Here is a 230,686-nt window from a genome sequence, read left to right as displayed (position 1 = left end):
ACTTCTTCAAGCTGACATTTAGATTTTCCAAAAGGTATAAAATAGTTATTTTCTGGAAAACTTTCAACTTTTCTAATTTTTATTGGTCTAACCATAACCTTTATTTAAAATCCTCCTATTTTTATAAAATTACTTCTTTTATAGCATATCATATATTTTATTACTATCCCAAACATTTAAATTATAAACTTTTTCAAATTATAAAAGCTGTATTAAAATAATACAATATTATTCTAATACAGCTCCTTCTTATGAAAATTTTATATTATTTATATCTAAATTATATGTTACATCTTTTCTTTCAACTATAACATTTATCTTTTCTGATATTTCCTTATTATTTATTACTTTACCTAAAAGCTCTTTAGTTGGATTTATTGCATATGGAGTTCCAACTAATTCGAACATTGTATAATCTCCAGATGTGTCACCATAAGCAAAACTTTTTTCAAGATCTATATTATATTTTTCAATTAGCTCATTTATTGCATTTTCTTTACTAACAGAATCCCACATTGGAATTATTTCTCCTGTATATGTATCATTTTCATCTTTTAAATATATAGATCCTCTAAAATCATCCATATTATATTTATTAGACATTTCTCTTACAAGTTCTATTGGTGAACCAGATATAGCTATAACTTTATGTCCTTGTTCTTTATGCCACTTTATTCTTTCCCTTGTAAAAGTATACACTCTATCACCTTTTTGCTCTATAACTTTTTTAGCTATATATTCAATGTGATGCCTATCTATTCCTTTTATTGCTTCTACATAAATATCTACCATTTTTAATAAATAATCATCATAGTCACCTTGTCTTTTGTCCCATTTTAGAAATGCTGGTCTAACATCTCTATACCATTTTTTCTCTTCTACCAATTCATATTTTATTATTTTTTTAAAAACCTCTGTTATTAATCCTTCTCTATAAATAGTACCATCTATATCAAAAAATGCTGCTATATTTTTCATTTCTAAATTCTCCCCTCATATTTTATCGATTTAATAAATTTTATCACATATTTTCAAAAATACAATTATTTATATTATTAAACTTTAAAATTAAAATAAATTTACAAATTATTTATAATTTATTTAGTTTTGATAATATTTTTTTATTATTGAACTATTTTAACATTAATATTATAATCATATTATGACTAAAATGGAATTATTATGTACAGATGTTCTTGATTTTTTATAAATCGTTCATATTCAATTAACATTAGGAGGAAATTTTATGTTCTCATTATTGAAAAATAAAAAATTTAAAAATGACAGTAATGAAACTGCCGTTAAAATTGAAACATTAGACTCTTCTATAAATAATTTTGATTTTTCTTCTTATAATCAAAAAATTTCTTTAACTAAATTAAACAAAAGAGTAGAGGAATCTTATTTTTCTATTGAAAACCTTATAAGGTCTATAAATTCTATAAATTCTGCTGTAAATGAACAAGCAAAATCCATAAATACAGTTATACAAGAATTTGAAAATTACTCTGCTCTTGCAGAAGAAATTTCAGCAAGCATATCTACATCAACTGAACAATCTGAAGAAACTATAACTAAAGTTGATATAGGTATAAATTCTATTTCCAAAACAATAGATGCTATGTTTAATATTATTAAATCCGTAACTTACATAAAAGATGAAGTTACTACATTAAATAATAAAATAGAAAACATCAATGATATATTAGTTCAAATGAAACAAATTTCAAAACAAACCAATCTCTTAGCTTTAAATGCATCTATAGAATCTGCTAGAGCTGGAGAATATGGTAAAAGCTTTGGTGTTGTTGCAAATGAAGTTAAAAATCTAGCAACTCAAAGTCAAAGCTTTGTTGAAAATATTGAAAATATAATTTCAGAAATAAATTTAAGTGTTAATAATACATCACAAACTATTAAGGACAGTGATAAATTAATTAATGATGGTATAAATTTAGCTCAAGATACTACTACATCATTTAATGATATATCTAATGCAACTAAAAATACTCAACTTATAATAAAGGAAATAAGTGATTCTATTGAAGATCAATTAAAATCTGTAGACTATATAGCTAATTGTACAAATGATATGAAAGATATATCTGAAAAAGCTTTTGGACTTATAGAAAATTCTATGATTAATTCTCAATTTGCTAAAACTTCAGTTGATTCATTTGTAAACCTTTGTACAAATATAAATATTAAAGATTGCTCTAATTTAAGTAAACCTAAAACAAAACTAAGAACTTCTTTAAAAGTTTGTAATCTTCCACTAGATGCAGCATTAACATATAGTGTTGACGAAGCCATAGTTCTTTTCAATGTATGCTCTCAACTTCTAATTCAAAGACATACCTCTGAAGTAAGTGCAGGCATAGCAAAAACTTGGTACTTAAATGATGATAATTTAACTTGGAGTTTTAAACTTAAAGATAATGTAAAATTTCATGATGGAAGTAAATTAACTGCTAATGATGTTAAATTTTCTTTTGAAAGACTATGCGATCCAAAATTAAATGCAGCTAATCATTGGTTATTATCTTCAATAGAAGGTGTAGATGATTTTAAATCTGGAAAATCTAATCATATAAGTGGAATAAAAATTATTGATAATTACACTATAGATATAAAATTAAGTTACTCATATTCTGGTTTTTTAAAGAATTTAACTCAAGTATCTTGTTCAATTTATAGTGAAAATGCATTTAAAACAAATAAGAAACTTGTGGCTTGTGGTGCATATGAGATAACTTCAAAATCATCAAATAGATTAACTTTAGAAGCCTTTGAGGATTACTATGGCGGACGCGCTTATGTAGATGAAATTGAAATTGTAGATGAAGATAAAACTATTGCTGAATTAATAAATGAAGACAAAATAGATTTTCATAAAATAGCTACACTTAATAAGAAAATTCTATCATTATGTGATGAACATCAAGATTTAAAATTAAACGTATTTCCATCACTACTAACTAATATGTATTTCATAAACTTTAAAAAGAACAGTATTTTTTCAAACAATAATTTAGTTAGACAAGCTCTTAACTACGCAATAGATAAAAGTGCTTTAATAAAAACATTAGCTAGTGATAATGCTGAATTCTTTAAATCTATATTTCCTAAGGCTATCTTAGATTTTAATGGTAGTGAAATTTTTAGTTATAACCCACAAAAAGCTAAAGAACTTTTAACTAAATCTGGTTATTCAAAAAGTAAAGATAAACTTAAAATATTATGCTCAAAAGAAGATTCCTACGCTGATGGAATAATAAAATATTTAGAAGCTGCTGGATTTGCTTGCGAAAGACTTATAGTTGAAAGAAATCTTCTTTCTGATCCTAATACTTATATAAAAGCTGATTTATTTCCAGCTAACTGGATAGCTGATACTGGTGATGCAGATAACTATTTAAGACCACTATTTAGCAAAAATGAAACTTTCTATAAACATGGTTATGATAGTGAAAGAGCAAATGAACTTATGGATCAGGCTGCTAGATGCATAATTCCTGATAAAAGGTATGAAATTTATAAGGACCTTAATACCACAATACTTGATGATTGTCCAGCTATTTTCTTATTTAATCCTAAATGTGGTATTATATATAACTCTAAAAAAGCTAAAAATATAATAATCAATCCAATAAATAATATTTTAATGGATGATATAATCGTAGAATAAAATGCACTTTATAAAAATAAGTTATGACTGAAATTAACTTCAATCATAACTTATTTTATATAATAGTATTCTTTTTAGTTTCTGATTTTTTCCACATAAATACAACTAAACATCCACTTAATAAGCCTAATATGGTTCCTACTAAAACATCACTTGGATAATGAACATAAACATATAATCTTGAAAAAGCCATAGTTGTAGCAAATCCATAAATTAAAACTGCATATTTTTTAAAATAATAACTAAGAACTACAGCACATGCAAAAGATGAACCTGAATGTCCTGATGGAAAAGAATATGATGTTGGTTTCTTAATTAATAGCTGTGACTGTGGAATATTTACACACGGCCTTGGTCTTTCAAACAAATGTTTTAATATTCCCTCTCCTAGTACAGTAACTAAAATTAATGCTATTAAACTATATGCTCCTACTTTTCTATACTTTTTATTTATAATTAACGCTATTGATATTATTATCCATATTAATCCCATATTTCCCATAGAAGTTATAGCTATCATAATCTTATCTAAAACTTTATTATGCATATTATTTTGTATAAAATTTAAAATAGTATTATCCATCATTTGAATATAATGCATTTTTAACCTCCTAATTCTAATGTATGTATCTTATTATATCTTGTCCTGTTAATATTAGTAAAGTTACTTAAGTTTATTAATATTAAAAATAGAACTAAATAATTACTTAGTTCTATTTCTATATTGACATTTTTTCTATATTTTAAACATATTAATCTGTTCATCTAATTTCCTAGATAAACTTTGACTTTCATCTGATTGACATGAAATTTCCTCTACTGATGCTAATTGTTCTTCAGTACATGCTAAAACCTCTTGTGTACTTTGAGATGTTTTTTCTGATAATATTGAAATCTCACTTATTGCACTATTTATTTTTTCTTTACTTTCCTCCATATTATTGGCATGTTCCCTTACATCTTTTAAATATCCAACTAATTTTTTAATTTCTACAGATGTATTATTAAATATTTCTGTAGTCTTAGATACTGCCTCTTCTTGTGAATTTACAGCATTACCTATGCCCTCTATAGAATCAACTGCATCCTTTACTTTATATTGAATATTTCCTATTAAATCTTGAATATTATTAGTTGCATTAGAAGTATCCTCTGATAATTTTCTAATCTCCTCTGCAACTACTGAGAATCCTCTTCCTACCTCCCCTGCTCTTGCAGCTTCAATGCTTGCATTAAGTGCTAATAAATTTGTTTGCTTTGCAATATTATTTATGATATCTATTATATATTGAGCATTATCTGCTGAACTATTTACATCTTTTATAATACTAGTTATATTACTTATTTTTCCTATACCTAGTTTACTTTCATACTCCAAATTTTTTACAATTTCTAATCCCTGAACTCCAAGCAACTCTGTTCTATTAGAAATTTCAATAGACTCTTCTAAATGTTCTATTGTTTCACTTATTTCATTTTCAAGAGTTTCAGATTTGTTTACTATATCATCAATATATACAACTTGTTCACTGCTTTTTTGTGTTATATTTTCCATAGATATAGCTATTTCCTTTACAGCTCTTTCAGAATCATCAGTTATAGACGATAATGTACTTGAAGAATGAAATAAAACTTCACAAGCATCTTTTAGTTCATTTATTAGGTTAACAGTATTCTTTTTCATACTTAATGCTGACTTATAAATCAATCCAATCTCATCTTTTGAATGTACTAAATTCTCATCCATTTCTTTACTATAATCGCCTTCTGACATATATCTCAAATTGTTAGCTATTAAAACTAATGGTTTCAATCTTTTTCTAATAATATAAGATAATATTACTGTACATATAATTATAATTACTATGGCTAATCCTACAGTGTTTATTATACTCTTTTTAACTGTCTTTTCTAATCTTCCAAAAGACATTTGTACTTCAATTCCACCAATATACTCATCATTTACTTCTAGTGGCAATACTATCTCATATGTATTAGCCTTTAATTTGTCACTAAACTTTATATTTTTATATTCTTTCTTATTTTTAATAGCTTCCTCAACAAATTTATTTTCATATTTTTCTCCATTATCATCATCACTTCCAGCTATTTGTATCATATTAGTATCTAATACTCCTACATACAATATTTCATCGCTTTTTGCAGCATTTTTAGAAACTGTATCCATATTAATCTTACTTCTAATATTCATTAAATTTTCTACATCTGTTCCAACTTGAACAAAATATCCATTTTTTAAAGCTACTCCAACAAACTTAACTCTTTTTCCTTCAAGTATACTTTCTCTTATTTCTTCCACACAAACTGTCTTCTTCCCCTCAAATAAACTATTCATTTCATGATCATCTTTAAAACTAAACCCTATAGCTTTTTCATTATTGCTGTATATAACATTTTTAGTTTTATCTATTATACTTATATATGTTACCTTAGCACTATTAGCTAATTCCTTAAGCTTTTCATTATTTATAGTTTTAAAATCCATAAATTCACAACTATATGCTACAGCTAAGCTTTTTTCATTTAAACTTTCATTTAAAGTTTCATCAATTATGTAACTATCCTTTATCTTGTTTCTAACATCTTCTGCTATTCTATACCCAGCATTTTGTATCATACCTTTTAAATTTGACTTTAATTTAACAACATTAACCGTAGTTAACATTACAATTGCTAACACAATAAAAAAATTGGTTAATATTATAATGCTCTTCCTCATAGAGATTTTTTCTTTTTTTAATTTCATACTCCCAATCCCTCCACACATTTCAATTGATATTGATTATCAATACCATTTTATATTCAAAACTCATTTCAGTCAAATATTTTTTAACAATACTTCATTTTGAATACATCTATACCTATTTTTTACTGACTTTTGTATGATTTTTTTATATTTACTACCTGTTTTTTAAGATATCCTCAATTTCATGTAATATAAATTACCTAAATAATATTTCTATTTTAAAAATATTCTTGACATTCTCTATTTTCTTTGATATTATAATTAACAATTATTATAAATATCAGCGATGATAAGAAGAGTAGATTATTATATTTTTTTACAGAGAGCTTTAATTGGTGAGAAGAAGCAAAAAATTTTTAATTGAAGCAAGTCTTTGAGCTTCACATTGGAACTTTTAGGGATAGTGTGACAGGAGCTCCTGTTATAGAGCTAGAGTATCACTTTAAATAAATCTATTTATTTATTGCCGTACTTGAAGAGGTTAATATGGCAACATATTAATAAACTGGGGTGGCACCGCGAATTATATCTCTCGTCCCCAAGACTTTAAAATAGTCTTGGGGGTGAGAGTTTTTTTATTTTACTTTAAATATATATTGTTTTATTATTAGGAGGTTTTAAAATGTGTGATAATAATATTAATTCAAATTTTATGCATAAAATAATTGATGATGATTTAAATATAAACTATTATGATAGAGATATTTGTACTAGATTTCCACCTGAACCTAATGGTTACCTTCACATTGGAAGTGCTTATGCTATAAATATAAGCTACTCTATAGCAAAAAAATATAAAGGAAATTTTAATTTACGTCTTGATGATACTAACCCTTTAAAAGAAGATATTGAATATGTTAATTCTATAATTGAGGACATGAATTGGCTTGGCTTTTCTCCTAATGAAAGAATTTTCTATGGTTCTGATTATTATGATAAAATTTATAATTATGCCGTAAAACTTATAGAAAAAGGAAAAGCTTATGTTTGTGATTTAAGTCCTGAAGAAATAAAAGAATATAGGGGTACTTTAACTGAACCTGGCAAAGATAGTCCATACAGAAATAGAAGTATTGAAGAAAACTTAGACTTGTTTAAAAGAATGAAAAATGGAGAATTTGAAAATTCAACTAAAACATTAAGAGCAAAAATAGATATGTCATCACCTAATATAAATTTTAGGGACCCTGTAATCTACAGAATATTGCATGCATCTCATTACAGAACTAATAACGATTGGTGTATTTATCCAATGTATGACTTTGCTCATCCATTACAAGATGCTATTGAAGGAATTACACATTCTCTATGCTCAATGGAATTTAAAGATCATAGACCATTATATGAATGGTTTTTAAATGAGTTAGATTTCTCTCTCCCTCCAAAACAAAGAGAGTTTGGTAGATTAAATCTAACAGGAGTTGTAACTAGTAAACGTTATTTAAAAGAACTTGTTTTTAATAACTATGTAGATGGTTGGGATGATCCTAGACTTCCAACTATTCAAGGATTAAGACGTAGAGGTTTTACTCCTGAAAGTATTAAAAATTTTGTAAATGAAATTGGTGTATCTAAAAATCAAAGTACTGTTGACATTTCAATGCTTGAACATTGCTTAAGAGAAGATTTAAAACCTAAAGTTGAAAGTCGTATGGTAGTATTAAATCCATTAAAAGTTGTTATAACTAATTATGATGAAGATAGTAGTGAATTATTAGAAATTGAAAATAATGTTGAAAATCCAGAACTAGGTAAAAGACTTGTACCTTTTTCAAAAATAATTTATATAGAAAAAGATGATTTCATGGAAAATCCTATAAAAGGATTTAAAAGACTTTCTCCTGATATTGAAGTTAGATTAAAGGGAGCTTATTTTATTAAATGTAATAAAGTTATAAAAGATGAAAATGGTGATATTATAGAACTTCATTGCACATATGATCCAAAAACCAAGAGTGGAACTGGCTTTAATGAACGTAAAGTAAAAAGTACTATTCACTGGGTTTCTAAGAATAATGGAATAAAAGCAGAAATTCATCTTTATGATAAACTTTTATTAGATGATACTTTACTAAAAGACTCTTCTAAAACTTGGAATGAAAAATTAAATCCAAATTCTTTAGTTGTATTAAAAGATTGTATTGTTGAATCATCTTTAAAAGATTCAAACTTAGAAGATAAATTTCAATTTATTCGTCATGGATATTTTTGTGTAGATAAAAAGTACTCTACTTCTGAAAACTTAGTATTTAATAGAATTGTCTCACTAAAAGATTCATGGAAAAATAAGAAATAACTTTAATAAAAAAATGTTAACTTAAAAATAAGTTAACATTTTTTTATTTAATAATATCATAGAATTTTAATCTCATCTTAAAACTTATTAATTACAAAACTTATATAACATTAATAATTGAATTAGTTTTAAAAATGTGGATCTATCTCTTCTCTTTGAATTTTTTTTAAATCTTTTAATCTTAAACGAGTTTCAGTCATTATACTATTCCAGTCTTCACCATCTATTATCATTTGTTTTGCTTTTTTATAAGATTGATTTTTTTGCTCTCTATTCATTTCTACCTCCACAATAATAATATTTATAATCTTATTATTGTTTTTAATAGACTATTTTATTCTAGCTAAAAATTTTTTAGCCTAAATAAACAACTTAAATTCAAGCTTGGAAACGTATATAGGAATCCAGTTTGAAACTTTAAGTTACTCATGTTTCAGTTGAGAATTTTAACTCTAAGTTTTAATCTATATTTTTAAAATTGACAACAGACAGTGTTAGATATTAGGAACAAAGTGAGTAATATCAACCATAACTTTTCACTCTTCACTCTTACTTCTTACTTAGTTCCAAATACAAAAACAGGAATAAATTGTAATGTTGCTAGTATCATTTAATAAAAATATTACTTTAAATTTGAGCTTGGAACCCTATATATTCTTACTTATTTTATGTATTGTAAAAAATCCTGAAATTAATAGTACTATAGATATAATTTCCCTACCTATCTCTGTAAAACCAGGAAATATTTCAACCACTGAACCTAATATAAATCCTAAAATTAACATATATGTTTGACTTGGATATTTTTTAAGTAATTTTTCTATTCCTCTTGCTGTAAGAAGTGTTCCTACTACTACACCTAATCCAATTGGTAGTATAATACTAAAATTCATTTTTGCAACTGCTTCCATAGTAGTATTATAAAGGCCTAATATTAAAAGAACAAAAGATCCACTTATTCCTGGTAATATAAGGGCTATGGCAACTACAATTCCACCTACAAATAACCATATGAAATTAATTACTGTTATTTGATTGATTATTGAAGATTTATCTTCATAATTTCCACTCATAATTAAAACTATAATTATTCCTAGGATTAAATATAGTATATTACTTTTTCCCTTATTATCTTCCACTGCTTTTTTATATATTATTGGAACTCCACCTAAAATAATTCCTGTAAATAAATATCCCATTTCAATATTATACTTATCTATTATAGTTGTTATTATATTACTAAATAAAAATATTCCAACTATTGCACCTAGCCCTACCTGTAATAAGATTTTATACTGATTTTTAAAATCTTTTAAAATATTATTAATAGCATGTATTAAATCATCATAAATTCCAAGTATTATAGCTATAGTTCCACCACTAACACCTGGTACTATTTGAGAGATACTTATAGCAACTCCCTTAAAAAAATTAGAAATAAATCTCATATTTCACCTCTATATTCACTTTAAAATTTATTCATATTAATTAATATAACCTCAAATTATTAATATAAATATACTAATATTTATATTTAACAAAAACTTAACCTTATATTGTTTTTTACTAGTAAATTTTTTTTAAATTTAGATTACATATTAATAATTTTGTAAACTTTTATTTTTTTTTATAATATTGGAAGATTTTATATTAAATTTTTGTTATTTATGTCGATAATATATTTAGATTTTTATTACATCTAAGGGGGATATATGCATAAGTATTGTTTAGTAAAAATCGAAGACATTGATACATGCAATATTACATCTGGTATACTTGAAAATTTTTATAACAAAACTTTGGTAATTTCTACTGAAAATTGCCATAGTCTATCATTAAACACTCAATATTTCATACATATTATTTCTGAAGAAAGCGGAATATCAACATATGAAGCTACTCTTAATGAAATTTCTGATAATAAATTGTTTTTTAATAGTGCTATATTTTTGTTTTCGAAGGAAAGAAGAGATTCTAATAGGGTTTTGGTAAATATTTCTCTGAAGGTTTTCGAAGTATATGTTGGTAATAATGTTTTTGCTTTAAGTAAACCAATTTTAATGACTGCTAAAAACTTAAGTATAAATGGTGTATTATTACAATGTTCTTTAGATTTACCAAGCACCTCTATATTTATTTTAAAATTTCCTATTAATAATAAATCCATAAATCTTACTGCAAACTGTAAAAGAAAGTTTTTTAAACAAAGTATGTATTATTATGGATGTCAATTCAAACTAGAAAGTGAATTTGATGAAATGTTATTAGGAAAATTTATATTAAAAAATAAATTGATTCAATCAAAATATAAAAATTTATTATAAATATAGATAAATACATTTCAACTTATCAATTTTTTAAAAGTCTTATAAATGTATACGTTTTATGAGATTTTTGAATAAATAGAAATAGCCTAGAAAACTTTTTATATTTAAGTTTTCTAGGCTATTTTTATTATATTAATTAATAATAAAATTTATTTATTATTAACACCTTCCCAATCCTTTAAGAATTTTTCTATTCCTGAATCAGTTAATGGGTGTTTAGTCATTTGTTTTAATACATTAAGTGGAACTGTTGCTATATGAGCTCCTACTCTTGCTGCTTTTGTAACGTGCATTGGATTTCTTATACTTGCTGCAATTATTTCTGTTTCAATTCCATGCATATCAAATATATCTACTATTTCTTCTATTAAATTTAGTCCTTCCATTCCAATATCATCTAATCTACCTAAGAAAGGGCTTACATATGTAGCTCCTGCTCTTGCTGCAAGTAATGCTTGTGCCGCTGAAAATATTAATGTAACATTTGTTTTTATTCCTTTTTCAGTTAATATTTTAGTAGCTTTTAATCCTTCTTGACACATAGGAATTTTTATAACTATGTTTTTATGTATTTTCACTAACTCTAAAGCTTCTTTAACCATTTCATCAGAATTTAAGCTTATTACTTCTGCACTTATAGGTCCATCTACTATTGATGTAATTTCCTTTATAACTTCTTTAAAATCTCTTCCTGATTTAGCTATTAAAGATGGGTTTGTTGTAACTCCACAAATTATTCCCATATCATTAGCTTCTTTTATTTCTTCTGTTATAGCTGTATCTATAAATAATTTCATATATATTTCACACCTTTCAATAAATTTACTTTGTAATTATATCATATTATCTTAATCTAGTATATCCTTACAAAGTTTCATTTAAACTCATATCTATAAAGTTATAATCTTATTTTTTATTTGAATATAATAAAAATAAAAGTGGATTCAATAAAGGAATCCACTTTTTAATATTTTATTATAAAGATTCTCTATATATTGCTTCTACAACTTCTTTTGTAGCCTTAACTGGTGCTAGTGATAATAATAAATCAAGGCTTGGTGTTGTAAATGCTAATTCAACTAATTTAGGTACATCCTTTTCTGTAAATCCTAAATCTTTTAATGTTTCTTTTATTCCAACTGATACAAGCCATTCTTTAACTTTTAATGCTGCTTCTTCAGCTTCATTTTCTTTTCCTTCTAATTGTACAATTGGTCTAAGTATTTCTGCTAATACTTCACTACATGCTGGATATATATGTCTTATTACTGCTGGTAATAAAACTGCAAGTCCTAATCCATGTGTGATATCTGGTTTTACAGCACTTAATGGATGTTCTAATGCATGAGTATAGTGAAGCATTCCATTATCAAAGCATACACCACCTATCATAGATGCATATGTTAAGAAATAACGAGCTTCTATATTGTTAGGTTCTTCTAATGCCACTGGTAAATACTGATGTACAAGTCTTATAGTTTCTTTTGCTAACATTACACAATATGGACTTGTAACTAATGAAGTTGCTGCTTCTACAACATGGTTAACAGCATCTACAGAAGTATAGCAAGTCTGTCCTTTTCCAAGTCCAACCATTAAATTTGGATCATCTATTGCATACATTGGGTAACATACTTCATAAGCTATAGCTGGCTTATATTCCTTTTCAAGTAAACTTACAACAGCAAATCTATCAACTTCTGTACCTGTTCCATGAGTTGTGTTAATTGCAATTATAGGTAATGCTTTATCTGGTGTAAATTTATATTCATATAAATCTGCTGTTGTATTTTCTTTATAACAGCACATAATAGCTACAGATTTTGCTGAATCGATTGGACTTCCCCCACCAATTCCTATTATAGCTTCTGCACCAAATTCTACAGCTAAGTCTCTTGCTTCATCACAATCATGTGAATTAGGGTTTGGTGTAATTTTATTATAAAGTAAATACTCAATTCCATTTTCTTCTAAAGCTTTTGATACAACGTCCCAAGCTCCTGTTTTTATATATGCTGCTTTTCCTGTAAGAATTGCAACTTTTTTAATTCCTTTGTTCACTAAATCTTTAGCTATATCATTAAATTTTTGTATTGCTCCTGCCCCTAAATATAAATGTGTTTTTGTAATAATTTCTCTCACTTCATTAACTGGCATAGTTTTTTCCCACATAATATAACTCCTCCAATATATATAAATTTGATTTTATTTTAAGAATATTTGAAATTTATTATATTAATATACTAATATAAACTTAGAGCATATTCAATAGATTTCGTTAAAAAAATATCAATTTTCTATTGTATTTTTTTCTTTATTTTAAAAATTTTAAAATAATTTAATAAAATACATTGTTTTCTACAAAATACTTGTTTTTTTTTAAATTCTTTGTATTTTTTTTAACAAGTTTTGATAATATTATTCTTACTTTTGTTTTCTATTTTTTTAATTGGTTATACTTTATGATATATTAGATATATATTTGTTTTAAAGGAGTATATTAATATATGTTTTCTGTAGATTTTGAAAAATTACTTGCAAATTGTTTTTATTATAAATATTCAGATGGATGTTCTTTATTTAGAAAAGATAAGGTAGCTATAACAAATATAGATGTAAATGATATCAATTGTTTCTTTGCTTCTGGAATAGTTAAAGATTCAAATAATTCATTGTATAAAACTAGTATTACTGTTAGTCATGATGGTTCAATTTTAAATATGCATTGTAGTTGTGATGATTATGACACAAATGAACCTTGTACTCACATTTATGCATTGGCACTAAAATACAATTATGAAATTTCAAATCAACCTGAAATAGTAAATAAACTAAACTATTTAACTTTAATTTCTAATATAAATGAAAATATTTCTTCAGTTGATGTTGAGAAAAAAGAATTAGATTTAGAAATTCATTTAAATATAAATAATGAATTAAAAAATGATTGTATTTGTTCTTTAAGCTTTAAGGTAGGTGAAAATAAAAAATATGTAATTAAATCTATTAAAAACTTTTTAAACTGTTTAGACTCAAATTTACCACTACAGTTTGGAAAAGGCTTTACCTTTAATCCTCAAATTCATAAATTTTCTAAAATAGATAAAGAAGTTTTTTCTTTACTTAGTTCTATACTAGAAATTCAAAATATTAATTCAAACACTTATTATAATAATAAAAATCTGATAAGTGGTAAGGATATTATATTACCAAATTCTATTGGAAAGAGATTTTTTAACATATTGAAAGAAAAGTCGTTTTTTCTAAAATACAATAGTTTTGACTTTGGAGCTAAAACCATTATATGTGAAGACCTACCTATTTCCTTTGACATTTCTAAGGGAAATAGTGAAATCACAGTAAATTTGAAAGATAAAAATATATTTCCTATTTTCAATGGTGAATACTATTTATATGGTTCTACCCTATATTACCCTAATGAAAATCAAAGAAAATTTTTAAAAGCTTTCTGCAATTGTGACAAAGTAATTATTCCTGAAAATGAAATAAATAGATTATCAAAAGTTATACTTCCAACAATAAAGGCAATTTCTAATAAAATTAATATAACAGATAATCTTAAAGAAATTATAATAGATGATCCTCTAATTATTAATTTATACCTTGATAAAATTAATGACTCAATTGAATTAAAAATTGAATTTTGTTATGGTGATATAAAGTTTAATCCATTAAATGAATCAATTGATTCTAAAGGACTTATAATAAGAGACATAGGAAAAGAAACCTCTATACTTTCATTTATTGAAACTTTTGGTTTTGATAAAAAAGAATCCTCTTATTATATGGAAGATGAAAGTTCTATTATTAATTTTATATCTAAAGGCATTGATGACCTTAAAAATCAATGTATTATATACTACTCTGAAAATTTTAAAACATTAAAAATACATAAAAATTCGAGAATTAATTCTTCTATAAAATTAACTGATAATAATTTGTTAGATTTTTCTTTTTCAATAGATAATATTAGTAAAAATGAATTGAAGGATGTTTTAAAATCTATAAAACTTAATAAAAAATATCATCGACTTAAAAATGGTTCTTTTTTGTTGTTAGATAACCCTGATTTAGTTAATTTTACAAATACAATTGATTACTTGAACTTAAAATCTAAAGATTTAGAAAATGATAGTATATTGTTATCTAAGTATAATGCATTATATTTAGATAATAAATTTCAAAACAACAATACATTAAAGGTTGAAAAAAATAAAAATTTTAGAAATTTAATAACAAACTTCAAATCTGTAGATGAAAGTGATTTTAAAGTACCTTCTTCGATTAATGCATCACTAAGGGAATATCAAGAGATAGGTTTTAAATGGTTTAAAACTCTTTCTCAATTTGGATTTGGTGGAATATTAGCTGATGAAATGGGTCTTGGTAAAACACTACAATCAATAACATTTATAGATTCTATACACAAAGAATTTAAAGAACCAACTTTAGTTATTTGTCCTACATCACTTGTTTATAATTGGGAAAGTGAATTTAATAAATTTGCTCCCCATATAAAAACTTTAGTTATTAGTGGTAATAAGGATTTACGATTATCAAAATTAGAATTACTATCTGATTTTGATGTAATAATAACTTCTTATCCCTTAGTTAGAATTGATATAGATAATTATAAAAAAATTAATTTTTCATACTGTTTTTTAGATGAAGCACAACAAATAAAAAATCCTGACTCTTTAACAACCAATGCTATTAAAGAAATTAGAGCTACTGGTAAGTTTGCTCTTACTGGAACACCTATAGAAAATTCTCTTACTGAACTTTGGTCTATATTTGATTTTATAATGCCAGGATATATGTTAAACTTAAATAAATTTAAAAATAATTATGAAAAGCCAATATTTAAAAATAATGATAAAACTGCTCTTGAAGAGCTTAATAAACATATAAAACCTTTTATACTGAGAAGAAGGAAAAAAGAAGTTTTAAAAGAACTTCCTGATAAAATGGAACAAACTATATTAATAGATTTAAATGAAGAACAAAAAAAATTATACTATTCTTATGTTGAAAATTATAAAAAAGAAATCGAAAATGAAGTAAATTCAAATGGATTTAATAAAAGTAAACTTAAAATACTTTCATTATTAACACGACTTCGTCAATTATGTTGTGATCCATCTAGTTTTATAGAAAATTATTCTGGAAGTAGTTCTAAAGTTGATTCTCTTATGGAAATTTTAGATTCTAGCATTTCCGAAAATCATAGAGTTCTTATTTTTTCTCAATTTACTTCTACTTTAAAAAATATATCAAAACAACTTGAAGATAGAAATATATATTTTTTATACCTAGATGGAAGTACTAAAAGTTCTGAGAGATTAGAACTTGTTAATAAATTTAATTCTGGTGTAGGTAGTGTATTTCTAATTTCATTAAAAGCTGGAGGAAATGGACTTAATCTTACTAGTGCTGATACTGTAATTCATTTTGATCCTTGGTGGAATCCAGCTGTTGAAAACCAAGCTACCGATAGAGCCCATAGAATTGGTCAAACTAAAAAAGTTGATGTAATAAAACTTATAACTAAAGGAACAATTGAAGAAAAAATTCAAATACTTCAATCCAAAAAACAAGAAATTTTTAATATGACTGTTGAAGAAAATGCTTCTTCTGATAATATAATTTCAAAAATGACTGAGGATGATTTAAATATGTTATTAAGTTAATTGTCTACAACATTTTCATTATATATATTACTACATATATATACAAATATAATAATTCCAATGCTTATAAAATAAAAAATCAAGTATTAAAACATACTTGATTTTTTATATCTATCTAATTTTTTTATAGGCTTAAAATTAATTCTAAAATCTATTTATTCAATAAATGTTGTAATCCACTTTGATTTAAAATTCCCTCTACTGCTAATTCTAATTTTAAAGGTGATTCAAAATGTATACTTTCATTAATTGATACATTTTCAGTAATTTCTCCTAAAAACCACTTATTATAATATTTAAAATTAGCTATATACTTTAAACTTATATCTGTAACAAGCATATCCTTATCTCCTAATGGGTTGAAACGCTTAATTTCATCAGATTGTCTAATATTTGCTACAGTATGCCTTTTATTATCTACATCCATTATAGATATATAAAATATATTTTCCCCAATTGTATTTAAATTTTCATTACACATAATAACCCCCCTATTGTAAAATATTTATAATTTTATAAATTTGCTTAAAATTCTAAATATTGAAAATTCACCTGTTATATTTATAACAATCCCCTTACATTTATAATATTATGTTATCTAACTATTGTCAATATATTTTTATATTTTATTATTTTATTTATTGTATGTATTTAAGTAGCTTTAAGTTACTTAAATACATTCTATTTTCATTCTTTTATTTTTCAAACCATCACTTTTATCATAATTTCTTTTCTCATAAGCCTTACAATGTAATTGTTTTCTAAATACTATGTTTGATAAAAAAAACACTAAATACTTCTATTTATATAACAAATTTATATTTCTATAGTTAAAATTTAATTTTATTTTAATAAGTTTATGATATTATGTTTTTGAAATGTTAAATATGGGGGTAATCTTTTTATGAATATTCTTTTGTTATCTTTTAGTGGAAGAGACAATGGCAATTGTAATGGTATTTTAAAATTTATAACTCACCATTATGATACACATTCAGTTTCATCAATAAATATAAAGAATTTAAACATACATGGATGTTTTAACTGTAATTATCAATGTTTTAATTCTTCTTTACTTTGTCCTTATATTAATGATGATATAGAATTAATATATAACAAAATAATAAATAGTGATTTAACTATTTTTTTAGTACCTACATATAGTGAAGCTCCACCTTCATTGTACTTTGCTTTTAGAGAATGTTCCCAATGCGTTTTTAAAAGTGATACATTTTATAAAAATTATACTGATGTAAAAAAAGCCTTTATTGTTCTAGGAAACAAAACGTCTGGTGGATTAGATACTGTGAATATCTTACTTAATGAAGAAAAGAAGTATACCTATGAGTCTGTTCTTCTTCTTCAAAGTCATAATTATAATCAAAGTTCAATTAAAGGTGAACTTATAAAGTGTAAAACTGTTCAAAATGAAATAATAAACTTTATAGATTCCTTAATTTAAAATATAAAAAGACTGTATTTTACTACAGCCTTTTTTACTCTATTTAATTTTTTTAATTGGAAAATATACTTCTGTTATAAATTCATCTATATTATTTGTAGTTGTAAAGCCTTTTATATATTGCTCATAAGGAGCATCTATTAATTTATAATTATTTTTCTCTACCCACTCCATTAATTTTCCATATACATTATTTAGATTTGAATATGCTCCTTTACAAATACCTTTTGCACATAAACCACCTTTTAATATTCTTGTATTTTTACATTCTTGTAATACAGGAATTGCTACCTCTGTATCATTATCTAAATGATTAAATTCCGTATCATGATAAATAGACATTGGTGCTCCTATCACTTTAATTTTTTCTTTACTTACTATTTCAAATAATCTTCCTATATACTTTCCATAATCCTCAGTGCTCATTCTTTGTCTACTAGATAATATTATTTGGTCCTCTTTTGTAACTAATTCTACACTTATATTCTCAATAAATGCCATTATATCCACTCCATTTCTTAAATTTACAATATCCTCTTTAATACTTTTTCCCATATTTTCATATTGACTAATTTTTTCATTTATATAAGTTAATTTTTCTGTTATCTTTTGTAACGTATACTTATCATTATTTTTTTTCATAATAGAGGCTATCTCCTCAAGAGAAAAGTCATATCCTTTGAGTCTATTGATTAAAAGCATCTTACGAATTTGAGATATATCATAAAATCTATATCCATTTTCCTCATTTATTCTTTTAGGTTTTATAAGATTAATGTCATCATAATGTCTTAAAGTTCTTGTTGTCACTCCACAAATTTTAGAGAATTCTCCTATTGAAAGCATATTTTTTACCTCCATAAATAAACTTCTTAGTTAACTATATTTAAATTATAATGTTTTCCGTTACGTTAAAGTCAACATAAAAAAATAAACTTAGAGATATAATCCCTAAGTCTATTTTTTACATATTTTTTATATTACATTTTTTTATGGAATGTTCTATTTATAACATCTAATTGTTGTTCTCTAGTTAATTTTATGAAGTTAACTGCATATCCAGATACTCTGATTGTTAATTGAGGGTATAACTCTGGATGATCCATTGCATCTAATAATGTTTCTCTATTGAACACATTAACATTTAAGTGATGTGCATTTTGACTAAAGTATCCGTCCATCATAGCACTTAAAGTTGTTATTCTCTCATCAGCAGATTTTCCTAATGCATCTGGAATTATTGAGAATGTGTTTGATATTCCATCTTGAGAATCTTCATATGGTAATTTAGCAACTGAGTTTAATGATGCTAATGAACCACTGTTATCTCTTCCGTGCATTGGGTTAGCTCCTGGTGCAAATGGCTCTCCTGCTTTTCTTCCATCAGGTGTAGTTCCTGTTTTCTTACCATAAACTACGTTTGATGTTATAGTTAATACTGATTGAGTATGGTATGCATTTCTGTATGTCTTATTCTTTCTGATTTTGTTCATCATGTTTTCAACTAAGAATACTGCTATATCATCAACTCTATCATCATCATTTCCGTATTTTGGATAGTCTCCTTCTATTTCAAAGTCAACTGCTATTCCTTCTTCATTTCTTATTGGCTTAACTTTAGCATATTTAATTGCTGATAATGAATCTGCACATACAGATAATCCAGCTATTCCACATGCCATTGTTCTAAATACATCTCTGTCATGTAATGCCATTTGTAATGATTCATAAGAATATTTATCGTGCATGTAGTGAATTACATTTAATGTATTTACATAAAGGTTTGCTAACCAATCTGTCATAACATCAAATTTTTCCATTACTTCATCATAATTTAAGTATTCACTTGAAATGCCTTCCATTTTAGGACCAACTTGTACTCCACTCTTCTCATCTCTTCCACCATTTATAGTGTAAAGTAATGTTTTAGCTAAGTTAACTCTTGCTCCGAAGAATTGCATTTGCTTTCCAACTCTCATAGCAGATACACAGCAAGCTATTGCATAATCGTCTCCCCAGTATGGTTTCATTAAATCATCATTCTCGTATTGAACAGAACTTGTGTCTATTGAAACTTTTGAGCAGAAATCCTTAAATCCTTGTGGTAAATGTGTTGACCATAAAACTGTTAAGTTTGGTTCTGGTGAAGCTCCTAAAGTATATAATGTATTTAATATTCTAAATGAGTTCTTAGTAACTAAAGTTCTACCATCTAGTCCCATACCACCAATTGACTCTGTTACCCAAGTTGGGTCTCCTGAGAATAAGTCATTATATTCTGGAGTTCTTAAGAATTTAACAAGTCTTAATTTCATTACAAAATGATCTACTAACTCTTGTGCTTCTTCTTCTGTTATTAATCCAGCTTCTAAATCTCTTTGAATGTAGATATCTATAAATGTAGATGTTCTACCAAGTGACATTGCTGCTCCATTTTGTTGTTTTATTGAACCTAAATATCCAAAGTATAACCATTGAATAGCTTCTTTTGCATTTGTAGCTGGTTTTGATATATCTAAACCATATGTTAAAGCTAATCCTTTTAATTCTTCTAAAGCTTTTATTTGATCAGAAATTTCTTCTCTTAATCTGATAACTTCTTCATCTATACAGCTTACTTCTAATGTATCTTTTTGCTCTATTTTATCTTGTATTAATCTATCAACACCATAAAGTGCAACTCTTCTATAGTCTCCTATTATTCTTCCTCTACCATAAGCATCTGGAAGTCCTGTTATGATTCCATATTTTCTAGCTGCTCTCATATCTTTTGTATAAGCATCAAAAACTCCTTGATTGTGAGTTTTTCTATATTTAGTAAATATTTCTGGTATTGAAGGATCTACTTCATATCCATAAGCTTTACAAGAAGTTTCAACCATTCTTATTCCACCATATGGCATTACAGCTCTTTTTAATGGTGCATCTGTTTGAACTCCAACTATTTTTTCAATTGCTTTATCTATATATCCTGGATCATATGCGTTTATATCAGATACTGTTTTTGTATCAACATCTAAAACTCCGCCATTATCTCTTTCTTTTTTAAATAATTCACTTACTTCATCCCATAGTTTTTTAGTATTTTCAGTAGCGCCTTTTAAGAAACTGCTATCCCCTTCATATGGAGTATAGTTTGTTTGAATGAAATTTCTTAAGTCTATTTTTTTTGTCCAATTTCCTTGTTTAAAGTTTTTCCATTGTTCTTGCATAAATAGCTACCTCTTTTCTTATCTTTAATTCATTATTTATTAATAATGAATATTATGTAATAACTCTTGTTGAATAAATAATATCATACCTATTTTAAAATTGCAACAGATTTTTTTCTGTTATATTAAATATTTTTTTAATTATGTTCTTCTATAATTCTTTTAATCTTATAGATACATCTACAACCATTGCAAATCCCTGTAGCTGCAAGAGTTTTCTCTTTTATTTCATCTATACTTCCAGCTCCATTTTCAACAGCTTCAATAATCTGTTCTTCTGTTATATGATTGCATAAACACAGTATGTTTTCTTTACTCATATTTAACACTTCCTTTTTTATATTAGTATTAGTGTTATTGTGTTTTTAAATTCATTTATGTTTTTAGCCTTAATTTTAATTCTATCAAAATTTATCGCGAAATATAATGTATAAATTATGGTAATTAAGTATTTTCTCTATATTTAACAAAAATAGAACGCGCTTAAAAGCACGTTCTATTCTGTATATTCTATATAGTCTTCATTTAAAATAATTTTTTTACTTTTTTTATTATTACAATTATATATATAATCTCCCATTAATCTAGAATTATATATATTGGATTCTCCTATAAAATAATATAATTTTTCTTTATCTAAATCATAAAAAAACTTCTTAAATTCTCCTGTTATATTTGTATGAAAAACTAATCTATTGCTATCTAAATATAAATCGTGAATTATATATTTAGATTCAACAATAGTTTTTTCATTTCCATTTAAATCAACTTCAATTAATTTATTTAAATTAGTTTCTGATTCTTTTATTATATATATTTTATCATCCTGCATAATTAATGAATTATTTTCTTCACACTTAAAAATTTTTTTAGTTTCTTTACTATTTAAATTATATACATTTATATAGCCTTTATTTATCCATATTAAATTATCTTTATAAATATTAACTGGCATTTCCATAGCATCTTCAATCTCTGCTATTACTTTAGTTTCATTACTATTTATATTTTTTAATTCTATAAATCCTTTTCCTTCAGTAAAATATGAATAAACCAAGTTATCATCGTATATTGAAAAATTTCTTATACAATATATATTTTTTTCATCAAACAATTTTTCCAATAAAATTTTTTCTTCTCCATCAGTCAAGGATATTCCTGCAATTTTTTGACCATTAATATCTGAAATTAGTATTGTATTATCATCTACCCTAATTTTACTAAAACCTATAACACTATTAGTTCCATTTATTTTTATATCTTTGATTTTCCTTTTATTAGTTTTTCTATCATAAATCTCTAATTTTAAACGTACCTTATTATAATATGGCTTTTCATAAATAGCGTAATAATATTTTTCACTACTTCCCAATTCAATATATTTCTTTGGATCTTCTTTATCAAAAAAAATAATAACTAACATTGTTAACACTGTAACTACTATTACTTCCAAAAGCTTTCTTTTTCTTATTTTCATATTCTCATTCACCTTTCAAAACTTTTACCAAATGTATACATAGTTAAATATTAACATATTTCACCATAGGCTTCCAATCTCAAATTTAAACTAACCCTTTTATAAAATGATACTGTTATAATTAAAGTTTATTGCTATTTTTATATTGTTTTCAACTAATTTGTTTTGCAACTTTAATAAAAAAGGATTATGGATTTAATTATTTAAAACAAAATCCATAATCCTCTATATTTTTAATCTAGTTTAAATTGAGATACAGACTCAATTAAATTTGATGCTATTACTGAATTTTTTTCTGTTTCGTTTACAATAGTATTATTTTTATTATTCACCATTGAAACACTCTCAGCTATATCACCTGATGATGCAGTAACTTGTGCTACAGAAGTAGATACTTCTTCCATACTCATTACTATATTATCTATTGAATTTGAAACATTCTCTGCTACCTTAGCAAAATTTTCTACTAAATCTTTCACAGTATCTCCATCATTTTTATATTCAATACTAACATTTATAAGTTCATTATAATCTTTAAGTACATCTAGTTCTATAAATTTTAACACTTCTTTTGAAGAACTTGAAAGTTCTTCAACTGCACCTAAAACCTTATTAACATTACTTTGTATTTCTGTAACAGCATTAGATGATTCTTCTGCAAGTTTTCTAACCTCTTCTGCAACTACAGCAAATCCTTTTCCATGTTCCCCTGCTCTAGCTGCTTCTATAGCTGCATTTAATGCTAAAAGATTAGTTTGTTCTGATATTCCTAAAATACTATTAGCCATATCTAAAATATTTTCTACAACTTTAGAATCTTCTATAGCTTTTTCAAGTTTATTTTTTGAAATTTCATATATTTTTTCAGCATTCTCTTTAGATTTAGATGAATTATTTTTTATACTTTCAGCTCTTTTTTGTATACCAATAGCTATATCAAGACCTTCTTTAGCCCTTTCTGAAGATGTTTCTGCCTCTTGCTTAACTGTATTTGCCATAGATGTAATTTCTTGAACTGATGCTGAAGATTCCTCCATTCCAGCAGATATTTCTTCTGTTGATGCTGATACCTGTTGTATTTCATCATATACATCATTAAACATTTCACTAGTGACTTTAACACTTTTTGCTATATCATTACTTTCACTTTTTACTGAAATCATTGTTTCTTTTAACTTTTTAATTGCATTGTTAATAGCTATTACTGTCTGACCTATTTCATCTTTAGCATAGCATTTTATTTCTACACTTAAATCTCCATCTTCTATCTTTTTAGTAGCCTCTGCAACTTCCCTCATTTGTTCTTTTATAGTTTTTAATATTAAATATCCAAAGAAAACTCCTATTCCTATTCCTACAATAGATAAAACTCCTAAAATGCTTATAAACCTATTCATATCAGAGCTAGTTTTGCCTGCTACTCCTTTACTTATATCATTTATCCAATTTAGCATTTCATTTATATCTATTGACCATTGATTTCCTTGTGTTTCTAAACTTGATACTATATTTTCTAATTCTTTATTACTTACATTTTCCTTCATACCATCTTCAATAGCCTTGTATACTATATTTATTCCATCCACTCTGCTTTTTTCAATCTTAGCCATTATTTCTTTGCCTTGTGGTCTTGTAATGTTTTCTTTAAGTTGGGATTCTAACTTCATATAATCCTCTACTTTTTTATCTATATTTTCTTTTTGCATTTTCATAAATTCGTTGCTATTACTAATACATAAATTTCTTATAGATATTGATATTTCATTTATATCTGCTCTCATATTATTTATAACTTCTTGTTTTTCACTATTTGTTATAGTTATTTCTGCTAATGATTTTTCTATACCCTTTAATTCAAATATAGTTGTCAATGATATTATCATCATAAGACATATAATCATTCCAAAGCCCATTATAAGCTTAGTTGATAATTTAATTTTTTTTAAATTCATTTGTACTTCGCCCTTTCTTTCATCTATAAGTATTGTAGATTCAAATATTTTTTTAAGCTAAAAGCTGCTCTTTTTTAAATTAACTTTATTTCCACGAAAAAACTACATAGAATACATATAATTAATCCATTATATGTATTCTATGTATACAAAAAACTATCTATTTTATTTGTACTTCTTTTATAAGAAAAACATTATAAAAATAATTTATTTTACTGTAATTTCATTAATATTATTTGAACCTTAACTAAAATATACTCGTATTATTAAACTATAACTTTAATAATAAATAAAGTATTTACTAAAACTTCACAAATTTTAATATGCATACAATTTTAAATTTATACATCTTTATAGACACTTCATAACCTAACATTTAAAATAAAGTATATAATACATATATAGTGAACTACTTTCAAGCTTTAATTTAATTCTATTTTATTACCTAAATAATTATTAAACATAAATCAATTGAAGTTTTTCTACTATTTTTTATTAATATAACAAAAAATATTTTGAGGTGAATCATGAATAACTTAAATATACAACCAATAAGAAATAAAAAAGCATATTTTCAGATAATCGAAACATTTATTAACCTAATAATTAGTAACCAACTTGAATATGGTGAAAAATTATATAACGAACCAGAGTTAATGGAAATATTAAATGTTAGTCGACCAACATTGCGTGAAGCTTTACGTGTCATGGAGTTCCTTGGAATTGTAGTTGTTTCTCCAAGAAAAGGAATATCAATTAGTGACCCTAAAAACAACAATTATTACTTACCTTTAACTTATATATTGGCATTTGAAAAAACAAGTAATACTGATTTATTTGAACTTAGAATGTCTATTGAACTAGAAATGGTTGGTTTAGCAGCTAAAAGAGCAACAGATGAAGATTTTAATAAACTAAAGGATATATCAAATAAATTAATTGATTTAGACAAAAGCGACATTAAAAATTTTACTAAACTTGATCAATTATTTCATATAACTATTTTAAACAGTTCTAAAAATGAATTATGTTGTAAGTTAATGAATACACTCAATGCTTTAATTTATGACCAATTAGAGCAAATACATATGGCATTAACAAATGATGATAGAAACAATACTATAGAAAAGCATAAAGCTATTTATGACGCACTTATATCTAGAAATGAAGAACTAGCTAGAAATGCTATGCGTAGCCATCTTGAACACGCATATGGTGTTACAAAAGAACTTCCGAGTGTTTTTCATAACACATTTAAAACAAATTAAATTTAATTTGTTTTAAATATAAAAAATCACCAACTACTTTTAAGGTTGGTGATTTTTTATATGACTAATATTATATTTTATTGTAAAAGTATTTTATATATAGGAATTATAAATAAACTCAATATTGTAGATATTGTAATCATAATAGCTGCATATTGATAATCAGCATCATATGATTTTGATACTATAGCTGTATTAGTCATTACAGGCATTGCCGCTTGTATAATAAATACTTTTGCCATAAGACTAGGTAATGGAAAGAATTTGCATAATACTACAACTAATAATGGTGATATAATAAATCTTCCTAATAAAACACCCCATATATCTTTATCAAAATGTAACCCTTTTAAATTTATATAAAACATTGTGTTACCTATAAATAGCATTGATAAAGGTGTAGTTAAGTTACCTAAATATTTGCAAGTATCCATGATAAATTTAGGTACTGGAACTGCTAACATAATTAATATTATAGCAACTATAAATCCCATTAACGGAGGTGAAAATATTCTTTTTAATGTGTTTAGTGATAAAAAGCCTTGTAGCTCTCCACCACCATCCTTGCTTATTTCAAAAACTCCTATAGTCCAGAAAAATGTAGTATTTGCTATATAATATAATAAAACATAAGGTACACTTTCTGAACCAAACAATGCTAAATTAACTGGTAATCCTATAAATATAGTATTTGATACGAAAAACATTGATAAAAATGTTCCTTTTCTCTTAGGTGTAATATTAAACACTTTTATAAACACTTTACCAATCAAATAAGTAAGTGCTATTGAAAGAAATGGCACTATTAATCCTTTACCTAAACTTAAAAGTTTTGCTCTGTCAAAATCAGACATAAGATTATTGATCATTAATGCTGGTAAGGATACATTTATTACAATTCTTGAAAATAATTTTGCTCCCTTTTTATCTATCCATTCCTTTTTAGTCAAAATATATCCAATAGCTATCATTATTATAATACTAAATATACTCCCAAATGCAGTTAAAAGCTCCATAACAATCCCCCTTAGTAATTTTATTATTATACTAAACTATTGTTTTTATTTTTTATATGATAATTCTAATTCACATTTGAAATTTTTACAAATCTATTTCTTACATATATTTTTTGTTGCAATAATATTTGAATTAAGCCCTAAAACATTTTCAATAATTATTTCATTTACTTTTATAGGTGCTTCAATCTCTTTGTTTTTAATTTCTTTCATAACATCAAATATCTTTTCTTTAGGTATAGCTTTATTAGTTCTCACACTAACTAAAGATTCTTCACCATTTTTAACCTTAATTAATGATGCAATTGTTCTCTTAGGATTTGTTATCTCCTGTGATGCATACTCTATACCTCTTTTACAAGATGCTCCAATTATATTTTTTATGTTTTTTCCTTCTATATCTAAACACAATTCACATCCATTAGGACAAATTATGCATGTCATTTCTTTTTTCATTAAACAGCCACCACCTTAATATGTTCTTTGCTAATAATTTCTTCTTTTTTTAATGTTATGTGTATCATTTCAGCTGGATTTAATTTTTTAAGTTTTTTCACTTTAATTAGTTTATCACCTTGTCTAATCTCTATAGCACCATCTCTTGAAGGTTTTGATACTCTTAAAGAAATTTCTATATCTTTTTCACCACTTATTTTTTGTGGAACTACATTATTAATAGTTTTATCTCCACTTACAAGTATTTTGCTTTTCTCTTCATTTTGACACCTTATATATCTTGCTGCTGACTCACCTAATTTTTCTCCCTCATTAGATACAAAGTCAACTAAATCATGTACATGAAGTACATTGCCAGCAGCATAAATTCCCTCAACACTAGTTTGTAGGTTTTCATCTACAATTGGTCCTTTAGTCCTTTCATCAAGTTCAACACCTGCTTTAATTGATAATTCATTTTCTGGAATAAGACCTACTGACAATATTAAAGTATCACATTTATATTCTGTCTCACTACCATTTACTACTTGTCCTTTTTCATCTATCTTACTTACAATTACAGATTCTAATCTTTCTTTCCCTTTAATATTAGTTACTGTATGACTTAAATATAATGGAATATCATAATCATTTAAACATTGCTGAATATTTCTTGGAAGTCCACTTGGATATGGTAACTTTTCTATTACTGCTAAAACTTTTGCACCTTCTAATGTAAGTCTTCTTGCCATTATAAGTCCTATATCTCCAGAACCTAATATAACTACTTTTTTTCCTACCATAATATTTTTTAAGTTCATATAATTTTGAGCTACCCCTGCTGTAAATACACCTGCTGGTCTAGTACCTGGAATGCTAATTGCTCCTCTTGTCCTTTCTCTGCATCCCATAGCTAAAACAACCACTTTAGCTTTATACTTTTTAAGTCCATTTCTTGTAGCTGCTACAACTTCTTTATTATTAGTAAGATTTATTACAGTTGCACCTGTTTCTACTTCAATATTTGCACTTTTAACTAATAATGCAAACCTATTTGCATATTCGGGCCCACTAAGTGCTTCATTAAATCTTACAAGACCAAATCCATCGTGAATACATTGTCTTAGTATACCGCCTTCCTTATTTTCTCTCTCTAATATCAGTATGTCATCTATCCCTTTTTCTTTTAATTTCAAAGCAGCTGCAAGTCCTGCAGGCCCTGCACCAATAATAATTGCATCTTTTAATATAGCTTCCATTATCTCACCTTCCCTACAAACATCTTTCCATTTTCCCTTGAATATTTTAATTCATCTGTATTACTATTTTTTTCTTTCATAATAATTTCTGCAATTCTAGTTTGACAATATCCTCCTTGACATCTTCCCATCATAGCCCTAGTTCTATATTTAATTCCAGTTACAGTACCTACCCCTAAAGGATTTCTAACAGCACTAAGTATTTCTGCTTTAGTAATAGTTTCACATCTACAAATTATTTCACCATAATCTGGATTTTCTCTTATTAATTCTGCTTGTTTTTCTTCTGACTGCTCTGAAAATTTCACTATACCTTTTCTTATAGGATTAAATTTCTTATTTTCTTTTAAAGTTTCCTTGTTTTTTATTTTTTCTACTACATATCTTGCAATAGGTACTGCTGATGTTAATCCTGGAGATTCAATTCCCACTAAATTAATTACATTTGGTATTTCTTTTCTTTCCTCAATTACAAAATCAGCGTATCCCCCTTTTTCTTTACTAACAAGTTTTGGTCTAATACCTGAAAAATTTCTAATAAAATGTTCTCTTTTTATTTGTGGTAATATTTTTCTACCTTCCCTAACAAGCATGTCCATAACTTCTTCAGTAGCTGAATAGTTATCATTTTCATCTATATAATCAGCACTTGGACCTATAAATATATTTCCATGTATTGAAGGTGTAAGATGTATTCCTAGTCCACCTTCTTTTTTATTTGGTACTGGATATGCTGGAATATTTAAATATTTTCCTGCCTTTTGATCTAAAATAAAATATTCTCCTCTACATGGATATATTGTATAGTCTGTAATCCCTAACATTCTAGCTATTTTATCTGAATTTAATCCAGCACTATTTATTACCCATTTAGTAAAATATGTTTCTTTATTTGTTATAATTTCATAGTATTGTTCTTTTCTCTTTATCTCTTTAACTTCTCTACCTAAATAAAATTCAACTCCATTTTCACATGCATTTTCAGCTAATGCAATCGTGTATATAAATGGATCCAATATTCCTGTCATTGGCGAATATAATGCTTTTGTTCCTTTAACATTTGGTGCTAATTCCTTAATTCTTTTTTCAGATACAATTTCTAAACCTTTAACACCATTTTTATCTCCTTTTTCTTTTAGCTCTTCCAATACTTTTATATCTTCATCACTAAAACCAGTTACTAACTTACCAGTTCTTTTAAAAGGTATATTAAGTTCTTTTGCTACTTTATCAAAACCCTGATTTCCTTCTACACAAAATTTTGCCATAAGCGAACCTGGTTTATTGTTAAAGCCAGCATGAAGTACTCCACTATTTCTCCCACTAGTTTCGCATACTACATCCAATTCTTTTTCTAATACCCCTACATTTAAATCATATCTTGAAAATTCTCTTGCAATAGCACTACCAACTACACCTGAGCCAATAACTATTACATCATATTGTTTTTTAGTCACTTTCCTCACCTCATCTTGAAATATAAAATTAATTTAGTTTAATTAGTATACTGAATTAACTTAATTTTAAGTTTAATCATTTCTGAATATTTTGTCAATTATATTTCCAAATATTTTAAATTTCTATTTTAATATTAAAATCTATTCAAATATAGTATTTTTAAAAAAAACTCTAGGTGTTCTACTTTACCTAGAGTTTTTTATATATTATTTTTATTCTTCAGATTTCTGTTTCCATTTATTTATTTTTTTAGAATACAACTCTTCTACTAACTTTTCATCTACCTCATTATCACTAACTTGACTTATTAAAGAAGTTGCAACTATAATTACATCTAAACATTCTTCAATTACATCTTTTTTATCTTTATTCTTATATCCACATCCACATGCATTTGAATAACTTAATATTGCCTCAGATACTTCTCCTACTTCCTCCGAAAGTTTTAATGCTCTTTCAATCAAATTTTTTTTATCTAGTTTTGTAAGATTTTCTATAACTTCAAAATCTACTAACACTTTATTTTTCATTATTTATCTCCTTCTTACTTTACATTTTATCTTATAAATTATATTCTAATAACTTTTAAGTAAAATATCTAATTTTATGATTATTTTTTATAAATTTGTAAATAAATAAGATAACTTACATATAATAAGTTGAAATAACTATTTTTAGATTAAAACAACCCTAAATTAAATTATAATTTTTGATTTTTCAGGAGTAAAATTAAAAGGTATTAAAAGTAATTTTATTGAATAATTTTACATATAAAGAGGTGTTATTATGGTAAAATACGAATTACCATTTAATTTTGATTTAAATTTACTAAATTTTATTGATGACAATATAGATAAAGACTGGATTGAATTTTTATTTTTATCACCTTTCAAAGATGATAGTAGTAATGCTAGAAGTCATGTTGAAGGAGTTGCTAAATCAAATTGGACATACACCGTTCCAAATTCACGAGATGATTATACAAACTTTATAAAAGAAATACAAAAACATGGAATAAAACCAGCTATACTCTTTCAAGAGGATACCCCTATAGCTAGTAATATACTAGACTATTATTTAAAACTTGGAGTAGATTCTTTTATCGTGAATTCTGATGAACTTGCTAAAAATATAAAAAAAATAGACTCTAAGCTTAAAGTAGTAGCTTCAATTACCAAGATATTATCTGCAAAAGATCTATGGGAAAATGATTATTCTATGTATGACAAAATAGTTTTGCACTTTCCATTTAACAGAGCATTATGCAAACTAAAAGAATTGCCTAGCTTTTATAAATATACATTAATAGCAAATTCTTATTGTGTTTATAATTGTAAATCTGCTAAAGACCATTGGAGTAGTACTAAAGAAACATCATCAAAAGTTCCTTGTCTAAAAAATATTAATAAAGATGATTTAATATATATACCACCAGAATATATTTATATGTTTGAACCTTATGTTGATAGTTTTAAAATACAAGGAAGAGAATATCCTACAAATATATTATCTGAAGAAATATATTGTTATTATAAAAAAATCCACAATCCATTAGCTGGCGCAATATATAATAGATTATCCCCATTTAATGGTTGTGAATATTTTAATAAAGGTAAAGACTTAGAATTTGTAAATTACAACAATCCTCATAGTGGTTTACCCCATCCTGCATAAAAAAGTGCTGAGTTTAAAATCTCAGCACTTTTTTTAAGAAGCTTTATTTTTATATAAATTTTCTAATTCCTCTTTATAATATCTTGGATAAAGTACATTATTTATTATATGCATTTTCTTTTTTCCATTTTTCAATATATAGCAATTTCCACTATTTTTAAAATCAAAATTGAAATCAGTATTTATATTAAATTCATCTATTTTTTTATCTAATTTATTTCCAATAAAAATATTTTTTTCTGTAGTTTTATATAAAAATATTTTTCCGTCATATGATTTTCCTAATATTAAAGAAATTGAGCATATAAGTAAAACTGACCAAAACTCTATACTTATCCATGAATTTCTTGCTTGAATAATATTTACTATAGACATTACTAACCATACATACCCTACCACTCTTGCATCTTGATAATAACTACTATAAAAAATATTTTTTTCCTTATTAAGTTGAAGTAATAAAGCTTCTACTAAATATTTATCTTCTGAAAGTGTGTTCACAATATTATGTGTAATTACTTTATTTTTATATAACATTTTAAAAACATAATTATCATCTAAATAAGCAGCCTTTATATCCTTACCATCATATTCTTTTGTTCTAAACTTTTTATAAAAAGTTAATTTTCCATCATTTAACTCTACATACGCCTTTTTATTATAATCTCTTATAACCATATTTATTTATCCCCCTAAGCTTTTTAATATTATAACAATTTTTATATTTTTTTACAATTTAGTTATTTAAAAGTTGTATAATCTAGTATATTGTAAAAAAATAATATATATACAATTAAACTATCAACTTTTGTAACTTTTAATCGAATTTTATAATATACTTATTATTAAAATTTTATATTTTTTAAATAATAAGTATTAAAAGGTATAAAAAGGAGAATTTATTTATGAGACAAACAAGCTTTATGAAAATTTATAAAAAAAGATGGCATTCTAAAATTTTAGCATTATCATTTTGTATGTTGATAATTTTAGGATTTATACTTGCAGGACTGTATAATTATTATGATCACTCAACTAACCCCATGATAGTTAAAAATTTAGATGATTATAAAATGGCCCTTAATAATCATTCTTATATCCAAGTATCATCTAATGATTTATATGATTTAAATATTTCTACTACAGAAACAACTAGCAAATTTGGGATAAAGTTAAATGAAAGAATTACATCTCACTTAATGGCAATAAAATTAGATGCTTTTATTCTGCCAATAGATTTGCCAAATAAAATTTATTTTGAACTCTCTGAAGGAAAATCAAACTCATACATATTTACTGGTCACCTACGTGAGCTTCCTGATGAAGACTTAGCTTTAATTAAAACATCAATTTCAGAAAATGAATTTTTAGGCACTAATTCACAATTAAAACCCTATTATCAATATTTACATTATGAAACCCCATTACAATCAGCTTTAATTTGCTTTACTTGTGCTATTTTATGCTTATTGTTTATTGCTTTTCTTTACTTCTTTGTTATGAGAAAAAATAACATTGCTTTAAAAAGTCTTAAAAATTTTTCATTAGGTAATTTAGATGAAGCTCTAATTCAAATTGATAAAGAATTAAATCTACCTAATACATATATAAATGGACCAATTTATATTACTGAAAATTATATAGTTGTTAATACACAACAAATAACTTTAGCACTTCCTTTAAAAGAATTAGTTTGGGCATACAAAAAAACTGTGAAACAAAAAGCAGGTGGAATTATAACTGTTGCCAAAAGTAATATGTTAGTTCTTAACTTTTCCGATAAGAAAACTTATACAATAAATATTGCAAAAGGCAATAATTTGATAGATGATGTCATTTGCCATATATCCCAAAATTGTTCTAAAACTTTTGTCGGATATTCTGAAAAACTTAATAATCTATATAAAAAAGATTATAATAAATTTATATCTCAATGGAACATGAAAAAGGAAACTTCAGCTATACAAAACGATTAAATACGAGCAATAAACATTTAGTTTCACAAAAATAACTTAAATGTTCCCAGAACTCTAGTTTTCATAGTTGTATTACTTTTATTATAAAAAATAAGGTGTTAATTCAACACCTTATTTTTTAGCTTATACATAATTCATTTTTACTACAATTAAAAAACTCCGCAATCTTTTTAATTGTCATCTCATCTGGATACGCTTCTAAGTTTTCATACATTTCTAAAGTTGCTATACTAAGACCTAGTTCATATGCTAGTTCATCTTTACTTAAGTTTAAATTTATTCTTAACTTTTTTAAGTTTTTCGAAAAGTTACTATATCCAATCATTTATATTACCCCAACTCTCATTAAAAATCTCTCTATATAAATTATATTATTTTAATGAGACATAAGTTGTCCATGTAAAAAATTAATATAATGTTAATTCTTGCATAATATAATTGTTAATTTTAATTGGGTTGATTTCCATCTACTTACATCACAAATCAAATTCACAGTTTTAAGTGCTATATTTAATACAAATCCATTTTTTCTATTGATTTATCATATTTAGAAACTTTGCTTTCAAAATACTTGCATATCTCATTATCACTTACCTCACAGCCTACTTCTTGAATCTCTAAATATACATTTCCTGCAATAACTCTTCTTTCATCTTTGCTAGGTTTTCTTTTATTTTCTACTATAAAATTAATATACCTTTCTCTAAGCATTGTGGAAATCTTTATTTGCTCCTTCATATTTAACTGTACCCACTTTTTTTTCATCATTTGTTTTCATCACTCCTAAATTATAACATTCTAACCATAAATCTTACTACATATTTAACTATTATAATATTCTTCTCTTAAAATTCCCATAGAAACTTCATCATGATATTTTCCATCAACAAAAAGTTCGTCCCTTAATATGCCTTCAACCTTAAATCCACATTTTTCATAAGATTTTATAGCTCTTTTATTGAAAGAAAATACATTTAGCTTTATTTTGTGTATATTCATTTGCTCAAATATAAAGTGCATTAAGACTTTCATAGCATCTGTTCCATATCCTTTTCCTAAATAATCTTTGTCTCCTATAAAAATCCCTACCACTACGTAACTGTTTTTCCAATCTACTTCATTTATACCACAACCACCTATATATTTTTTATCTTCTAATGTTTCTATTGCAAAGTTATAAGTATCTTTACTTGCACTTAAATTTTCATACCATTTTTCTTCATCTTCATAAGTATACAGAAAAGGAATTCCTGGATTTAAAAGTTTTTTTATTTCTGAATCATTAACGTACTCCTGTGCCAATTTAATGTCTTCTTTTTTATATTCTCTAAGCCTTATCTTTTCACCTTTATACATATTTTCTCCTCCTAATATATAAACATAACACTATCTACATCTCCACATTCTTCATATCCAATGTTTTTATATACATTTACTGCTGTTTTATTATTTAAATTTGCATACAGCATTGGTGTTAATCCTTCTTCTAATAATTTTTCACTTAATTTAGCAACTAACGAACTTGCATATCCGTTATTTCTTTCATTTTTATTTGTATATACACTAGTTATTCTAGCATATTCTAAAGTTTTATGAACAACCCTTGCCATTGCTACAATCTTTTTATCTACTTCCCATAAGAATAAATCATTATTATTTATAATTTCCATTGCTTCTAGTATTTTTCTTTCTCTATCTATTCCTTCTTCACCTGATGATTCATTAAAATCTGATAAATACTGTGAAACTATATCTGTATGCTTTAAATTTGCTTTAACCATTTTCCCTTTTGAGTACTTGTCTAATATTACTTTTGTACATTTATATGCACCCATTCCTATATATTTTTTACATTCTACATTAAACTTATCTTCATAAACTTTTGATATTTTTGATATAAAATCAGGTTCACCTGATACTCCACTTATGCTATTTTCATTAAGTACATCACAAAGTTCATTTGTTACAATATCAAGCTTTTCCTCAGCCATATCCTGTATTGCCCAAATCCACATATCATGCCCTGGATTGCACATTGCTATTAAATCATCTTCTTCTGTCTTTAAAGCTAAAACTTCATTTCCCTCACTTATTCTATAAAAAAGATTAAATTGGACATCATAATCCTTAAATGGTTTTTTAAGTAAAACATCACTATCACTTTTAAAACAACTTAACATATATCCCCATCCCCTTTTATACAATTTTAATTTTTTTATATTAATTTGACTTGTGTATTAAAAATATTTTTTAAATTTAATATACAAGTCAAATATTTAAATCTACTTAATAAGTTTATAATTATATCTAGCCATTATATATTCATCCTCATAAATTCCATTTCTTATGATTGCATATTTTCTTTTTCCTTCAATTACAAATCCTAATGATTTATAAAGGCTTATAGCTTTTTCATTGTCCACAAATACGCCTAACTCTATTCTAACTAACATTAACCAATTATCTGCTATATCAAGTAATTCTTTCATAAGCGCTGTTCCAATACCATTTCCTTGGTAATCTTTTCCTATACTTATTCCCATACTTCCTGAATGTCTTACTCTATTAGATTTGTTTACAGATAAAGAAGCTACTCCTATAACTTTTTTCACTCCATCTTCTAATATTTCAGCCACTATCATATGATCATTTTCTGTAAGATTATCAATAATTCTTTGTGATCTTGAAATTCTTTCACTAACAATCCCCATTGTATTTTCTCTTACACCATCTTGACGTCTTATTTCATTTATAAACTCTGCATCTTCTTTTACTACTGGCCTTATTAAAAAGTTCATTTAATCATCCCCTAAATCACAAAATTTTCTTAACATTATTCTTGAAGTATTTTTCATTCAATTCACTAAATTTAAAATTTATATAAAAAAAACACTACGAATTCACTTTAGTAGTGACTCCGTAGTGGTATCTACGTGTAGGATTAATCCCTGTGTCGCTCACTTTTGCTTAGACACACTCACTTTATGTATTTATAATATACATTTTCCAATAAATTGTCAACTTAATTTCCATTTATTCAAATTATTGTTTAAATAAAACAAAAAGCTATAGTACAATATTATTTATACTATAGCTTACTACTTTTCTATTTAACTAACTCCCAAAACATTGGTGCTTCACATGGATTCCAACCTGGTTGTGCATAATGGAATCTTTTGCATTTATAAATATTTGAATTATAACTTACAATATCACCTTTTTGATATGGAACTTTGCTACTTTCAACGTGAGTTTCATCTGTATACCATTCTGGCACAACACCTACTGATTTCCAAAACATTCTTGCTTCACTTGGATTCCAGCCTAGTTGAGGATAATGAAATCTTTTGCATTCATATACTTTACCGTTATAAATTGCAATACTACCTTTTATGTAAGGGTTCTTTTCATTTTGATTTAATCCTTCTTGTGCGTTCCAAATACTCATTGGACTTTCTTCATCTACTACATTATATTGAATTTTAGAACTCTCCATTGTTTTAGCTGTAACTGTAGGAATCACTCCTCCAAATACCATTGCTGTACCTAAAAATAATGATGTAATAACTTTAACTTGTTTACTTTTCATATTAACACTCCTAATTTTTTTTAATTATAATTAGGTCGGTTGCACTACTAACTCCATATAATTTAAGTGCCCACATACAAATTATACTTCTTCATTTCCTAAATTTATTATATAATACTTTATTTTCCTTGTAAATAAAATTCTTTATTTTCTTATTTTTCCTTAAAAGGATCTTTATTTATAAAATATAAAATGGTTTCTATTACCTAAATAATAGAAACCATTTTAATATCACATTATTTCATTATTTTACAGATGTTATTTGTAAATTCTACTGGATCATTTATAGCTAATCCTTCTATAAGTAAAGCTTGATTATATAATAAATCTGTATATAATTTGAATTTTTCTTCATCTTTTTCATGAGCATCTTTTAAAGCTTTAAATACTTCATGATTTTCATTTATCTCTAAAATTTTATCCGCTTTTACATCTTGACCATTTGGCATAGCTTTTAAAACTTTTTCCATCTCTATTGAAAGTTCACCTTCATTAGATAAACATACTGGATGATTTTTTAATCTCTTTGAAGCTTTAACTGATTTAACTTTATCAGCCAATACATTTTTCATAGCTTCAAAAACTCCTTTATTCTCTTCATTTTCAGATAAATTTTTATCGTCTTCTGTCTCTATTCCTAAATCACTACTAGATACAGATTTAAATTCTTTTTCTTTATAATTCATCATCATTTTAATTGCAAATTCATCTACTTCTTCAGTAAAGTATAATATCTCATATCCTTTATCTAATACTAATTCTGTTTGTGGAAGTTTCTCAATTCTTTCCACTGAATCACCAACAGCATAGTAGATGTATTTTTGATCTTCTGGCATTCTAGATACATATTCATTTAAAGTTACCATTTTCTTTTCTTTAGATGAATAGAACATTAATAAATCTTGAAGTACATCCTTATTGCTTCCAAATTCACTATATACACCATATTTTAATTGAGAGCCAAAAGTTTTATAGAATTTCTCATATTTTTCTCTATCATTTTTTAATAGATTTTCAAGTTCACCTTTTATTTTATTTTTTATATTTTTAGCTATTAATTTTAATTGTCTATCATGTTGTAATATTTCTCTAGATATGTTAAGTGAAAAATCTTCTGAATCAACTATACCTTTTACAAATCCAAAGTAGTCTGGTAATAAATCACCACATTTATTCATTATTAAAACACCATTTGAATAAAGCTCTAATCCTTTTTCATACTCTTTTGTATAGAAATCATATGGAGCTTTTTCTGGAATAAATAATATTGAATTATAACTTACCATACCATCTACACTAATATGAACATGTTTTATAGGTTTATCAAATCCAAAGTGTTTTTCACTATAGAAGTTATTATAGTCTTCTTCAGTAAGTTCATTTTTATTTTTTCTCCAAATAGGAACCATGCTATTTACTGTTTCTTCTTCTTTATATTCCTCGTATTCTTCTTCACTACCTTCTTTTAACTTATTTTTTGTTAATTCCATTTTAATTGGATATCTTATAAAGTCAGAATACTTTTTAATTAAATTTCTTAAACTATATTCATCTAAATAATCATCAAAATTTTCATCTTCTGTATTATCTTTAATTTTTAATATTATTTCTGTACCTACAGAATCTCTATCACATTCTTCAATTGTATATCCTTCTACCCCTTGTGATTCCCATCTGTAAGCTTTATCGCTTCCAAAAGCTTTAGTTATAACAGTAACTTTATCCGCTACTAAAAATGCTGAATAAAACCCAACACCAAACTGGCCAATTATATCATGACCTTCTTCTAATTCATTTTCTTTCTTAAATTGAAGTGAACCACTCTTTGCAATAACTCCTAAATTGTTTTCTAACTCTTCTTCAGTCATTCCAATACCAGTATCACATATTCTTAACACTCTATTCTCTTTTTCTGGCATTACTTTAATATAATAATCTTCTTTGTTAAAAGTTAACGAATCATCACTTAATGTTTTATAATAAATCTTATCAATTGCATCACTTGCATTAGATAATAACTCTCTTAAAAAAATCTCTCTATGAGTATAAATTGAATTAATCATAATGTCTAATAATCTCTTAGACTCTGCTTTAAATTGTTTAGTTTCCATTTTCAAATGCTCCCTTCACCATAAAGACTATATATTTAATTTATTTTTATTTCTATTTTGTTAGCACTATATCACAACGAGTGCTAACAGCATATCTTTTATATACCATATTTAAAAATGCATGTCAAGTTCATGAATTAAACTTTTAACTTAATACTTTGTTTTGACATTTTATAATTTTATAAATATATTACCAATTATCCTAATTCAACTTTAATTAAAATTGTTAAATATTGATTAATTTCTATTATTAATTATTTACTACAAAAATTTATTAATTCTACTTAATTATGAATTAAATTAAACGAAGTTATTATAATCATATTAATTGTTTCACTGTACAAAATATAGTTAAACATATTAATTTATTTATGAACTATTTAAAATTTAGGAGGTTTTCTATTTTGAGTGCTTATTTATTTCCAATAAAAGTAGCAGTATTATTATTTCCAATATTAACTTCTATAATATGCATTCCATATGCTGTATATAATTATAGAAAATATGGAACAAATAACAAATTTAAAATATTTATTTTTTATACATTTGTTTTTTATTGTATTACAGCTTTTTTTATGACTTTATTACCATTACCACAAGTTGATGAACCTTTTTTTACAGGCTCTAATACTCAACTGATTCCATTTACATTTATAAAAGATTTTTTATCTGAAACAAGTGTTATATTAACTAAACCTAATACATACTTGCATATATTTTCTGAGCCAGCTTTTATGCAAGTTTTCTTTAACATTGTACTTACAATACCTCTGGGAGTTTATCTTAGATACTATTTCAAAAAAAGTTTTAACCAAACTTTACTTATATCTTTTTTAGTAGCTGTGTTTTTTGAGGTTACACAATTAACTGGTATATATGGAATTTACAAATATCCTTATAGATTATTTGATGTAGATGACCTTATGATAAATACGTTGGGTGGATTAATTGGGTACTCAATAACACCACTATTTAAATATATTTTACCTGATATAAATATTATAAAATCCAAAACATTTAATAAAGGCTCTTCACCAAGTTATCCTAAACGCATCTTAGCTTTTTTAATCGATTGGAATATATGTTTCTTTTTCTTTAATGAAGAAAACATCTTTTCATTTATTTTTGTAACTTTTATATATTTCATTTTAGTACCATATTACTCAAATGGATTTACGCTTGGAAAATATATATTAAAAATTAAGCTAAAAGGACCAACTGACAAATTAAGTTTTAAACAAGTATTTAAAAGATATGGTATTTTACTATATGGATTTTTTCTTTCATCTTACATACTTAATAATGGAATTGATTTTTTACTTAGAATAGAAAAATATGATTTTTTTATATTACTATTCATTATGCAAATACTACTAAATAGTTTTGCACTTATACACTTAGTCAGCCATATTTTTAAAAGAAATCCTATACTCTTACATGATAAAATCAGCCATGTAGAAAATATAAATTTATCTTAAATGTTATAAGAGAGTGTTTAAAAAATTTAACTTAAACACTCTTTTATATTTCTAATTCATTAATTTTATGTAACTTTACAATATTGTTACATAAAATTAACTATATATTTATGAAACAATGTTGAATATTTTTTGTTTCAATAGTAAAATATATACAGTTATTAAATTATTTTACATTTTATTAGAAGGAGGTATTTTTATGAAAAAACTTATAAAAAAAATTTCTGTTCTGTCATGTGCTGCTCTTTTAATTGGTGGAATTGGCTTAACAACTGTTGCTAGCGCTAGACCTGGTTGTATGTGTGATGATCCTAATATAGAATCCTGGAAAATTGGGAAATGTACTATGAGATATCACTGCAAAAATTGTGGTTGGTGGGGAGACTGGACATACTGTAAATAATAATTTGTACTTTCCAATATTGTCACATACACAGACTATTTATTAAGAAATAAACTTCAATAATTTTGTAATAATACACTATTAAATTAATTTGTATTTTACAATATAATTCTTTTAGTTAGTGTCATTATTTTAACAACTGTTATCAATATTGGATATTCTTATATAGTTAACAACTTATTAAGTGAATTATATCTTATAAATAATTTTGCTATTAGATATTGTTGTGGCAATTGAAACTGAAATTATTATAAATAGTATAAAAAATAAAATGATATCAAATTTTGATATCATTTTATTTTTTTAATTTTGATATTTGTATCTATCCTAACTATTTTTTATACTAAACTATAATTATTGTAGTGATTTTATTTTAGAGTACATAATTTTCTTTAACAATACTACTTTTTAATTTAGATTTTATACAATTTATATTTTTCTAAATTTCAACACAATTTTGCTATTTGTATGCTATACTATTTTTACTAATGTTTAACATAAATAGGAGAGGTGTTTAAATTGGATAAATCAAATAAATCCAAAAAAATATTAATATCTATTATTGTTGTTGTTTTATTAATAATTACTACTTTAACAATGTATACTCTATATTTATCAAATAAAGTTCAAAAGCACAACATTTCTAAAAATGATACAGATTTAGGAATTTCAAAAGAATTTAAAGAAAAAATAGATTCAAATCCAGATATTAAAAATATAACTAATATTGCTTTATTTGGAGTTGACTCGCCAGATGATAAAAATGAAAATGGACGTTCAGACTCAATAATGATACTTACTATAGATAATGTTCATAATAAATTAAAACTTACATCAATAATGAGAGATTCTTATGTAAATATTTCTAATCATGGAATGGATAAAATTAATCATGCATACTCCTTCGGCGGACCAGAACTAGCAATAAACACATTAAACTCTAACTTTGATCTTAACATCAATGACTATGCTATGGTTAACTTTTCTACGTTACCTCAAATTATAGATAAATTAGGTGGTGTAGATATAAATATAAAAGATTATGAAATTCCTAGTTTATCAACATATGGTATATATTCTCCTGGTGAATATACCTTAAATGGAGAACAAGCTTTAACTTACTGTAGAATAAGATATGATGGAAATGGCGATTATGAAAGAACCGAAAGACATAGAGCAGTTCTTAACAGCTTATTTGAAAAATTCAAAGAGCAAAATGTTGCTGATTATATGTCATTAGCAGATACTATACTCCCACTTGTTAAAACAAGTCTTTCAACTACTGAAATAATAAAAACTGGTACAATTATATTAACATCTGGAATGAAAAATTTAGAACAAGAACGCTTTCCTACTGATGAGTATTCTAGTGGCGAAATTATTGATGATGTATTCTATTTAACATTTGATAAAGAAAATGTTAAAGATCAAATTCATAAATATATATTCGAAGATATAAAACCTAAATAAAAAATAGAGGTTACATTAATTATATTTTATGTAACCTCCATTTTATTAATTATATTTCTATAAACTTTTAAGCAACATCTTCTACATCATTTTTATGTTTCTTATTCATTTTAATCATTAATAAATATATAGGAATTCCTATTATTAAACCACCTAGTCCCCATAATATTTTTTCCGTTGATGATTGGAATAATAGCCATATACTTACGCATATTGCAAGTATTGGAACTACAGGTCCTAGTGGAATTTTGAATGAACTTTTTAAATCTGGTCTTTTCTTTCTTAAAACTAGTACCGCTAAACATGTTGGTACATATTGTGCAAATCTTGAAACAACACTAATAGCTGCTAACTTTGTGAAACTACCTGATAAAGCAACTGGTATAGTTAATGCAACTGTAACTATTATCGCTATATATGGTGTTCCTTTTTTATTATATTTTGCTAAACATTTAGGAAGTAATCCATCTTCTGCTAGTGCTACTGCTGTTCTTGGAGTAATAAATGATGATGCTATGTTAATACCACCTATAGATACTAATGTTCCTGCACTTACTAATATTCCTCCCCAAGATCCTAAAAATATTGATGAAGCATCTGCAACTGGAGTTTTAGTTACTGCAAGTCCCTGTCCTAATATTCCAATTGATACTGTTTGTATTAATAAATAAACTACTGATACTATAATCATTACTGTAATTATTGCTTTTGGTATATTTTTTTCTGGATTATCCATATCCTCTGCTGCAACAGCTATAGATTCAAAACCTGTAAATGCATAAAATATTAAAAGAGCTGTTGCACCAAATGAACCACTTACATATGTTCCATTAGGAAATACTGGTGTGAAATTTGAACCTTTTATAAAGAAAATACCTACTGCTATGAATATAATTAATGGTAATAATTTACCTACTGTTATTATATTGTTTAAAACTTTTGATATATTTACACCTAAAATATTAACTACTCCTAGTCCCCCTAGAATCGCTACTATTATTATATTTTTAGTCATACCTTCACCAGCTGCTGGCCATATTGCTGATAATGCTGTAACAAATCCAACTGCCATAGTTGCCCATGCTATAATTCCTATAGCCCATTTCATAAATCCTACTTCAAACCCTACAAAGTCACCAAATGCTTCTTTTGCATAAACATATGGTCCACCATTTTTATTAAACATTCCACCAACTTCTGCAAAACATAACGCAATACTAACAACTAATAACATGTCAAACAATATAACTAATAAACTTGCTGGACCTATAAGTTCCATAGCTTGATTTGGTAAAAGAAATATTCCTGATCCTATAATTGAATTAATACCAAGTAATACTATACTCCAAAAACCTATTTTCTTCTTATTACCCATAAAAATCACACCTCTTTTTATTTATTTTTGCATTCATTTATAAAATATTTAAATATATCCATCATTCCTTTATCTACTCCTGACATCATTTCTGGATGCCATTGAATTCCCATAACTAGTGGCTTTTCTTCTCTTTCAATAGCTTCTACAACTCCATCTTCAGCTAAAGCTACTATTCTAAATCCATCAGCTACATCTTTTACTGCTAAGTGATGAAAAGAATTTGAATATGTTTTTTCACCTAAAATCCCACCTAAAACAGAATCCTTTTCAACAGTTACTGTGTGAGTAGCTTGACTTGGTAATGAACCTTGATTGTGTTTAATATAACATCCCTCAATTAAAGATAAATCTTGATAAAGACTTCCTCCATTTGCTACATTTATAACTTGATGTCCTCTACAAATACCTATGATAGGCATATTTTTATTCATAGCTTTTTTTACTAATTTAAAATCAAAATCATCTCTCTCTGGATATATACCTCCTAATTTTTGATGCGGTTCTTCATTAAATAATAAAGGGTTTACATCATGTCCACCTGATAATATTAATCCATCAATTAAATCTAATTGACTTTCTATAACTTCTTCATCATTATTCATTGGTATTATAAATGGAATACCACCTGCCTCAATTACTGACCTAACATAATCATTATTTACATATGATCTTTTGTATCCCGGAAACATTCCTCCTTCATCAATAATCATACTTCCTGAAATACCTATAATGGGCTTTTTCTTCATGAATTACTCCTCCTAAATAATTTAAAGTCTATCTTTTGTTACCTCAATTATTTATAAAGCAATTTGCGTGCCAACTTTATTGAAATGAATCTTTTTATTTATAATTTGAATAAATACATGTAGTTTTATTTATTAATTAGAAAATATTAATATCTTAATTAATTTCTGAATTTACTTTTTATTTTCAATAGGTGTAAAAATAGGTGTATTTTAAAATAAACACACCTATTTTTACACCTATTTATTGAATTCTTCAAGAAATTTAATACCTTTTTCCGATATAACACTTCCCTTTCTTCCTTTTCCACTTATAATTAAATCTATCTTGCTGCAATCTAATAATATTTTTCTTACATCATTTTCACTTATGTCTATATTCTTTTTATTTAATATCTTAACTATATTATTTCTTCCAATATTTTGATTTAAATTGTTAAAAAAATTAATTTCCTTTAATACCTCAACAACAACGTTAAAGTTATGCTTATTTTCCAAAAATATTTTTTCCTCTTCAAAATTTTTATTTACAGTATCATGTTGAAAATAATATGGTAAATCCTCTACACATATAACATTTTCACACATTAACTCTAGATAGGATGCTAAATTTTGAAGTTCCCTTACATTTCCTGGCCAATCATAGTTAACAAGTGCATATTTAGCCGAATCTTCTATTTCTATTTCTCTATTTATAAAATGAATAAGTAAATCAACTATATCTTCTTTCCTTTTTCTTAGTGGAGGAATATTTAGTGGTAATACATTTAATCTATAATATAAATCTCCCCTAAATTTATCTTCCTCTACAAGTTGTAACAGATTTTTATTTGTTGCCGCTATAACTCTTATATTTATATCTATTACCTTATTTGCACCTATTCTCGTTACTTGTCTTTCTTGCAATACTCTTAAAAGTTTAGTTTGAAGATATAATGGCATGTCACCTATTTCATCTAAAAATATAGTTCCATTGTTAGCTTGCTCAAACAATCCCTGTTTTCCGTCCTTTAATGCTCCAGTAAATGCTCCTGATTCATATCCAAAAAGTTCACTTTCCAATAAATTTTCTGGCATAGCAGCACAGTTTACAGCTATAAATGGTTGCTTACTTCTAAGTGAATTATTATGTATAGATTGAGCAAATAATTCTTTTCCAGTTCCACTTTCACCTAATATCAGTACAGTTAAATCTGATGTAGATATTTTTTGTGATAATTTTATTGTTTCATTCATACTTTTTGATTTTGTTATTATGTCTTTAAAATTATATCTTGCTATATGCCCCTTTTCTCTAATCTTCTTACTTAAATTTTGTTCTAGCTGTCTTATGTATGTAATTTCTTGAAAATGATAATATACCCCACTTTCAAGTCCAAAACTGCATATAGTATGTTTATTTACATTTATAAATCTTTTATTAAACTCTATAACTTCATCTTTAAAATCATTTTTATTTAACAGAAAATTTAATTTATCATTAAATACACTATCTATACTTTCACCAATAATATTTCTGTTTATTCCTAAAATATCTTTCATTTTCTCATTACATATAGTTATTTTTCCATCATAATATGTAAATATAATTCCATTTTCAGATAAATTTATTACCGTATCTAATTCTTCATTTCTTAAAAATAATTCTTTATATCTTTCACTAATTCCAACATCAGAGTTAACTAATTTTTCTGAGTACTTTATAAGATTACTATGTAAAAATTTCTTATCTTCATCTTTAATATCTATATATGACATTAACTTTATAAAAGTTGAAACGTCAATCTTTCTATCACCTACATCTACTATATTTTTTATATGACTAGGAACATTATTGCTTTCTCCTGGTGTTATTGCTATATATGTACTTTTATAATCTATATCCTCATAATACGGAATTAAATTTAAGTGATTTATTCCAAGTTCATAAAATAAACTCATTATTTCATATGTAGTTTCCTTATTGTCATTCACTACTAAAACATCAGTTCCTTCGGGAATTGAAAATATCTTAGGCATCTCTCTCGTTTCAATAGTTCTTTTAATGACTGTCACTTTTGAATTTGGTTTTATGTGCTTTCTTATTTCAAAAGCCCTTTCCTTTATCATTACTAGTACAATTTCTTCATCTATAATAAAATCGTCACTAAATTCTTTTAAAAAGTAATTATTTACAACTATTTTATCAGCAAAAACTTCCTTTAAATTTTCTTTTAAAACCCTTGCCAACCTTGAATTAGAGTCTGTTATTAATGCTATCTCCTTCATTAAATCCTCCACAAAATTTATTATTGTAGGTGACAGTCATTTTTATTAATGACTGTCACTTTTTAGGTGCATTTTATAAATTAATAATAAATCAACTATTAATTATCACTATTTATTATGTGTTTTATTTCTTTTTTTTATAGCTTGTACATTTTTAGTTTATTATAATTATTTTCAAGCAATTTATCAAAATTTTTTATTATTTATTTTCTCTATAAAATTTTTCTATTATATATTGATATTTTTCATTTTCTAATATCAATCTAATTCCTTCATTACTTAATATGTTTACTTCCTCTATAGACATATATTCTAACATATCACCAATTTGTCTTGTTGTTTTTCTTGTATATATTCCTGATAGTAATACAAATAGTGACTTAGCTTCCTTTACTCCATGTTCATCTTTGGTTAAAAATAAACTTTTTAATATACCTGTTTCTTTCTCAACAAAATCTACTACTTTTTCTATAGGAAAATCTCTTTTTAATATTTCTCTTGGTTTTTCAAATGTTTTATCTTCTAGTATTATTTCTATATTTTTATTCATAATTTTAATTGGAATATCTAAATTTAATTCATTGAAATGATTTACCTTTTGTGTAAGTGTAAATTTGAATAGCTCTAAGTATGATTGTTTTGCATAATATTCCCTATTATTCCTCTTTGTCGTAGCCAGTATACTAAGTACAAAATCTGTATCTATTACTTTAAATTCATCTTTTTTTCCTAAATAGCATTTCATGCTTGAAAATCTATATTCCTCTGATTTATCCCTATAGCCTTTAATATCTCTTGCATTAGCATGAATATATAATGATGCCTTTAACATTTGTTCATCTGATTTTATTAATTCACTAAAAAATCTTTCCTTTAATAGTGAACCACTAGTTTTATGTTTCTTATTATAGTATTTTACATATCTAAGTCCTATGCTTTTCATTATTACTGATATTTTTTCACCATTGGAATCTATTAAAAAATGTGCATGGGTATCCATTAGGCAATATCCATATACTTTAAACTGATATTTTATTTGACTTTCTCTCATTTTTTCCATAAACATTTCTTTATCTTTTTCATTACAAAATAACTTCTTTGGTTTTGATTCCTTTATTACTATATGATATATTCCATTTTCTTCAGTTATCCTTGCATAACGTGACAAAACTATCTCTCCTTTATATATGTTTTATTTATGAGTATAGCCAAGTAAAACATATATAAACAACTTTTCCATTTATATACCACTATTAATTTAGGTGACAGTCATTAAACTTAATATAAATTGAGATTGATGATAATACAAGATATCTTCACTCCCAATTTATATTAAATCATAAGTACTATTCTATAAGAAACCTTTTAAATTTAATTTTTCTTTTAATTTTTTATAATCCTCTAAATGTATTGTATCCATTCCAAGAGATGATGCCATGTCTACATTTTCTTTAACATCATCTATAAAAATTGACTCTTCATATTTAATTTTATAGGTATTGATTAAATTTTCAAACATTTCCTTTTCTGGCTTTATGCATTTAATTTTGGCTGAAATAATAATTCCATCTGCATCCTTAAAAAAATCATATTTTTTATATACATTATCAAAAGCTATATCATGAAAATTTGATAAAATATAAATTTTATATCCCTTTTCCTTTAAATCATTTAAAATTTGTATATTTTCATCTATTGGTTTAAGTAGATTGTGCCAATCATTCATTACATCTTTTATTATATTTTCTTTATTCCTCATTCTCATGCAAAATTTTTCAGTAGCTTCTTCTGTTTTAATAACACCATTATCTAACATTATCCATTCATCACTTTTAAAAATAATATTATAAATTTTTTCTGCTAGTTTATCATCATTCAATTTTGACTTAAGATACTCCATAGGCTTAAATGTAAGCAAAACATTACCTAAATCAAAAACTACATTTTTAATCATAACAGATCATATCCCCCCTTGAATATATGTAATTAATGAACTTTAAACAATATTTTTAAATTCCATTGACTTCTCAATTAGTTCATTAAAAGTTCCTTCACTTTCAATTCTACCATCTTTTAAAACAATTATCTTGTTGGCCTTTTCAAGTATAAATCTTTTATTAGATACAATAATAAAACTAGATTCATTATTTTTAAGTAATCTTGTCCAGAAAGTTTTTTCTGTACTTATATCAAGAGCACTTGATATGTCATCTAAAATAAAAATTTGTGATTTCCTTACAAACATACGTGCTGCTGCTAATCTTTGAATTTGTCCTCCAGACAATTTTGTTCCTTTTGTCCCTATTACAGTTTCTAATTTATTTTCTAAAATCTCAATGTCCTTTTCAAAGACAGCTTCCCATATAGCTTTATCTAAATCCTTGCTATTTTCTGAAACTCCTAAAAATATATTGCTCTTTACTGTGTCACTAAATAAACTGGGAATTTGTGGCATATATGCACTTATGGGTGGTATAAAGAAACTTTTATTATCTTCTATACATTTATTATTATAATAAACCTCTCCTTTTGATTTTGGTAAAAGTCCTAGTAAAGATTTTAACAAAGTACTCTTTCCTGACCCAGTCCTGCCTGCAACAACTAAAATTTCTCCTTTTTTTAATGAGAAGCTTATGTCTTTTATTCCATTTTGTGATTTATCATATATATAAGTTAATTTTTCTACAATTAATGAATCCATAATACTTTCATTATTTACTTCAATATTTCTTTCTTTTAATATTTCTTCTTTCAAATTTATATTTTTATATTTTAATAATTCATTTGAATTTTCATTTATATCAATTTGCTTTAGTATATTCCTATAGCCTACATTAGTTTGTTTTAAATATACAATAAAGTTTCCAAGTGATTCAATACTATCAGTTACAAATGCTAAATAGTAAACAAATATACTAAAATCACCTACTGTAAAAGTTCCTTCACCTATAGAACTAGCACATAAAAGTAATATTGCTCCTGTTCCTAAATTTATTGCATTATTATATATAGAATCTATTAATTGAGTTAAAATAGTATCTTTAATCATGATCTTATGTCTTTTATCATTTAAAACTCTTAATCTTCTAATTATATCTTGTTTTGCACCTGCCACCTTAATAGTTAAAATAGAATCAAATATCTCACAAATAAATCCATTAACTTCTCCAGTTGCCATTCTTCCTTTTTCTCTATTAATTTCAATATTCTTTTCTGATTTTTGAGCTATTCTTATTACTAAAATTAATGGTATAAAAACAGCAAATGTGATTTTTACATTTATATAACTTAAAATAATAATAGCTCCAATTGCACGTACAACTTGTCCAATAACTGTTCCTAACCAAGAAACCGTTGTTTCTATTTGGGATACATCATCTCTAAAACAATTTAGCACTTCTCCAACTGAAGTTTTTATGGCTTTTGATCCAGGCTTTTTTAATATTAAATTTAGCATGTTTCTTCTTAATAATGTAGTTATATAAAACTGATTTAAACTACTATTTATAAAGTATATTTTTTTTATAATAACATGAATGATTGTAATTAGTACCATAAAAAAAATTAACTGATATTGATTAAAATTTGAATTAACTTTTCCACCCATAATATCAAAAAACTCCTTTACAACAATTCCTTCTGCTAAAGGTATTGTTGCCATTAAAAGTTCCATAAAAATATTAACACTGTATAAAATTGGCTTGTACATTATTAAATTAATAATGTACTTGTTTTTATTCTTTTTTCTCATATTCATACAAGTACCTCATCTATTCCACCTTCAATCAAGTTGTAATATGTTGAGTTTTTATCTTCTAAAAGATTTTTTCTCTCACCAAATTCTATTACACAACCTTTTTCAAGAATCATAATTTTATCTGCTTTATTAAGTGTTGATAATCTATGTGCTATTATAATACATGTCCTATCTCTTAAAATTTTATTCAGTGCATTTTCTATTAATTTTTCAGTTTCAACATCTATTCTGGATGTTGCTTCATCTAGAATTATAAGTTTAGGTTTTTTTATAAATACTCTAGTAAATGCTATTAATTGTGCTTCCCCTACTGATATACTTTTTGCACCCATTTCTAAATTAGTTTCTAATCCATTTTTTAAACTTTCATACCATTTTCCAAATCCCAAACTATATATACTATCTAGTATTTGTTTATCATCAATGTAATTTTTAAACATAGTTATATTTTCTCTTATTGTACCTTTAAAAATCTCAACATCTTGTGTTATGTATGCTATATTATCTGTAAATTCCTGCTCATTTAATGATTTTATATCCTTTTTATTCAATAAAATTACGCCTTTTTTCACATCATACATTCTAACAATAATACGAGCTAATGTAGTTTTTCCACTTCCTGTGTGTCCCAATATTCCAAGTACCTTCCCACCTTCCAGTTTTATTGAGATATCTTTTAATACATCTATACTTTCTTCATATTGAAAATCTACATTTTTTAACTGTATCTCTAAGGAGTCTTTTTGATTTAGAAATTCCTTTCCATATTTTATATTTGATTTTACTTGAAATAAATCAAATACTCTTATAATACTAGCACCTGATAACTGTAGCTCTTGAAGATTAACTCTAATTTGTTCCAAAGGCCTTCTTAATATTTCTGTATAATTGAATATCAAATATGCTGTTCCCACAGTTATAATTCCTTTTTTCCATAAATACAAAGATACAGAGAAAGATATAATTGTACTAGTAGCAAATATAATTAGAGTAACTGACCATAATGTAGCCCATGTTAGTTTAGCCTTACGTGTTATTGGATATATTTTTCTCGTTATATCATAAAATTTTTTCATTATATATTTTCTAGCTCCATTTGCTGCTATATCCTCAGTATTTGAAATATACTCTCCCAATCTTCCATAAAATTCAGCATTTGCTTTACTTTCATCTATCCAATACTTTTCTGTTTTTGATTTTGTTTTCCATAAAATTAGTATAGAAAGAATAGAAAATACAGTTATACTTACTCCAACAAACATGTTTTCTTTAAATAAAATTATTAAAATTCCAACAAGAAGTATTAGATTATTTATCATATTCAATATAATTCTTGAAAATAAATCAAACATTTGTGATATGTCACCATCGACTCTTTCTAAAAGTTCTCCTGGATTATGCTCTTTATGAAAAGACATATCTAAATTTATACAATGTTCAATTAAATCTACTCTTATGTTATTAGTTATCTTCCAAGCCACCTTTTCTCCTATATATACTGTTAAAACACTAAATACTTGAGTAAAAAATGCAATTATTAAAAACATGGAAGCAGCATATATTAAATTCTTACCCACATTTCCATTAGTTGCTTCATCTATAAAATATCTTGATATTTGTGGATTTATAATTTGCATACAAATATTTATTAACGACATAATAAACATTGCTATCACCATAATTTTTTGTTCTTTTAAATACTTATAAAAAAACTTAATATAACTTTTCTTTTTGTCCTCCATATTATGCCCCTTTCACGTGCTATCTAAATTAAATTTTAATTTTATATTTTTATCATTTTTTTCATTCTAAGAATTTTTGTTTCTTTATTTTCAATATTTACATTACATATTTCAAAGGTTTCAAAATTCAATTTTTCATAAACTTTTATTGCTCTTTTATTAAATTCAGCTACAGCACATCTGATATAATCACCATGATAGTCATATTTTTTTATAGCAAATTCAATACAACTTAAAATAAATTTTTTGCCTAAACCTTTACCACATAATTCTGGTTTTAATCCCCACCCCATCCACATTTCATATATCTTTTTATCATCATTTAATATAGTCTCATATTCAACATATCCATCATCTTCTGATTCCTCATTTTCTTCTTCAAAAAATTCAATAGTCAGTTCTCCTATAAGATTATTTTTTTCATTTAAAACTGCAAATCTTCCTAATCCCCATAATGATTCATCTAATAATTCTTCTTTTTCATTACAATAATCATAAATACTATATTCATCTTTATATTTCCAATTATTAATCATTTCGCTTGCATAAGCATAATTCATATCAACAAATTTAAACTCCATTTGTTCCCCTCCATAAAACTTATAATCTATAGTCAAATTTCCACAAATAAAGTTCATTAAAAATCTTTTAAACTCTTAATGAACTTTATTATTTTTTATATATTATTTTCCATAACTTTTAGTTCCATTTCAGATAATTCTACACCCTTCATGAACCCTAAATTGTAATAAACATTTTCTGCTTCATTTCCTATATCAACATATAATCTAACTACTGGATACTTTTCACTTAGATTTGTCAATGATTTCTTTATCATATCACTACCAATCCCTCTACCTTGATAACTAGGCTTTACAGCTATTTGACTTATCAATGGCCACTCCTGAAAAATTGATATATAACAAAGTCCTACAAGTTCTTTAGTTTCTTTATCATATACCAAAGTGGAAGTTCTATTTAAAAAATCATTTTCTAAGTTATCATCAAAGTAATCTTTAACCCATGAAGTATATTCTTCTAAACTATAATTAAAATTTAATCCATCATTATTTTCAAATGCTTCGTATAATAATTTTCCCATTTCAACTTCATTTTCTCTTTTAGGTAAACATATATCATACTTTTCATTTAAATTATCACTAATTATTTCTGTTGTTCTTATCATCCACCTACCACTTTCAAACTTTTTAAATCCTAACTTTTCATAAATATCTATTTGTGATGAATCCACTACTGATGCTATTATAGGCTTTGACAAATCAGACCATTCAATTAATGTCTTTTTTAATTTTTTTAAAATTTCATATTCATCATTGTATGGAGGTATAATAAATAACCCTTCTATATAATTTGATTCTATAAAAACCCCACCAATTTTCTTATGATTTTTTACAATCCAAAAACAACCATCATCCTCTGATACACTAGAACGCATCATTTCATAACTTTTTTTAAAATAATTATCTGCTTTTTGAAGACCGCAATAAGTGCCATAATATTTTGAAAACTCGTTGTGATCTGCCTTTTCTAATTGGTAACCCTCTTCTAAATCATATATTTGTATTTCACTTAAATTTTTCATTTATATCACATCTTTCTTTTAAATTATTCACTTTTTCTAACTTCTTGACCATCTTCAATGATGTCGGAAAAATGCATATGACTAAACTTCCATCTTCCTTCTTTTTTTACTAAAACCCCAATAAATTTCATCGGTAGCATTTGTTTTTCATCTTGCATACAATTCAATGCATTATTTATTGAAAATAGCATATCCTGTAGCAATTCTATCTTTGACTTATCCTGTTTTTTATAATAATCAAAATTTTGTTTTGGCCAAGTACATACTTTATCTTCTTTAAAATTAAATGTTATAAATGCTTTTGATAAAACTACTGCTACATTTTCATAAACATAAATATAAGCATTTTCTCTATTTAAATTAAAATCTCCCCAATATTTCCAATCACTTTCAAATAATTCTTTTCCTTCATTAAACCCATAAAAATCTTCACCTTGGTCTGTTCCAAATATAAATAAATTTTCATCATTCCAAAGTAATTTTTCTCCATAAATATCCACTAATTTTTCATCACGTTTATCATATCCATCTTGAAAAATGTCTAATATTTTTTTAATTTCTTTTATATCTTCATTATCTTTTTGTCTTATTTCTAAAATTTTTAAAGTATCATCTAAATTTTCATCATCTAAAACTATTTCTCTTCCATCTAATGCACAAGAAATATTCATATGTTTAATCTTCCATTTATTCTTGTTATTGATCATTACAATAGTTGCTCTAAATGGGCATATATAAGTTTCACCTAAACTTATATTATATAAAGTTCTTGAAATTTCATCTGAAAGTTTTAGCAAATCTCTTCTTGATGCACCTTTGTCTAATGTTTCAGCCATACAATTCACCATATTTTTACTAACATAATTTTCAGTATTAATAAATGTGCTTTTACCATTAATAGCTACACTTGCAATATCTCCTTCAACACTAATTATTGACTTATCTATATCTAGTTCTATATTTTTAAAAAGCTTATTACTATCATCCCAATAAATTTTAAATGCACTTTTTATATTTTCTACCCCAAAATGCCAATCATTTAATCCCTTCCCTATAAAACTTGTATCATCTTCATTTACAAAAAAATCATTAACAAAATTATCAATATTTTTTAAATCATTTTTTATATACTCTTTTTCAAAATTTCTTAAAATTTCTTTTATAATATTTATTGTTTCATTGTTTTTAGTCATTTTTATCTCATCCCCTTACTAAATCTTCTCTTTATATTAAAATTATATTATTTAACAGCTTTATCTTATATATCCAACTTGATTCCGTATTAAAGTTAAACAAAAATAACACCTATTTGAAATCAATCAAATTAGGTGTTATTTTTTATAAATGTTTTTCATGTCTTTACGAACATGCTTTTTTCTCTTGACTTATTATTCTTCTAATGCTTTGTTCCGATAGAAAATATTCTTCTGCTAATAACGCTACTTTATATCCACTAATATATTTCTTGAAAATTTCATTATTTCTCTTTTTAAGACTATTTCTTGTTCCATTCTTTTCACCCCAAGCTTTTTCATTTTCACTTTTTCTTGGAATGTATACATATTCTCCATCTATATACTTTTGAATTAATTCTATAACTTCCTTTGGTAACACATTATGTGCTTTAACATGTTTCATAAAATTTGCCCCTCCTTAATTTTTTTAATTAAGGCAAAGGCCATGAAACAGTAAGCATAATTACTAATTAATGCCTAAGCATGTAAAGGAACCTATTTCAGCTAAAATTTTAAATTAGGCTCCAAGCAAAGTATAGCTGACTGAGTCATTTTGGCCTTTGCTTGAAGCATTTTATTTACAGTAGCATAAAATAAATTATAACATTTCATAAAGCACCACTCCTTTTGTTCATTAATAAATCTCTATTCAATTCATCTTATTCTAGATATATATTAAAATACCTTTAAATAGTTTCAATTTTCAGTAAATTATTTATGAACTTCATTTTCTAATATAGCCTCTTTAAAATAACTTTTAAATTGAGAGCCACATTTACTTAATTCATTCATAACTTTCTCTATGCCTTTATCTGTTTCAAACCAATTAGTTTTCTTTATATCATTTACATCTGAAGTGCACATAATTAACTTAGTTTCTGGATATGCCCACTTGTAGTACATATATGAACGTCTAGAATGAAAAGACTTACAACATATTATTGCTTTTTTTATATCTAATCCTAGTTCATCTGTAACTTGTCGAGATTTAAATGCATTTTCATAGGTGTTTTCTGCACAATCTTCTTTTAAAATTGCATTTTCATCTACATTGTTTTTTAATAAAACACCTTTAAAGAATTCCCATTCTGTTTTATATTCTTCATTGTATATGTTAATTTTTGATGAAGGGCCTGCAAAGCATCCTCTTTTAGGATTGTATTTTCCTGATGGAAGTATTAGATTTGCGTAACCATTTTGGTATAGAGTTGCAGCCCTTTCTCCTAATTCTGAATATGATCCTCCTGGGATAAATATAATATCTGACCTCTCAGGTTTATCTTCTAAAAATATAAAATTACCAATATCATCTATAGACTTCATAAAATATCACTCCTTTTATTCATCTAGTTAAGTTTTAAAAATTTAGCTAATAATAGTAAATTTTCATATTTATCATTTATTTTTATAGCATTATTTTTTACACCTTCTACAATAAATCCAAACTTTTTATAAAGTCCAATTGCAACAGTATTCTTTTCAAAAACCTCTAATTCTATTTTTTCAATTTCATTTTCTCTGCACCAGTTTATTAATTCTTCCATTAAAATACTTCCTATTTTTAAGCCACTATATTTTTTTAAAATAGTTATTCCTAAAATACCTACATGTTTAGTTTTAATTTTATTATCCCTATGTAATGTAATACAACCAACTATTTTATTGTTTATTTCTGCAACTAAAAATAGTGCTGTTTCCTCAATATATTTTTCTTCTTTTTCAATAGTAATATTAAATTCTTCAGAAGTTGATGGGAAGAACTCCACTTCTTCCATAACCTGTTTTACGAGATTTATTATTTCAAGAGCATCTTCCTTTATTCCATATCTAATTATTAGTTCATCCCCATTTTTTAGTTTTATCATATTTTATCCCCTTTCAATTATGGTTTTTGTATTTAAATCTATTATTCGTGTTCTAGTATCACTCTTTGAAATATATATTTCTTCACCACTTTTATCTATACAATAAGAAATTGGTATTGAAATTCCACAATTTCTATATGACCCATCTGCATGACTTGTCCCTATTATCATTGTATTATATTTTTTAGCAATTCTCTTTGCTTCATTTATCCAGAGATTAAACTGCTCATTACTAAACATACCTACTCCAATTGGATGAACAATAAAATCAATTTTTCTATTTGCTTTTTCTAAATCTCTATATCCTTTTAAAATTTCCATACAAAGTAAATATCCAATACATAGTTTATTTGTTTCAACCACTAAAGGTTCATATAATTCACATTTAAATTCTGCTGGAGTTTTCCATCTTTCTAAAATCTTATTTCCATCTTTATCAATTATTAATGCTCTGTTTTTAAAGTCCTTTTTATATGAAGTAATTATCATGGTATTGTGTAATCTTGCTAATTTACAAGTATCTTCTAATAAAATCTCATCACATATATATCCTTCTGGATATATAACTAAATCTACATCTTCATTATTTTCAATATCTTTTCTTAATTGAAGAATTCCTCCTTCATGTACTGGCTGAGCTATTAAAATCTTCATATCAAACTACTCCCAACTTACACTATTTAAATTTTTTCATTATCAACACAATAAGTATCATATGCACCTTCTAGCACATATCCTAACTTTTGAGCTAACTTAACAGATTCCATATTTGCTGCATCCCAGCTAGGATATTTGCCTCTATTTAGACAGTCTAAAATCAATGCAGAAGCTGCTATAGTTGCAAGACCTTTTCGTCTATATAGAGGATGTGTATCTATTTCTATTTCAATTCCATCATCATATACACTATAAGATGATGCACAACATATAACTTTGTCATCTTTTAAAATACAATATCCAATGCCCTTATTAAGATAGTCATCTATAGATTGAAATTGACTAGTAAAATCTTTAGAAAGCTCTTGAAATGAAAATGAATGTGCTAAATATGAATTTACTCTTTTCAACTCATATCCATCTGGTACTCTCTGTAGAAAAGATTTGATATGATTAACATCTAAATACTTAGGATTTTTCTTAAATGAGTATCTTTGAAATTTTTCTGCACGATTATTATAAATAGTTTCTATTTTTCTTTTCCATTCAGGTGTATTTACAATTATTAGTGCATATTCAGGTAAATTATATAACAATTCCTCTGCTTCTTTTAAACTACAATCTCCTGCATAAAAAACAAAAACTCCAACTATAACTTGAGCTACTTTAGGATTTTTAATATTATCAACCCAAGCATCTCCCATATATCCTTGCAAGCATGAAAGTATCATTGTATCATCCATATGTCTAAACATATCAATTAAATTTTTTCTTGTATCTTTCTTTGCTTTATAAATCATAAATTCATCCTTTCATATATAAAAATTAACTTAATATCCTTAATATTTTCAGAATATTAAGTGATTTAAAAATATCAATATATATTATATCATTAAAGTAAATATTTTTATATGATGTAATTTAATGTAAAAAAGTGTATAATATCTTACATGCTAATTGGCTTAGCTTAAATATAAACTTATTGGAGGTTTCATATGAATTTAATTTTCAGGCAAACTCAGCTTTATAATTTCCTATCCTATTGTAATAAAATTGATTTAGACAAAACGGTTCTAGACTGTGGTGCTGGTGGAAACTTGCCACCTCTTGCTTTATTTTCAAGTCAAGGTTATAAAACTTATGGAATAGAACTTCGTGAAACTCAAATTGAAAAAGCCAATATTTTTTCTGATAAACATAAATTGTCTCTTAATATTTCAAAAGGTGATATTAGAAATCTTCCTTTTGAAAATGATTCTATTAGCTTCATATACTCTTACAATACTATTTTTCATATGACAAAAGAAGAAATAACTCAATCAGTAAATGAAATTAAAAGAGTTTTAAAACCTAATGGACTTTGCTTTATAAATTTTCTTTCTATATATGACTCTGATTATGGGAAAGGTGAAAAAGTAAACCATGGAGAATTTTTGCAAGATGAAGGTGATGAAAAGATTATTCATACTTACTATGAATTAAATGAAGCAGAAAAACATTTTAACGATATGAATATTTTATTTAAAGAAAGTAGAATTCTTCAAAGAATCTATGAAGGTGAAAAAATAACACAAGGTTATATTGATTATATAGTACAAAAATAGTTTATTTCTAAATAAAATTAAACAAAATATACAGGTCAAATACCTGTATATTTTGCTACTACTTCACAAATATTAAATTAAGCTTCGTGACCACAATATTTACATATCCATTTTAAAACATAATTACCGTCATTATTCATAACATACACCTTTTGATATTTATGATCATGTCCATCATCCAATCCTGGATGATGACCTTCATCTGCAAATGCTAAAGATGAAACTCCACATAACATAGTTGCTGTAAGTATAGTCATTACTACTTTTTTTAGTTTCTTATTCAATTTTATTCCCCCCTTCTATTTAACTATAAATAGATACTAACACATATTGGAAATTGTTTCATATTATGTTTTATCTTTTAATTATTTTTTACCTTTTATTCACTTTTTTGTTTAATTTTAATATTTTTTTAATATTTCTATTTGAGCTATAGAACTATTTCAATATTATTTATCAAAACACATTCATAAATAATAAAAAATTTAACTTATTTTAAATATACTAAAATTTCTTTTGCCAATGCCAAATTTCTGAAGTACTTTCAACTTCAAATCCTAAATCCCAATAAAACTTTTGATCCCCACCTAACATTCCTCTGCATTTAGGATTTATCTTCATCACGCGATTGGCAGCCTCATGTATAAGTGCTGTAGCAATTCCTTTTCTTCTACACCACCACACTACTCCCAATGGTTCTAATTCACAATATGGCATTTTTTCATTATACCAAATAATTGCCATACCAACTGGTTTTTCTTCTTCATCAACGATACATAAATCTAACTTAGGATTATAATTGGGCATTTTTCTAAGCTCACTAAATCCTATTTCACCTGTTTCCGCTGTAGGAAGTGTATAATTAAAAGAAAACATATGCGTGTTTGACAAGTAGAAATCTGGAGTTTCTGTACCATCTAAAATTTTGTATTTTTCTGGTAATTTTATCTCAAACTCTTTTGTACCAAATGGCATAATAAGCAAGCGCTCTAAATCATTTTCTTTTCTAAATCCTCTACTAATAGCCATTTCCTTAACTTTTTTATATTCTGGTGTTAATAATAATCTTAAATATCGTGTTTTATCTTTATAGTCTTTTTTAAAGCATGAAAAATATGTCTCAGCATAATGAAACATACTTTCTAATAACTTAGTGTTATTTTGCCTTTCTAAGCTATCAAATAAAAAGAAACATTCACTATTCCAAATTGCTTCGCTTATTACTGCTGAAATAATTTTATTATTTTCTTCCCAAATTCCAATTGTATGTCTCCAATTATCACATACATTTCCCCAAGCAATATGTGCACCTCTAGTAAACTCATGCCTACTAAGTCCCCATGCTGGTAAACTCCATTTATAACTTTCTAAAATCATCTCTTCAATCTTCATAAAATCTTTATCATTATAAAATCTAAAGTTAATGCTCATATGAATTCACCCCACTTTTACATTAAAACATATATCCTTTCTATGAATTAAATTTCTAGATAATAAATTAATTTTAATTTATAACATTTCTTCAACTTCAAATAACCATTTTTTAATAGGTTTTATAACACATTTCATACTGTCTTTATCAAAAGGATTTTTTAAATTTCCAATTTCAATAGTTTCTAATAATGTCTTACTTCCTCCAGCCTTACATACATTTATATAATTATTCCATGATTCTTTTCGCTTAACATTAGATTTATTCCAAAAATTAAATGCTAAAAACTGAGCTATTCCATAATCTATATAGTAAAATGGTCCCCAAAATATATGTGACTGCCTTAACCAGTACGAACCCCTATTCAAATATTCATTTCCATCATAATTTCTATATGGAATGTATTTTTTTTCAACCTTTCTCCACATATCATTTCTTTCTTTAAAAGTAGCATTGGGTTTTTCATATATATAATGTTGAAATTCATCAACAGCAGCAATGTATGCAAGTAAAAATAACGCACTACACATATGTGAAAATTTATACTTATTTTCTCCATCTCTAAAAAATTCTTTTAACCATGGCTCAATAAAAAATTCCATACTCATTGAATGTATTTCCGATATATCTTCTGTAGCAATAATATATTCCGGTATATCAAAATCCTTACATAAATAATTCTGAAAAGCATGTCCTATCTCATGTATTATTTCATTAAAATTTTCTATTGTATAATTAAATTTAGTATAAATAAATGGTGTTTTGTATTTAGGTATATATTCACAAAATCCACCATCATCTTTATCTTTCCTATATTCAATATCTAAAACCCCTCTGTCTATAATATATTCAAAAAACTTCTCTGTATCCTTTGATAATTCTCTATACATTTCTAAAAATTTATTTATAGTAAATTTTAAATCTCCATGTATTTTAGGATTTCCATCTTTAAAAAATATGGATTCATCATAATATTTAACATTATCAATTTCCAATCTTTTTTCTTGTCTTTTTATTAATTCATTATTAAGTGGTACAATGTATTTTAATATTTGATTTCTAAATTCAGAAATCATTTCTTTATCATATCCAATCCTATTCATACGTGCATATCCCATATCAATAAAATTATCATATCCCATTTTCATAGCCATTTTAGTCCTTAGTTGTACAAATTTATCAAATAAATTTTGCATATCATTTTCATATTTTTTTAATAATCCTGATTGTGCTTCATATGCATTTTTTCTAATTTTTCTATCTTCTGAGCATATTAACGGTTCAAAATCCCAAACTCCGAAAATTTCTCCTTTATAAGTTGTTTTAATTTTGTTGCTCAATTTAACGTATTCTGTTATTAGTGTATTTTCTTCTTGCAACTCTTCCACTATATTTTTTGAAACACATTTTATCTTCATTTCTGCTAAATTAAATATTTTATTTCCATATTTTAATTTAAGTTCACCTTTAAACTTAGAATTATTTAGTGCTTTATAAAATTCACAAACAACTTCATATAATATAGGTTCAGCATAATCATAATATTCTACTTCATTACAATAAAACTCCTTATCTATTCCTAAATCTCTTCTTAATTCACTTATAACCTTCATTGATGTAAACTCATTTCTTATTTTATTAATTTTATCTATTAATAAACATTGTTCATCAAATGTATTAGAGTTTTTAAATCTATCTATTAAGCTTAAAAATTCATTCTTATCTAAACAAGCTCGTTCATAAACAAATTCATTAAAATTCATAACTTCCTCCATTTTTTATTTAATATATTTTAATTATATTGTTATATAACTTCATATAATATTACCAATATAATTCAGTATTAAATTTGAACAAAAAAATACAGGGTACTAAATTCCCCTGTATCTTCTATTTATTTCTATTTTATATATCCGCACTTTACACATCTAAACATAGTTACAGCATTTCCATTTTTATCTAACCTTGATCCAGCATTTTTAAATTGATGTCTGCAACCAGCACCACCGCCATCTGAAGCATTTGATGCAAATACCATAGATGTTGTACCAAATAACATACATACAGTTAACATACTAATTAATAAACTTTTAAATTTCTTTTTCATTTTTCTTTCCCCCTTTTAAATTCGAGTTACCTTTATATATTACCATATTTTTCCTAAAGTATAAGTATTATTTATACATTTTAATTTATTTTTAATTAAGTTTACATTATTTTCATATTATATTAAGTCTATTATTTATTATTCTTTAACTTTTCCCAGGTATGTCTATTTCCTACCAATGTAAATCCTGCTGATTCATATAATTTATTAGGCGCTGGAAATTGCTCTGGACAAAGTGTTAACACTGTTGATACTGTAGCACCTAAATTTTTAGCTTTCTTTAATGCATATAACATCATTGCTTTACTTATTCCTTTTCTTCTATGCTCTTTAATACAAGCTACTGCTTCAAAACTAGCCATTTTATTTTTTTCATCATATCTACCACTACATAATGCTACCGGACTATTTTCTGGTGACATAACTACAATATCTAATTCATCTCTATATGCATAAGATTCTCTTGCTTTTCTTAATGAAACTTCATCAAATTCCATCCCTAGACAATCATTATATATTTCAATTACCTTACTTATATCTAAAATATCACAAAGGGATTTTATATAATATCCTTTTGGCAATTCAGGTTCACTTATAGGATATTTATTATAATAATCTCTTAATACCCAATATTCTTCTGTTCTATAATATCCATTTTCTATTAAAACTTTTTCTATATTAACATCACCATCAAAAGGACGCCATGAAGATTCACTAAAACTACTAATTCCAAGATCTACACTTCCATCTCTTATACACTTATTCACCTCTTCCTCTAAAGCTTTAAACATTTCACTAAATCTATGTTTATTTTTTGGATTTATAAATAACTGGTTTCTTTCGTATATCATTGCTCCACCCATAAGTTTATCACCTTCAAATAGAAGAAATGAAGAATCATGTAAGTCTTCTGAAATAGCTTCTATATAACTTTTATTTTCCTTATGGTCAATACCAAACTCTAATGAATTTATATTAAAATAAAATTTTGATCCTGACTCTGAAATACTTTCCTCTATAAACTTTCTTAATCTAAAATAATCTTCTCTGCCATTAAATCTTCTACATGTTATATTCATAAATTCTCATAACCTTTCATATATAAATATTTAAGTGTAATACCCTTATTATAAAAATTATATGTTTATAATATAAAATAATCTATTTCAAAAATAATTCGGCATTAAAGTTGAATAAAAATAAAATGAAAAATACAAGGTAATTAATTACCTTGTATTTTTCACTTTATTTTTATTCTGCCTTTACATATCCACATTTTGTACATCTAAATATAGTTAACATTCTATCAGTTTCTTTATCTATTCTATTTCCTACCTTTTGAAATTTATGTGCACATGTACTACCATAGCCATCATTAGCTGGACCTGGACCAGCTAATACTATTGATGTTGTACCAAACAACATACATACAGTTAACATACACATTAATAAACTTTTAAATTTCTTTTTCATTTTTTATTCCCCCTTTTAAAATTTGATACTTATACATTAACATATTTTTACTTTTATTGTATCATTTTCAATAAATTTTTAATGAATCTTTAACTAAATATACATTATTGAAATTGCTATTAATATATTTTTAATATCTTAAATTATATGTTACTAAATATTTCACCCAATAATTTATTTACTTTAAATGTGTTCAGTGAAAAATCTAAGTAATTATCTTCTTTTATACATTCATATATACTTTTTCTATTACTTATAATTAAATTACTATTGAGTTTTAATTGCTTTGCCATATCCTTATAAAATTCAAAATAACTATTTTTATTTAAAGGCCCCAAGTGAATAATTCCCTTATAATCAATTTTAATTAACTTTACTATCGCCTTTGCCATTTCTTCTACTTTCACAAAAGTATTATACATATTTTCTGTTCTAACAAATTCCTTATTATGTTCTAATAAATTAATTAGATTAGTAGTTTTTTTATCCCAAATTCCATTTATATCTTTTCCATACAACATTCCTGGTCTAATAATTATATAATTCCCATGACTTATAACAATTTTTTCTCCATCAATTTTTGCATTAGAGTATTCTGCTAAAGCATCCCTACTATTTCTGTATTCTGGTTTGTTATTTTCTTTATAATCTCCATTTTTTCCTCTAAAAACAGCATTTGTTGATATAAATATTATCTTTTTATTATCTGAAATATATTTCAAAACATTGTTCAATCCTAATTCAACTAAGTACTTTTCACTAGTATTACTCATAAGTGTCCATAAAATTATATCTGGATTAAAATTTTCAATTATATCTTTTACTTCCTCTTCCTTTGTTACATCTAATTTTATAAATTCATCATTACTATTACTACTATTTACAGTGCCTAATACATTAAATTCAGTTTTTAAAAGTTCAAAACAATGTCCACCTAGAAAACCACTTGCCCCTAAAATTAAAATTTTCATTCTTTCTGCTCCCTAACATAAGTATTTTATATAAACATTATTCTATTCCACTTTTGCTTTCCCTTCATAAATTTAATTAGTATTGATTGTTTTTATAAATATTAAATTAAACTTTAAATTTCCATTTCATTTATATTTCATTAAATTTATTTTAAAATTATATAGTTGTTTTTATTCAATTTCATACTCATATTATTTAAATAATTTTAAAATAGTATTTTTGGCACTAAATTTATTGACGCAATAGTTAACCTATAATTAATATATAATGTTTAAATTACTTAACTTATATTTAAATATAAGTTTACAATTGTCACTTGATAATGGTATTATTTAAAACTTGGGCTTAGAACCCTATATTACATTTGGAGGTATATAAAATGATAAATATATTAATAGTAGATAAGCACCTAGAAGATAGAGACCATATTAAAAAAATATTACTTTTGTCAAAATCAAATTTAAATATCTTTGAAGCTACTAATGAAGAAGATGCTTTAAAAATATCAATTAAAAATAAAATTGATATTTTTTTTGTGGAAATTTTTTTAGAAGATTCCTCTGGGCTAGATCTAAGCCTTAAATTGCGAGATATACCTAAATATACATTGTCATGGATTATATTCACAACTTATAACATGAAATATATTTTGGATTGTTTTAAAAAAGTTCATTGCTATGACTATATTTTAAAACCCTATGATGATAATGAAATTATTGACATTATAAATATTTTAACTAATTCCAATGATACTTCTACATCTGAAATTCCTAGGCAATATTTAACATTAACCATAGATGATATTATATTTAAGATATTTATAGATGATATTTTTTTCATTGAAGTGTTTGGTAAAACTTCAATTATTCACACTATAAAAGAAAAATATATTGTGCAAAATGTATCTCTAAAAAAACTATCTAATATGATTAATAATTGTTATTTTGTAAAATGTCACAAGTCTTTTTTAGTTAATATAACAAAAATAAAGAAAATAGAAAATATATCTTATAAGAAATCTAATATATATTTTGACAATTATAGTGAAATAATTCCACTTAGCTACAATTTTAGAAAAAATATGTTGAAATGGATGAAATAATTTATAATGATATAAATATATCTTATACCTCTTTTCTTCCTTCTCATGACATTAATATTGAATTTTTATCTATATAATTTATAATTTATTCATATTATTGTTTAAATTTTGAAAATTTTATTTGATTACTATTATAAATATTGAATGGAGGTGTATTTATGGAATACAAAAAATTACAAAATATACTAATTGAAAATATGTCTATATCAATTAATGCAAAATTAAAGCAAATACCTTTAGTTATCAATATTTTAGAAGATTTTACTTTTGGTATTCCTTCTAATATCTTAAATCTTGAAAATATTAATTTATGTATTGAAACAATATTAGAAAATATTATTATCAATGGATATAAAGAAAATAATATTGATTCAATTTCTATTGATTTTGAAAAACACTCTAAGTATTTAAAAATTATTATTCAAGAAAAAGGGATGCCTTATAGCTTTAACACTTTACTATATAACTGTAATAAAACTTTATTTAAAAAATTTACACATAGTTTTAGGAATTGTGAAATTAAAAATTATGTAGATAACATCTATTTTGATAATTTAGGGGTAAATGGACGAAAAATTACCATTATTAAATCTTATGATGAATTCATAGAAAATGATTATAATACAATTTCTAATTGTTCTAAATCATTAAATATAGATAATAAAAATTATATTGTACGAAGAATGCATAGTGATGAAGCCTTAGAAGTTTCTAGGTGTGCCTATAGTAGTTATGGATATAGTTATATGGATGAAGACATCTATTATCCTGATAAAATAGAAAATTTAAACAATACTAATAAATTAATTTCTTATGTTGCTGTTACAGATACTAATAAAATAATTTCTCATGTTGGCTTAAAACCCAATAATGATAGTGGCGAATTATTAGCAGCTTTTACACACCCAAAATACAGAGGTCTAAATTGCCTTAATAAAATCGTTGAAAATCTTATTTGTGAATGCAAGAGTTTAAATTTAACTGGTGTATATGTTAATGCTGTATGTGTCCATACATATTCACAAAAAAGTGCACATAATTATAATTTTAAAGATTGTGCATTATTTTTATGTAAAATTAAATCTTTAGACTTTAAAAATTTTGAAGTTAATTCATCTTATAGAGACAATCTTTTAATGTCTTATAAATATTTAAAGACTAATTTTAAATTAAAACTATATATATGTAAGCACCATATGAAAATTATCAAAGAAATATATTCTCAATTTAATATTGATGTTACTTTTATAGATTCTAAAATAAGTCATATAAAAAATAAACCATGTAAATATACTTTAAATTTTGATTCTATAGACTCTGCTTCTATCCATATTAATTCATATGGAAAAAATTTAATTGAATGTTTACATAAAGAAACTAAAAAATTATGTTGCAATAAAGTTGAAGTTATTTATTTGTATCTTGATTTAGAAAATCCAGATGCCCCACTTTATATTAAGGATTTAGAGAATATAGGATTCTTTTTTGCCGGGGTTATTCCTGGGGATGTTGGTAATAATAAATTAGTTCTTCAATATCTAAATAATATATTAATTGATTACTCAAGTATTAAAACAGAATCTGAAATAGGCAATAAAATTTTAAATTATGTTATGAATTCTGATCCAAACATTAATATTATTAAAGAAAATATAAATTAGTAGGAGGTATAAATATGTTTACTAAAATAAATGAACTTTGCTCTCAGATTGAATCCTTTGATTTAAATACAACATCTGAAAAACTTTTTATTGATGCTATGATTGAAAATTATTCATTTCAATTAGAAAAGCAACCTTATATAAAATATTTATATGATAAATCAAATATTGATATTAACTCAATAAAATCTATTGATGATATTTTTAATATACCACCTCTTTTTGTTGAAACTATGAAATACCATGGTTTTTGTAGTGTAAAACCTAAGGATATACACATGACCTTAAAAAGTTCTGGTACTGGTGGTCAAAAAACTCAATCATTTTTTGATAAAGATTCTACTACTAGATTAGAAACCTTATCTTATAATACTTTCAAGAAAATGGGTTACACTAGTTCAAAACCTGTTCACTATTTTGTTATGGCTTATGATATAAGAAAAGCTAGCGATGTAGGTACTTCTTGGAGCGATAATTTTGTTATGTCTTTAGCTCCTAGTAAGTCTACTCATTGGCTTATTGAATGGGATGAAAAGAAAAAAACTTATTATTTTGATGAAAAGAAATGGGCCAGAAAATTTATAGAGCTTTCAAGTGATGCACCCGTTAGATTATTGGGATTTCCAGCTTATATGTACAAGCTTTTAGAAGAAGTTAAAAAACTTAGTACATCAGTTTCTGTTCATGAAGATAGCTTCATTGTAGCTGGTGGTGGTTGGAAAAACCATCTTGGAAAATCAATGACATTAAACGAATTCTCTAATTATATAGAATCTACAATTAAACTTCCATCACAAAATATAGGTGATACTTATGGAATGGCTGAACATGGTGTTCCTTATTGTTCTTGCCCATATGGTCATTATCATATACCTATATATAGTCGTTTAATAGTGAGAGACCCTTTAACCATGAAAATTCAACCAACTTATAAAGAAGGTTTATTGCAATTATTTACACCTTATAATACAGCTCAACCTAATTTATCTGTATTATCAAAGGATGTTGTTACTATAGGTGAAAACTGTCCTTGTGGTATAGATGGACTTTATATAAAATCTATTTCTCGAGGTGGCTTAAAAAAACATAAAGGTTGTTCAATTGCAGCTCAAGAAATTCTTAATAAACAAAAGGAGGCATAGTTATGAATAATAATTTTAAACATGTTTTGTTTGGAAACGTTTTAAATGAATCAAAAGATTTAGACTTAGATGTATTTAAAGAATACTTAAATGAAGAAATTCTTAAAGACAAGTTGAAAAAATTTAATGATGTTCCTATAGATGATATTCTTATTGTCTTAGAAAAAGTTGGTACATTAATATCTGATAAAAACTCTATCTATTTTAAGAAAATAATGAGTTCATTGCCAGATTTGCTTTCTTATTCTCACTCTATGGTTGAAGAAGGTTTATATATTCTTCAAGATATATTAAAAAGAGAAAATCTAAGTAAACGACTGTCTTCACTTGGAAATTATCATTGTTTAGATACATTTGTATATGAATATAATCAAAAGATTAAAAGAGCTATGCCTATAGGTCTTTTATGTCATGTTGCCGCTGGTAATGTTTTTCTAGGTGCAGTAGATTCTTTAATTTATGGAATCATAACTAAAAATATAAATATTTTAAAAGTTTCTAGTCAAGATTTCATATTTCCATCTATATTTTTAGATGCACTTATGGAAGCTGATACAAATAATATAATATATCCATATATATGCTTAACTTACTGGAATAAAGAAAACGAAAAAGTAACCGGTTACATTAAAAGCATTTGTGATGCAATCTTATTATTTGGTGGCGAGGATTCTGTTATAAATTATAAAAATGGCCTTTCAGCAAAAACAAAATTATATGACTTTGGTCCTAAATTAAGCTATGGTTTAGTTTGTAAAAACTTATCTTATGAAGAAATACTTTCTGCCGCTGAAGGTTTTGCAAATGATATTGTTTATTGGGAACAACGGGCTTGTACAAGTTGTCAAAATATTTTTATTGAAGAAGATGAAAATACAGATGTTTTTATAAATGCTTTATATAGTGCTCTAGAGAATCTAAGTTTAAAATGTCCTCAGCCTGAAATAGATTTGCATTCAGCTATTGAAATAAAAAGTGTTCGAGAATTAAATAAATGGAATGAGTTTAATGGTAAAACTAAATTAATTGAAGGTAATAATGCTAATCATACTTTAATAATTCAAAATAGCGATGATATAATTCCTTCGCCATTAAATAGAACAATTTATATCAATAAAATTAAAAATTATAAAGATATATTGCATGGTAATATGACTAATTTTAAATATTATATGTCCACAACTGCTATTGCTTGTAATAACAACATTCAAGATATAATTGAAGATTTTATGAATATTGGTGTCATGCGTTTTTGCAAACCAGGTATGATGTCTAGTAGTGATGATCCAGCTTCACCACATGATGGAATGTACCTTACAAATCTTCTTGTTAAATTTATAAATACAGAAAACATATGTATAGATTCCTTAGGCATAGATTATTTAGATACTAATAAAAAAGATAGAATTTTACTTTCTCGATTAAATAATTTATTGTTAACAGCTAAAAAATCACCTTTCTACAGTGAATTATATAAAGATATTGAATTACCACTGAAATCATTAAATGACTTTAGTAAACTTCCAATCCTTGAGAAAAAGCATTTATTTGAGAATAGTATAGACAAGTCTTCTGTTATGTTAACAGATGTTCCCAATAATGCATACACCTTCTCTGCTGGTGGAACCACTGGGAAAATGAAATATATAAACTATAGTAATTCAGAATTTAAAGAAGCTAAAAAAGTTTTTGGTCAAGGTTTTAGAGCTGCTGGTATAAATGAAAATGACTATGTTGCAAATTATATGAAATCTGGTGCACTTTGGACTGGTTATATAGCTGTAAATGATGGTCTTGAAGAAACAGGATGTAAAATTCTTTCCATAACCTCAAATCAAGATGAAGATGAAACTATAGAATATTTAAAATTATTTAAACCTAATTCAATAATGAGTATCCCTGGAAATATAATACTTCTAGCTCAAAGAATAGAGGAAAAGTCTTTAGATATTACTATTGAAAATATTTATTACAGCGGTGATCATTTAACTGAACCTGCAAAGGAGTATTTAAAGAAAACTTTAAAAGCTAAAAAAATTTGTTCTATGGGTTATGCTGCCGTAGAAACTGGTCCTATTGGCTTTACATGTCCTCACTGTGATGATCGTGAACATCATGTTTGCGAAGATTGGTGCTATTTAGAAAGAAGTACAGATGGTGATGCATTAGTAACAGTTTTAGGAAGAACACTACACCCTATAATTCGCTTTAGAGTTGGCGATAAAATAGACTGGATTGATGAAAAATGTTCTTGTGGACGAACCTCTAAAAAATTCAGATTATTAAGTAGAAGTGACGATATTATTCGATTTAATGCTAGTGATATACATTTGAAACAACTTGATACAGTTATTTCAAAATTTGAGCCATTATCTTCATTTTATCAAGTAACTATTGAGCCATTAGAAAACATGCTTAAATTTAATTGTAATATAGAATTAAAAGATAGTTCTATTAAATTAGACAAAAGTTTACTTGCAAATAAAGTTAAATTTGAACTAAAAAATGAATGTATAGCTCTTAATAAAGACTTAAAAAGTAATTTGATCAAAGAATTAAATGTGAATATATTAAAACCTAAAGAAATAAAACGTGTTTCTAGAACTAATAAATTAAGAAGAGTTGTAGATAAAAGAATTTCTTTATAATTTTTTCTTTTATTATAAAAGGATATACAAATTTTTTAATTTGTATATCCTTAATTTTAAATATTAAAATACTATGTCATTTGTTAATTTTAAATTTACAAACCATTCACTAAGAACCATATTATGATGCTTAATTATTTTATTTGCTTTTAATAATTCACTATCATATGTGCTATGCCCATCTTCGTTATACATTGCATTTTAATTTAATGCTTCACATATATTTGATACATATAATTTATTAAATTCAGAATTTAATATATCCATAAAAACTTCATCAAACTCATTTTCACCATATATAATTACATTTCTTCTTCTTCCAATCTCCTTGAATCCAACTTTTTTACACATATTAATAACTCTATTATTAAAAGAAAAAGTTTCTATCATAATATTTCGCAAGTTAATTACATTAAATGCAAAGTCTAATATTAATTTTGTTGCTTCTGTTCCGATTCCTTTATTTCTTTTATCCTTTTCGCCAATAAATGCTCCCAAAACACCATGTCTATTAATACGAGCTATTCTCATAATTCTTATAATACCAACTGCTTCATCATCTTCAGCATCAACTATATAGAAAGCATATCCTGTATTACTCATATTCTTTAAATATTCTTTTTGTAAATCTGAAGTTATCATATCTGAAATATCTCCAGTTCTTATGGATACTCTTAAATCATTACTCCATTTAGTTACCTTCTCTACATCAGTTTCATCAACTGGTGAAAGATAGCATTTATCTCCAACTATTTTTTTTACAAACCCCATTAATACTCCCCTATAATAAGTTATTTTTCTAATTGCTAATTTAAGTTTAATATAATAATTATCTTAATATAATGTTATAAACATTTCTGTCTTAAACATGATTCTAATAAAAATTTGATGTTTCTCTTAATATTGTATTTATTTCTTCAACAATTTTTTTATCATATCCTAACTTAATTAATCTAAAATATAGACTTCTTAAAAACTTTTTTCTATTTTCTTTTAAATGTCCATCTTCTGGATATTTACCTTTATAATTAACATTTCTAAAACACTGTATCCACTGTAATATTTCATCATTACTTATGATATCTCTGTTTAATATTTCAACAACAATATTAGTTAATCTTTCATCTTCCTCATTAATGTATGTATAATTATCTACACACACTTTTTCTTTTATTGCTTTTAAAATATTACCTATTTCTTTTTTCTTGATGCATTCACATTTTACTAAACTACATAATGCATCAGCCGTATGAGCAACAGAATGAGCCCACCCCTTTTCATTTACATAACCTCTCAAATCTTTTTCTTCTATAAAATAATTTAAAACTTTATTGTACACATCAATTATTTCATTATTATTTAAAAACTTAGTTTTCTCTCCATTGTTAGCCATAATAATATCATCTATAACTAAAACACTAAACGCTCTATTAAACACTGAGTCATCTTCAATGTTGCCAATTTTGTAAAATAAATGATCTTCACTTAAACATATTTCTAAAAGTTTCTTCATCTCATCATTTGAAATTTTTCTATCTTTTATTATGTAAAAGATTAATGTAAATATAAAATTATCCCTAAGTTCTGAATCAATAGTCCCTATATTTTTCATCATATTTAATACTAAATCATATACTTCAACTTCTTTTGGAATTTCAAAATTATTATTTTTTATATTTATAAGATATTCTTTTAAATTATCTCTATAATCCATCCTTCACACCCCATAATTAGAATTTTAAAGAAAATTCTTATATATTTTTTTATAGTTTCCTCAGTATTTGTAAAGTTTATTTCATTTTTCTGTTCCTCCAATAACCTATTTAAAAATATGCTGGTAGCATATCAATTTGTTTTTCTATGTTAGAAATAAAATTTTTGTCATAATTTAAATTTTTAAATCTAAAATATAAACTTCTTAAAAATATCTTTATATTTTCTCTTAAATGTTCTTCCTCATTAGTATATTTTTTATCTTTTATATAAAAACTCTTTATCCAATTTATCATTTCTTCATCACTTATAATTTTTCTATCTAATACACAAGTAACTGTTCTTGCAAGCCTTTCATCTTCTTGATTTATATAAGTATAGTAATCTATAAATACTTTTTCTCTTACAACTTCTAAAATTTTAATTAACTCTTCATGTCCTGTTGCTTTAGATTCTGCTAAAACACATAGTACGTCAGATGTATGAGCACTTGAATGAGCCCATCCCTTAATATTAACATACCCGCGTACATCTCTTTCTAAATTAGTGTATCTTAATATTTTTCTATAAACATCTAATACTTTTTCATCTTTAATAAATTGTTTTTCACATTGATTATTGGTATATATAATTACTTCTATTGCTAATAAAGTAAATGTTCGTTTAAATACTGAATCATCAGAAGTTTTTCCTATATTATAAAATAAATAATCTTTTCCTAAACAAATATCTAAAAGTTTCATTATTTCATCTTTTGATATCCTATTTTCTATAATTATTTTAATAAGTAATGTAAGTATTAAATCATCTCTAAATTCTGAATCAGTAGACCCTATATTTCTCAGCATTTCTAAAGTTAGCTCATAATTGTTGATATCTTCTTGAATTGTCCAATCATTTTCTCTTATACTTTTAATTGTTTCTTTCAAATTTGATTTCATTTACATATTCTCACTTTCTTATTTTTATTCACACATTTTTAATCATAGTTATAAACTCATATTTTTCATCATTTATAGTTTGAATATATCTACCTACTTCTTTAAACCCAATTTTTTTGTATACTTTTATAGCTCTATTATTAAAGTTGGCAACAGATAATTTTATTTGTTTTCCTTCAAAACCAAGTTCCAGTAAACCATATTCAATACCAGCTTTTACATAATGTTCTCCTATACCTTTACCTGTTAAACTAGGCTTTAATCCTAAACCAATTTCCATAACATCCATATTAAAATTATAAGTAAACATACCTATAAGATTTTCTTCCTCATCTAATGCCACATAATAATTATCCCAGTTGTCATTTTCTATTATTTCTAGAAAATCTTCTAAATCTTCTTTATCAAATTCCATATCATAAAAAGAATACTTTCCATCATAGTGCCATTTTAAAATTTCTTTAGCATACTTTTTCTGCATTTTTTTAAAATTAAAATTCATAATTTTCCCTCTATTCTGACTGCTATTTGTTATTAAATTTTAAATTTCTAAAAAATAATAGACAAATTAGCTAAAATTTTTTAGAAATTTAAATCCAGTAATTCCTTACAAAGTTAAATTATTCAATAAACCTTGTAACTACTATAATATCATTATTTGGTCTACATTAGAATTTAAATTTATTTGTCTACATAGATATATTCATTTGAAAATAATTCTTTTCATAACTTAAAGTTTACCTTTAAAGTACTTCTTTCTCTATTAATAAAAATTTAATTTCTCAATTTTCTAAATATATTGACTAATATTGAAATGCTTATTATAATTTAATTAGATGATTATAGAAATACATTTAATTATTTCTATTTTATATTTATATAATCATATATGGAGGTAACAATTATGATAATTATTGAAGAATTAAGAAAAGATTATTTAGAAGAACTTACTACTTTGATGACAAATTTTAAAAACAATGCTACAACCTTATCAAATGAAAACCGCAATGATGAAGCAATACTTGAAAATATTAAAATTAATATCTGTAAGATTTTTTCTACTGTATTCAATGTAAGTTATAAACAAAGTTGTATTAATAAAACCTCTGAAAATATAGAACTTAAAAATTTATTTAATAACTATATTGATTTTTTTAATAAACTTCCAAAGTCTTGGAAAGAAAAATTAATAAAAGATGAAGAATTTGGAATGATAGATGAATACTACAAAGAAAAAGTTAAATTAGAAACTGCAAATGAAATAAAGCAAATATTTATAAACTGCTTTAATAAGTATTATAAGGAGAATTAAATGGATATTGATTGTATAAAGATATTTAAATGCCTTTCCGATAAATCTCGTCTTCTAATAATAGATAATTTATCAAAATCACCTATGTATGTTGAGTTATTAGCTGAAAGATTAGATTTATCAGCATCTACAGTATCTTTTCATTTAAAAAAACTTGAAGATGCAAAATTAGTATCTTCTACTAAGGAACAATATTATACTTTATATCATTTAAATAGCACTATACTTGCATTAAGTTTAAATGATGTAATTAATATGAACACTTTTGAAAGTGATATACAAATAAAGCGTGAAAATGAGTATAAAAATAATGTTTTGAATTCGTTTTTTGAATATGGAAAGCTAAGATCTATTCCTGTTCAGCAAAAGAAAAGAAAAATTATCTTAGAAGAAATAGGCAAAAACTTTTTTCCTAATAAAAAATATACTGAAAAAGAAGTTAATCTAATCCTTGCTGACTTTTATGATGATTTTTGTGCTTTACGTAGAGGCCTTATTGAAGAAAAAATCCTTAAAAGGGAAAATAATATATATGAGTTAAATTAGGAGGATTTATTTATGGGGAAAATATTACTATTCATTTATGATGAAATGGCTGATTTTGAAGTTAACTTTTTAGTTCATAATTTAAGTGCTAACTTAAATAAAGATATTATTTCAATATCTTATGAAAGTAAATTAATTAAAAGTAAATCAGGGCTTATTTATAAATCATCAAACCTTGTTAGTGATGTCTTAATTGAAGATGTTGATGCTTTAATTATTCCTGGTGGTTGGAATTTAGAATTACGCCCAGAATTAATAACATTAATACAAAAGTTAGATAAAAACAATAAACTTATAGGTGCCATATGTTCAGCTCCACTATTTCTTGCTAAAGCTTCCATTCTAGATAATAAAAAATACACAACATCAATTACTACTTGGACTGACTCACATATAAAACAATTTAATGAAATAGATGACCCATTTCCTAGGAAAAACTTTATTTATGATAGAGTTGTAAAAGATACCAATATTATAACTGCTCAAGGATATGCATTTATAGACTTTGCTATTGAAATTTTAGATTATTTTAAAATGTTTGAAGATGAAAATGATAAAATTGAATTTATAAAAATAATAACTAATAAGTAGCTTAGTGACAGTCATTATTATTAATGACTGTTATTTTTAATATATTTTTTCAATTTAAATTGTTAAATTTTTATTAAAACAATATTTCAAAATATATATATGGTAAAATATGTATGTAATTAAAAATATTTTGGAGGTCTTATTATGTTTAAAAAGTTTTTAAGTGTAATTATGGCTATTGCAATTACACTTTCATTATCATCTCCTGCTTTTGCCTCAGATGATAATTCACAAAAGAATAATGACTTTATAAAAACTTCATCTGGGGAAGTAGTTAGTAAAAATGAGGTAAAAAAATATCTTAATTCTACTTCAGATTTTGATAAAGATTTAATAAATAGCATTCTAAATGATGTTAATAATAATTTGCTAAATAAAAATAATAATGATTCCAACTTATACAATGTTCCAATGTCAACTTCAGATACTGGTGCTGCTTGGGATTATACTTCTGTTACAACTACTAAAATAAATTGTTATGGATATGCATCAAGATTTAATGCATTTTTAAATCCTGGTGATTTATATTATTCATCTGGTAGCCCTATTGGAAGAGGTCAAAAGGCTGATGTAAATACAGTTGCCAAATATGTTTTAAATGATTTATCTAAAGCTAACAGATCTAGCCGTTTAATAAATTCTGCAACAGCACCTATAAATTCTAATGAGTATAGAATTGCATTAAGAGTTGGTTATCAACAAGGCATGTATGATTATCATTTTATGTTACAATGCAGTGATGGTGGCTGGTGTCATAAACCTGGTCAAACTCCATCTCAATACTTAGGAATGATAAATCCTAGTACTTATAGTTGGGATTTAGGAACTTATATTAAAAATTTCTATAATAGTGATACTATTTATATAGCTGTTGTAAAATAATTTAACAAATACTTTTATAAAGTCTACAATAATTTACTAAATAAATATATTATTGTAGATTTTTAATTTATAAAAATTCCATACTTTATGCAGGTGTAATATATGAAAAAATTTTTATTAACAATTTTAATATGTGTTTTTGCAATAATAACCACAATTTTCTATTATAATCTTAATATTAAATCTTATATAGGAGTTGATACATTGAATATATTAAAGCCTAACATACCTATTGATATACGAAAATTGATTTCTTTATCGTTAAAAAAAGAATCTATTGATGAAACTTATGGATCTCCACTTGTAACACGTAAACTTACAAATATAACTTATGAAATACGAAAACTTAAGGATGGTAGCAAACTTATTGTTTCCTATGATAATGACACCAACAACGTGCTTGATATATGGCAATTAAACAAATTCTTGACTAAATGTTGTTTTAATAATATTATCCCTTCACAATCAACCTTTAAGGATATTCTTAAAATAGATCCCTACACAACAATAATAGAAACTTCTGATGGAAATGCCATTAGTGAACATAAATTACGTAACTCTGAAATTTTAGATATAACTTATTCAAAGAAAAATAATCATTGGATTGTTGAAAGTATGAACTTTTCTTCTTCAGAAATTTTAGACATCTCTAATTTGATAATACCTGAAGACTTATATCTCTTAAAATAAAAATGGATCATATTTTCTTATATGATCCACTTAAGCCGTTTGTTATAAACTCCAGTACATTATATTTTCTTTAAAAGCTTCATCTTTATCTATAATACCTTTAACATCTATTAAAACTAAGTGTTTTTCTTCATTATTTATATCTACTGCAACTTCATCTAACACTTGTTCTTTTTCATATAATTTTATTAAATCTTTAACTTCTAGATTTCTATATTCACTATGAGATACAGCAATTATTATTGCATCAACATTTTTTATTTCTTTTAGATCTACTAAAGCTAAATTATAATACTTTTTCACTTCTTCTTTATCTGCATATGGATCAGTCACAATTACATCTATATCATATTCTTTTAATTCACTAATGATATCTATAACCTTTGAATTTCTAGTATCAGGACAATCCTCTTTAAATGTCATTCCTAATACAGCTACTTTAGAACCTTTTATCCTTTTATCTGCTTTTATTAAGCTTTTAACTGTATTTTCCACTACAAACTTTGCCATACTATCATTTATTCTTCTTCCTGCTGAAATTACCTGAGATTCTATTCCTGCTTTTTTAGCACTATATATCAAATAGTATGGATCTACAGCTATGCAATGTCCGCCAACTAATCCTGGATTTAACTTTATAAAATTAAACTTTGTAGATGCAGCATCTATTACATCTTTAGTGTCTATATTCATTTTATTAAATATAATAGATAGCTCGTTCATAAATGCAATATTTATATCTCTTTGTGCATTTTCAATTGCTTTTGCAGCTTCTGCAACTTTTATACTTTTAGCTCTATAAACTCCAGCTTCTATTACAAGTTCATATACATTAGCTACATCATTTAAAGTTTCATCATCCATTCCTGAAACTACTTTCACTATTTTCTCCAATCTTTTTACTTTATCACCTGGGTTAATTCTTTCTGGAGAGTATCCAATCTTAAAATCTACTCCACATTTTAATCCTGATTTTTCTTCTAATATTGGCACACATATATCTTCTGTAACTCCTGGGTATACAGTTGATTCATATACAACAATTGATCCTTTAGTTAAATTTCTTCCTATTATCTCACTTGCTGATATTACAGGCGATAAATCTGGAGTATTATCATCTTTGATTGGTGTTGGTACTGATACTATATGAAATTTGCATTCTTTCAGATCCTTTTCTTCACTAGTAAAATAAATAGTTGATTTTTTTATTTTTTCTTCTCCAACCTCATTTGTTGGATCTATTCCTAACTTATATTTATTTATCTTTTCAGAATTAACATCAAATCCCACAACTTTTACTTTTCTATCAAATGCTATTGCTAAAGGCAATCCTACATAACCTAATCCAACTACAGCAAGCTTTGTGTTTTGGTCTACTAGTTCACTTAACATATTAATAACTTCCCCCATCTATAGTTAATATTATAGGAAAATATTTTAAATTTAATATATTCACAAGCTAGTTTTAACTTAAAGATTGTTCAAATATTAAAATTATTTTTAAACACTATACTGACATCTATAACATTAACTTTTATATTATAAAAATAAATTTATTGTAAATTAATTTTACTCTTCTTTCATAGTATTTTTTGTTGAATCATAGCTTTATCTTTGTAACATATAGGTTAACTTTTAATATATTCGTAACATCTGCGATCTATTACATATTTTTTAAATTAATTTTATAGTTTAATTATTAATTGCATGAAAATAATTTTAAAATAGCAATACTTAGAATCTTAATTTTAATATTCACCTTCAATTTTCAATTAAATTAATTAGAATTTTTATTTAATACTTTTACAATTTTATTTTTCACCATGTAACCCTATATCACTTTAATATTTCCTTCCACTCTAATGTATTTTTATCTTTAAATATAAAATATTCATTAATACTTTTGTTAAACATAATATCTATCATTTTATCAAATCCATCTGCTAAATTTAATGAATAAATCTCATCATAATTCACCCAAAAGACATCTCCCTCTTCTCCATCTTCAATTAAAGTTCCACTATAAAAGCTTGTTTTTAAAAGTACTACCATATACCTTTTATTCTCTTCATCTATATACCAGTCCTTTATACCACAAATCTCTAAATTATTAATATCAAGCCCTGTTTCTTCTTTAACTTCTCTTACAGCGGAATCAATTATTGATTCTCCCTTTTCTACATGCCCCCCTGGAAATGCAATTCCTGTCCATCCACCCTTAACTCTATTTTGAACAAGAACTTTATTATCTTTTTCATTTATTATCATAACCATATTGGTTAATTCTAAATTTTCCATAAAACCCACCCCTAAAATTTTTCTCATAAATTTAATTAATATATATAATTATAAAAGGACTAAATTTTTCTATTTAGTCCTTTTATAATTTATTTATATTCCACTTTCCATATATCCTTTAACAAATCCTCTTGCAAAGCTAGGAAGTATATACACTAAGCATAATAAAATCATCCCTATACCTATGTATTTATATGCTTTTTTACCTCTACTTTTCCCTACCATTATAAAAAATATTGCCAAAACTAAACCTAATATTGTTATAATATCTCCCATGTAAATATCCCCCTTAGTTTTCTAATCTCTAACATTATAATATATATTGCTATATTTTTCAAAATTTTCTTTGTTTTGTATTGCTATTTATTCACTAATAATGTACGTCAAAAAACTCTTAGTAGCATTAAACTATTAAGAGTTTTTAAAGTTTTTATTTAAAATTCTAAACTAAACTAGCTGCATCTTTTAAACTTGTATATCTATCTGAACCAGGTTTTCCACCTATAGTTATTATTTTATCAGCTTTTAATCCACTAGCTTCAAAATCACTTTTTTTCATCATAGGACATTGATTTTTTTGTGCTACATATATAGCTGCATTTGCATCCATATCACCAACATAAAGTACTATTGTTTTCATATCCACTGACTCCTTTCTACTATTATCCTTTCCAAACTCTGTTTTTATATAATTTGAACTTACATATCCCCCACTGTTTCCAAAATAAATTGAATACCAATTATCTACTTTTTTATCTATTTTTATAACTTGTCCATCGGTTAATGTTCCTATTATCTCTCCATCTGGTTTATTTCGAACATTTAATACATTAGCTGTAACAATTCCTTCATTTTTTTCAAGAGTTACCTCACCATTAAAAATTCCATTAGTAAATTCATCAAGATCACAATTTCCGCTTACACCTGAAACTTGTCCCTGATCACTATATTGAAATCCTACCCATGATGACCAAATAGGATTATCTCCTGGAGTATTAACACCATAATGAGCTATCCAAACTGGATATTTTGAAAGTCTTGAATCTAAAGCTCCATTGGCAAAAGATGTGTAAGTGTATACTACAACATTTTTTCCTGTTAATCTTTTTACTTCTTCTAAAAATGTTATACATGCACTAGTTAGTGTACTTACATCCATCCCACAATCTGATTCTATATCCAATGCTAATAAACAATCTGAAACTTTATTTTTAATGCATTCTACAAACCATCGAGCCTCACCTATAGCATCTCCTCTAAAAAAGTGATAAAATCCAACTTTTAATCCTTGTCCCTTAGCATTACTATAATTTTGTTCTAGAGATGTATCTTTATAGTTTGTACCTTCACTAGCTTTCATATAAACAATGTTTATTCCATAATTTTTAACCTGACTAAAATCTACATTTCCTTGCCAATTAGAAATGTCTATTCCTTGGTAATTTGAGGAACTTCTACTTTGCATAACTTTTTCCTCCTTAAATTACATTGTAATAATTGTATATAAATCTTTATTATCTATAGTGGACTTTAATATATTATTATTTTTACTACACTTTATTATATTATTTAATACAAATTAGTGACTCACATATATTTACAATATAATTTTTTCAAATATAAATCTTATAATAATCTTGTAAAAATATACTAAATATAAAAATTTTAAATTCAATATGATTACATTTTTCTATTCTACTCAACTATACAATCTAAGTTATATTAATAATTACGTTTTTAATAATGTTATTAATATTTATTTGAATATTTTAAATAAATTGAATTTAATGTAATTTTGTTGTAATATGAGTTCATTACAGTATAGAAAGGATTTTGTCATGAATTTTTATAAAAATTTTATTTTAAATCTTTTTTTATTTATAATAACTATACTAATAGTGTTACTAAATATGCGTATAGAAATCATTTACCCTATATCATTGAGTTTTTCAAACTTTATTTTTCGTTTAATAATTTTATTAGTATTTTCATTTTGTCAGATATTATATATAAATAAAACTGTAAGCAACAAATCTGTTACTTATTACTTACTAGGACTTTTATTTCTAGAACTTATTTATATTAAAGACTCAACTAGATCAGATATAAATTTTATAATGCATTATGATGGTATAATTTGTATATTTATATGTATAATTTTATTATTTCTCCTATTAATGAATTTCAAAAAAATTTTTAATTATAATCAAAAATAGTATATATTACAAATTTATATAATCCCTCTAAAATAACATAATCTATTTTAGAAGGATTTATTATCTTTAATAATGTGAATCATTACAACTTATAATAAGAATTCAAAAAATTTAGCATAAAGTGATGTAAATTCTAATGCTACTTTTTTTAATTTTCCTATTTCTCTCTTATATATACTTTTTTGTGACACTTCATATTTTCCATTTTTACCTACAATTAAACTTTTATCCATATATTTATTTACTACTTTTCTTAATTCATTATTTAATTCTTTACTATTTATGACTAACATTGTTTCTGTACTTAAATATGCACTTCTTGGATCTAAATTAAATGAACCTATTAAACTTATATCATCATCTATCATATATGTCTTTGCATGAATGGAATATTCTCCATGATATTCGTAAATATTAGCACCTGATTTTACAATTTTATCTCTATAGTTTAAGTATCCTCCATATGCTGGTAAGTTAGGTGTTGATGCTTCTGAATTAGTTAATACATCTATCCTTACATTATTTTTGTTATTAAATATATCCTGCATATTTTTATCTCCTAGAACAATATATGGGCTTTGTATAAAAACCTTATTTTTTGCATTTTTTATAAGTTCTTTTACTTCATACAATATCCAAGGTTCCTTTTTAAATCTATTAACTGGATTATGAATAAATGTTATTTTATTAGTTTCACATGTAAACTCTTCCCAATTTATATTTGACTCAAAATATTTTCCATATTTTCTTTTTATAAAATCTATATTTTCTTTTAATTCAATATTTCTATGTTTACCCTCATTTACTTGTTTCTTTGATAACCATTTTACATACGATTTACTATACTTTCCATTAAAATTGTCATTAAAATATTGTGAAACCTGAAGCAATACACTATCTTTACTTGTTTTATCACTATTGTAAACAAGCACATCTCTATCATAGGTAATTTCTCCATCATAATTTTCAGGTCCCCAAAACCTATCCCCTATATTTCTTCCTCCAAGTATAACAATTTCATTATCTGAAATAATATATTTTTCATGTAGTCTATTATTTATACGCCACGGCATGAATATTTTCAGTGGTTCATACTTTTTAACTTCAATATTAGGATGATTACAAAGTGCATATATACTTGCATCATCTTTATATTTTACCGTTGTTGTCATTCCATCTAGTAATATTCTTACATTTACTCCTCTATCTGCGGCATCTAATATAAGACCTATAAATGCTTCTGTTGACCCATCATTTTCTATGGCATAATAAGCTATATCTAAAGTTTCTTTTGTGTTTGCTATTACATTCATTCTTGTTAATGCTGCATCTTTAGGTGAATCTACTACTAATGCTCTATCTGGTCCAACATTATTTGAATAAAATCTTTCTACATTATAAGTATTCTTATATTCTTCACTAACGTCTTTGTTAAAATCAAAAATTAATACTCCAAATACAAGAAAATAACATACTATCATAAGTAATATCCATTTAATTGAATGTTTAATCATATAAATATTCACCTCAATTTAACTATGCTCTAACCACTAAACTACATTTCTATATAAGTTATTATTTACCATAATATATGCTAATTAATATTTAAGTTTACTTTATATATATTAATTATTATAAATTTAATAATTTTATATACTATAGGGTTACAAATTCGAAGTTTAAATAACATCTTTATCAAGTGATATTATTAAGCTTACATTTTCTTCTATTATTCATGTTGGAAATAAATTAAAAAGTAAGAGTGAAGAGTGAAAAGTGATGGTGAATATTAATCACTTCGTTCTTAATATTTAAAATAGAAATGCATAAAAACTAAGTTTTTATATTGTGTTTAAATAATTTGCTTTGCAAATCTAATAAAAAATCATTCTTTAAAATTGGATCTTCAATTTTTACATTCACTTTCAACTTTCAATTTTCCATTTTTAATTAAATTAATTAGAATTCCCAAATGCAACAAAAATAATTGTACTTTTCAACTTGGAACCCTATATAGGGTTCCAAGTCCAAAGTTAAATCAACATATTTATAAGTTGTTAATTTTTGTACAATATTATCTACACCTGAAATCATTGCAAATGAAAGTAAAAAACTTTTAGATGAAATTTATACTATTAGTTAACAAAATATTCTTAATATTTTCATGGAATATTTTTACTTTTTGTTTTTTTATATGATATAATAAATTTATCAAATGTATAAAAAATATATTAGTTTTGGAAGGAGACTTAATAATGTTAATTAATAATAATAGAATTAAAAACTATTCAAATAATAAAATATTTAGTCTACCGTCAAAAGCTAATATTATAAATTAAACATAATAATATTTAGTTTATTAAATTTGTGAATTTTGACCGTAGGCTTAGCACCTGCGGTTTTTAATTTTAGAAATTAAATTTATAATTAAGTTTATTTTTATTTTATATAAACTTACTATATAAATTTAATTAAATTATTAACATGTTAAATAGCTAATATTTTAGCCGCAAAGTGTATTGCTTTATTGCAATATGGTTTTTGCGGCTTTTATTTTTTATAAAATGTAGGAGGATCATTAGAATGAGCTTAAAAATTTTATAACTATAATAATTTCTTAAATTTTTATTTTGAAACGGAGGATTTTATATGATAACTGGAAATATAGATGGAGTAAAAAAATTTATACTTGAAAGGCTTGAAAAATTATTTGAATTAAAAATAGATAAAAACTGCATTGTTTCTTACGAATTGATACGTGAATTAAATACCATTAGTAACTTACTAAAAAAAGAACTTAATGTGGTAATTGATAGACGTGGCAATATAACCAATATTTCAATAGGCAATATTAATACAGTAAAAATAAACATTACTGAAATTTCAGCCAATAAATTAAGTGGTTTTAGAGTTATTCATACTCATTTACCTATGAATAATAAAACTTCTTCAATAGATACTTCTTTATTATTATCACTAAAATTAGATGCTTTCTTATCTGTAGTAACTAATGATAATATTAATGATTGTAAAATAAATATGGCTTTTTGTGATATATGCGATAATATTTTAACATCTAAAATTATAGAAACACAAACATTAGAAGAAGTTCTTGACTTAAATTTTTTAGAAAAAGTTTCTTATATTGAAAAAAATATATTATCTTTAAATCTTACAGATAACACTAAAGAAAGAGCTCTTTTAATAGGTACTGACACTTTAGAAAGTCTTAAAGAACTATATAATCTTTCTTTAGCTTGTAATATTGTGCCTTTAGAAAAAATATTTCAAAAAAGGAGTACTATAAATCCAACTTATTATATAGGTGAAGGTAAACTTAATGAAATACTAACTATTAAACAAGTAAAAAATGCAAATTTAATAATTTTTGATGATGAACTTTCTGGTTCTCAAGTTAGAAACTTAGAAAATGTTTTAAATTGCAAAGTTATTGATAGAACAAATTTAATATTAGATATATTTGCTAAACGTGCAAAAACTAAAGAAAGCATGCTTCAAGTAGAACTTGCAATGCTTAATCATAAACTTCCTAGATTAAGAAATTCCAATGCTAATCTTGATAAAATAAAAGGTGGTGTTGGTGTTAAAGGAGGTATTGGTTCAAGAGGTCCTGGTGAGAAGAAACTTGAATCTGATAAACGTCATATTGAACAACGAATAGAAGACATAAAAAATGAACTTTCTAAAATAGTTGACACTAGAGGTGTTCAAAAAGTTAAACGTGTTAAAAATAATATAAGTAGTGTAGCTATCGTTGGATATACTAACGCAGGAAAATCAACACTTAGAAATCAGCTTTGTAAGGCATCAGCATCTAATACTATAAGTAAAAAAGATGTTTTTGAAGCAGATATGCTATTTGCCACATTAGATACTACAATAAGAGCTATAACTTTAAATGACAGTAGAAAAATTACAATTTCTGATACTGTAGGATTTATAAACAAACTTCCTCATGAACTTGTTGAAGCATTTAAATCTACATTAGAAGAAGTTGTAGATGCTGATTTACTTTTACACGTAGTTGATGCATCAAATAAAAATGTTTTATCTCAAATTAACTCTGTTAACACTGTACTCGATGAGCTTGGTGCTAAATATAAAAATACTATACTTGTACTAAATAAAATTGATAATGTTTCTACTGAAAACTTAAATACATTAAAAGAAGTTCTAAAGGATAAAAAATTAATTGAAGTTAGTGCATTAAACAATATAAATTTAGATAAATTACTAGACATTATAGGTGAGGAAATTCCTATTAATATGAGTGAAAAGGAATTTGTCATTCCATATGACAGTCAGCATTTAATTCCTATTCTTCATAAATATTCTAATATTATTAAAGAAGAATTCACCGAAGATGGAACTTATATAAAAACACTTCTTAATGAAGAAATTTATAAAAAATGTAGTAATTTTGAAATTTAGAAATCCAATAAAATAATGAGGACTACTTAAGTTAAGTAGTCCTCTAATATTTTATTTAGTTGCATCAATATTTGGTTTCCATTCATATTCATTGTTACTTTCTGCTTTTAAGGTGGATTCTATCTTCCAAGTAGGAATTAAAAATCCTGTATCCTTATTAAAATAATATGATGCATTTATTTCTGATACATATGCTGTTCCATTCCAATCACCAACACCAACATCACATGCAATATCAATTGATTTTCTAGGTGAAATAGTTTCCACGTCCTTATATTTCTTAAAATTTACTCTATTGTCATCAATACTTAAAAGTCTGCCATTCTCACCAAGTGCTACAGCTAAATCTCCCCAAACTATTTCATTTTCATTGTTTTTTCTATCTGTAAAAATTAAATGCAAATTATCATCTCCATATTCATTTGAAATTTCTTTGAATTTTACATTTTCTTTTTTTATTCCAAACTTTTCAAGATGCTCTATAGCCAATTTAACTGCATCATCACCTTTTAGTAATTTTGATTTATTAACTTCTAATTCTTCACCATAATTATAGTCTACGCTCCATCTATTATAGTCATAAATAAATATTCTCTTACTCTCTCCATTTTTTAAAACATAAGTATCATTTTCATTATAAAACTCTCCTGAAAATCCTGTTAAACTTATAAGTCTACTTTTCAAATCCTCAATAGATTCTTTCTTTTCATACTTATATACAATTCCTGTACTTTCTTCATTACTAATATTATCACTAACTTCTACTTTTTTAGGTTTTAAATGCCCATAATATACATAACCTAATTCACTCTTAACATTTATAATTTTTATAATTACAAATGGACTTATAGTTAAAACTATAACTATAAAAGCTCCAATTAATTTTATTGAATATTTTTTTATTCCTATAACCTTTCCATGCTTTTTTTCTTTAATTAAGTAGTAAATTCCATAACAAATAACATATATAGAAAATCCTAAAACTCCACCTAATGTATTTGCTATAATATCATCAATATCGGCACTTCTCTCTGTTAAAAGTTGACTTAGCTCAGTAACAAATGTAATACCAAAGGATACTATAAATACTTTTATAAAATTGCTACATTTTTTAAAAACAATAGGAATTAAAATTCCAAGTGGTACACACATTGCTATATTAAGCAATATTTGACTAATCAAACCTGCGTTATTCAATCCATATTTTGCACCTATATAAAAAGGCTGTAATGGTTGTAAGTTTATCCTTTCACCTAATCCATTTCCAAAGGTCATAATTTGTGTAACATATAAAAACATTACACTCCACCCAACAAGTGTAAACTCAGCAACACTCTTATATTTTGATGGCTTTTTCCTCTTATTTTTTATTAATTTACATATTATAAAATAAATAATTAAAGTAATTGCAAATACTATTGGAAATATCGGCATTACTTCCATAATATAATTCATGGACTTTCCCCCTAAATACATACTTTTATTTTTTATTAATTAAATCAATTACAAATGTTTCTCCTACTTTCACAAAATTACTATCTAGTTTTCCACTTTTTTTAGGAAATTCTGATGAGTATGGTGTAAGAGTTAAAATCTTAGCATCTTTAGATAATGGCTCTTGTAAACTATCTCTCTTAAATACACCCTCTCCATATACTTCACTAGACATATAAAACTCTATTTTATTACCTAAATCATCAGTTCCTTTAAGCATTAAATCATAATTCACATTATTTCTTGATTTTGTTTTTGTATAATATATTTTTTCTCCTATATTATTGCTTGTATACTCTTTTAAATTTACTTTTGACCCATCATCAAGGTTAAAGTTATATGCAAGCTTTATCTTATTTGTATCTATAGACAGGTCATTACCATTAGTTTTGAATTCAAAGGTCCATGGCCCACTTACTTCATTACCTTTCAATAATACATTTTCATATTTTATTTTTACATCTATATCTCCACTTATATAATCATCATCTAACCTATAACTTATTACTTCTTCCATGGTATACTCATCTACCCTTTTGCCACTTCCACTAGCTGTACTTTTTATTTCTTTTCCATTTATATAAAGCTCAGCAAATGAGTGCATATCAGATTCATCCATTTTTTTATCATGTGATTTTAATGTTGTAGAAACTATTAATTCATTTTCGTTTAAAATCACTTCATTTAATTTAATTGTTATACCATTTTTAGTAATACTCTTATCTATTACAGTTTTATACTCGTCTAAATTTTTATTTATTCCCAATTTATTAGCTATATCTACACTTACTATATTTATTTCAGCTAATACTGTTTTTCCCATATTAGTTCCAAACAAACCTGTAACTATCAGAAGCCCCATAACCATCGCTATTTTAAATTTTTTATTGCTTTTATTATTTTTAACCTTCTTTTTAAAAGTTCTTTTTATGTTTTGCTTTTCAATGTCATTAAATGTTTCTACTTCTTCAAAGTTTAAATCTATATTGCTATCATTAAACATTTCATAAATACTTTTACTCATTTCTATACTCCTCTAAAATTTATAAACTTCATATATTTTTTTAATTTCTTTTTTCCTCTAGAAACTCTATTATAAACAGCTTCCTTCTTTATGCCCATTTCACTACTTATATCATTAATCTCTTTTTCTTCTACATATAGTTTTAAAAAAAGCTCTCTATCTTCTTTTTTAAGACAATTTAAAAGTTCATCTATATCCTCATCTAATTCATTTTCTATAAATTTTTCATATTCATTATTACTTGTTGCTATTTCCATATCATCAATGTTTTCATACTCCAAACATCTTCCATATTTTCTCTTACAATCAATTGCTTTATATTTTGAAACTCCACCTAGCCAATTCTTGAAATCTCCTTTTGAATCATCAAAACTTTCTATATTAGTCCAAACAGCCATAAGTATATCGTTTATACATTCATCCTTAATATTTTCAAAATTATATAAGTATTTCTTAACTATTGTCTTTATTATCCAACCATAACTATCTAAAATATAATCTATTGCTTTGTCATTCTTTTTCTTTAATTCATCTATAAAGTTATTTTCATTTATTTTCATTTTTACCTTCCTTATCTATATAATCTCTATCTATATAATACTTCGTATCCAAATATGTAATATCTATCAATATGAACTTAAAAATATTAAATTATTAAATAAAAAAACTAGACACTTAATTTTTTAAATGCCTAGTTTTTATAATTTATTATTTTTTTTATTTAATTTTGCAACAACTTACGTATGTATCATATTCCAAAGTGATTTTTCCATCCTTATTATATTTATCATATATATTTTTCAGCTCTTCTATCATATTTTTAAACTTAGGATTATTTTCTTTTGGTACATATGAGTATGATGTTAAATTTCCTTTTAATTCTTCAAAATTAACTACTTGAGGATTATATAATATTTTTTCATAAACCTTTCTTTCTCCAAAAAACTTTGATATTAAATTATCATCTGATTTATTAATATATTTTTCACCATATTTACTAATAAGATCAGAATATTCACTCATAAATCCTTCTAAGTTATTTCTTCTAATATTGTATAGCACTACAATCATTCCATTAGACTTAAGAATTCTTGAAAACTCTTTTGTGGCAAGTTTAGGATTAAACCAATGGAGTGACTGTGCTGATATAACAACATCAATAGATTCAGACTGTAAATTGGTAACTTCTGAAGATCCTTCAACTGAATGAAACTTTTCATATTTACTAAGTACTCTTTCCAATACTATTCGCATATCTTCATTTGGTTCAACTGCATATACTTCATTTCCATTTTCTAAAAACATTTTACTTGAAATTCCTGTACCAGCACCTATATCTGCTAAAACTAAGTTTTCATTAAAATCAATAGCATCATTTAAAAATCTTATAGTATCACTTGAATATGTTGGTCTAAATCTATTATAATTTTCAGCCATACCACTAAATCTGTTTTTTGAATTGCATTTATCTTTGTACATAAAATTTTTCCTCACTTTATATATATTTGAAATTAAGCTACTTTTTTAAATATCATTTATATCTTTATTAATTGTTCTTCTCATGGATAGCAACATTGGAGTAAAATACTTTCTCCAAAACTTATTTCCATATAAATTTGCAGTTTCAAAATCAACATGAATATATTCCACTTTATGTTCTTTACAATAATTAATTATTTCCCTTAAAAGTTCAATTCCTATTTTTTTATTTCTATATTCCAATTTTATATAAATGCCTATCTCATCTATTAGTGCACAATTTATAATAGACATATCTATAAAATTATTTTCATCTGCTATAGTTAAATTTACAAATCCTATTGCTATTTTTTTATCCCATACGATAAGAACATTATTTTTTACTATTATTTCTTCAATTTCATTTTTATTTAATTCATCTCTTTTTAAAAATAATGGAGCAGAAGCATAATATCTATTTGATTCTTCCACAAGATCATATAATATATCTACATCTTCAATAGTTGCCTTTTTTATTTTATATCCTGATTTTCCATAAATAATATTACTTATATTTACATCATTAAATGCATCTATTAAATATGATCCATATCCTAAATCAAATAAAATATTTTTAAGTTTTTCATCATTATAAAATATTGTCCACATATGATTGAAAATATTTCTATTTACCCATTTTTGAGAAACATTTTTATACATTTCTAAATATACACTTTCCTTGTATTCTTCAACTGCTGAATGTGCTATCGCAGGACAAAATGTAGACTTCTCTCCATTGAATGGAAATTCATCATAAGCTAAAAATCCTATTACTTTATCATTTAATTTTGCTACAATAGCATTTTCATTTTTTATTTTCCAGTTCAAAAAATTTTCTAATAACTCACTTTTTTCTTTCCAATATGAAGGAAATTTAATATTATTACAATATAAATTATACTGATTCATCCAAATTTCCTTTGCTTCATTAACATCTTTTTCTATCATTTTACATACTTTTATATCTTTAATCATTTTGTATTTTCTCCTTATAAAATCAAGGCTTTAAACTATTTCCTTGGTAATTTTCATATGTGTGTTCTGAAAAATATGCAATCTCATTAAATCCATTTAGTTCATATAACTTTTTTGCACCAACATTAGATTTTGCAACTCTAAGTCTTATATTTTTAATAGAGTTGTTTTCTATCATATTTTCAATGCATTTTTTTAATATATAACTTCCATAACCTTTATTTTGAAATAAAGGCTCTACAACTATATCTTTAATATAATCATCTTCAAAAATATATGCACCAACTAATTCATTATTTAACCAAAATGAACTTACTGCATTTAACTTGCTTAATTCAATAAGTTTTCTCTCAAAGTATTCTTTATTTTTAAGATGATTATTTAACTCCCAATTATTTTCTAAATTAAGCTTATAATATGCACTATCAAATAGCTTAATAAATGAATCTACCATATTCTCTTCAAATTTTTTCTCAATTAATTCACATTCTTCTAAATTTAATATTTTTTTGTTTTGATATTCAAGATGATATCCTTCCATATCTAATTTGAACCCTAAATTTCTTACTAATTTAATAATTTCAATATTTTCACCATAAACATTAAAACATACTTCTTTTGATAGCCCCTTAGATATATATTCATTAATTGTACATTCTATTATTTGTAAACTTTTTTTTACACCACTTTCATTAATAAATATTGTATAAAAAATACAACAATCATCATTATCAACACATATAAATACCCCATTATTATTAGGACTAGCATATATAACTTGTACACTTTCTTTTTCAAACTCATTTTTCACATATAACTTAGCATGTGGTGAAATCTTTTCTATTAAATTTAATACTTCTACTTTCTTCATTTTCCCCTCTCTTATATATGTTATAATCTGTAAATTTACTTTTTAATTGTATCACAATTCGTAAAATTTTCAAAATTTTCTTATTATTTAATTTGCAAACACAAACTTTATTATATAAAATTAAATTATTTCTTAAGTTTACCATCAATTGTTCAAGAATAAATTCTATCCTATATGTATACTAGATTTATTCTTAATATTTAAAAATTAATTTCTATTTAGTCTTAGACTAATTTCCATTTTTTAAAATTCAAATTCTTATACAAAAATAAAACACCTATAGATTTCAACTTATACTATAGATGCTTTTTCTTGTTCATAAAATTATTTTAACTTAAGACTTTTCTATATATCCATACTATTAAGTATTTCTTTAAGTTTTTTTAATTCTTCAAGAGACAAGGTAATACCCTTACCCATTTTTTCATGTTCTGGTGCCCAATCTCTTAAATCATATTTAGCTTCTTTACCATTCCAACTTATTAAATTTAATTCCTTTGTCCATCCTTTTGATGATTCAGAAATATTGCCAATTTCTTTTTCAATTTCAAATTTTATATCTGCCATTTTACTCCACCTCTTCTTAGAATCTTACTTATTTATTAGTTTAAATTCTATCCTAATAACATAATTATAATACTTTTTCTTGTAAATTATATAGTGTTCAAATTTAAAGTAATCTTTTTATCAAATGATACTACTAAAATTACATGTTATTCCTATTTTTATATTTGGAACCAATTAAGAACTAATAGTGAAAAGTGAATAATTATGGTAAATATTACTCGCTTCGTTCTTAATATTTAAAATAGAAATACCTAAAAACTACGTTTTTATATTGTTTTCAAATAATTTGCTTTAAAAATTATTGTAAAATTTGATTTCAAAAACTGAGACTTCAGTTTTATCTTTCATTGTTAATTTTTATATAACACTTTAATTTGTTCTTTCTCAATTAGAATAAGAATAATTTCATCTTTCAACTTGGAAAGCTATATATATAGGGAAACAAGCTCGAATTCAAAACTATTCTTTTAGCTGTAAATATATTGCTTTCAAAAGAAATACTTACTATAAAATGATTCCGAGCTAGTCTCAATCTTAAGGGTATCCAAGTTTTGGAACTAATAATTATAATGATGAACTTGGAACCCTATATTTAAATCTATTTATTTGAATAAAGTGACAAATCATTTAAAATAATATAAAATTATACCAATTATTCTATAGAAATGTGGTGATAACATGATTTATGTAGTTAGCGATATTCATGGAAGGCTTGATAGATTAAAGAAATTAGTGGAAGTTATTAATCTTAAAATTTCTGATACATTATATATTTTAGGTGATATGATAGATAGAGGAAATGATTCTATTGGAGTTATTAAATATGTAATGAATCATAATAATATAATATCTTTAATGGGTAATCATGAACGCATGATGCTTGATGCTTTAAATTTAAATGATAAATATGAAATGAATCATTGGGATATTAACGGTAATGATAAAACTAAAGATGATTTTTATAAATTAAATATATTAGAACAAAATGAAATTCTAGATTACTTGAACTCACTTGAATACTTTAAAATTATTAATAATAAATTTTTATTAGTTCATGCAGGTATTGATATTTCTCTTTTTAAATTAGATATTGAATTTATGGATTTTGAAAATGCTCTATATGCTCAAGCTCATGAATTATTGTGGGTACGTGATGAATTTTTAAAGTCAGAAGGTCTTAAAAATTATAATAACTATACTATAATTTTTGGACATACCCCAAGACCATCTTTAAATCGTAGACTCAATCTAACCTCTGAACTTCCATATAAGATTTGGTATGATGAAGTTTATAAAAATAAAATTTGTATAGACACTGGTAACTGTTGTGACCATGGACGAATGGCATGTTTAAGATTAGATGATTTAAAAGAATTTTATGTTTAATAATTGAAATTTAATTCTTAAAATAATAGAAAGAGTCTATTTTTATATACCCTTTCTATTATTTTAATATATCGTACTATTTCTTGTTAATTTCTATTTTTATCTTTTCTACTGTTTTTAATATATTTTCAATTTGTTCTTGATTTTTTAGATTTTTTCTTGCATAATCCATTATATCTCTAATTGAGCTTAATGAATCATCAAATTTTTCATTCATCCACTGGCATCTAGGAAATAACCATATATGTAAATGACCTGATTGTTCCTCCTGAATTATAGTTATATCCTCATTCTTTCCTATTTTCTTGATAGCATTTCTGGTTTCATATATAAGCTTTGATAATTCTAACATTTAACATCCCATTCATTATTTAAAAAATCTTTAATCATTTTATCACCCCATCTTTTTAATCATATGCTATATATTAATATCAAAACTTTTTTATTTTTATCGAATTCTGTATAAAATTTTGTAACATTTGTGTTAATAAATTAATTTTTTTAATAAATATGTAAATAAAACTAATATATTAACTATAAATAACTATATAAGTTATTTTTTTCTATTATAATTTATGTACTTTTATGATAAATTAATATTATTTGAAATTATTTTTAGGAGGTTTATAATGTACTTTTTATTAGTATTAACAATATTTACATTCATAGTTTTCTTTGCTTCATATATGATAGACTCTCGAAAACTTATAAATGGATTTTTGTTTAATGTTTTTTTATTTACTGCTATGTTATCAACTGTATACATTGCATTTACCACTGGAAATCCATTTCTTATTGGTATAACTCTTATTTTTATACTATTAGCTTTATTTATTTTTGCATTTGGAATTTACGCTCTTATTGTTGGATTGTTTATAAATGCTAAAATTCTTATAAGTCGTGAAGGTAAAAGACTTTCTAATTTATTAACCTTCTTTATAGCTATGGGACTAGTTTTATATCTAATTTTAACTTTTGTATTATCAAAGAATGTATTTTCACCTGAAGTAAATATTTTCTTTAGTAGTTTTACTTTTATAGCAATTTACTATTTCCTAGATGTATTTAATTTCTTAATGATATCTTTTATTTATCAATTTAATAAACCGAAGTTAAATCAAGATTTTATAATTGTTTTAGGTAGTGGACTAATAGGTGATAGAGTCCCACCACTTCTTGCCAGTCGTATTGACAAAGCTATAGCCTTTTATAACAAGCAAAGTAAAATTACAACTCCACCTAAGATTGTATTCTCTGGTGGACAAGGAAGTGACGAGAAAATTTCAGAAGCTTTAGCTATGCAAAAATATGCTATTGATAAAGGAATTCCTTTCGAAAATACATTGATAGAAGATAAATCAACTACCACTTTTGAAAATATGAAGTTTTCAAAGCAAATAATGGATAATAGTACAGGTAAAAAATATAATAGTATTTTTGTTACAAATAATTTTCATTTATTTAGAGCTGCTTTATATGCAAAAATGGCTGGGTTAAAAAGTAATGGAATTGGATCTAAAACAGCACTTTATTTTTTGCCTAATGCTTTAATTAGAGAATATATAGCTATTATGGTAATGCATAAGAAAAGACATATTATTGTAGTCTCTTCAATTTTTATTTTAAGTTTAATTTCAGCCTTAGTTCAACATTTCTTTGTTGCACCTTATTTATAAAATGAATTTAATAAGTTTTATAAAACTTATATTGTTGGAGGTTTTTTATGATTAAAAATATCGCTCATGTTGGCTTAACTGTATCTGATATAAATCGTTCAATCGACTTTTATCAAAATACTTTAGGTTTAAAATTTAAGGGTCAAATGGTTATGGAGGGTAAATCTACTGATGCTCTGTTTGGATTAAAAAATTGCTCAGTTAAAGTTGCTTATCTTAATGGTAGCAATCATATTATGACTCCACCCGTTGAGTTAATTCAATTTGCTTCTACAGATACAACTACTTTTAAAAATTCATTAACACAAACATCAATATCTGAATTATGTTTTTATGTAAAAAATATTGATAAAGTCTATGAGGACTTAATATCTAGAGGTGTTGAATTTTTATCAACTCCTCAATACTTTGATTTTACAAATCAAGGTTTTGGAAAAAGTAAAGCAGTTTATTTTAAAGATCCAGATGGCATAATTCTTGAACTTATGGAGTGTGTAGATTAAAAAACATAGGGATTAATTTCATTATTTAAATGAATTATCCCTATATTTTTTTAAATAAGTTTAAGTTTTATAACTGTATCTATTTCATCTGGTAACTTTGAAGTTTTAAGATTTAAAAAAGCATCTTTAACAAACTCTTCTGCCATCCAAGGAAAATCAATCTCTATTTCGCTTCCATCTTTTAACAATGTTGCAAATTCAACTTTATTTCTCAAGTTATTTAAATTTACATAACCAATTCCTCTATCATATATATGACAATAAAGATTTTTCTCATTTTGAGTATAACGTCCCCATTCAGGTTTTGCATACATACTAGCCTTGCACTTATATATGCTTTCACCATTATACTTCATCCAATTACCTACTTCTTCTAATATATCTGAAGATTCTTTAGGAATTTCTCCATTTGCATCTGGTCCAACATTTAAAATTAAATTTCCATTTTTACTCACACATTCTACTAATGCCCTAACTATTTGTTTAGTACTTTTAAAATCTTTATCAAATGCTGAATAACCCCAATTGTTATTTAAAGTTATACAAGCCTCCCAAGGAACTTTATTTCCATTTTCATCAACAACTCCTTTTGGGGGAATTATTTGTTCTGGTGAATCAAAGTCTCCAGTATACGGTGATAAATTTGCTTTTTTTATATTTTTCTTATCATCTAATCTATTGTCTACTATAATATGTGGTTGGAGATCTCTAACCATTTTCATAAGCTTTGTAGCTTGCCATCTTTCACCAGTCATATCATCATATGAAAAATCAAACCACATAATATCTATCTTCCCATAGTTTGTAAGCAATTCTCTGACTTGGTTATGAAAATACTTTACATAATTCTCAATTTTATGTGTCTTATTTTTAAATTCTTCATTATTTCTCATTGGATGATGTCTGTCACCATAAGCTGGATAATCTTCATGATGCCAATCTAATAATGAATAGTAAAGTCCAACTTTAATACCTTCCTCTCTAAAAGCCTCTACATATTCTTTAATTAAATCTCTTTTACATTTAGTATTGGTAGACTTATATGTTGTATACTTTGAATCAAATAGACAAAATCCATCATGATGTTTTGCTGTCATAACTGCATACTTCATTCCAGCTCTTTTAGCTAGCTTTGCATATTCCTTTGGATTATAATTTTTAGGATTGAATTCATTAAAGTACTTTTGATACTCTTCATTTGTTATATTCTTTTGTGACCTTATCCATTCTCCTAAAGCTGGTATTGCATACAATCCCCAATGTATAAACATACCAAACCTTGCTTCTTGAAACCACAATGTTCTCTCTTCTCTCTCTAGATAAATATTATTTTCCATCCTACTTCCCCCATTCCCCATAATTACAGACTCTCTTATTAAATTTTATCAATAAATACTATTCATTACATCAGAAATATATTAAATTAAATAATTGTTAATTTATATAAAAATTTATTATAATTTCAAATAAAAAAACAACAATATAAATAAAGTAGGGCATAATATTACACCCTACTAGATTTCTATCTATATTTTATTATCATTATTTTCACTTTTATTACTGTTTTCATTTCCACATTCACTACAAACCATTTTACCGTTAACTAACACATGCTTAGTAAGTTTATTGCAATGATCACATTGTATCATATCATCACCATATCCTTTAGTATTAGTATCAGGATTTGATAATATACCTAATAAAACTAAAATAGTACATATTGCAGTTACAACTCCTGTAACTGCTTGTTTGTCCACATTTACATTTAAAAGTACTAATATAGTAATAATTTGTGATACTATACTCATTATAACGGATGGATTTTTTAACCTTTGTAATATAATCTTTATTTGTTCCATTATTATCACTCCTGTAATTAACTATAACTAAAATCTAATTGCTATAGCATATTATTAATATATTCTTCATCAATTCAATTCGATACTGTTAATTACAAAAGTTATTTTTTAATGTGTTTATGCTTTTAAAATCCAATTACTCCTGAATAATCCATAATTATATAAATCATATCTTTTTCCATCTCTATATATAAATTCTCTATTTACTCCTTCTCTTTCAAATCCTATTTTTTCATACAACTTAATTGCTGAAAAATTATATTCTAACACAGTTAACCATATTTTATAAAAATTAAATTCTCTAAATCCAAATTCAATGGCTAACTGCATAGCCTCTTCGCCAATGCCCATTCCTCTATACTTTTCATTTCCTATACCTATGTATATAAGTGCTGTACCATTATTCCAAAGAATATTTTCAAATCCTGTAACTCCTATAAATTCACCACTTTCAATATCCCTTATAGCAAAAATATACTGTTCATTGGAATTTGTAACTTCATAAACTATTTTTTCTACTTCTTCTGTTGTTTTAGGAACTGCACTTATAACATCATAATGTCTCATAAAATTAGTATCATTATACCATTCTGTAAATTTAGGTATATCTTTCTTTTCTATAGCCGTAAGTTTTATTCTTTTTCCTTGTAATAAATTTTTCATAAAATCAACCTTTCATATTAAAATTACCAATTTAAAATAAACTTCTTTTCAAGTTTTACTGGATAATATGCCATTTTAGCTTTTCTCATCCCTTCGATACCTAAGTCTTGTTCTCTATTAATTATCTTAACATCACTAAAATAATCCATAATGAAAGTTCTATTTATAAAACTATAGATCCCTCTATAGTCTATATCACCTTTTTCTATATGTATAATAGCTAAATTATTATTTAATTTTTCACCCACAGTAAATCCAACCACTTTATTATCTACATAAGTAGCAATTCCCTTTAAATTTAGAAATTCAATATTTCTTAAAATATTTTTTATCCCTAAATTTTCATAATAGAGTATTTCATCTTTATGTTCATTTTTATTAAACCACTCATTAGCTACTTCAATTACATCTTCAATTATTTCTTTACTATTTATTTCTTTAACTTCATACTCATATTTCTTTACAAAAGCATTATAATGATTTTTCTTTTTATGAAGTTTCTTTCCTGAAAGACTTATAAGTTTCTCTGATTCATATAAATAATCAAAGTTATCTCTATCCTCTTCAATTTGAACTTTTTCATGATTTGTAAGGATTACTTTTGTTTTTTCTACAAACTCTTCATCTAAATCCTTAAATATATATTTCATATTGTTATTTTCTTTATAATTCTTTAATTCCTCTAATATAACTTCTAAGTCTTCATCTTTATAACCTAATGGCTGCATAAAATGATAGTTACCTTCAAAGTCTTTTTTCTTAATTATCAATGCATCCATATAAATTGTATATTGAACATCACATGCATCTTTCCATATATATAATGTAGTAAATGAATACTCACAACTTAAAAAATTGTACGGATATATATAATTTTCAAATAAACTCTTGTCTTCTAATTCAAGTTTTTTAAAATTCATCTCATCAACCTTTCCCATATTAAGCAAAAACATTTGTAAATAATTTTCATATCTTGGTTAATAATTCAAATTAATTAATATTTAACCTTTATTAATAATCTTTATTAATTATTTTAACACATATTTTATATTTTTGTTTATAAGATTGAAAATTATTTATTTTTACTTTTTTTCTACTACTTATTACATAGAAATCAAATTTCTAAAACCAATACTGTGCAATATAATAAAACTAGATTTATTTAACCTTATACAGTTAAATAAATCTAGTAATATACATGTTTCTTTATGCCAATATTTTATTTTTTAATTTGATATATTATTTTTTTTCTAAGAATTTTTCTAAATGCCTATATTCTTTAGGCACATTAAATAAATCATATAATTGATTGAAAAATCTTATACTTTTTTCTGAGTCAATACTTTCTTTTACCGGTGCCTCTAAATAAGGAATATTTATTCCTTTTTCCTTTAACATTTCATCTAAAACACTAGTCATAACACCATAAACACCATCACCTTCTTTAGCATCTGGATCAGGATTCATAGATTCTGTTTTATATTTATTTGTTTTATGTTTTCCCCAATATATACTGCAAGTTGGACTTGATTGTACACCTATGTAACATAATGGTGTATTATCATTATTTTTTAATTCACATATCATATCCACATAAGACTCTAATTCTTTTCTGCAATGCTTTCTAAAAAATATATTATCATATTGCTGTCTCCCTTGAGGGTTTCTTAAATATCCCATAGCCGTAAACTCAGGGCATGGCAATTGAATAATACTAATATTTTTATCCAAGAAATAATCAACTATTTTTTTGCATAATCCAAAGCTTTTTCCTAATAAATGTACTCTAGTTCCAGGGTTCAATAAACAATGTGATATTATAACAAAATAGCGCGGTTTTTTAGACATATAATAAATCCTTCCTTAAATATTTTATTATATAATTATTTTTTTCTAATATTATTAAAATATCCTAGAAGTATTTTCTATATAAAATATAAATGCTGTTAATAACCTTTTATTAACAGCATTTATAAATAATATTATTATTTAACTTTGAGACTTCTCTAGAATCAAACTAACAGTTATTCCACATATAATTAATATTGACATAACTAACTCCATATAATTTTCTAAAAATAAATTAGCAATTGCTCCAAGTATAATTATTGTTCCCATTACTAAATTTGTTGTATTCTTTATCTTAACAGTTGAACTAATTTTTTCTAGTCCTTTATAAATTACTAGGCCACCAATAATGGCCATACCTAAACAATTTATAAAGCTACCATATTGGAATTTTGTAATAAATATAGCACTAATAAGTACCATAAAAAACATTTATATTTTACCTATAATATACTGATTTAATTTAGTATATCCCTTCTTTTTATTTTATCCTATCTATAACTTTTACTTAAATACTATTTTTAAATTTTCATGAATTCAACTCTCCTATTTATTATAATATATTTGCATAAATTTATCCAATAAATTCCTTTATTTTGATATATCATTTAAAAATCTTGTGCTAACACATATTGTTCTTTAAATTTATATAAAATAAAAAACTATCTAAAATAAAATTTTTCTTTAGATAGTTTTAATTTATTATATTTATTCTTCAAATGAGCCACATTTAGAAAACTCTAGATATATTTCTTCATTTACTTCATAAAATTCATTTTGAACATTTGTTTCTTTTACATTTATAATTCCCTGTTCTGTTTGAACTATATAAGTTAAATATGACCCCATAAATATTCTAGAAATTATTTTACCTTTTAAATTTCCTGAACTTTTATTAATCTTTATATGTTCTGGTCTTACAAATATACTTTTACCATTTCCATCTTTTATAATGTTAGAATTTCCTATAAAATCAAGTACAAAACTATTGACTGGTCTATTATATATCTCTTCTGGTGTTCCTATTTGCTCAAGCTTTCCACCATTCATAACAGCTATCTTATCCGAAATACTTAATGCTTCCTCTTGATCATGAGTTACAAAAATCATAGTTATATTAAATTGTTTTTGCAATGCTTTAATTTCTTCTCTCATTTTCACTCTTAGCTTTGCATCAAGATTGCTTAATGGCTCATCAAGTAATAATACCTTAGGTTTTACTATAAGTGATCTTATTAGTGCAACTCTTTGCTGTTGTCCACCACTTAGTTGTCCTATTTTTTTATTTTTATGTTCTAATAAGTCAACAATATCTAAATATTTCTCTCCTTCTTTTATAGCTTCTCTTTTTTTATATCCTTTAAATTTCAATCCGTATATAACATTTTCTAAAACTGTCATATGAGGAAAAAGTGCATAAGATTGAAAAACAGTAGATACTGGTCTATGCTCTGGCTCTAAAGATGTCATTTCTTCACTATCTATTTGTATGCTTCCACAATCCTCTTTTAAAAATCCACCAATAAGTTTAAGTGCAGTTGTTTTTCCACAACCTGATGGACCAAGTAAACATAATAATTCTCCCTTTTTTATGTCTAGCGTTAAATTATCTAAAACCTTTTTATCCCCAAAGCTTTTACTCAATTTACTCAATTTAAGATACATCTTTGCACCTCTTTTCTCCTAAAATCACTTTAGATACTACTAAATTAACAAATAACGTTATAATAATTATTATAGTTGCAATAGCAGCACCAACTCCATAATTTCCTGTTTGAATTGCATCGAACATTTCTAGTGTTGCTACCTTTTGACCTGGATAAACTAAGAAAATTATAGCTCCAACTGTTGTCATTGTTGCAGTAAAATTATTTACAAATCCAACTACAAATGCAGTTTTCAAGTTTGGAATTATAATATCTTTTATAACATGTATATTACTTGCACCTAAGTCCTTCGCTGCCTCTTCTATTTCTCCATTTATTTGTACTATAGCAGCACTACTTGCTTTTGTTGTCATTGGCATTTGTTTAAAAATGCAATTTAAAATCACTATTGTAGCAGTACCAGTTAAAGAAATTATTGGTCCATTAAAGGCCAATATATATCCTATTCCAAAGAATGTTCCTGGAATTATATATGGTAATGTTGAAATAAAATCTAATGTTTTCATTCCTCTTATTTTTCTTCGTTCTGTAAAATATGCAATTATCATTCCAAGTATACTACCTACCACACCTGTAATTAGTGAGTACACTATACTTCTTATAAAACAACTCATATTATAATTTTTCAGATTTTGATAATTTTCTAAAGTGAATATAAAATTACCTTTCCTAAATTTTGAAATGGATGATATAAAAATGCTACCATATTGAAGTAACATTACAGTGATATAAAATAAAGTTATACTCACTAAAAATATTTTCATTGCACCCTTTAGGTTAAATTCATTATCATTAGAAATAATCTTATTATTTCCTTCCACTAATAAATTAGATTTTTTCATATAATATCTATAAACAAAAAAAGCAATTAATGAAGGTATTAATATTAGAACACTCATAGCAGATGCCATTGCAATATTGGAATTTGCTATTATATTTAAATAAACTTCTGTGGCTAAAACATCAAATGCTCCACCAATAACCATTGGTGTACCAAAGTCTGATAATGATCTAATAAATGTTAAAAGTGCACAAACAATAATTCCTGGAATCATTGATGGTAAAAGCACTTTTCTTATAGCATACGATGGTGATGAACCCAAATCTTGTGATGCCATTAAAAGATTTTTATCAATACCACTTATTATTCCCATAAGTAATAAACTATTTATTGATACATTTGATATAGTTTGCATCATAACTATACCTTTCCATCCATATGGATTTATTGCTAAATTTAAAATTCCATGTGTTATAAGCCCACGTCTTCCAAATAAATTTATATATGCCAATGAAGATACAAATGGTGGAGATATCATAGTAATCATTAATATTACCGTAATTATTTTTCTAATTTTATTATCACTAAATGATGCATAAATAGCTATGCATATAGATATTATTGTAGAACATATCATTGTTAATACCCCTACAAAAACACTATTATATATAAGCCTACTTTTATTTTGTATTAACTCTTTATATAAATTTAAAGTGAACTTGCCATCTAATAAAAAACTTTCCTTTATAACATTTAAAATAGGCCATAATATAAAAATTAATATAAGGACTACAACTATTATAAATAATCCTTTTTCAAAAATTTTATTAAAAAAGGTACCTAAACTAGATACCTTTTTATTAACACTATTTTGTTTCACTTTTATCTCCAGCCATCTTGTTCCATTTTTCTAATATGGCATCCCTTTTTTCTCCAAATAGTGATAAATCTTGTTTTAATAGCTTGTCCTTTGATATTGAAAGTTCAACACCTTCAAGACTTGGCTTTACTAATTTAACTGTATCTTTACCATCTATTCTTGCAAGTTCTTTTAAGTTCTCATCTTCAAATAACCATGATATAAATTTCTTTGCTGCCGGAGTATTACTTGCATTTTTAAATACAGCTACTCCATCTGGCATCCATGGCATACCATCTTCTGGATATATTATACTTACATTTTGCTCATCTTTTAATTTTTCAACAGTATTATCTAAATATGTAATTCCTATTGCAACTTCTCCTGCTGCAGTTTTTTGATTAGGATCTTTTCCTCTTTTAGAATAGAATGGTATATTTTTATTTAATTCTTCAAAGTATTTCCATCCTTCTTCTTCACCTTTATTTTGAAGTAATGAATTAACTACTGCATAGTTTGTTCCTGAAACAGCTGGGTTAGACATTAATATTTCATCTTTATATTTAGGATCAGCTAAATCAGACCATTTTTTAGGTGCATCTAAATTCTTTTCTTTTAATATATCATCATTAGTAATGAATCCAACTATAGTTAACCCTTTACTAAACCAATAATTTTCTTTATCTTTAAATTGTTCTGCAATTTTATCTGAGCCTTCAAAATCACATTGTTCTAATAAACCTTTTTCTTTAGCTTCCATGAAAGCATCAATTCCGCCTCCAAACCAAACATCTCCCATAGGTTTATTTCCTTCAGCTAAAGTTCTTGATAAAACTTCACCTGATGACATTGACAAGAATTCTACTTTAACTCCTGTTTCGTTTGTAAATTTATCAAATAGTTCTTTATAACTTTCTGAAGTTGTAACTATTTTTAAAGTACCTTCAACTTTTTCCCCAGCATTTGTTTTTTCTTTTGATGCATTCTTATTTTCTGAATTAGAACCACAAGCTACTAATGAAAATGAAAGCATTCCTGCCATAATCATACTTAAAAGTCGTTTCGTCTTACTCATTGTGACATTCTCCCTTGCAAATTTATTTAATTTTCCTATTATTTTTTAATTATATCATATCATCACCTGTAAACCTATTCATTTTTCCAATAGTTATTTTTTATTTATTGGATATTCCTATGAAGTTTTCCTACACCTCAATGTTATAATGAAAATATTAACATAAAAATATTTTTATTATATTTTGTTCTAACTTAGGGGGTAAAACTTATGATAATAGATACTCATTTACATGAAAATAGATATTCCAGTGATAGTTTGATGTCTTTAGAAGAAGCTATCTGTGCAGCAAAGAAAATAGGTTTAGATGGTATCTGTGTAACCGACCATGAAAGCAATGGTTTAAGAAGAGATTTAGGTTCTTCTTTTACAATGGATGGAATTCTAGTTATAGTTGGCGCAGAAATACTAACTTATGAAGGAGATATATTGGTTTTTGGATTAGAAGAACTTCCAAAAGAAAAACTTCATGCCAAAGAACTTTTAGAAATAGTAAAAAGAGAAAATGGTGTTGCAATTTGCGCTCATCCATATAGAAATAATAATAGAGGTCTCGGTGATAATATTAAAACACTTCATAATCTTTTAGATGGAGTTGAAACTTTTAATGGAAGTACAATGCCACATGCTAATCTTTATGCTTATTCAATTGCTACTGAATTTAATTTAGGTTGCTTTGGTGCTGGAGACTCACATATAACTGAAAAAGTTGGATGTTTTGCCACTGAATTTAAAGAAAACATAAAAAATGAAGCTGACTTTATAAAAGCAGTTAAAGAAAAAAATTATTGTCCTGTTATAAGAAAAGGCTGTTCTTTTGAAAGAATTAACATATTTGATACATTAAAATAAATCTACATAAATAGGGCTACATAATATTTGTAGCTTTATTTTTTTTATTCCAAAATTCTTTACATCCTTTACCTATATGTTATAATTAATTTTGTCTTTAAGAGTGTTTCCTTGGTACCCACTATTAAAAAACAAGGGGTTGATATATATGTCAATAGAACGTTATAGTATTATTGATCGTAAAAACCCCCGTGAAATCGTCCTATTAAAATCTAGGCGATGTCAATGGGGGCATTGTTCTTTTTGTGATTATATTGATGATAATTCAGAAGATATGAATGATATAATTGCTACAAATCAATTAGTATTAAAACATGTAATTGGAAACTTTAAAAGTCTTGAAGTTATAAATTCAGGAAGTTGCTTTGAGTTACCAATGGAAACTCTTAAAGACATAAAAAAAGTTGTTGTTGAAAAAGGAATTCAACATCTTTACTTTGAGAGTCATTACATGTATCGTGAACGGTTAAATGAAATGAGAGATTTTTTTCAAATTCCTATTACTTTTAAGTGTGGAATTGAAACCTTTGATGATCATTTCAGAAACAAAGTCTTAAAAAAAGGTGTCATATTTAGTAATCCAGAAGAAGTTGCAAGTTACTTTCCTTCCATTTGCCTTATGGTTGGTATAAAGGGTCAAACAAAAGAAATGATTAAAAATGATATGGAAATACTTCAAAAATATTTTCAGCGTGGATGTATTAATGTTTATATTAATAATTCTACAGATATTAAAGCTGATCCTACTTTAATTAAATGGTTTAAAAATGAATATGGACATCTTGAAAATAATCCTTCAATAGAAATTTTATGGAACAACACTGATTTTGGTGTAGGTGGAGAAAAACATGAAGAATAAAACAAACTTTCTTGTAAGAACATCTATGGTAGCTGCATTATATGTTGTTGTTACATTTGCTTTTTACTTTTTAAGTTATCAAGCAATTCAATTTAGGATTTCTGAGGTTATGGTATTGCTTGCATTTATAGATCCACTTTATATTCCTGGACTAATAATTGGATGCTTTATGTCAAATATGCTTGGACCTTTTGGAATTATAGATGCACTTTTTGGCTCAACTGCATCATTATTAGGATTATTAATGATTGTAAAAACTAAAAAGCTTCTAGGAGACAACTTAAAAAGTTTATTTATCGCCAGTCTTTGGCCATCTTTTTTTAGTTTTATAGTTGCTTTTGAAATTACAGTAGTTTTTGGTGCACAAGAATCTTTTTGGTTTTGGACCTTTATGGTTGCCATTGGAGAATTTGTTGTTATAACACTTGTTGGTGTACCTTTATTAAATTTAATTAATAAAAATAGAAATTTAATAGAAATATTAAAATTTAGAAAATAAAATTACACGTACCTTCATTCATTTGGAATAAAGGTACGTTATTTCTAATTTAAAAATTTTCTTATTACAACATTTTTGCATTTATTATCTTGTGAAGTCCAAAAATTTATACTTAATTCTTTCTCTTCAATTATTTTCTTAAATTGTTCTTTTGATATTTTTGAATATGTTATTTTTATTTTTTGTATGTTTCCATTAGGCGAATATTTGAATTCTTTTTCCTCTAGAAAAAATTGAGCATCTTTTTCTAATTCATATATTCCATCAATATTTCTATTTATATAATCATCCCTAAAAAATCTTTTTTCTATATCAACTTTGAAAGAATTATCATAAACCTCTAAGCATAAACCCTCTACATCACTGTTACTTATATCTAATCCATTTAATATTTCCTTATTAACAAACTTAATTTGTGATGGTAGCATATTAGGTTGATACAAATACAAAGCTACAACTCCACATATACCAAAAATACTTAAAAAACACACTGTGCTTATCCTCATATTTAATTTCTTATCAACTTTTTTAAGAAATTTAAAATAAATTAATGTCCCTATAAATCCACCTAATGTATTTAATATTAAATCATCAATATCACTTAATCCAATTCCAAAAATATATTGAATTATTTCAAAGCTTAAACTTACAAAAAAACATATAATCACAGATTTCTTCATATCAACTTTTTTAAATAATGAAGGAATTAATATTCCCATTGGAATAAATAATGCGAAATTACCAAGTATATTTTTAAAAATTACATCTAAATTTTCATTTTCTAAATATACATCTTTAATAAGTCCAAATGGTTTAAGATTTAAACTTCTAAGACCTGTTATAAAACCACTTTTAAAAACTATAATCTTTAATACTGCTAATATATATACAATAGTTATTAGACCTAAAATAATATTAATCATTTTACTCATTAAATTCGTTTTTCTTGCTTTGTTTTTCATAATTCTCCCCCTCTTAATAATTGCGTTTCTTGGAATAATATTATTCTCAAATATCAATACACACCTCAACTTTTCTATTCATAAAAATTCAAATTCCTATACAATAAAAAAGCACTTTGAACTTTGATACTATTATAATATCAAGATTCAAAATGCCTTTTATTCTTTATTTAAAACTATTTACTTATCATTTTATTACTAAAATCATACGATTTTCTTACGATCCTGGAATTAATATCTCAAATTTTATTTTATTATCTGCACTATTTGCTTTTATTGTTCCATTATGAAGTTCAATTATTTTTTTTGCTATTGCAAGCCCTAATCCAGAGCCACCCTTTTTAGATTCTCTAGAGCTATCTAACCTATAAAACTGTTCAAAAATACGTTCTAATTTTTCTACTGGTATAGTATTACCTTCATTTGTAAAACACATGTATATTTTGTTTTTATATCTTTTGGCTTCGATTTCAACTATAGCATTATCAAAACTGTAATTAATAGCATTCCTTATTAAATTGTCAAAAACTCTCTCCATTTTATTTACGTCACATTGGATTTTAAGATCTGATTCAATATTTAATTTGCATTCAATATTCTTTTCTTTAAATAATGGTTTAAACTCATATGAAATTTGTTCAATCATTCTCGTTAAGTTAACTTCTTGCCTCTCTAAAATTAACCTACTTAAATTAAATCTTGTAATTTCAAAAAATTCATTAATTAATTCTTCTAACCTTTCCGCCTTATCTAAAGAAATGGCTAAATACTTTTCTCTTAATTCTTTTGATATTTCTTTTTCATCATTTAAAAGTGTTAAATATCCTATAACAGAAGTAAGAGGCGTCTTTAAATCATGTGCTAAATAGAATATTAAATCATTTTTTCTTTGTTCTTCCTCTTTTGCTAATTGCATGTTTTTAATTGCTATTTGCTTTACACTATTCATTTGTTCTTCTACATCTTTTAGTTCCAACGGTAATTCTACTTTTTCATCATCATTTTTTATAAGTTTCTTACTTTCTTCTATAATAATATCTGTATACCTTAAAGCTTTTTTCCAATATGAAATAATAATTATTAAAATTTCAACAAACCAAATAACTATTAATATAAATGGAAATACATACTTGATTATACCACCCAAAATATATATAGGCTCGTCCCCTTTAAAAGTAAACATATGACATATAATATAAGCAATTGCTAAGAAAATAAAAAATATCACTGTAGTGATTGATATTGTAATAAATATTTTAGATAATACTGTATTTCTTAAACTCTTATCTATAGGTTTCCTCTCATTACTCAATAGTATAACCAACTCCCCATACTGTTTTTATAAATTTAGGCTTTCTTGATGGCTCATTCATTTTTTCACGCAATCTAGCAATATGAGCCATAACAGTATTATTGTTATCTAAATATTTTTCTTTCCAAACAGACTCAAAAAGTTCTTCTGATGAAACTACTTTACTTCTGTTTTCACATAAATACCACAAAATCGAAAACTCTATTGGTGTTAATAATATTTCTTTTCCATATAAAATGCATTTATGTGTTTCATTATTAATTAATAATCCATTAAAATCATATTCATTTAAATTATTTTCTTCTTCTACCTTATTATATCTTGTATATCTTCTTAATTGACTTTTTACCCTAGCTGAAAGTTCTAATGGATTAAATGGTTTAGTTATGTAATCATCAGCACCTAATGTTAATCCTTTTATCTTATCAATATCTTCAATTTTAGCTGTTAACATAATTATTGGGAAAAAATATTTTTCTCTAATTTTTTGACATATCTTAAATCCATCAATATCTGGAAGCATAACATCTAATATAGCAAGATCAAAATCAACTTTTTCTATACATTCAATTGCTTCTTTTCCAGTATAAAATTTATATACATTAAAATTTTCATTTTTTAAATAAACCTCTACTAAATCTGCAATCTCCTTTTCATCATCAACTAATAAAATATTCAAATTTATAAAATCCCCTTTCCATATATAAATTTCATAATAATAATTTAATTATACAAAAATAATACTTTTTTATCTATATATGGTAGTATTATCATTAATACTTAAATAATTTATTTTCTATATTTACAATCAAACTTATTTTAATAAACTTATTAATTTTAATACTTTACTAAGAAATTTTTATATTATTCATTGATTTGATGATTTTTAATCAAATTATTATTCTTTTTAACCTTTGCATATCCAACAAAACTTAATATGATCATTGGAACAACAAATAATATATACATTACAAATACTACACCACCTACAGAATAAAGTATTCCTCCAACTAGTGCGAACCCTGATTTGTTTAAAAATGCTCCAAGAGTATTAAATATGGTTGCCAAAACAACACATATCATATGTGGTGTTACTAATGCTGTCGCAATTGCCCCACCTAATGCTTCTGTTCCACTCGAACTTCCAGTTAATGCACCACCAAAATAACTTATTAGATAAATTGAATATATAATTCCTAGTATTGATGATATTATTAATGCTTTACTCTTTTTCATTTATATCTTCCTCCCTAATATTATTTTAATTAAATAAAAAAAAATATATCTGTTACTTATTTTTCGTAACAAATACATTATAAAATTTATATTTTTACTTTTGGTATGCTAAGAGCATACAAAATATAAAAATTTTATTTAATTCATAAAAAGATTTAAAACACTTCCACCAATAGCCATAATTATGATTGTGTATAATATATATCCCAAAATTCTTGCTTTTATATTTTCACTTTTTATTATAGGCAAAAATCTTCTTATATTTAAAAAATTAGTATCTATAATTGTTACAACTACAAATGTAATGAACAATATAAAATCTGATAGAATAGTTTTAGATGTTGGGAAAATAGTTATTACAATTAAAAATAGAAATAAATACCATAAACATGCTATAACACTTTTCCACCAATATCCTGTTCTAAATCCTGGAATATATTTATATATTTCTTTGTCCAATTTATGATCCTTGTTTTTAATAGCTTCTTCTTCAATAATCTCATTATCCTGTATGCAGATTCTGTCATTATCCTTTTCCATAATAGATATTAAATCTTTTTTTAATTCATTAACACATTGATATCTATCATCAGATAAAAATTTTGTACATTTTTCTATTATATCTTTTAAAACACCATCACTCTTTCTATTTTTAGGATAATCTCCAGTTGTCATAAAGTTCATTAATATTCCTATAGAATATATATCACTTCTGCAATCAGTTTGTGAAAATCCATATTGTTCTGGAGGTGCATATTCATGAGTTCCCATGATAACCGTATCTTTATTTTCCTCTTCTTTATAAATTCTAGATACATCATAATCTATTAATTTTAGAACATTATCATTACTTATAATTATATTTGATGGTTTTATATCTCTATGTATTATGGGATTTTCTAATCCATGCAATTCTTCTAATATTTCACAAAGACAAATTACATATTTAGTAGTTTCTTTCTCGCTTAAAATACCATTATTTTCATTCAATAATGTTTCTAAAGTCATACCATTTATAAACTCTTCAATTAATATTAAATTATTATCATACTCTAATATTTCATAAATCTTAGGTGTAAATTTATTATTAATAGATTTTATTCTTTCATATATTTTTTTATCATAATTAACTAATATTTTCTTTATATAAATAGCATTACTTTCAATATCTTGTACTAAAAACACTTTGCTCTTTTTATTTTCACTAAATGTAGTCAAAACCCTATATCTTGACATTTTATCTTCAAAATACTTTTTTAGCAATTCATTCATTAAAATGCTCCTTTAATTATTGATTTTATACAATGAGAATTATATCATATTGATATAAAATATAATATTTTTTAAGGAGTGTTTTGATTTGAAAGAAAAAAGAACTTCTGAACTTTTAGACATCTTAAACTCAATAGATAATAAAAATAATTTAACTAAATATATAACTAAAGCTAAGTTAAACTATGATTCTTTAGGTTTTAATAATTACTTTGAAGAATTATTAAATATGAAAAATTTAAAAAAGAGTACTATAATTGAATTTTCTAATCTTGATAGAACATATGCATATCAAATATTAAATGGTAAAAAGAAACCTAGTCGTGATAAAATATTACAACTATGTATTGCTGCTAATTTAACTTTTGATGAAGTCCAAAAATGTTTAACTCTTGGAAATGTTGGACAATTATATGCAAAATCCCCACGAGATTCAGCCATAATCTTTGGTATTAAAAATAATATTTCTTTAATTGATATCAATAACTTACTAAATGATTTAAATCTTGATTTACTAGGCGAATGACATAATAAATTACCCCTTATCATAAAATATTTTGAGGGGGGATATTTGTTATGAGTTTAAAATATTACCATATTCTTGGTGCTATTTTCACAATAGTTTTAGGTACACTTTTGCATTTTACTTATCAGTGGTCTGGTAAAAACAATTTAGTTGCAATATTTAGTGCTGTTAATGAAAGTACTTTTGAACACTTAAAGTTGCTTTTTACGCCTATGCTTATTTTCAGCATTTTTGAATATTTTTTATATGGAAAAAACATTGTGAATTTTGTTCCAGTAAAGTTGCTTTCTATTTTGTTAGGTATATTTGTAATAATCACTTCATTTTATACCTATGTAGGCATTATCGGAAATCATTTTCTTATAGCTGATATTGGTACTTTCATATTAGGTGTACTTGTTGCTTATTATTTTAGCTTTCATTTTCTACAAACAAACTGCTTCTACTCATTAATTTCTATACGCCTTGGTTGGATAGGTATTATCATATTAACTTATTGTTTTTTTATATTTACTTTTTATCCACCTCATATTGGATTATTTCTTGATCCTGTATCTAAAACCTATGGAAAATAATATAAAAATAAATAGCCATATTTAAGTTAATGGCTATTATTTTTATATATTAATTTTCTTTATTTTTCAAAAGTATAACATCAAAAAATGAGACACCAACAGCTAATCCAAAAGCTATTGAAAAATTTTTCACTAAATTTATGTCAGAAGGTCTAAATATTTTATCTAAAATATAATTAAAAATACCCACTAATATAAATATGATAATAAATCTTGTTAATCTTTTTACTATCTTTTTATCTTTGCTTTTTTTAAAATTTACAACAATTATTATAATGGTATATAAAATTATAAAGAAAGTAAAAAAAACATATATCATTCCTAATGTTAAACCCATCTTGCCACTAAAATCTTTATAAACCATAAATAGCATAATTATAGTTAAAATTAAAAATGTAGAATATAAAAATCTTGTACATTTCACTAATTTATTTTTCTCCACTATTCACACCCATTTCTTACATCACTCAAAATTAAAATATTATCTTTATAAATTAATAATCCTAACTTTGGATTTTATTTTTCCATAGCCAAATTAATTCTTTATTGTTTAAATAATTTTTCAACCTCATGTTCTGTTAAAGCTCTATATTTACCTTTTTCCAATGTTTCATCTAAAATTAAATTTCCAATAGCAACTCTTTTTAAATATATAACATAGCAACCTACAGCTTTTAGCATACGTTTTACTTGATGTTTTCTTCCTTCAGAAATTGTAAGATGCCCTGATATAACAGGTTGCTTGTATCTATCAGTTTTAGCTTTATAAAAATCTCTAATATTTATTTCTTCAAATTCTTCAAATTCACCATGTTTTATAATTTCTAACTTTGCAGGCTTAGTAATTTTTTCACCTTGTCCAATATAAAGTCCATTTTCTATTTTATTTACATCTTCTTCACTTAAAGATCCTAATGCTATAAAAAAATATTTTTTTTCAACATGTTTTTCAGGACACATCAAGTGATGCTCAAACTCACCATCATTAGTAAATAAAAGTAATCCCTCTGTATCCTTATCTAATCTTCCAACATGAAATATCCCATCCATATCAGTATCTTCAAAAAAGTCTAAAACTGTCTTTGTATTTATATCTTTTCTTGCTGTTATACATCCTTGTGGTTTATGAAACATATAATATACTTTTCCTTTATATTCAATGACATTATTATTATATTTTATACTATCTACCTTTTCATTAATATTTAATGAAGGTTCTCTAGTAACTTTGCCATTAACTTTCACTAATCCCTTTTTAATGTACTCTCTAACATTTTTACGTGTTCCAACTGATGCTTCTGCTAAAAATTTATCTAATCTCATGTTTCCTCACTCTTATCTTTTGTAAAATAAATTTGTAATTCATCTACAGTTTTTTATATCTTAGTATGACTTTATCTTTACTTTCTTCTAAAAATATTTCTAAATAAGCTAACTCTTCAAAGCAAAATTTTTCTATTTGTTCTTCACTAAACTCTCTTTGATAATAATCGTGTGTGTACCTATTTCTAAGTTTAACTGCAACTATTAAATATGCTTTAAGATTTTCGTCAAAAAAACCCATAAGTGAAGCTTGTTCAATAAGTTTTATTGATGTAGTTGAACTTGTCAATTTTCCTTCATTTATAACTATATAGCTTTCACACATATCTATTACATATTCGGTAAAGTCTTGAAAAAATGCAAACATTGCCCTTCTTATTATTCTGCTATTATTTTTTTTATATTCTTTTATAGTATCTTTTAAATCTCCTAAGTTATCATAAGCACATTTATATTTTTCCAAAAATTTTTCTTTTTTATATTTATAATAAGGACTCATCTATAATACCTCCAAAATAGAAATATTGTTCATCTATCTTTAAAGTCTTTTCAAACTCTCTATTATTCCTAGCAAATTTTAATACATAATGTTGGAAATCATACCATTTTTCTTCGTTCACTATATATTTTATATCACTATCAACTGCCATTCTTGCATATTTATTTGCAAAATCATTAAATATAATAAACGTTAAATGAATATTATCATATTTATAATATTCTTTGCTCAATTCTTCTATTTTATCTTCTATATTTAAAGTATCATCAAAACTAACATTAGGATACAATACAATGGCTAAATCTATGTCACTCCTGTTTTCAACCCAATACTTAGTTCTATAACTTCCAAATTCACAAACACTTATTATGGTATTAAGTTTTTTTAATTCATATATATATTGTGTTTTATTCAAAACTTATCCTCCTTTTCATATTTAAAATTTCCATTCAATAATATTATATCCTATTAACTTAATCATTTAAACAATATGGCTTTTTTGAATTTATTGTTCTTTTTTAATGGTTTATTTCATCTATCAAAATTAAAATATAATTTATAAAAAAATAGATATACTTCTCATTTAATAAAAGTACATCTATTTCTCATATTATTTAATATTGCATCCTGCATTTTCAATACAGTTTTTAATTTCTTCTGGTGTTGCTGGATTATTATAAATAACTTCAACACTTCCTCTTGCCATATCGACACATACATTATTTACACCATCGATTTTTTCTAACGCATTTTTTATTTGTGTTTTCACTTCTTGATTTCCAATTCCTTCAACCATATAATGTTCTCTATCCATTATCACATTCTCCTTACTTATAAAGTTTTCAAACGTAGTATGTGCAAAATATAACATGGGTATTCTTAATTAGTTTTTTTAAGATATTCTTCTAAGGTTATTCTATTTTTGGTTATATACTCTGCAGCCTCTTTTCCAACATACCTAAAATGCCATGGTTCATAATCAATTCCTGTTATTTTTTCTTTTTCCTTTGGATATCTAAGAATGAATCCATATTTATAACAGTTTTCTCTAAGCCATTTATTTTCTTCCGTATTTTCTTGTTTTTCATCTAAATTTAAATAACTACTAGATGTTATATCAAGTGCTAATCCTGTTTCATGTTCACTATAGCCTGCTGGCATAACCAATTTTGTTGCTTCTTTACATGCCTGTTCATAAGTCATGCCTTTATTAATATTTTCATTTATAGTTTCATCTAATATGTTTTGTTGTGATTCACTACTTCTATATCCAGATGCCACCCAAAAACTTAATCCTTTATTACTACCCTCTGTTAACATATCACTTAAATCATCGTATATAAAATCTGCAACAGAATTTCTTTTATTATTTAATGATTTTAAATTGACAATATATCCTTCAGGAATTTTTTTATTTTTATTAACCAAAACTAATTTTTTAAATTCATTTGTAGAAGTTGTTGCAACTGTTGGATCGTCTTGAATTACTTTTATATTCTCAACATTTTTTTGATTTATAGAGCACTTTTTATCTTTGTAATACTCTTTCTCATAACCATAACTCATTATAAATATTAAACATAAAACTAAAACCATTATATAAGACATATTATTTTTTATTTCTTTTCTCATAATATCCCTCCCTGTTTTAAGTTGATAAATTATATGTTATTTATTATAATTACTATCTTTATTATTGACTTCCATTATTTTTTTATAACTATTTTAAATTAATAATTTTCTTCTTTAAAAAAACAAAAACAAGAATACCTATTATTCTTTTTGGCACTCTTGTTTTGTTATATAATTTAATTCTATACAATTATTGTAAAATCCTTCTAATTTTTTTAAAATATTTTATATTTTACTGAAATTTAAACAATATGCTGATTATTAAATTTATCTTTTAAATTATATTTAATAATTTTTTTTACTATTTTTATCTTGATACATTTTATAATCAGCTTCATCTATTGTTAACTTAATATCTTTATTAAAATCTTTATATATCGAATATCCTTTAGATATACTTATCTTTATTATTTCTTCATAATTGTACTTTTCTATTTTTTCATCTAACACTTTAAATTTTTCTTTTATATAGACTTCACTTGCATTGTTTACTATTACTGCAAATTCATCTCCACCAATTCTTGATATTGTACTTTGTTCATAAAATACTTCTTTTAAAATATTTGCAGCTGCTATTATAAGTTCATCTCCAATTAAATGTCCATATTCATCATTAGTATTTTTAAGTCCATCTAAATCAAGTATTATTATAGTAACCATATTGGTACCATTTTTGTTTAATCGTCTCATTTCCTTTGTAAAGTAAGTTTTATTTGTAACTCCTGTTATAATATCATTGTAACTTAAATATTGAAGTTTGCTCTCTAACTCTTTTCTATCTTGAATACATCTACTTATACCTTGAAATGAAATAAGCCTACCATCTTTGTCATATTCGGGTATAGAAAAATCTTCTAAAAACATATACTTTCCTTTTTTATTTATATACCTTAATTCCAATGCTCTTCTGTATTTGCTAACATTATTTATTTTGTCTTGTAATTTTTTTGCATCGTCTGGATGTATAAGTTTAAAAAGAATATTTGCATCTTCATAATGTTGTTCTTTAGTTACACCTAATAATTTTTCAACAGCATCATTTATATATGTAAACTTTAATTTGGGATATACTTCTACTCTGTATATTATGTCATATGATTTGTCTGCTAAATATTTTAACACAGTATATTCATGTTCAATGTTCTTATACTCTGTAATATCAAATAAAATTAAATATGCACCTATTAAAATGTTTGAATCATCATATATCTTAGTTACTTTAACACTAAAATATTTCTTTTCTGAATTTTTATCTTTCAAAACTAATTCTTTTAAGTCATATTCTTCTTGTATATTTATGCTTTTTTCAATAATAAAGTCATTTATACTTTTTCCTATAACATCTTCCTTTTTAAACTTTAGATTTTCATAAAAATTATCACTAACCTCACATATAACATTATCTAAGTCTAAATACATAAAAATCTCTCTACTATATCTCCTATATGTTTTTTCTGAAAGCATTAATATTTTCCCCCTCATATTTTATACCATTTTACATAAAAGTATTTTATTAAAAATTTATATATTTTTTGTTTTTTATAATTTGATTATAACATAATGAATAAAACTCAAAATACAATTTTTTGAATTTTATTAAAAAAGATCATTAAAAAAGATGACTTTTGGTTTTTCCAAAAGCCATCTCTATATTTAAAACATTTTCTATTTAATTTGATCTATTATTTTAGCTCTAAAACCAATAGGACCCTCACCTTCATATTTCATTTGTCCATTAAGATTCTGTCCATTATTATTGGAATTAAATTTTAGTTCAATAACTCTTTGAGTTTCTCTTCCACCAATTATCATATCTCCACTACGATGCCATGGTGCTGAAGATCCTCCCCATTGGTTATATACTTCATAATTATTAGCTACAATATTAACAGCTCTAAAACCTATTGGACCTTCTCCTTTATAAGTCATAGTTCCTTCAAGTGTACATCCACCATCTGTTGATTTTATATCCATAGCTACAACATTTTGATTAGTTCTTCCACTTAACACCCAAGTTCCACCATAATGCCATGGTGCTGAAGATCCACCCCATTGATTTTCAACTTCATAAGAAGGAATAAAAATTCCTACAAATCCTATAGTTTTTTCACAACTATAATTCATAACTCCCACTAAAACTCTTCCATCATCACTAGCAGTAACTTTTAATCTAGTACATCTTTGCTTACATCTTCCTCCAATTACCCATATACCTTCATCATGCCAAGTTCCTGAAGATCCACCCCAACGAACTTTTACATTATACATATTTCCATATTCTTGCTCTGCAAATAATTCTATTGGACCTTCACCATTGTAAGTTACAGTTCCTCTAAGAGTTCTACCACAATCTCTTGATCTAATATCAATTTCAACTAAATATTGATCTTCTCTACTACCTAATAACCATGTTGATCCTGGAATCCATGATGGACATGGTCCACCTTGATAATTTTGAACTTGATAAGCAGCCATACTTATCCCTCCTATTTATAATCAACTTTGGTTTATTAGAAATTTAGCCAATATAATTTTCTATATACTTTAATATATGAAGGTATAATTTGATTTGTGTCAAAACTTAAAAGGATAAAAGATTCAGCTAAAACATCACTAAGTGTTAAATCTAATTGATATTTTTTTAATCTATTTTAGATACAATACTACTTGCTATTTATGAAAATAAAAGTGTAATTTTTAAATTCATCTGTAATCTTAAAATATTAATAATAATAATTTAAAATATTCTTCTAGTTTTAATTTTCATATTCAGTATTTACTTTTTATACTAAAGTATAAACTAACCCATATTAATGTTCCTATAGTAGCACCTACACCTTCCATATCAAATATTGCTCCAACTGCAACGCCTAGGGGTATTGAAAAAATTATATAGTCTTTTTTCGGATATTTTTTCTTTATCACAAATGACCTCCTAATATATTTTATTTTTAAATTATATATACAAAAAAGTTTCCAACATATTGAATCAAATATTGGAAACTTTTTTGTAGTATTAAATTTTAAATATTACTCATTCATCTTCAAGTAGTGAACACCTAATTTTTAATATTTTACTTAATATATTTTTTATATCAGTAATTAATTATATTATATAGTTTTTCAAATTATTTTCTTGTCAGATATTAATTTAATATTGTAAAATTTATATTAACTTAAATGTATATTTTTTAAAGTTATTCTGTATGTTTAATGCTTTTTAGTTAAATTTATAATTTAATTTAAAAGTATATTTTATTTAGTATATATTCCTTTATTTTTCAAATCCATGAAGCCAATCAGATTTTAAGTAGTAAATTAAGAAAATTAAAGAACTTAAAAACCATGTTAATGGATATGCCCAAAATACTACTTTTATGCTAGGTATATAATGTGTAGCTACTGTTACATATATTACCCTTATAACGCACCAACAACATAACATTACAATCATTGGAACAATTGATTTTCCTGCCCCTCTTAAAATTCCTGCTAAACAATGAGAAAATGCTAAAAGAAAATAGAATAATGCAATTGTTCTTGCTTGAGATGTTCCATATTTAATAACTTCTGCTTCTCCATTAAAAAGTGCAATAAGTTTTGGTGCTGTAAAAAAGAAAACTATTCCTACTATTTCTGCAAGCATAAGTGAAATAAAAATGCCAAAGTATGTTCCCTTTTTAGCACGTTCATATTGCTTAGCACCAAGATTTTGACTAATAAATGTTGTCATAGAGAAAGCAAAACTTGTTATTGGAATAAATGCAAATCCCTCAATTTTAGAGTAAGCTCCACAACCAGCTACTGCTATAGCTCCAAATGCATTTATATTAGATTGAACAACAATGTTAGCAAGTGCAATAACTGAATTTTGTATACCTGCTGGTATTCCCATATGAAGAATTTGTTTAAGCATTGTTATATTTAATCGTATTTTATTTAAACTTACTTTGTATATATCTTTTGTTTTAGTAAGATGATAAAATGCTAATACAACACTTACACCTTGTGCTATAACAGTTGCTATTGCAGCTCCTGCAATTCCCATTTTAAACCCTGCTACAAAAAGTAAATCTAGCACAACATTCACAACAGATGAAACCATAAGATAATATAAAGGATGCTTACTATCACCTACAGCTTGAAAAATACCACTTGCAGTATTATACATTACAACGGTTAAAATACCACCAAAATAAATTCTCACATACAATACTGCTTTTGGAAATACACTATCTGGAGTGCCCATAAGCCTTAATATCTGTGGTGAAAGTAATGTTCCTAAAAAAGTTAATATAATTCCTGCTATAATTCCAAACGCAATAGATGTATGAATTGCTGTTTGAACATTCTCTTTTTCACCTGCCCCAAAATATTTTGAAATAACCACTCCAGCTCCCATAAAAATTCCACCAAATAGTCCTACTAATAAAAATATAAGAGAACCAGTAGAACTTATTGCAGCCAATGCATCTCTACCTACAAAATTACCAATTACCAATGAATCAACAACATTGTATAGTTGTTGAAATAAATTACCCCAAAAAATCGGCAATGCAAATCTAAAAATCTTTTTGCATATTGATCCGTTGGTCATTAACACTGTATTCGATTCCATATAATCTGTCACCCACTCTCAAATCGTTATTATTAACTAGATAATATTCTAAATTTCATAATAAATAAAATTATACCACATATACCATTTTCTTTCTTTAAATTTATGCCAGTTATATTGTTAATATTAAAATTATTATTTTAAATTAAACAAAAGATTTCTATTTTAATTAGAAAAGCTATTAAATTATAATATAATAAAATATTTTTTAGGATAATTTAATTCTTAATACTATCTAAATTATAATTTTAAAATATATTTTTACATAATTTTGTTTTTATTTACATAATAATTGTTTTTTGTAACATTGTTAAATTTTATTCATATATTATAGATGTAACTAATTATAAGGAGTTGCCTTTATTATGTTAATTCTATCTGCATTATTATTTAGTATATCTTCAAATCTAGATAATTTAGTTATTGGAATAGCTTATGGAATTAAAAAAATAAATATAGGAATATTGCCAAATTGCATTATAGCTTTTATAACCTCTTTAGGTACACTTATATCTATGCTATTTGGTTCTTATATAGCAAAGTTTTTACCTACATCTATATCTAATAGTTTAGGTGCTTTAATAATAATTGCTTTAGGTATATATTTTATAATTACTAGTCTTTTAAAATTCAAAAACAAGACTAGCTCAAAAGAACTAGCTTTAAAAGATGTTAATGATATGGTTCAATATGCTGAGTCATCTGATTTAGATAAGTCTGGGGATATTAGCATAAAAGAATCTTTTCTTGTAGCCTTAGGTTTAACATTTAATAATTTAGGTACTGGTGTGGCTGCAAGTATAACAGGTGTTAGCATTAAATTTACTGTAATTTCTACATTTGTATTAAGCATTATTATAATACTGTTAGGTGAATCTATAGGTAATCGTGTTTTAGGTAAAATTTTGGGTAAGTATGCTCCACTATTTTCAGGTGTATTATTAATAATACTTGGTATTTTAGAACTACTTAATTAAAATAATAAAAATAGGATGAAGATACTAACTACATCTCCTTCCTATTTTATATGATTTATATGTAAAATATTTCTTAAACTATACATATATTAATTTCAAAGGAGTTCTAAACATAAAATTCAATATTTAGAACTCCTTTTTACTTATAGTTTGAAACTATAAAATTATACTTATTTGTCAGCTTCATATCTTTTTCTATGAGAAATCATTATATCATTTAATATTTCTCCAGTACTTGGTGGAGTATATGTAATAGCATTTGCACCTGCAAGTATTGTTTCTTTTATACTTTCATCAGTTGGTCCACCAGTTGCTATTATAGGGAATTCTGGGTATTTCTCTCTTATTTTTCTTACAATTTTAGCTGTATTTTTAGCTCCTGATACATTTAAAATTGTTGCTCCTGCTTCTATTCTTCCATCTATATCATCAAGTTCAGAAACTACAGTAACTATTATTGGTAAATCTATTGTATCTCTCATTTCTCTAACAACTTCATTTGATATAGATGAATTCATTACAACACCCATTGCACCTTTGAATTCAGCATCCAATGCTAAGTTTACAACCCTTTTCCCTGTAGTTATAGCTCCACCTACACCACAAAATACAGGAATATCAGATGCTAACAACAATGCTTCTGTTATTATTGGTTGTGGAGTAAAAGGATATACTGCTATAACAGCATCTGCATTAGTATTTTTTATTATAGCTACATCAGTAGAAAACACTAATGACTTAATCCTTTTTCCAAAAATAATAATTCCACTAGCATCACGTATTACTCTTGGTAATTCAATCATATGACTTCTTAATAAACCTTTAAACTCTGGTACATATTTTGCCAAAATAATTCCCCCTTTTCCTTTTAAAATTATGTTTATATATATAATATACCTTTGTTTAAAATATTTAAATATAAATTCAAAAAAACTTCAAACATTCAATATAAATTTTTAATGTTTGAAGTGTAATTTAAACTAATCTAAATAGCATTTTTCAAATTCATCTAGACTTTTATAAAGCTTAACATCCATATCAATCTTTTTATAATTTTTTGCATATTCTTTCATAGAATTGTCAAATGCTTTTGCTGATGAAAGTAAATTGCTAGGTGAAATATTTTCCATAAGTTCTATTTTATCAATATTATAATTATCATACATTTCATTGTAAAATCCTCCCCAACTTTCTTCACTATCATTCCACATATCTGCCACAGCTTGTGCATATTCTAAGTTATACTCTAAAAATTCTAAATTTCTCATAAATTCACCTCTCATTTTTAAATATACTAAATCATAAAAAAAGCCTTGATTGCTCAAGACTTCAAATTATCTACTTTCTCATTGCATAAAAAATACTTTAATATTAACATTACAAATAGTTAGAATAGTACTTCTTTAATAAATTCTCTACTTATTTAATATACCCTTTTTTCTATTTTATAAAACCTAATAAACTTTGCCCAAATTCCTACTTAAAGATTTCTACATTATTAATATCTTTTTTCTTTTTATGAAATTTTTTTATGAAATTGGTGTTATAAAATATATATTCTATGCCTTTATAAACACCTTCCACTAAAACTAACCCAGCTAGTAAATCCATAATTACATGTTGTTTGACAAATTGAGTTGAAATTATAATTAACCATCCAATTATATTAAAGCTAATTTTATATTTTCTAGGCATGTTTTTAAGTTTATTTATTCCTTTTAAAACTGAAAAAGTTGCTACTACATGAATACTAGGAAAACAATTATATGGATTATCCTTGCTATAAATAAACCTAACAAAACTGCACAAAAAATCATCATGAATTATTACTGGTCTTGGCACATAAGTTTGAAAACACATGTAAATTATAAGACAAATAAAATTTCCTATATTTAAAGCCAAAAGTGAAATAAAATATCTTTCTTCATCACAATAACAAATTATTATAAGTAAAATTACCAAATTCGGCATATACATCATATATGGAATGATAAATACATTTATAAATGGAACTAAGCTATCTAATTCTGTATATACTGAATGTAATTTTTGATTTGGAGCATTATTTATTAAAAAATATCCTATACTAGTTAAAACTATAGAAAATATCCACAAATATGGTTTTATACTTTTCACATTATATTTTTCTAGTAACCACTTCATAAAAACCACCTTTTATACTAAATTATTCTATAATTCATATTATATTACTTAAAAGCTTTAAATAGATACATATTTTATAATTTACTGCAAAATTATTTTTATTTCTAAACATAGTACTGTGCCTGTGCCATATACATACTTTCATACTGGCTTCCTACAACCCCTACTAGTTCCTTATGAGTTCCATATTGAATAATTTCACCTTTATGAAATACTGCAATTTTATCACAGAATTTACAACTTGATAATCTATGTGAAATATATATAACAGTTTTTCCTCCAATTAATTCATTAAATTTACTGTATATATCTGCTTCTGCAATAGGATCTAATGCTGCTGTAGGTTCATCTAAAATAACTATTGGTGAATTTTTAAATATTGCTCTTGAAATAGCTAGTTTTTGAGATTGTCCTCCTGAAAACTCTATACCATCTTCTTCAAAAGTCTTGTATATATGAGTATTTATTCCACTAGGCAATTTCAATATATCTTTTTCTAACCCTACATTTTTAAGTACTTTTTCAATTTCTTCATCTTTTGAAAATTCACAATTATCAAGAGCCACATTTTCCTTAATACTAAATGCCATCAATTTAAAATCTTGAAATACTACAGATAATAATTTCATGTACTCTTCATAATTATACTCGTTAATATTTACACCATTTAATAAAATTTCCCCCTGTGTAGGTTCATAAAGTCTTGTAAGTAATTTTATAAATGTGGTTTTCCCTGCTCCATTTAGTCCTACTACTGATAATTTTTCTCCATTTTTAATAACTATTGATATATTTCTTAATATATAATCATCACTTCTTGGATACTTAAATGATACATTTTTAAATTCTATATTAAATTCTTTTATATCTTCAATTTTCTTATGACCACTATTATTAATAGATTTAATTTGCTCAAACTCAATATATGTTTCTAATAACTTACACATTTGTCTTAATGATATAAAATTAGTACTAAACTCTAATACAGTATTACTAAAATTCACAGCCGAAGCTACATACATTGTAAATGACCCTATTCCTATAGACTTTACAAATACTTTATAAGTCATATATGCATAAATAATTAACATTTGCACTTGAAGATTTATCTTGCTAAGTCCATTATACTTCCATATAGTTTTAAACACCTTACCAAATTCATATAATGAAGCTTCATTATATTCTTTATATTTTTCCATAATTAAAGGACTTATATCATATAATCTTATATCCTTAGCCATAGAAAAATCTTTAATTATACTATCAAAATACTCTGATGTTCTATTTAAAGGAATTAATACTTTGTACAAACCTAGCTCAACTTTTTGAGATTTTTTATATATAAAAGAATTTAAACCAATTATACAAAGTATGATTAAAATAATATATAAGTCTAAAGTTGAAATTACTACTACAAGACTTATAATTGTTATAATATTTGTTATTACTTTCACTGTTTCACTTATTATTCTCTCTATAGCATATTGAGTATTAATAGGATATAGGGCTTTTTCCTTTAAATTTAAAACTTCTGGATCTTCTATTTTTTCAAAGTCCATATTCATTATTTTTTTTCCTATTAATAAATTAATTTCATCTAATATTTCTTTATTTTTTATATAAATTATGGTATCTAACCACTTATCAAACAAACTCAATAAAAAGTTTCCAATTATAATTGTAATTACTAACGTAATAAATACTTCCATTCTTCTTTGATTTATTAATTCATCTATAATAAATTTAGGAATTATTATGTTAACAAGTGGAGTTAGTGATTTTAATGTTGATGATAAAATCAACATTGGTATATATGACTTTGAAATTCCATGAATTAATCCCAGGAAATATATAACAGTATTAAAATCCTTATTTATTTCTAATTCATTTTTCTTTTTCATGTTATGCACCCTCCTCTTCTAAGTTTTCTTCCTTATAATAGGATGCTTGTACATTAAACATTTCTGCATATTTTCCATTTTTATTTAAAAGTTCATCATGTGTTCCATATTCTTTTATTTCTCCATTCTCGAAAAAAGCTATAACATCACAAAACCTTGTACTCGCTAACCTATGCGATATGAAAAAAGCTGTTTTATTACCTATCATACTATTAAAGTTTATATATATATTATATTCTGCAATAGGATCTAATGCTGCTGTCGGTTCATCTAAAATTACAATATGTCCATCTTTATATAATCCTCTAGCAAGAGCCAATTTCTGATTTTCTCCCCCAGACAATTCTATTCCATTAGAATCAAATATTTTAAGTAATGATGTATCTATTCCCCTTTCTAATGAATTAATCTTTTCTCCTATTCCAGCCATTTCAATACTATTTAAAACTTTTTTTCTATCTATACAGTCTTTATCTTTAAATGCTATATTTTCAGCTATAGAAAAAGCAAACATTTTTATTTCTTGAAACACTACTGAAAATAATTTATAATATTCATTTCTATCAAAATTTGCTATATTCACTCCATTTATTAGTATTTCACCTTCTAGAGGTTCATAAAGTCTAGTTAATAGCTTAACAAATGTAGTTTTACCTGCACCATTAACTCCTACCATAGCTAATTTTTGACCCTTCTCTATTTTTAAAGAAAGGTTTTTAAAGATATATCTATCACTATTAGGATATTTAAATGATACGTTTTTAAACTCTATTTCATAAGTATCATCTTTAGGAATATTTAAATAATCTAATTCTTCCTTTTTTAAATCCTTTTCAATAAAATCTCTAAAATCATTTATATATAAATTCTGTGCATTTATATGTGCTATATCATTTAATATTTTTTGCATCCATCCTGCAAAACTTGCTATTGTTGCAAAATACATAGTAAAATTTCCTATACTCATATTTCCATATAATACCTTGTAAATTAAATATGCATATACTATTCCTTCCCTAATCAATAAAAGAAAAACTTCAACTATCGCTACTTTAAAATATTTATATTTAATATCTTTTTCAATTTTAACTTGATCTTTCTTAAATTTATAAAATTTATTAGCTATCCATTGACTTAAATTGAAAACCCGTATATCCTTTCCATAAGTAAAATTACACATAATATCATAAATATATTTACTTTTTCTATTTAACTCTGAAACATCGTCTTTTCTTTTATATTCATATTTTTTTACTTTAGTAGTTAAATAGTAAACAATCCATACATTAATTATTAAATATAATATAATCCATGGACTTAATGTGGCCACAATAGTTACGTATCCTAAAAATGCAATTCCTAGTCCAAATAATCCAAAAAGCTTACGAATCACACTTTCAATGCCAAAAGCAGCTCCTGCTACAGCTTTTCCTGCTGTTTCTATATCGTTTAAAATTTTAGGATTTTCAGTGTATTTAAAATCCATAGTCATACACTTTTCATTTATAAGGTTGGTGAATTTAAATGTTATGTCCATTAATCTTGGTGAATATGATCCTTCTAAATATGAATTCAAGTAGTTTAATACTGATGATATAATAAAATAGTTTAATATTATTATGATTAATCTTTGTGCTCTATTCTCCCCCATTAATTCATCAATTAAAAATTTTGGAGCAACTATGTTTATAAATGGAATCAACGCTGTTACTATAGTAAATAAACCAAAATAATACAACAACTTCTTGTCCCATTTCAAGGTCTTCCTAATTAGAAATTTAACATTACTGATAAGTCCACGCCTATCATTGTTTTCATTCATAATTCCACCCCTTTTCAGTTTTAGAAACATTCTAAATATTACCACAATATCTTCGAATACTCAACCTTTTTTACCAATTTATTGATATTAAAACTACATTAAAATTTAAAAATATTTCTTAACTTACTATGTGAACCTAAAGACTGTCTAAAAATAACTTTCCTCTTAAATTTATCTATAAATTGTCGTATATCCTTAACTTTCTCAAATATAAAATGTAATATTTGAGAATATTTCTTTATTTCACTTAAAAATCAGCTAGAGTAAAAACCCCAGCTGATTCAATATTTACTTTATTGTGATTTTATTTAATTAAGTTTTACAAGCACAATTCTATAATCACAAATCTTTTGAAATTGATTTTTTTCAGCTACTCTAACTGATGGAGTGTTTTCCTTCCAAGAATCCCAATACGGAACTATATTTAAATCTACACATTTTTTTAAAAATTCATTTGCAATTATAGTTGCTACACCTTTTCCTTCGCATTCTTCAATAGTTTCAACACCTATTCCACAATAATTTTTACTTACATATTCTGACGTACACCAACTAATTATATTTTCATCCATTATTGCACAATAACCAAAACCATTATTAGAAAAGTTGTCTACTGAGCCCCACATTCCCTCTACTTCATCTATAAGACAGTTATGATTTCCTAACGAATCCTTCTTTAATATATCATTGTCTATACTCTTAATTATTAAATCATCATTTTTCTTTATTATTGGAACAGAGTTCAGTTCTTGTTTAAATAAAAATCTATCTACTACTTTATGTTTAAATCCCTTTAACTCTTCTAATAATTCATTTTCCCAGACTTCTGGATAATAATTAATTTTGACTAACCCTACTTCTTTTCTTCTACTATCATTTAAATAGTTCTCCTTAAAGAAAGTTATTGCCTCTTTATATTTATTCTTATCTCCTACCTCTCCACCAAAGTAAACACAATTTCCTTCATATATTAAAAATATTGATATATTCTCAATATCATCAACAATTATTTGTGCTGGTGTATTGCCTTCAATAATAGAATCAAATAAAAAACTATGTATATCTGATTTGTATACCTCAAGCAATTTATCCTTATTCATTTTTAATTCTTTCATATCTACATATTATTAAAAGAAATATATTTAAGCCATAATAGCCTTAATCATCTCTCCACTTGTTATAGCTTTTTATTTGTATACCATTTATTAAACTTTCACCATTTATAATAATCCTATTAACTCTTAATAATTAGAATTCACACAATATAATCCTATGATTGGCTATAAAGCCTGATTTTTCTAAAGTTCTTTTAGATATAATATTTTTTACATCACAACAAACCATTGGAATTAAATTTTTGCTATAACAATGTTCTTTTAATTTAACATTAATATAGGTTCCTATTCCATTTCCACGATATTTTTCAACCACATGCATACCTATATCACCATATTTTTCTCCATGTTCTTTAATTATTCTAAATTCTCCAATTCCAAGTAAGTTATCATTATCATATAATACAAATAACTGCTCATTATCTATTAATTTCTCATAATATCCCTTAAATGCCGGATCACATTTATTTTTTATTTCATCTATATCTTGCCCTTGAGCTAATCTAAAAGATAGCTTTGAAAAACTATTTAATTCATATCTTACTTTTTCATTATCTGTAAAAAGATATGAATCTACAGTTATATTTTTTTGATAGTCAAGACATAAGGACATAAATTCTGGTTCTTTTGTAGAAACCCCCGCCTTTTCTACTATATCACTTGTAATAATATATTTAAAAATTTCTTCTTCATTCATGTAGTATTCTTTAGAAACATAAAACTGTACTAATGTTTTACATGAATTTACACAAAAGTGCCCTGCAACTTTACCATTGTACAAGACTTCATAACATTTTGAACTAGCCACTTCTACATTCTGCCAAAAACCATCTATTGGAGTTTTTAAGCTCTCAATATACTTACTTTTTAGTCTATTTGCTTCTTGCTCGACTTTAACTTCTACAATTTCAATCATTCTATCTATCTCCTATCCAAATAAGTAAATTCAAAATTAATATATTTGAAAAAGCTAATAACTTAGTATACTTGTTTATCTTTCAGTACAATTTCATTCGTCCTCATGGTTCTTTAAATGATTTTACACCAGCAGAGGTAGCTGGTTTTGAAACTACTGAATTAGATAAAGATACTTGATTTACAGCAGTTTAATTTTAATTAATATTTTTGATCAACCTGCAAAAATCAAATTTATTGCAGACTTGTTTGCTATGCAATAAAATCTTCAAACTTATATACTTTTCAAAGAACTAACAACTCTAAGAATTTTAAAGATATTTTTTCATATCTACTTAACAGATTACTAATCTTAAACATATATTTTATGCGATGAATCTAAATATTTTCATCACATGAAGAAATCTTCAAGTAATATATCTCCATAACTTCAACACGCATATATATTAAATTAATTTGATTTCTATCTTTATTTACATTGTACTTCTATTTATTTACTATTTTTGTCATATACTGAACCTTACTTATTAAATTTTTTTAACTTCATTTTATGTTGTTAATTTATTATTCATTTTTTTGCAAATATATTTATTTAAAATCAATTTATCTAATTAATTTATATATTTGGAATATATTCGTAATAACTGTGTTATCTTAGCCAAACTTTATTTTTGTAAATTCAAAATTAATATATTTTTATTTCAAATAGTATATATTCTTCTAATGAACTTAAGTATTACACCTTTAATAAAAAAATAGCCCTGATTTCTCAAGGCATTAATCTATTAAAAGTTTGTACTAATTTTCTTACACTATTTATATAAAAATACTATTTTTGAAATCAAGATATCTACAATAAAATTACACTTTGGTATTAAATTTTAGCAAAAATATTAACCTACATATCAATGAGAGAATAAACTAAAATTCAGTTGTCTTATACCATCTGCCCAATACACTCTTTCATCAATAGTTCTAAACATCCTATATGCAACTGGTTGAAATCCTTCTTTTGGCCAAAAATTAGATGAGCATAAATTGGCAATTCTCCAATCAGCTATAGCATTTTCAACTCCTAGTTCTATGGCCCTATTAAACATTAATTTAGTAAGTGCGTCGCCAATACCAGTTCCCCTACTTTCTTCTATAGTTCCACAAATAGATATTTCTAAAGATTTTTCAGGACTCATCATGCTTGATGAGTCATCCTCTCCTATATTCGCACATTGAAATCCTACCAATTTACTATCTTTATAAGCAAGTAAAACAATTGCATCTTCATCCTCTGTTAATTCTCCATAACCCTCTCTTATTTGTTCTACTTTTTCTGGTAATCCGGCAGCATAAGTTGGTGATCCAGCTTGATAAGAGAATATAAGATTGGAAATTTCTTTTAACTTTTCTGAATCGTTTTTATTCGCTTGTCTGATAGCCAAATTATCTGGAATACTAACCTCTGCTTTTGATAAACTAGTTATTCCATAAACTTGCTGAAATGCAAAACTAAGCTTTAACCACGAATCTACTACTTCTTTATAACCTGCTGGGACTTCTATGAAGTGGGATAGAGCTCCATTTTTTACCCATATTTTTGCTATTTCGGCATAAAGTTTTCTATATAATTCAGAGGATTCTGTATCTGCTATTGCTAAGCCTTCATAACTTACAAATGCGCATCTACCAAACATCCCCTCAGTCTTAATATTTGATAATAGAAATCCTAATAGATTATTATTTTCATATGCACATATTCCTTTAACATAGCTACTTTCCATCAATTTATAAAGTATTTTTTCTGTATAATTACTGTCTTCAAATTCTTTTTTTAATGTAGGGAAAATAACCCTTTCTTTTTTATGTCTATTGGCCAATAATTTCGATGCTTGAATTACATCTTCTTTGCTAAATTCCCTAAATTCCAATAATATCACTCCTTAAACATATTTTGTTTAACTTATAAGATCACTTTACCTACTCCGTAAAAGACTAAGGTCTAAATTATATACTATTTATATAAAAACACTATTTTTAAGATTAACATAAATAAACTAAGAAACAACTTCAATTTCTAGTTTATTTACATACATAATTATATTTGATATTAAATATTTTATATATCCCCAAAACATTTCGGTATTAAATTTGAACATTAATATTTCTAAAATACTATAAAAAATAATTTTAATATATACAAAATACATACGATAAAAATAGTCAGCAACTTTGTTTTAATATTGTTGCCATCAAAAACAAAATTACTAACTATCATTAATAATTATTTTATTACTTTTTCCACTCTTGTCTTAGTAAACCATATATATACTCATCTACAAATTTTCCTTTTTTATAAACCTGTTCTCTTATTACACCTTCTCTTACAAATCCAAGACTTTCAAACAATTTTATAAATCGTTCATTAAATGAATACATCTCTACACCTATTCTATTCATATTCTTATATATATTATTAAAACACTTCTGTATTAAATTTAAGCAATTTTCTGTTTTATCAAATCCAAAATTAATTATATTTAATAAAATCCTTACCAATTCCTTTTGCTCATCTTGTAATTAATAAACATTTATTCTTATAATAATTCATGATGGCTTTATTTCAAAAAATCATTATAATTTTCTATTTCAAATTCTAATTTTTCTTCACAATTTAATTTGTAGATTGCAACATTTGAAGTTTTAAATGGTTTATTTTTGTTGGTCCATTCAATACCTTTTACAATGTGACATATTATATTTATTACACCACCATGAGTTACAATTAAAATATTTTCGCTTGAATATTTGTATTTACATATCACATCATCAAACCATTTCTTTACTCTATTATAAAAATCATCTGGACTTTCACCATTAGGATATTTCTCATTCATTTTTAAAGTATTAAAAAACAATCCAGGATATTTCACTAATGCTTCTTTATTCAACATTCCCCCTAAATCTCCATTATTCATCTCTCTCAATTCTTTATCAATTTCAATTTTTATATCTATATTTTTAGCTACTTCATTTGCTGTAGATAAAGCTCTTTGTAAATCACTTGAAATAATTTTTGTTATTTTAAACTCTTCCTGCTTTAAATAGAGAAACTCAGCAAGTTTTTTAGCTTGTTCTTTACCTTCTTCTATCAAATCTACTTCACTCCATCCACCTCTATATCTATCATCATCTTTAGCATGTCTAACTAAATAAATATTCATTTTAAATTACCCCCTAATTTTAACTATTATCTATATTTGCATTGTCATTCAATGTATTAATAAATCTTATTTTTTACTACTAAATTCTTTAAATTTATAATAGTAAAACTATCTTTTATATTTGTAATTCCCATAACTATATTTTTCATATATATTTTTTACTGATTTGCATATTCAATCTTTTTATTTATTTTGTATGTATCATACATTTTTTAATTTTATTTCGTATTATTAATTTTTAACTTTCATAATGTTCCACAATCCACTTTGATGCTTCAAGAAGATTATCTGCAATATAGTCTGGTTCAACATTTTCCCATGTATTTCTGTATTCATTTAAAGAATTTTCTCCCCAACCTGTTTTAACAAGAATCTTAACACAATTAAATTTATCTGCTAATATCATATCAACACTACCTACATCTCCAATTACTATACAATCTTCTAAATCAAGCTTGTATTTATTGGCGGCTTCAATCAATAATCCTCCATTAGGTTTTCTACAATTGCAATTTTCATTTTCTCCATGAGGACAAATGAATGCATCATCAAATCCATATTCATCAAATTGCTGCATAAATTCTTCTAGTTTAACTTCATCTCTTGATATCCTATGTTGATTTGTTAAAGCAAAAATCTTAAAGCCTTTAGCTTTTAATAAATTTAAAGCTATTGCAGAAAATGGATATAATTGAAATTCTTTAGGATGTATAAAGTTTCCTGTACCGCCTATAGTTCCATCTCTATCTATAAATATAGCCTGTACTTTTTTAAAATCCATTTATATTCACTCCTCAATACTAAACATAATTGACAGCCCATTATCTTTACCATATTTTTGAGCAAATCTTACTCTTTTATTTTATATAAAATTGTGGAAAAATTAAAATATCATTATTTAAAACAGTATAATCTTCCATTGGATTTTCTATAATATCATAATCATGTATAAACTTTTATCTACATTTTTCAATAAAATTAATAATTTAGAAATACTATAGATTATAAAATAACTTTTTAGTAATCCATTCATTCAGCATTTCTCATTTTAATATATAATATAGTTAACCCTACTATGCTTAAAAAATTTTAAAACTTGAATTATACTATATTTGAAATGAATATATTTATAGCTAAAAAATGATTTTAAATTCAAGCTTGTTTTACTATAATTTTTAAAACTAATAAAGGTTATCTATAGCAGATATAATTTATAGTTTTTTCTTTAAAAAATACTGTACTATACCATTAGGATAGTCATCAATCTTTCCAAAAACTTCATAGCCACATGCTTTATAAAACTCTGGAGCCTGATAACTAAGGCTACATGTATGAGAAAAAATACAGCCATTATCTTTTGCTATTTTTTCTGCTTTTGATATAAGCTCTTTTCCTAATCCCTTGCCTCTATAGTCTTTATCTATCCACATTACTTCTATATAAATACAGAAATTAAATGTGTCGCACAATATAGCACCAATAGTTTTATTACCATCTTTTAAATATATATTCACATCAATAGCTGGTTTTTTTAACAACCCATTAGTTCCTTTAATATTATGCTCAAAAATTCCTTTTAAAACCACATTAAGATCTTCTTCAGTGTGAGAGTTAATCATTGATATACCTTCAACCAACTTATCATTAAAGGCATATCCACCCTTTTCATAGCTACGAGAATTTAAACTATCCTTTAACTGCTCTATAAGACTATCAATATTCCAGCTAAATATATCAACAAGTACCTCTTTTTCTTTTACATTTTTTATAACCTGATTGAGTACTTCTCCTCCAAGATATCTATAAAATTTATTTGATTTACTATTATGAAAACTGCTAATTATTAATTTGTCTACTCCATAATCTTGAAATTCACTTATAATTGTTCTTATTAATTTTAAACCCAATGCCATTCCACGATATTCTTTTTTAACATACAAATAATTTAATTCAACACAACTTTCTGCATATTCCTTTTTAGTTATACTACCACCTACATAACCTAAAAATTTATCTCCATCAAATGCACCATATACACGTCTAATATCCTGGCACTTCTTATCATTTATCCAATCTAATAGAAATGTAAACTCTTTTTCTATCTTCATAGAATCATAGGGAATAATACCCTCAAAATCATCATTCCAACATTTGTATTTTAATTCTACCGCCATTAGTAATTCTTTATGTGTCAACTCACGTATTATCATACCTTCACCCCATTACAATCTAATAAGTAAATAATCTCCTTTAAATCAATATATTCACAACTTAAAAATAGTTTTAAATTCCAGCTTGAAACCCTATATTGTTATCTAAGTAAGAATATACTTCTGTATATTTATTATTTTCTTAATCATTTCTGATGTCCAATAAGTGAAATTAACCCGCTAGCAAGTTTCTCACCCCAACTCAGATAGTCATGCCCACTTTTAAAAAATTCAAAATCAACATGATATCCTAGTGATTCTAATGTTTCCTTAACATTCAGCGAATTATTAATCATTGCTTTTTTATTTTCAAGAACACCTATATTCATGTAAAACTTAAGTGGTAGTTTGGGACTTAATTTTATTTGTTCACTCATCCAACAATCAAGTTCATTATCTCTCTTTTTAGATTCTACTTGATATTTATTTTTTTCATTTGTATTTACACGCTTGTACCAAAATGAACCTGATTGACAAAGTACATTTCCAAATACATCAGAATGTTTCAATCCCATATATGTAGCTGTTAATCCACCGAGACTTAATCCACTAATTATTGCCTTTTTAGGATCATCTGATAAATTATATTTTTTTCTTAGCCAAGGAATCATTTCATTTGCTACAGAGTTGCAGAATAAATCATTGCAAGATAACTCCTCAGATCTTTTATCTGTTGAATCAATAAAAATTGCTACAATAGGTGGGATTTTTTTATCGTAAATCAAATTATTCAAAACTTGTTCTGCTTTAAGAACATTTATATAATCATGTCCATCTGTTAATGTAATAAAACCATAAGGTGATGAATTATTGCTATAATTAAAAGGTGTATAAACATTTATAACTCTAGGCTCTATAAAATATGAACTTTCAAATTCATGTTTTATTATAGTTCCTTTTGGAATATTATTTCTTTTTTCAATCCAAAAATTTTTATCTGATTTAGGCATGTTAACATATGGTATTTCAACCTTGCAACTACCTGGTCTATTGAAAATTAATTTATTTTTGTTAAACCTATCTGCTCTCATATTCTTACATCGTTCCTCACAGCATGTAAGTAGTGAGTCATTAGGAAACAAATTATAGGAAAATTTTACGTCACTTCTAATTTTATAAGTTCCATACCATAAATTTGTATCATTAATACGCTCAAGAAGATGTTCTTCAACATTCTCATCAGTTAAAGCTGGTAGTATTGGTGTCATTATTAGCACATTGTCAGTGGGTTCTTCAGCAAAATAAAATATTGTAACTAATGAATTGTCTGGTTCATCATGTATTGATTCAATAATTGGAGTTCCTTTTTCCTTTAAAAACTCAAGGAATTCATTTAATGTTTTTTCTTTGTCATTTTGAATATTCAATTTTAATCTTTTAATTAATTCCGTTTCCAGATTATATTTGCTCATAGCTTGTATACTCACCTTCCTTAAATTAAGTAATTATATATTTATGAATGAGATGTTTTATGTTATTTGAAATACATTTTAATTTATTTTTTATAAACAACTTCACCTTTCAATCCATCAATTTCAACTTCATCTCCATTGGATAAAAGAGTACAAGCATCCTTTACATTGTAAATACATGGAATATTTAATTCTCTTAATATAATTCCTAAATGTTCAAAAGGAGATCCTTGCTCAACTATTATACCTATTGTTTTATCTAATACTGGAATAACATCTCCACAACGTGTATATGGTATTACTAATATGCGCTCTTCATTAATGAAATCTGGAATACCTACATGCACTTTTCCTTTAACTTTCTTTTTAAGACCAGATATTCCAGTTAATCTTATATAATCGTCACTTTTACATCCAGTGCTATTATCATCTTTAAATATTGATTCTGCCTCTTCAGTTGGCTCTATGCCAATATATTCAGGTGGAATTAATTTCTCTTGCTTTTCATATTCTTCTTTTCTTTCTTTAATTACCGGAAAAAGATTTGAATTATTAGTTAATCCCTCTATGATTTCATCGACAGTTAAAAAATATATATCTCCCTTTTTAGGTATATTATTGTTATTTTCTAATATTGTTGATGCATAATTTAATGCTAGACTTAAATATGCATTTGATTTACGTTCAAAGTAGTAATGATGATTATCTCTTGCTACATAAGCTTTTTCTGCTAATTTAAGTTTACTTAAAAATTCCTCTCTCTGATTTTCACCAACTTTTTCTAAAAATAAGTTTTTAATAAAGTATTTATTCTTTTCACTTTTCTTAATAGACTCCAAATACACATTTGAATCTATTCCAATAAATCCTCTTATATATCTTAGAATTGTTGATGGTTTCTCTAATATAGTTGGCTCTATCTTTGTACTTATTAAATTACAATCTAGCTGTGAAATTCCATATTCCTTTACATACTCATCTATCAATGATAAAATTTCCCTTGCCTCTGGAATAAGTTTTAAATGATTAAATATAATCTCATCATATTTAATTTCATCAAACATTTTTTTAATATTCGGATTATCATTAATCATTGAAGCTATTGATACATAATATTCTCTTTCCTTACTCAAAAGGCTTTTATTAAATACTAAATCATATAAATCTTGTTGACTTAAATCATTAATGATTCCTTTGCAATATGTTTCAAACTCTTTTATATATTCACATGCATATGCAGCTTTTAAATGATTTTCACTAGTAAACTCCATATAATCTAAACTTTTCTTTAAAAATTCACTTATTTTAGTAGGTACACTTTTATCTTTTATATATAAGTCTAATTCATTAGTAAGTTTAATTAATTCAGGTAAGAATTTATCTTGGAAAATATCCTTACCAGCTTTAACTAATTCGTTCACTTCATATTTAAAAATATTTCTCTGATTTTCATGATCATTCATTTCTTTATTCCTATAATATGAATAACCATTTTGTACAATAACATCAATATATGCAAATTTATCACCTACGGAGTAAGCCCCTTTATTTAAAGCACATAACTCCCTCTTATCTATATCAGCTATTAGCTTAAAAAGTGGTTTGTCATTTTCACAATACCAAGTATATCTTTTATCATCTGAATTGCTCCAATTTACAAAAAAATCATTCTCCCTAAAAGTGGTAATAGGTCTTGTTTGAAGAATATAAATTTCATCATCTTTCATAGTCCATTCAATATCTACTTTTTCTTTTATAAGTTTCTCTATACTCATTGTAATTTCAAATAAATTCTTAATATGTTTTTGAGAAAATATCTTATGTTCATCTTGAATATTCTCTTCTATTATTGATCCATCTTTTTTCCTTATAGAAAAAAGACTTGATTTGGTTTTTCCACTAACAAGTTCATCACAAAAACCATTTACTACATTGATGTGCATAACATTCTCATCCATATAAATAGTATCTGCTGAAAAGTTCACGCCTGAATAATCGCCAACTATAAATTCTTGAATAATTACTCCCATTTTTAGAGAATTTACATCAAAACCATTATCTGAAATATAAGCTATTACCTTATCACTAAAAGCAGAAGCATAGCATTTTTTTATACATGTTATAACTTCATGGAATGAACTTAAGTTTATAAAAGAACTAAACATTCCTGCCATGCTACTTACCATATTATCCTCACATAAAGCTGAAGATCTCACTATATATCTGTTGCCTAATTGACTTTTATCAAATACTTCTTTTAATTTTTGCTCTAAAAATTCAGGAAATTCACCATTAATAATCTCACTACATATTTTTTCATTTCTAGATAAGCAATCATCAATAGTAAACTCTATATTGTTATATTCCATATATTTAATAAATACTTCATTAGATATAGCAAATCCATTTGGAACTCTAATGCCATTAAACATAAGTTGACCTAAAATACTAGCTTTAGAACCATACTTTTCTGCATCATTAGATGATAATTGATTTATCTCTTTAAACATTTTTTACCTCCATCTATGATAGTTATACTTCATTTTCTATATTTATCTACATTATACTTCTATTTATTTACTATTTTTGTCATATAACAACTCTCACTTGTTAATGTTTTTTTAATTTCATTCCATATTATTAATTTATTGTTCATTTTTTACAAACATATATATTTAAAATCAATATATATAAATAAGCTAGACTTTAGAACTATTTTTAAACTATAAATATATCTATCATAACTTTTCATTGTTACTTCCTAATTAGTTTTAAATAAATAAAACAACCTTGATTTCTCAAGATTGTAAATTCAATTATTTCTTTATTCTTTTTAATTTTAATTGTTTTGCCATTATAGCATTAACATACACAATATCAAAGTCATCTTCATACCCTTGGCTCTCTGCCCATTCTTTTAAATTTTCATATTCTGGATTATTTTTATCATTCATTACATCTAAAAATTCCATGTATCCTAATATTCCACCTACATCTTCTGGTGGGCACCCCCCATCAGCATCTACACATGTTGGATAACCATATTGATAATCGTCTATTACCTTTTCTAATGTTATATCATGCTTCCAATAATCTCCGAAATCATATATGTATTCAATACTTTGCTCTTCTTTTAAGTACTTATCTATTTTAACCTTACTACTTAGCATTGGTTTTACTTTTAAAGTATTAGCTATAAATCCATGTGGATCATTTTTATTTGTTAATTTCATCTTAGAGTAAAATTCATATTCAGCAATTCTTTCTTCATCACCAGTAATTATAATATTTTCTTCCCTTATATTAAAATCATATAAATGATAATTTTTCCATCCCATTGAAAATTGAATTACATCATGTAGTCTTTTAAATGTAATATCTGCTGGAACTATTACTTTTCTCCATATTAATGGAGAACTACCTACAAGTGTTATTTTTATTTGATATGCTTTCATATAAAATCATCCTTTTCTAGTTTAAATTATTATTAATATTTTTTATAGAATATGCAATGTTTCTAATCTATTACATGTATCAGTATTTTTAAAATTCCAATAATCCATAAATTTTATAATTCTTTTATAACCTAATTATAAGGTTTCAAATTCAAATTTTAAATAACACATTTATCAATTGAAAAACTTTTTTCTTTCATCAAGCAACAGGAATTATTTAAATTAGTATTTCTTTAAAATATATTATATTAAATTCTTTAAATTATTAATTATTATGTCTGGTCTATCCAAATAAATTTCATGATCACTACCTTTAGCAATTATCAGCCTCCCTTTATCTGAAAGTTTAGACAATTCAATTTGTAGTTTAAGCCACTCATCTTCATATAAAATCGCTTCTTTCTCTGGAATATCATATTTCACCCATTCTCTTTCACTAACTTTATTATCTCTTGCTATTACTATAAGTGGTATATTTGGAAATTTCGAAATACTTTTTATTTCCTTACTATCTATATCCCAATTTTGAAATTCATCTGCTATAGTCTTGTGAAGTCTGGAACTTGTGAAAAATTCTTCTACCAACTTCATATCTGAATCACTTATACGATTTTCATAAGCCGAAATTATCTCTCTATTCTGCAGCTTTAATTCTTCTTTTGATTTTTTTGAACAATTAGTATTACTCTCCACCATTTTATCTATCGCTATTTGGGAATTCATAACAGGTGTATCAAGCATATACAGTTGTTTAAAATTGAAGGAAGTAGAGTCAATTAACATTATACCTTTCAATTTATGAGGATACATTTTTGCATAATTTTGTACACATAATCCTCCAAAAGAATGTCCCACTAAAATAAATTTATCTTTTATCCCTATATTATCCAAAAGACAATTTAGTTCTTCTGAAATATTCTTTGTTGTTCGAGATGTTTTTGGATCTTGGCTTTTTCCATAGCCACATCTATGATATAAAACAATAGTAAAGTCTTCTTTTAACTTTTCTACAATAGGATACCAGTCATAGAATGAGCTTCCTATCCCCGTTTCTATAACAACTAAGGTTTTATCTTTACCAACTATTTTATACTCCAAATTTAATTCATTCATATCTCTCTTTCCTCCTTATTAAAATACTTTTATATGTTCAAATTTAGAATAATAGATTTATCAATTGAAATATTTTTTCCTTTTTCTTTCAATATCATCATTTCCATTTGATATACTATACTTATTTCATCCATTCCATTACTTCTTCTGCTACAAAAAATGGATTGTCCCAATGGATTAAATGTGTTGCCTCTACTTTTTTTACTAAACAGTTCACATTTTTTTCAAATTCCTCAACCAATATGTTTCTAATTTCAGCCCAGGATTCAGGAAGTGTTGCTTGTATTAGCAATATTGGTGTTTCTAATTTCTTATATATTTCATTAGTAGGAAAGTTATACATAGATTTAATAGCACCTCTTGCAGTATCTCCACAAGCACAAAATATGATAGTTCCATCCTCTTCTTCTCTCATTAAATCCTTTGAAGCTTTTTCTAATAACTCTGACCATCTTAAGTAATTGCTCCTCTCACCTTCTAGAAAGTCATTCCAATTGGAAAATACATAGCCATTAAAATCTTCTTCATATGATTTTATTTCTTCTTCCAAAGAGCAATCAGGTTTAAAATTTAAATTTTCTTCATCAACCTTTTTAAAATAATCATATATTCTTTGCTTTTGATGATATCCTCCATCTAATAATAATATCTTCTTAACTTTTTTAGGATACTTTGCTGCATAATGAAGTGCGATACAGCCGCCCCAAGAATGTGCCAATATATAAAAATTGTCTTTATTTAATAATTTAATTACATCTGACACCCATTTTATTAGATTTGGTATTCCATAGTCTTCATCATTTTCAAATGCTGGTGTTCTTCCATGTCCAGGTAAATCAATTGATATAATATGATATTTATCTTTTAAAAGTTCTCCTATCTCAAGGAAACTTAAATTAGTGCTACCTAATCCATGAAAACAAATAATTGTAGGATTATCATCACTTCCCCACTTACAAACTCGTACATCCATATTTTCATTATTTATAAAAAACTGTTCCAATTATTTTCATCCCCTATTTTAATTTTTATCACTAACTAATTTTACAATATCATTTCTACATTGACTTATATACCAATTAGAAACCTTAGTAGTTTCAATTTCGCATTTTATAAAGCAACGTTTATTCGACACAACTTCTTGGATTATTTCTCCACTCGGATCAATTATCATAGTAGGACAATGTTGCTTTATATCTGCATTATTACAACTTATTAAGAATCTTTGATTTTCTGCTGCTCTACTAATAAGATGGCTTTTCCAAACTGGAAGTCCTTTTCCCTGTACAGCATTTGTTAAATACACAAACACTTCTGCATCATTTAGTGCTAGCCACCTCCATTGCTCCGGAAATCTAATCTCTCTACACATTTGTATACCTAACTTTAAAGTTTCTTGCCCTATTTTAAGTTTACAAATATCTAGTTTATCTCCTTCACTTAAATATCCTCTTTCATGAAATGCTAAATTTAACTTTCTATATATAAAATCTGGATTATTGTATGAATAACATACAGCTGCATTATACCAAGCACCTTCTTCAAGAATACAAGTACCGAATACTAAATGTATTTCTCTCTTTACTACATCTTCTTTTAATAATTTCATTGCATTTTTAAGTTCTTCAACATCAATATCATTTAAAAAGCTAATATCATCACTATAACCTGACAATGCCCCTTCAGGTAAAACTACTAAGTCATCCTTTTTAGCATTTTCCAATAGAGAATTTATTTCCTTCAAGTTTTCACTTATATTAAATGTTATTGGAAACTGCATAGCAATTACTGAAACCCTCACAATAACACCACCTTAACCATTTTAGTTGTCACCTTCTACTTAATTCTACAAACTTATTTTAATACCTCTTTATATATGTATAACCCTAACATTTAGGAGTTTTAATCATATATAAAAGATCACAGTTAAATCTGTGATCTTAAAATTAAACTTTACTATTTATTCTTTAAATTTACTCCACATCTCTTAGTCTCTCTACCAAAGGTTTTTTATTAATTATTTTCCCAATAGTAAAAGATAAGACTATTGGAACAACAAAAACAAAAATACTATATAATCTAAAATAACCAATTGGAAATTGATATTCCATATATTTTAATCCATTCATTCCCATAATCTTAACCATAATATAACCAGCTAAAGTTCCAAACAGAACTGTACTTGCAAAGTTGATAACTGCAAAGTATAAACCTTCCCCTAAAATCATAGTTATAATTTGCTTTTTACTTGCACCTATTGCACCAAGACAAGCAAATTCTCGTTTTCGTGCCATAACATTTGATATAAGTGTATTTAGTAAATTTATCATACTAAAAGCAATTACAAATAAAGCTCCTCCCATAAAGCTAGTATACATCATATTGAATTGCTCCTTATGATGCTCTAATGAATCTTTAAGTGTAGATAAAGTAATAAGCGGATTACTCTCTGTTAATGTAACAATCTCTTTTTCAATCTCATCTCCACTTTTCAAATAATCTGTGGAGGATACTATAATTCTAGTATTGAGATTAAATCCTGGTTCCATCATTTTTGTAAGCAAGTCCTCAGGCATCATAAACCAACCTGCATTATATGAAATCTTAAACATATCAGAGTTCTTATACAATTTGCTGCTGTTTTCCAATATTCCTGTAACAGTAAAAACATCTTCCACATACTTTTCACCGTTATACCATTTTAAAGTTACAGTATCTCCAAGCTCAAATTCCCATCCAAAAATCTCTTTGGCAATTTCGTTATGAGCTATAATAATCTCCTTATTTTTAACCATATCATTGTAGTTGATGCTACTTCCTTTTAAATATTCATTAATAAGTTCAGTATCTTCTTTTTTGAAAGGTGCTGCAATATCTTTTTCTGTTACATCATTATATGTGTAAGTCACTGATAAATTTTGCATAGGAATAACTTCTTTCACATCTTTAATATTATTTAGTTTATCTACAAGCTCGTAACTCAAAGGATTATCTTTCTTTATACCTGTTTCACCATACTCATTCACTTGTACAGCATTTGGTGATAGATTAATTTCATATTCTCCAAATTCAAACCAAGATTGTCTTGCAAACTTTTCTTCATTGACAGAACTTACAAAAGTACTTGCACACATAAATACAACACCTGCTAAGCAAAGGGAAATCATAGTCATTGTTGATTTTTTGCGATTTCCTCTTGCAGCAATCATACTTAGTGATAATGGTGAAAGTTTTCTTTTCAATTTCCTTGTTTGAATCTTTTCATTTTTTTCTTCATATCCACTAACTTTACTTGCTTCAATAGGTGAGATACTTGCTGCAAGTTTTGCAGGCTTTGCAATAGCTATTTGTACTGTAATATAATTTGCAAGTAAAATAGCAAAGCTATAAATTAGAAACCAAATCAAATTAAAACCTTTTGGTTTCATAGTAAATGCAAAAGTTGCACCAATAGTAATTCCGATAATGCTACCAATGAGTGAAAGCGTAGTGCCTTCTTTTCTTACCATTCTTTTTACCTGTTTTTGAGTCATACCAATTGTTCTAAGCTGACCAAACTGCCTTGTTCTTTCGGATATAGATATATAAAATATGCTATAAACAACTAATATACTAACAAGTAAAATAACACTTGAAATTAAAGTAATCATAGTAAGTTCTCTAAAACTATAAGAAAGACTTTTTACAAATGCGTTATTTTCATTAATATTTTTTCGTTCTATACCAGAATCAGCACCAATTTTACGAATTAAAGTTAAAAATTCTTCACTACTCATTTTCTCTGCATCTACTATTTGTGCAGAAATATCAAATGGAATAGCTTTTAATTGACTCCCATTTATTGCATATTCTTTTGACAAATATAAAGGGAATACATCTGTAGTTCCTTCACTTTTTGTTAAGCCTGACACTGTAAATTCTTCTGTATTACCATCTAAAAACGAAATGGAAATAGTTTCACCAACTCTTGGTTCAACCCCCATTTTAACAAGCATTTCTTCATAAACCAAAACTTCATTGATTTCTTTAGGATATTTACCCTGAATTATATTTAGATTTAACATAGATGATTCATTTTGCTCCATATAATATGGAAGCATAATATAGTCATCTACCTCAAAACTTTTTCCTCTTTTAAACTCTTTACTAGATAAAATTTCTTCATTTTGTCTTATGCTTTTTATTTGATTATATGATACTTCATGATAAATAACATGTTGTCTTGATATTAAATCCTTACGATTTGTTTCCTGTATTGCACTTGAAAAAAATGCAAGACCTGAAATAAGAGTAACTGATAATATAATAGCTATTAATGTAAATATATTACGCATTTTATATTCTTTCAAACTATTTTTTGCAAGAAAATTTATTGTTTTTTTATTCTTTACTTTAAACATTGCTACTACCACCTACAATTTGTCCATCCTCAATATGTATAATTCTGTCTGCAAGCTGAGCAATCTCTTCATTATGCGTAATCATAACAATAGTTTGTTTAAATTTTTCACTTGTAACTTTTAACAAACTTAATACATCCTGACTTGTTTTACTATCAAGATTTCCTGTTGGCTCATCTGCAAGAATAATTGCTGGCTTAGATGCTAATGCTCTTGCAATTGCAACACGCTGTTGCTGTCCACCAGATAAATTATTGGGCATATTTTTTAGTTTACTTTCCAGGCCTAATATATTAATAATTCTATCTATATATTTCTTATCAGGAGTATTTCCATCAAGTCCAATTGGCAAAACAATATTTTCATAAACATTAAGTGTTGGTACTAGGTTATAGTTTTGAAACACAAATCCAATTTTGCGTCGACGAAAAATAGTAAGCTCTTCATCTTTTAAACTAAAGATATTTTTACCATCTACAATAACATCGCCACTTGTAGGACGATCAAGTCCACCAAGCATATGCAAAAGTGTAGATTTTCCACTACCTGATGTACCTACAATAGAAATAAATTCACCATTTTCTATACTTAAGTTAACACCATCTAATGCATGAACTGCAGTTTCACCACTACCATATATTTTCTTTAAATTCTTTGTTTCAAGAATAATCATAATTAAAATCCTCCATAAAAAAATCTGTATCATATTACTATAATACAGATTATAAACTATAAATCTTTCTACAATATTTCCTTATTCAATGAATTCTTACAGTTTTGAAAGATTTTAGCCTTCCATTGGTAGAAACATAGAAAATGTAGAGCCTTTTTGGGGTTTTGACTGAACTTTAATATATCCACCTTGACTTGCAACTATTTCTCTTGCCAAATAAAGCCCTATCCCAACACCCTCTTCATCGTTTACTAAATGCCCACGATAAAATCGAGAAAAAACTTTTACTGTTTCATCTTCAGTCATACCAATTCCTGTATCTGTAATATCTATACGACAGAAAAGCTGATAAGCTGTTGTAGATATTGAAACATTCCCTCCACAGGGAGTATACTTAATAGCATTATCTATAATATTATATAGTGCTTCTGCTGTCCATTTAAGATCAAACATTGCATAGATTTCTTTTTTTTCAACCGTCAATTCAATATTTTTAGCTTCAGCCTTTGTATTTGCTTGTTTTATTGCATTATCTAGAAGTTTCTCTATACTATTAAGCTTTGGAGACACAGAAATCACTCCTGTTTCCAATCGAGAAGTTTTTACTAGAGAAGAAATCAAAAAATTCAGCTTTTCAGACTGCTCCATAAGTAAATGTACACATTTTCGTTCTTGCTCAGATAAATCACTTTCTGCTAACAATTGTGTATACAATAAAATGTTTGCAAGAGGTGTTTTAGTCTGATGAGAAATATCTGAAATAAGTTCATTTATTTTTGCTTTTTCTTCTGCAATCTGATCTTTAGTAGTACTGTTCATTGTAAGAAAATGAGCTAATTTTGTTTCTAATGATGACATCTTAGTTTCATCAAAACTACTTTCTATTGGTTTTCCATCTATAGCATTATCTATCATTTCATTTAAACGATCCATAACTTTATTTACTTTAAATATATTCATCTACTTCACCGCCCACAAATAACCAATTCCATAGACAGTTTTGATATATTGTGGTTTTGTAGGAGTATCTTCAAGCTTATCACGAAGCCTTTTGATGGTAACCGAAAGAGCATTTTCATCTACATATTCTGCACCATCTGTCCAGATACGATCTATCAAAATACTACGCTCTAAAGTAACAGTTTTATTCTCTACAAGCATTCTTAAAAGCTTTTGTTCTGTCTTGCTAAGCTCAATTAAAGTATCATTTTTGAAAAACTCCATTTTATCAAAATCAAATATAAATCCATCTTGCTTAAAATAATTTGATTTTACGAAGCTCTGCTTTCTTAGCTGTGTATTTACCCTAGCACGAAGTATAGCAAGACTAAATGGTTTTGTAATATAATCATCTGCACCCATTTCTAGTCCTGTAACTATATCAGTTTCCATATCATTTGCTGTTAACATAATTACAGGCATAGGATATTCCTTTTTAACTTCACAAAGTAAATCAAGCCCATTTCCATCTGGCAAATTTATATCTAAAATCAATAAATCAAAGTCGCCTTTTGATAGATTTTGTTTTGCAGATGCAATATCATAACATTGTAAAATATCAACCTCTGGATTCTTTAAAGCTAGTGTAATTCCGTTAGATAATGCTTTATCGTCTTCAACTATAATAATATTTTTCAACTGTAAGACTCCTTTATTTAAATAATCTTTATATTTTAAATCTATTTTTACATTCTAACACATATATATTCAAATATTAAAAACATCAGTAGTATTCAATATGGTATTATATATACTTTTCACCATTTCATCAACACTAAGTATTTATTAAGTTTTTACATGACAATCACCAAATTATGTAAATATAATTTTACATAATTTAGCCATATATAAAAGCCCACAGTTAAAACCTGTGAGCTTAAAAATTAACCTTTATTATATATTTTAAAGATATTCCATATTGTTAAATACTTTTCTCTATAAATACAGATGTTCCATTAGCAAAAACTCCAATCATATTATTTATTAATGTTACAAAATCAAAATCAACACCAATAATAGCATTCCCACCTTGCTTAATTGATGATTCAATTAATTTATTCATAGCAGCTTTCTTTGCTGTCTGTACCTTATTAGCCATAGCATTTGATTCTGTACCAAATATATCATTAACTGCCGCAGAAAATTCGCTAAAAAAACCAGTACCTAATACAACTTGACCACTAACAATACCTTTGTATTCACTGATTTTATATCCTTCAAAATTAAAACCAGTTGTAAGTAAATGTTGTTTGATTTTTTCTTTTAATTCTTTTTCTTTTCTCGCAATTTCAATTTTTTCCTTTTCTTTTTCTATTTCCTTTAGCCTATTAATTTCATTCTTTGAAAGTTCATTAATATTATCTTCTAATTTGCTCCCACATTGAAAACACATTTTTATACAAATCATCTCTTCTGTCAATTCTTTCCCACACGTAGGACATTTATCCATCTAACCTGCCTCCTATTTTAGAAATCATAATGATATTATATATTTCTAAACTTTATCTTATTTTAATTATATACATTTTAACCAATATATTCTATATTCTAATGTATATTTTATTCATTACACTCTATCTATATAAGTTTAAATATATTTTCTATATATTCTTATTCTTAATTTTACCTACATTTAGTAATTGATAATTTTGAGTATGAACTTTTAACCACATATAATTTATAAAAACTTTAGAGTTAATAGGATATTGTTAGATATTAAGTTGCATTTTTACTAATTATTATTCAATAGCTATTAAAGTTATTTTTATAACTTTAATTAATGATTTAATTTCAGCTATCAGCTCTTCGATACTGCTTTCAAGATTTAATATATCCAAAGTTATTGTTATGTTAGCTGCATTATTTATAGGAATATCTTGATTTATTGTTATTATATTACCCTTAAACTTTGCTATTACCTCAAGTATCTCAGATAAGGTTCCATATTCATGACTTGCTAATATTGAAATTGTAGCTTTTTGTCCCTTAACATCTTCTGTCATCAAAAAAACCTTGTCTCTATATTTATAATATGCACTTCTACTAATACCTACCACCTTAACTCCTTCTGTTATATCCTTAACATATCCCTTATACAATAATTGTTTAACCTTAACAACTTTATTAAATATATCTGGCAATACCTCACCATCTACAATAAAATAATTATTTTCCATAATGTTTTCCCCCTTACTATTTAATTATAATTTTTAAAATGCCTAATTTTTTAATATAAATTCAATTAAATTTTTCAACAATACAATAAACTATAAATTTTGTTAATCCATCAAATTTTGAACTTACGTCTTATTTGTACTCTTCATAAATACAATCTCCCATTTTTGTGTTTTAGCTTAATTTTTATTAAAGCTATATCCATGATTATTAGTCTTATTTTTTTAATTAACAAAAATAAAGATGTAATTCTAAGAATTTTAGTTATTTCTTTATTATAACTAAACATTTCAAAAAACTTAATAAAAAAACATTTTTTTCTTATTTTACTTTGCTATAATACTAACTACATTAACAAGAATACTCTTAATTTATTAAATTATTATAATTAAACTATAAAAGGAGGATAATTAATTTATGAAAAAATTAGGACTTATACCAAAACTTATAATTGCAATAGTACTTGGAATTATTTTTGGATCATTCTTTCCAAGAATAGTAGTGGAGATTCTTGCTACCTTTAACTCCATATTTGGAAATTTCTTAAATTTCGTTATACCACTTATAATCATTGGATTTATAGTTGCTGGAATAGCTGAGTTAGGTGCAAGTGCTGGAAAAATGCTTGGCATAACTACTTTGTTTGCATACCTATCTACACTTATAGCTGGATTTTTTGCTTTTTTTGTATCATCAAAAATATTTCCTTTATTTATAGCTACTACAAAAACTATATCAAATGCAGTCAATCCAGAAGAACATTTACTTCAACCACTTTTTAAAATTGAAATGACACCTTTAATGCCTGTTACAACAGCTTTAATATTAGCATTTCTCCTTGGCTTAGGTATTGCTGCAATTAAAGGAAAAACTTTATTAAATGCATCTATAGAATTTCAACATATAGTCAAGAAAACAATAGAAAAAGCTCTAATTCCATTGTTACCAATTCATATAATGGGTATTTTTGCAAATATGACTTATGCAGGAGAAGTACGTAAAATATTATCTGTTTTTTGGAAAGTATTCTTAATTGTACTTGCAATGCATATCTTGATGATAACATTCCAATTTGCAGTAGCTTGCTTTGTTGGAAAGAAAAATCTTATATCTTGCTTAAAAAATCAAATTCCTGGCTATTTAACTGCAATAGGTACTCAATCATCAGCTGCTACCATTCCAGTAAACTTAGAATGTGCTGAAAAAAACAAGGTATCTAGAGGGGTTAGGGAATTTGTAGTTCCTCTTTGTGCAACTATCCACTTATCAGGAAGTACAATTACTTTAACATCATGTGCCATAGCTATTATGCTATTAAATGGTATGCCATTATCATTTGGACAATTTGCTGGCTTTATAGCTATGTTAGGAGTTACAATGGTTGCTGCTCCAGGCGTTCCAGGTGGTGCTGTAATGGCAGCACTAGGAGTACTACAAACAAATCTTGGCTTTAGCGAAGCTCAACTTTCTTTAATGATTGCTTTATATATTGCACAAGATAGTTTTGGAACTGCTTGTAATATATCTGGCGATAATGCCATTGCAATATTAGTTGATGCTTTTAAAGATAAATTTAAACATAAAAATGCTAGTTACTAAAGATACATCTGCAAATGTATCTTAATTAGATAAATTTTAAATTCAGTAGCAATACTGTTTGTGACATTACTTTAAACCCATAATGAAAAATGATTAGGTTTTGCGCACCTAATCATTTTTTGTTTCCTATGTATTCAATTATTTAAAATCTAATGGAATATTTGTTTATTATTAATATCTATATGATAATCTACATAAATAAAAAGTGAGTATTATCAAAAATACTTTAATAATACTCACTTTTATTTGCATAAATATAAACTAGAAAAGTAATTCTCCTGGTTTATATCCTTCTGGTAATTCTTCTTCAGTTAAGAATTTAAAATTGTCATCACGTAATATTGGTAAAAATGCTTCATATGGTGTTTTAGCAAACTCACATCCATAGCTGCTTGCTCCAAACCACTTTCCTTCTTTGCTACTTAAATTTAAATCTCTAGCAAATTTTGTGTTATTAGAACAATCATGAACTGCTAAATCCCAATTTTCTTCATCTGCTATTTTCATGAATTTTAAAGTTAATTCTCTACTCCAAATTGGAGATATATAGCCATGTCTAGATACATACATGTTTTCTCCATAGTAATTATCTATGTTGTTTTCATTTAAATGTAATTCTGCACAGTTTATAAAATCTAATTTTGTATCTAATATTGCTTGTTTTTTCTTAAAGAATCCTTCAAAAAACTCAGGAGTCATTGGAGTTTCAATACCTACATTTTTAATGTATTTTTTTGCTATTCCTATATTTTCAATAACTTTATCTGAACAATTAGATGCTCCTAAATTGAAACGTATTTCATCAAGTCCAGCTTCTGCTAATGCTTTTAATGTTTCTTCTGTAGCTAAAAGCCCATTTGTATATAAATGTTGATGAATTTTCGCATCACTAAATTTCTTTATAACAGAATAGTATTTTTCAATTTCCATAAATGGCTCTAAGTAAACATATGAAATACCTGTAGGTTTATTATGTATAGAAAGAAGTAAATCAATATCCTTTTCATAGAATTTTGTTCCGCCAATTTCCCACATACCTTCACCAATTGGTGGAATATCTCCTAGTTCTCCGTAATTGTAACAGAACTTACATTGTATGTTACATTTATTTGTTTTTCTAATTGCACTTAAACCAGTTCCTAATAAACAAGAACGACATCCTTTTGGATACTTGCTTTCATTTCCCACAAATAAACTTCTATTCTCTATATTTTTTAATCCTTTAATTTCTGACATTAACATATCGTTTCTATGATCAATTGCTTCTTCAATTTGCGCAAAAGTAGCATAAATAATTTCTTGTTGTTTTGTCATAACTTCCTCTTCTTCTGGCAACATTGCAAAAAACTCAAACCATGACAAAGCATCCTTCTTTGAAATCTTCATAATATATCCTCCTCTAATTAATCTTCATAAAGATTAAATTCAAATCTTCTTTTTGTATTTTTAACATATTCTTCTAAAGGTAAACACACAACTTGTACCTAATACCTTTCGGCATAGTAAAACCCTAGAATGTTTCTAAATACACCCAAGGGTCTCAAATCATTTTAAGTTTAAACTTTTATATTAATTTTTATTTTTCTTAAGTAATAATTATATAAAATATAATTTAAAATCCGAGTTTGTTTCTCTATAGATGATACATTATTTTAGTTATTGTTTCAAGTTTTTTCTGCTGTAACATACATCAATCCCCTACATTACACTTGTCTATCTCTTATAGTTTATATATGTAACTTTTATCTTTTCCTCTACTACCTTTAATAAAAAGGCAGGTTAATTACCTGCCTCGGTTTTTTTTCTTATTTTTTTAACTTCATTTATATCTAATCCCACTTTTAAAGATATAGTTTCATCATCTAAAATATCCAATAACTTTCTAGCTAACTCTAATTTTTCTTCTTCTCTTCCTTTTTGTGTGTAATATTTCTTTCTTATTTCATCTATTATCATTTTATATACTTAACCATCGCTAATATATATTTTTATAAATTTTTCTTTAGTTCCTTTAATTGTTCCTCTGTAAGTTTTGAATATTTGACTATTTTCTCTATTGGCTCTCCATCTTTTAGCATTTCTATTGCCATTTCTATTTTCCCTTTTTCTATCCCTTCTTCTCTTCCTTTTTGTGTATAATATTTTTTTCTTATTTCTTCTATTGTCATTTTATATACACCCCCACTTATTCTTTTATATTCATTATATTTTTCATCTAATTCTTCATCATTGATTAGAAACAAATATTCTAGAAAATCTACTAGTGCTTTTATTTGCTCATTATTTTTAACTTTATCATAATCCTTTAATTCTTCTGCTAAATTTATTTTTGCATTAAATATATCCTCATCTTCTGCACCTGTTTGAAGTAAGGTTTTCGCCATTTTAAAAACTAATTTTAATGGATTTTCTTCACTTATTTTATTTAATTCTAATGTTTCTATATCTATAGTTTTAAAGTTATATGTTAATATTTCTTTTTGTATTTCTAGTAATTCCTTATCTAAAGATTCTGTGCCTAATTCCCATGCTATCTTATCAAAGAGTTCTGGAAACAATAATTCTGTGATTTCTACCTCGAATGTTTCTAGTATATATTTCTATGCGGCATCAAAATCATGTTGTTTATTCAAATTTTTTCACGTCCTTTAAATTATTATATCCTAAAAAATATTTTTATAACAATATATAAATTAAAATTGAAAGTTTACTCTTCAATTCAAATAAATGCTTATATTTTTCACAAAAAAGAACCTTGACTTCTCAAGGTTCCTTCTATTTCATTTGTATAATTTTAAAGTTTCTCTTAATAACTTTTATAATAATTATTGTCATAACTATACTTGTATTAAGTAGATATTAATTTCAACTTAAGCTGTAACAATTTCTCCATTTGCTAAATTATTATACTCTGGAGTTTCACTTATTACACTGAATTCTCCATTTTTAATTACTTGTCCATTTTTCATGAGTATTATTTCCTCAAATCCTTCTAATTCTTCTTTTATATCATGAGTTACCATAATAATAGTTTTATCTTCAAGTTTCAGTAACTCATCCATAAGAATTTTAGAAAGTTTCTTATCAACTCCAGTAAAAGGTTCATCTAATAAAAGAATAGACGATTCTTGTATTAGTTTTCTAAAAATAGCAACAGTCTTCTTTTCTCCACCACTTAATTCATTACAGTTTTTACTTTTAGAAATCGTGTTGTATACATACTTATCTATACCGTTTTTTATTTTATCTATTCCTATCATTGAATATGAATCATACACAGTAATATTATTTTCAAATCCATCAGAAAAAATATATTCATTCTGATCTAAATATGCTAAAACATCACTTGTATCAATGTTACTTATATCCAATCCATCTATATAAATATTTCCTGATTCTATTTTATTAATACCTGCTAACCCTTTTAGTATAGTAGATTTTCCAGAACCGCTACTTCCAATAAGTGCATATTTTTTTCCCTTTTCAAACTTAAACGAGAAATCTTTTACTTCAAATTCATCAAATTTAATATTCATGTTTTTTATTTCTATATTTGATTTTAATTCTTTTATTTTCTCATACTGAGTTGTTCCTTCATAACTATCTAAAAGATTTATGAGCTTTTTCCTTACATCTTTTGATGCATTCAATCCATTTATAGCTTTCATTAACATTTGCATAGGTGGTATATATGAATATATATATCCTAGTGATGCTACTGCAGCTCCTATTGTAATTTTTCCTTCAATACAAAGATATGCTGCTAATAATATAGAAATAAAATTTATTAAATATGTTGAACCACCATTTACAACTATAGCAATTGATCTCATTCGTCCATATTTATATTCAATATCAGCCATTTCTCCTAGCTTCTTTTCATGTTCTAATTCTAGATGCTTTCTAGTTTTGTTATTAAACAATCTAATTCCCTGAAGTAAATCAGTAAATTTTAATGTATACAATTCTGTTTTCTTAAGTTCTTCATACTTTTGATCTGCTAATTTTTTTGAAGTGAACCTTGGAAAGATTGTTATACTTATTACTGATATCACGGAAAGTAATATTGCAATTCTCCAATCAAAGAATAGTATTATAGTAACGCTATAAATAATAATCATATTAACAGCCTTAATAATACTTACCATTCCTAAAAGATAATCTTCATCAATAGATGCTAAATCATTATTGAATATTGATATATACTCTGGAACTGATTTTTCTATAAATTTTTTATTATTATAAAATGTAATTGATCTAAATAAGTCTTTTTTTAATACTCTCCTAAACTCAATACTTCCTTTGCTTGTTATTAAATAATTAAAATAAGCTAATACTGCTATAATAATTAAACTGAACACATATAGAAATATATAATTTCCTATATGTAATTCACCCTTTCCTTCAATTGTATCAAATAAATTTTTCTGAATAACTGGCAAAAATGAAAGTATTATTACTAATAAAGCATCTATTATAATTTGAGATATAAGGTATTTTTTTACCTTCATTATATATTTCTTCATAGTACTCTTCCCCTTAAATTAAGCTTACATAAAAATATATTTGAGCTTTGAACCCTATATATAATTTGTTTTTTGAATTTTCTGTATTTATTTATTCTATTTTCTCCCACATTAAAGAATATTTTTTAGCTCAAAATTTTTCCTTTATCTAAAATTAGGACATCATCAAACTCATCTAAATTATCAACAAGTTTATGTGTTATCATTATAATTGTTTTATTGGTTTTTAATATATATTCTTTAAGAACATTCATATTCTGATTATCTACACCTGCAAACACCTCATCAAATATGCATATTTCTTTATCCTCAAGATAACTTCTAATAAACTTAATACATCCTTTTTGTCCACCGCTCAGTGTTGATGAATTAGGATTATTTTTAATTGGTTCAAGAAATTCTTCTTTTAGATAGCTGTTAACATCCTCTAATTTTTCATCAGAATATGAAGAAAAACATGTGACATTATTATAAAAATCATCTTCAAATATATGTTCTTCCTGACTAATATAACTAATAATTGGACTTATATCTATATCCTTTATATTAATTCCATCAATTAATATTTCACCTTCATCAATAAAATTCTCTTTAATCAATGCCTTCATCAAACTACTCTTTCCAGAACCACTACTACCTACTATTGCATATTTTTTTCCTTTACTAAAGTTATAAGATATATTTTCCATACAAAAATCATCATATTTTATACTTACATTTTTAAACTCAATTCCTTTATCAAATGAATTTTTCTCAACCAAACTTACTGGTTCAAAATTCATCATATCTCCTACTTTTCCTTTTATTCCTTTGCTTGATTTATATACATTTATAGCATAAATAAAAACTTCAACTGGCTCAGTAAATAAAGTTGTAAACCCAATAGATGCAACAGCTGTTCCAATTGTTATTTCTCCTCTATACATCATAATTGAAGCAATAATAATTACAATTCCATTAATTAGATATGTGGCAGTAGAATTCATTGCGTTTGCAATTGACTCCACATGTTTATATAAAAACTCTACTTTAGCATTATTTTTTATATTTTCATTAAAAACTTTATTAAAATTTTCTCTAGTATTGCTATTTATAAGTTTAAATCCATACATCAAATCTAGTATTTTTGAATTACATTTTCCAGTATCATCTAAATAATCTTTATTTCTCTTTGACAATTTTTCTTCAGTTATTTTAGGAAGAATAAAAGCTGAAAAAATTGCTAAAATTAAAACTACTATTGCCATTTTCCAGTTAACAAATACAAACATTATAACTCCATAAATAATAAACATATTAATTGACTTTATTATATCGACTACAGCGTTTAAATATGAATTAGCTAATACCTTTATGTCATTTCCTTGTATGGATATATACTCCCCTAACTGTTTTGAATGAAATCTTTCGCTACTATAACTCGTAATAATCGAAAAGAAATCTCTTCTCATTTCTTTTCCAACCATTACTCTACTTTTAATACTAAATATCATTGTTACATATGAAAAAAATATAATTGCGCCTATACATATAATTAAAGCTAATATGTAACTCCAAATTCCAACGCTTTCTCCTGCCCCTATTGAATCAAATAGTACTTTTTGAATATACATGAGCATAGAACTAGATGCAGTTACTAATCCATCAGCTACTATACTTATGATTAAACATATTCTTACACTTTTAAAGTATTTTCTCATAATCCCCTTCTCCTAGTTCATTATGTTTTATAACTATTTTTTAATATATTCTTGTTTTTAATCTGTGTTCTTCATAGTTAAAGCTTAAAATGTTCCCCTATTTCTAATTTTAACCTTATCTAGATAATTTCCACGGTAATATACATTTAAATTCCTCTTTCTTTTAAAATATTATCAAATTTTTTCTCTGATAATATTTCATGAGTAATAAAATCACCATTATATAACAAAGTAAAAGTTGTAAATGGTGTTGATGCATTCTGTGCTTGTTCTTTTGTGGTAATATGAATAGATTTGAACCTAACATTTCTCTCTTTTGCCATATTCTCAAGAATTGGAACGTACTTTGCAGTAAATGGACATTGACTTGTGTAATATAATGTAAATCCATCCCTACATACCTCTTTGGATATATCTTTTACTTGAGACTTAAAACATGGTTTTGGTGAGTCCTCATAAAATGGAAGATACATAAGTTCAAAATATGGATTTGCTGTGTCAGCTATCTTAAAACCTTTATATATTAAATATTTAGGATCTGAAAGAAATCCCTTTTTCTTTGTTGAAGATAAAACAACAAGCCCTTTCTTTCCCTTTTCTTTGCTATCTCTAATACATTCCTCCATAAGTAAATTAGAATATCCTTGACCCTTAAATTTTCCTGACACCCAAAGACAATTAATGTACATATATTCATTAGCATCTATTGGGGACCATGCATTTTCTACTGGAATATACTCTATAAAACATTTTCCACGAACACTACATTTCAAAAAAACAAGTCCTTCATCCAATCGCTCTTTCAACCACAACTTTTTTGACACAACCTGTACATCCTTGTTATTGGCAATAGCACAACAAATATGTTCCGTCTCAAGATTATCTTGTGTAAGCTTTATGAATTCCATATGTTCTTACCTCCTTTTTAAATTTAATTTCGCCTTATCCATATTGTAACTATATTTATAATAATTTACAATTAGAATTTTTAAATGAATATTAAAATTGAATTTCTAAGTATTGTTATTCTTAAATACCATTCTTGCCAAAATTTATTATGACACATTATTTTTAAGTATTTATATATTTGTTGTTTCTTTAAATTTCTGCATAAACTAAAAAAGAAGCACCTCTATTTGAGTTGCTTCAAGTATAAACTTTATATTATTAATTTTTAAACTTATCTCCAAACATCTATTATCTTTTTTGAATTTCCAATCACTTTCTTTACTCTATCAATTGATAAAATAACACTTTTACAATTTTCATCAAATAAAGATTTGAGTCTATTAACTTCATAATTAATTGTATCAGTTAAAGCTTGATTTCTTCCCATATTTTTAACACCTGCTGATTCCAATACGGGTTTTATAAGATCTCTATATACTTGTGTAGCTTTTTCAAAACTTTCTTTACTTGAATAGTCTACATTTTCAAAAACATTCATAATATTTTTGGCATACTCTATATTAGTAGCAGTCTGTACATATTTAATACCATAGAATTTATTATCTACATCCACAACTATAGATTTCTTATAATTTTCATCTATTCTTTCTGGAACTGAATTTATAATCTTTTGTATTCTTGCAGACATAGTTGAATTAAGTAGTCCTTGTTGATCTGTATTTAAGTTTTTTTCTGCATAAGTATTTACCTTACCTTTAGCTATTCCCATTTCTGCATAATTATCATAATCTAAACCACTTTTTATATTAGGTATAGTAAATTTTGCATACTCCATAACTTTTGAAGAATCCATTAATTCTTTTAAAGTAAAATTTACCCCATTTACACTAAACTTGGTTTTTAAGTTTTCTATGTTATTAGAAACACCCTCTAAAGTGTTCTTTTTCAGTTCTTTAACAAGATCATTTATTCCATTTTCTAATGATTGTACATCGTCATTTAAACTACTACTATCACTTAAATTTTTAGTTATTTCAGCTATAAAATTTTTTACATAATAATCATAACATTTTACATCTTCACCTTGAGCTTTTGAAGAAAACACATCAAGATAATCTTTATTTAAAACTTCCTCTTTAATCTTGTAATAACTAACTACCTCAAATTCATTTCCATCTTTCCCTATGCATTTTTCATAATCTATATCTTCCCATGGTATAATTGTTATTTCATCTGGCACACATTTTTCTTTAATCTTATCATTTTTATTTACTAAAGCCTGACTTGTATCAAATTTAATCTTTGTTAAATTTGTTGTACTATTAATATTCATATTTTATCTTTAGTGAAAGAGTTTATGTACCAAACCCTCACTAAAACTCACTTCCTTTAATTTTATACTTTTTTCTCTTTATAACATATTAATAATTTGTCATATATGAAAACAATACTTATATCAATTAGAACAATATAACTAATCAAATACAACTTCCCATTTTTCATTCTTATATGCATCAAAACACATTTTAATTTGATCATAAACATTTTTATTTTCATCTATGATAGGCAAATTATCAAGAGAAAAGAAACCACTTTCAGTTGTTTCATCATTTTCTTTAAAACTACCACTTATTACATAACAAAGAACAAACACTTTAAAAATTCCATAAGCAAATTTCGGAAAATTATGTTTATTTCTATCCTGAATTGCAATAACCCTTAAAGGAATAACATCTAAACCCGATTCCTCTTTTACTTCTTTAATTGTGTTAGACGCAATTGATTCATTGTAATCAACCCAACCGCCTGGAAGTGACCATTTGTCTTGCTCTTTTACAAGTAAAATTTTGTTTTCTTTGAATATTGCTGCTCGTGTTTCTATTTTAGGTGTCTGATAGCCAGTTTCATTACAAAACAAATCTTTAACCTTTTCAAGTGGAAGTTCTGTTTTCATACTTATCATTTGTGCTGATATTTCCCTTACTCTCTCAAAACGCTGTTTATCAAACGGATCCTTTGTATATGTTAGGCCATTTTGAGCTATTGATTGCAATTCCATTGCAATCTTTATTAATTCATCTAAATCATTCATAATTTTATCCCCTATTTTATTTCCCCCTTCTTAGAATTTATCTTTTATATTAAATAAGATACATCTACAATATTATCGTTAGTTTTTTTTAAATCATTACCACTTATAACCTTTTTATAATTATTTTTACAAACAGATGACAATCTCTTTAATTTGCCTATGATGCATTTTCTTTTCTCTATAAAAATAACCCTGATTTCTCAAGGTTATTTATGTGTTACTTATATAAATTTTTTAGAAAATAATAATTCCAAATTACTCATCAATATTTAATACTGTTTATATTATTAAACCAAAGTCATAAACGGCTTAGCGTTCATACCACTGTGCTTGGGATTGCAGCAATTCATAATACCTGCCTTTCATGTTTAACAATTCTAAATGCGTTCCTTCTTCTATTATTTCACCTTTATCCATTACTATAATTCTATCTGCAATTTTAGTCGAACCTAATCTGTGAGTTACAAAGACACATGTTTTTCCAATACTTATCCTTTTAAAGGAGTCAAATACATTAGCTTCCTCAATTGGGTCAATGGCTGCAGTAGGTTCATCTAAGACAATTATGTTATGTGGGCGATAAAGTCCACGGGCAATTGCAATTCTTTGCCATTCCCCACCAGAAAGGTCTTGACCTCCATACTCCCTAGATAGAATTGTGCTCCCTTTTATATTTAATTTAGGTAAACCTATCTCTGTCTTATCAAGAACATGTTCGGTTCCTAATTCAGATGTAATATTGCTTATTTTTATATTGTCCTCTACTGATAACTTATATTTAATAAAATTTTGAAAAACTGCACTAATCCCTTTAAACTTTGAATTACTTGAATAAGAGTTAAGTGATCTATCTCCATAAACAACCTGACCCTTTGTAGGATCATATAAACCCATAATTATCTTTGTCATTGTACTTTTCCCCGAACCATTTTCTCCTACAATTGCCAGTGATGTTCCCGCCTTAATGGTAAGATTTATGTTTTTAAGTGAACTTACATTAGAATTTGGATAAGTAAAACTTACATCTCTTAATTGAATATCTTGATTTTTAGGAATGTACTCATCTTTACCTAAATCAAAATCTTCATCAAGAAGCCTTACTAAAAATGAAGTATTTGAAATACCTACAAGGGCACTTCCCAGATCTTCAATTGCATCTCTCATCATTGTTGTTATTTTAGAAATAGAATAATAAATAGCTGCAAACAAACCAATTGATATAACTCCTGAGTAAACAAAATACACTAAAAGCATAAGTACACTTAAAAAACCTATAGAATTTAGTAATTTCATAAACACTGATACCTTAAGGATATGTCTTTTATTAGAAACAAACTCTTTACTAAATTCATTGTTTGATTCATTAAATAGTTTATAAAAATACTTAAATGAACCATTAAGTAATGTATCTTTAAAGTATTCTCTTGATATAATACATTTTTCAAAGTACTCAGTTTGTCTTCTCCTATTGCCCATTTTGTCTTCAAAATCAAAACTTTGCTTTACTCTGATTTTCTCTAACAAGAGTGTGGGGATAAAAATTAAAATAATTACAAGTACCAATATAGGATTAATATTCATCAAATATATTAATAAACTTAAAATATATGGTATATATAAAAACAATATCTGTATAATAACACGAAGTCCACTTGGAGCCTCCTCACTGCCAAAGCTTGCCTTTTTCAGCCTATCCATATTAGCTGAATCCTCAAACTCTATAGGTTTCATACAACTTGTACGATTATGATGTAAAAATTTCATATATCCACTACCACGTCTCCAAAAATACCCTTTTGCCATATACTCAATCCATTCCCCCAATGGATATAATGCCAAAATCACTAGTAAACTTAAAATAGGTTTATAAATCGAATTTATTGCCTCTCCATTTGCAACATTTACAATACTATCAAACAATGTCTTTATTAAAACAATTTCAAGAAATCCAAGAATACTCATAAACAAGGAGGATATAACAAGTAAAACAAATGTAGTGGGGCTTGCATGCCAAGTATATTTTATTAATCTACTAAGAACCTTTGTCCCAGACATTTTTTTATTAGTCATACATCTCACCTTGCTTTCTAAATAATTGTGCATATACATTATCATTCTCCATCAATGCTTCATGAGTTCCTTTTTCAATAATTTTTCCTTCATCAAGCACAATAATCTCATCAGTTATTTTTGTTGAACCTAACCTATGAGTTATCATAAATAGAGTCTTTTCATTGGCTATATTTAAAAATTGATTATAAATCATACTTTCAGCCGTTGGACTTAAACTTGCAGTAGGTTCATCCATTATCATAAAAGGTGAATTTAAATACAAAGCACGTGCAATTGCAAGTCTTTGCCATTCTCCCCCAGACAAATCACTACCATCATCATAGATTTTTCCAAGATGACTATGCTCTTTTTTAGGTAAATCATTAACTACTTCATCTAACTCCATAAGCCTAATCACTTCACTAATATCTGCTTCTGAATCTTCAAATGCTATATTCTCTTTTAGTGATACATAATATTTTGCAAAATCCTGAGAAACTACAGAAAATATACTTGTTAACTCTCCAAATTTATATGACTTTAAATCCTTCCCATTTAAAAGTATTTCACCTTCATAATCACGATACAACCCTACCATAATTTTTACCAAGGTAGATTTACCAGCTCCATTAAGTCCAACCATTGAATATGATTTTCCCTTATTCAGTGATAAATTAACTCCTTTCAAAATGTATTCTCCAGACTCTTCATACCTAAACCAAAGATTCTTTATCACAAGACTTTCAAAGGGTATTTTCTTTTCACATTCAGAGCTTTCTAATCTGTTCCTCTTAAGATTTGTAAACTCATCTAAATCCTTTGCATACTCATAGTGTTTTGAAAATTCTAAAATCAATTCAGATGACTGAAACGCAACTATCTTACTTAAACTAATCATGCTTCCTGCTATAGAAGTGAACATACCTACTGATAACGCACCACTAGATACTTTCAATGACAACATAAAAATAATAAACACAGCTGCAATACTAGCCACAACATTCACCATCATACTGCTTGATGTTTCTTTAGCTAAAACCTTAGTATTATAATTTGACCTAAAAAGGTGAGCTTTCATAAATCTTTTGTTAAGAGAAGGTGCAAATCCAAATAAAACTCTTTCATTTGCTGTTTCCCTATTAACCAATATCTCTGACAAATAATTCATCTGTCTTGTAACAAATCCAACCTTTTTTTCTTCTTCATAGACCACTCTACCATTCCTAAATGTAAGAAATATTGTAGGAATAATAATAAATAGATATACAAAAACAATCCACAAATTCACTGTTGCAACCGCATAAAGAACACCAAATAATTGTATTAATACTGAAATTGCAGTGTTTACTGAACGAATTACATCCACAATCTTAACTTCAATATCTTGTGTAACTCTTAACAAAAGGTCTTGAGTTTTAGATGCTTCAAATAGCAAATAATCAATAGAAAATTGCTCTTTAATAATTTGTGCTTTAAATTCCTTTCTCAAATCATCCTCTAATAAATTGTAACTATACTGTCGAAAATCTTGACCTAACTGTGTATACAAATAGCCAAGAACTGTGAGCCCTAAATATATAAGCATTGTTTTAATTTCGGGATTCAACGATGTTACTGTCATAGCTGCATCAATAAACCTTGCTACAGTAAACAGCATAAAAGGCACCATTAAACCTTCTATAATAGTTAATATTAAACATACTGCAAAATGAAATGGAGAATAAAATGTAACAATTTTTATTAAAGATAATATCTTACTTTTTCTTTTCACCTCATATCTTTTCATAATAAATCCTTTCTTCTTTTAAAACCTCATTATTCTATTGTAATCCTAGCCAAACTCTCACATTATGAAATACTAATCTAAGAAATACTCCTATAAATTCTTTTACTATTGTCATAAATTATGTGTACTAAAATAATCCTAACCTTAAAATATTGAAATCATAATATTCTGTTAATTTCACATCTTCTTTTTTCGAGTAAATCATAAAAAATCTTCCCAATGTATGAACTTCATCACCATAAAAAAAATATAATTCTACAAAATAATTGTACACCTTTTTACATAATTTTTACATTAATTCATTTCATTAAAATCATACACATTTCAACATGTAATCTTTAAATTTAAATGGAAATATATCTACAGCTTCTTTAAAACTTTTATAGATTAGCGTTTTAAAATTCTTCATTTATAAGTTTTAATTGTATCTAAGAATATTTTTTGAATTACTCATATAATTCAAGCCTTTGATAAGTAGCTATATTGCTGTATCTAACTTACAAACATTTATTTACCACATAGTTGCCAATTGGTTTTTGATAAAAATTTATTCTGAAAACAATAAAAAACCACCAATTCTAATGTAAAATCAATTTTGATAAATAAAAAATTAATACAATGAAAAGGTGATTTCAGTGATTAATAAATATTAAATTTACTCATTAATTCATTGACTTATCTATTTTTTCCCTATTAGTGCAATAAGTCCTGTAGCAAGCTTTTCTCCCCAGCTTAAAAAGTCATGTCCTGAAGGAGAATGTTCATAGAATACATCATATCCCTTAGTTATTAGAACATCTCTCATTCTATCTATAGAGTCCTTCATTATAGGTTCATCATCATAAGGCCTGTCCTCTAAAAATCCTACATTTAAATAAAACCTTGTTTCCATTTTATCGCTATTTTTATATTTATCTATCAACCATTCCTCATCCCAGAAAAAAGAACCTGATTGAGCAAGCACATTCCCAAATACATTAGGAAATGTAAGCGCTATATATGAGGCTGCTAGTGCCACCAAGGCTTACTCCTCCTATAATTGTTTTTTCTGATTCAGTAGTTACATTATAATTATTATGAACCCATGAAAGGATTTCATGGGTAATGAACTCACCATAATTCTTATTGAAGGCTAGTTCTCCAACCCTGTTATTATTACTATCTACAAAAACACATACACTTTTGGGGATTAACTCCTTATACATTAGATTATCTAGTACATTTATTGCATTTAGTATATTGATATGCATAAAACCATCCGTAAGTATAATAAGATTATTTTTCTCATTATTTTCTTCATATTTATATGGCTTGTAAACCCAAACCCTTCTAGAATTATTTAAAATATCGCTCTTAAATCTATGCAAATCTAGAGTACCATTATTGCTATGCTTCATAGTTTTTGTCCATATATCAGGTTTTACGTTACACAATTCAACTAATGATCTTTTCTCTTCTCTATCTTCTTCATCTTCTTCATCCTTAGGAAAAACTATTGTATTTGAATTAAATTCATCTAAAATAAAGTTTCTAGATCTTTTCTTATAATCATCATCTAAAGCATCATTTACAGAATAATTATAAGCAAACTTTATATCGTTTCTAACTTTGTATGTTTTATACCATAAATTTGAATCTAATAATTGTTCCATAATATTTTCATTATATCTGTAACTTGGGAAAGCCCCATAAACCACTACATTCTTAATTTTCTCTTTAGCTTTATAAATAAATGTTACCATAACATCTTTATTATCACCCTCTATTTCCTCTATTAATGGTGAACCACTTTGCTCCAATTCACTCCAAAAAACATCTAATGCTTTATAATTACCTTCAGTTAAGTTATTATACAAATTTCTCATCTTAGAACTTTCTATTTTTTTTATATCTATCATTATTTCTGCTACCTCTTTTCTTCATTTACATAAAAATATAAAATTATTTATTGTTATTAATTTCATCTCTTTAAAAGATTGCTTTTATGTGCCTTAAATCACCTCCCCACAATATATAATATTTATTAGCTGCTTATAAAATCCTAAGCTCATTATAGCTCAAGGATTTTTTAAGCTATCTCAAAACGATTTCTCCATCTCGATAATGATAAAAATAATATTTTTTCTATTACATAATTTTTTACCTAATTTTACCTTATATTTTATTCTCTTGTTTTCATAAATCTTTTGTTAAGAGAAGGTGCAAATCCAACTAAAGCTCTTTCATTTGCTGTTTCTCTATTAACCAATATCTCTGATAAATAATTCATCTTTCTTGTAACAAATCCAACCTTTTTTTCTTCTTCATAGACCACTCTACCATTCCTAAATGTAAGAAGTATTGTAGGAATAATAATAAATATGTATACAAAAACAATCCACAAGTTCACTGTTGCAACCGCATAAAGAACACCAAATAATTTATTAATACTGAAATTGCAGTGTTTACTGAACGAATTACATCCACAATCTTAACTTCAATATCTTGTGTAACTCTTAACAAAAGATCTTGAGTTTTAGGTGCTCAAATAGCAAATAATCAATAGAAAATTGCTCTTTAATAATTTTTGCTTTAAATTCTTTTCTCAAATCATCCTCTAACAAATTGTAGCTCTAGTCAAACTCTCAAATTATTGAATACTAATCTAAAAAATCCTCCTATAAATTCTTTTACTATTGTCATAAATTATGTGTACTAAAATAATCCTAACCTTAAAATATTGAAATCATAATATTCTGTTAATTTTACATCTTCTTTTTTCGAGTAAATCATAAAAAATATTCCCAATGTATGAACTTCATCACCATAAAAAAATATAATTCTACAATTTAATTGTATACTTTTTTACATAATCTTTACATTAATTCATTTCATCAAAATCATCCACATTTCAACAAAAGAAAAAACTACTGCAGTAAGCTCTTTATACTTAACACAGTAGTAATTTTTAATTCTATTTTTCAAATTATGATATCTTCTTTTTCATCTAATACTTTTTTTGTTTCTTGTTGAACTTTTAAAATGTTTCTTTTAATATAATTGACGGTTAACTTTTTTAAACATAATATTTTTGTACTTATGATTTTCATAAATTATTTTTCTTCTATACTTTATTACAAAAACTATGTGATATTTGCAATTCCATTTACTATGTGCTAATCTACTATTGTCAACTTGGACATCTCCAATATAATTTAGTTTTGGTCGGCAAACCTAATTCTATTTTATATTGGAGTTTTTCTTTTTTCTACTCATAGCTATAAGCTTTTTAGAACCACTAGCTGAACTAGTGGTATTCAATATACAAGAATAGCACAAGTAATCTCTTTTTAGTTGCTGGATAAGACCTTTCCTTTTCATTCTGAACAGCCTTAAAATTTCCTTGATGCTTTAGAAAACACTCTATAAAGTCCATTTCATCAATAGATAAATAATCAAATTTACTTAGAGGGAAATCACCACTGAGTTCCATCTCACAGTTATCGCAGCTTAATCGAGTTGCTACTAATTTTTCTTTACATCTTGGACATTCAGAAACAAGATCTCGTTTCATTTTTCACCCCTAATTTTTTTACCAAACTTATACAGTAGTATTTATTTCTAGTCAATATAGTTATAAATATTATTAAACACTACTTCCAATATAAACAAAAATAGCCAACTGAAATGTATATTAACACTTTAGTAGGCTATTTTTATAATTTTATTCAATTACAATTTCAAATTGAGTTCCATACGCTTAATCATCTCAATCTTCTGCATCAAAATCTCGACCATTTGGAAACATGACAGAATCATCCCCATATTCTTCAAGAAGTTCTTCCCTATCTTCTCTATAATTATCCACAAGAATCTCTATAATTTCTGCTTTTGTCATAATTGCCTTTATAATAGCTATGCTAACTCAAAATTAACCTATACAATAAAATAACATTTTACATATTTCTCATTTTAATTCATAAACACTTACTATCGTTCAATGATTGGTTGAATTTTCATATTGACAAAAAAACATTTAAAAAATTATCAAGTTCCACCATTAAAATTATAATTAAAATCCCGATTTTTTTTAAATTCGGGATTTTAATTAAATTATCTAATTGTAGATGTCATTAAACAATTCCATATTCTTTTAATAACTTTTCAATGTCTGTTCCTGCTACTTGTTTTAAAATTTTACGTCTAGTTATTGGCGGTAAATCAAGTTTTGGTTTTTCCCCATCTAATAAACATACGCCTGCATTTAATAAATAGCGGATATCATATCTTGAAGAAAATACCTCAGGAACTCCTTTTTCAACTCCAGTTAAAACATATACTGCTTCCATAGCTGTACGACCTGAGTATTCTATAGTAAATACAGTATCACGACCTGGATCATCCAATGTCTCAGCAAATTGTCCAAGGAAAGCAAAATTTACTGCATTCTTTGGTACAACATATGGACGATCTCCAGCTGCACGAGGCATAAATTGAGATGTTATAAATGGCATCATAACAGGAATTGAGCTGCATGATTCTGCTAATTCTTCAATTTTATCTGTAGGAACTCCTATATGATATAACCATTCCTTTGTGATTTCCTTACCAGTACAATCTCTCATAGGTTTTTTAATATAATCTCCAGGAACATCAGAGAATAAACCATATACCCAAACTAGAACATCTTTTTCTGGCTGCCCATAATATTGTTCTTGACGGTTTATTGTCCAACTCATCAACCATGAAGAGTCAAGTGCTGTAACTATTCCGCCTGTTACAGTACGTCCACCATATGGTGAACGTTTTGTAATTTTTTCAATGTACTCAGGAACACGTTCATCATGACAAGTTACTGTACAAGATTCCCAATTAGATTTTTCTGTATCTTTACAGAATTTATCTGGATTTCCAAATTCATCTGATTGTGATGATATATTTCTCCATAATTTCCAACATCCTTCTGGCTCTCTATTAAATGGTGCAGGAGTATTGTCATCACCATATCCTGAGCCTTCAGTCATAGAACCATTAGTAATAAATACTAAATCATTTTCTGTTAAATCAATAGAGATGTCTTTTCCAGCTTTATCTGTTGCAACTATTCTCTTTGCAACCTTTTTATCTTCTGAAATTGAGAATTCAACATTGTTAACAGTAACTCCATATTCAAATTTAGCACCATTGTCTTCTAAATATTTAACCATAGGTTTTATAAATGAAGTGAATTGATCATGTCTTGAAAATTGTAAAGCTGAAAGATTTGGCAATCCCCCAACATGATGAATGAAACGAGTCATATATAATTTCATCTCTAAAGCACTATGCCAATTTTCAAAAGCAAACATTGTTCTCCAATATGTCCAAAAATCAGTGTTTAAAAGTTCTTCTGAGAAAATATCTTCAATAGATTTATCTTCAAGTTCTTCATCTGGTATATTTACAAAAGCCGCTAATTCTTTTGCTAAATCTTGACCCAAATTGAATTTCCCATTATCATAACGTTTACCTTGATTTTTAGTAATACGACAATTGCTAGAGTTTGGATCATCGTAGTTTGTATAATAAAAATGATCTAAAACGGTCATATTAGGATCTTCTGTAGATGGTAATGAACTAAACAAGCTCCATAAAACTTCAAAATGGTGACCCATTTCACGTCCACCACGTGCTACATAACCCATATTTTGACGAACCTCTCCGTCCATAGATCCCCCAGGAATGTCTAATTGCTCTAAGAAGGTAATCTTGCTGCCATCCATGTGAGCATCACGAATTAAAAAACAACCAGCAGCTAAAGCCCCAATTCCAGTACCAATTAAATAAGCTTTTTTATCCTCAATTCCCTTAGGCTTTCTTGCATTTACTAGAGCATGATAACTTCCATTTGTAAGGGTAAGTCTATCATCATGTGTCTTTAATTTCATTATTATCCCCCTCTTTCTTAATTCTTTAATATTTTTACAAATACTACCGTTATATTTAGAGTGAATATATAAGTATTCCTTTAAATTTGTGGATACTTATAGGGTTCCAAGTTGACTTTTAAAATTATCCATTTCAAAACTTGGATACCTAAAATAGTGAGACATGCTCCGAATCACTTAAAATTCAACACTGTATCTTGTGTGAAAATATTTTAAAGTTATTGAATAAATTTAAATTGGAGCTTGTTTCCCTATATCTATAAATTGTCTATAAATCTATAATATAGTTTTTTTGTGTTTTTTTCATTAGATAAATAAACTGCGGTGTTCGAAATTTAAACACCGCAGTTTATTTATCTAATTATTAGGCATCTACGTCAAAGTGTCTAATAAAAAGGATTTTCCTTATTGATTTCAACTATACATTATTTAAATCAGCACTTCTCTTAAGAGATAACTCAATGTTCCCATCGAAAAGCTGCCCGATTCTTCTAATAATAGTATCAGGATCATCTTTCATCCCCACAGCAATCCATTGTATTACCATTTCAGTAAGAGCACACTGATAAAATGAAGCAATCAATTTTATATCCTCCAAAGAGGCTGAGATACCATCGCTTACTCTTTCAATATACCGAATCATCACATTTCCTGATACATTGTATATATAGTTCACTAGTTCTTCTCGCTGCATAGAATTATATACATGATAAATGGCTATTTTGTTTTCTAAAGCAAATTTGGTAGCTACAATAAAACTCTCCTCCCAGGAAAGTGTATCATTATATTCATCAATTATTGTCTGAAGTTCTGTTTGGAATATCTCTGACAAAAGTTTATATATGTCTGTGTAGTAATAATAAAAAGTATTTCTATTTATTTCACATGCTGTAGCAATATCCTTAACTGTAATCTTGTTAAGTGGATGTTCATTCAGCATCTTTATAAATACCTCACGAATCATTTTTCTAGTATATTGCTTAGCCAAATTTCCACCCCCCAACGCTTTATCTATATTGAAAATTATAACACAGGGTAGGTTATTTTTAAATAATCCAGCATCATACGTTTGAGTCAAGTAAAAGTTGGCAATTTATGTTTTTATCAACATAATTATTTTCACTTAGTATAAAATCTTCAATCATAATTATTATAATAATTTATAACTGAATTATAGTTTCATATTTATTTTATTATTAATACCTTTCCGACTTATATCCAATTTTAAAAATCATTAATAGGATCTTTTAACTGTTTTCTCGCTTTAAAGTCTGATTCTTCATCATTATCAAATACAAATCTTCCTAATAGTAAATTCTCATTAATAATTTCCATACAGCACGTACCATATACTGGTTCAAGTTCATCTGTACCTATCCATTGGAATGTAAATTTCTCACAATTGTCTTTATTTATTATTTTTCCTATAAACCCACCGGTAACTAATCCAAATTGAAATGTTCCTTCTCCATTATTATCAATCTTAATAAATGCCTGCACCTCCATATTAAAATACTCTTCACTCCACATCTCCATTTCAAAAATGTTCCAAAGGCCTTCAAATTGCATAATTTATCACTCCATTTTTCTAAAATTTTTTCTTTTTATATCCTTCTCTAATTTTCATATCCATATTTGTAATGATTGACTCATATTCACACTCCTACTAAAATTAATTATTTATTATTCTCTGCATCAAGTAATATTTGTTCTATAGTTAATGAATAATTCAAAAAGTCTTTTAGAAATTCATGTAATATATGTTCATCATTTTCTTCTTCTAAATCTTGTTTACTAATTTTTGATACTACAAACCACTCTTCTCTATCAAATTTTATTATATCCGCATCTAATAGATTTAATAATTCATATCTCCTATCTATTTTTTCTTCTCTATATTTTAAACCTCTATTTAAACGTGCAATACTTACATCTCCTGCTAATTTAAATAAGTTTTTAACCAAATAGATATAATTACTATCTTGTAAAGCTTTGGATAATTCGAGTTGACAGAAGAATAATCCTAACCTTGAGCAATTACTCCCCAATGTAACATGTGCATTTCTAATTCTATATGTATCTCTCTACCATACAACTTTAACTGATAAGTCATAATACTTATATTTAATTCTTAAAGGTTTGTCATCATTATTATTTAATAAATAAAACTCATCATTTCCCCATTCATTTTCTGTAGTATTCTCACTTACATCTGTTACTATTAAATGAATTAAAGTTCTGCTGCAACTATTTTCTCCTTAAATTTGACTTTAAATGTCTATTTTCATATTAGCTTCATCACCATAAACAAATATAATTCTATAATTTAATTGTATACCTTTTCACATAATTTTTGTACTAATTCACTTTCTCAAAATTATCAACATTTCAACAAAACAAAAAACTACTGCAGTAAGCTCTTTATACTTAACACAGTAGTAATTTTAAATTCTATTTTTCAAATTATGATATCTTCTTTTTCATCTAATACTTTTTATGTTTCTTTTAATATAATTTAGTTTTGGTCGGCAAACCTAAATTATATTGGAGTTTTTCTTTTTTCTACTCATAGCTATAAGCTTTTTAGAACCACTAGTTGAACTAGTGGTATTCAATATGTAAAAACAACTAAATTAACACAATGTATACTTAGTTGTTAAATTTGTTAATATTAAAAACTTTATTTTAAATATTATCTAACAAATTTCGTTGAACTATTTCCACTTGCTGTATCCTTAATTATTTCATGCGGATAACCATTAATTTTCACCATAGCATTACATACTGAAGGAACCCTATTCTTAAGCTTCATACCTTTATGAATTTGACCTGATAAAATTTCAAAAACTGATAATCCATCTTCTGCTGCCTTTTCTAATAAACTTATAATATAATTCGTAATCTCTTCCTTTAATCCTGTAGATTTTTCTTTTCTCTTCTGCTGTATTGCTTTCTTATTTTTCAAATAATAATCTACATACTTCAAATTCACTTTGAAAATCATAATAAAAATCCACTAATTCTTTTAAAGAATCTTCACATAAATTAGCATTTTTAAAACCATACATCTTTATTGCATTTACAAAATAACTATCATAAGCTGGTACTATTCCGTAAACTCCTAATAATATTTTAGAAATTAAAGTATCCGTTACTGAAACTGTAGTTTTTTCACCATTAATATCTTTAATGTTATCAACATATACTTTTGCAGTATATTTAATAAGTTCATCTATACCATCAATGTCATCTATACTTATGCTAGCCTCCTTTAATACGGAGTAATATTTTTTATACTTATCATTCATTGCAACATTTTTAATAAAATACTCATGTATTCTATAGTCCTTTTGTAATAAGAAAGTACCACCTCTCATCATTCCCCAGCTTGCTAAATAAAAAGCCAATTGTAAACATGAATAGTCAAACAAATTTTCATCTTCTAAATTACCCTTATGTTTACTGAAAAAATTATTACAATGCTCCCAAGATAAAACGATGATGTTTATCCCTTATAGATAATAAATGATATTTCGATACAATCTTATATATCAAAGCATTCCCCCCTTTAACACCAACCTATATTAAAATTATATCACCTAATATATACCATCATTACATATTATGATTTTCTTTAAATAATATTTAAGATCTTTGTCAGCAACACTTCCAATAAAAATACAGTGACTTTCAAAACCTTTAAAGTTATGTTTCCTAATTAATGTTAAGCTACTAATTAGATCACTAGCAACTTCAAATACTCATACTGTATCATTAATTCCAGACCTACAAAACGAATAAGCTTTATCTAAATTCTTTACATCACATCTAAATGATTTTGTCTGTATTGTTGGTGCATCTTACACTATCATATTTAGTCTATTCATTATTATCATATCCTACTAAAACACAACTTCTATTTTTATTTTCATAAAACTTATATTTTTTCACAAATTCATAAACTATTTTTTTATCAATATTTCTAGTGTTTATTATGTAAGTGAATATATACTTAAAAGTTCTATTTTTATCTGGTAAAATAAATCAATTGATAAGATATAATTTATTTGTGGTAAAGAAAATGATGCTTCTATTATATTTTTAGAAAATTATAATTCAGACATAATTACACACTTTGTTAAGATGTTAAATGATTTTAATAATTTTTTATAAATTGGGTGGAATTTTTATAGCTCCAGTAATGACAGCTGCAATGACCGATAGATTAACGCATAAATCTTTTTTAATAAATATGGATGAATTTTCTTATAGAATGAAAGAAACTAAAACTTGGCTAGAAAGTCTTCATGTTGCTCCTGCTGTCCTGCATATGGTAGTTTTTTAATATACTATTATTACCTTCATAACAATCTTTGTATATTTTCTTTAATAAAGAATTTTTATTAAGTTCATTTAAGCACTGTAATATTAGATTTTCGTTTATTTCTAAATTTATCAACTCCATTTTATTTAAAATATAAAAAGTCTATACTATCTTGAAGTTTTAGTATAGACTAATATCTTTTATTCTATTTCTGTGGTTTCTCCTTATATTGTTCTATCCAATATTCGTAATATGGATTGTCCCAAGTTGTTCCATCATAAAAGGTTACAGTTTTAACACAGGCTAATACTTTTGATATTCCATGTGATTCATCAAGATTCCAACCTACGTTATCACCAAATCTACCTCCTGGAATAATATTAACATTTGGAGCATTACCAATGAATTCATAATTTCCACCTGAAAAATTAAATTGTGTCTTTATCTGAAGCGGATATCCATTTTTATCGTATGCTAAACAACCAATATTCATATTCTTTATAGTTTTTTCTGATTTATTATTCACAATTACTTGAATCATATCAGGATAAAGTGCTTTATATCTTGAATCTTGAATAGCAATATTTGAACTTTCTACAATAACTAACTGTTCACTCTTACTCTTATCAATTTTTTGTTTTCTTTCTGCTTCTAACTTTTCCTGCTGTAATTTTTTATAAGTTTCACTTTTAGAAGTTAATTCAGCATCATTAGAAAAAACTACTATTGCCTCTGATACGGTTGTTACTGCTTTATCGTAATCTTTCTTATTTGCAAATTCTTCTGCACTTTTTAATACTTGTTCTTTATACTTTTTTTCATTATTATTAATTTGCTCTTTAGCTTTTTCATAGTTCTTATCATCAGAAATTACATTTTTATACTCCTTTATAGCATTTATTAAATTGTTGTTTTTCAAAAACTCATCTGCTTTTTTAAATGCAATTCTTGAATTGTTAAGATTATTAACTTTATCAATTGCATTATTAACATCGCTGGATATTAATCCTGTCTTCTTAATTATATCGAGCTTATCTTTCGCCTTATTAAAATCAATTTTTTCATTTTTAAATGAATTAATAATGTCCAATGATTCACTCTTTAAAAATGTGCTTATTTTGTTTTCATTATCTGAATTTCCTTTAATTTTATTATTATAAAGTTTAGCTGCTTCTGTTTGCTTATTATTTTTAATATCACTCTTGTATTTTGATATGGGATTATTAAAATACATAATTCCAACAACTGCACAAATCATTATTACTAAAACTAAACATGATAAAATAATATTTCTTTTATTTATAGGAAACTTTATCTTGTCTTTAAATAATTTCTTATGATTCTTTTCATTATAAGCAATATCATTTCTCATTTTATTATTATCAACATTTGTAATTTCTAATTTTACACCACATTTATTACAAAATAAGCTTTCATCAGAGTTTTCACTCCCACATTTTGGACATATCATTTCCAATCTCCCCCTTATCATCCCATATAATTCAATTATAATCTATGTGTGTATAAATTCAATTATTTTAATAAATTATTTTAAATAATAAACTCCTATCATAAAACCATAAACTCTTAATCCCTTTAATAAGTTGTAATGCCTCATAAAGACTATCAGAATCATCATCATTTTTACAATTTTTATTGTAATCCTTAACTTGATTATTATATTAGATATTCTTCTCACAAAATTCATTCACTTTTAAACTCCCAAATATTATTCTTTTACGTTCAATCCAGACTTCTAACTTAATTAATTTTTTAGAATCATAAATTTTTGAATTACTCCACTTTTCATTCCAATTGTTTATATGTATTTGTATATCTTGTACAACCTCTACATTGTTCTTTATAATATATAACTCCTTCAATGTTAAAAAATATTTTAAAATATCTTTCTTCATTTATATAAGCAATTAACTACATATCATTACTATTTCTAAATTTTACATTATATTTATTAAATTCATGTACTAATTATTACTGTTGAATTTAGTTTTAAATTATTAAGTTCAGTATCTTTGAGGAATAAATTGTATATATCATTAATCGTAAATTTTTGTTTGAGTCAAGTAAAAGTTGACAATTTATCTTTTTATCAATACTCCTATATTTTCACTTCATCAAAATCATCCACATTTCAACATGTAGTCTTTAAATTTAAAGCAAAAGATATTTATAACTTCTTTGAAACCTTCATAAATTAGCACTTTTAAATTCTTCATTTATAATTTTTAAAATTTATCTAAGGAAACTTTTTCAATTAGTCATATAATTCAAGTGAATGATTATATTTAGGCATAGAAAAAGAACCTTGATTTTTCAAGGTTCTGTGTTTGTTATTTATATAATCTATATGCTATCTCCATATAGCTAATAGGGCTTGAATTGATGTCCAAACCCATTTTGAGTGTATGAAAGCTGTATTTTTTGTATATTTTTTATTTCTCCGTTCGTGGGAATATATCAACTATTTTTTATCCATGTTTGAATTTTACTCTCTATTAACGTTGCATCCAAACTTCCGTCTAATCCATCCTCGGTAATTATCAAATTTCCAAGCGTTTCTGTAATTCCCACACTTTCATAATTTGCTCTTTTCTCCTCCCAACGCTTTTTATATGCTTTATCTCTTAGCATTCCAAGATGTTCTAAATAACCAGTTTTGCCTTGGTAGCGTAGAGTAAAAACAGGAATATAGGTTTTACCACTAACATTTAATGGTTCTTCATAGAAATACTCAATTTTCATCTTATCAAGAATATTAGCCACAATTACTTCGGACTTTGATCTAACCATTTCACCACGAATCGTTTTATGGATCAATTTTTCTTCAAAGTACCGTTTTTGTTTACTAGACTCTATCTCAATGATGTTTGGAACTTCGAATAAGTCTGTATATCTTTGCTTGGTATCCGAATACCAGTCATTCGCATACTGAACCAATTCTTGAATTGACAAATCACTTAATACAATTAGTTTTTCTCTTTGGCGAGAAAACGTAGTATACAAAAGTTCTTTTGTAACAAATGAACTTTTACCATTTATGACCACTATAGTTTTACCAAAGCTAGAACCCTGTGATTTATGAACTGTAAGAGCATAGGCAAGTTCTAACTTAGAATCGCTATTATCACCACCAAAATCAGCATTAATATATGAAAATACTTTTCCTTCAAATGAGCCAAAACGGAAACTATATGAAGCAGGATAATCTCCATTTTTTTGAGCTCTGCTTAATATTCCAAGTTCACCGTTTGCTATATATTCTTCTGTCTTATCCCAGGCTTCTCTACTTTCATTTCTATTTGAAATAACTTTGTCACCTAAAACAATATTTTGAACAGATTGAGGTTCATATTTATTTTTCCATTTCCATTTTTGCCAATCTTCAACTGTTTTTTGTCTATATTTTTGATGGATTTGGTTATTCAAATAGTAACTTCCAGTTCCAATAAATTTTGTAGGAGATAGAACTTGCCAGTCTTCAATATGACTTCCAGTATTATAATTTGTATATTTACCGTTTTTCTCAGCACCTAAACTTTTATTGAAAGCATCAATATCATCTTCATTTGTCATATTTGTAATTTCCACCAATTCTTCAAAGAACACTTTTTCTAACTCGTCTAAATCGATGTATTGAATATATTTAAGACGCTCATCTGTTTGATTGTTTTGAATACGGTAAATTACATCTTTATCGACTGAATCCGAATTAGAGAATATTTGAGCAAATGATAAATCATCACCACCTGAACCTTGTCTCATCTCAGTTTTCAATGTTGCTACCTTTTCAGGATAATCACTCTCTAAATAATTAATCAAATCAACAAATGGGCGTCCTGCTCCTATTGGAGGTAATTGATTGGGATCTCCTATAAAGATAATTCTTTCAGCATGAGAATCAACTAGCTTTAGTATACCAGCAAACATATCTTCAGTCAGCATTGAACTTTCATCGATAATAACTGTTTTTGCAATACTCGAACTAGGTTGGCTTGGCATCTTATAAGCCATTGTACTCCAACTGAAACCTTTTGAACGAATTAAAAATTGTGCAACGGTCATAAACTCAGCTTCAACACTATTCTTCTTAAATGAATTCTCAAGTTGAACTCTTGCTTTCCCAGTAGGGGTCAATGCTAATACTCCACCAGCTTTAATTTCTTTTGAAGAAGCAAAAATCCCCAATGCTGATGTTTTACCCGTCCCAGCTCTCCCCAATAGGACAGATATTCTAGATGATTCAAGGATCTTTAACGCTGTAGCCTTTTCATCACGAGCCATTTGATCGTTTTCTTCATTATTTTCTTGGAGCTCTCCAAATTGGTTATCAATAATCTTTTTCCAATTTTGTTCACTAGATAAACTAGTTTCTAAACGGCTCTTTACTATATCTACTACCCATTGTTTATAATCTTGATATTCTTTCAGTTTAATGTAAGAATTTTCTACATCAACGTACAATTCACCTTCCTGCAAGAACTCTAAAACACCTTCAATTTTTTCAGTTTGAAAATCCGTTTTTTGATCTAATGGTAATTTCTTAATTTCTTCAACAATTTGATCATAGCTGAGTAAAGTATGACCTTGACTTACGGCTTGAACTAAAACAAATATCACTATAGCTCTAAATCGGCGCTTATCACCTTCAGTCCTCATTTTAGTTGGTTTATTTAGAGGATACCTATTTTCCACCAACGGATTCACAAACATTGCATTGTCGATTTGAGAAATAGTAACTTGATGTTCGTCCTTTTCTTTTCGTGTAAGTTCGTATAACAGGTATGGGTTTTCAATAATTTTAGCTGCATAAATTTTCAGGTTACCCCAAGCATAAATAGCTTGTTCAACAGAAAGATTGAATCGAGACAGAAGTTCAAAGAATCGAGTTTTGTTTTCATCTCTTAGTAAACCAGAAAATTCATCCTCTTTGTCAGCTAAGCTATTATCCAATTTTTCGTTCCCAGTTTCTTTATCACCTGAAAAATATAACTTCAATTCAGAAATAAGGTCATTGTCAGAAGTATCAACATGTTTAGCAACATCGAAACCGTATTTAACGCCGAAAGCTGATAAAATTGAACCTAATCCTGGAAATATACCACGTTGATTCCAAACACTTTTTAATTGATTATCTACATATTCAAGTTGAACATTAACCCATTCATGATTGGCTTCTTTTAGCTTGAGTTTAGCTATATTTTTCAATGCAATTTTCGCTTGATTTAGCACATCAATAGCAGCATCGTAGCTGACCCATTCAGCTGCATATGAAAATTCCATTCTAAAACCTGCTGGTTCAAACAATGTGACACTCGCTACATCAAAATCAGGATGCTTTTTTGCATACTCTGAAATTTCAAGATATGGCATTAAAAAGCCCTCTTTACCATCAACTCTTATTGAATGAGCTGCATTTGTCTCCCAAATGTAGTTTTTTTCGTCACTGCTTCCATCAGAAGCATACTCATGAATTTCTACATTTGATACTATACTTCCTATTCCTGCAATTACACGCCTATTATCTTCGATAAATGGAACTTGTTTGTAATATGGAAAGATCAATGAATTATGCGGACTAATTCCGGAAAAGAAGTAATCGAAAATCCCCTTCTGAGATTCTCCATGCGATACCCACGCACTTGACCAGCTAAGCATTTGTTCTGTTTTTTCTAAGTCAAAATAAAAATTGTAATACTTATGTTTCTCATTAGCATTATCCTTTAAAGTCCATGAAAAAGGACGCAATAAGAACGAATACGGATTCATCTCAAAAATTGTTTCTTCAAAATGCTTGAACTTAGGATTTCTTTTTTTATATGGATGGTTCATTTTAAGATAAAGCTTGGTATCACTCATGAACGCAGCGTTCTCTGTAATCCAATTTTGCATTTTTAGCGTTCCTACTTGTTTGTAACTTTTACCTTTATTTGTTTCCTCAAACTCCAAGTCCCGTGACGATGCAATGTTGGGAATTACTTGAGCAGCTACATTATACCTAGGATTATTGTCAATTCGCCCAGTATAATCGTTATCCTTCCACGGAATTCTTGTTGAAAAGTGTTGTACATAGCTTGTTTGTGTTTTAACTTTCTTACACATTCATTAGCCCTCTCCCCCTAAACCTTTATTACATAATATCTGCTATTATTATAAAACTGTCTCTAAAAAACTCTTTGGTATACTGACTTGGAAAGAAAAATAAATTTTTTACAGTCCCTTTTAATTTAAAGAATCAGCTTTTCACTTTTATATTTTATGAATTAACTAAGTTTATGTTTTCCTTTTTCAAATGCCTTCTGCATATTAGATTTAAATTTAATTATTTATACTAATCTTTATTTTATCAAAAGCAATACTTTTCCTAAATAAATATATACTTTGAAGAAACCACATATATTTTTACTTCAAATCCCTTGTCATCTATATCATAAATTTATTTTTTTCAAAAATTCAAGGTATCATCTAACTATATTAATTCAATTTTTTCTAAGTCCGAAATATTTTTGGGAAGATTTCTTCGGTATTTCTCTGCATCTTCTTTACTTAAAAAATATTTCACAATTCTAAACATATTTTTATCTGTGTCTTTATCTATTAAAAATCTATATTTAAAGGTTTTCTTATCAATTATCTCTACTGATTTTACTTTAATATTATACCATGATGTAAGTTTATATACTCCGACTTCTGCATCAAATAGATCATAAAATTTACATTGAAGAAACTGCAATTCAATTTCATCTTCTTTCATAAGTTTATTTTTATCAAAATCCTTTCTTCCAACTACCTCTAAATTTTCTAGATTACAAATCTCTCTAAATGCTTTATCTTCTATTAAACATCTGTATAATCTATCTACTAAATATACATCTGTTTCTAAAATATCATTTTGAGGGTTAAACAAAATTTCTAGTTTTCTTGATAATAAATCAACCTTTTTCCAAAATTTTATTAATGAATCTAATCCATCTTCTTCAGTTTTATTATCAAATCCATTTTTAAATTCCACCCCAGCTATTCTTCCCCTACCATTCATAAAACATTTATATATATTGGATATTTCAACTATTTCTGCTGTACTTTCTGCCTTGCCAATATCTATTGAAACATTAATTGTCATTCTTTCTGACTTTTCATCAATTATATATTCTATTATTAAAGCCTCTTTATCTATAGATTTAAATAGACTCTTATATAAATCTGCGTAAGGCTGTCTTTGAAATTCCATTTCTACATTGTTTACACCATATCCTACTAGTAGTTTGAAAGGTTTAGGAAATGCTTTTGGTTTCAAAATTAATTTTCCAGATAAATCAGTAAAATTCTTTTTTCTCAATGGCATTTTTAACAAATCTTCCACTTTAAATTTAATACCATTTAATTCAATATAATCAGATATTATTTCAGCTTCTTGTTGAGTCCTATATAAATATTCACTAGCCTCTTTTGCATTCTTAATATTTTTTATATTATCAAATTTTAAACCAGCTTTAATATTTACATTTTTGCTTTTAGGCATAATAGTACATATATCATTATCAATTTGTACATACTGAAATCCATCTGGTAACTTATTATTTAAATTATCTAAAATTATTTGTGGTATTTTATACACCATTTCATCATCTTTTTTAAATGCATTTTTAAAACTTGTAAACAACTATATCACCAATCCTTATTTATAACATTGTAGACTATTATCTTTGATATAAGTTCGTATTTTTCTGTATCACTACAATTTAAAATATTATTCTTTATTAAAAAATCAATTAATTCTTTTCTATGGTTTTTATTAGAAACCATAATGTATTCAATATCATCATATGTAAACTTCAACCATAAATGTTTTAATTTTTTTATAGCTTCAGAATATGTATTATATACATTAGGATTTCCAGAATATATTGGTGGTATAATTAATTGTATTTTATCCTCTTCTATTATTTTAGGAACATACCTCCATTCTTTTTCATCAGTAAAATTTTTAGAATCATACTTTCCATCTCTTAACATTAATCCTGTTATAGGCTTCATAAACAATAAATTACTTAATAAATAATTATTATACTCATCAATATCACTATCTAGATTTTCTTCATTCAGTGACTTATTAAAAATATGTGTAAAATCTTTTCTTATCTCAGATTTATTATTTACGTAATTTATACATTGAATACCATTCCCTATACCCCAGCTTTTATTTAAACCTATTCCAAATTGTCCATAATATCCTACATGTTCACTTAATTTTGATACATTAATATCACAGAAACATATCATAGGAAATACTATTTTCTTTAATTTATCTATCTCCAAATACTCAATACTTTCCTCATAATATCTTGGAGCTATTGCACTATTACTTAAAATCTCCTTTAAATATTCTATTTTATTCATGAACTTGAATAACACATTAGCACTCTGTTTAGACTCTATAATTTCTTCCTGTTCTTTAGCATCTTTCACTTCTAATGTTACTTTATCTTTCACTTATAATATATTCCTCCTTTTAATAATTTGCGATCTGTTAAGTTATATGAACATTGCTCTTCTCAACCAAAGGAAATACAATAAGTTTGCGAGACCCAGTAATCCCCCCCTAAAAAAGAGAAAAGGAGAGAAGAACAATGAACAAAGCTAATATAAAATGCCCACGATGTAATTCTAATAAACTATACAAGTTTGGTTTGAATAAGCAGGCTAAACAAAAGTATCAATGTCAACAATGTAAGCGTCAATTCGCTTTAGGTGATGGTGATGGACTCTCTAAACTCTATTATCCTAAATGTGGTAAAGGAACTTACTTGCATCACTCATATAAATACTACAATCGTTACAAATGCAATGATAAGAAGTGTAACCACATAATAGTTAAACATCATACAACAAATATCAATAGTGCTTCTAGTGAATTGATTAGTGGCTCCTTTTCAATGAAAGGAATGCGCTTTCCACTTCATATAATACTAACTGCTTTAACATTATATTTTTTAAACAATTCGTCAACAAGAGCTATCTCTCAATTTTTGATGATTAACTCTGGTATTAAAGTATCCCATGTTACAATAGCTAGTTGGACTAATAAATTTGCACCCTTTTTCAAACAGAAAGCCGATAAATTTAAAGAGAGTTTAGATTTACAATCTGACGATTGGCATGCTGATGAAACTGTTGTATTCATTAATGGTGAAAGATATTATCTTTGGCTTGCTATTGACTCAGAAACTAGATTTATTCTAGCATTTCACCTAACTAAATCTAGATCTTCTGATTCAGCTTATGCACTAATAAATCAAGCTAAAATTTATGGTGAACCAACCTATTTTATAACCGATAGGTTGCCTTCATATAATGAAGCTGCTGCCAAAATACTAACAAACACTAAACATTTACCTGTAAAACCAATGTCTAGCGATATAAATAACAATTTAATAGAATCATTCAACAAGACATTCAAAGCTTGGTATAAAGCTAAAAAAGGATTTAACTCTTTTGATAAAGCTAATAACTTAATTTATTTATTCATATTTCACTATAACTTTATTAGACCTCATGAATCATTAAACAACTATACTACAGCAGAAGTTGCAGGCTTCGCCAGTAATAGCTTTGCTAAAAATTCTTGGTTTACAGCAGCCTAAGTATATTTGATACATTTGTTTAACCTGCAAAAATCCACTTTATTGCAGGTTTGTTTGCCATACAATAAAATATTCAAACTTATATAATTTTCAAAGAGCGAGCAATTCTATGAAAATTTAAGCTATTTTTTCATATCAGCTTAACATATTCTAATATTTTACATTAATACATTATCATTGGTATTATACCATTGTTTTGCACCAAATTAAAATCTTTGACACCGCTTTTCTCTCCCTAACCCCATATTTTAGACAATAAAAAAGCCCACATTAGAGCTTAGTTTGGCTCTAATGTGGAGGTGACTTTCAAAACATTATTTATATATTCAAATTATTATTTATTACTTATATTTGCTCTAATATTAACAATTATTTATACATAATTAATAGCATTAATATACCTTATTCAGTAGGTAATGTACTTAATTTATCAATGTTAAATTTTAACTGTGATATTTTTTTATACAATCCCTCTTCTGAGAAGATAATATTTTTTAAGTTTCTAAATTCATCCTCCTTCATAATACCAGTATGACTACACTGATTTCTAAAGTTATGAACAACATCCGTTAGTTGATTAACAAGTCCGTTCATAAAAGAGTGAACATCAATCATAGTAGAGGCTTCTTCATATATAATTTCTAAAACATTATTAAATTCATTTTGTTTATAATACTCTGATACTTTAATTAAATCACCAAACATAAATGAGCATAACTTATCCTCTCTTTTATTATTTATATTAATCTTATATTCTTGTTTTACACTTTTTATCCATTTATAACCAGCAAATACCTCACACTTTCCTGATTTTATAGAAATTCCACTTGATGGTATTGTATCAATAACATTTTTAATCAATCTGATTGTATCAATAAGTATTATATTCAACTCTATTTCCATAGCTTTCCAAAAACCTACAGAGCATAATGAATAATCAAATTCAGATACCCGCTCTTTCATAACAAGCTTTTCTGTAATAAAACATGATCTAATCATATTTAATGAATCTTCTTCAAAACATTCCAAAAAATCAAATTCTGCTAAACTAAAAAATTGATCTGCCCCTAAATCATCCATAATTTGTTTTGAATATTTGATTAGGTCTTTATCTACTTTATTATGTAACTCTTCAATTTCTTTATCTTTTAAATTGCTTTGAGGTAATTTTTCTAATTCTTTAAATTTATCAGCTAAAGCTAATTTAAAAGGTTTAATTTGCTCTTGTATATTTTCAAGCTTTGAAATTATTGTATTAAATCCTTCCCTCATTTCATCTCTCATTTGAGTAATTGTTTCATTTAGCTGTTCAAATTTATCAATTATATTTCTACTATCCTCAAAATAAGATATTTGAGTTGATATTGTTGGAAATCTTCTTCTTAATACCTGAGAACGAATATATAGAAGGTTGTTAGAATATTTTCTACCATACCCATATTCTACATTTCTACCATGCTGAAACAGTGTTTTAAAAATGCTTAGTAATTCGGTATTGTTTTCAATATCTTTTAAGCTAAAAACATTACAGCTTCTACTACTCAAATTAGGAAATGCAACTATTGCTGGAAGCTTGTTAGGGTGTATACTAAAATAGTCGCATACTAAATCGACTTGTTGGTCATTTAGTTCTGGATTGTAATGATTTCCATACATACTTCTGTAATACTCAATATCCTCTCTTTTAAGCCAAGCCTCTGGCGTATCTAAAACAAAAAAAATAACATCTCTTGAATCTTCATGTAACATATTAAAGTTTCTCAAAATAAATTCTCTAAAATTAACATGTGATGATTTATATAAGACAAAACAGAAAAAAGCTGGTTTTAATCTCTCTTCAAACTCCTCTCTCTTATCAATAATATCTCCCCAACTTCTTAAAGGAAACCCCATATTACCCCTCCTTATATTGTTACATTAACTTATAATATTTGCTACACTTTTAATTATTAATTGAAAGCTTTTCTTTACCTAAAAAATAGTCAAAATACAAACTCAATCGTAATAATGGAGGATTTAGAACCCTACATATTATATAGCTATCTGAGTGTTTTTAAGAGTTAGTATATAATAAAATCTCATACTTATCGTCCTAATATACCTAAACTTACTATATTAAGTCAACTTAGTATATTTCTACATTATATCTACATTCTCCTGCTATTTTTACAAAATAGTACATTGTGAAAAGAAATAAAGCATCTACTTACCTAATATTATCATCAATATACATTTTATAGCTTTATAATATTTGAATAAATGATACAGAATTGATATAAATATTAAAATTTTCACAAAATATTTTTTATCTAAGAAACATAATATATATCTATTCGAATTCTATAATCAATCATCTATTAATTTTAGATTACTCCTTTAATATGATGACTATAGAAAAATCTCCCCCTCCGCCTCTCACCCCTGCTTCCTTCCTCCACGCCTCCTCACAACTTCTGTATCATATTAAAGTCCGCCAAACAAAAATCGCCCTTTTTCCGACTTATCCACAGATCAGGATTAAGGTAAAATGTCTGAATCATAATAAAGTTTACCAAAAATAAACACGCTAAAAAGCCACGTACTAAGCCATTTCTGACCTAACATGGTGCTTATGACCTATCTATATTTTCCCGAACTTTTTTATGAGTTTGGGGAAGTTTTTTGTTAGATGGGGAAGTTTATTTTAATAATACAACAAATTGTTCAATTATTTATACCATCTACTATAGCAACTGCTACTGCAACAGAAGCTCTAAGTAAAAATTCGCAAAACATTATAGTTTACTTATTACTTTTCTTAATGAACGCATATATTTTTTCACACAATTCCACTGTTTCTTCACTCATATCTGCTAATGTCTGTATTTCCTCTATAGCATACTCACAAAATGTTTTTTTGTTCTTAATAGTATTTCCCTTAGCAAAATTCTTTTTTCTCTTATAACCATTATATTCTTGACTCTTATTAATATGTTCATCAATTTTGTTGTCTATAAATAATCCTAAGTTTTTATCTATATAATCCTGTTGTAAAAAACCGCATTTTTCAAATATTTCTCCGTCTTTGTCTTTATCAGAATTTTTACTAACTCGTCCATCTTTAAACCTATTTACTACTTTCTTTATAGTATCTGGAATTAACATATTCTCTATTTCTTTACACTTCATACAATAGAAATTTGCTTTAAAATATTGTGTAAGTTTATCTAATCTCTTTGCTTTACTATATTCTTCTTTTTCTTCTTTATCATATCCGTCACTATCAGCAATTAAAAATATTCTATTACAAATCGTTTTTTCATTTATATTCTTTGTAATTTCATTAACTTCTATTTCTTCATCATCCAAAAACGACCAGTGAGTAATGTTTCCACCAGAATATTCTACGAATGAATAATGAATATCTTCATCAAATATTTTATCTATTTTTTCTTCTTTAAACATTTCCTTTTGATATACACTTAAATATTTTCTTATATAGAACCTATCCGTAATACCTTCTACCCAAATTGTGCAGTTCGATAAAAATATAGATGAATTTTTAACTCCTAACTCATTTAAAATAGATATTGAAGGGTTATCTATATTTTGAATAAGAAACTTACTTTCATTTCCTAAATTTTCATTTAATAAAGCTGTAATTTTATTAAATTGATATATAGCTATGTTGCTTACATCCAATGTCATATCTAAAAAGTGGTTGGAGTGTGTAGTGAAAAACACTTGACATCTATTGAAGTTTTTACTATTTATGGTCTCAATATATTTTCGCTGTAATCCTGGATGAATAAATAACTCTGGCTCTTCAATAAATAGTAATAGACTCTTATCTCTGTACTTGAATAATGGAAATGTAAGTATTATAATTGATTGAATACCGTCTCCTAAATTAAAAATACACTGCTCTTCATCACCTATTTTTATCCACAAATTTTTTTCATTATATTTAGGTATTAAAGCAACTTCTTTATTTTCAAAAAATTCTCTACTTAAAAACTCCTCAAATTCTCGTATGTACTTTCTCTCCTTTAAATCTCCTAATAATAACTTTTTCACATCCTCATATAAAGTCAATCCAGTAAATATTTCACACTCTTCTGGAATTCCATCTCTAAAGTAATCATTTTTTGTTCTATCACTATATATATCTTCATTAGGATCATCACTATGTAAAATATTCCTTATTCCTCTTAGAGTTGGAATATATACTTTCTTAAAATCAAAAGTTATTCCTTCATAACTTTTAATTTTACCTTTATATTTATCTGCCAATTCTTCAAGCTCTACATAAATTGTTTTTTGAATATTAGCATCTTCATTCGGTTTACTACCACTATTTAAATCTTCTGATAGAACTTTACCTTTTATAATTTTGCTTAAATTTACATTAAAATTTCTACCGTCCTCTAACGAATTTATTAATTCATTTATTTCCTTTAGATAATCAATATTAGATGTTAGCCTTTCAACACTTCTTAGATTCAATGTATTCTTATTAACTTTTTCTAAATCTATTTTACCAATATGATTTAAATTGGGTCTATAATTTAAATTACTATTGTTATCTTTAAATGTTTCACCATACTTAGTAAATAGTGCTTTTATTTCTTCTTTGAATTCTTTAATTATCTCATTTAATACCTCTATTTTGACTTGATTGCTATAAAAATATAATTGTTTCTTAAAAAGTTCTCTTAAAAACCTGCTTTTTCCAGAATTGTTAACTCCTATAAATATATTTATTTTAGAAACGTTTTTTAATATATTCTCTTCATTATTTAATTTGTAATCTTTAAATACAGGTATATTAGCCAACTTCTCAGTTGACTGTTGATTATCCATATTATCTTTTAGCAAACTAAACTTAGTACTATTTATTTGTTCTTTATCTATTAAAATTATTTCTGATATACCTAATTCCATTTTACCCCTCCTTAAGATAAATCCTACACTAAAATTTTAACATAAATAAACAATTAACTGCACAAAAATCAAATAATAATTTCATTGTTACTTATTTTTTATTCCTTTAAGAAATTCCTTAGAATTTCTTGCTAACTATATTAATGGGTGATGAATATGAAAATTAATACTGAAATAAATATAGTGTCGATAAATGATTTAAAGAAATTAAAACTATGTACTTGAAGCTCTCCATGGTGTTCTCTGGATTTTTTATTGGATTTTTCTTCAATGTCTGTTCCATTATTAATTCTAATTTCCCATAGGCTTCCTTGTTCACATTGTGCATTGTCGGCATCAGTTCCCCCTTTGCCAGAATCAAGCTGTATCTGTTCTGATGATTTTCCTTCAGATAGTTCAGTGCCATCTGTCCATACTCCCCTAATGGCTTCTCGTCTGCTTCCTTGTCCTTGGATATTTGAATCTCTGGATAAAATATCCCCTCTCCTTCCTTGTAATTCATTGCTAATGCTTCTTTCATTATTTCTCTCACTCCTTTTTTCTCTAATAATTAGATTTACTTCACTTTCAATTTCTCTTAGAATTTCTTAGGATATACTACATACTGCATTGCCTAAACGTAAAGTAAGTGGCAATGTATTAAATTGTATTTATAAATCCTTCCTGCAAAGGTTAAAAATTCTTTCCACTCATTTTTACTTCCTGTTACAATATCAGTTATCTTATCATAAATTTCTTTAACTTCATTAAATCTACTCATTCAAAATCTCCTTCCCTTGTGACTTGAAATATAATTCCAAAGCTTTTTCAATAACATCTTCAATTTCAGGTTGCTTAGTTTCAGGTGCAAAGAATTTATTGATAAGCTTAGGTTTCAATTTAATAGGAGATGGCTTATTTGCCTTTTGCTTCTTATTTAATTCTCCTGAAAGAATTGCATAAACTGTTTCTTCATCTAACTTTTTCCCTTCAGAATAAGCTCTTAAACTTTCAGCTTTCTTCATATCTACTTTGAAGTTATGTTCACAAAGAATAAGTTCTACAATATATTGTTCTTCCTCTGTTAGATATGAAAGAGTTACTGAAGCTGTAAAAGGTATTTCTTCTATATCTAATCTATCTTTTAATTCCTTTATAAGATTGCATATTCTTAAATACCTTGATACTGATCTCCCTGAAAGATTATAAGTTTTACCTGTTTCATCTGCACTTGTTAACTTGTCGAGAAATTTCTTCATCCTTGATTTCATCAGCTTTTAGCAAGGTTTCTATCTGTTTTAAAATATCAGTTCTTTTCCCTTGAGAAGCTAATGCTTTATGATGCTGTTCCAATGCAGTTGCTCTTTCTGAATGAAGCATATCACTAAAAGAACGTTGCATGAGATTTGTTTCAGTTACAATAAGCATTGCTTCTTCATCTTCAAGGTTTTCTTTAACTATTACTGGTACTTTTAATAAACCTGCTGTTTTAGCAGCATTTACTCTGTTATGACCAGACAAAATTTCGAACTCTTCACCTTTAGGTCTTACAATAACAGGAACAATAACTCCAAGTTCCCTAATGCTTCTCACCATATTTTCAAAGCGTTCACCCTCATATAATTTAAATGGGTGATTTTCAAAAGATAGAAACTTTGATATATCAATTTCAGTTTGATTAGTAGCTTCTTTTTCCTCTGTATTTTCTCCAAACATATCTGCTAAACTCATTAACTTTTTTTCACTCATAGTGCTACTACCGCCTTTGCAAACTCCCCATATACTATGGACACTTTATTCTTAGGATCATATTCTATGGTGCTTTTACTTCTCATGTTTGCTTCTACAACTTTTACTGATGTAGGTATCTTGCTATTGAATATGTTAATACTACTTCCATAAGCTTCTTTAATAATTGCTAACACTTCCTTTGATAACTTCATTCTTTCTGCATACATTGTAAGCAGTATACCATCAACTTTAATATTAGGATTTATTCTTTTCTTTACTCTAATAATATTTCTTAGAAGTAGATCCAAGCCTTTAGCTGAAAGATATTGAGGAGTAACAGGAATAATAACACTATCACAAGCAGCTAATGCATTTATAGTAAGCATTCCAAGTGCTGGTGAACAATCAATAATAACGTAGTCATAATCAGTTTTTACTTCATCAACTATAGATTTTAAAACCAGTTCCCTACTCATAACATTAACAAGTGCTATTGCTACTGCTGATAATTCTAAGTTGCAAGGAATAATATCAATCTTTCCTGCTGAAAGAATATATTCTTCTTTTTTAGGTAAACTTTTTTCTTCAATAGCCAGTGCCATAAGATTATATATTGTTGTTTTTATACTATCCGCATTATCATATCCAAAGCATACTGTTAAACTACTCTGAGGATCAAAATCTATAAGTAGTATCTTCTTTCCCATTTCTGCTAATGCATATCCTAAATTTAAAGTTGTTACGGTTTTAGCAACTCCTCCTTTCTGATTAACAATAGAAATAACTTTACTTTTACACATAGTTACCATCTACCTTTATAAATTAATTTTTCCCGTTTTTCTAATTCACACTATTTAATTTAATAATGCAGTTATAAATGTATGTAATCAAGAAAAATCTTTTGATTTCATCAATTATTTTTCTTATTATTGAAAATTCACATTAAAAAGTGTATATTTAAATCTAAGGATGGTGAATCACATGCAATTAACTATGGGTGAAAAGATTCGTATTTTAATAAAAAGAAAAAATATTACTATATCGGAGCTTGCAAGATTAATTGGAACTACTAACCAAAATTTATCCAATAAACTTTCTCGTGATAATTTCTCAGAAAAAGAGCTCCAGCAAATTGCTGAAGCTCTTGGATGTAAATTTGAAGGATATTTTGTTTTTGATGATGGGGATAAAATCTAGTAGTTTTTTTATGACTTATAAAACACAAAAAGACCATGAAATTAAACTATACTAGATTTTTCATAGTCTTTTTCTATTTTATATTATACAGTATTGTAAATATAATTTTATAGTTTTGGAATTTCTATTATCTTAAATAAAAGGACATAAAATAACTTATTAGCGTAATATATAATTATATCATCACTCTAATAGTTATCTTTATTAGAAATTGCATCCTCTATTAATTGCTCAATGTTTTCGCTTATATCATCATACACGTATTTGCTTGATTTGTAAGCAGAGTCAAAACAGGTAACATATTTTGATAAACGTTCGTTTTGATCACCAATGTAAATTTGATAAAATGGATTACTACCTTTACTAGTTTGATTGCCATCACTATCTTTTAGGTTGTGTATATATATTCCAACAATGCCTTTATTAAGTTCATAGGCTTTCTCAATTTCATAATTAATCCATTTACGCCCAGATGTGGTTGCTCCAATTAAAACAACTAAACAAGAACGCTTTGCCATCTGGGCATCTATCCATTCTTTGATTTTTGCATCTGTTTTTTCCTTAACCTCCTCCCAATCATTATCCGAAAAAGTCGAACTACTATCAACCTTCCCCATGTTCCTAACCTGACTTGCTCTCCAACAATCTTTGTTGTACTCAAAACTGAAAAACACTTGTCTCTTTGCCATAATAACACTCCTTCTTAATTTACTTAGTTCTTATGAAAACATTGCTTATCTTTCGCAAAGCTTACATACTATTTTACTTGATATTTTTACTAATTTATTTTAATACACCATCCTAAAACCAATTGAAATGACTTCCTACTAGAATCTTTTGCAATTTAAAACTTATGAAGCATGCTATCAACAATTATCTCTCTACTATTAACCACTTTATTGCTCAAAATAAACATATTGACTTAATTTTAGTGCAATAATATACATTTTTTTGCTTCATTAATAAATTCAACAATTCTATTTACTAGTTCATTTTTATTAGCATAGCTAGAATTCAATTTTTCGAATAATTCTTTTAATAAAGGAGTGCTATTTTGATAATATGCATCAAAGTTAGCTTTAATTTTATTCCATATATCCTTTGCAACAAAACCTGTGCATCCAACAGGAACAATCAAATTACCATACTCTTTGGCAATTTCGAACTCAGACATAACACCGTCAGCTTTTATAATATTACTTTCTTTGTCAATTTTGTTGCCAAAAACAAAAATTGAAATTCCAGCTCTTGATAACATATCTTTTCTGTACTTAGTCCATAGCTGTATTCTATTGTTTTCATTGACAATACCTTGTGGAAAAGGTCTTAATAGTAGTCTATCATTATTAATATTACGATTTTTCATATATATTTCCTCTAAAGCCCCCGTTATTACAAAACTGCCAACTCCAACACCAAAACCTGATATAATATTATAATCCTTTTGAATTAATGCTTTACTTAAATTATGAATAAATGATGTAGCGTCATCTTTATTCCAATTTCCGTAACTGTTAGCACTTCCGGAAATAAAGATATTCTTCTGATTAAAACATTTTTCTATTGTACTTAGTATTTTATTAATTTCATTGTAATCCTCTATTAGCAATACCTGAATATTATATCTTTTAAGATCCTCTATAAATAATGCTTGTTTTCTTGTATCATATTCATAATCTGCTTGTAAATCATAATCTTTACAGTTTACCTCTTTCATTATTGCATAGTGTGTTCTTTGATTTTGAGGTCCATATTCTACTTTAATTCTACTTAAAATATAATCAAGGTTTGGATCGGTAAAGCTAAAACCAATAAATAAAAATGTCTTGGAAATTAAATCACCATTTAATGCTGTAATAAATGGTGCATATTTTCGATAATATAATTCATAATCTTCTTTAATAATTACTGTGTCACTTGGATGCTCTTTATCTCCGTGCATTTTATATACAATTGCATCTCTTTTAGGTTTTGTCTGTGATAGCTGTTTTGCATTATACTTTACATCAGGAATTTTTTTTACTTCCTTTATGGCATCCTCTATTAGTGAATCATAATTTGTTGTCCAGTAAGTGAATATTGGAAGTCTGGATAATATTCTATGATTTTCACTTATGTCTATATCTTTGGTGAATTCTTCAAAAATAAGTCTATCAATTTCATATCTACTTCTATTCTTATTACAATAGTATTGAGCTAAAGAAACCAGATTGGATTCTTTTTCTATATCCAAACCTAATTCATCTGCTATACCTTTTAATAAAGACTTCCAATCTACGAAACCGGAACTTTTAGAAAATCCAGCACCTAAAAATACAGCAACATTGTGCTCTTTTATCTCTTTAACATATTTATTAATAAATATAGATATTTCTTCTTTCACTTTTCACTTTCTCCTTTCCATTGTACAAAATCAACTTCCCATTATATATTAACTTATCTTATAAATAACCAGAAATTTACCTAAAACTAATATTTTTTTACCTTTTAATTAATTTCTTTAAAACAACATCTTATTGTAATATTCTACAAAATCTTAACTATACCTTCTAAATATTTATAAATATTACAATACTTTTTATTTTATAAATATTTAAAATAAAACATCAATTTTACAATATACATTTATAAAACACAAAAAGACCACCAAGTCTAAGCCATACTAGCTCTCTTCATAGTCTTTTTCTACTTTGTATAAATTTGTAATAACGTGTCCCCTTACACCATATCAAATACCAACTCTTACTTTAACACCATTAATTTGTTCTTTATTCTTAAAATCATCACCTTTTGTATTAAAGTTAAAAAAACTGGTAAAGTGCATGAATTCAAGGATTATAAGGTATATTTTGTGCACTCACAAAAAACTCTCCTCATTTTCTCCCCCTCAAACCCTCATTCCCCCGTCCACTTACAAAAAAGTCTCGTTACGTTTTCCCCATAAAAATCATGGTTTTCTCTACCACTTATCTAACTAAAGTTTTTTGTAGTTACAAAAAAGTCTAATCAAACTTAGAGCCCCATTTCAACTCCAAAAAACAAAAGAGGACTAAGAGATTTCTCCCTGAGTCCTGCTTGATTCAAGCTTTATTTCAATCTTATTCCTTCATACTAATTCCTTCTGAAGCCTTGATTTCATTAGTGTTAAGGATTAGTCATTTCGTTCTTTTATTCCTTCATACTCTCAATCTTACTCCTTGAAATTCTCAATCAGCTACCATCCTTACTCCTTTGGCTTTCGCCATTGGCGATACTGCCTCTTCGCACAAAGTGCGACCACCTTAGTGCGACTTTTTCGTAACTGGTGAGACTTTTTTGGAATTAGTGTGAGTTTTTTGTTAGGCTACATTTACTTATATAATCTACATACTGTTTTCACGTGCATGAAGGTGTTATATAAGGTGAAAAGGAAACAGTATTTTAAACAATATTACTTTCCCTTTCTAAATTAGTGCTAATATCTTTTACTATGTTGCTAATAAGCTTATCCACTTCAATAATTTCATAATTTTTATCTCTACCGAAGTCATCCAAAGCTTTATTATACTCATTAATTTTATCTTTAATTTGCTTGCAACAAAATAAAAAAATACCTTTTTGTGATTCACCGAAGCTAGAATAGAATAATTTATAAAAATTATAATAGTATTTTGCCTGTCTTAATGGATAATGCAAATGTACTGGTTTATTGTTATTATTGTATATTAAACTATGAGCTTCAATAAAATTCTCATAGGCTCCAACTTTATCATTGTTAGATATTTTTTGTTCTAATAATAATCTCGCTTTATGGCTATCAAGCTGATAAGTATCAAATTTCTTTATCCCTTTTGCATATTGATAGGCATTTTCTAAATAAATTTTTGCCTCCTTATAATCTTTAATCTCCATTCTAGCAATTGCATATTGTAGCCAAAAGAAAGGATTCTCTTTGTTAAACTCAAGATTTTTAACTCTCTCATAGAATGATATCAAACTTGAAGAAAATTTCTTACTGTTTTTATTTAAAACTATTCTAAGATTCGAAAAAGAAATTAATAACCTCATTATTTCATGGTATTTTTCTATAAAACTATTCTTGTCCATATTATACATAATTTTTACTAGCAACTCCACTATCTCTTCAGTGAAATCACTATTCTGCAAGATATAAAAACCTACAACTGTTGATTTTATTTTAAATTCACTGTCTCTTAAATTGATTAATTCATTAATACTAGTATCTTTTGTTATTCTTGCACTTATAGCTTGCTTATTTAGCATAAGTAGAATATTATTTAATTCCAAGTTTAAATTAAGACTACTATTTATAAAAGAAAGCAAAGATATCTCCATTATTTCTCTATTCTTATTTAATTCCATCATTAATTCATCTAATTTATTTTTTATAACCTCAGATTTAAATATCTCAAGTAATATACTTTTCATTTCTGACTTACACTTTTGTGTTAAAATCTTTTCTTTATCTTTCATTTTCAGCCCAGCATTGCTTCCCCATAAATGGTACTCTTCAAACAACTCCAAAACCTCTCGAATTTCTTCTTGAGTTAGTTTATTTAAATCGTATATTCCTACTTTAGATTCATCAAATTTAAAATTATCTAACAACTTCAAGTAGAAATTATCATTTATATAACTCCTAGCTGTCATAATATATTTTACTTTATTATTACTATGTAGCATCAGAGATTTCATTTCCTTTGTTTCTAAAAACATATTGTAATTTTCAATGAATATGTATTTTTCTCCCTCAATCATATTTATTGTTTCGATTTCTTTTCCTAAATATCTATTAGTAGTTTTTAGGGTAAATACTTTTCCTCTTTCTAGCAATAAGCTTTTTAGAAAATTTATAAAAACTGTTTTGCCATTTCCTAAATCAGAATGGATTATAATGATATCATATTTATTCTGTAATTGCTGCATAATGGTATCTGTACATGTTCGTTTAATTATATATTTATTTCTATTATTATTTAATAATTGATTGTAATTAATTTGTCCATTGAACAACAAATCTGTAATATCTTTATCTGTTATCTTTTCAAATTTATAATTATTTTTATTTAACTCAGAAAAGCAAGTGTAATCCATACAATAATCTATAGGTTTATAGTCTTCATACGCTAGTCTTATTTTTGAAGCAAATCCGCTCAGCGCAATATCATGTATTTCACCGAATTTCTTCATATAATGACTGGTTTTTTTAGTGGGCTCATGTGTTATAAAAAAGCATCTTTCTTTTAAGTTTTGACATGTTGCTAATAACTTTTGTATGTCCAAATCATATTCCAATGAGTATCCAACAAAGAAAATACATTTTGAATTAGCTAAATCATCTTCAAGAAGAAATGCCCAGTCACTCTCCCTTAAATTTTCATTTGTATAAGAATCCTTCGTAAGCTTAAATTCAGAATATAGACTATCTCTAGTTAGATTTTCTATGTACCCATTAATGTGAATTACTACATCATTTTTATTTATTATACTTTTTAAGTTTTTACTCAAAACTACTGACGTTCTATATTTTCCACTATCTAGCGAAGCCTTCTCAATAATATTATCATAGTTTGTAGAGTATATCCTCTTCCAATTTATATTACTAATAGTTTTATGATCTTCACTATAGCTTTTACAAAGATATTGCTTTTTAAGAATATCAATTAGCGCATCCTCATCTTTTTCTTCAATAAACCTTTCTGAGATGTATGCCAAGTCATTATCTTTCTCCAAATTACCAATCTCAATCAATTTATTACACAATCCATCTGCCATCAATAATTTACTATTATCCAAATTTTGAGCACCATACGAAAATCCAGCCCCAACAAATAAGACAGCATCACCATTCAAAGCATGTAAAATTGCGTCATTTAGCTCCATAATATTCCTCCATTTTTTTGTAATATTTCTTTTGCCCATTCTTCTACTTCTTTATTGCCACTTATCACAAACTCTTGTCCTCTTCCAACAGTCTGCAATACACAATAATCATCTTTTAATTGCCAAATTGGATTCCCTTTGGAACTAATTAGTTTTTTGTGAAATGTCATTTTTGTATTAAACTGCGGATGAAAAAAACGTGGTAGCTTCCATAGTGATCTATTACTCTGCCCACCACAAGTTAACACTAATGATTCATCGTAATTAAGCCAACCATAGCCTGGCAATGTACTGTTAAAACTTAATTTTTCACTAGCAATATATGCCGTATTTTTTGTCCTATTCCTATCATAATAATGAGGATGACTAAGTTTCCATTCCTCATAGTTTTCTTGTTTTGAAATACTCTCAATTTTACCTACTTGAAGGTATCCCCATATAACTTGTTTATCTGTTTTATTTACAAATGTATATTTGCCATTTATTTTCTTTACATCTTTGAACCATCCAAAAAATAAAAACAAATCTCCTTCTTCAACCTTTTGATTTGCTAAATGCGATTGTGATGTACTACATTGCCCAAATATTCCTCTCCAGTCAGCATCACGATTTTTCTTAGTACTAGCATTTACATCTGGATCTAAATGCACATATCTCTTTTCAAAACCTTTAATGCCTAATGAATCCATGACATCTGCATATGTATTTCCTTCTTTCAAATAAATATCACTGTAAGTTATCCCTGTATCAATAGAGTTTCCATCTATGTCTTCTGGTATAGGTAACGATACATGATATTTTTCATCTATAAACAAAGGGCTTGGATATCCTCCTGCCTCAGAATCAAAGCCTTTTCTACTCAAAATTATTTTCATTATATTTTTCACCACCATAAACAAACATAATTCTACAATTTAATTGTACACCTTTTTACATTATTTTAACATTAATTTAGTTCATCAAATTTATATATTATTCTACAAAACAAAAATCTACTACAGTAAGTATTTTACACCTACCATAGTAGTAACCTTTGCCTCTATTTCTTAAATTACAATATCCCCTTAACCACACCTACAATCTTATAAACAAACTAAATCTCCACCAAACTTATCACCTTCACCTGCTCCACCATCTGTGAAAAAAGCTCATCATCAAACTTTTTAATAATATCTTCTCTCCCATATAATACTTTTTTAATTTCTTTTACTTTCTGAAGCCCCTTCTCCCTTATTAACTCCGTATTATCAAACTTAGCTTTCTTTTCTTTTAGCTGCTGCATCTCTTCTTCAAGCCTTTGGTATTCCTCATCATAAATCTGATTATCTAAGCCACTCCTTACATTCAGCCTTACCAAGTTCATCATCTGATCCTTCAGTTCTTCCAGCCTTTCATTTATTACCTTTAGCTCATTACTATCTTCTTTGCTTTCTAATACCCTATTTATATTTTCTATCATGTTTAAAATAAAAGTTTCTTTATTTTCAATAACCTTATTTATAGACTTAACAAAAGCTACTTTTAATTTTTAACTGCATCTAAGAAAATTTTTTTAATTAATCATATAATTCAAGTAAGTGGTGATATTTTCTATAGAAAAAGAACCCTGATTTCTCAAGGTTCTTTGTTTGTTATTTATATAATCTACATACTGTTTCCACATGTGGTGTGTGTGGGAACATGTCTTTTAGTTTTATTTTTTCTATTTTGTATCCTGATTTTGTTAGGACTTGTAGGTCTGTTACAAGTGATTTTGGGTTGCATGATACGTATATTATTTCTTTTGCATTGAATTTTATTACGTAGTCTAGAGCTACTGGATGTACTCCTGCTCTTGGTGGGTCTAGGATTATTATGTCTGGTTTGTCTTTTACGTTTTGTATTACTTTTGCTACGTCACCAGCTATGAATTGGCAGTTTTCTAAGTTGTTTAATTTTGCATTTTCTTTTGCTGCTTCAACTGCTTCTTCTATTAATTCTATTCCAACTACTTTTTTAGCTTTTGGTGCAACTATTTGTCCTATTGTTCCTGTTCCACAGTATAGGTCAAATACTACTTTGTTGTCTGAGTTACCCATGAAGTCTCTTACCATTGAGTAAAGTTTTTCTGCACCTTTTGTGTTTGTTTGGAAGAATGCAAATGGATTTATTTTGAATTTTAATCCTAATAAATCTTCTATTATGTATTCTCTACCATATAATGTTTTTACTTCGTCAGCTTGAACAACGTCTGATAGTGAATCATTTAGAGTATGTATTATTCCTGCTATTTTTCCATTTAAGTTTAGTGCAGTTATTTCTTCTACAAATTTAGTTAAGTCATAATTAATTTGAGTTGTTGTTACTAAGTTTACAAGTATTTCACCTGTGTTTATAGCTTTTCTTACAACTAGGTTTCTTAGGTATCCTTCATGTTTCATTACTTTGTAGTATGGAAGGTCTGTTTTTCTAAAGTGTTCTAATGTTGCAATTAGAATTTTTCTAAAGTCTTCATCAACTATTTTGCAGTTATCTACAGTTATTATGCTAAAGTTTCTGTTTTTAACGTGCATTCCTAGTGTTAGTTCTCCGCCTTTTTTCATGTCTCCAAAAGTAAATTCCATTTTGTTTCTGTATTCAAAAACTTCTGGGCTTTCTTCTATTCCTAAGAATTCATAGCCTTGTATATTTCCTTCGTCTAAAAGTCTTTTTACTTGGTCTACTTTGAAGTCTAATTGTGTTTTATAGTCTAGGTAAGCATTACTACAACCACCACATTGATGTGAAATGTTACAATGTGGCTCTATTTTGTAGTCTACATCTTCAAGTACTTCTATAAGTTTTGCTTGAACTCCGCTTTGAGAGCTTTTTTTAGTTACTCTTGCTTTTACTTTTTGTCCTGGTAATGTATTTTTTACTGTAACTTTTTCACCTTCGTAAAAAGCTACACCTTTTCCTGGGAATTCTGTTGTTTCTATTAAAAATTCGTATTCTTTTCTTTTTCTCAAATAAATCTCTCCTATTTGTTATTTTTAGTAAGCTTCAAATTTGCTACTTTTTGTCCTAAAGTCATATTGTCTTTCTTTAGTGTCATTATTACATTATATATTATAAGCACTGGTATAAACAATATTACTCCAAATAAAAATTTATCTGAGATTACGAATTGGAAAAGTCTTAGTATGAAGTCTATTAAAACTGTTCCTATAGCTGAAACACCAGCTACAACTATAACATCTATAAGTTGTGCTTTTAATATATCAACAGCAGTTATTTTGTCATTTTCAACTAATATCTCTTTAGTTTCATTTAAAGCTTCTAATTCTTCATTTGATGGTGCATCTTCTACTAATAATTCATCAGCTGTAACTACTCCCTCTGCTACCTCTTCAGTACCTTCAACTTTTATATCTTCAACTATTTCTTCTGTATTTTCTTTTATATTTTCATTTTTTTCTGTACTCATTATAAAATCCTCCTAAAATAAATTGTATATTATTCAATAAAATTTATATATTCTTTTAATTACTCATTTTTTAATTATATCCTAAAATTAGAAATAAATAACTGCATATTGATAAAGTTTATATTATCATTAAGTTCTTTAATTTTGATATGAACCAAAGACCAGGTAGAATGAATTCCACCCTACGTTAAATGGTATATATCCTTACATACAAATAAATTTTACATTAATTTTTATATTTTTATAAAATAAATTTTAATATTGTTTACCTTAGTTTTTCATATTAATCAAAGTCCAGGTGGAATGAATTCCACCCTACGTTTAAAAGTATATATCCTTATATGCAAATAACTTTTACATTATTTTTTTTATTTTTATAAAAAAAATTTTAATATTGCTAACTTAGTTTTTCATATTAATCAAAGTCTAGGTAGAATGAATTCCACCCTACGTTAAATGATATATATCATTATATATAAATGACTTTTACATTAATTTTTATATTTTTATAAAATAAATTTTAATATTGCTACCTTAATTTTTCATATTAATCAAAGGCCAGGCGGAATGAATTCCACCCTACGTTTTAAAAAATATATCCTTATATGCAAATAACTTTTATATTAATTTTTATATTTTTATAAAATAAATTTCAATATTGTTTATCTTAATTTTTCATGTTAATCAAAGTCTAGGCGGAATAAATTCCACCCTACGTTTAAAAAATATATACTTATACACAAGTAACTTTTATATTAATTTTTATATATTTTTATAAAATAAATTTTAATATTGCTACCTTAGTTTTTCATATTAATCAAAGTCCAGGCGGAATGAATTCCACCCTACGTTGAATGATATATATCCTTACATACAAATAACTTTTACATTAATTTTTTTGTTTTCATAAGATAAATTTCAATAATTGTTTATCTTAATTTTTCATGTTAATCAAAGTCCAGGCGGAATGAATTCCACCCTACGTTAAATAATGAATTTTACCCTACATTGAAAAATCATGAATTTTATTTTTAAATTTATTAATTTTATAGAATATAATTATTTATAAATTTTTCACATCATAACGTTTTTATTATATTACCTTAAAGTTACAGTAGTATGACATTGTTATGTTATTTTAACAAGATTTTTGAGTTGACTGCTAAGATTAAACTTTTAATTTAAATAATGATACTTCAGGTATGTTTCCAAATCTAAATGGCAATTTTGTATTTCCTAATCCACTGCTTACATATAACATAGTTCCTCTTTCATTATCTATGTTATAGACTCCCTTAATGTATTTTTCTGCTAATAATGTTGTTTTTAATGGACCATAAAAAGGTATGTATATTTGTCCACCATGACTATGTCCACTTAGAACTAAATCAATAGGGTATTCAATGTACTGATCTATTAAGTCTGGTTCATGCAGTAATAATAGATTTACTCCATTGTTATCAATATTATACATAGTTTCATATGAATTCTGATTTCCCATTAGTCCATCATCAGCTCCAAAAATATTTATGAATTGATTATTAAATTCAATCGTTCTATTTTCATTTGTTAATACTTCAAATCCAGCTTCATTCATTATGTTTTCATAATGTAGTGATGCTCCTCCACCATAATCATGATTTCCATATATAGCGTACTTTCCAATATTGCATTCTATTTTTTTAAGTACTTCTGACACATTGTATAAATCATCATATATTGATGCATTGTCTATTAGATCACCAGTAAAAACTACTATATCTGCATTTAATTTGTTTATTTTCTTTACTGCTTTTTCAAGATTATTTAAATTGTAATATTCTCCTAATTGGGTGTCAGTAAATTGGACCACTCTTAATTCATGTTCACCTTTTTCATTAACAGTTATAGTGTGAGTTTTTGTGATAAGTAAATTTCTTTCTATAAAAGTTACATATGCAATAGCAAAAAATATAACTGCTAAATTCCAAGATATTATCTTTATAAATACTTTCATATTATATTCATCCTTTTCTTTTAGTAAGTTTATTAAATATGTTGTTCTATGAAAATATATCTTTTTCTTGTTACGACAATGTTACAATTCAATTTTCTTTTTATTTCTTTAGTACTATATCCTTACTAAAATTTATTGGTTTTAATCTAAAATATACTAATCAACAATAGGGACAGACCCCTCATGGGCTAATTGACTTATCTAAATTTAATACTATTTTAAATAATATAATTATATAAATATGTAAAGTCAGTCCCTTATAAAATTCTAAATTAGTTTGCTTTTTTACTACATATTCTAAAGTTAATAATAACGTGTAATAGCAAGGTTAAAACCTCGCCTACGGATTTATTGGTACATTTAATTTATAAAATCAATTCTACTTTGTGTTTTAAGTAATACATTTTTAGATTTACTTTTAAATGTTAAAATACTAAATTTATCGCTTGAAAAACCTTTTTCTTTCATCAATGAACAGGAATTATTTAAATAAGTATTTCTTTATACGTTGATTTAGAAAATCTTATTAATTTGTTTTTTTATTACATATTCTAAAATTAATAATAACGTGTAATAGCAAGGTTAAAACCTGGCCTACGAATTTGTTGGTACATTTAATTTATAAAATCAATTCTACTTTGTGTTTTATGTAATACATTTTTAGATTTACTTTTAAATGCTAAAATACTAGATTTCTCAATTGAAAAACTTTTTTCTTTCATAAATGAACATGAATTATTTAAATAAGTATTTCTTTATAAATTGATTTATAAAATATTATTAATTTGTTTTTTTATTACGCATTCTAAAGTTACTAATAACGTGTAATAGCAAGGTTAAAACCTCGCCTACGAATTTGTTGGTAAATTTAATTTTAAATATTATTTTAATTTTAACCCATATAATAGAAAAAGCTGACTTTAAATAGTTTAAAAATTATTTAAAGTCAGCCGTAATGTTTAAGATATAAATCTAAATGTTTTTTATGGTGTATATCTTACTGTTTTATCTTTATCTATTATTATTAATGATTTAGGACTTATTTTCTGTCCTTCTGATTCAACTTCATTATTTGAAAAGTTTGCTATTACTTTTAAGTCATTTCCGTATTCAGTCATTTGAATTAATCCATCATCAGATAATACCTTATAATTTGTCATTTCTTTATTAATTGCTTTTTTACTAAATTCAGACCACATTTTTGTATGATTTATTATGATATCTTTATTTTTTTCGTACTCATACCTATCAATGTGGTATAGTGGTGGAACATTATATAAAATTTCATAAAGCATTCTATTTTCCACTTCACCTTTTATTTTCAATGTTCCCCATCCCCACCAATGACTTGTTATAACTGAATCATTATAAACTAATTTATATAGTGGAATTGTATACTTTGTATCTAAAAATAGTTTTTTATATTTATCCTTTAATGGAATCTCCTTTGAAAACATCTCTGGAACTCCATTATTACTTGAATAATATCTTCCAACATAATATTCACTTTCTTTATTTTTACTCATATCACTATCCATCCATGAAAAAGATGGTGTTTCAATTCCATGTGCAAAAGCTATATGCTTATTTGCAAAATCATTTCCGCCTTCAGTTCCAACTACCATATTCTTTTCATTTTTAAGATAATCCATTCTTTCAATTCTTGCTTTTATATCTTGCTCTTCTGTAGTTATATGTTCACTAGAATAATCATCAAATACTTCCCCAGTTCCATCAGTATCTAAAAACCATGAATTGAACTTTAATCCTGTATCTAAAATTTGTGATACTCTTTCTCGTACACTTGGCATTGCTAATGTAGGATTTAATTTTCTTCCTGTCCCCTGAAATCCACCTATTTTCTTACCATCTTTATTTGTTACAGTTGCATTATCATAAAGTGATGTATCTGAAAATTTAGCTGTTATCCATTTTTCTTCACCAGGTTTATGAATTGAATGATATGAATCATATGTACCAATTAAATATCCTAGTTTATTAGCAGTTTCAACTAGTTTAGGCTTATTGAATCCATTTTGCCAATCATCAAACCCAATCCACATATTATTTATTCCAGAATTTTCCATATCATTTAACACATCTACCGTGTTCATATTAGCCCATTTATCTATATCATCTACATTACTTCCTAATTCACTTTTTAATAATCTTTTGTTTAAATCTATAATTTCAACTTCATTTAAGTTTTTTATCCCTTTAGATATGATTTTTTTACTTTCACTATCTATTGAATTAAATACCTTATCATTATAAAACTCTTTTAATTTTAACACTTCACTAAATGCCTTAATAACTCTATTTTTAGTATACTTATCTACATACCCTAAGTTTTCTAAATCATCAAATGCTAATGCAAGTTCTTCACCATCTTCAACTCTAGTTCTTAATAATTCTTGTATCCAATTTTTTAATGAGGTTGGAATATTATTTTTCAAGGAACTCCACTTTATGTTTTCTTCAGATATAATAGATTTATCCCAAAAATATACATGTGGTGCACCATATAATTTTTCAATATTTTTATTTTCTCTAGATTTTTCTTCTAATGTTTTAAATTCACCTTTTTCAACAATATAATTTCTATATATCTTTGCCACATCTACTGGATTCTTTTTAGTTAAATATATTCTAAATCCATATTCTTTATTTTCATTTATAGATGGGTATTGGTGTTCAAATCCAAATTTTATATTATTTTCTGTATCAAATTTAATAGTATTATTATATGGATTCTTTATTACATATAATAAGGAATATTCTTTCTTATCTACAGCAAAGAATTGCATTGAAAAAGCTTCTATTACTTTTAGTTCTTGCTCTTTAAAATATTCTTTCCAAACATCATCATCATTTGAAATATATTTTCCTTCATTTAATGGCAACATATATTTTTCCCCATTAATACTTGGCCAAAGAAAACTATTTTCATCATCATTTTTATTAGATTTTATAGATACATCTAAATATTCCTCTTTTTTCTTAATATCAACATCAATATTCTTTTCATCATAACTCCAAGATATATTATCTTTACTCTTTTTTAAATTGCTAAACTTCATATTATCTAATGGTTCTGATACAGTCTCCTTAACTCCACTAGATTCAACAGACAGATTAAATGTTTCTGGATCTACATCAAATTCAAAATCTAAATTTAACTTTGTATCCGATATTTTATATTCTGATATTTCTTTTTTTGCACATCCTGAAACTATAGAACCTACCATGGTTATAGATAATACTAATGCAATTATTCTTTTCATTTCAATCACCTCGTAAAGAAAATACCTTAGAAGTGTTACATGAATGTTACACGTTAAAATCTATATAAAACAAAATTTCATTATTATAATTCTCCATTCCAAATTTTAAATTGTTCTTTTCTAAGAGTTTTCTTACTATGGATAGTCCTAGCCCTGTGCCTGATAGTTCTTTATTTCTTGATTTTTCAATAACGTAGAATGGATTCCATATATTTTCTAATAAGTCTTCACTGCTTTTTTCTATTCCATTTTTTATTTTAAATTTTATATTATTTTTATCCCTTAAAATTGATATTTCTATTTTTTTATTGTTGCTGTATTTTATTGCATTAGTAATTAAATTATTTAGTACAGTATCAATAGATTCCTCATCTTCATGAATTAAATATTTTTCATTTTCATTAATGTTTAAGATTAAGTTTATATCTGCATCTTCAATTAGAAGCTTATATTTTTTCAATATATTTATAGTTTTTTCTTTCAAATCAAAAGTTGATTTATTTAACTTTATATTGTCTATCCTTGATAAATATAAAAGTTTTTCTATTAATTCATCCATGTTATGTATTTGTTCTTGTATCTCACTTATATAAGTTCCATCATCTAATCCATCTTCAATTCCTTCTGCATATACTTTGATTAAAGCTAATGGTGTTTTTAACTCATGTGCTATATCAGAGTTTAATTCTTTTAAGCTTTTATTTTGAAACTTTATTTTTTTATGTGCTTCATCTAGACTTTCACTCATTTTATTTATACTAATAGAAAGTTCTTCTATTTCATCATTAGTTTTTATTTCTTCTGTTCTAAAATTTAATGATGCAATATCTCTAGATAACTTTTTTAAATTTTCTAATGGACTTACAATTTTTCTTGAAAGAATTCCAACAAGCAATACTATAAATATTATAGAAAACATCATTAAAATTATATTAAATTTATTTATGATTTTAATAGTTTCACTCATATGTGGTAATGGCATACATATTGCAAATATATATTGGTCTATTTTTATAAATTTAGATAATACTTTATACTTTGTTATTCCTTGATCATAAATTTTGTTTATGCTTTTTTCATTTAAACTTTCTAATGTATCTTCTGTTATCCAAAATTTATTTAACTTAATCTTTTTTTTATCTAAAGATTGTATTATATTTTCATTAATGCTCTCTATGCTCTCATTAAAATTTGAATATACAATAGTTATATTGTTTTTTTCCTCTATGGATTCTAATTTATTATCTATATTATTGAAATTACTACTTTTTAATTCACTTGCAACTTCATTTAATATTTTTCTTTTTTCAAATATGTAATATCTGTCAACTAAAAATATATTAGTTAATATAGAAATAATAAATACCATAACAACTATTGAAGATACACCAATTGTAAATTTGTTGCTAATCTTAATTTTTATCCTCCTCCATACTGTAACCAATGCCTCTATAAGTTTTTATAAGATTTTCACCTATTTTAGTTCTTAGTCTTCTTATGTGAGTATCTACAGTTCTATAATCACCTTCATATTCCATTCCCCAAACTAAGTCTATTAACCTATCTCTTGATAAAATTACACCTCTGTTTTTCACAAAAGTTAATAACAATTCATACTCTATTTTAGTTAATTTTAAAACTTCATTGTTTTTATAAGCTTTTCCTAATTCTAAGTTTATTTTTATATCATTTGAACTTATTTCTTCATTAAAGTTTACAAGTTTTTTAGCTCTTATTAAAAGCACTCTAATATCAAAAGGTTTCTTTATGTATTCATCTGCTCCACAATTTAATGCCTCAATCTCATCATCATTTTCACTTTTTGCAGTTAAAATTAACACTTTTATATTGCTATTAACTTTTATATATTCACACACTTCTATACCACTTATTTCTGGCATCATCCAATCTAAAATTGCTAAATCTATTTTATTTGAATGAAATTTTTTTAATGCTTCATCACCATTATTAGCTGTAATCACATTAAATCCTTCTCTTTCAAAATAAGTTGAAAGTATTTTCAGCATGCTTTTTTCATCATCAGCAATTAGAACATTCATCCTTATCCTCCTTAAATGGTAAAAGCTTCTCAATATATATTAAGAAGCTTTATTTTTATAAAATTATGGTTATTTTTGTACCTTTATTTAGCTTACTTTCAATTTCTATGTCTCCACCGTGATTTTTAACTATTTCCTTGGAAATGGCTGTTCCAAGTCCAGAGCCTTTATGTGCTTCACCAGTGTTAGTTCCTCTATAATATCTATCGAAAATATGTTTTAAATCTTCTTCATTTATACCTCTTCCATTGTCCTCAATAGTTATATAAGTTTTATCATTTTTCTTTTCAAAGTTAACCTTTATTTCTACATCTTCGTTATTATGTGCTATAGCATTAAATATTAAATTAGTTAGGCAGCGTTTCATAAGGATTATATCTACTTCTTTTTCATCGACTTCTACATTAGTACTAAATTCAATATCTCTATCGCTATATTTTTGATCATTTAATATTGCAATTACTACATCTTTAGTTAATGATACTAAGTTAACTTTTTTCTTATTTAAATTTAATGCATTATTTTTAAGTCTTGTGCTTAAATTTAAATCATTAACAAGTTCTGTTATATAGAGTGATTTATCGTAAATTATTTCTCCATATTCTTTTGCTTCATCTACAGTGAAATCATAGTCACCATTCATAAGTTCTGCATAACCCCTTATGGATGCTAATGGTGTTTTTATATCATGCGAAATATTGGCAATCCATTCTTCACGCATTTTTTCTAATTTTTTTCTTTCACGTTCATTATTTTTAAGAGTCCTTGAAAGATTATTTAAGTTTGCATATACATCTTTATATAATCCTCTTTCTCTAAATTCAAGATTATAATCATTTTTTGAAAGTGTAGTAACGCCTCCAATTATATTTTTAACTGGCTTTGTAAGTTTTCTGCTAAATAAATATCCAGCTAATATTGCAATAATACTATCCATAATAAGTACAGCAGATAATATAGCTCTAAGAATTTTTACTAAAACATCTCCATCATACAATATTATGCTTTTATTTAATTTATAATAATCAAAATTAATTATATAACTCAATTGCTGCCCATTTATTTCAGTACTACTTACTAAAATAGAATTCACACCTTCTGCACCGCCTATGTATTTATAAGTATTTATAATTTCTATTGGTGTATATTTATTTTGAACTTCAGACGGCTTTCTATAGTTTAATACTTCATTTCCATTTTCATTTAAAACTTGAATCCAAAGTTCATTTTCATCAAGAACTTTTTTCCCTTGTTCACTTATTTCTAGTTTTCCATTTTCCAAATATATATTTTTCCCAAACTCTCTAGTAAAACTTTCTGGATCAATCTTTTTATTTTCATAAGATATTGGTCTTAAAAAATTAAAACCATATGCTTCATTTTTTATCATTGTTGAAAATCCAACAAGGATATTTATAAAAAATATTAGTATATTTACTACAACTATAGTAATTATAAATCTTGAAGTAATTTTAACATTCATATATTATTCGTCCTTTACAACAAGTTTGTAGCCAAGACCTTTAGCTGTTACAAGAAATTTTGGCTTAGATGGATTTTCTTCTATTTTTTCTCTAAGTCTTCTTATATGTACCATTATAGTATTATCAAATCCTATATAGTCTTCTCCCCAAACTTTATCACATATACCTTCTTTACTAACTATTTGATTTTTATTAATGGCTAAATAATTTAAAAGTTTAAATTCCTTTGCTTTTAGTTCTATTAATTCTCCATTTTTTCTTAATTCAAAGTTATCTTCATTTAATGTGAATGGTCCAAATTTTATTTCATGACTTTCATTTTGTGCATTAGCTACATAATTGCTTCTTCTTAAGTGTGCTTTTATTCTATAGGCTACTTCCTTAGGACTAAATGGTTTTGTTATGTAATCATCTGCACCAATTGCAAATCCTAATATTCTATCAAGTTCTTCGTTTTTAGCTGATAAAAATAATACTGGCACCATTGATGTTTCCCTCATTTTTTTACATACTTCATATCCCTCCATATCAGGAAGCATTATATCAAGAACTACTAGCTCTGGATTTACTTCTTTAAAAACTTCTAGAGCCTTAGCTCCAGTATCTGCTGTATAAACATGATTTAAGCCTTCTTTTCTTAAAACTGTAGATAAAAGTTTTAGTATTTCAACTTCGTCATCTACTATAAGTATTCTTTTATTATTAATTGATAATTCATCCATTTATATAATTCCTTTCTTATATCATAGTTAGTTTTTCCTATTTTATAATTATATCGTCAATTTTAGGTTATTCTTAAAAATAACAAATATTTTTTTATTTAATTTATGTTTCCCATATAGATACATTTTCAATCTTTGCGGTTTTAGATTTTGATGTGAATCAAAGAACAGGTAGAATGAATTCCACTCTACGTAGCAAGCACTATACCTTTTATTATATTTTTACATAAAATGTAGTTTGATTTTATATTACTGCTTTCAAATTTGTTTGTTTTTGCAAGGTTAAAACCTCGCCTACAACAAATAATAATTTTCCCGCCTTCGTAGCTGAGCGTTTTTAGTTTTTAATATGAAAATAACTAGCCTAAGGCTAGTTATTTTTTATCTTTTTTCACTTGCAAATTTTTTATAAGTTATCATAGGTAATACTGTTATTGATATTACAAATAGTACTATTAATACTGGTATTACAAATATTGGACTTTTGTATCTAACTAATTGACAAGAGAACATTCCCCATATTGGAGTTAATCCTCCAAATTTTTGTATTGATTGTGGTAAAAAGTTTATAACTATCCAAGGTAATCCCATAAATAATCCACCTACAATAAATGGCATTACTGCATTATTACTTATTGCTGAAAGTGCTAGTGTAACTTGGGTAAATAATATACATCCAAGTATTAATGTTATTCCAAGTATTATTATCATTTGAAGTACTGTTATGTTTGAACCACTATTTCCAAAGTACCAAAGGTTTTTAAGTGGAATATCTAACCCTTTAAAATCTGAGTGTGATATTGCTGAATACACCATTACTAAGTACATGGATAAAACTACTAAACTTGTTGAAATGCTACCTGCTATTGACTTTGCTATAACAACTTTTTTCTTACCATTTTTTGATGCATTTATAAGACCTGTCATATTTGAATTATATTCTGTAGTGTATACTGAAGATATCATTACCATCATAATCAATCCTATAAATGGTGCTATACCATAAGTTTTATCAAATAATGACGCATAATTTTCTAACATGTAATTTGGATAACTTGAATCAAATCCTACAAGTATTGAAGAAAGTAATAATCCTAGTCCCCACATTATTAAAACTCTTTTTTTACATAATATTTTTCTTAATTCACTATTTATTAAACTAAACATTTTTAACCTCCACTTTAAGTTCTAATATCACATCTGTGAATTAAACTTCCTTTGTATCTTCTAAATCGAAATAGAACATATATACATCCTCAAATCTTGGAATTATTTTTTCTACATTTTTATAGATTGGCTCTTTTTCTGATATAACTCTTAGTTCTATTTCATCTATTCCTCTTTGTATATTTACTACTTTATATTTATTTTGAATATCTCTAGCAATATCTTCATTATCTGTTCTTATTAAAAATACTTTATCATTCATATTTGCTAAAATTTCTTTATGACTACCTTTCATAAGTAGTGTTCCATCTTTTATTATTATAGTTTCTCTTGCAATTGACTCTATATCTGAAATTATATGAGTTGATAAAATTATTATCTTATCTCTAGATATTTCACTTAATAGATTTCTAAATCTTGTTCTTTCTTGTGGATCAAGTCCTGCAGTAGGCTCGTCCAAAACTAATATTTTAGGATCATTTAAAAGTGCCTGTGCTATTCCAACTCTTCTTTTCATACCACCTGAGAATTTTTTTAATGATTTATTTTTAACATCATATAATCCTACTAAATGTAGTAGTTCATCAATTTTACTATCTAATTCTTTTCCTGTAATTCCTTTTAATGCTCCCATATATTTCAAAAATTGTTTTGCAGTAAAGTTTCCATATCCTTCAAAGTGCTGTGGTAAATATCCTATAACATCTCTATATTTTTCATCTAAATCATATATATTTTTCCCATTGTATAAAATCTCTCCACTATCTGATTTTAATAGTGTTGTTATCTGTTTCATAAGTGTTGTTTTTCCAGCACCATTTGGTCCCAAAAGTCCATAAACTCCATTTTCTAATGTTACATTTAAGTTATTTGTTACTTTTTTATGTCCAAAACTTTTATTTAAATTTTTTATTTCTAATGTATTCATTTTAATTCCTCCAACTAATTGATCTATTTTTTACAACTTAATTTTTTAAAACTTAAGAACATGTATGTACTAACTAATATAGTTATTAATGCTAATATTATAGTTATAATTTGGATTATATCTAAACTTAGTCCAAATATATTTGCACTTCCTAGGTACATCCCTGCCATTTCATTCATTCCCATTGTTAAATCAGTATAGTTTCCATATTGCAAAACACTAAGTATCCATGAAAAATTAGATTTTGCAATTGCTTTTGATATTGGTTTAATAAACATTAATAAAACTTTTCCTGATACTAGGTAAACACCTAATATACTTATTGCACTTATAGAAGTTTCTGTTTTAAATGATATGAATGTTGCTATAATTGCTATACTTACAAGTACTAATAGTACAAATACTATTTTTAAAAGTATGCATTCATTTATTGTCATAGCACCTTTAATCATTATAAAATTATCTAATATTCTTAAACATTGTAAACTTCCATTAACAGGCTTTCCATATTGAATTAATGTTGTTATGAATATAGCCCCAAGATAACTTAAATAACTTACTATAGGTACTACAAATGCTAATATTCCTTTAGCATTAAGACATTTATACTTATTTTTTGAAGATAATATTAAAGTGTCCATAGATGAAATAACTTCATCACTATAAATATTACAAAGTAACATTGCTATGATTATTATCATTCCTAAAATCATTAATGGATGTCCTGCTCTATAGTTAAATACTTTAAAGAAATCCACATTTTTATATTCTAAATCTTCATTTTCCTTAATAGCATTTAATTTTTCCCTTGCCATTTTTTGAATTTCTTTTGTACTTTCATCACTTACAGAACCATTAAGTGTATCTTTAAGTGACTTTATTTTATATTGAAAATTTTGTTCTGCCTTAACTCCTTCTGACCTAATATCAGTAAAATTAGGATTTTGTACTTCTAAATATGATAATTCACCTTCTAATGGTGGTTTTATAAATATCATCACTACACATATAAATACAAATGTTATTAGTGCTATCATTCCATTTTTATTTTTTAATAATTTTTTAAGTTCTAATTTAAACATTTCATCTCCTCCTGACAAATACTATTCTAAAGACTCAACCTTAATCTTAAATAACCCTTATCTTAAATAAACCTTAAATAAAAAAGTAAACCGTATTGCTCCTTTGCAGTTGTGATTTTAGTCTTATCAATTATTAATATAGCTACAAATTTAGATACAAATTTTTGAAACATTAAATTAAAACACTGATGTAAAAAAATTTGAATTCTTATAAAATAAAAAAAGAGAGAATTTCTTCTCTCTAATTTTCTATACCTATAATATTTTAAAAGCTTTTCTTTTCATAAAAATGTACAGTAATCCTATTTAATATAAATACTAATATAAACATTATTCCTAATATCATTAAAGCTATATCATTTTTAAATAACCATGGTATATACTTTTTAATTGTATTTAACTCTGCTTGAGAAAGTACAATAATTTGCATTACTGCTAAAAAATTTATTCCATATACAATATATGATAATTTCTTTCCTCCTGAATAATAGCATGTATAATATATAGCTGCTACTACAATTAATATGCATGTTATTATCATTTCATAACTAATAGGAATATCATTGTTGACTATTGATGGTAATATTAAAGTTATTAATTTATTCCCTAAAGCCCCAACTATCATTCCTATAAAACTCATAATTATAAGTGTAATAAACTTTCCATTTACATATTCTCTCCTACTAATAGGGCAACTTAAATTAATTAAATAAGATTTTTGTTTTTCTTCCCACATTATAGTAGCTATTGTGGTCATTACAACCATACCTATAAAATAACTGAAAAAATCACCTTTTCCTAAAAAAAGTAATAATAATAGTGGTATTAAAAACGTAATCATATTATACCCTTTATAATTAATCACCTGTAATATTAATTCTCTTTTTAATACATTTTTCATAAAACACCTTGTTTATTTCCTTTTTAATATCATTATTTGATCTAAAGTTACTTTTTCTATAACAACTTTATTGCCAAATATTTTTTTTACTTCATCTACTTTGCTAGTTAATGCTTCAAATCCATAAGGATTTTTTCTTATACCTTCAAAATATTTTTCGTTATCTTTGTTTAACAGTTCTTTATCACCTTTAACTATTTTATATTCATCAAAAATTTCTTCCTTACTTTTAGAAAATAACACTTTTCCATCATTTATATAAGTTATATAATCTGCTATTTTTTCAAGATCTGAAGTTATATGAGTAGACAATAGCACACCTACATTTTCATTTTGTATTTCATTTCTTAAAATATTTAAAACTTCAACTCTTACAACTGGATCTAGTCCTGCTGTTGGTTCATCCATTATAATAAATTCTGCATTATGACTAAGTGCTACTGAAAGAGAAAATTTCATTTTCATTCCTTTTGAAAGTTCTTTTATTTTTTGTTTTTTATTAAGACCAAACTTATCTAAGTATTTATAAAAAGTGTCAAAACTCCAATTTTTATAAACAGCTCCTATTAACTTTGCATTATCATCTAATGATAATTGTTCATAAAAGAAACAATCATCATATACAAATCCTATTTTCTCTTTTATTTCTTTTTCACATTGTAAGTTATCTTTTCCAAAGACCTTTATTTCTCCACTATCTTTTTTTACAAGATTCATTATAAGTTTTATAGTTGTTGTTTTTCCTGCTCCATTTTGCCCTATAAAACCCATAATATAACCTTTAGGTATTGAAAAATTTATATCTTGTAATTCAAAGTTCTTATATTTTTTATTTAAATTTTTTACTTCTAATATATTCTCCATATAAAACACCTCATCTTAATTTGTTTTAAATCTCATCATATAACACTTCTAATATTTCTTTCATTTCATTTAATGTAAGATTTATTTTACGACCTTCTTCTATAGCATTTGTAAAATGTTCTTCTACTGTCCTTATTACAGTTTCCTTCATCAACTCTTTATCTTGCTTTGCAACAAAAGAACCTTTGCCTGGAATAGTGTAGATATATCCTTCCCTTTCCAGTTCCTCATATGCTCTTTTTGTTGTTATTACACTAATTCTTAATTCCTTCGCTAATGCTCTTATTGAAGGAAGTGCTTCATTTGAGTCCAATTTATTTGTAAGAATGTTATCTTTTATTTGCTTTTCTATTTGAGCATAAATTGGTTCTCCTGATGAATTGTTTATTATTAAATTCATATATATCTATATCCTCCTAAGTTTTAGGATAAATCTTTTTTTGAATATCCATTTATTGATAAAATAGTAAATACAACATATATTAATAGTCCAATTAAAAATGCTGATACAGCTATAAGCATTGTTTGTATATTCCCCGCTTCAATAATTGAGATTATTTTACTTCCAAAGTTAGGAAGTAATTTTTCACCTATCTGTATAACTATCATTGGCACATATATAATTGATAAAAATACAATAACACCATATTTCATTGCTACATCATAATCAAATTTATAATACATATAATTTGGAATTCCTATTATTAATGAATAATATATAAATGTTAATGATTGAATAAATAATATATAAGTTAAATCTTGAGTACTAGGTTTCTTTATAATTATTATTGTTAATAATAATATTATTGAAGTTATTAAATACATTAAAAAATAAAATAAATTTTTACTAATTACAACTGATTTTCTACTTACAGGAAAACTATTTATTATGGTATCATAATTTCTTTTTCCTTCTTCTGTTGACATCATTTTATTTGACATAAGAGGTATAAATATACTTGCCATAACATACATCATTGAAATAACCTCAATTGGAAATTCTTTAAATAGTGAAACTCCTCCTAATATACATGCTGCTATTAGATTCATTATAATTACTGATTTTCTACTAGTTATAAAATCTTTTTTTAATAATGCTACCATGATTTTACCTCCTATAAATCTTTCTTTTCATAAAAAATTACAGATAATACACATAGAATTGCTGATACTGCTAAAGTTATCACTACAGTTATTATGTTAGTTACAATATCTGTAGCAAATATCAATTTAAATATTATGTTACTATACTCACACCCAATTCCATATTGAAATCCATTAAGCAACATCATAAATCCAAATGTATATAACATTAGCACTATATAATAACTAATTTTTGCCGCCTTCATTCCTAAACTAAAATATGCAAAATAATATACTGATGAAATAAAAATTCCATATAATATCATTGTTTTCATTTGAAATATATTTGTATCGGCAACCATACTAGGCATAATTAAAAATAGCATTTTGTTTAATAAAATTAGAACTACTCCAACTACTATTGACCATATTATAATAAATAAATATTTTCCTATTATATAATTTTTTCTGCTACAATTTCCACTTAATATGGATAAATATACTTTATTCCTGTTTTCAAGTTCTGTGTATCCAAATGTACCAACTAAAAACATTAACATAACATAGCACATAAAATTTTTGTCCTTATTTACGAACATTACAAACATTACAACTAGTAACATTCCAACAAGTTGCATACCTTTTAAGTATGAAAATTGAAGTCCCAATTCTCTTTTAATTACATTTAACATACAAACCTATCCTTTCATATTACAAACTACTTATTTCTCTTCCATATTTTGTACTTAAATCTTGAATATTTTCTTGACTTTTCATAACCATAATATCTTCTAGTGTTGGTCTTTCTAGAATAACTTTATCTTTAAATACTTCTTTAATTTTTTCTTCATTCTTAGTTAAAGCTTCAAATCCGAATTCTGTAGCATTTATTGATATAAATAATTTTTTGTTTTCTTCATTTAAAAGTTTTGTGTCACCCTTTACTATTTTATATTCTTCTAATACTTCAATAGTTGGTTTAGAGAACTCTATCTTTCCTTTACGTATATAAGTTATATAATCTGCTATTTTTTCAAGGTCTGAAGTTATATGGGTAGATATTAATATCCCTATCTTTTCATCTTGAATTATTTCTTGAAAAAGATCTAAAAGTTCTGCTCTAACAACTGGATCAAGTCCTGCTGTTGGCTCATCCATAATCAAAAACTCTGCATTATGACTAAGTGCAAGAGAAATTGCAAACTTCATTTTCATTCCTTTTGAAAGTTCCTTAACCTTCTGCTTTTCATTAAGTCCAAACTTTCTTAAATAAGAATTAAATGTATCAAAACTCCACTCTTTATAAAAATTAGAAATTACTTTTGCATTATCTTTTATTGATAACTTTTCATAGTAGAAACAATCATCATATACAAACCCTATTTTTTCTTTTATTTCCTGAGAAAATCTAATATTATCTTTATCAAAAACTTTTATTTCTCCACTATCTCTTTTTAATAAATTCATAATAAGTTTTATTGTAGTTGTTTTTCCTGCTCCATTTTCACCTATAAATCCCATAATATATCCTCTTTCCAAATTTAAAGATACATTATCTAACTTAAAGTTTTTATATGTCTTTGTTAAACCTTTTATTTCAAGAATATTACTCATTTTACTCCTCCACAATTCAAATTTTAATTTTAATCATTGTAAATAACTTCTAATATTGTCTTCATCTCAGATAATTCCAACTCTACTTTTTTACCTTCTTTTAATCCCTCTTTTAAATATAATTTTACATTTTTTATAATAATATTTTTTATAATTTCTGTGTCTTGATTTGATATAAAAGACCCCTTACCTTTAACTGTATATATAAAACCCTTTCTCTCTAGCTCTTCATATGCTCTTTTGGTTGTTATTACACTTATCTTAAGTTCCTTTGCTAATGTTCTTATAGATGGTAACCCCTCATTTATAGATAATTCATTTTTTAATATTGAATCTCTAATCTGTTCCTCTATCTGAGTATATATAGGCTTGCCACAAGAATTATTGATTAAAATATTCATACTATCAAATCCTTTTAGTTATAATTTGTTTTGTATACCGTTAATATTCAGTATATACAGTTATGATAAAAAAAATTATTTCTCAATTTCTTTCTTTACTTTCATAAACCACTTATACTCTAAATAAACGATTATAAAAAATAAAGCAATTAACACAATACCCTTCATAATTTTTTCCTTCTTAAATTTTTTATTGTTTATATCTTATATACACAGTATATACTCACTATACACACCTGTCAATAACATTTTTTATTAATTAAAAATTCATAAGAATATGATAAAATATTTTTGGAATTAAAATCCATATAATGAAGGTTATATGCTAATATACTTTTTAATAGACTGATTTTTCTTTGCAATAGTTGCAAGGGTTTTTTATATCTATTTTGTTACAATATTTATAGAGAGGAGATGTGAGTATGCAATACTTAAATGACATGAACCGTGCATTGGACTATATTGAAAACAATTTGCAAGGTAAAACAGATTATGAAAAAATCGCACAAATTGCTTGTTGCTCTGTGTATCACTTTCAAAGAATATTTACATTTATTACTGGCATTACTTTATCTGAATATATACGCCGAAGGAAAATGACACTAGCGGCATTTGAATTACAAAACAGCACTATCAAGGTTATAGATATAGCGTTAACCTATGGTTATGAATCACCTAAAGCATTCACCAGAGCATTTCAAAATCTACACGGAATTACTCCCACAGCGGCGCGCAGCAAAGGAGTTAGTATAAAGGCATTTCCACGCATATCCTTTCAAATTTCTATAAAAGGAGTAAGTGAAATGAATTATAAAATTGTTGAAAAAGAAGCATTCCAAGTTTATGGCATCGAGGGAATTTTTGATACTAAAGATGGTGGAAACTTAAAGGCTATACCTGAATTTTGGCTTGAAAAATTAAATAATGGTGAATGTGCAAATCTTGTAAAATCTTCTGGATATCCAAGCACTGTAAATTCACTTTGCCAATACCGCAAAATGGATGGAACAATTTTTCCATATATGTTGTGTGTCATGAAAACACCTTTAAGTAACACAGCAGGTTATACTGTAGTTGATATACCTAAATCTACATGGGCTATATTTGTAAATGAACCTCATAATATTGAGGATACTTCAAAAGCAATTCAAGACTTAATAGCTCGTGTTTATACGGACTGGTTGCCTACTTCAAATTATGAACTTGTTGAGGGCTACGAATTTGAAATGTACTATTCAGATTTTAATGGAAAGTGTTATGAAGAAACATGGGTTAGGGTTGTTCCTAAAAACTAGATTATATTAAAAACATTCCAAGTGGCAGTGCCAAGCTTAATTTCTAATAACAATTAAATAGCGACTTACAGCATTACATGATAAGCTTGCCTGCCCCTTATTTTTAATATTTTTCTTAATCCACATACATCTTAAAGTCCATTAATTATTCATTACCATCATCTTAATCTTTATTACTATTTGAATTTTTAAGTATAGATTCACTCATACTATATTGTAACCTTCTCCAATTCTAAAAGTTGTTTCTTTATATTTAATCCCCCTGCATATCCCACTAACTTGCCATTGGCTCCAATTACTCTATGACATGGTATAAAAATTGGAATAGGATTTTTATTATTTGCAAGTCCAACTGCTCTATATGCTTTATCTCTTCCTATAATTTTTGCAATTTCACCATATGTTTTAGTTTCTCCATAAGGTATTTTTTCTAATGCACTCCAAACATCTTTCATAAAATCTGTTCCCTTTGGATTTAATGGCAACTCAAACTTTGTGCGTACTCCTGAAAAATATTCTTGTAACTGTCTACCTGCTTCTTTTAAAATATTGGTTTCACATATATTAATATCTTTTGGTGTATCTTCACTATCAAAATATACATTAATTATTTTATTGTCTTCCTCTACTATTGTTATTTTACCTATCCCTGTTTTATATAAATATAAATTTTTCATCTAATCACCTTCTTTAACCTATATTAGCTTCATGTATTATGATAATATTACTTTAAATTAAATTAATAGTAAATAAAAAAGATTGCATTTTTCAATATGCAACCTTTTTACTTACTACTTAACTTCTCCACATAACATTTTTGCCCAATTTCTGAATTTGTTTTGAAGATATTTTTTGTATATTGGTTCATGTTGTCCTACAACTTCAATATGATCAATGTTATTAATTTCACCTAAGTAATTCCAAATACCTTTTTGAATTTGTTGTCCATTATATTCTACAATATTATCAGTAGATCCTTCATGTGGTGCTATTGCAGATCTTACACTTACTATTCCATCATTTCTCCACCAACTGTTATCAACTATAACTTTTCCTTCTTCATTATTAATATATGAACCCATAAATTTTGAACTTTTTAAAAGAAGTGGATTCATATTTATATTTGGTACTTGATAATCAGTTTTTAAATCTTTATGTGTGTCTACGCAAGCTATGGAAAAATAATATATATCATCATGAGTTTTAACCCAACTATTTAATTCTTTTGCACCTTCTAATGATAAGTCCCATATACTTAAATCTTTAGTTTCTCCCCAAATTTTACTTGTAAAAACTCTTTTATAATAACTTTCATAAGATTCTCCTGGATTTCTCTTTAATCCCCATTGATCTAGTTTCAAATCAAATTTAGGATTTTCTGATTCATCTCTTCCAGCTTTAGTTGCCATAGCTGCAAAAAACTGATGGATTCTAGGTTCTAAATCCATTTTAACATCATCTTGTTGACTTCCATCATGTGGAGTTGCAAGCGTTGTTATACTTTCTATAAAGTGGTTATTGCCTACAAATAATTTATTTGTATTCTCACCAGTACAAGCTATTTCTTCTTGGCTTCCATCCTCTAACAATTGTGCTAAAACTCTAATTGTTTGTCCACCCATACTATGTCCAATTAAATGAACCTTTTGAAGTTCACCATTTTCATTATTATTTCCTAATTCAGGATATACACCTTGATAAGTTCGTCCATATCTATTATGTCCACATTTTTGAGCATGAGCTTCACCATAGTCTACAGTTCCACCTTTTAAGTATGCATACAATTCACATGCTCTATCCCAGTTACTAGCTATAGGTCCTATTGTTGGAGTATATACTGTATACCCCTCAGAATTTAACATTTCTCTTAAACTTGATTTTCCCCCCCAATAATTTAGTCCAAATAACTCATCATTGCCCCATCCAAAAAGTCCATGAACCATTACTATAGGATAATTCTTGTTTAAATTTGGTAACTTTTCTTCCTTTATTATACAATCTTCTTCTAAATTTGTAGCTGCAAATACATTAGTTGGAATAAAAATTACTGACACAAAAATTAACATAATACAAGATACTAGCCTTTTAAATGAATTTTTCATAATAATTTCCCCCTTTTACCTTCTACTAAATTTTAACATTTTTGTATCAAAAATCATAAATGGATTACGGTTCATTTTAAATGACCTTAGGTCATCATCTGCATATTTTCAAGACTTTGCTTAATTTATCTTTGTTTCTTACTATTTTTTACAGTTATATATAACTTAATTCACTTGCAAAGTAAATTTAAGTTTGAATATTATGAATTTTGTGGTTAATATTGTATTTATTTATGCTATTATATATCTATCAAGTGATACTTCTTATTTCTAATTTTAAAATTAAACCTTCAACATCACTTGTACGTTTCTTCATTTCTTTAACATAAAATAAATACGTGAAATCTAATATTGGAATATTACCCTTATTTCAGTTGAGAATTCTAATTAATTTAATTGAAAATTGAAAGTGAATGTAAAAATTGGATTTTCAATTTTAAAAAATGATTTTTTATTAAATTTGCAAAGCAAATTAATTGAAAACAATATAAAAACATAGTTTTTAAGTATTTCTATTTTTAGATATTAGGAACAAAGTGAGTAATATCAACCATAACTGTTCACTTTTACTTCTTACTTAGTTCCAAATATAAAAACAGCAATAAACTGTAATATTAATAATATCATTTGAGAAAGACATTTTTTTAAATTTAAACTTGGAACCCTATATAGGAATAACTTATAACTCTAGAATTATCATTTGATAAAGATGTTATTTAAACCTTGAACTTGAAATTATATATTTATGGAGGTTAATCTATGGAAATAAAAAAATGTATAAAAGAGTCTTTTTCGGTTATTGGTAAAGAAGGTTCAACTAATGATGGAGAAAACTTTATTGCTAAATTATGGAATGATGCTAACAGTCATTTTTCAGAAGTTGAACATCTTGCAAAAAAAAATAGCAATAAAAATTTGGTTGGAATTTGGGGCTTAATGAGCGATTTTTCAAGAAGTTTTAAACCATGGGAAGGAAATTTTACAAAAGGACTTTATCTAGCTGGAGTAGAAGTTATAGATGATGCAGTTCCACCTGCTAACTGGGTAAAATGGACAGTTCCCTCTTATGAATATCTTTATACTAAAGTTGAAAAAGATATGATGGAAACTATTTCTTATGTATTAGATTATATAAATAAAAATAATTTAAATTTAATTGGTGCAATACAAGATTACACGTGTCCTTGTGAAAATGGACAACCATATGTATTCTTTCCTATAAAAAAGATAAATTAAGTCAGTGTACAAATTTGTACATCAGATATTTAAGGGAGTTGATTTTATGAAAAATAATGAAAAAATACTATTAGGAACTACCTGCTTTCTTGCTGGAATTGTAGGTGGTTTTCTAATTGCCCCAATAAAAAAAGGGATTTACTGTGGAAATAATAACGGAAATTTATTTGCGAATAAAGAAGACTTAGAGAAGTTTTTAAAGCACTCAGAAAATGAAATTAATGATTTTTCTAAATAATTATTAATAAGGAGGATATATACTATGAAAAACTTTCCTACACATATTGTAACTGCAGCTGGAGTTGTGGAAAATGATAATGGTGAAATTTTAATGGTTAATACATTTCATGGTGGATGGGTATTTCCTGGAGGTCAAGTCGAAATTGGTGAAAATCTTATAGATGCTGTTACAAGAGAAATTAAAGAAGAAAGTGGAATAGACGTTATAGTTGATAAGTTATTTTGTGTTTCTTCAAATACCAGTAGCCACAAAGGATATAATGGTTATGATGTAGTTCCTACGAAAGTAATGTTTGATTTTATTTGTAAATACAAGAGTGGTAATTTGCGCGGTTCTGATGAAAATTCTGAATCTGCATGGATAAAAAAAGATGAAGTACTAAACTATATTAAAAGTCCTGCAATTATAGATCGATTCAAAGCTTATCTTGAATTTGATGGAAATGTAAAATATTATTCATATATTGCTAAACCAGAATTTGTTCTTCATATCAATAGAAATATTTAAATTAGAGGAGTATCTTATATGAATAATAAAGAAATTGGATTTTTACAAATGTTTCAAAATGGATGCAATATAAAAATTATAGGTGATAGCATTGCTGCTGGTGCTGGAAGCTCTGATAGTGTAAAAACTAAAGAAGTTATTTTAGATACATGTACAAAGACGTTTTTTAGAAGAACTAGTTTAAAAAGCTGGTCATCATTATTTCAAATATATATGTTAGATAAATTTCCAAAATGTACAGTAGTTAATAATGGATGCGGCGGAATAACTTCAACTGAAGTACGTGAAAATTTGTCAAAATTGTATTCTGATGAGGATGAGTTAGTTATCATTTTACTTGGTTGTAATGATAGGAAAGTATTAAATGGAATGAATCAGCTATTTGATAATTTAACATTTTTAATTAAATTTTTAAAAGATAGAAACAAAAAAATTATCTTAATGTCACCTAATCCATCAACTTTTCAAAATGAAAGTTATCCTAATCGTTTATACCATATGGATCATGTAACTAATGTAATTTCTTGTGTTGCTGAAAATGAAAATATTCATTTTATAAATTCTTTTAATTATATACAAAATTATTTATTCTGTACTAATAAAACAATTGATGAGATTATGTTAGAAGAAAATTGTATCAATGATGGACTACATCCAACAGATAGTGTTCACTTTCTAATATTTAGAAGTTTGCTTGAAGGTTTAAATTTAGCCTTATATAACAACATATCTTCTAATAGTAATCTAAATTTATAATAGAAAGATTTACTTTAAGCTTAAAGGACATACTCTTTTTATAGTATGCCCTTTAAGTTTAAGTATTAATTTATAATCCTTTTATTGCTTCACTTAATACTTTTCCTATAGAATCATTTATAACCAAATTGGCTCTGTTATCATATGGTGTTTTATCTTTATTTATAAGTATTAAATTTGGACCTCTAAAATATTCTAAAAGTCCAGCTGCTGGATATACAACTAGTGATGTTCCTCCAACTATAAATGTATCTGCGTTTATTATATGTTGAACAGATTGTCTTAAAGTATTTTCATCTAATCCTTCTTCATAAAGTACTACATCAGGTTTTACTATACCACCACATTTTTTACATCTTGGAACTATATCTTCACTATTTATTATGTAGTCCAAATCATAAGATTCATTACAATCCATGCAGTAATTCCTATGAATTGAACCATGAAGTTCAAATACATTTTCTGAACCAGCTTCTTGATGCAATCCATCTATATTTTGAGTTATTATTGCTTTAAGTTTTCCCATTTTTTCTAACTCAGCCAATGCTTTATGTGCTAAATTAGGTCTTGCATCCTTATATATCATATTGTCTTTATAATAATCAAAAAATGCTTCTGGATATTTGTTAAAAAAGCTATGACTAAGCATAGTTTCTGGTGGATATTTATATTTTTTCTTTTCTGTATATAATCCATCATTTGATCTGAAGTCTGGAATGTTACTTTCAGTACTTACACCTGCTCCGCCTAAAAATACTATGTTGTTACTATTTTCAATTGTTTGTCTTAGTAATGAATAACTATCCATTATAACACCACCTTTTAACTAATGAATAAAATTTTTATCATAATCATATATTTACTAGTGTAAAACCTAAATTATAAAAAAATAATATTTCCTAATTTAACTGTATATATATATTTTATAAAATTTATATTAATTACTATTATTATGATATTAATTTTTATACTATATTATACCACCATTGTTTATCATATTTAATATATTTCAGTAAATTAAATACAATTTATTACAGAATATTTAAATCTATTCCCATAGTATTGGTTCTACATACTCAAACACTTCTTCTAAAAATTTCATTACATTATCTATATTTATATCTATACTTTCTAATGAATTTGTATATGGATATCTTTTATCAACATAATATTTGGATAAAATTGAAGCATACCGTCTAAAGCTATTAAATTTTTCATCATATTTAGCACAATATTTACATAGTGCATATATATCATGCGTGCTAGTATATTCTTTCCCTTTCATTATTAAATATCCTTTAAATAATTTTTCTATAGCTTGTTGTGCATTACAACATAGCTCAAATTTTTCTTCAAAATAAAATCCAAACTTTACTTTTTCATAATCTTCTATTGCATATTTTAGCCACTTTTTATAATCTTTCTTTTCAACCACTTAATTCACCTTTATCATTTGTTTTTTTATAATATCAAATTCCTATAAATCAAAAAAATACCAAGAGTATTATTCCTAATCTCCTGGCATTATAATTCTTATTATACACCCAGTATAGTCATTACTTTATAACTTCACCTATAGCATTGATTTTTTTAAGCTCTGCATAGTTATTTTTATTTTCAATAAAATTTTCATATTCCATATCTCTATGACGTAAAAATTCATTGAAGAATTTCAATGATGTTATGCTTACAATTTCATGGACCTTTCTGCTTAAAATTTTTCCACCAAAACACTCTGAATACTTAAGATTCAAGACTACTGGAATATCACAGAAAGCAGCATGGTCAGTGTACTGAATTTTAACAAAAGACTTATATCCATCAAGATACTGATAAAGAGCTTTCTGAGCTTTTATCATCTCACGCTTTTCAATTATAGCCTCATTAATTAAGTCTTCAGCCTTTTCCTTGTCTTCTATATTTTTATAAAAACATTTAGCTTGCTTCACCTTTAAATCATATGAAGATGCATGACTTTTAAATAGTAGAACAGGTGTGCTACATCTTTCTCCATTATCAACTTTTTCCAAAACAGTACTTTTATCAAAGCTTCCATCAAGTAACACTGCTGCCTTAATTCTCTTGTCATCAGCCGTAGCTTCAAATGTGCTCTGGGCACCTAATGAAAATCCCATAGCTCCAATACTGTTTATATCAATCCTGTCCTTAAGTAATTCATCTTTTTCATTAATATTAAAAACATGGTCTACCATAAATAGCATGTCTCTTTTTCTAATATCTCTTAACTCTCTCCAAGTTTCATCTGTTATTGAACTCATCATTTCCTTTTGAAGCTTCCCTGTAACCCTAATAATATCACCATCAGGCATAATAGTATAATCAGTTTCATATAAAGATCCAAGGGTAATTACAATATATCCTTCCTTTACAAGATTTACTGCAGTAAATATCGCAAAATCCCTGTCCTGAAATATACCTGGTGAATAAATAATTACTGGATACTTATCCAGAGCATTTTTGATAGGAACATTTAAAAATACATCTGTCCTTAACTTGTTAATATATTCTTCAGTTTCCTTTGTATTGCCTACATCTTCTATAAAAAGCTCTGTATGGGGTTGGAATAAATCCTTGTATAATATGCCATCTCCACTACAATATTGTTCTTCTGCAGGATAGAATATACTCATAATTATAGTTCTTTTTTCCTTACTCCAATTAAATATTTCCTCTCTACTATTGTCCTTAACAACTCTTAAAACTCTCCCAATTTTCATACAAATCACTCCTCAAAAAATTTTTCTTTAAAGAAATTTTCATTTCTGAGGTTCTTTGCTGTGACCATAAACATACCACAACCATCTCTACATACGATATCATTGCTATATTTGCTTCTATCTCTAATATTTTGTGAATTTCAGCAAATTCCTACTGCCTCCATAATTAGAAACAAAATCATCATTGCCTTGGAACACAGATTTCATGTCCATGTTCATTTATAGGACAGTCGTATTTACAGAGGTATATTTGTCCCCCACTTTCTCTCCATTTCTCAAATATCTTTCAGTGTGATCACTGCGAAGAAAACCCCTCACTTCCAATTTCCATTCATATTCTTCGTTATACCATTTTTTCACACTTCTCCCCCCCTTTCCATTTTACTTATATCTATAGAATACATAAACTTCAATAAAAATACAATGTTGATTAAAGTATTTGTTGACAACTTCTCAATTTTCTTTATTTATCCTAATTTGCCTTGATAATAGCTTTGCTTACTCATATATTTATTTTATTACAAAATAAAAAAAGAAGTAGATAATCTACTTCTCTAATATTCAATATGGCTCCGCGAAAAGGATTCGAACCTTCAACCTATCGGTTAACAGCCGAGTGCTCCACCGTTGAGCTATCGCGGAATATTTCCAAGTTTCCTTGGTTATACCTGGCGACAACCTACCCTCCCACACAGCTTCCCATGCAGTACTATCGGCGTCTTGAGGCTTAACTTGCCTGTTCGGTATGGTAAGGAGTGTTACCCTCAAAACCATCATCACCAGATTAAATTTACTATAATCTTCGTATTTCATCGTTTCCTAGAACTACTAGATTCTAATAACTTTATATATTTACTTTTTAAGAGTTTGTTCTCTGAAAATTGCACAGTGATTATTTTTAGGTCAAGCCCTCGACTTATTAGTATGAGTCAGCTGAACATGTTACCATGCTTACACCCCTCACCTATCAACCTGG

General features: G+C 26.0%; 215 protein-coding genes, 1 tRNA gene, 2 rRNA genes, 3 pseudogenes, 1 riboswitch and 1 other annotated feature (1 of these 223 cut by a window edge). Of the genes and pseudogenes, 41 read left to right on the top strand and 180 right to left on the bottom strand.

All coding sequences use genetic code 11. From position 1 onward, the window contains the following. Both AC07E4_RS01905 and AC07E4_RS01900 read right to left on the bottom strand, forming a co-directional pair. On the bottom strand, positions 1 to 95 hold the beginning of the coding sequence (locus tag AC07E4_RS01905; protein WP_040327833.1) for a DUF134 domain-containing protein. The gene continues 346 nt to the left of window position 1, outside the view; 95 of the gene's 441 nt are visible here — the first part of the coding sequence; it begins with the start codon at positions 93 to 95; the stop codon falls past the left edge of the window. Positions 96 to 249: 154 nt separating this feature from the next. Beyond that, entirely contained in the window at positions 250 to 978 is a 729-nt protein-coding gene (locus AC07E4_RS01900) for an HAD-IB family hydrolase (protein ID WP_040327835.1), read from the bottom strand. A 268-nt stretch (positions 979 to 1,246) separates the two neighbouring features. On the opposite strand from AC07E4_RS01900, the gene AC07E4_RS01895 reads away from it, so the two are divergent. After that, complete coding sequence (locus tag AC07E4_RS01895; protein ID WP_040327837.1) at positions 1,247 to 3,688, top strand: ABC transporter substrate-binding protein; 2,442 nt, start codon at positions 1,247 to 1,249, stop codon at positions 3,686 to 3,688. A 55-nt stretch (positions 3,689 to 3,743) separates the two neighbouring features. Here the strand turns inward: AC07E4_RS01895 and AC07E4_RS01890 are convergent, their stop codons facing one another. Both AC07E4_RS01890 and AC07E4_RS01885 read right to left on the bottom strand, forming a co-directional pair. After that, positions 3,744 to 4,289 (bottom strand): phosphatase PAP2 family protein, encoded by a 546-nt coding sequence (locus tag AC07E4_RS01890; protein WP_430830318.1) that lies wholly within the window; start codon positions 4,287 to 4,289, stop codon positions 3,744 to 3,746. A gap of 135 nt (positions 4,290 to 4,424) precedes the next feature. Then, positions 4,425 to 6,455: a methyl-accepting chemotaxis protein gene (locus tag AC07E4_RS01885; RefSeq protein ID WP_040327841.1), complete on the bottom strand. Its 2,031-nt coding sequence runs from the start codon at positions 6,453 to 6,455 to the stop codon at positions 4,425 to 4,427. A gap of 277 nt (positions 6,456 to 6,732) precedes the next feature. Beyond that, positions 6,733 to 6,998, top strand: a binding site (T-box leader). 79 nt (positions 6,999 to 7,077) lie between these two features. Between AC07E4_RS01885 and AC07E4_RS01880 the strand changes: the two genes are divergently transcribed. Beyond that, a complete protein-coding gene (locus AC07E4_RS01880; protein ID WP_040327844.1) occupies positions 7,078 to 8,751 on the top strand; it encodes a glutamine--tRNA ligase/YqeY domain fusion protein in 1,674 nt (557 codons plus the stop codon). 128 nt (positions 8,752 to 8,879) lie between these two features. On the opposite strand, the gene AC07E4_RS01875 is transcribed toward AC07E4_RS01880, so the two are convergent. Together AC07E4_RS01875 and AC07E4_RS01870 are read right to left on the bottom strand one after the other, a co-directional pair. Beyond that, positions 8,880 to 9,029: a hypothetical protein gene (locus AC07E4_RS01875; protein ID WP_187372132.1), complete on the bottom strand. Its 150-nt coding sequence runs from the start codon at positions 9,027 to 9,029 to the stop codon at positions 8,880 to 8,882. Between the two features lie 369 nt (positions 9,030 to 9,398). Then, a complete protein-coding gene (locus AC07E4_RS01870; RefSeq protein ID WP_040327846.1) occupies positions 9,399 to 10,199 on the bottom strand; it encodes a DUF368 domain-containing protein in 801 nt (266 codons plus the stop codon). Between the two features lie 264 nt (positions 10,200 to 10,463). On the opposite strand from AC07E4_RS01870, the gene AC07E4_RS01865 reads away from it, so the two are divergent. Then, positions 10,464 to 11,075: a PilZ domain-containing protein gene (locus AC07E4_RS01865; protein WP_478215610.1), complete on the top strand. Its 612-nt coding sequence runs from the start codon at positions 10,464 to 10,466 to the stop codon at positions 11,073 to 11,075. Positions 11,076 to 11,227: 152 nt separating this feature from the next. Here the strand turns inward: AC07E4_RS01865 and fsa are convergent, their stop codons facing one another. Next, positions 11,228 to 11,875 carry a fructose-6-phosphate aldolase gene (gene fsa, locus AC07E4_RS01860; RefSeq protein WP_040327848.1) on the bottom strand — a complete coding sequence of 216 codons (648 nt, stop codon included), beginning with the start codon at positions 11,873 to 11,875 and terminating at the stop codon, positions 11,228 to 11,230. Between the two features lie 178 nt (positions 11,876 to 12,053). Beyond that, positions 12,054 to 13,250 (bottom strand): iron-containing alcohol dehydrogenase, encoded by a 1,197-nt coding sequence (locus AC07E4_RS01855; protein WP_040327850.1) that lies wholly within the window; start codon positions 13,248 to 13,250, stop codon positions 12,054 to 12,056. Between the two features lie 335 nt (positions 13,251 to 13,585). Here AC07E4_RS01855 and AC07E4_RS01850 point away from each other — a divergent pair, with 335 nt between their 5' ends. Next, positions 13,586 to 16,789, top strand: a complete 3,204-nt coding sequence (locus AC07E4_RS01850; protein ID WP_478215609.1) for a DEAD/DEAH box helicase — start codon at positions 13,586 to 13,588, stop codon at positions 16,787 to 16,789. Positions 16,790 to 16,940: 151 nt separating this feature from the next. On the opposite strand, the gene AC07E4_RS01845 is transcribed toward AC07E4_RS01850, so the two are convergent. Beyond that, entirely contained in the window at positions 16,941 to 17,270 is a 330-nt protein-coding gene (locus AC07E4_RS01845; protein WP_430830313.1) for a hypothetical protein, read from the bottom strand. Positions 17,271 to 17,693: 423 nt separating this feature from the next. Between AC07E4_RS01845 and AC07E4_RS01840 the strand changes: the two genes are divergently transcribed. Continuing rightward, positions 17,694 to 18,251, top strand: a complete 558-nt coding sequence (locus AC07E4_RS01840) for an NAD(P)H-dependent oxidoreductase (protein ID WP_478215608.1) — start codon at positions 17,694 to 17,696, stop codon at positions 18,249 to 18,251. 39 nt (positions 18,252 to 18,290) lie between these two features. Here the strand turns inward: AC07E4_RS01840 and AC07E4_RS01835 are convergent, their stop codons facing one another. The 5 genes from AC07E4_RS01835 to AC07E4_RS01815 all read right to left on the bottom strand — a co-directional run bounded on the left by AC07E4_RS01835 (position 18,291) and on the right by AC07E4_RS01815 (position 24,892). Beyond that, positions 18,291 to 19,097: a MerR family transcriptional regulator gene (locus AC07E4_RS01835; protein ID WP_040327855.1), complete on the bottom strand. Its 807-nt coding sequence runs from the start codon at positions 19,095 to 19,097 to the stop codon at positions 18,291 to 18,293. Between the two features lie 134 nt (positions 19,098 to 19,231). After that, the gene (gene pflB, locus AC07E4_RS01830) at positions 19,232 to 21,463 is read right to left on the bottom strand and encodes a formate C-acetyltransferase (protein ID WP_478215607.1); all 2,232 of its coding nucleotides are present in this window, start codon (positions 21,461 to 21,463) and stop codon (positions 19,232 to 19,234) included. 137 nt (positions 21,464 to 21,600) lie between these two features. Next, positions 21,601 to 21,783: a (2Fe-2S)-binding protein gene (locus AC07E4_RS01825; protein ID WP_040327857.1), complete on the bottom strand. Its 183-nt coding sequence runs from the start codon at positions 21,781 to 21,783 to the stop codon at positions 21,601 to 21,603. Positions 21,784 to 21,959: 176 nt separating this feature from the next. Beyond that, on the bottom strand, positions 21,960 to 22,940 hold the full coding sequence (locus AC07E4_RS01820) for a hypothetical protein (protein WP_040327858.1): 981 nt from the start codon (positions 22,938 to 22,940) through the stop codon (positions 21,960 to 21,962). A gap of 233 nt (positions 22,941 to 23,173) precedes the next feature. Further along, entirely contained in the window at positions 23,174 to 24,892 is a 1,719-nt protein-coding gene (locus AC07E4_RS01815) for a methyl-accepting chemotaxis protein (protein ID WP_040327859.1), read from the bottom strand. Between the two features lie 527 nt (positions 24,893 to 25,419). On the opposite strand from AC07E4_RS01815, the gene AC07E4_RS01810 reads away from it, so the two are divergent. Continuing rightward, the gene (locus tag AC07E4_RS01810) at positions 25,420 to 26,160 is read left to right on the top strand and encodes a FadR/GntR family transcriptional regulator (protein WP_040327860.1); all 741 of its coding nucleotides are present in this window, start codon (positions 25,420 to 25,422) and stop codon (positions 26,158 to 26,160) included. Between the two features lie 77 nt (positions 26,161 to 26,237). Here the strand turns inward: AC07E4_RS01810 and AC07E4_RS01805 are convergent, their stop codons facing one another. From AC07E4_RS01805 to AC07E4_RS01785, 5 genes are all read right to left on the bottom strand, one after another. After that, on the bottom strand, positions 26,238 to 27,176 hold the full coding sequence (locus AC07E4_RS01805; protein ID WP_040327862.1) for an AEC family transporter: 939 nt from the start codon (positions 27,174 to 27,176) through the stop codon (positions 26,238 to 26,240). Between the two features lie 93 nt (positions 27,177 to 27,269). After that, positions 27,270 to 27,632, bottom strand: a complete 363-nt coding sequence (locus AC07E4_RS01800) for a DUF1667 domain-containing protein (protein ID WP_040327864.1) — start codon at positions 27,630 to 27,632, stop codon at positions 27,270 to 27,272. After that, positions 27,632 to 28,870, bottom strand: a complete 1,239-nt coding sequence (locus AC07E4_RS01795) for an NAD(P)/FAD-dependent oxidoreductase (RefSeq protein WP_040327865.1) — start codon at positions 28,868 to 28,870, stop codon at positions 27,632 to 27,634. Before AC07E4_RS01795 ends, AC07E4_RS01800 begins: the two co-directional genes overlap by 1 nt. Beyond that, on the bottom strand, positions 28,870 to 30,327 hold the full coding sequence (locus tag AC07E4_RS01790; RefSeq protein ID WP_478215606.1) for an FAD-dependent oxidoreductase: 1,458 nt from the start codon (positions 30,325 to 30,327) through the stop codon (positions 28,870 to 28,872). Before AC07E4_RS01790 ends, AC07E4_RS01795 begins: the two co-directional genes overlap by 1 nt. Before the next feature lie 213 nt (positions 30,328 to 30,540). Then, the gene (locus tag AC07E4_RS01785; RefSeq protein ID WP_478215605.1) at positions 30,541 to 30,858 is read right to left on the bottom strand and encodes a MazG-like family protein; all 318 of its coding nucleotides are present in this window, start codon (positions 30,856 to 30,858) and stop codon (positions 30,541 to 30,543) included. 256 nt (positions 30,859 to 31,114) lie between these two features. On the opposite strand from AC07E4_RS01785, the gene AC07E4_RS01780 reads away from it, so the two are divergent. After that, a complete protein-coding gene (locus tag AC07E4_RS01780; protein ID WP_051540196.1) occupies positions 31,115 to 32,002 on the top strand; it encodes a hypothetical protein in 888 nt (295 codons plus the stop codon). Positions 32,003 to 32,035: 33 nt separating this feature from the next. Here AC07E4_RS01780 and AC07E4_RS01775 read toward each other — a convergent pair whose 3' ends face one another. Next, complete coding sequence (locus AC07E4_RS01775; protein ID WP_478215604.1) at positions 32,036 to 32,680, bottom strand: hypothetical protein; 645 nt, start codon at positions 32,678 to 32,680, stop codon at positions 32,036 to 32,038. 227 nt (positions 32,681 to 32,907) lie between these two features. Here AC07E4_RS01775 and AC07E4_RS01770 point away from each other — a divergent pair, with 227 nt between their 5' ends. Further along, entirely contained in the window at positions 32,908 to 33,978 is a 1,071-nt protein-coding gene (locus AC07E4_RS01770; RefSeq protein ID WP_478215603.1) for a DUF6709 family protein, read from the top strand. Between the two features lie 118 nt (positions 33,979 to 34,096). Here AC07E4_RS01770 and AC07E4_RS01765 read toward each other — a convergent pair whose 3' ends face one another. The 7 genes from AC07E4_RS01765 to htpG form a co-directional block, all read right to left on the bottom strand. Further along, positions 34,097 to 34,303 carry a helix-turn-helix domain-containing protein gene (locus AC07E4_RS01765; protein WP_051540197.1) on the bottom strand — a complete coding sequence of 69 codons (207 nt, stop codon included), beginning with the start codon at positions 34,301 to 34,303 and terminating at the stop codon, positions 34,097 to 34,099. A gap of 185 nt (positions 34,304 to 34,488) precedes the next feature. Further along, positions 34,489 to 34,746: a hypothetical protein gene (locus AC07E4_RS01760; RefSeq protein ID WP_040327871.1), complete on the bottom strand. Its 258-nt coding sequence runs from the start codon at positions 34,744 to 34,746 to the stop codon at positions 34,489 to 34,491. Between the two features lie 54 nt (positions 34,747 to 34,800). Beyond that, the gene (locus AC07E4_RS01755) at positions 34,801 to 35,334 is read right to left on the bottom strand and encodes a GNAT family N-acetyltransferase (RefSeq protein WP_040327872.1); all 534 of its coding nucleotides are present in this window, start codon (positions 35,332 to 35,334) and stop codon (positions 34,801 to 34,803) included. A gap of 11 nt (positions 35,335 to 35,345) precedes the next feature. Then, positions 35,346 to 36,158: a GNAT family N-acetyltransferase gene (locus tag AC07E4_RS01750; RefSeq protein ID WP_478215602.1), complete on the bottom strand. Its 813-nt coding sequence runs from the start codon at positions 36,156 to 36,158 to the stop codon at positions 35,346 to 35,348. A gap of 102 nt (positions 36,159 to 36,260) precedes the next feature. Then, the gene (locus AC07E4_RS01745; RefSeq protein WP_040327876.1) at positions 36,261 to 36,776 is read right to left on the bottom strand and encodes a GNAT family N-acetyltransferase; all 516 of its coding nucleotides are present in this window, start codon (positions 36,774 to 36,776) and stop codon (positions 36,261 to 36,263) included. A 308-nt stretch (positions 36,777 to 37,084) separates the two neighbouring features. Beyond that, on the bottom strand, positions 37,085 to 37,567 hold the full coding sequence (locus tag AC07E4_RS01740) for a carbohydrate-binding protein (protein ID WP_478215601.1): 483 nt from the start codon (positions 37,565 to 37,567) through the stop codon (positions 37,085 to 37,087). A gap of 24 nt (positions 37,568 to 37,591) precedes the next feature. Then, positions 37,592 to 37,675, bottom strand: a riboswitch (cyclic di-GMP riboswitch). A 128-nt stretch (positions 37,676 to 37,803) separates the two neighbouring features. After that, positions 37,804 to 39,678 carry a molecular chaperone HtpG gene (gene htpG, locus AC07E4_RS01735; RefSeq protein ID WP_040327880.1) on the bottom strand — a complete coding sequence of 625 codons (1,875 nt, stop codon included), beginning with the start codon at positions 39,676 to 39,678 and terminating at the stop codon, positions 37,804 to 37,806. A gap of 404 nt (positions 39,679 to 40,082) precedes the next feature. Here htpG and AC07E4_RS01730 point away from each other — a divergent pair, with 404 nt between their 5' ends. From AC07E4_RS01730 to AC07E4_RS01720, 3 genes are all read left to right on the top strand, one after another. Next, on the top strand, positions 40,083 to 41,156 hold the full coding sequence (locus tag AC07E4_RS01730; RefSeq protein ID WP_478215600.1) for a VanZ family protein: 1,074 nt from the start codon (positions 40,083 to 40,085) through the stop codon (positions 41,154 to 41,156). A gap of 199 nt (positions 41,157 to 41,355) precedes the next feature. Next, positions 41,356 to 41,559, top strand: coding sequence for a hypothetical protein (locus AC07E4_RS01725; RefSeq protein ID WP_478215599.1), 204 nt, complete (start codon positions 41,356 to 41,358; stop codon positions 41,557 to 41,559). Positions 41,560 to 42,069: 510 nt separating this feature from the next. Further along, positions 42,070 to 43,029: an LCP family protein gene (locus tag AC07E4_RS01720; protein WP_040327890.1), complete on the top strand. Its 960-nt coding sequence runs from the start codon at positions 42,070 to 42,072 to the stop codon at positions 43,027 to 43,029. Positions 43,030 to 43,096: 67 nt separating this feature from the next. On the opposite strand, the gene AC07E4_RS01715 is transcribed toward AC07E4_RS01720, so the two are convergent. The 15 genes from AC07E4_RS01715 to AC07E4_RS01645 form a co-directional block, all read right to left on the bottom strand. Further along, positions 43,097 to 44,404, bottom strand: a complete 1,308-nt coding sequence (locus tag AC07E4_RS01715) for an APC family permease (protein ID WP_478215598.1) — start codon at positions 44,402 to 44,404, stop codon at positions 43,097 to 43,099. A gap of 17 nt (positions 44,405 to 44,421) precedes the next feature. Further along, positions 44,422 to 45,153: a gamma-glutamyl-gamma-aminobutyrate hydrolase family protein gene (locus tag AC07E4_RS01710; RefSeq protein ID WP_478215597.1), complete on the bottom strand. Its 732-nt coding sequence runs from the start codon at positions 45,151 to 45,153 to the stop codon at positions 44,422 to 44,424. Between the two features lie 237 nt (positions 45,154 to 45,390). Next, a complete protein-coding gene (locus AC07E4_RS01705) occupies positions 45,391 to 47,418 on the bottom strand; it encodes a sigma-54 interaction domain-containing protein (protein ID WP_040327894.1) in 2,028 nt (675 codons plus the stop codon). 199 nt (positions 47,419 to 47,617) lie between these two features. Then, positions 47,618 to 48,586 carry a transposase gene (locus AC07E4_RS01700; protein ID WP_478215596.1) on the bottom strand — a complete coding sequence of 323 codons (969 nt, stop codon included), beginning with the start codon at positions 48,584 to 48,586 and terminating at the stop codon, positions 47,618 to 47,620. Between the two features lie 183 nt (positions 48,587 to 48,769). Continuing rightward, the gene (locus AC07E4_RS01695; RefSeq protein WP_478215595.1) at positions 48,770 to 49,372 is read right to left on the bottom strand and encodes an HAD family hydrolase; all 603 of its coding nucleotides are present in this window, start codon (positions 49,370 to 49,372) and stop codon (positions 48,770 to 48,772) included. Between the two features lie 42 nt (positions 49,373 to 49,414). Then, complete coding sequence (locus AC07E4_RS01690) at positions 49,415 to 51,175, bottom strand: ATP-binding cassette domain-containing protein (RefSeq protein WP_430830297.1); 1,761 nt, start codon at positions 51,173 to 51,175, stop codon at positions 49,415 to 49,417. Next, the gene (locus tag AC07E4_RS01685; RefSeq protein WP_478215594.1) at positions 51,172 to 52,917 is read right to left on the bottom strand and encodes an ABC transporter ATP-binding protein; all 1,746 of its coding nucleotides are present in this window, start codon (positions 52,915 to 52,917) and stop codon (positions 51,172 to 51,174) included. Before AC07E4_RS01685 ends, AC07E4_RS01690 begins: the two co-directional genes overlap by 4 nt. 41 nt (positions 52,918 to 52,958) lie before the next feature. After that, positions 52,959 to 53,498 carry a GNAT family N-acetyltransferase gene (locus AC07E4_RS01680; protein WP_430830295.1) on the bottom strand — a complete coding sequence of 180 codons (540 nt, stop codon included), beginning with the start codon at positions 53,496 to 53,498 and terminating at the stop codon, positions 52,959 to 52,961. Positions 53,499 to 53,593: 95 nt separating this feature from the next. After that, positions 53,594 to 54,520 carry a GNAT family N-acetyltransferase gene (locus tag AC07E4_RS01675; protein WP_430830294.1) on the bottom strand — a complete coding sequence of 309 codons (927 nt, stop codon included), beginning with the start codon at positions 54,518 to 54,520 and terminating at the stop codon, positions 53,594 to 53,596. 23 nt (positions 54,521 to 54,543) lie between these two features. After that, the gene (locus tag AC07E4_RS01670) at positions 54,544 to 55,713 is read right to left on the bottom strand and encodes a hypothetical protein (RefSeq protein ID WP_478215593.1); all 1,170 of its coding nucleotides are present in this window, start codon (positions 55,711 to 55,713) and stop codon (positions 54,544 to 54,546) included. A 166-nt stretch (positions 55,714 to 55,879) separates the two neighbouring features. Next, positions 55,880 to 56,158, bottom strand: a complete 279-nt coding sequence (locus AC07E4_RS01665; RefSeq protein ID WP_040327903.1) for a CD3324 family protein — start codon at positions 56,156 to 56,158, stop codon at positions 55,880 to 55,882. Positions 56,159 to 56,466: 308 nt separating this feature from the next. Further along, positions 56,467 to 57,078, bottom strand: coding sequence for a YdcF family protein (locus AC07E4_RS01660; RefSeq protein WP_478215592.1), 612 nt, complete (start codon positions 57,076 to 57,078; stop codon positions 56,467 to 56,469). A 23-nt stretch (positions 57,079 to 57,101) separates the two neighbouring features. Next, on the bottom strand, positions 57,102 to 57,620 hold the full coding sequence (locus AC07E4_RS01655) for a GNAT family N-acetyltransferase (RefSeq protein ID WP_040327907.1): 519 nt from the start codon (positions 57,618 to 57,620) through the stop codon (positions 57,102 to 57,104). Positions 57,621 to 57,623: 3 nt separating this feature from the next. Further along, complete coding sequence (locus AC07E4_RS01650; protein ID WP_478215591.1) at positions 57,624 to 58,274, bottom strand: hypothetical protein; 651 nt, start codon at positions 58,272 to 58,274, stop codon at positions 57,624 to 57,626. A gap of 26 nt (positions 58,275 to 58,300) precedes the next feature. After that, positions 58,301 to 59,077 (bottom strand): GNAT family N-acetyltransferase, encoded by a 777-nt coding sequence (locus tag AC07E4_RS01645; RefSeq protein ID WP_478215590.1) that lies wholly within the window; start codon positions 59,075 to 59,077, stop codon positions 58,301 to 58,303. 195 nt (positions 59,078 to 59,272) lie between these two features. On the opposite strand from AC07E4_RS01645, the gene AC07E4_RS01640 reads away from it, so the two are divergent. Continuing rightward, positions 59,273 to 59,881, top strand: a complete 609-nt coding sequence (locus AC07E4_RS01640) for a class I SAM-dependent methyltransferase (RefSeq protein WP_040327913.1) — start codon at positions 59,273 to 59,275, stop codon at positions 59,879 to 59,881. A gap of 77 nt (positions 59,882 to 59,958) precedes the next feature. On the opposite strand, the gene AC07E4_RS01635 is transcribed toward AC07E4_RS01640, so the two are convergent. The 7 genes from AC07E4_RS01635 to AC07E4_RS01605 all read right to left on the bottom strand — a co-directional run bounded on the left by AC07E4_RS01635 (position 59,959) and on the right by AC07E4_RS01605 (position 65,864). After that, positions 59,959 to 60,165: a hypothetical protein gene (locus tag AC07E4_RS01635; RefSeq protein ID WP_040327915.1), complete on the bottom strand. Its 207-nt coding sequence runs from the start codon at positions 60,163 to 60,165 to the stop codon at positions 59,959 to 59,961. Positions 60,166 to 60,385: 220 nt separating this feature from the next. Then, positions 60,386 to 61,312, bottom strand: a complete 927-nt coding sequence (locus AC07E4_RS01630) for a GNAT family N-acetyltransferase (RefSeq protein ID WP_478215589.1) — start codon at positions 61,310 to 61,312, stop codon at positions 60,386 to 60,388. A 78-nt stretch (positions 61,313 to 61,390) separates the two neighbouring features. Beyond that, complete coding sequence (locus tag AC07E4_RS01625) at positions 61,391 to 63,076, bottom strand: M3 family oligoendopeptidase (protein WP_478215588.1); 1,686 nt, start codon at positions 63,074 to 63,076, stop codon at positions 61,391 to 61,393. A 137-nt stretch (positions 63,077 to 63,213) separates the two neighbouring features. Then, positions 63,214 to 63,420: a hypothetical protein gene (locus AC07E4_RS01620; RefSeq protein ID WP_040327918.1), complete on the bottom strand. Its 207-nt coding sequence runs from the start codon at positions 63,418 to 63,420 to the stop codon at positions 63,214 to 63,216. 131 nt (positions 63,421 to 63,551) lie between these two features. Further along, positions 63,552 to 64,499 carry a GNAT family N-acetyltransferase gene (locus tag AC07E4_RS01615; protein WP_478215587.1) on the bottom strand — a complete coding sequence of 316 codons (948 nt, stop codon included), beginning with the start codon at positions 64,497 to 64,499 and terminating at the stop codon, positions 63,552 to 63,554. 172 nt (positions 64,500 to 64,671) lie between these two features. Further along, entirely contained in the window at positions 64,672 to 64,893 is a 222-nt protein-coding gene (locus AC07E4_RS01610; RefSeq protein WP_040327921.1) for a hypothetical protein, read from the bottom strand. Between the two features lie 143 nt (positions 64,894 to 65,036). Further along, positions 65,037 to 65,864 carry a sugar nucleotide-binding protein gene (locus AC07E4_RS01605; protein WP_478215586.1) on the bottom strand — a complete coding sequence of 276 codons (828 nt, stop codon included), beginning with the start codon at positions 65,862 to 65,864 and terminating at the stop codon, positions 65,037 to 65,039. 380 nt (positions 65,865 to 66,244) lie between these two features. Between AC07E4_RS01605 and AC07E4_RS01600 the strand changes: the two genes are divergently transcribed. From AC07E4_RS01600 to AC07E4_RS01585, 4 genes are all read left to right on the top strand, one after another. Further along, positions 66,245 to 66,967, top strand: coding sequence for a LytR/AlgR family response regulator transcription factor (locus AC07E4_RS01600; RefSeq protein ID WP_040327925.1), 723 nt, complete (start codon positions 66,245 to 66,247; stop codon positions 66,965 to 66,967). A gap of 158 nt (positions 66,968 to 67,125) precedes the next feature. Next, a complete protein-coding gene (locus AC07E4_RS01595) occupies positions 67,126 to 68,628 on the top strand; it encodes a hypothetical protein (protein WP_478215585.1) in 1,503 nt (500 codons plus the stop codon). Between the two features lie 14 nt (positions 68,629 to 68,642). Continuing rightward, positions 68,643 to 69,770, top strand: coding sequence for a LuxE/PaaK family acyltransferase (locus tag AC07E4_RS01590; RefSeq protein WP_478215584.1), 1,128 nt, complete (start codon positions 68,643 to 68,645; stop codon positions 69,768 to 69,770). A gap of 2 nt (positions 69,771 to 69,772) precedes the next feature. Further along, positions 69,773 to 72,418, top strand: coding sequence for an acyl-CoA reductase (locus AC07E4_RS01585; protein WP_478215583.1), 2,646 nt, complete (start codon positions 69,773 to 69,775; stop codon positions 72,416 to 72,418). Positions 72,419 to 72,619: 201 nt separating this feature from the next. On the opposite strand, the gene AC07E4_RS01580 is transcribed toward AC07E4_RS01585, so the two are convergent. From AC07E4_RS01580 to AC07E4_RS01565, 4 genes are all read right to left on the bottom strand, one after another. After that, positions 72,620 to 73,189, bottom strand: a complete 570-nt coding sequence (locus tag AC07E4_RS01580) for a GNAT family N-acetyltransferase (protein ID WP_478215582.1) — start codon at positions 73,187 to 73,189, stop codon at positions 72,620 to 72,622. 103 nt (positions 73,190 to 73,292) lie between these two features. Beyond that, entirely contained in the window at positions 73,293 to 74,132 is an 840-nt protein-coding gene (locus AC07E4_RS01575) for a DUF2785 domain-containing protein (RefSeq protein WP_040327933.1), read from the bottom strand. Between the two features lie 109 nt (positions 74,133 to 74,241). Beyond that, positions 74,242 to 75,072, bottom strand: coding sequence for a DUF2785 domain-containing protein (locus tag AC07E4_RS01570; protein ID WP_478215581.1), 831 nt, complete (start codon positions 75,070 to 75,072; stop codon positions 74,242 to 74,244). Positions 75,073 to 75,100: 28 nt separating this feature from the next. Then, positions 75,101 to 75,574 (bottom strand): GNAT family N-acetyltransferase, encoded by a 474-nt coding sequence (locus AC07E4_RS01565; RefSeq protein ID WP_478215580.1) that lies wholly within the window; start codon positions 75,572 to 75,574, stop codon positions 75,101 to 75,103. A gap of 402 nt (positions 75,575 to 75,976) precedes the next feature. Between AC07E4_RS01565 and AC07E4_RS01560 the strand changes: the two genes are divergently transcribed. From AC07E4_RS01560 to AC07E4_RS01540, 5 genes are all read left to right on the top strand, one after another. Continuing rightward, positions 75,977 to 76,384 carry a hypothetical protein gene (locus tag AC07E4_RS01560; protein ID WP_040327935.1) on the top strand — a complete coding sequence of 136 codons (408 nt, stop codon included), beginning with the start codon at positions 75,977 to 75,979 and terminating at the stop codon, positions 76,382 to 76,384. Further along, the gene (locus AC07E4_RS01555; protein ID WP_478215579.1) at positions 76,385 to 76,930 is read left to right on the top strand and encodes a DUF2087 domain-containing protein; all 546 of its coding nucleotides are present in this window, start codon (positions 76,385 to 76,387) and stop codon (positions 76,928 to 76,930) included. Between the two features lie 12 nt (positions 76,931 to 76,942). Beyond that, positions 76,943 to 77,521 (top strand): DJ-1/PfpI family protein, encoded by a 579-nt coding sequence (locus AC07E4_RS01550; RefSeq protein ID WP_478215578.1) that lies wholly within the window; start codon positions 76,943 to 76,945, stop codon positions 77,519 to 77,521. A 144-nt stretch (positions 77,522 to 77,665) separates the two neighbouring features. Continuing rightward, the gene (locus tag AC07E4_RS01545; RefSeq protein ID WP_478215577.1) at positions 77,666 to 78,403 is read left to right on the top strand and encodes a hypothetical protein; all 738 of its coding nucleotides are present in this window, start codon (positions 77,666 to 77,668) and stop codon (positions 78,401 to 78,403) included. Positions 78,404 to 78,505: 102 nt separating this feature from the next. Beyond that, the gene (locus tag AC07E4_RS01540) at positions 78,506 to 79,093 is read left to right on the top strand and encodes a hypothetical protein (RefSeq protein ID WP_040327941.1); all 588 of its coding nucleotides are present in this window, start codon (positions 78,506 to 78,508) and stop codon (positions 79,091 to 79,093) included. 42 nt (positions 79,094 to 79,135) lie between these two features. Here the strand turns inward: AC07E4_RS01540 and AC07E4_RS01535 are convergent, their stop codons facing one another. From AC07E4_RS01535 to AC07E4_RS01515, 5 genes are all read right to left on the bottom strand, one after another. Continuing rightward, complete coding sequence (locus AC07E4_RS01535; protein ID WP_478215629.1) at positions 79,136 to 80,491, bottom strand: nucleotide sugar dehydrogenase; 1,356 nt, start codon at positions 80,489 to 80,491, stop codon at positions 79,136 to 79,138. Between the two features lie 438 nt (positions 80,492 to 80,929). After that, complete coding sequence (locus tag AC07E4_RS01530) at positions 80,930 to 81,391, bottom strand: NUDIX domain-containing protein (RefSeq protein WP_478215576.1); 462 nt, start codon at positions 81,389 to 81,391, stop codon at positions 80,930 to 80,932. A 93-nt stretch (positions 81,392 to 81,484) separates the two neighbouring features. Then, on the bottom strand, positions 81,485 to 81,667 hold the full coding sequence (locus tag AC07E4_RS01525; RefSeq protein ID WP_478215575.1) for a hypothetical protein: 183 nt from the start codon (positions 81,665 to 81,667) through the stop codon (positions 81,485 to 81,487). Between the two features lie 166 nt (positions 81,668 to 81,833). Further along, positions 81,834 to 82,856, bottom strand: coding sequence for a GH25 family lysozyme (locus AC07E4_RS01520; RefSeq protein ID WP_478215574.1), 1,023 nt, complete (start codon positions 82,854 to 82,856; stop codon positions 81,834 to 81,836). 840 nt (positions 82,857 to 83,696) lie between these two features. Further along, positions 83,697 to 85,121 carry a phospholipase D-like domain-containing protein gene (locus tag AC07E4_RS01515; RefSeq protein ID WP_478215573.1) on the bottom strand — a complete coding sequence of 475 codons (1,425 nt, stop codon included), beginning with the start codon at positions 85,119 to 85,121 and terminating at the stop codon, positions 83,697 to 83,699. 1,135 nt (positions 85,122 to 86,256) lie between these two features. Between AC07E4_RS01515 and hflX the strand changes: the two genes are divergently transcribed. Then, complete coding sequence (gene hflX, locus AC07E4_RS01510; RefSeq protein WP_478215572.1) at positions 86,257 to 88,059, top strand: GTPase HflX; 1,803 nt, start codon at positions 86,257 to 86,259, stop codon at positions 88,057 to 88,059. Positions 88,060 to 88,110: 51 nt separating this feature from the next. On the opposite strand, the gene AC07E4_RS01505 is transcribed toward hflX, so the two are convergent. The 7 genes from AC07E4_RS01505 to AC07E4_RS01475 all read right to left on the bottom strand — a co-directional run bounded on the left by AC07E4_RS01505 (position 88,111) and on the right by AC07E4_RS01475 (position 94,508). Then, positions 88,111 to 89,514 (bottom strand): VanZ family protein, encoded by a 1,404-nt coding sequence (locus tag AC07E4_RS01505; RefSeq protein ID WP_478215571.1) that lies wholly within the window; start codon positions 89,512 to 89,514, stop codon positions 88,111 to 88,113. 25 nt (positions 89,515 to 89,539) lie between these two features. Beyond that, on the bottom strand, positions 89,540 to 90,577 hold the full coding sequence (locus AC07E4_RS01500; RefSeq protein WP_478215570.1) for a DUF4179 domain-containing protein: 1,038 nt from the start codon (positions 90,575 to 90,577) through the stop codon (positions 89,540 to 89,542). Positions 90,578 to 90,579: 2 nt separating this feature from the next. Further along, positions 90,580 to 91,137: a sigma-70 family RNA polymerase sigma factor gene (locus AC07E4_RS01495; protein ID WP_430830266.1), complete on the bottom strand. Its 558-nt coding sequence runs from the start codon at positions 91,135 to 91,137 to the stop codon at positions 90,580 to 90,582. A 157-nt stretch (positions 91,138 to 91,294) separates the two neighbouring features. After that, positions 91,295 to 92,056, bottom strand: coding sequence for a class I SAM-dependent methyltransferase (locus AC07E4_RS01490; protein WP_051540211.1), 762 nt, complete (start codon positions 92,054 to 92,056; stop codon positions 91,295 to 91,297). Between the two features lie 45 nt (positions 92,057 to 92,101). Continuing rightward, positions 92,102 to 93,070, bottom strand: a complete 969-nt coding sequence (locus AC07E4_RS01485; protein ID WP_478215569.1) for a GNAT family N-acetyltransferase — start codon at positions 93,068 to 93,070, stop codon at positions 92,102 to 92,104. Positions 93,071 to 93,092: 22 nt separating this feature from the next. Further along, positions 93,093 to 93,941 carry a GNAT family N-acetyltransferase gene (locus tag AC07E4_RS01480; RefSeq protein ID WP_478215568.1) on the bottom strand — a complete coding sequence of 283 codons (849 nt, stop codon included), beginning with the start codon at positions 93,939 to 93,941 and terminating at the stop codon, positions 93,093 to 93,095. 345 nt (positions 93,942 to 94,286) lie between these two features. Then, on the bottom strand, positions 94,287 to 94,508 hold the full coding sequence (locus AC07E4_RS01475; RefSeq protein ID WP_040327953.1) for a YdbC family protein: 222 nt from the start codon (positions 94,506 to 94,508) through the stop codon (positions 94,287 to 94,289). Between the two features lie 678 nt (positions 94,509 to 95,186). Here AC07E4_RS01475 and AC07E4_RS01470 point away from each other — a divergent pair. Beyond that, complete coding sequence (locus AC07E4_RS01470; protein WP_478215567.1) at positions 95,187 to 95,894, top strand: metallophosphoesterase family protein; 708 nt, start codon at positions 95,187 to 95,189, stop codon at positions 95,892 to 95,894. A gap of 76 nt (positions 95,895 to 95,970) precedes the next feature. Here AC07E4_RS01470 and AC07E4_RS01465 read toward each other — a convergent pair whose 3' ends face one another. Next, the gene (locus AC07E4_RS01465; RefSeq protein WP_478215566.1) at positions 95,971 to 96,246 is read right to left on the bottom strand and encodes a hypothetical protein; all 276 of its coding nucleotides are present in this window, start codon (positions 96,244 to 96,246) and stop codon (positions 95,971 to 95,973) included. A 277-nt stretch (positions 96,247 to 96,523) separates the two neighbouring features. Between AC07E4_RS01465 and AC07E4_RS01460 the strand changes: the two genes are divergently transcribed. Both AC07E4_RS01460 and AC07E4_RS01455 read left to right on the top strand, forming a co-directional pair. Continuing rightward, on the top strand, positions 96,524 to 97,570 hold the full coding sequence (locus tag AC07E4_RS01460; protein WP_040327957.1) for a YdcF family protein: 1,047 nt from the start codon (positions 96,524 to 96,526) through the stop codon (positions 97,568 to 97,570). Positions 97,571 to 97,617: 47 nt separating this feature from the next. After that, on the top strand, positions 97,618 to 98,073 hold the full coding sequence (locus AC07E4_RS01455) for a VOC family protein (RefSeq protein ID WP_478215565.1): 456 nt from the start codon (positions 97,618 to 97,620) through the stop codon (positions 98,071 to 98,073). Between the two features lie 50 nt (positions 98,074 to 98,123). On the opposite strand, the gene AC07E4_RS01450 is transcribed toward AC07E4_RS01455, so the two are convergent. The 9 genes from AC07E4_RS01450 to AC07E4_RS01410 all read right to left on the bottom strand — a co-directional run bounded on the left by AC07E4_RS01450 (position 98,124) and on the right by AC07E4_RS01410 (position 106,825). Continuing rightward, positions 98,124 to 99,410, bottom strand: a complete 1,287-nt coding sequence (locus tag AC07E4_RS01450) for an alpha-L-fucosidase (RefSeq protein ID WP_040327961.1) — start codon at positions 99,408 to 99,410, stop codon at positions 98,124 to 98,126. 189 nt (positions 99,411 to 99,599) lie between these two features. Continuing rightward, complete coding sequence (locus AC07E4_RS01445) at positions 99,600 to 99,932, bottom strand: phage holin family protein (protein WP_051540215.1); 333 nt, start codon at positions 99,930 to 99,932, stop codon at positions 99,600 to 99,602. A gap of 117 nt (positions 99,933 to 100,049) precedes the next feature. After that, positions 100,050 to 100,595, bottom strand: a complete 546-nt coding sequence (locus AC07E4_RS01440) for a GNAT family N-acetyltransferase (RefSeq protein ID WP_040327963.1) — start codon at positions 100,593 to 100,595, stop codon at positions 100,050 to 100,052. Between the two features lie 23 nt (positions 100,596 to 100,618). Continuing rightward, positions 100,619 to 101,515, bottom strand: coding sequence for a DUF2156 domain-containing protein (locus AC07E4_RS01435; protein WP_478215564.1), 897 nt, complete (start codon positions 101,513 to 101,515; stop codon positions 100,619 to 100,621). Positions 101,516 to 101,834: 319 nt separating this feature from the next. Continuing rightward, positions 101,835 to 102,443: a hypothetical protein gene (locus AC07E4_RS01430; RefSeq protein ID WP_040327966.1), complete on the bottom strand. Its 609-nt coding sequence runs from the start codon at positions 102,441 to 102,443 to the stop codon at positions 101,835 to 101,837. Between the two features lie 141 nt (positions 102,444 to 102,584). Continuing rightward, the gene (locus AC07E4_RS01425) at positions 102,585 to 102,875 is read right to left on the bottom strand and encodes a hypothetical protein (RefSeq protein WP_040327967.1); all 291 of its coding nucleotides are present in this window, start codon (positions 102,873 to 102,875) and stop codon (positions 102,585 to 102,587) included. 276 nt (positions 102,876 to 103,151) lie between these two features. After that, complete coding sequence (locus AC07E4_RS01420) at positions 103,152 to 104,108, bottom strand: ABC transporter ATP-binding protein (protein WP_040327968.1); 957 nt, start codon at positions 104,106 to 104,108, stop codon at positions 103,152 to 103,154. Beyond that, the gene (locus AC07E4_RS01415) at positions 104,098 to 105,771 is read right to left on the bottom strand and encodes an ABC transporter permease (protein WP_040327970.1); all 1,674 of its coding nucleotides are present in this window, start codon (positions 105,769 to 105,771) and stop codon (positions 104,098 to 104,100) included. The genes AC07E4_RS01420 and AC07E4_RS01415 overlap by 11 nt, the downstream gene beginning before the upstream one ends. After that, positions 105,758 to 106,825 carry an ABC transporter substrate-binding protein gene (locus AC07E4_RS01410; RefSeq protein WP_040327972.1) on the bottom strand — a complete coding sequence of 356 codons (1,068 nt, stop codon included), beginning with the start codon at positions 106,823 to 106,825 and terminating at the stop codon, positions 105,758 to 105,760. Before AC07E4_RS01410 ends, AC07E4_RS01415 begins: the two co-directional genes overlap by 14 nt. Before the next feature lie 210 nt (positions 106,826 to 107,035). On the opposite strand from AC07E4_RS01410, the gene AC07E4_RS01405 reads away from it, so the two are divergent. From AC07E4_RS01405 to AC07E4_RS01395, 3 genes are all read left to right on the top strand, one after another. Further along, positions 107,036 to 107,677, top strand: coding sequence for a PHP domain-containing protein (locus tag AC07E4_RS01405; RefSeq protein WP_040327974.1), 642 nt, complete (start codon positions 107,036 to 107,038; stop codon positions 107,675 to 107,677). Positions 107,678 to 107,831: 154 nt separating this feature from the next. Next, a complete protein-coding gene (locus AC07E4_RS01400; protein WP_040328064.1) occupies positions 107,832 to 108,536 on the top strand; it encodes a radical SAM protein in 705 nt (234 codons plus the stop codon). Next, positions 108,526 to 109,035 (top strand): QueT transporter family protein, encoded by a 510-nt coding sequence (locus AC07E4_RS01395; protein ID WP_040327975.1) that lies wholly within the window; start codon positions 108,526 to 108,528, stop codon positions 109,033 to 109,035. Before AC07E4_RS01400 ends, AC07E4_RS01395 begins: the two co-directional genes overlap by 11 nt. 44 nt (positions 109,036 to 109,079) lie before the next feature. On the opposite strand, the gene AC07E4_RS01390 is transcribed toward AC07E4_RS01395, so the two are convergent. The 5 genes from AC07E4_RS01390 to AC07E4_RS01370 form a co-directional block, all read right to left on the bottom strand. Next, positions 109,080 to 109,997 (bottom strand): VanZ family protein, encoded by a 918-nt coding sequence (locus AC07E4_RS01390; protein WP_051540218.1) that lies wholly within the window; start codon positions 109,995 to 109,997, stop codon positions 109,080 to 109,082. Between the two features lie 217 nt (positions 109,998 to 110,214). Continuing rightward, on the bottom strand, positions 110,215 to 111,309 hold the full coding sequence (locus AC07E4_RS01385; RefSeq protein WP_423219651.1) for a sensor histidine kinase: 1,095 nt from the start codon (positions 111,307 to 111,309) through the stop codon (positions 110,215 to 110,217). Continuing rightward, positions 111,302 to 111,994, bottom strand: coding sequence for a VanR-ABDEGLN family response regulator transcription factor (gene vanR / locus AC07E4_RS01380; RefSeq protein ID WP_040328069.1), 693 nt, complete (start codon positions 111,992 to 111,994; stop codon positions 111,302 to 111,304). Before vanR ends, AC07E4_RS01385 begins: the two co-directional genes overlap by 8 nt. 179 nt (positions 111,995 to 112,173) lie before the next feature. Then, the gene (locus AC07E4_RS01375; protein WP_478215563.1) at positions 112,174 to 112,545 is read right to left on the bottom strand and encodes a hypothetical protein; all 372 of its coding nucleotides are present in this window, start codon (positions 112,543 to 112,545) and stop codon (positions 112,174 to 112,176) included. A gap of 138 nt (positions 112,546 to 112,683) precedes the next feature. Beyond that, positions 112,684 to 113,817 (bottom strand): serine/threonine-protein kinase, encoded by a 1,134-nt coding sequence (locus AC07E4_RS01370; RefSeq protein WP_478215562.1) that lies wholly within the window; start codon positions 113,815 to 113,817, stop codon positions 112,684 to 112,686. A gap of 88 nt (positions 113,818 to 113,905) precedes the next feature. Between AC07E4_RS01370 and AC07E4_RS01365 the strand changes: the two genes are divergently transcribed. Both AC07E4_RS01365 and AC07E4_RS01360 read left to right on the top strand, forming a co-directional pair. Beyond that, positions 113,906 to 114,343 carry a helix-turn-helix domain-containing protein gene (locus AC07E4_RS01365; RefSeq protein ID WP_478215561.1) on the top strand — a complete coding sequence of 146 codons (438 nt, stop codon included), beginning with the start codon at positions 113,906 to 113,908 and terminating at the stop codon, positions 114,341 to 114,343. A 50-nt stretch (positions 114,344 to 114,393) separates the two neighbouring features. Continuing rightward, on the top strand, positions 114,394 to 114,918 hold the full coding sequence (locus AC07E4_RS01360; RefSeq protein ID WP_051540220.1) for a DUF6512 family protein: 525 nt from the start codon (positions 114,394 to 114,396) through the stop codon (positions 114,916 to 114,918). 49 nt (positions 114,919 to 114,967) lie between these two features. On the opposite strand, the gene AC07E4_RS01355 is transcribed toward AC07E4_RS01360, so the two are convergent. The 10 genes from AC07E4_RS01355 to AC07E4_RS01310 all read right to left on the bottom strand — a co-directional run bounded on the left by AC07E4_RS01355 (position 114,968) and on the right by AC07E4_RS01310 (position 122,990). After that, on the bottom strand, positions 114,968 to 115,360 hold the full coding sequence (locus tag AC07E4_RS01355; RefSeq protein WP_478215560.1) for a hypothetical protein: 393 nt from the start codon (positions 115,358 to 115,360) through the stop codon (positions 114,968 to 114,970). A 101-nt stretch (positions 115,361 to 115,461) separates the two neighbouring features. Then, on the bottom strand, positions 115,462 to 116,241 hold the full coding sequence (locus AC07E4_RS01350) for a pseudouridine synthase (protein ID WP_040327979.1): 780 nt from the start codon (positions 116,239 to 116,241) through the stop codon (positions 115,462 to 115,464). Between the two features lie 43 nt (positions 116,242 to 116,284). Beyond that, complete coding sequence (locus tag AC07E4_RS01345; protein WP_040327980.1) at positions 116,285 to 116,740, bottom strand: HepT-like ribonuclease domain-containing protein; 456 nt, start codon at positions 116,738 to 116,740, stop codon at positions 116,285 to 116,287. Further along, entirely contained in the window at positions 116,724 to 117,155 is a 432-nt protein-coding gene (locus AC07E4_RS01340; protein ID WP_040327981.1) for a nucleotidyltransferase domain-containing protein, read from the bottom strand. The genes AC07E4_RS01345 and AC07E4_RS01340 overlap by 17 nt, the downstream gene beginning before the upstream one ends. A 195-nt stretch (positions 117,156 to 117,350) precedes the next feature. After that, positions 117,351 to 117,554, bottom strand: coding sequence for a heavy-metal-associated domain-containing protein (locus AC07E4_RS01335; RefSeq protein ID WP_040327982.1), 204 nt, complete (start codon positions 117,552 to 117,554; stop codon positions 117,351 to 117,353). Positions 117,555 to 117,619: 65 nt separating this feature from the next. Beyond that, a complete protein-coding gene (locus AC07E4_RS01330) occupies positions 117,620 to 118,372 on the bottom strand; it encodes a M15 family metallopeptidase (protein ID WP_478215559.1) in 753 nt (250 codons plus the stop codon). Positions 118,373 to 118,657: 285 nt separating this feature from the next. Further along, positions 118,658 to 119,836 carry a sensor domain-containing diguanylate cyclase gene (locus tag AC07E4_RS01325; RefSeq protein ID WP_040327984.1) on the bottom strand — a complete coding sequence of 393 codons (1,179 nt, stop codon included), beginning with the start codon at positions 119,834 to 119,836 and terminating at the stop codon, positions 118,658 to 118,660. Positions 119,837 to 120,037: 201 nt separating this feature from the next. Continuing rightward, positions 120,038 to 120,847: a lectin OAA family protein gene (locus tag AC07E4_RS01320; protein WP_040327985.1), complete on the bottom strand. Its 810-nt coding sequence runs from the start codon at positions 120,845 to 120,847 to the stop codon at positions 120,038 to 120,040. A 294-nt stretch (positions 120,848 to 121,141) separates the two neighbouring features. After that, positions 121,142 to 121,297, bottom strand: a complete 156-nt coding sequence (locus AC07E4_RS01315) for a hypothetical protein (protein ID WP_158644469.1) — start codon at positions 121,295 to 121,297, stop codon at positions 121,142 to 121,144. A 349-nt stretch (positions 121,298 to 121,646) separates the two neighbouring features. After that, positions 121,647 to 122,990 (bottom strand): MATE family efflux transporter, encoded by a 1,344-nt coding sequence (locus AC07E4_RS01310; RefSeq protein WP_040327987.1) that lies wholly within the window; start codon positions 122,988 to 122,990, stop codon positions 121,647 to 121,649. Positions 122,991 to 123,352: 362 nt separating this feature from the next. On the opposite strand from AC07E4_RS01310, the gene ytaF reads away from it, so the two are divergent. Next, positions 123,353 to 123,967 carry a sporulation membrane protein YtaF gene (ytaF, locus tag AC07E4_RS01305; RefSeq protein ID WP_040327988.1) on the top strand — a complete coding sequence of 205 codons (615 nt, stop codon included), beginning with the start codon at positions 123,353 to 123,355 and terminating at the stop codon, positions 123,965 to 123,967. Positions 123,968 to 124,137: 170 nt separating this feature from the next. On the opposite strand, the gene AC07E4_RS01300 is transcribed toward ytaF, so the two are convergent. From AC07E4_RS01300 to AC07E4_RS01270, 7 genes are all read right to left on the bottom strand, one after another. Continuing rightward, positions 124,138 to 124,770 carry a beta/alpha barrel domain-containing protein gene (locus AC07E4_RS01300; protein ID WP_242838415.1) on the bottom strand — a complete coding sequence of 211 codons (633 nt, stop codon included), beginning with the start codon at positions 124,768 to 124,770 and terminating at the stop codon, positions 124,138 to 124,140. Positions 124,771 to 124,947: 177 nt separating this feature from the next. After that, entirely contained in the window at positions 124,948 to 125,235 is a 288-nt protein-coding gene (locus AC07E4_RS01295; protein WP_478215558.1) for a hypothetical protein, read from the bottom strand. 208 nt (positions 125,236 to 125,443) lie between these two features. Continuing rightward, the gene (locus AC07E4_RS01290) at positions 125,444 to 126,130 is read right to left on the bottom strand and encodes a phosphatase PAP2 family protein (protein ID WP_478215557.1); all 687 of its coding nucleotides are present in this window, start codon (positions 126,128 to 126,130) and stop codon (positions 125,444 to 125,446) included. Positions 126,131 to 126,234: 104 nt separating this feature from the next. Continuing rightward, positions 126,235 to 128,031 (bottom strand): ABC transporter ATP-binding protein, encoded by a 1,797-nt coding sequence (locus tag AC07E4_RS01285; RefSeq protein WP_478215556.1) that lies wholly within the window; start codon positions 128,029 to 128,031, stop codon positions 126,235 to 126,237. 1 nt (position 128,032) lies between these two features. After that, on the bottom strand, positions 128,033 to 129,853 hold the full coding sequence (locus tag AC07E4_RS01280) for an ABC transporter ATP-binding protein (protein WP_478215555.1): 1,821 nt from the start codon (positions 129,851 to 129,853) through the stop codon (positions 128,033 to 128,035). Positions 129,854 to 130,161: 308 nt separating this feature from the next. After that, complete coding sequence (locus AC07E4_RS01275; protein ID WP_478215554.1) at positions 130,162 to 130,953, bottom strand: GNAT family N-acetyltransferase; 792 nt, start codon at positions 130,951 to 130,953, stop codon at positions 130,162 to 130,164. Positions 130,954 to 131,101: 148 nt separating this feature from the next. Then, positions 131,102 to 131,884, bottom strand: coding sequence for a GNAT family N-acetyltransferase (locus AC07E4_RS01270; protein WP_478215553.1), 783 nt, complete (start codon positions 131,882 to 131,884; stop codon positions 131,102 to 131,104). Between the two features lie 35 nt (positions 131,885 to 131,919). Here AC07E4_RS01270 and AC07E4_RS01265 point away from each other — a divergent pair. Beyond that, a pseudogene (locus AC07E4_RS01265) lies at positions 131,920 to 132,063 on the top strand (IS6 family transposase); the annotation flags it as partial. Between the two features lie 725 nt (positions 132,064 to 132,788). Here the strand turns inward: AC07E4_RS01265 and AC07E4_RS01260 are convergent. The 17 genes from AC07E4_RS01260 to AC07E4_RS01180 all read right to left on the bottom strand — a co-directional run bounded on the left by AC07E4_RS01260 (position 132,789) and on the right by AC07E4_RS01180 (position 151,537). Further along, a complete protein-coding gene (locus AC07E4_RS01260; protein ID WP_478215552.1) occupies positions 132,789 to 133,805 on the bottom strand; it encodes a GNAT family N-acetyltransferase in 1,017 nt (338 codons plus the stop codon). A gap of 361 nt (positions 133,806 to 134,166) precedes the next feature. Further along, a complete protein-coding gene (locus AC07E4_RS01255; protein WP_051540224.1) occupies positions 134,167 to 134,433 on the bottom strand; it encodes a GNAT family N-acetyltransferase in 267 nt (88 codons plus the stop codon). A 59-nt stretch (positions 134,434 to 134,492) separates the two neighbouring features. After that, positions 134,493 to 135,098: a histidine phosphatase family protein gene (locus AC07E4_RS01250; RefSeq protein ID WP_478215551.1), complete on the bottom strand. Its 606-nt coding sequence runs from the start codon at positions 135,096 to 135,098 to the stop codon at positions 134,493 to 134,495. 238 nt (positions 135,099 to 135,336) lie between these two features. Next, a complete protein-coding gene (locus AC07E4_RS01245; protein ID WP_478215550.1) occupies positions 135,337 to 135,879 on the bottom strand; it encodes an HAD-IIIA family hydrolase in 543 nt (180 codons plus the stop codon). A 430-nt stretch (positions 135,880 to 136,309) separates the two neighbouring features. After that, a complete protein-coding gene (locus AC07E4_RS01240) occupies positions 136,310 to 137,308 on the bottom strand; it encodes a GNAT family N-acetyltransferase (RefSeq protein WP_478215549.1) in 999 nt (332 codons plus the stop codon). 146 nt (positions 137,309 to 137,454) lie between these two features. Beyond that, positions 137,455 to 138,720 (bottom strand): alpha/beta hydrolase, encoded by a 1,266-nt coding sequence (locus tag AC07E4_RS01235; RefSeq protein ID WP_478215548.1) that lies wholly within the window; start codon positions 138,718 to 138,720, stop codon positions 137,455 to 137,457. An 83-nt stretch (positions 138,721 to 138,803) separates the two neighbouring features. After that, on the bottom strand, positions 138,804 to 141,230 hold the full coding sequence (locus AC07E4_RS01230) for a PEP/pyruvate-binding domain-containing protein (protein ID WP_478215547.1): 2,427 nt from the start codon (positions 141,228 to 141,230) through the stop codon (positions 138,804 to 138,806). Between the two features lie 306 nt (positions 141,231 to 141,536). Continuing rightward, positions 141,537 to 142,175: a plasmid pRiA4b ORF-3 family protein gene (locus AC07E4_RS01225; protein ID WP_430830608.1), complete on the bottom strand. Its 639-nt coding sequence runs from the start codon at positions 142,173 to 142,175 to the stop codon at positions 141,537 to 141,539. A gap of 243 nt (positions 142,176 to 142,418) precedes the next feature. Beyond that, a complete protein-coding gene (locus tag AC07E4_RS01220) occupies positions 142,419 to 143,288 on the bottom strand; it encodes an alpha/beta hydrolase (RefSeq protein WP_478215546.1) in 870 nt (289 codons plus the stop codon). A 121-nt stretch (positions 143,289 to 143,409) separates the two neighbouring features. After that, positions 143,410 to 144,291 carry an alpha/beta hydrolase gene (locus tag AC07E4_RS01215; RefSeq protein ID WP_478215545.1) on the bottom strand — a complete coding sequence of 294 codons (882 nt, stop codon included), beginning with the start codon at positions 144,289 to 144,291 and terminating at the stop codon, positions 143,410 to 143,412. Between the two features lie 18 nt (positions 144,292 to 144,309). Then, positions 144,310 to 145,089, bottom strand: coding sequence for a carbon-nitrogen hydrolase family protein (locus tag AC07E4_RS01210; RefSeq protein WP_040328010.1), 780 nt, complete (start codon positions 145,087 to 145,089; stop codon positions 144,310 to 144,312). Positions 145,090 to 145,261: 172 nt separating this feature from the next. Beyond that, positions 145,262 to 147,688 carry an ABC transporter permease gene (locus tag AC07E4_RS01205; protein WP_478215544.1) on the bottom strand — a complete coding sequence of 809 codons (2,427 nt, stop codon included), beginning with the start codon at positions 147,686 to 147,688 and terminating at the stop codon, positions 145,262 to 145,264. Continuing rightward, positions 147,681 to 148,361: an ABC transporter ATP-binding protein gene (locus AC07E4_RS01200; protein WP_040328014.1), complete on the bottom strand. Its 681-nt coding sequence runs from the start codon at positions 148,359 to 148,361 to the stop codon at positions 147,681 to 147,683. The genes AC07E4_RS01205 and AC07E4_RS01200 overlap by 8 nt, the downstream gene beginning before the upstream one ends. 114 nt (positions 148,362 to 148,475) lie before the next feature. Further along, positions 148,476 to 149,321 carry a sensor histidine kinase gene (locus tag AC07E4_RS01195; protein WP_430830614.1) on the bottom strand — a complete coding sequence of 282 codons (846 nt, stop codon included), beginning with the start codon at positions 149,319 to 149,321 and terminating at the stop codon, positions 148,476 to 148,478. Next, positions 149,322 to 149,999 carry a response regulator transcription factor gene (locus tag AC07E4_RS01190; protein WP_478215543.1) on the bottom strand — a complete coding sequence of 226 codons (678 nt, stop codon included), beginning with the start codon at positions 149,997 to 149,999 and terminating at the stop codon, positions 149,322 to 149,324. 283 nt (positions 150,000 to 150,282) lie between these two features. Further along, complete coding sequence (locus AC07E4_RS01185) at positions 150,283 to 150,810, bottom strand: YbjQ family protein (protein WP_478215542.1); 528 nt, start codon at positions 150,808 to 150,810, stop codon at positions 150,283 to 150,285. A 289-nt stretch (positions 150,811 to 151,099) separates the two neighbouring features. Next, complete coding sequence (locus tag AC07E4_RS01180; RefSeq protein ID WP_040328016.1) at positions 151,100 to 151,537, bottom strand: ACT domain-containing protein; 438 nt, start codon at positions 151,535 to 151,537, stop codon at positions 151,100 to 151,102. Between the two features lie 415 nt (positions 151,538 to 151,952). On the opposite strand from AC07E4_RS01180, the gene AC07E4_RS01175 reads away from it, so the two are divergent. Next, positions 151,953 to 153,134: a dicarboxylate/amino acid:cation symporter gene (locus tag AC07E4_RS01175; RefSeq protein ID WP_478215541.1), complete on the top strand. Its 1,182-nt coding sequence runs from the start codon at positions 151,953 to 151,955 to the stop codon at positions 153,132 to 153,134. A 261-nt stretch (positions 153,135 to 153,395) separates the two neighbouring features. Here AC07E4_RS01175 and AC07E4_RS01170 read toward each other — a convergent pair whose 3' ends face one another. The 23 genes and pseudogenes from AC07E4_RS01170 to AC07E4_RS01060 form a co-directional block, all read right to left on the bottom strand. After that, positions 153,396 to 154,520, bottom strand: a complete 1,125-nt coding sequence (locus tag AC07E4_RS01170; protein ID WP_040328018.1) for a radical SAM protein — start codon at positions 154,518 to 154,520, stop codon at positions 153,396 to 153,398. 393 nt (positions 154,521 to 154,913) lie between these two features. Then, complete coding sequence (locus tag AC07E4_RS01165) at positions 154,914 to 155,090, bottom strand: hypothetical protein (protein ID WP_478215540.1); 177 nt, start codon at positions 155,088 to 155,090, stop codon at positions 154,914 to 154,916. Positions 155,091 to 155,122: 32 nt separating this feature from the next. Next, entirely contained in the window at positions 155,123 to 155,692 is a 570-nt protein-coding gene (locus AC07E4_RS01160; RefSeq protein ID WP_478215539.1) for an RpnC/YadD family protein, read from the bottom strand. Between the two features lie 312 nt (positions 155,693 to 156,004). After that, a complete protein-coding gene (locus AC07E4_RS01155) occupies positions 156,005 to 157,660 on the bottom strand; it encodes an ATP-binding cassette domain-containing protein (protein WP_478215538.1) in 1,656 nt (551 codons plus the stop codon). 125 nt (positions 157,661 to 157,785) lie between these two features. Beyond that, a complete protein-coding gene (locus AC07E4_RS01150; protein ID WP_478215537.1) occupies positions 157,786 to 159,360 on the bottom strand; it encodes an ATP-binding cassette domain-containing protein in 1,575 nt (524 codons plus the stop codon). Between the two features lie 146 nt (positions 159,361 to 159,506). Further along, the gene (locus AC07E4_RS01145; protein WP_478215536.1) at positions 159,507 to 160,268 is read right to left on the bottom strand and encodes a GNAT family N-acetyltransferase; all 762 of its coding nucleotides are present in this window, start codon (positions 160,266 to 160,268) and stop codon (positions 159,507 to 159,509) included. Positions 160,269 to 160,540: 272 nt separating this feature from the next. Continuing rightward, on the bottom strand, positions 160,541 to 161,602 hold the full coding sequence (locus AC07E4_RS01140; protein ID WP_478215535.1) for a hypothetical protein: 1,062 nt from the start codon (positions 161,600 to 161,602) through the stop codon (positions 160,541 to 160,543). Positions 161,603 to 161,743: 141 nt separating this feature from the next. After that, the gene (locus AC07E4_RS01135) at positions 161,744 to 162,361 is read right to left on the bottom strand and encodes an NUDIX hydrolase N-terminal domain-containing protein (protein ID WP_430830627.1); all 618 of its coding nucleotides are present in this window, start codon (positions 162,359 to 162,361) and stop codon (positions 161,744 to 161,746) included. 309 nt (positions 162,362 to 162,670) lie between these two features. Beyond that, on the bottom strand, positions 162,671 to 164,431 hold the full coding sequence (locus tag AC07E4_RS01130) for an ABC transporter ATP-binding protein (RefSeq protein ID WP_478215534.1): 1,761 nt from the start codon (positions 164,429 to 164,431) through the stop codon (positions 162,671 to 162,673). Further along, positions 164,424 to 166,199 (bottom strand): ABC transporter ATP-binding protein, encoded by a 1,776-nt coding sequence (locus AC07E4_RS01125; RefSeq protein ID WP_478215533.1) that lies wholly within the window; start codon positions 166,197 to 166,199, stop codon positions 164,424 to 164,426. The genes AC07E4_RS01130 and AC07E4_RS01125 overlap by 8 nt, the downstream gene beginning before the upstream one ends. 679 nt (positions 166,200 to 166,878) lie before the next feature. After that, positions 166,879 to 167,217, bottom strand: coding sequence for an alpha/beta hydrolase-fold protein (locus AC07E4_RS01120; protein WP_478215628.1), 339 nt, complete (start codon positions 167,215 to 167,217; stop codon positions 166,879 to 166,881). Next, entirely contained in the window at positions 167,177 to 168,097 is a 921-nt protein-coding gene (locus AC07E4_RS01115; protein ID WP_478215532.1) for an alpha/beta hydrolase, read from the bottom strand. Before AC07E4_RS01115 ends, AC07E4_RS01120 begins: the two co-directional genes overlap by 41 nt. A gap of 263 nt (positions 168,098 to 168,360) precedes the next feature. After that, positions 168,361 to 168,588 (bottom strand): hypothetical protein, encoded by a 228-nt coding sequence (locus tag AC07E4_RS01110; RefSeq protein WP_148361070.1) that lies wholly within the window; start codon positions 168,586 to 168,588, stop codon positions 168,361 to 168,363. Between the two features lie 686 nt (positions 168,589 to 169,274). Further along, positions 169,275 to 169,388: pseudogene (locus AC07E4_RS01105) on the bottom strand (transposase); the annotation flags it as partial. Between the two features lie 97 nt (positions 169,389 to 169,485). Then, a complete protein-coding gene (locus tag AC07E4_RS01100) occupies positions 169,486 to 169,752 on the bottom strand; it encodes a DUF2089-like zinc ribbon domain-containing protein (protein ID WP_478215531.1) in 267 nt (88 codons plus the stop codon). Positions 169,753 to 169,947: 195 nt separating this feature from the next. Beyond that, the gene (locus AC07E4_RS01095) at positions 169,948 to 170,076 is read right to left on the bottom strand and encodes a hypothetical protein (protein ID WP_278245483.1); all 129 of its coding nucleotides are present in this window, start codon (positions 170,074 to 170,076) and stop codon (positions 169,948 to 169,950) included. A gap of 235 nt (positions 170,077 to 170,311) precedes the next feature. Beyond that, positions 170,312 to 172,105 (bottom strand): oleate hydratase, encoded by a 1,794-nt coding sequence (locus tag AC07E4_RS01090; RefSeq protein ID WP_478215530.1) that lies wholly within the window; start codon positions 172,103 to 172,105, stop codon positions 170,312 to 170,314. 418 nt (positions 172,106 to 172,523) lie between these two features. Next, entirely contained in the window at positions 172,524 to 173,093 is a 570-nt protein-coding gene (locus AC07E4_RS01085; protein ID WP_034438878.1) for a TetR/AcrR family transcriptional regulator C-terminal domain-containing protein, read from the bottom strand. Positions 173,094 to 173,329: 236 nt separating this feature from the next. Further along, entirely contained in the window at positions 173,330 to 173,674 is a 345-nt protein-coding gene (locus AC07E4_RS01080; protein ID WP_478215529.1) for a hypothetical protein, read from the bottom strand. A gap of 107 nt (positions 173,675 to 173,781) precedes the next feature. Then, positions 173,782 to 174,069 (bottom strand): hypothetical protein, encoded by a 288-nt coding sequence (locus tag AC07E4_RS01075; RefSeq protein ID WP_478215528.1) that lies wholly within the window; start codon positions 174,067 to 174,069, stop codon positions 173,782 to 173,784. 728 nt (positions 174,070 to 174,797) lie between these two features. Continuing rightward, on the bottom strand, positions 174,798 to 175,070 hold the full coding sequence (locus AC07E4_RS01070; RefSeq protein WP_478215527.1) for a hypothetical protein: 273 nt from the start codon (positions 175,068 to 175,070) through the stop codon (positions 174,798 to 174,800). After that, positions 175,060 to 175,536, bottom strand: coding sequence for a hypothetical protein (locus AC07E4_RS01065; protein WP_478215526.1), 477 nt, complete (start codon positions 175,534 to 175,536; stop codon positions 175,060 to 175,062). Before AC07E4_RS01065 ends, AC07E4_RS01070 begins: the two co-directional genes overlap by 11 nt. Before the next feature lie 448 nt (positions 175,537 to 175,984). Continuing rightward, a complete protein-coding gene (locus tag AC07E4_RS01060; RefSeq protein ID WP_478215627.1) occupies positions 175,985 to 176,098 on the bottom strand; it encodes a DUF3991 domain-containing protein in 114 nt (37 codons plus the stop codon). A gap of 181 nt (positions 176,099 to 176,279) precedes the next feature. On the opposite strand from AC07E4_RS01060, the gene AC07E4_RS01055 reads away from it, so the two are divergent. Beyond that, complete coding sequence (locus AC07E4_RS01055) at positions 176,280 to 176,450, top strand: hypothetical protein (protein WP_478215525.1); 171 nt, start codon at positions 176,280 to 176,282, stop codon at positions 176,448 to 176,450. Positions 176,451 to 176,634: 184 nt separating this feature from the next. Here AC07E4_RS01055 and AC07E4_RS01050 read toward each other — a convergent pair whose 3' ends face one another. The 4 genes from AC07E4_RS01050 to AC07E4_RS01035 form a co-directional block, all read right to left on the bottom strand. Beyond that, positions 176,635 to 177,900, bottom strand: a complete 1,266-nt coding sequence (locus AC07E4_RS01050; protein ID WP_478215524.1) for a DUF5780 domain-containing protein — start codon at positions 177,898 to 177,900, stop codon at positions 176,635 to 176,637. A 1,007-nt stretch (positions 177,901 to 178,907) separates the two neighbouring features. Further along, the gene (locus tag AC07E4_RS01045) at positions 178,908 to 182,549 is read right to left on the bottom strand and encodes an ATP-dependent DNA helicase (RefSeq protein WP_478215523.1); all 3,642 of its coding nucleotides are present in this window, start codon (positions 182,547 to 182,549) and stop codon (positions 178,908 to 178,910) included. 367 nt (positions 182,550 to 182,916) lie between these two features. Further along, the gene (locus tag AC07E4_RS01040) at positions 182,917 to 184,110 is read right to left on the bottom strand and encodes an abortive infection system toxin AbiGii family protein (protein ID WP_478215522.1); all 1,194 of its coding nucleotides are present in this window, start codon (positions 184,108 to 184,110) and stop codon (positions 182,917 to 182,919) included. A gap of 5 nt (positions 184,111 to 184,115) precedes the next feature. Next, positions 184,116 to 184,940, bottom strand: a complete 825-nt coding sequence (locus AC07E4_RS01035; protein WP_478215521.1) for an abortive infection system antitoxin AbiGi family protein — start codon at positions 184,938 to 184,940, stop codon at positions 184,116 to 184,118. 137 nt (positions 184,941 to 185,077) lie between these two features. On the opposite strand from AC07E4_RS01035, the gene AC07E4_RS01030 reads away from it, so the two are divergent. Further along, entirely contained in the window at positions 185,078 to 186,091 is a 1,014-nt protein-coding gene (locus AC07E4_RS01030; protein ID WP_478215520.1) for an IS6 family transposase, read from the top strand. A 402-nt stretch (positions 186,092 to 186,493) separates the two neighbouring features. Here AC07E4_RS01030 and AC07E4_RS01025 read toward each other — a convergent pair whose 3' ends face one another. From AC07E4_RS01025 to AC07E4_RS00995, 7 genes are all read right to left on the bottom strand, one after another. Further along, the gene (locus tag AC07E4_RS01025; protein WP_478215519.1) at positions 186,494 to 187,984 is read right to left on the bottom strand and encodes a hypothetical protein; all 1,491 of its coding nucleotides are present in this window, start codon (positions 187,982 to 187,984) and stop codon (positions 186,494 to 186,496) included. A gap of 888 nt (positions 187,985 to 188,872) precedes the next feature. Beyond that, positions 188,873 to 191,014, bottom strand: a complete 2,142-nt coding sequence (locus AC07E4_RS01020; RefSeq protein ID WP_478215518.1) for an AAA family ATPase — start codon at positions 191,012 to 191,014, stop codon at positions 188,873 to 188,875. Between the two features lie 163 nt (positions 191,015 to 191,177). Continuing rightward, positions 191,178 to 191,534, bottom strand: a complete 357-nt coding sequence (locus tag AC07E4_RS01015; RefSeq protein ID WP_478215517.1) for a TnpV protein — start codon at positions 191,532 to 191,534, stop codon at positions 191,178 to 191,180. A 93-nt stretch (positions 191,535 to 191,627) separates the two neighbouring features. Further along, on the bottom strand, positions 191,628 to 191,774 hold the full coding sequence (locus AC07E4_RS01010; protein ID WP_478215516.1) for a hypothetical protein: 147 nt from the start codon (positions 191,772 to 191,774) through the stop codon (positions 191,628 to 191,630). Then, positions 191,767 to 192,252, bottom strand: a complete 486-nt coding sequence (locus AC07E4_RS01005; protein ID WP_478215515.1) for a hypothetical protein — start codon at positions 192,250 to 192,252, stop codon at positions 191,767 to 191,769. Before AC07E4_RS01005 ends, AC07E4_RS01010 begins: the two co-directional genes overlap by 8 nt. Further along, entirely contained in the window at positions 192,215 to 192,742 is a 528-nt protein-coding gene (locus AC07E4_RS01000) for a ParB N-terminal domain-containing protein (protein WP_478215514.1), read from the bottom strand. Before AC07E4_RS01000 ends, AC07E4_RS01005 begins: the two co-directional genes overlap by 38 nt. Next, positions 192,739 to 193,524, bottom strand: a complete 786-nt coding sequence (locus AC07E4_RS00995; protein ID WP_478215513.1) for a ParA family protein — start codon at positions 193,522 to 193,524, stop codon at positions 192,739 to 192,741. Before AC07E4_RS00995 ends, AC07E4_RS01000 begins: the two co-directional genes overlap by 4 nt. A gap of 181 nt (positions 193,525 to 193,705) precedes the next feature. Between AC07E4_RS00995 and AC07E4_RS00990 the strand changes: the two genes are divergently transcribed. After that, complete coding sequence (locus AC07E4_RS00990) at positions 193,706 to 193,921, top strand: helix-turn-helix transcriptional regulator (protein WP_478215512.1); 216 nt, start codon at positions 193,706 to 193,708, stop codon at positions 193,919 to 193,921. Positions 193,922 to 194,109: 188 nt separating this feature from the next. Here AC07E4_RS00990 and AC07E4_RS00985 read toward each other — a convergent pair whose 3' ends face one another. From AC07E4_RS00985 to AC07E4_RS00875, 23 genes are all read right to left on the bottom strand, one after another. After that, positions 194,110 to 194,610, bottom strand: coding sequence for a TIR domain-containing protein (locus tag AC07E4_RS00985; protein ID WP_478215511.1), 501 nt, complete (start codon positions 194,608 to 194,610; stop codon positions 194,110 to 194,112). Between the two features lie 239 nt (positions 194,611 to 194,849). Next, positions 194,850 to 196,304 (bottom strand): SIR2 family protein, encoded by a 1,455-nt coding sequence (locus AC07E4_RS00980; RefSeq protein ID WP_478215510.1) that lies wholly within the window; start codon positions 196,302 to 196,304, stop codon positions 194,850 to 194,852. A 1,037-nt stretch (positions 196,305 to 197,341) separates the two neighbouring features. Next, positions 197,342 to 199,804, bottom strand: coding sequence for an SIR2 family protein (locus AC07E4_RS00975; RefSeq protein WP_478215509.1), 2,463 nt, complete (start codon positions 199,802 to 199,804; stop codon positions 197,342 to 197,344). Beyond that, on the bottom strand, positions 199,795 to 200,679 hold the full coding sequence (locus tag AC07E4_RS00970; RefSeq protein WP_478215508.1) for an Nmad3 family putative nucleotide modification protein: 885 nt from the start codon (positions 200,677 to 200,679) through the stop codon (positions 199,795 to 199,797). Before AC07E4_RS00970 ends, AC07E4_RS00975 begins: the two co-directional genes overlap by 10 nt. Before the next feature lie 218 nt (positions 200,680 to 200,897). Then, on the bottom strand, positions 200,898 to 201,263 hold the full coding sequence (locus AC07E4_RS00965) for a hypothetical protein (protein ID WP_478215507.1): 366 nt from the start codon (positions 201,261 to 201,263) through the stop codon (positions 200,898 to 200,900). A 172-nt stretch (positions 201,264 to 201,435) separates the two neighbouring features. Then, a complete protein-coding gene (rlmD, locus tag AC07E4_RS00960) occupies positions 201,436 to 202,791 on the bottom strand; it encodes a 23S rRNA (uracil(1939)-C(5))-methyltransferase RlmD (RefSeq protein WP_478215506.1) in 1,356 nt (451 codons plus the stop codon). Positions 202,792 to 202,802: 11 nt separating this feature from the next. After that, positions 202,803 to 203,249, bottom strand: coding sequence for a hypothetical protein (locus tag AC07E4_RS00955; protein ID WP_478215505.1), 447 nt, complete (start codon positions 203,247 to 203,249; stop codon positions 202,803 to 202,805). 1,168 nt (positions 203,250 to 204,417) lie between these two features. Beyond that, entirely contained in the window at positions 204,418 to 205,245 is an 828-nt protein-coding gene (locus AC07E4_RS00950; RefSeq protein WP_478215504.1) for a metallophosphoesterase, read from the bottom strand. Positions 205,246 to 206,228: 983 nt separating this feature from the next. Then, the gene (locus AC07E4_RS00945) at positions 206,229 to 208,529 is read right to left on the bottom strand and encodes a glycoside hydrolase (RefSeq protein WP_478215503.1); all 2,301 of its coding nucleotides are present in this window, start codon (positions 208,527 to 208,529) and stop codon (positions 206,229 to 206,231) included. Positions 208,530 to 208,575: 46 nt separating this feature from the next. Beyond that, the gene (locus tag AC07E4_RS00940) at positions 208,576 to 209,973 is read right to left on the bottom strand and encodes a sensor histidine kinase (RefSeq protein WP_478215502.1); all 1,398 of its coding nucleotides are present in this window, start codon (positions 209,971 to 209,973) and stop codon (positions 208,576 to 208,578) included. Next, positions 209,942 to 210,589, bottom strand: a complete 648-nt coding sequence (locus AC07E4_RS00935) for a response regulator transcription factor (RefSeq protein ID WP_478215501.1) — start codon at positions 210,587 to 210,589, stop codon at positions 209,942 to 209,944. The genes AC07E4_RS00940 and AC07E4_RS00935 overlap by 32 nt, the downstream gene beginning before the upstream one ends. Before the next feature lie 55 nt (positions 210,590 to 210,644). Beyond that, positions 210,645 to 212,072, bottom strand: a complete 1,428-nt coding sequence (locus AC07E4_RS00930; protein WP_478215500.1) for a HAMP domain-containing sensor histidine kinase — start codon at positions 212,070 to 212,072, stop codon at positions 210,645 to 210,647. 3 nt (positions 212,073 to 212,075) lie between these two features. Then, positions 212,076 to 212,795 carry a response regulator transcription factor gene (locus tag AC07E4_RS00925; protein WP_478215499.1) on the bottom strand — a complete coding sequence of 240 codons (720 nt, stop codon included), beginning with the start codon at positions 212,793 to 212,795 and terminating at the stop codon, positions 212,076 to 212,078. 381 nt (positions 212,796 to 213,176) lie between these two features. Beyond that, complete coding sequence (locus tag AC07E4_RS00920; protein ID WP_040328549.1) at positions 213,177 to 213,962, bottom strand: ABC transporter permease; 786 nt, start codon at positions 213,960 to 213,962, stop codon at positions 213,177 to 213,179. 40 nt (positions 213,963 to 214,002) lie between these two features. Continuing rightward, positions 214,003 to 214,890, bottom strand: a complete 888-nt coding sequence (locus tag AC07E4_RS00915) for an ABC transporter ATP-binding protein (protein ID WP_478215498.1) — start codon at positions 214,888 to 214,890, stop codon at positions 214,003 to 214,005. 23 nt (positions 214,891 to 214,913) lie between these two features. Continuing rightward, positions 214,914 to 215,972: a hypothetical protein gene (locus AC07E4_RS00910; protein ID WP_051540301.1), complete on the bottom strand. Its 1,059-nt coding sequence runs from the start codon at positions 215,970 to 215,972 to the stop codon at positions 214,914 to 214,916. A gap of 265 nt (positions 215,973 to 216,237) precedes the next feature. Next, entirely contained in the window at positions 216,238 to 216,873 is a 636-nt protein-coding gene (locus AC07E4_RS00905) for an ABC-2 transporter permease (protein WP_040328545.1), read from the bottom strand. A 12-nt stretch (positions 216,874 to 216,885) separates the two neighbouring features. After that, positions 216,886 to 217,737, bottom strand: a complete 852-nt coding sequence (locus tag AC07E4_RS00900; protein ID WP_040328544.1) for an ABC transporter ATP-binding protein — start codon at positions 217,735 to 217,737, stop codon at positions 216,886 to 216,888. Between the two features lie 25 nt (positions 217,738 to 217,762). Then, positions 217,763 to 218,137 (bottom strand): GntR family transcriptional regulator, encoded by a 375-nt coding sequence (locus AC07E4_RS00895; protein ID WP_040328543.1) that lies wholly within the window; start codon positions 218,135 to 218,137, stop codon positions 217,763 to 217,765. A 23-nt stretch (positions 218,138 to 218,160) separates the two neighbouring features. Then, positions 218,161 to 218,841 carry an ABC-2 transporter permease gene (locus AC07E4_RS00890; RefSeq protein WP_040328541.1) on the bottom strand — a complete coding sequence of 227 codons (681 nt, stop codon included), beginning with the start codon at positions 218,839 to 218,841 and terminating at the stop codon, positions 218,161 to 218,163. Positions 218,842 to 218,852: 11 nt separating this feature from the next. Then, positions 218,853 to 219,512: an ABC-2 transporter permease gene (locus AC07E4_RS00885; protein ID WP_040328539.1), complete on the bottom strand. Its 660-nt coding sequence runs from the start codon at positions 219,510 to 219,512 to the stop codon at positions 218,853 to 218,855. A 19-nt stretch (positions 219,513 to 219,531) separates the two neighbouring features. Continuing rightward, a complete protein-coding gene (locus tag AC07E4_RS00880) occupies positions 219,532 to 220,434 on the bottom strand; it encodes an ABC transporter ATP-binding protein (RefSeq protein ID WP_051540299.1) in 903 nt (300 codons plus the stop codon). Between the two features lie 29 nt (positions 220,435 to 220,463). After that, positions 220,464 to 220,835, bottom strand: coding sequence for a GntR family transcriptional regulator (locus tag AC07E4_RS00875; RefSeq protein ID WP_040328537.1), 372 nt, complete (start codon positions 220,833 to 220,835; stop codon positions 220,464 to 220,466). 422 nt (positions 220,836 to 221,257) lie between these two features. Between AC07E4_RS00875 and AC07E4_RS00870 the strand changes: the two genes are divergently transcribed. Then, positions 221,258 to 222,130: an AraC family transcriptional regulator gene (locus AC07E4_RS00870; protein ID WP_478215497.1), complete on the top strand. Its 873-nt coding sequence runs from the start codon at positions 221,258 to 221,260 to the stop codon at positions 222,128 to 222,130. A gap of 209 nt (positions 222,131 to 222,339) precedes the next feature. On the opposite strand, the gene AC07E4_RS00865 is transcribed toward AC07E4_RS00870, so the two are convergent. After that, the gene (locus AC07E4_RS00865; protein ID WP_040328533.1) at positions 222,340 to 222,807 is read right to left on the bottom strand and encodes a methylated-DNA--[protein]-cysteine S-methyltransferase; all 468 of its coding nucleotides are present in this window, start codon (positions 222,805 to 222,807) and stop codon (positions 222,340 to 222,342) included. A gap of 114 nt (positions 222,808 to 222,921) precedes the next feature. Further along, complete coding sequence (locus AC07E4_RS00860) at positions 222,922 to 224,232, bottom strand: esterase/lipase family protein (RefSeq protein WP_478215496.1); 1,311 nt, start codon at positions 224,230 to 224,232, stop codon at positions 222,922 to 222,924. 759 nt (positions 224,233 to 224,991) lie between these two features. On the opposite strand from AC07E4_RS00860, the gene AC07E4_RS00855 reads away from it, so the two are divergent. From AC07E4_RS00855 to AC07E4_RS00840, 4 genes are read left to right on the top strand one after another with little or no spacing between them, the layout of a single operon-like run. Further along, positions 224,992 to 225,468, top strand: coding sequence for a GyrI-like domain-containing protein (locus AC07E4_RS00855; protein ID WP_430830658.1), 477 nt, complete (start codon positions 224,992 to 224,994; stop codon positions 225,466 to 225,468). Between the two features lie 46 nt (positions 225,469 to 225,514). Beyond that, on the top strand, positions 225,515 to 225,706 hold the full coding sequence (locus AC07E4_RS00850; protein ID WP_430830659.1) for a hypothetical protein: 192 nt from the start codon (positions 225,515 to 225,517) through the stop codon (positions 225,704 to 225,706). 24 nt (positions 225,707 to 225,730) lie between these two features. Next, a complete protein-coding gene (locus tag AC07E4_RS00845; protein ID WP_478215495.1) occupies positions 225,731 to 226,216 on the top strand; it encodes an NUDIX hydrolase in 486 nt (161 codons plus the stop codon). Positions 226,217 to 226,234: 18 nt separating this feature from the next. After that, complete coding sequence (locus AC07E4_RS00840) at positions 226,235 to 226,972, top strand: SGNH/GDSL hydrolase family protein (RefSeq protein WP_478215494.1); 738 nt, start codon at positions 226,235 to 226,237, stop codon at positions 226,970 to 226,972. A gap of 70 nt (positions 226,973 to 227,042) precedes the next feature. On the opposite strand, the gene AC07E4_RS00835 is transcribed toward AC07E4_RS00840, so the two are convergent. The 7 genes and pseudogenes from AC07E4_RS00835 to AC07E4_RS00805 form a co-directional block, all read right to left on the bottom strand. Beyond that, a complete protein-coding gene (locus tag AC07E4_RS00835) occupies positions 227,043 to 227,780 on the bottom strand; it encodes an NAD-dependent protein deacylase (RefSeq protein WP_430830662.1) in 738 nt (245 codons plus the stop codon). Between the two features lie 240 nt (positions 227,781 to 228,020). Beyond that, positions 228,021 to 228,407: a HEPN domain-containing protein gene (locus AC07E4_RS00830; protein WP_051540297.1), complete on the bottom strand. Its 387-nt coding sequence runs from the start codon at positions 228,405 to 228,407 to the stop codon at positions 228,021 to 228,023. Between the two features lie 121 nt (positions 228,408 to 228,528). Beyond that, a complete protein-coding gene (locus tag AC07E4_RS00825; protein ID WP_478215493.1) occupies positions 228,529 to 229,710 on the bottom strand; it encodes an alpha/beta hydrolase in 1,182 nt (393 codons plus the stop codon). A 5-nt stretch (positions 229,711 to 229,715) separates the two neighbouring features. Then, positions 229,716 to 230,070: pseudogene (locus AC07E4_RS00820) on the bottom strand (TIGR04076 family protein). 207 nt (positions 230,071 to 230,277) lie between these two features. After that, a tRNA-Asn gene (locus tag AC07E4_RS00815) sits at positions 230,278 to 230,352 on the bottom strand. A 24-nt stretch (positions 230,353 to 230,376) separates the two neighbouring features. Then, positions 230,377 to 230,494, bottom strand: a 5S ribosomal RNA gene (gene rrf / locus AC07E4_RS00810). 115 nt (positions 230,495 to 230,609) lie between these two features. Continuing rightward, positions 230,610 to 230,686, bottom strand: a 23S ribosomal RNA gene (locus tag AC07E4_RS00805); the annotation flags it as partial.

The sequence above is a fragment of the Clostridium amazonense genome (genome assembly GCF_056431285.1).
The sequence above is the reverse complement of the archived record's forward strand: the minus strand, read 5'-3'. Positions and strand labels throughout refer to the sequence as shown.

Bases quoted from the DNA above. Each gene is read 5' to 3' on its own strand.
- AC07E4_RS01900 (WP_040327835.1), bottom strand. From the start codon at position 978: ATGAAAAATATAGCAGCATTTTTTGATATAGATGGTACTATTTATAGA.
- AC07E4_RS01895 (WP_040327837.1), top strand. From the start codon at position 1,247: ATGTTCTCATTATTGAAAAATAAAAAATTTAAAAATGACAGTAATGAA.
- AC07E4_RS01890 (WP_430830318.1), bottom strand. From the start codon at position 4,289: ATGCATTATATTCAAATGATGGATAATACTATTTTAAATTTTATACAA.
- AC07E4_RS01885 (WP_040327841.1), bottom strand. From the start codon at position 6,455: ATGAAATTAAAAAAAGAAAAAATCTCTATGAGGAAGAGCATTATAATA.
- AC07E4_RS01880 (WP_040327844.1), top strand. From the start codon at position 7,078: ATGTGTGATAATAATATTAATTCAAATTTTATGCATAAAATAATTGAT.
- AC07E4_RS01875 (WP_187372132.1), bottom strand. From the start codon at position 9,029: ATGAATAGAGAGCAAAAAAATCAATCTTATAAAAAAGCAAAACAAATG.
- AC07E4_RS01870 (WP_040327846.1), bottom strand. From the start codon at position 10,199: ATGAGATTTATTTCTAATTTTTTTAAGGGAGTTGCTATAAGTATCTCT.
- AC07E4_RS01865 (WP_478215610.1), top strand. From the start codon at position 10,464: ATGCATAAGTATTGTTTAGTAAAAATCGAAGACATTGATACATGCAAT.
- fsa (WP_040327848.1), bottom strand. From the start codon at position 11,875: ATGAAATTATTTATAGATACAGCTATAACAGAAGAAATAAAAGAAGCT.
- AC07E4_RS01855 (WP_040327850.1), bottom strand. From the start codon at position 13,250: ATGTGGGAAAAAACTATGCCAGTTAATGAAGTGAGAGAAATTATTACA.
- AC07E4_RS01850 (WP_478215609.1), top strand. From the start codon at position 13,586: ATGTTTTCTGTAGATTTTGAAAAATTACTTGCAAATTGTTTTTATTAT.
- AC07E4_RS01845 (WP_430830313.1), bottom strand. From the start codon at position 17,270: ATGTGTAATGAAAATTTAAATACAATTGGGGAAAATATATTTTATATA.
- AC07E4_RS01840 (WP_478215608.1), top strand. From the start codon at position 17,694: ATGAATATTCTTTTGTTATCTTTTAGTGGAAGAGACAATGGCAATTGT.
- AC07E4_RS01835 (WP_040327855.1), bottom strand. From the start codon at position 19,097: ATGCTTTCAATAGGAGAATTCTCTAAAATTTGTGGAGTGACAACAAGA.
- pflB (WP_478215607.1), bottom strand. From the start codon at position 21,463: ATGCAAGAACAATGGAAAAACTTTAAACAAGGAAATTGGACAAAAAAA.
- AC07E4_RS01825 (WP_040327857.1), bottom strand. From the start codon at position 21,783: ATGAGTAAAGAAAACATACTGTGTTTATGCAATCATATAACAGAAGAA.
- AC07E4_RS01820 (WP_040327858.1), bottom strand. From the start codon at position 22,940: ATGAAAATAAGAAAAAGAAAGCTTTTGGAAGTAATAGTAGTTACAGTG.
- AC07E4_RS01815 (WP_040327859.1), bottom strand. From the start codon at position 24,892: ATGAATTTAAAAAAAATTAAATTATCAACTAAGCTTATAATGGGCTTT.
- AC07E4_RS01810 (WP_040327860.1), top strand. From the start codon at position 25,420: ATGAATAACTTAAATATACAACCAATAAGAAATAAAAAAGCATATTTT.
- AC07E4_RS01805 (WP_040327862.1), bottom strand. From the start codon at position 27,176: ATGGAGCTTTTAACTGCATTTGGGAGTATATTTAGTATTATAATAATG.
- AC07E4_RS01800 (WP_040327864.1), bottom strand. From the start codon at position 27,632: ATGAAAAAAGAAATGACATGCATAATTTGTCCTAATGGATGTGAATTG.
- AC07E4_RS01795 (WP_040327865.1), bottom strand. From the start codon at position 28,870: ATGGAAGCTATATTAAAAGATGCAATTATTATTGGTGCAGGGCCTGCA.
- AC07E4_RS01785 (WP_478215605.1), bottom strand. From the start codon at position 30,858: ATGAAAAATAAAGTGTTAGTAGATTTTGAAGTTATAGAAAATCTTACA.
- AC07E4_RS01780 (WP_051540196.1), top strand. From the start codon at position 31,115: ATGGTAAAATACGAATTACCATTTAATTTTGATTTAAATTTACTAAAT.
- AC07E4_RS01775 (WP_478215604.1), bottom strand. From the start codon at position 32,680: ATGGTTATAAGAGATTATAATAAAAAGGCGTATGTAGAGTTAAATGAT.
- AC07E4_RS01770 (WP_478215603.1), top strand. From the start codon at position 32,908: ATGAGACAAACAAGCTTTATGAAAATTTATAAAAAAAGATGGCATTCT.
- AC07E4_RS01765 (WP_051540197.1), bottom strand. From the start codon at position 34,303: ATGATTGGATATAGTAACTTTTCGAAAAACTTAAAAAAGTTAAGAATA.
- AC07E4_RS01760 (WP_040327871.1), bottom strand. From the start codon at position 34,746: ATGATGAAAAAAAAGTGGGTACAGTTAAATATGAAGGAGCAAATAAAG.
- AC07E4_RS01755 (WP_040327872.1), bottom strand. From the start codon at position 35,334: ATGTATAAAGGTGAAAAGATAAGGCTTAGAGAATATAAAAAAGAAGAC.
- AC07E4_RS01750 (WP_478215602.1), bottom strand. From the start codon at position 36,158: ATGTTAAGTTGTTTTAAAAGTGATAGTGATGTTTTACTTAAAAAACCA.
- AC07E4_RS01745 (WP_040327876.1), bottom strand. From the start codon at position 36,776: ATGAACTTTTTAATAAGGCCAGTAGTAAAAGAAGATGCAGAGTTTATA.
- AC07E4_RS01740 (WP_478215601.1), bottom strand. From the start codon at position 37,567: ATGAAAAGTAAACAAGTTAAAGTTATTACATCATTATTTTTAGGTACA.
- htpG (WP_040327880.1), bottom strand. From the start codon at position 39,678: ATGGAAACTAAACAATTTAAAGCAGAGTCTAAGAGATTATTAGACATT.
- AC07E4_RS01725 (WP_478215599.1), top strand. From the start codon at position 41,356: ATGAAAAAACTTATAAAAAAAATTTCTGTTCTGTCATGTGCTGCTCTT.
- AC07E4_RS01715 (WP_478215598.1), bottom strand. From the start codon at position 44,404: ATGGGTAATAAGAAGAAAATAGGTTTTTGGAGTATAGTATTACTTGGT.
- AC07E4_RS01710 (WP_478215597.1), bottom strand. From the start codon at position 45,153: ATGAAGAAAAAGCCCATTATAGGTATTTCAGGAAGTATGATTATTGAT.
- AC07E4_RS01705 (WP_040327894.1), bottom strand. From the start codon at position 47,418: ATGAAGGAGATAGCATTAATAACAGACTCTAATTCAAGGTTGGCAAGG.
- AC07E4_RS01695 (WP_478215595.1), bottom strand. From the start codon at position 49,372: ATGATTAAAAATGTAGTTTTTGATTTAGGTAATGTTTTGCTTACATTT.
- AC07E4_RS01690 (WP_430830297.1), bottom strand. From the start codon at position 51,175: ATGAATATGAGAAAAAAGAATAAAAACAAGTACATTATTAATTTAATA.
- AC07E4_RS01685 (WP_478215594.1), bottom strand. From the start codon at position 52,917: ATGGAGGACAAAAAGAAAAGTTATATTAAGTTTTTTTATAAGTATTTA.
- AC07E4_RS01680 (WP_430830295.1), bottom strand. From the start codon at position 53,498: ATGGAGTTTAAATTTGTTGATATGAATTATGCTTATGCAAGCGAAATG.
- AC07E4_RS01675 (WP_430830294.1), bottom strand. From the start codon at position 54,520: ATGAAAAATTTAAGTGAAATACAAATATATGATTTAGAAGAGGGTTAC.
- AC07E4_RS01670 (WP_478215593.1), bottom strand. From the start codon at position 55,713: ATGACTAAAAACAATGAAACAATAAATATTATAAAAGAAATTTTAAGA.
- AC07E4_RS01665 (WP_040327903.1), bottom strand. From the start codon at position 56,158: ATGAAACATGTTAAAGCACATAATGTGTTACCAAAGGAAGTTATAGAA.
- AC07E4_RS01660 (WP_478215592.1), bottom strand. From the start codon at position 57,078: ATGAAGTCTATAGATGATATTGGTAATTTTATATTTTTAGAAGATAAA.
- AC07E4_RS01655 (WP_040327907.1), bottom strand. From the start codon at position 57,620: ATGATAAAACTAAAAAATGGGGATGAACTAATAATTAGATATGGAATA.
- AC07E4_RS01650 (WP_478215591.1), bottom strand. From the start codon at position 58,274: ATGAAGATTTTAATAGCTCAGCCAGTACATGAAGGAGGAATTCTTCAA.
- AC07E4_RS01645 (WP_478215590.1), bottom strand. From the start codon at position 59,077: ATGATTTATAAAGCAAAGAAAGATACAAGAAAAAATTTAATTGATATG.
- AC07E4_RS01640 (WP_040327913.1), top strand. From the start codon at position 59,273: ATGAATTTAATTTTCAGGCAAACTCAGCTTTATAATTTCCTATCCTAT.
- AC07E4_RS01630 (WP_478215589.1), bottom strand. From the start codon at position 61,312: ATGAGCATTAACTTTAGATTTTATAATGATAAAGATTTTATGAAGATT.
- AC07E4_RS01625 (WP_478215588.1), bottom strand. From the start codon at position 63,076: ATGAATTTTAATGAATTTGTTTATGAACGAGCTTGTTTAGATAAGAAT.
- AC07E4_RS01620 (WP_040327918.1), bottom strand. From the start codon at position 63,420: ATGAAAAAGAAATTTAAAAGTTTATTAATTAGTATGTTAACTGTATGT.
- AC07E4_RS01615 (WP_478215587.1), bottom strand. From the start codon at position 64,499: ATGAATATAACATGTAGAAGATTTAATGGCAGAGAAGATTATTTTAGA.
- AC07E4_RS01610 (WP_040327921.1), bottom strand. From the start codon at position 64,893: ATGAAAAAGAAATTTAAAAGTTTATTAATGTGTATGTTAACTGTATGT.
- AC07E4_RS01605 (WP_478215586.1), bottom strand. From the start codon at position 65,864: ATGAAAATTTTAATTTTAGGGGCAAGTGGTTTTCTAGGTGGACATTGT.
- AC07E4_RS01600 (WP_040327925.1), top strand. From the start codon at position 66,245: ATGATAAATATATTAATAGTAGATAAGCACCTAGAAGATAGAGACCAT.
- AC07E4_RS01595 (WP_478215585.1), top strand. From the start codon at position 67,126: ATGGAATACAAAAAATTACAAAATATACTAATTGAAAATATGTCTATA.
- AC07E4_RS01590 (WP_478215584.1), top strand. From the start codon at position 68,643: ATGTTTACTAAAATAAATGAACTTTGCTCTCAGATTGAATCCTTTGAT.
- AC07E4_RS01585 (WP_478215583.1), top strand. From the start codon at position 69,773: ATGAATAATAATTTTAAACATGTTTTGTTTGGAAACGTTTTAAATGAA.
- AC07E4_RS01580 (WP_478215582.1), bottom strand. From the start codon at position 73,189: ATGGGGTTTGTAAAAAAAATAGTTGGAGATAAATGCTATCTTTCACCA.
- AC07E4_RS01575 (WP_040327933.1), bottom strand. From the start codon at position 74,132: ATGGATTATAGAGATAATTTAAAAGAATATCTTATAAATATAAAAAAT.
- AC07E4_RS01570 (WP_478215581.1), bottom strand. From the start codon at position 75,072: ATGAAATCAAATTTGAAAGAAACAATTAAAAGTATAAGAGAAAATGAT.
- AC07E4_RS01565 (WP_478215580.1), bottom strand. From the start codon at position 75,574: ATGAATTTTAATTTTAAAAAAATGCAGAAAAAGTATGCTAAAGAAATT.
- AC07E4_RS01560 (WP_040327935.1), top strand. From the start codon at position 75,977: ATGATAATTATTGAAGAATTAAGAAAAGATTATTTAGAAGAACTTACT.
- AC07E4_RS01555 (WP_478215579.1), top strand. From the start codon at position 76,385: ATGGATATTGATTGTATAAAGATATTTAAATGCCTTTCCGATAAATCT.
- AC07E4_RS01550 (WP_478215578.1), top strand. From the start codon at position 76,943: ATGGGGAAAATATTACTATTCATTTATGATGAAATGGCTGATTTTGAA.
- AC07E4_RS01545 (WP_478215577.1), top strand. From the start codon at position 77,666: ATGTTTAAAAAGTTTTTAAGTGTAATTATGGCTATTGCAATTACACTT.
- AC07E4_RS01540 (WP_040327941.1), top strand. From the start codon at position 78,506: ATGAAAAAATTTTTATTAACAATTTTAATATGTGTTTTTGCAATAATA.
- AC07E4_RS01530 (WP_478215576.1), bottom strand. From the start codon at position 81,391: ATGGAAAATTTAGAATTAACCAATATGGTTATGATAATAAATGAAAAA.
- AC07E4_RS01525 (WP_478215575.1), bottom strand. From the start codon at position 81,667: ATGGGAGATATTATAACAATATTAGGTTTAGTTTTGGCAATATTTTTT.
- AC07E4_RS01520 (WP_478215574.1), bottom strand. From the start codon at position 82,856: ATGCAAAGTAGAAGTTCCTCAAATTACCAAGGAATAGACATTTCTAAT.
- AC07E4_RS01515 (WP_478215573.1), bottom strand. From the start codon at position 85,121: ATGATTAAACATTCAATTAAATGGATATTACTTATGATAGTATGTTAT.
- hflX (WP_478215572.1), top strand. From the start codon at position 86,257: ATGATAACTGGAAATATAGATGGAGTAAAAAAATTTATACTTGAAAGG.
- AC07E4_RS01505 (WP_478215571.1), bottom strand. From the start codon at position 89,514: ATGAATTATATTATGGAAGTAATGCCGATATTTCCAATAGTATTTGCA.
- AC07E4_RS01500 (WP_478215570.1), bottom strand. From the start codon at position 90,577: ATGAGTAAAAGTATTTATGAAATGTTTAATGATAGCAATATAGATTTA.
- AC07E4_RS01495 (WP_430830266.1), bottom strand. From the start codon at position 91,137: ATGAAAATAAATGAAAATAACTTTATAGATGAATTAAAGAAAAAGAAT.
- AC07E4_RS01490 (WP_051540211.1), bottom strand. From the start codon at position 92,056: ATGTACAAAGATAAATGCAATTCAAAAAACAGATTTAGTGGTATGGCT.
- AC07E4_RS01485 (WP_478215569.1), bottom strand. From the start codon at position 93,070: ATGATTAAAGATATAAAAGTATGTAAAATGATAGAAAAAGATGTTAAT.
- AC07E4_RS01480 (WP_478215568.1), bottom strand. From the start codon at position 93,941: ATGAAGAAAGTAGAAGTATTAAATTTAATAGAAAAGATTTCACCACAT.
- AC07E4_RS01475 (WP_040327953.1), bottom strand. From the start codon at position 94,508: ATGGCAGATATAAAATTTGAAATTGAAAAAGAAATTGGCAATATTTCT.
- AC07E4_RS01470 (WP_478215567.1), top strand. From the start codon at position 95,187: ATGATTTATGTAGTTAGCGATATTCATGGAAGGCTTGATAGATTAAAG.
- AC07E4_RS01465 (WP_478215566.1), bottom strand. From the start codon at position 96,246: ATGTTAGAATTATCAAAGCTTATATATGAAACCAGAAATGCTATCAAG.
- AC07E4_RS01460 (WP_040327957.1), top strand. From the start codon at position 96,524: ATGTACTTTTTATTAGTATTAACAATATTTACATTCATAGTTTTCTTT.
- AC07E4_RS01455 (WP_478215565.1), top strand. From the start codon at position 97,618: ATGATTAAAAATATCGCTCATGTTGGCTTAACTGTATCTGATATAAAT.
- AC07E4_RS01450 (WP_040327961.1), bottom strand. From the start codon at position 99,410: ATGGAAAATAATATTTATCTAGAGAGAGAAGAGAGAACATTGTGGTTT.
- AC07E4_RS01445 (WP_051540215.1), bottom strand. From the start codon at position 99,932: ATGGAACAAATAAAGATTATATTACAAAGGTTAAAAAATCCATCCGTT.
- AC07E4_RS01440 (WP_040327963.1), bottom strand. From the start codon at position 100,595: ATGAAAAATTTATTACAAGGAAAAAGAATAAAACTTACGGCTATAGAA.
- AC07E4_RS01435 (WP_478215564.1), bottom strand. From the start codon at position 101,515: ATGAATTTTAAAAAACTTGAATTAGAAGACAAGAGTTTATTTGAAAAT.
- AC07E4_RS01430 (WP_040327966.1), bottom strand. From the start codon at position 102,443: ATGTCTAAAAAACCGCGCTATTTTGTTATAATATCACATTGTTTATTG.
- AC07E4_RS01425 (WP_040327967.1), bottom strand. From the start codon at position 102,875: ATGTTTTTTATGGTACTTATTAGTGCTATATTTATTACAAAATTCCAA.
- AC07E4_RS01420 (WP_040327968.1), bottom strand. From the start codon at position 104,108: ATGTATCTTAAATTGAGTAAATTGAGTAAAAGCTTTGGGGATAAAAAG.
- AC07E4_RS01410 (WP_040327972.1), bottom strand. From the start codon at position 106,825: ATGAGTAAGACGAAACGACTTTTAAGTATGATTATGGCAGGAATGCTT.
- AC07E4_RS01405 (WP_040327974.1), top strand. From the start codon at position 107,036: ATGATAATAGATACTCATTTACATGAAAATAGATATTCCAGTGATAGT.
- AC07E4_RS01395 (WP_040327975.1), top strand. From the start codon at position 108,526: ATGAAGAATAAAACAAACTTTCTTGTAAGAACATCTATGGTAGCTGCA.
- AC07E4_RS01390 (WP_051540218.1), bottom strand. From the start codon at position 109,997: ATGAAAAACAAAGCAAGAAAAACGAATTTAATGAGTAAAATGATTAAT.
- AC07E4_RS01375 (WP_478215563.1), bottom strand. From the start codon at position 112,545: ATGAAAAAGAGTAAAGCATTAATAATATCATCAATACTAGGAATTATA.
- AC07E4_RS01370 (WP_478215562.1), bottom strand. From the start codon at position 113,817: ATGAATGAATTGCTAAAAAAGTATTTTGAAGATAAAATGTCAAGATAT.
- AC07E4_RS01360 (WP_051540220.1), top strand. From the start codon at position 114,394: ATGAGTTTAAAATATTACCATATTCTTGGTGCTATTTTCACAATAGTT.
- AC07E4_RS01350 (WP_040327979.1), bottom strand. From the start codon at position 116,241: ATGAGATTAGATAAATTTTTAGCAGAAGCATCAGTTGGAACACGTAAA.
- AC07E4_RS01345 (WP_040327980.1), bottom strand. From the start codon at position 116,740: ATGAGTCCTTATTATAAATATAAAAAAGAAAAATTTTTGGAAAAATAT.
- AC07E4_RS01335 (WP_040327982.1), bottom strand. From the start codon at position 117,554: ATGGATAGAGAACATTATATGGTTGAAGGAATTGGAAATCAAGAAGTG.
- AC07E4_RS01330 (WP_478215559.1), bottom strand. From the start codon at position 118,372: ATGAGAAAAGAAATAAAAAATAATATGTCTTATATAATGGTTTTAGTT.
- AC07E4_RS01325 (WP_040327984.1), bottom strand. From the start codon at position 119,836: ATGCTTTCAGAAAAAACATATAGGAGATATAGTAGAGAGATTTTTATG.
- AC07E4_RS01320 (WP_040327985.1), bottom strand. From the start codon at position 120,847: ATGGCTGCTTATCAAGTTCAAAATTATCAAGGTGGACCATGTCCATCA.
- AC07E4_RS01310 (WP_040327987.1), bottom strand. From the start codon at position 122,990: ATGGAATCGAATACAGTGTTAATGACCAACGGATCAATATGCAAAAAG.
- AC07E4_RS01300 (WP_242838415.1), bottom strand. From the start codon at position 124,770: ATGATTGAATTACCAAGAGTAATACGTGATGCTAGTGGAATTATTATT.
- AC07E4_RS01295 (WP_478215558.1), bottom strand. From the start codon at position 125,235: ATGAGAAATTTAGAATTTTTAGAGTATAACTTAGAATATGCACAAGCT.
- AC07E4_RS01290 (WP_478215557.1), bottom strand. From the start codon at position 126,130: ATGAAGTGGTTACTAGAAAAATATAATGTGAAAAGTATAAAACCATAT.
- AC07E4_RS01285 (WP_478215556.1), bottom strand. From the start codon at position 128,031: ATGAAAAAGAAAAATGAATTAGAAATAAATAAGGATTTTAATACTGTT.
- AC07E4_RS01280 (WP_478215555.1), bottom strand. From the start codon at position 129,853: ATGAATGAAAACAATGATAGGCGTGGACTTATCAGTAATGTTAAATTT.
- AC07E4_RS01275 (WP_478215554.1), bottom strand. From the start codon at position 130,953: ATGAATAAGGATAAATTGCTTGAGGTATACAAATCAGATATACATAGT.
- AC07E4_RS01270 (WP_478215553.1), bottom strand. From the start codon at position 131,884: ATGATTGAAATTGTAGAAGTTAAAGTCGAGCAAGAAGCAAATAGACTA.
- AC07E4_RS01250 (WP_478215551.1), bottom strand. From the start codon at position 135,098: ATGAATATTTATTTAGTTAGACATGCTAAAGATGATGATAGATATAGA.
- AC07E4_RS01245 (WP_478215550.1), bottom strand. From the start codon at position 135,879: ATGGATTTTAAAAAAGTACAGGCTATATTTATAGATAGAGATGGAACT.
- AC07E4_RS01240 (WP_478215549.1), bottom strand. From the start codon at position 137,308: ATGATAATACGTGAGTTGACACATAAAGAATTACTAATGGCGGTAGAA.
- AC07E4_RS01235 (WP_478215548.1), bottom strand. From the start codon at position 138,720: ATGAGCAAATATAATCTGGAAACGGAATTAATTAAAAGATTAAAATTG.
- AC07E4_RS01230 (WP_478215547.1), bottom strand. From the start codon at position 141,230: ATGTTTAAAGAGATAAATCAATTATCATCTAATGATGCAGAAAAGTAT.
- AC07E4_RS01225 (WP_430830608.1), bottom strand. From the start codon at position 142,175: ATGAAAGCATATCAAATAAAAATAACACTTGTAGGTAGTTCTCCATTA.
- AC07E4_RS01220 (WP_478215546.1), bottom strand. From the start codon at position 143,288: ATGAATGAATTAAATTTGGAGTATAAAATAGTTGGTAAAGATAAAACC.
- AC07E4_RS01205 (WP_478215544.1), bottom strand. From the start codon at position 147,688: ATGTTTAAAGTAAAGAATAAAAAAACAATAAATTTTCTTGCAAAAAAT.
- AC07E4_RS01200 (WP_040328014.1), bottom strand. From the start codon at position 148,361: ATGATTATTCTTGAAACAAAGAATTTAAAGAAAATATATGGTAGTGGT.
- AC07E4_RS01195 (WP_430830614.1), bottom strand. From the start codon at position 149,321: ATGAATATATTTAAAGTAAATAAAGTTATGGATCGTTTAAATGAAATG.
- AC07E4_RS01185 (WP_478215542.1), bottom strand. From the start codon at position 150,810: ATGGATAAATGTCCTACGTGTGGGAAAGAATTGACAGAAGAGATGATT.
- AC07E4_RS01180 (WP_040328016.1), bottom strand. From the start codon at position 151,537: ATGGAAAATAATTATTTTATTGTAGATGGTGAGGTATTGCCAGATATA.
- AC07E4_RS01175 (WP_478215541.1), top strand. From the start codon at position 151,953: ATGAAAAAATTAGGACTTATACCAAAACTTATAATTGCAATAGTACTT.
- AC07E4_RS01170 (WP_040328018.1), bottom strand. From the start codon at position 154,520: ATGAAGATTTCAAAGAAGGATGCTTTGTCATGGTTTGAGTTTTTTGCA.
- AC07E4_RS01165 (WP_478215540.1), bottom strand. From the start codon at position 155,090: ATGATAATAGATGAAATAAGAAAGAAATATTACACACAAAAAGGAAGA.
- AC07E4_RS01155 (WP_478215538.1), bottom strand. From the start codon at position 157,660: ATGAAGAAATATATAATGAAGGTAAAAAAATACCTTATATCTCAAATT.
- AC07E4_RS01150 (WP_478215537.1), bottom strand. From the start codon at position 159,360: ATGAGAAAATACTTTAAAAGTGTAAGAATATGTTTAATCATAAGTATA.
- AC07E4_RS01145 (WP_478215536.1), bottom strand. From the start codon at position 160,268: ATGGAATTCATAAAGCTTACACAAGATAATCTTGAGACGGAACATATT.
- AC07E4_RS01140 (WP_478215535.1), bottom strand. From the start codon at position 161,602: ATGAATATTAATAGTACAACAAATTTAACAAAGATTAAATTTGATACA.
- AC07E4_RS01135 (WP_430830627.1), bottom strand. From the start codon at position 162,361: ATGAATGATTTAGATGAATTAATAAAGATTGCAATGGAATTGCAATCA.
- AC07E4_RS01130 (WP_478215534.1), bottom strand. From the start codon at position 164,431: ATGACTAATAAAAAAATGTCTGGGACAAAGGTTCTTAGTAGATTAATA.
- AC07E4_RS01125 (WP_478215533.1), bottom strand. From the start codon at position 166,199: ATGAAAAGATATGAGGTGAAAAGAAAAAGTAAGATATTATCTTTAATA.
- AC07E4_RS01115 (WP_478215532.1), bottom strand. From the start codon at position 168,097: ATGATAGATATAAAAAAAATAGAAAGTTCTAAGATGAGAAATTTGTAT.
- AC07E4_RS01100 (WP_478215531.1), bottom strand. From the start codon at position 169,752: ATGAAACGAGATCTTGTTTCTGAATGTCCAAGATGTAAAGAAAAATTA.
- AC07E4_RS01095 (WP_278245483.1), bottom strand. From the start codon at position 170,076: ATGACAAAAGCAGAAATTATAGAGATTCTTGTGGATAATTATAGAGAA.
- AC07E4_RS01090 (WP_478215530.1), bottom strand. From the start codon at position 172,105: ATGAAATTAAAGACACATGATGATAGACTTACCCTTACAAATGGAAGT.
- AC07E4_RS01080 (WP_478215529.1), bottom strand. From the start codon at position 173,674: ATGCAATTTGAAGGCCTTTGGAACATTTTTGAAATGGAGATGTGGAGT.
- AC07E4_RS01050 (WP_478215524.1), bottom strand. From the start codon at position 177,900: ATGATATGTCCAAAATGTGGGAGTGAAAACTCTGATGAAAGCTTATTT.
- AC07E4_RS01045 (WP_478215523.1), bottom strand. From the start codon at position 182,549: ATGTGTAAGAAAGTTAAAACACAAACAAGCTATGTACAACACTTTTCA.
- AC07E4_RS01030 (WP_478215520.1), top strand. From the start codon at position 185,078: ATGAACAAAGCTAATATAAAATGCCCACGATGTAATTCTAATAAACTA.
- AC07E4_RS01025 (WP_478215519.1), bottom strand. From the start codon at position 187,984: ATGGGGTTTCCTTTAAGAAGTTGGGGAGATATTATTGATAAGAGAGAG.
- AC07E4_RS01020 (WP_478215518.1), bottom strand. From the start codon at position 191,014: ATGGAATTAGGTATATCAGAAATAATTTTAATAGATAAAGAACAAATA.
- AC07E4_RS01015 (WP_478215517.1), bottom strand. From the start codon at position 191,534: ATGAAAGAAGCATTAGCAATGAATTACAAGGAAGGAGAGGGGATATTT.
- AC07E4_RS01010 (WP_478215516.1), bottom strand. From the start codon at position 191,774: ATGAGTAGATTTAATGAAGTTAAAGAAATTTATGATAAGATAACTGAT.
- AC07E4_RS01005 (WP_478215515.1), bottom strand. From the start codon at position 192,252: ATGAAGAAATTTCTCGACAAGTTAACAAGTGCAGATGAAACAGGTAAA.
- AC07E4_RS01000 (WP_478215514.1), bottom strand. From the start codon at position 192,742: ATGAGTGAAAAAAAGTTAATGAGTTTAGCAGATATGTTTGGAGAAAAT.
- AC07E4_RS00995 (WP_478215513.1), bottom strand. From the start codon at position 193,524: ATGTGTAAAAGTAAAGTTATTTCTATTGTTAATCAGAAAGGAGGAGTT.
- AC07E4_RS00990 (WP_478215512.1), top strand. From the start codon at position 193,706: ATGCAATTAACTATGGGTGAAAAGATTCGTATTTTAATAAAAAGAAAA.
- AC07E4_RS00985 (WP_478215511.1), bottom strand. From the start codon at position 194,610: ATGGCAAAGAGACAAGTGTTTTTCAGTTTTGAGTACAACAAAGATTGT.
- AC07E4_RS00975 (WP_478215509.1), bottom strand. From the start codon at position 199,804: ATGGAGCTAAATGACGCAATTTTACATGCTTTGAATGGTGATGCTGTC.
- AC07E4_RS00970 (WP_478215508.1), bottom strand. From the start codon at position 200,679: ATGAAAATAATTTTGAGTAGAAAAGGCTTTGATTCTGAGGCAGGAGGA.
- AC07E4_RS00965 (WP_478215507.1), bottom strand. From the start codon at position 201,263: ATGATAGAAAATATAAATAGGGTATTAGAAAGCAAAGAAGATAGTAAT.
- AC07E4_RS00955 (WP_478215505.1), bottom strand. From the start codon at position 203,249: ATGAGTACAGAAAAAAATGAAAATATAAAAGAAAATACAGAAGAAATA.
- AC07E4_RS00950 (WP_478215504.1), bottom strand. From the start codon at position 205,245: ATGAAAGTATTTATAAAGATAATATCTTGGAATTTAGCAGTTATATTT.
- AC07E4_RS00945 (WP_478215503.1), bottom strand. From the start codon at position 208,529: ATGAAAAGAATAATTGCATTAGTATTATCTATAACCATGGTAGGTTCT.
- AC07E4_RS00935 (WP_478215501.1), bottom strand. From the start codon at position 210,589: ATGAATGTTCTAATTGCTGATGATGAAAAAAGCATGCTGAAAATACTT.
- AC07E4_RS00930 (WP_478215500.1), bottom strand. From the start codon at position 212,072: ATGAATGTTAAAATTACTTCAAGATTTATAATTACTATAGTTGTAGTA.
- AC07E4_RS00925 (WP_478215499.1), bottom strand. From the start codon at position 212,795: ATGGATGAATTATCAATTAATAATAAAAGAATACTTATAGTAGATGAC.
- AC07E4_RS00920 (WP_040328549.1), bottom strand. From the start codon at position 213,962: ATGTTTAGTTTAATAAATAGTGAATTAAGAAAAATATTATGTAAAAAA.
- AC07E4_RS00915 (WP_478215498.1), bottom strand. From the start codon at position 214,890: ATGAATACATTAGAAATAAAAAATTTAAATAAAAGTTTTGGACATAAA.
- AC07E4_RS00910 (WP_051540301.1), bottom strand. From the start codon at position 215,972: ATGTTTAAATTAGAACTTAAAAAATTATTAAAAAATAAAAATGGAATG.
- AC07E4_RS00905 (WP_040328545.1), bottom strand. From the start codon at position 216,873: ATGAAAAATGTATTAAAAAGAGAATTAATATTACAGGTGATTAATTAT.
- AC07E4_RS00900 (WP_040328544.1), bottom strand. From the start codon at position 217,737: ATGGAGAATATATTAGAAGTAAAAAATTTAAATAAAAAATATAAGAAC.
- AC07E4_RS00895 (WP_040328543.1), bottom strand. From the start codon at position 218,137: ATGAATTTAATAATAAACAATTCATCAGGAGAACCAATTTATGCTCAA.
- AC07E4_RS00890 (WP_040328541.1), bottom strand. From the start codon at position 218,841: ATGGTAGCATTATTAAAAAAAGATTTTATAACTAGTAGAAAATCAGTA.
- AC07E4_RS00885 (WP_040328539.1), bottom strand. From the start codon at position 219,512: ATGTTAAATGTAATTAAAAGAGAATTGGGACTTCAATTTTCATACTTA.
- AC07E4_RS00880 (WP_051540299.1), bottom strand. From the start codon at position 220,434: ATGAGTAATATTCTTGAAATAAAAGGTTTAACAAAGACATATAAAAAC.
- AC07E4_RS00875 (WP_040328537.1), bottom strand. From the start codon at position 220,835: ATGAATATTTTAATCAATAATTCTTGTGGCAAGCCTATATATACTCAG.
- AC07E4_RS00870 (WP_478215497.1), top strand. From the start codon at position 221,258: ATGCAATACTTAAATGACATGAACCGTGCATTGGACTATATTGAAAAC.
- AC07E4_RS00865 (WP_040328533.1), bottom strand. From the start codon at position 222,807: ATGAAAAATTTATATTTATATAAAACAGGGATAGGTAAAATAACAATA.
- AC07E4_RS00860 (WP_478215496.1), bottom strand. From the start codon at position 224,232: ATGAAAAATTCATTTAAAAGGCTAGTATCTTGTATTATGTTAATTTTT.
- AC07E4_RS00855 (WP_430830658.1), top strand. From the start codon at position 224,992: ATGGAAATAAAAAAATGTATAAAAGAGTCTTTTTCGGTTATTGGTAAA.
- AC07E4_RS00850 (WP_430830659.1), top strand. From the start codon at position 225,515: ATGAAAAATAATGAAAAAATACTATTAGGAACTACCTGCTTTCTTGCT.
- AC07E4_RS00845 (WP_478215495.1), top strand. From the start codon at position 225,731: ATGAAAAACTTTCCTACACATATTGTAACTGCAGCTGGAGTTGTGGAA.
- AC07E4_RS00840 (WP_478215494.1), top strand. From the start codon at position 226,235: ATGAATAATAAAGAAATTGGATTTTTACAAATGTTTCAAAATGGATGC.
- AC07E4_RS00835 (WP_430830662.1), bottom strand. From the start codon at position 227,780: ATGGATAGTTATTCATTACTAAGACAAACAATTGAAAATAGTAACAAC.
- AC07E4_RS00825 (WP_478215493.1), bottom strand. From the start codon at position 229,710: ATGAAAATTGGGAGAGTTTTAAGAGTTGTTAAGGACAATAGTAGAGAG.